Here is a 230,686-nt window from a genome sequence, read left to right on the forward strand (position 1 = left end):
CCTTCTTCCGACAGGTGGTGTCACAGGTGACTGAGCCCCACATCACCGCACCGTCGAAACCCATGCCCCGCGCCATTTCGAGTTGCGCTTCCCAGAACGTCGTGGGCAAAAAGTCCAACCACGTTCCCGCGGTGGTGCGCTTGGAGTATTGGGGCCAGAGGTACACATAGATCGGTAGCGTCGTCGAGATTCCGCGCGCAGTAGTCCATGCGGTCTTGAGCCGGGGCGTCCAGTCAACCAAGGCCGATCCGGTATACGCCGCCGGAAAGAGAGCCGTTCGACGATCCGCGGCGATCAGTTCGTGGTAATAGCGTCGATTCTCGGGCGTCGTGTGGGCCGCAAGGTTGTACCACCCGATTATTTTGGTCGGTTCGATCTCGCGCGCCCATGCTTGCAGGGTCTTGAGTCGGCCGAGGTTCGCCTGAGCATCCGTTCCGTTGAAGAACCAGCCTTCGCAGTCCAGGACGAGAGGCCCCGGACGGGTGCTGTACTTGCGAACGAGGCCCTGCCATACCGCCTTGGACGGCAAGACATCCCGCTCGTAATAGGGGCGACACTCGAAGTTAGGGACAAAACTCGTATAGAGTGCACCCTCGACGCCTCCCTCGACATAGTCACTGTTGTCAAGAACGGTGAACGAGGACGCGGGCGTTGCCGAGGCGTCGACGGATGGAACAAAGAGCGCAGCGGAAACGAGCATTGCCGTGAAAACACTCAGGATTCGCATGATCATGTCGAGCCTTCTTTCAAGTCGGCTCACATACTATTCCGCGAAGCACCTCATGTGGATCATACGCCGCGTCCGATTTTTCGGACCATCAGTTCGAAACCATTGCCCATTATTGTGAGATGCGTTCACGATCCGTCGTGCTGATCGAATCCAGGATCACGGCATTCTCGAAGGCGTGCTGGCGCCACGCGTCGTATCGGCCACTCGCGCCACCATGCCCGCCATCCATCTCCACCTTGAGCAAAACCGGTCGCGTCTGCGGATCACTGGTCACGGTGTCGCGCAACGCCTGGACCCACTTCGCCGGCTCGCCCACGAACACGCGCGTGTCATGCAGGCTGGTGGTCGCCAAAACGGTGGGATAGGGCACCGGTCGGACGTTCTCATACGGCGAGTAGGCGCGCATGCACGCATAGACATCGGGATCGGCGAGCGGGTTTCCCCACTCCTCCCACTCGGCGACGGTCAACGGCAACTCGGGCCGCAGGATCGTGTTGAGCGCATCTACGAAGGGCACGGCTGCGTGCACGACTCGGTACAGTTCTGGCGCCTCGTTAAGCGCCGCACCCATGAGGAGCCCACCGGCTGAACCGCCTTCAGCAGCAAGGCGATCCGGCCCGACCCAACCCTGGTCGATGAGAGCTCGCGAGCAGTCGACGAAATCGTGGAAGGTGTGTGGCTTCGCCAACAACTTGCCATCGTCGTACCAGCCCCTCCCCAGTTCGCCACCACCGCGAATATGTGCGACGGCAAAAACAACACCGCGGTCCAGCAACGACAATCGCGCAGCCGAGAAATAGGGATCCATGGAAATCTCATAGGCGCCATATCCATAGATGAGTCCTGGATGAGTTCCATCTGGTGCGATATCCGCACGCCGCACCAGCGACACCGGCACCTGTACGCCATCGCGCGACTCGACCCACAACCGTTCCTCGCGGTACTGCTCCGGACGGTAGCCCGGCACGTCACGACGGTGCAGCAGTGTCATCTCCCCAGTGCTGACATCGACCTCATAGGTCGACCTCGGGAGCACATAGGACTCGAGGACCACCCGCAACGAAGTGGCTTCGTATTCCAGGTTCGCGCCCAAGCCGAGGGTGTAGACGTCCGGCTCGACCGCCAACTGCGGACCCAGCGTGTAACCGTCAGCATTCCGGGCAAGCAACCGGAGGGTGGCCAGGCCGGCATGCCTCATCGAGACGGCGGCGAAGGTCGAGAATGCGCTGACGCCAAGGAGTCGGTCGCCCTCTTGAGTGGTCAGATCGACCGGCTGCCAGTTGCTTCGTCCCGGGCTCTCTAACGGCGCCCAGGCCAAGTCGAAATCGACGCGATCAGCGTTGTGCACCACGAGAATTCGGTCACCGTCGACCTCCACGCCGTAGTCCAGCCCAATGGTGCGTGGCTCAACAATCCACGGCTGCCCTGTCGGGTCATCCAGGTCGAGCAACCGCACTTCGGTCGTGGTCCGAGATTCGGTGTAGATCTCCAACCAGCGTTCGTCCGCTGACTGATCGATGCCGACATTGAACAGTTCGTCGGGTTCCGCAAGCACTCGTACGTCGGTGTCTGCCGCTGCGCCCACCGTGTGCCGCCAGACCTCGTGGGCCCGCCATGCCTCATCGCGGCGGGTGTAGAAGATGTGCTGGCCGTCCCGGCTCCACACCAGTCCGAAGCCCACTCCATGCACCGAGTCATCGAAAACCTCGCCGGAGGCGATATCCCGCACCACCAGGTGATAGCGCTCATCGCCACGTTCGTCGAAGAGGAAGGCGATCCGAGACCCTGCCGGGTTCGGCTCAAGGCCACCGAGCTCGAAGAACTCCCGGCCGCCAGCCTCGAGGTTTCCATCAAGAAGCACCTGCTCGCCCTCGAGCACCGCGCCAGGCTTGGGCTCCGGTCGGGTCCCGGTGTCACGTACCCGGCAGTGCGCGTCGTACTGCGCACCAGCCGTCGTACGACTGAAATACCACCACTCGCCCTTGCGCGCCGGAAGGCTGACGTCAGTCTCCTGGATGCGTGCCTTGGTCTCCTCGAAGAGCGTCTGTGCTAGCGGCTCAAGATGAGCCGTGCGCGCAGCGGTGTACGCGTTCTCCGCACGCAAGTGGTCAAGCACGTCAGGGTCCTGCACACTGTCGCCACCAGCGGCCGTCAGCCAGTGATAATCGTCCGGAACAGACTCGCCATGGTGGGTTCGCTCGTGGGGTACGCGACGGGCAACGGGCGGGGTGGAATCAGCACGGGAAGTCACGCCCTAAACGCTATTCGTTGATGCCCGTCTGCTCGACACCGGCGCCCCCGGAACCACCGACGAGGCCACCGGTGGACCTCAAGGTCAGGCGGTCACCGATCGCCCAGCGCCTTGGATTCGGCCGGAGAAACGCTGCCGAAAACTCGGGTCCTTCGCACAGATGAACTCGATGTCATACCAGCCATCGCGCACCGTCCACCGCACCACTTCGACACGACCGCGGTGAACTTTGATCGTCCTGGATTTTCGCTGGTAGGCAAGGGAATTCACATCGAATACGACCTTGGAGTCGCGATCGTTGCGGATTCGAAATGCCAGCCTGGAACCGGTGACCCGAGGCTCAATCGTGGCCTTCGCGGCCGCACCAGATTCCGCACCGGTGGCTTCGAACCAGAACCGATCCGGCCCCTGGACGACCACATCCCAACGACCATCCACGGTAGGCAGCGTGACCTGTTCGCGCTGCCCAGCAGCGACGGTGCAGTGCACCGGTTCGGGCGCCTCGCCACCGAAGGGATAGATCGCATAGGGAGCGCTGGTCGATCCGTCGTTGCAAATCGTCACGGTGACCTTCCCGGCTTCCGCCTGCACGGTCGCGGTGCTGGCATACGGCGTGCGCCGGGCCGGCTTGTGGCCCGATTCCTGGTGCGGGATCGATTGCTTTTCCGGAGGATCCGGCTGCCACCGAGTGACCTTGGCCGGCACCTCCTTCGGCGCTTTCAACGACGGTGGACGGCCCGCACAGGTGAAGTCGAACGCCGAGGTCAGGTCCCCGGCAACCTGCCTTCGCCAGGCCGAAATATTCGGCTCCTTCACCCCGGTCCATCGCTCCAAGAACTGCAAGGCGGAGGTGTGATCTGCCAATGACGAGTCGACATGTCCACCGACGGTCCATGGGGACACGACCGTCATGGGCACCCGCGGCCCGAACCCGATCGGTCGTCCGTTGAACCAGTCGTCTCCATTCCCGCTGCTGGGACGTGGGGCCACCGGTGGCGGTACGTGATCGAAGTATCCGTCATTCTCATCGAAGTTGATGAACATCGCAGTCTTCGACCACGTCCGCTTATCTGAAGCCACGATGTCGAGAAGGTCATAAATGAGTCCGGCGCTGCCGACCGGAGTGGAGGCGCCCGGGTGCTCAGATAGAGCAGCGGTCGGCACGACCCACGTCACCTGGGGCAGAGATCCGCCAGCGATGTCAGCGGCGATCCGGGTCAACAACGTGCCGGGTCGGCTCCGATACATCCCTCGACTGAACAGGCTCTGCTCTCGCGAGGTCAGCGAGGCGCGGCCCTGTTCTAACTGCCGCAACAAGCGGTCCTGTTCGGCCGTTGACTTGCCTGATAGCGACTCATAGAACTCTTCCGTTGTCCGGAAAGGTCCATCAACTGCCTTCAGGACCTTGGCCCCAATGGCCTTGAAGGTTGCGAAGTACTCCACCGCGTTGTCGGTGAAGTTGTCCCACTCCTGATAGATCTGCCAGGACACTCCAGCGGTCTCAAGTCGCTCCGGATAGCAGGTCCAGTCATAGCCGGGATGGTCTTTGTTGTACGCGGCATTGGTCACCGCCCGCTTACCGTCTGCTTCCTGGCCGGTGGTCCCGGAGAAGAAGTAGTTGCGATTTGGGTTGGTCGACCCATAGACCGAGCAGTGATAGGCATCCAGGATCGTGAAGGTGTCTGCGAGTTCGTACTGCAACCCGATGTCCTGACGGTCGTAGAACGTCATGGAGCCCTTGCCCTTGTGAGGGACCCAGGCGTCCCACCATCCACGAGACCAGGCATCAGTGGCGTCCGTGAACCCGTGCGGGAGGTCGCTGAGATACTGAATGTCGGTCGCTGGTCGACCAGCCGCCTTCGCAGCCGCGCGCAGCGAAAATGGCAGCACGTCACCGCTTTGACCGGCCTGGCGCAGCACCGAGTCACCAGCCCGTCGACGTAGCGGGTTGCGATCGCCATAGCCGCGCACCCCTCGCAGCGTCCCGTAGTAATGGTCAAACGAACGGTTTTCCTGCATCAGCAGGATCACGTTCTCGATGGCGTCCAGCCCGCCCGCACGCATCGGAGTCGCCATCGCGCGGTGCACCGACGGCGGGAGAAACGACCCGAGTGCGGCAGTTCCGGCGGCCGCACCAGCGGTCTTGAACACCTGGCGGCGGGTAGCGCCTTCAGGAGAATCGTGTGAGGTCATGGCTACATGTCAGCCTGCGCAAGCAAACAAAGCATGTCTGTCAGGCTACTGCTCCGCCGACACCGGACCACGACTATTCGTTCACGACTATTCGTTGATGCCCGTCTGCTCGACACCGGCCACGATCCAACGCTGCAAAAAGAGGAACATCAGCAGCAGGGGAATCATCGACACCAGCGCAGCCATGAACATGCCATGCAGGTTGACCGATTGAGCGGTGACATAGGTCGACAGAGAAATCTGAACCGTCCACGAAGACTGGTCTTGACCGATGACCAGGGGCCACAAGAAGGCGTTCCAGGAACCAATGAAGGTGATCGTCGCGACGGCCGCAGCGAAGCCCCACGAGTTGGGAACCACGATGCGCCAGAACGTCTTCCACGGCCCGGCACCATCGATCTGGGCCGCCTCTTCAAGAGATTTCGGGAAGCCCAGGAAGTACTGCCGAAACAGGAAGGTCGCGAGCGCCTGAAACAGCCCGGGGATGATGAGACCGCGGAGGGTCGACACCCATCCCAACGTGGAGACCATGACAAAGGTCGGCACGAAGGTCACCGCTGCCGGGATCAGCAGGGTGGCCAACACGGTGTAGAAGACGGCGTTGGCATAACGCACGGGCGAGCGCGCCAGGCCATAGCCAGCCATGGCGGACACCAGCACGACACCGACGGTTTGGGTGACCGCGATGGCCATGGAGTTGACCATGCTGCGTGCCAACGGCACGGACTCGCTGGAGAAGACCTCGCTGAGGTTTCCCCACTGCGGTACGGCAGGGAACCAGTTCCACCCGTCGACCGCTGTAATCTCCTGCTCCGTGGAGAGCGCGTTGCGCACCAGAAGGTAGAACGGGATCAGGAAGATCAGGGTGAGCAGCGTCAGGATCACATAGCGCCCAATCGCGCCGCGCCGTTGACCGACGGTCAAGGTCGACATCAGTCATCGCCCCGCTTTCCGATCCCGGTGAGCTTGCCTTGGGCGAGCGCGAACAGTGCGATGATCAGCGTCAGGATCACGGCTCCTGCGCTGCCGTTGCCGAAGTCCTGACCATCTCCGAGCGCGGTGTAGTAGAGGTACACCAACGGCGGGCGCGCGTATGGCGGATATCCCCCGGTCGTCGACATGAGGTTGTAGAACTCATCGAACGCTTGGAATGCGTTCACCAACAGCAGGAGAAGCACGGCCGTCGAGGTCGCCTTCAACTGGGGCACGGTGATGTAGCGGAAGGCTTTCCACCCGACCGCCCCATCGAGGGCTGCTGCTTCGAAGAGCGCGGTCGGAATCCGTTGCAGCGCAGCGAGAAACAGCACCATGAAGAAGCCGATCTGCAGCCAGAGCCTGGCCGTGACAATGACCAACCAGTACCACGGCGGGTCGACCACAGACAGCCATGCCACCGGGTCCACACCGAAGATGCTGAGCCCGCTGTTGGCCGCCCCCGAGCTGACGCCGGAGAACAACGAGCCGCGCCAGATCAACGCAGCGACCACGTACGAGCACGCGGTCGGAAGGAAGAAGACCGATCGAAAGAAACTCTTTCCGCGCCGCACGCTGTGAATCAGGACGGCAAGGCCGAGAGACATCGCGAAGGTCGTCGGCACGATGAACGCGGCGAACACCACGAAGGTGCCCAGGCTCGACCGGAATGCCGGGTCTCCCAGCATCGTCGCGTAGTTGCGTAGCCCGACGAACTCGGTGGGCGTCACCGTGTTCCGCGCCTCAAAGAAGCTCAGATAGACGCTCCACAGAATGGGGACGATGACGAACGCCACCAACCCCACAAAGAATGGCCCTACAAAGATCCAGAACCATAGGTGCGGACTCTGCCGCCATCCGCGCTTGGCAGCCTGTGGTGCCGCCGGGCGGGCGGTCTCAGTCGTGGCAGTCATTGAGCCGGGGTCAGGCGATGCGCTTCAGGTCCCGGGTCACGATCTTGGCGACCGCGTCGAGTTCCTTCTTGGGGTTTGCGCCGTTGCGGATGATCTTGTCCACCGCGTCGCCGTATGCCGAGGACGACGTCGAGGCCCACAGCAGCGGAGTCTGCGGGTGGCCATAGTCCTGGACAAAGCGGGCGGCATCCTTCGCCGGTCCCTTGGAGAGACGGTCGGCCTTTGACACCAAGCTCTCCCGCGCGGGAATGTGCAGGCCGTACTTCGTCGCCCACTCCAACTGCTTGTCGGTCTGATCGACCCACAACCACTTCACGAAATCCTTGGCTGCTTCCTTCGATTTCGCCTTGGCGCTGACCGCTGCGGCATAGGCACCAACGGGCACGGACTGCTCGCCGCCGGAGCCACCGCTGGGGAACGGCACGACACCGAAGTCATCGCCGAGTTCCTTCTCTAGTGTGGGCAGCGTCCAGAGCCCAGTCCACTGCATCGCGGTGAGACCCTGAATGATCGCGGCGGGTTCGGACCAGTCGCTTGGCGATCCGAGCAGCAGGTTGCCACTCTTGAACAGGGTGGCGAACTTGCTCAACGCATCTGCGACATCATCGTTGGCGAAGTCGGGCTTGCCGTCCCTGATGTGCTCATGGCCCGTGGCCCACAGCACCGGACCGCTGACATTGCCCGCTCCACCGTCATTACCTAGGAACAGTCCTTTGACGTTCCCGGTGGTGAGCTTGCCTGCCGCAGTAACCAATTCATCGATGGTCTTTGGCGGTGTCACTCCCGCTTTCTTCAGCATGCTCTTGCGGTAGACGAGCAGTTGCATGTCGGCCACCTGAGGTATGGCGTACAGCTTCCCCTTGTATGTCATCCGCTCCAGGAGCGCTGGCGTGAAGTCTGACTTTGCATCCCCGAGGAGGTCAGACAGGTCAAGCACCTGCTTCCCGGTGATCATGTCGATTGTGGGGCCGTTGCCGTACTCGAAGATGTCGGGCCCTGTCGTGGTGAGGAGGGCGGACGCTGCCTTCTTGTCGTAGTCGCCGGGGATCCACGAGACCTTGACGTTGGCCTTGGAGTAATCCTCTGCGAACTTCTTCACGGCATCTTCGGTGCCGTCCTCGCCGTACTGGTGGTACCACTGCTTCACACGCGGGCCGCCACCGGAGTCGGAATCGGAGTCGCGGCCAGAGTTTCCTCCGCACGCCGCGAGCGCCGCGGTGGTCAACGCCGCACCCGTCAGGCTCAATGCGGTACGGCGGCTGGTGTGCAATGGCGCGACCATGGCGCGTTCTCCTCGAGGTGGCAGTGGATGCGGTCAACTAGGGAGCCTAGTCACGACTCACCCCGCGAAGAAGGACGTTCGCGGACGATGAGACAGCATGTGTTCCATACCGCGATTTTCGGAGGTTCTGACTCATGGCCATGCGCGTCATCACCCTTGGCACGGCGGGTGGCCCTCGGTGGTGGCCGCCGGTCCTCTCTGACTCACGGTGGGGAATTTCCACTGCCGTCGAAGTCGATGGGCGCGTCTATCTCGTCGACGTTGGCCACGGCGCAGGGCGGCAATTCACGCGAGCAGGTCTAGAGATGTCCGACCTCGGCGCGGTCTTTCTGACGCATTTGCACTCCGACCACACCACCGATCTGGCCAATCTTGCGCTGTTTGGCCTGTTCACCATGTCGGCGACGTCGAAACCGGTTCCGATCATTGGCCCTGGAGACCGGGGCGCGCTGCCCCCAGTCTCCCCGCTGGCAACGGTCCCTCCGGATCCCGTTGCGCCGCATCGACCCACGCCGGGGACGGCGGACCTCTTCCGCCTCTTGATGGAAGCGCACGCCACCGACCTCAATGACCGAGTCCTCGACGCACTGCGTCCCAACCCGCAGCACCTCTTCGCGGCCCAGGACATCGTGATCCCACCCGAGGTTGGATTCGACGCCAACGCATGCCCTACGCCCGCCATGCAGCCGTTCACAGTCTTCGAGGATGACCGGATTCGGGTGGACGCGACCCTGGTGGAGCATCCGCCGATCGCTCCCGCCTATGGCTTTCGCCTTACGAGTGAGCACGGCTCGGTCGCGATCTCCGGGGACACCACGCGTACCGACAACATGGTGCGCCTCGCCCAGGACGTCGATCTACTGCTGCACGAAGCCATCAGTTTTGAGTGGGTGGAGGGTTTGTATGCCGACCGCACCGATGCCACCTCCCGCGCCTCGGTGAGCCATCACCGGCGGTCGCATACGAGTGTCACGGACGCTGTTGCCGTGGCCGAACAGGCGGGCGCTGGCTCCCTAGCCTTGCACCACCTGGTTCCGGGTAACCGTGATACCGACCTGTGGCGCGCCGCGACGGCAGGCGCATCACTCCCTGTCCTTATCCCCGATGATCTGGACGTTCTACCGATCGGACGTACGCCGCCGGTGACTTGTTGACACCCACCAAGCAGGTCGGCCCGAGCAGCACTCAGGCTCAAGCGCGAGGTCGACGGCAGAATTTCTGTCTATGCGCTGCACAAAGTACGGCTGCTGACCCAGCGTGGCAGGCTTTCAGCATGCAACTGGACGACTCACGAATTCTGGTCATCGGCGGCGGAGGGGCCGGCATCGGCAGGGCGTGTACCCGCCACCTCAGCACCGCGGGCGCTTCGGTGGCCATCGCCGACCTTGCGCCCGGCCGGGCGCAGGAAGCGGCGGACGAGGTCAACTCGAGCGGGGGCACTGCTGTCGCGCTGAGCGGCGACGTCCGTGACCGCGAACAGCTCACCGGGTTCGTCACCGACACCGTCCGCACGCTCGGCGGACTTGATGCGCTCGTCACCGTGGTGGGTGGACAGGTGGCGTTCGTACCGGCCGTGCCATTGCACGAGATGACCGACGAGGACTGGGACACGGTCTACGAGCTGAACCTGCGGTACGTCGCCCGGGCGGTCCGCGCGGTGCTTCCGGTCCTGCGCGAGCAAGGTACGGGCGGGGCGATCGTAAGCGTCGGCTCGGTGACCGGACTCACCGCCGCACCACGCCAGGCGGCGTACGGCGTCATGAAAGCCGGCCTGATCAGCCTCGCCCGCACCGTCGCGGCGGAGTACTCCGCCGAACAGATCCGGATGAACGTCGTCGCCGCCGGTGCCATCGCGACAGCGGTCAGCGGGAACAGCACATTGGAGACCGACGAGATCCCGCTCGGCCGACTCGGTCGGAGCGAGGAAGTCGCGGAGGCGGTGGCCTATCTCGTGTCAGACTCGGCTGCCTACATCACCGGTCAGGCGATCACGATCGACGGCGGTGCCAGCACTCGTGGGCCGTTCGGCTGAACGGGCGGCCGCCTAACGACCCACCAAGCAGGTCGGTCCGAGCAGCGCCTTGAGGTCGCCGTACAACGACGGGGACACCGTCACGCGGTGGTCATCTCCCAGTTTGAGCGTCACCGAACGTCCGGGCTGAGTCAGTTTGAGATGGACCTCCGTCGCCCCCGGGTGCTCCCCCAGGACGCTCTTGAGTCGTTCGGCCAAGCCGTTCGTCGCGCGCATCGCCTGCATCGACAACACAACCGGCCCCTGCGGCCCATCGTGAATCTCTGGGAGAGTGAGCTCCATGGCGTTGAGCGCGACCGTCTCATCGCGCTTGTTGACGCGGCCCTTCACCACGCACACCGCGTCCTGGGTGAGCATCGTGGAGACGGTCATGTAGGTCGAGGGGAAGAACAAGCACTCGATGGCGCCCTCGAGGTCCTCCACCGTGGCGATAGCCCACAGATCGCCCTTCTTGGTCCGTTTGACCTGCAGCCCGGTGATGAGCCCGGCGATCGTGACCGTCGCGCCATCGGGTGGGCTGTCCTCGCCGTTCAGGCGTGAGATCGAGGTATCGGCATGCTGCGACAGCACATGCTCGATGCCAAACAATGGGTGATCGGAGACGTACAGCCCGAGCATCTCCCGCTCGAAGGCGAGCAAGGTGTGCTTGTCCCACTCGATATCGGGAATCGACGGTAGTGCCGCCAGGTCGATGCCCGGCTGATCATCACCGAACCCACCAAACAGGCTGTCCTGACCGATCGCTTCGGCGCGCTTTTCATCGACGAGAGCGTCGACGTACTGCTCGTGGATCTGCACCAAACCCTGTCGTGGGTGCTTCAGATCATCGAATGCGCCTGCCTTGATGAGCGATTCGATCGTGCGCTTGTTGCAGACGACTGCCGGGCACTTGCGCAGGAAGTCCTCAAAGGAGGTGAACCGCCCCTTCTCTTCACGGGCCTTCTTGATCGCCTCCACGACGTTGTGCCCCACATTGCGGATGGCCGCCATGCCGAAGCGGATGTCCTCGCCCACCGCGGCGAACTCCGAGACAGACTCATTGACATCAGGTGGGAGCACCTGGATGCGCATGTGCCGGCACTCACCGAGATAGATCGCCGACTTGTCCTTGTCGTCCCGCACCGAGGTCAGCAGCGCGGCCATGTATTCAGCCGGGTAGTTGGCCTTCAGGTAGCCGGTCCAGTAGGACACCAGGCCGTACGCCGCCGTGTGCGCCTTGTTGAACGCGTAGTCGGAGAACGGCACGAGCACGCCCCACAGCGCCGCGATCGAGGCCTCGTTGAAGCCCTTAGCCTTCATCCCCTCGGAGAAGGGGATGTATTCGGCGTCGAGGACTTCCTTTTTCTTCTTGCCCATGGCCCGGCGAAGCAGGTCCGCGTTGCCGAGTGTGTAGCCCGCCAACTTCTGCGCGATCTCCATCACTTGCTCCTGGTAGATGCACAAACCGTGCGTATCTCCCAGGATCGGGTCGAGCGCCTCAATCATCTCCGGCTGCAGCTTGCCCTCTAGCTGCGGGTCGAGCGGGGTCGGTGTCTGCTTGCCGTTCTTGCGCAAGGCGAAGTTGGTATGGGCGTTGACGCCCATCGGACCGGGGCGGTAGAGCGCGAGCGCCGCCGAAATGTCCTCGAAGTTGTCTGGCTGCATCAACCGCAGCAGTTGGCGCATGCCTCCACCATCGAGCTGGAAGACGCCGAGGGTGTCACCTCGGCCCAGGAGCTGGTAGGTCGCCCGATCATCGAGCGTCTTGGTCAACTCGTCGAGATCGATCGTCTCTCCGCGGTTTTCTTTCACGTTCCACAGCGCGTCGTCCAGGATGGTGAGATTGCGCAGGCCAAGGAAGTCCATCTTGACCAACCCGAGCGCCTCGCACGTCGGATAGTCGAACTGCGTGATGACCTGGCCGTCCTGCAACCGGCGCATGATCGGGATGACCTCGATCAGCGGCTCGGACGACATGATGACGCCCGCGGCGTGCACACCCCACTGCCGCTTCAGCCCTTCCAAGCCCTTGGCCGTCTCGACAATCTCACCAAGGTGGGTTTCGGTTTCGACCAGCGCTCGGAACTCATTGCCCTCGGCATGGCGCGGGTGCGCAGGATCGTAGATCCCCGAAAGTGGCACCCCCTTGCCCATCACGTCTGCGGGCATCGCCTTGGTGAGTTGCTCACCAACCGCAAACGGGTGACCCATCACGCGAGAGGCGTCCTTGACCGCCTGCTTGGCCTTGATCGTGCCGTACGTGACGATCTGCGCGACTCGCTCGTCGCCGTACTTCTCGGTGACGTACTGGATTACCTCGCCGCGACGGCGCTCGTCGAAGTCGACGTCAAAGTCAGGCATCGACATGCGCTCGGGGTTGAGGAATCGCTCAAAGATCAGTCCGTGGGGCACCGGGTCCAGGTCAGTGATCCCCATGGCGTACGCACACATTGAGCCAGCACCCGAACCACGCCCAGGGCCTACCCGAATGCCGTTGTCCTTGGCCCAGTTGATGAAGTCGGCGACCACGAGGAAGTAGCCGGGATATCCCTTCCCAAGGATGACCTCGGTTTCGTAGTCGGCCTGCTCTTGCGCATAGGTGGGCACACCGTCTGGGAAGCGCGCGCGCAGCCCGGAGTTGACCTCCTTGATGAACCAGGACTTCTCGTCCTCCCCTTCCGGCACGGAGAAGCGCGGCATGTAGCGCCCTTCGCCCTCGAGGAAGTTCACCTCGCAACGCTCGGCGATCAGCAGCGTGTTGTCGCACGCTTCTGGGAAGTCCGACCACAACTCGCGCATCTCGGCCGCGGACTTCAGGTAGTAGCCGTCCCCGTCGAAGGCAAACCGGTCTGGGTCCAGCAGGGTCGAGCCGGACTGAACGCACAGCAATGCGCCGTGCGCCTTGGCGTCCTCCTGCCGGGCGTAGTGCAGGTCGTTGGTCGCCACCAGTGGCAACCCAAGTTCCTTGCCGAGCTTGAGCAGGTCGTCCTTGACCCGCTTCTCCACCGAGACCCCGTGGTCCATCAACTCCAGGTAGTAGTTCTCTGCCCCAAAGATGTCGCGAAACTCGGCGGCCGCTGCCACGGCTAGGTCGTACTGACCCAACCGCAGGCGGGTCTGCACCTCACCCGACGGGCATCCGGTGGTCGCGATCAGGCCCCCGGCGTACTGATGGAGCAACTCCCGGTCCAGTCGCGGCCACTTCGCATAGACCTGGTCCAACGAAGCTTGGGAGTCGAGCTTGAACAGGTTGTGCATGCCGGAGTTGTTGCGTGCCAGCAATGTCATGTGGGTGTAGGCACCGCCACCGGAAACGTCGTCCCGCTTGCTTGCCCGGTCGCCGCCCCACTTCACCCGAGTCTTATCGGTGCGATGTGTGCCCGGCGTGACGTATGCCTCCAGGCCGATGATCGGCTTGACCCCGTATTTCTGGGACTTCTTCCAGAACTCGTAGGCGCCAAAAAGGTAGCCGTGGTCGGTCATCGCGATGGCCGGCATGCCCATCTCGGCGGCTACTTCAAACATGTCGTCAATGCGCGCAGCACCGTCCAACATCGAGTATTCGGTGTGGTTGTGCAGGTGGACGAAGCTCTTCCCGGTCATCGCCGCTGAGTCTACGTCCGAGGTCCGACACTGCCCGCCCCGCCGGTCGAGACCCCGCCACATCGAGACCACCCACCACGGGTCTCGACACGGCCTCGGCTAACGCCTCGACCGGCTCGACCGACGTTAGATGGGACCGCTCGACCGGCTCGACCGGCGCCGAGCCACACAACGCTGGTCGAGTAGGCGGGAACGCAGTGACCCGCCGTATCGAGACCACCTCACCACGGGTCTCGACACGGCCTCGGCTCACGCCTCGACCGGCTCGACCGACGTTAGATGGGACTACTCGACTGGCTCGACCGGCGCCGAGCCACACAACGGCGGTCGAGTAGGCGGGAACGCAGTGACCCGCCATATCGAGACCACCCACCACGGGGTCTCGACACGGCCTCGGCTCACGCCTCGACCGGCTCGACCGACGTTAGATGGGACTACTCGACTGGCTCGACCGGCGCCGAGCCACACAACGCTGGTCGAGTAGGCGGGAACGCAGTGACCCGCCGTATCGAGACCACCTCACCACGGGGTCTCGACACGGCCTCGGCTCACGCCTCGACCGGCTCGACCGACGTTAGATGGGACTACTCGACTGGCTCGACCGACGTTGGGTGGGACTGCCCCACCGGCGTGAGATGGGACTGCTCGACCGGTGGGAGGTGTGCCCCTCAGGTGAGGTCGCGGATGCGGTCCAGCGCGTGCTGCAGGTCGTCCGGAAGTTCGCTGACGTAGGTCACCCGCTCACCCGACCCCGGGTGGTCAAAAGACAGTTCCGTTGCCTGTAGCCACTGGCGGGCTAGTCCGAGCTTCTTAGCCAGAGTCGGGTCTGCGCCGTACAGCGGATCTCCGACGCAGGGATGGTGAAGCGCTGCCATGTGGACGCGAATCTGATGAGTGCGCCCGGTCTCTAGGTGAATCCGCAGCAGGGACGCGCGGCGGAAGGCCTCGACCAACTCGTAGTGAGTCACGCTCGCTCGCCCTGAGGTCATCACGGCGAATTTGTAGTCACCACCGGGGTGGCGTCCGATCGGTGCATCGATCGTGCCGACGATGGGATCAGGTAAACCCTGCACCAACGCGTGGTAGGTCTTCTCAACGGTCCGATCACGGAAGGCCTGCTTCAAAACCGTGTATGCCCGCTCCGACTTCGCGAGCACCATCAGGCCACTGGTCCCCACGTCGAGGCGTTGGACAATCCCCTGGCGCTCCGCAGCCCCGGAAGTAGAGATCCGTTTGCCCGCCGCCACCAGACCGCTGACCACATCGGGCCCATCCCAGCCGACGCTCGGGTGCGCGGCGACGCCAAGCGGCTTGTCGACCACGATGATCTCGCTGTCCTCATGCACGATCCGCAGTCCTGGCACTTCAACCGGTTTGACCTGCGCCTGCCGCGGTCCGAGCCGGTCGGGCATCTGGACCTCAAGCCACTGGCCCGCGGAGACTCGATCGGACTTACCTACCACTCGGTGGTCGACGGTGATGGCACCCTCGGCCGCGATCTCCGCCGAGCGCGTACGCGACAGCCCGAGCAGCCTCGCGACCGCCGCATCGACGCGTTCACCTTCGAGCCCGTCCGGGACGGGCAGCGCCTTCACCTCACCCATCAGGGGCGATCCTTGCGGTCGCTGTCGCTCTCTTCGAGCTCACTGTCCTGACTGGGCTGGTCCAAGTCTTCAGAGTCCTCGGTGTCCTCATCGCTAGTGATCCGCGTGCCGTCAATATTGATACCGACAAAGGCCAGGATGCAGATCAAACTGGCGGCACTCACGATGCACGTGTCAGCCACGTTGAAAATCGGAAAGTCGATCACCGGGAATCGGGTGAACTGCAGGAAGTCGACGACATGGCCCTGGCCGCCGCCCGGCTCGCGGAAGAACCGATCCGTGAGATTGCCGAGGGCGCCTCCGATCAACAAGCCGAGCGCTGCGGCCCACCCACGGCTGCGCAGCCGGCGCGCCGCCCAGATCGTGGCGGCGATCACCACGATCGCCACGATCGTCAGGAGCCAGGTGGCATTGGTGGCCAGCGAGAACGCGGCCCCGGGATTGGACGTACGACGCAACTGGATGAGCGGAATCGGGAAGTCTTGGGCGACCCCGAACTCCAGGTTGGCGACAACCCAGGCCTTGGTGCCCTGGTCGAGGGCGTAGGAGCCGAGCGCGATCAGCGCCAGCACCACCACCAATCGGGTCGAACGAACCGGTGGGCCGGCGTCCGCCCGGGCGGTTGTCGATGCTGGATCGGGGTTCAGTGTCGCTCCTGCTCCTGTTTGCATGTCACGCACAGTGTCGCACGTGGCTGAGCCTGCAATCGCAACTTCCCAATCGGCTTGCCACAGCTCTCACACACGCCATAGGTGCCCTCTTCAATGGCCTGCAGTGCCCGCTCGTTCTGCTCCAGCATCGCCCGCGAATTGAGCGCGACGGTGAGCTCCTGCTGACGCTCAGAAGTCTTCGCGCCAGTGTCGACATCGTCGTCGCCCGACCCTTCGCCGCTGTCGCTCATGAGTTGCTGGATATCGCTCTCGATGCCCGCGAGTTCAGCCTGCAGATGATCTCGCTGTTCGAGCAGTTCAGCGTTGACGGCCTCGAGCTCCGCTGACGTCCACGGCGCCTCGTCTGACCGTACGCGCAGCGCGGCGGCCTTCTTGGGTGTTGATCGCTTCTTGGCGCCAGAACTTCCCTTCGCGGAAGCCGTGCTGGCTGGTGTTTTCTTCGCCGCGCTCTTCTTGGCCGCGGCAGCCTTCTTCGGTGCAACCATGGGCTCCCTTTCAGACGACATCTGATGTGCGCCCGAAACGGCGTGGGCGTAGGCGTACCGGGGCGACAATAGGCGACCAAAGCCCCGGGAACAACGAACGCCCCGCCCAAATTTCGGGCGGGGCGTTGCTGGTGAATCGATTACTGGCCGTTGTTGTCGCCCGACTTCTTGTCGTCGGGGTCGGCCTTCATGTTCTCGAGGAAGCTCATCTGGTCGCCCAGGAAAGACTTCAACTTGCCGCGGTAGTCCTTCTCAAAGCCGCGCAGTCCCTCGATATCGCCGTTGAGGCGGTCTCGCTCGGTCGTGAGTTGCCCGATGATCGTCGACTTCTGACCCTCGGCCTCACGGACCAAAGTCGTGGACTTCTCCGTGCCTTCCTTGATCAGGCGGTCGTGCTCAGTCTGGCCGGTCGAGATCAACTCATCGTGCTTCTTCTGACCAGTGGAGACGAGTTCATCGTGCTTCTTCTGACCGGTAGTGACGAGTTCATCATGCTTCGACTGACCGGTCCGAATGAGCTCGTCGCGCTTGGCTGTGGCCTCACCGACGACCTTCTCGCGGTAGGTCTCGCCCTCGCCGACCAGACGGTCCTTGGTCTTCTGACCTTCGGACACGTGCTCGTCGTGCAGACGCTGCGCCAGGGCAATCACGCCAGCGGCATTGTCGCCACCCTGAGAGTCGCGTGCCGCGTGAGCAGCCACCGCGCCAGTGCCCGCACCCACCACACCGGCTGCAGCAGCCGGGACGGTCGAGCCACCCTGGCTAGACCCGCCGGAATGAGCGCCACCAGCGTTCTGGTCTGGCTGACTCGCCACTGCCGCCGGAGCAGCCGCAGCCGCCGCCGGAGGCCGCTGCTCAGCCGCGGCCTGCGCCTCAGCGGCACGCTGCTTGGCCTGCTTCTCAGCGGCCTGGGCCTTCTCAATATCAGTCCGTACGGACGCGAGCTGACTCTCAGCCTGGGCCTGGGCCTGCTTAGCGGCATTGGCCGCCTCCTCAACGCGGGCAGCCTCGGCCTTCACTGCGCTGAGTCGTTCTTGGGCTGCCTTGACCTCGGCCGGATCAGGAGCTCCGCCAGCAGCAGCGCCAGGAGCTGGCACTGGAGTCAGGCCGGGCACAGTGGCGGCACCAGACGTCGGGGCGCTCGCGCCTTCGCGTCCGGTGAGGCCCTTGCTGCGACGGCAATCCTCTAACTGGCTGGTGAGCTTCTCATTCTCAGCGTTCAGTCGACGCAGCTCTACGACGACGTCGTCTAGGAAGTCGTCAACCTGGCTTTCGTCGTATCCACTACGACCAAAGCTCTTGGGTCGACCGAATTCCTTTGTCACCACGTCTTCTGGCGTCAACGCCATGTGTGCTCACCTCGGTAACGATGGTGCAGTGCAGATCCCGGCAGCCCCAGCCTGCCGATCGATCCACACCACAGAAACAAACTGTCGGCGGTCATGTTAGGAGACCTAGCGTCAAAGTGACAGCCAGCATCAGGATCAGGAATCCCAGATCCAGGCTGATCTGCCCGATTCGCAGCGGCGGAATGACCCGTCGCAGCGCTTTGAGAGGCGGATCCGTGGCGGTATAAACCACCTCGGCGACCACCAGCACGACTCCACGTGGCTGCCAATCTCGAGCCAGCACCTGCACCCACTCCAGGACGAGCCTGGCGATCAACAGAATGAGGAAGAGATATAGCAGCAGCGCGAGCAGCGCGCGAACAGCCTCCATGGGACCAGTGTCGGTCATGCCACTCCGGACGCATCCGGCGGGGCATGATCATCCGAATTCAGCTCTGGTTGAACAGAACTCGGGCGTTCTTGGATGCCTGGCCACTTTGCGATGCTACCTCAACAGTGGTCGGCGAGAGCAGGAACACCTTGCTGGTGACCCGCTCAATCGTGCCGTGGAGACCAAACACCAGACCGGCGGCGAAGTCGACGAGCCGCTTGGCGTCGTTGTCATCCATGTCGGTGAGATTCATGATGACCGGAATGCCCTCACGGAAGCTCTCGCCAATCGTCTTGGCCTCGTTATAGGTGCGCGGGTGGATCGGCATGATGCGGTTCATCCCGGCGACCTCCGAGTGGGACATCTCACGAACAGAATGTGGCGCCGAAGCCCGGCGCGGGAGCGGAGTCACCTCGGCAGGAATTTGCTGCTCGGGTGCGTACTCATCGTCGTGACGAGCATCACCGTGCGGGCCCTCGTCCTCGTAGTAGTCGTCGTACGCGTCATCCCCGCGACGGTATCGGTCATCGGGGTATGCCGGATCTACCTCGGCCAGGCCGAGGTATTCCATTGTCTTGCGCAGCGCGCCGCCCATCGTCCGCTCTCCTTGGATGGTCTTTCTGACGCCGTTCTGCCGTCAGCACTTGCTTTGGAGATATCCACAAAACCCGGTCCGGAGGCCTTGTGTCGATCTGCGTCCCGACGCTACCGCTGCTGAGGGCGAGATCCGAGGATTGCGCTCCCGACACGCAGGTGTGTCGCACCAGCGGCCACTGCTTCTTCCATATCCCCACTCATGCCAGCCGACAGCCAGGTGGCGTCTGGATACTCGCGGCGCAGGTCCGAACCCAACGCCGCCAGGCGATCGAACGCTGGTCGTGGACTCTCCCCCAGCGGCGCCACAGCCATCAGACCCCGCAACCGCAGCCCCTCCAGCGAGGCAATCTGCTCGGCGAGCTCCGGTAGATCGGCTGGCTGGACACCGCCGCGGCCTTCATCGGTGCCTTGCAGATCAACCTGAAGCGTGATGTCCAACGTTTTGCCCCGCTCGCTCGCACCGCGCGCCAGCGCCTTAGCCACTTTGAGCCGGTCAACGCTCTGCACGACATCCGCGTAACCGGCGATGGCCGAGGCCTTATTGCTTTGCACTTGGCCGATGAAGTGAGCGCGGATGGCGGAGCGCACCTGCGGGTCCACCTCTGCCAGTTTGTCGGCGGCCTCTTGATGGCGGTTCTCTCCGACTTCAGTGACGCCGAGTCGCACCAGGCTGGTCAGGTCTGCGGCAGGAAAAAACTTGGTGACCACGACCAGGGTGACCTCGTGAGGAGAACGCCCGGCCACAGTGCAGGCATCGGCAATGCGATCGAGCACGTCCTGGAGTCGGCGGGCGAGTTCAGCCTCTCGATCTGTCATTTCGGCGCACCCGGCACGGACCGGAGCACCACGACCCCAGCGAATCGACCGGTCTGCCGCTGGCCACGGTAGGAATAGAGGTCGTCCCGCTCGCGAGTGCAGCCCGGCACCCACGTGACCGGAACCTTCGCCTGCTTGAGCTGTTCAACCACCCCAGCGGCTACGTCGATGGCCGGAGTGCCCGTCCAACTGACCGTGCGAGAACTCGGCGCTTCGTGCGCCGCCTCGTCGCGCATATCGGCAGGGACCTCGTAGCAACGACCGCAGACAGATGGCCCGACGACCGCGCGTGGCGCGACCGCGCCCAGCTCGCGCATTCGAGACAGAGTTGCCGGGACGACGCCTTTGACCATGCCGGGACGCCCCGCATGTACTGCAGCGACAACACCGGACTCAACGTCGGCTAATAACACCGGGGTGCAATCCGCGACGAGGACAGCGAGCGCCAGATCAGGAGTGGTCGTGAGGACGCCGTCACCCGGCGGCACGTCTTCGCCCGGGCCACGCGCCACCCACGCCTGGTCTCCGTGGACCTGATTCATCCACACGATGCGGTCGGTCTCGACATCAACGGCGTCCGCGAGCGTCCGTCGATTGGTCTCGACCGATGCGGGATCGTCGCCGACGTGGCCGCCGAGGTTGAAACCGTCATACGGCGCTTGACTGACGCCACCTTCGGCGTTGGTGAGGTAGAGGTCGACGGCGTGGTCGCTCGACCCAGTCCAGCGCTCGTGCCAGGCAATCACGAGAGGTCCACCCGGACCTGGGTCACTTCAGGAAATCAGGGACGTCCAGGTCGTCCTTGTCATCAAAAGTGACCTCACGGGGCGGTCGAGCAACCTGACCCTGCTGAACCCGCCCAGGCTCCTGGCGTGGCTGGTCCTGGGTGGGCGTGGCGTCCTCGTCGCTCCCGCGTTGCGGTTCCTGCGCCTCGCGCTGCGCCGGGGCTGCCGTGCCGCTCTGCTGTTGGCCTCGTGCCGGTGCGTTGTCCCGGCCCGAGGAGGCGTTCTGCGCCGGAGTTGCTGCGGGCTCAGGGGTACGCGCCGGTGCCGCCGCACTCGACCCTGCCTGCTGAGTCGCCTGGGCGCCTGCAGACGGCGCCTTCGGGCCGCCCTGGATCTGGCCTAGGGCACGATCGTCCTGACGCTTCTGAGGAGAGCCTCCGTCGAAGCCTGCGGCGATCACGGTCACGCGGACCTCGTCGCCCAGCGCGTCATCGATGACCGCACCGAAGATGATGTTGGCCTCTGGGTGCGCTGCTTCTTGCACCAGGCGAGCGGCCTCATTGATCTCGAACAGGCCGAGGTCGGAGCCGCCCTGGACGGACAGCAATACGCCATGTGCACCGTCGATGCTGGCCTCCAGCAGCGGCGAGGAGATCGCCAACTCGGCGGCCTGGACGGCGCGGTCTTCACCGCGGGCCGAGCCGATACCCATCAGCGCCGACCCGGCGCCTTGCATGACGGACTTCACGTCGGCGAAGTCGAGGTTGATCAGACCTGGGGTGGTGATCAGATCCGTGATGCCCTGCACACCCGAGAGCAGTACCTGGTCGGCGCTGCGGAAGGCGTCCATCATCGACACGTTGCGGTCGCTGATCGAGAGCAGTCGGTCATTGGGGATGACAATGAGCGTGTCGACTTCTTCGCGCAGCGACTCGATGCCGAGGTCGGCCTGGTTCGCGCGGCGGCGACCTTCAAAGGTGAACGGACGCGTCACGACACCGATCGTCAGGGCGCCGAGACCCCTGGCGATCTTGGCGACGACCGGGGCGCCGCCGGTGCCGGTGCCACCGCCCTCACCCGCGGTCACAAAGACCATATCCGCGCCCTTGAGGACTTCTTCAATCTCTTCGGAGTGGTCTTCGGCGGCTTCCTTGCCGACCTCCGGGTCAGCGCCAGCGCCCAGACCGCGAGTCTTCTCACGGCCCACGTCGAGCTTCACGTCTGCGTCGCTCATCAGGAGTGCCTGCGCGTCGGTGTTGATCGCGATGAACTCCACGCCCTTGAGGCCGACCTCGATCATCCGATTGATGGCATTGACGCCACCGCCGCCGATACCGACGACCTTGATGACGGCCAGGTAGTTCTGGGGTGTGGTCACGGGGAGGAGGCCTTTCGGATACGCGAGGGAGGTCGAGTGCTCGACCTCAAGGAGAGCAACAAGGTGCGGGCGCGAACGCCCACCAGATCATGCCGCGCGGACGGACAACACCAAAGGTGCGACACGCACCGCCTCGCCACGATCAGGCTCCCCGCACCCTACGCGACCGGACGCATCGATGCACGAGTCTCGACCTCAGGTTCAGGTGCACGGTGTGGTCTAGGTCAACACAGGACGCTTCGGAGTTCGGAGGTCCAAGAGGCTTCCGTCATCCTTCTTCGCAATCGGCCGCATCGTGGCGAGCGACTTCGCCTTGACCTTGGAATCAGAACTGTCGCCCCAGGCGACCTTCAATCCGCCAATCGTGAAGGTGATGTGCCCGATCGAAGACAGGCGCACATCAGTCACTTGATCGCGATCCTGAGCTGGGATTGCCCCCATGACGGTCGCGACCTGTGCCACATCTTTGACGTTCGCTCCGGGCCCTTTGAGCGTGACCACGGGCAAGCCCTTGGCCGTGTCCTTGGTGGCGGCGGCGAATGCGGTTCCTTGCGCGTCGACCAGTCGTCGCGTCTGCCCGTTATCGACGACGACGACTGCGATGCGGGGCCGGACCGCAATGCTCACGGTTCCCAGCAGCGAACGGGTGACCTGCGCCGAGGACACCTCGGGAATGTTCTCGACGCGTTGCTGGACCACGGCGGTATCCGTCCGCACCACGGGCTGACCCACGACGTCGTCGGCGACATTCCGCACGCTGCTGGAGAGCCCCTTGTCGGCACCGGTGACCTCAACCGAACGCACGGCGAAGACCGGGCTAAAGACCACCAGCCAGACCAGGAGAGCCGCGATCACCAGGGCACCGATCACCAGTCCGCGGCGACGCATCGACGCCGACCGCAAGTCAGCGGCCCGAGCCGTGAAGCGCGCATGCGGCTGGGTCCGACTGGACGTCGCGGGCTTCATGACAGGTCCGCCACTCGGCGCTCCAGCTGGTCAAGAATGCGCGGACCGAGCGCCGTGACATCTCCGGCCCCGACGGTCAGGACCAGGTCGCCTGAGCGGGCAATTTCGGTTACCGCGTCGAGGGCATCCTGGTGGTCGGCCGCAAACGTCGCCCCGGGCACCTGATCGCTGACCAGCCTCCCCGTGACCCCGGGAACTGGCTGCTCCCTGGCGCCGTAGATGTCCAGCACGACCGCATGATCCGCCAGGCATAGCGCCGCGGCGAGGCCATCGGCCGCGTGCTGGGTACGGGAGTAAAGATGCGGCTGGAAGACCACGATGAGTCGGCCCTGGTCGCGGAGCGCAAGCCCGGTGCGTACGACGGCCTCCAGCTTGCCGGGGTTGTGCGCATAGTCATCGACCACCCGGATACCCGCGGCCTCGCCCCGAGGTTCGAACCGACGGGAGGTGCCGCGAAAGTCGGCGAGCGAAGCGGCGACCTGCTTCGCGTCAAGCCCAAGGCCCCTCGTGAGCGCAGCCACCACACCCGCAGCGTTCAGCACGTTATGCGCCCCTGGAACGTTCAAGGTCAAGTCAAGGTCGATGCCATCGAGGTGCAACGTGGCATCCTGCCGGAAGCCGTCCGAGCGCTCCTGGACGATGCGCACATCGCTGGGCTCGCGGCCGTACGTGATCACCCGCCCTCCCCCTGCGTGATGGCGCGTCGCCAAGTCTCGGCTGCCGGCGTCATCGGCGCAGGCCACCAGAAGTCCATCGGTTGAGATCGTCTCGGCGAACTGCGCATACGCCCCGTGCAGACGCTCGCTCGTGCCATAAAAATCGAGATGGTCGTCGCGCACATTGGTCACGATGGCGACATCAGGGCGATAGACGACGAACGAACCATCGCTCTCGTCGGCTTCGACGACAAAGACCGAGCCGTTCCCGGGCATGGCGTTGGCGCCAAGGCCAGCAATGTCAGCGCCAATGGCGTACGACGGGTCCGCTCCACATCCACGCAACGCCACCGTGGCCATCGCGCTCGTGGTGGTTTTGCCGTTGGCCCCCGCCACGGCCAAGCCGGAACGGTCCGCCATCAGCATCGCCAAGCCCTGGGAACGGTGCAGCACCGTTAATCCTCGTCGACGGATCTCCCGCAACTCGGGGTTGTCTTCGGCAATGGCCGACGACACGATCACGAGCGCATCATCGGGAAGTTCGGCGACATGGTCGGCGCTGAAGCCGACATTGATGGTCGCCCCGGCCCCGCGCAGCGTGGCCAACACCGCGACATCCTGCCCGTCCGTTCCAGACACGGTGAGGCCGCGGGCGAGGAACAGTCGAGCCACTCCGGACATCCCGCTACCGCCGATCGCCAACAAGTGAACTGCGGTGATGGCGCCGACCTGCGGCAATCGGGCCGCGAAGTCGAAGCGATCGTTGGTCCCGTCAGCGGCCACGTTGCCCTCCTGGCAACTCCTCATCGACCACCGTGGCGATTAGGTCGACGAGACGCTCATCGGCATCCCGGTAGCCATGCTGCTCCGCCGCGGCCGACATGGTTGTGAGTCGGGCACTGTCCAGCACCAGCGCTGGCAGCTCGCGCTGGACCCAGTCCGCAGTCAGATCGTCGTTGTCGACCAGGATCGCTCCCCCGGCGGTCACGACGGCGTCGGCGTTGCGACGCTGCTCCCCATTGCCGATCGGCAACGGTACGAACACGGCCGGAAGCCCGCAGGCCGACGTCTCGCAGACCATATTGGCGCCCGATCGGGTCACCACCAGATCCGCGGCGGCATAGGCCAGGTCCATGCGATCGCAGTACTCGCGCACGACGTAGCGCGGCTCTTGAGGTGCTCCCGGCGAGACCGCAAAGCCCTTCCCTGTGCCGGTGACGTGCAGCACCTGGATGCCGGCCGCGCGCAACTCGTCCACGCTGCGCTCGAAGGCGGAATTGAGCTGTTGGGCTCCCAAGGACCCCCCGGTCACCAGAACCGTTGGGCGATGATCGGCCAGGCCGAGTTCTTCCAGGGCCACCGGTCGCATGGCTTCTCGGTCGAGTTCTGTGATCGCCCGCCGCAGCGGCATTCCGATCACGGGCGCCTCCGGCAGCGGAGTCACGTCAAATGCGCGGACGACATGGTCGGTGAATCTCATGCCGAGTTTGGTCGCCATACCGACCACCGCGTTGCCCTCGTGAACCACGATCGGGATCCGACGCCGCGCCGCCACATAAACCGGTGGACAGACAAATCCGCCGAAGCCCACCACGACGTCAGCCTCGACGTCATGAAGGATGGCGCGGGCCTGGCGCACTGCCTTGGGGAAGGCCACCGGGAAGCGCACCGCGGCCGTGTTCGGGCGGCGCGGGAAGGCCACCTTAGGTATCAGCCGCAGGTCGAAGCCGGCGTCCGGAACCAGACGCTCCTCAAGGCCTCCGTGACTACCGACACAGGTGATGTGGGCTCCGGGATAACGTCGCTGTAGTGCGGCCGCGGTCGCCAACAGCGGCGAAATATGACCAGCGGTCCCCCCACCGGCCAGGACAATTGAGGTGGGATCGGTCACTGGCGTCCCTTTCTGCGGTCGACCGACGGAAGAATCGCCATGGAGCGCTGAACCAGGTTGGGGCGAGCCGCCAGCGCGGCTCGACACTCCGGGTCATTCCGGGCGAAGGAGAGCAGCACGCCAAGGGAGGCAAGCGTCGTGATCAGGGCTGAGCCACCAGCGGAGACAAGTGGCAATGGCACGCCGATGATGGGCAACAGGCCGGTCACTGAGCCAATGTTGATCATGGCCTGGCCGACGATCCACACCATGATCCCGCCGGAGGCGATGCGGACGAAGTAGTCGTCGGTATTGACGATGATGCGGTACGCCGCAAACGCCAGCGCGAGGTACAGCGCCACGACGACCAGCGAGCCAGGCAGACCCAGTTCTTCGCCGATGATCGCGAAAATGAAGTCGTTGTGGGCTTCGGGAAGCCAACTCCACTTCTCGCGGCTGGCGCCGAGTCCGACGCCCCACCAACCGCCGTCTGCGAGCGCGTACGTTGCGTGGAGTTTCTGGTAGCACGCGTCGGTCGCCTCGGTGCAGGAACCCAACCAGGTATCAATACGGCCCATGCGGTTCTGGCTGCTCTGCACCATGTAGATCACCCCGGCAACGATCACGCCGGCACCGATCAAGAACAGTCGCATGCGAACGCCAGCGACGAACAACACCCCGGCGGTAATCGCGAGCAGCACCAGCACGGTCCCCAGGTCGCGACCCAACATGACCAGCGCGACGATCAACAAGGCCATCGGTAGGAATGGGATCAGCGCGTGTCCCATGCTGCCGATCTGCTTGCGCTTGCGCGCGAGCACCACCGCCCCGACCAAGACCAAGGCGAGTTTTCCGAACTCGGAGGGCTGCATCGTGCCGATTCCCGGCAGAATCAACCAGTTCCGGTTGCCTTTAACCTCATAGCCCAGGCCGCTAAAGACGGCCAACTGCAGTCCCAGGGCGACAACGAAGATCGGCAATGCCAGCCGCTTCAGCCACTGGACCGGCAGACGACTCGCGACCACGAAGGCGATACCACCGAGGACGGCAAACGTGGCTTGCTTCTTGAACTCGGTATAGGACGAACCGCTGGTGCGGAAGGAGGTCACGCTCGAGGCTGAGAGCACCATGACCAGGCCCAGGAGGACCAGCATGGTGGTCGCGCCCAAAATGATGTAGTACGCCGCCATCGGTGACTGCAGGCGAGCTTTCCACGTCTCGACCAAAGAGGGCGCTTCGCCCACGGGCGCTCGGGACGTCTTCGGCGCCGTGACCTGAGACCGGGTGCTGGTCGTCGTCACGAGAGATCCCCTGGCGCAAGGCCACGCACGGCCGTCATGAAGTCATTGCCGCGGTCTTCGTAGCCGGGCCACATGTCTTTGGATGCCGCCGCGGGCGCGAGGAGCACCACATCGCCCGGCTGAGCCAGGGCATACGCCTCCCGCACCACATCGACCATGACGACAGTCTCGTTGCTGTCGAGCACGACAATCGGGACCCCTGGCGCGTGTCGGCCGAACGCATTGGCGATCTCGTGCCGATCAGCACCGAGCAGGACTGCCCCCCTCAAGCGACCCGAGTGCTCGCGGACGAGGTCGGCGACGTCGGCCCCCTTGAGTTGCCCACCTGCCACCCACACCACGCTCTCGAAGGCGGCCAATGATGCGGCCGCCGCGGGCGGGTTGGTCGCCTTGGAGTCATTAACGAAGCGCACCCCTTGGACTTCACCGGCCGGCTGAACGCGGTGGGGCTGTGGTGCGTAGGCCCGTAGTCCGTCGCGCACCGCTGCCGGGGCGACGCCGTAGGCGCGTGCGAGTGCGGCTGCGGCGAGGGCATCTGCGACGTAGTGCGGCGCTGGCGGCAACGACGAATCACCGGAGAGGTCGCGCAGTTCACCCAACTCCACAGCGGAGTTGGCGCGCTCCTCGACGAACGCCCGGTCGGCCATGACGTCTTCGACGACACCCACCATGGAGCGGGCTGGCACCCCAAGGGTGAAGCCGACGGCGCGGCAGCCTTCGACGACCTCGGCATCCATGACCAACTGCTCGGTCTGGGGATCTTGGACGTTGTAGACACACGCCACTTGGGCGCGTTCGTAGATTCGGCCCTTCATCCGACGGTATTCCTCGTAGGACCCGTGCCAGTCGACATGATCGGGTGCGACGTTGAGGCAGACGGCTGCATAGGGCGACAGGCTGCGCGACCAGTGCAGTTGGAACGTCGAAAGTTCCACGGCCAGAACGTCGTACGGCTCCGGGTGCAGCACCGCCTCAAGGATCGGCAACCCGACATTGCCGGCTGCGGTGGCGCGTAGACCCTGCGCCCGCAAGATCGATTCCAGCATCGTCACGCAGGTCGTCTTGCCGTTGGTGCCGGTGACGGTGAGCCACGGCGCGGCACCTTCGCGTGGACGCATCCGCCAGGCCAACTCGACCTCTCCCCACACGGGGATGCCTGCGGCCGCTGAGGCCTGCAGAAATGGATTGGTCGGCGGTACGCCCGGTGAGGTCACCACGAGATGGGTGCCTGGCTCCGGCGCCTGAGGCAAGGGCTGGCCATGGCTGACTCGAGCCCCGAGCACCTTCAGCACCGCGGCTCGCTCCGCGATCGCCGGCGAGGTCCCGTCGCTGACGATGCTCACCCGCGCGCCCCGTTCTAGCAACGCGTCCGCCGCGGCGAACCCGCTCGCGCCGAGCCCGACCACCATGACCTGAAGCACCGACCAGTCGGCGCCGGCATGGGTGAAGTCGGCGTCGCCTCGGAGCGGCTCGTACGACGGGTCGACCGGCCACAGGTCGGACGCGCCCGATTCGGTCACGGTGCGGACACCACCCACTCGGCGTAGAAGATGCCCACGCCGAGGGCTACGCACAGACCACAAATGATCCAGAACCGGACGACAACCGTGATCTGCTCCCAGCCGAGTAACTCAAAGTGGTGGTGAATCGGCGCCATCCGGAAGATGCGTTTCTTACGCAACTTGAACGACCCGACCTGCAGGATGACTGACATCGTCTCCAACACGAACAGTCCGCCGATAACGACCAGCAGCAACTCGGTGCGGGTGAGGATCGCCAGACCGGCCAGCGCGCCGCCCAGGGCCAGCGACCCGGTGTCGCCCATGAAGATCTTGGCGGGTGAGGCGTTCCACCATAGGAAGCCGAAGCAGGCACCCATCACCGCAGCCGCGACCACCGCGAGATCGTACGGATCGCGCACTTCGTAACACTTGTTACTCAACGTCACCGAACACGACTGGTTGAACTGCCAAATGGTGATCAGGACGTAGGCACCGAAAACCATGACTGCGGCACCGGTGGCCAAGCCATCGAGCCCGTCGCTGAGGTTGGTTCCGTTGCTGGTGCCGGCGATGAGCAGATTGGCCCACAGCACGAAGAGCACCAGACCGACGGCCGTGCCCGCGAACGCGAGGTCGATCGATACGGCGCTACCGCCGGGCGTCTCCCACAGGGTGTCGCGCACAAACGAGATCTTGGTGCTCGCGGGGGTCAATCCACTGCTATCGGCGTTGTTCAGCGCAAGCACGGCAAAAACGACGCCGACCACGCCTTGGCCGATCAACTTTTCGTGGGAGCGCAGGCCGAGGGAGCGGGCCTTGCTGATTTTGATGAAGTCGTCGGCAAACCCGACCGCGCCCAGACCGACCATCAGGAAGATGACCAAGAGGCCGGAGTATGTCGGTGGGCGCCAGGTCAGCAGGTGTGCGCCGAAGTAGGCGATCACCGCCGCGGCAATGATGACGGCGCCACCCATGGTGGGCGTACCGCGCTTGGTGTGGTGGCTGGTAGGCCCGTCGTCGCGGACGAACTGGCCATATTCCTTGCGCACCAGGTATTTGATGAACGCAGGGGTGCCAAACAGCGCGATGACGAGCGAGAAACTCGCAGCAATGAGTACAGCTCTCACCGGTCAACCTCCTGGCCTGCGTCCGACACGATCCGGTCCCCCAGGAACCTTAGGCCCGAGTCGCGGGAGGACTTCAGGAGGATGACGTCGCCGGGGGTGCTGTGGTTGTCAAGGAGCGCATACGCATCGTCGACTCCCGTCACCCAACTGGTCTTGGTCGCATCCGCGCCGGCGGCGAGCGCACCCTCGTAGATGCCCTGTGCCCCATCCCCGACCGCGATGATGCGATCAACGCCCTCGGCGACTGCTGCCTGACCGATGCCCGTATGTTCGGCCGCTGAGGTCGGGCCGAGTTCGCGCATCGCGCCAAGGACCGCCCAGGTTCGGCGTCCGGCCTGCCTGATCTGGCTCAAGGTGCGTAGGGCGGCGCGCATCGAGTCGGGATTGGCGTTGTACGCGTCATTGATGACGGTCCGGCCATCGGCGAGGTCAAACAGTTCCATCCGCCACCGACTCGCTGGTCGCGCCTCCCCCAGAGACTTCACCGTCTCATTGAGGGTGAACCCGAGTTCGAGCGCGACCGCTAGCACCGCGAGAGCGTTACCGACGTGATGTTCGCCGAGAAGGCCGCCCAACTGGACCTGCGCGGTTCCGGCCGGTGAGTGCACGACGAAGGACGCCCGACCGAGTTCATCCAGCGTCACGTCGCTCGCTCGGATGTCGGCATCTGGCGCGCGCCCGACCAGGACAACGCGCGAACGGGCCCGCGAGCCCATCGCTCGAACCTTGGGATCATCGGCATTCAGAACGGCGAGACCCTCAGCCGGAAGGGACTCCACCAATTCACCCTTGGTCTGGGCGATCGCATCGACGGAGCCGAAGAACTGTAGATGCGCCTGACCGACGTTGAGGACGACACCAATCCGAGGCGGGGCGATCCGGCACAGGTAAGCAATGTGCCCGACTCCGTCGGCACCCATCTCGGCGACAAGATAACGGGTAGCCGCGTCAATCCGGCACACCGTCAGCGGCACGCCGACCTCAGAGTTGTACGAGCCGACCGGCGCGACGGTCAGGCCGTGCGGGGTCAGCACCGTAGCCAGAAGGTCTTTGGTCGTGGTCTTCCCGGAGGACCCGGTCACTCCCACAATCGTGAGGTGCTCCGCGCGGTCGACGAGACCGCGGGCTAGCGCGGCAAACGCCTCTTGCACGTCATCGACCAGGACGGTGGGGATGTCGTCGACGCGGCGCGTACCCAGAACGGCTACAGCTCCGGCGGCACGGGCGCCGCCGACGTAATCGTGGCCATCGGCGTGCTCACCCACCCGAGCGACGTAGAGCGAACCCGGAGCCGCTTCGCGAGAATCTGTGACCACCGGGCCGTCGATGAGGACGTCCGGACCCTCGAGTCGGCCACCGGTGATCGCCGCCACCTGCGCGAGGTGCAACGGAATCACTCGTCCCTCCCCGGGCTCTTCGCCGACTGGGCGGTTGCCGTGAGCGGGTATGGGCCAGGGCCGCCCTTCTTCGGGGGAACGCCCCGATCTCGCAGCGCGTAGCCCATGATTTGGGAGAACACCGGCCCGGCAACCGGACCGCCATAGGTCCCCTTGCGCGGCCGCTGAATGGTCACGGCAACGACAAATTCGGGGTCGGCCACCGGCGCGTACCCAATGAAGGAGGCGGTCGTGCCGCTGTATTTCTTCATCTCGGAGTCGTAGCGCTCCGCCGTGGAGGTCTTACCGGCCACCGTGTAGCCCGGAACAGCCGCCTGCGTCGCGGTGCCGTACTTCTCGTCGGTCACACTGCGCATCATGCCGGTGAGCGTGTCCGCCGTACGCGGTTTGATGACCTGCTTGGCCACCCGGTCATCCTCGGGCGGAGTCCATCCACCGTTGTCATCGGCATATCCGTCAATGAGTTTGATCGGCTGCTGCACTCCACCATTGGCGATCGCTTGGAACACCGACGCCTGTTGCACCGCCGTACCCGCGACGCCCTGGCCGAACAGCACCGTGTAGCGCTGATCCCCCTTCCAGGAGTCGGGGCTGGCCACGATCCCGCGCGATTCCCCGGGGAAGCCGATCCCGCTCGGCGAGCCCATCCCGAAGTCGGTGAGGTAGGTGTGGATGGTCTTGCGCGACATCTTTTCGCCCACCAGCACGGTGCCGATATTGGAGGATTGCGCCAAGACACCCGCAGTCGTCAACTTCAGGGTGCCGTGGTCGTGGGAGTCCTTGAACGGACGTCCCGCCCGCTCGATTCGGTTCGGCACGGTGACCTTGGTCTTTTCGGTCACCAACCCCTGATCGAGTGCGGCCGCCATGGTGATCGCCTTGCTGGTCGAGCCCGGCTCATAGACCTCCGTGAATGGCCGGCTCTGCAGGAAACCCTCGGCGCTGCCCATGTTGTTCGGATCAAAACTGGGATAGGACGCCGCGCTCAGGAGCTTGCCGGTCTTGGCATCAAGGACGACCGCGGTCCCAGAGAGCCCGTCGGTCTCCTTGACTCGCTTCGCCAGTGCGTTCTGGGCGAACCACTGCATGTCGTTGTTAATGGTGAGTTTGACGTTGCGGCCGGGAACCGCTTTAACGTCCTGACCGTCTCCTGTCGCGATGGGCGAACCGTCCCGCGCCCGCTCGTAGACATGGAGGCCGGGCTTTCCGTTGAGCTGCGAATTGAGCATCTGCTCGACGCCACCACCTGGCTCACTGCTCTGGTTGACCCAGCCGATGAGCGGGGCGGTACTGGTGCCCTGTGGGTATTCACGGCGAACGGTTTGCTCACTGAAGACCCCTGGAATGCCCAGGTTGTCGATGGAGCGCCACTGGGTTGGAGCAATGTCCTTGGCCAAGTATGTGAACTGGGACTTCGCAGCGAAGGCCTTCTTGAGGGTGGCCGCCAACTCCTCCTCAGGTACGCCGAGCAACGGCGCCATGTCCTGGGCCGCGCCCTTCAGGCCAACTTGAGTCCGTTTGCCATTGACGGTCTTGTGGTACTGACTCATCGCTAAGGAGTCGCCGGTGACATTACGGCGGTCGATGCTGTTGGCGAGCACCGTGCCTTTGGCGTCGACGATCTGCCCACGGTGGGCCGGGATCGTGACCTTCTCAGCCCGCTCACCTAGCGCCGCAGCAGATACCCCGCTCGATTCCAAGCCCTGAATCTTGATCAACTGCGCAGCAAACAGGCTGAAGACAAAGGCGATCGCGACAAACATGAATCGCGCGCGGCGGCGCGGATGGCCCGCCGCTACCTTGACTGAACGGGACCGCTGAGGGCGACGTGGCTGGCGTGGTGGCGGCTTCGGACGTCCACTCGTCGGTCGGCGGGCGCCCGATCCAGCGGTAGGTCGCCCAGCGCCCGAACGACCAGAACCGGGTGTCTGACGACGCGTCATGACCACACCTCATCGAGAGTGCTCACGGTGTCGGCTTGGCCGCCGCACGGCTGGCGGACGGCTTCGATGCCGAGGGCTTGGTGGATGACGACGTGTCCTTGCTGCTCGAGGCCTTCGGTGCGCTACTGCCGGACGCCTTCGGACTCGCGGAGGCCGAAGGTTTCGCGGACGGTTTCGGCTTTGGCTTCGGCGGTTGCACCCGCACGGTCTCGGCCGCCTTGACCGCGGAATCGGCCACCCGGCTCGCCGGGGTGTCTGGCAGTGTGCCCACGGTAAAGGTGTTGTCTCCCGGAGCCCGGTCCGCCACGCCGAGCACCTTTCCGTCCGAGCTACGAACGTAGGCCACCTGTGGCGCTGGGACCATGCCCATCTCCTGCGCCTTGAGCGCGACCTGCTGCGGCGCACTCACATTGGAAATGTCACTGCGCAACTGACGCTCGTTGTCGGACAAACTGGTCGAGCTCTTCTGCAATTCTCCCAGCGCGAAAGACTGTTCGGCCCGTGCCGTGTTGAGCAGCAACAGCGCAAGCAGGCCGAGCGCGAGCAGCGTCGAGCACAACACGGTGAACCCGGTACGGCTCCGACGAACCTCGCTGCCGGTGACGACCCGCAATCGTGGCTGGGGCCGACGCGATACCGCTGGCCTAGGGGTGGCGCTCCGGGCTGTCGTGGCGTTACTCATCGGGTGGTGACCTCCGGGATACGGACTTTGATCGCGGCGCGAAGTCGGGCGGGTGTGGCTCGGGGGTTGTGCTCGGTCTCCGCGCTATCGGCCGTTTCGGCTCCTCGGGTCAGGAGTCGGACGTACGGCGCGTGCTCAGGCAACTCGACGGGGAGCCCTGGCGGGGTCGTGGAGGTCGCGGCGCGAGCGAGTGCTCGCTTGGCGATCCGGTCTTCCAGCGAGTGATAGGACAGCACCGCGATACGCCCATCGACCGCCAGCGCGTCGACCGCGGCTGGCAGCGCCCGCTGCCAGGCATCCAACTCACCGTTCACTTCGATCCGCAGCGCCTGGAAGGTGCGCTTGGCCGGGTGACCACCGGTGCGCTGGCTGGCGGCTGGAATAGCGGCACGCAACAGGTCCACCAACTCCGCCGACCGGGCGAAAGGCACTGTGGCGCGCCGCTCCACGATCGAACGAGCAATTCGCCGGGCGAAGCGCTCCTCGCCGAAGTCACGCAGGATCCGTTCCAGGTCAGCCGCGCTGTAGGTATTGAGAACGTCTGCTGCCGTGGGGCCGTCGTCCGGGCTCATCCGCATATCCAGTGGCGCATCATGGCGATAGGCGAAGCCGCGGTCGGCCTCGTCGAGTTGCAGCGAAGAGACCCCCAGGTCGAACAACACCGCCTGCACCCGGGTCATCCCGTGCTCAGCCAACACCTCGGGAAGCTCGTCGTAAACGGCCTGAACGGCGGTGAATCGCTCGCCGAACGGCGCCAACCGCTCCCCCGCCAGATCCAGCGCTTGGGTGTCTCTGTCGATTCCGAGCACACGTGCGTTCGGGCAGGCTTCGAGCAGTGCTTCGGTATGCCCGCCCATGCCCAACGTCGCGTCGACCAGCACCGACCCTGGCTCGGTCAGTGCGGGTGCCAGCAGATCGACAATGCGGTTCCGCAGGACGGGAGTGTGCCGCTCTGCGGTCGGGGGCGGGTGCGCCAAAGTCCTGCTCCTCTCGAACCTGTCGTGATCCTGGTGGTGTGCGGCTCGGCCGTCAGGTCTCCCTCCGCTTCGCTCCTCCGGCGCCGGGGAAGTGGCGTCGGAATGACGGAGCGGGTGGAGACCTCACAGTCGAGCCAGTCGGTCGTGACGTGCTGTGCTGCTCTGGGGTCAGATCAGGCCGGGGATCACCTCTTCGGACTGCTCGGAGAAGGCGTCCTCGGTCTGGGCGAGGTAGTCGGTCCATGCGGTGGTGTCCCAGACCTCGACCCGGGAGCCTGCGCCGATGACGGTGCACTCGCGGGCTAGACCGGCGTAATCCCGCAGGACCGAGGGAATCGTGACGCGGCCCTGCTTATCCGGAATCTCATCGGAGGCGGCGGAGAGGAAGACGCGCTGGAAATCGCGGACCGCGCGACTCGTGACGGGAGTGTCACTCATGGCCGTCGTGATGCGCTCAAACTCGGCCATGGCAAAGACGTAAAGGCAGCGCTCCTGGCCGCGAGTCACGACCAACCCGCCTTCTAGGCCTTTGCGAAATTTCGCCGGCAGGATCAACCGGCCCTTGTCGTCGAGGCGCGGGTAGTGGGTGCCGAGAAACATCGACAACCACCTCCTACGTCCACCGATAGATCCACTGCTCACCCGATTCCCCCACCCTACTCCACTTTCCCCCACCACGCAGGCTCCGGGCAGGCATTTCTTCCCCTTATCGGGATTGCGGAGCGAGCATTTGTGCAGGTCAGAAGCCATATGGGGACGAGTGGTGCATGGTGGGGAGGATTCTGCGCACTCGCACGTTCTCAGGGCGGGATCGCGGGTTTGTGAGCACCGCTCCGGCGCAATCCGGCCGCTCCGGCGGCGATCGGGGAGCAAAGTGGGGAATCTGATACTCCGATGGCCACGAATCAACAACTGACCCTTCTCATGCGCAATCCAGGACCATCAGGCAGGATCAACTCATGCACAACGGCGCCCCAACTCAGACCGCTCCGCCCGGCTCGTCGACGTCTGAGGACGACGCCGCCGAGCTGCGCACGGTGGCGGGTGCCATTCACCGGGCCGTCTCCTCGGTCATCGAGGGAAAAAGTGAGGTCCTGCGGACCGCAGTCACCGTGCTGCTCGCGGGCGGGCATCTCCTCATCGAGGATGTGCCTGGCGTCGGCAAGACGATGCTGGCCAAGGCATTGGCCCGATCCATCGACTGCCCGATGAGGCGAGTCCAGTTCACCCCCGACCTCCTGCCCAGTGACATCACGGGCGTCAGCGTCTTTAACCAAGACACCCGCACGTTCGAGTTCCGGCCTGGCGCGATCTTCGCCAACATCGTGGTCGGTGACGAGATCAACCGCGCATCGCCCAAGACGCAGTCGGCCCTTCTTGAGTGCATGGAAGAAGGCCAGGTCACGGTCGATGGCAAGACCTATACGTTGCACCGCCCGTTCATGGTCATGGCCACGCAGAACCCCATCGAGATGGAGGGGACTTTCCCGCTGCCAGAGGCCCAGCGGGACCGGTTTATGGCCCGCATCTCGATGGGTTATCCCACGGCAAGCGCCGAGTTGGCCATGCTGGGATCTCACGGGGGTAGTTCCCCGCTGGATGACCTGCGGCCGGTGACTGATGGTGAGACCGTGGCCAGGCTGTCCGCCTCCGTCCGCAATCTGTATGCCAGCCCCGAACTACAGCAGTACGTCGTCGACCTCATGGCCGCGACCCGCACCACCAGCATGCTGCGCCTCGGCGCATCCCCCCGAGCCTCCCTCCAACTGCTCCGGGCGGCACGGGCGCACGCCGCTCTCGAGGGCCGCGGCCACGTCATCCCGGAGGACGTCGTGACCCTCGTCCCGACCGTGCTGGCCCACCGGGTATTGCCGAGTCCCGAGACCCAGGTGGCTCAGCGCAGCACCACCGACGTTCTGCACGACATCGTGCGCCGCGTCCCCGTGCCACGTGCCACCCACCATTGATCATGGCCCGCAGCCGCCGACCCCACACCCTGACCACGCGTGGGCGCGCCATGTTCGCCTGCGGGGTGGTCTTGCTGCTGGCGGGAATTCTGCTCGGCTTCCGTGACATCACTCGTATCGGTGTGCTCCTGCTCCTCCTGCCGATCGTGGCGCGCCTCGTCGCGCGCAGCAGGTCGCCGCGCTTAGCCGTTGACCGCGCCATCACGCCCACCAACGTGCAAGCCGGCGAGTCAGCCGAGGTCTCGGTTGAATTCACCAACGTGGGCGAGCGCTCGACGACGCTGTACTCCGCCGAGGAGCAGGTGTCTCCTGCGCTGGGCGAATCGCCGCGCTTTTTGCTGCCGCGCCTGCGCCCGCAGCATCGCCGCCGCATCACCTATTCCGTCACGTGCCAGAGGCGCGGCCGGCATCACCTCGGACCGGTCGCTTTACGTCAAGAAGACCCGTTCGGCCTCACCCGTATCGAACTCACGGTGCGCAGCCTCGGTGAGATCGTCGTACGCCCCCACGTCGAGCCACTCGGCCAAGGCCAGCCGGCCGGCGCCGGGTTCGGCATCGAGGGCGAGACGCCCCAAATGATGGCGCTGCACGGCGAAGACGACGTCAGTATCCGCAACTATCGCGATGGTGATGACCTGCGGAAGGTGCACTGGCCCGCGACTGCCCATCGCGGCGAACTCATGGTGCGACAAGAAGACCGTCCAGCCCGCCGATCTGCGGTCCTGCTGCTCGACTCGCGGGCCTCCGGGCACTCGCCTGGCGACTACTCCGCGTCCTTCGAGTGGGCGGTCAGCGCCCTCGCCTCCGTGGCGGTACGCCTCTCTGGGATGGGTTATGTCCTGCACCTGGCGACTCGGGAATCTCTCGAGGCTGGTCGACTCGACGTCGATCTCGGCAGCGAAGAGGTCTTGGATGAGCTGGCTCGGGTCGAGCCTGGCAGCGACAGCGACCACGAGCGACTGATGCACGCCGTGCAGGAACTGGCCGAACGCACCGGAGGCATCGTCGCAGCGACAACGGGTGCTGGTGGCATGGGGATGACCGACTTGGCGACGCTTCGTCGACCCGGCACCACAGCGCAGGCCCTCATCGTGGATCGAGATTCCTTCATCGCCGGATCCGCCGACGTGGGGCCCTCGACCCTGGCCCACCAGACCGTCCTTCACCAAGCGGGCTGGCGTGCGATCCCCATCACGGCGCATACCGAGATCGCTCACGCCTGGGCCGTGCTCACCGCCACCGGACGCGCAATCGTGAGGTCCTGATGGGTAGCGACGGCGCGCTGAGTCGGGTTCGCCTGCCCGAAGCCATCCTTGGTGCTCTGGCGGTCCTCGTCGCGAGTTGGCCGTTGACCAACCTGCTCGACAGCCCGCAGTGGTTCAAGCCGGTCGGCGCCCTCCTGATCCTGGTGGTGGGTTTGGGCTGCCTGGGTCGCTACCTGCGGTGGTCCACGTGGGTCACCGGACCCGTCCAGGCCCTGGGTGCGCTCACTGGCACCTACGTCATCCACCTGCGCGACTACCTTGCGCCCTCGGAGTGGTACGCCATGCCTGGCGCCGCGAATGACCTGTTCCTTGATGCGGGCGAGACGCTCACGACGTATTCCGCTCCCGCTCCCGTGTCGCCCGGGGTCGCTTTTCTCTTGACCTTGTGTCTGCCGCTGGTGGGTGTTCTGGTTGACATCCTGACCGCGTCGCTGCGGATGAGCGCCGCAGCGGGGCTCCCCCTCCTTGGCGTCTTCCTCTTCTCGACTTCCAACACCGGTGACGCGCTTAACCCGATCTATTTCCTAGCCCTTGCCGCTATCTGGCTGGGGATGCTGTTGCAGCAGTCATTACGCCGGATGCGCCGGTGGGCTTCGACCGAGGCGTATGCCCGCACTCCAGAGCGCGGCGACGACCGGCTCGGTCTGGGCGCCTTCTCAGCGAGAGCGCGCTGGATGGGCGTGCTGGTCTTGGCACTGGCGGTCGCCGCGCCGCTGGCGATTCCGCACCTTCCGACGCAGTACTTCGCCGACGGCCTCGCGCAACGCGAACAAGCCGACAACGCATCCGTGGGCTTCACCGACAATCTTGATCTCTCCAAGGACCTCAACAGCCGGGACCAGTCGCCCATCTTGACCTACGCAACGACCGATATCGCGCCACCGCCGCTCAGGGTCCTGACGGTGTCCAACTATGGCGACGGCAACTGGACGCGTCGCGATCAGGGTGGCCAGCGGGAAGGGGTCAATGGACAACGGATACCGGCGCCGGTGGGCTTGTCCCAGGACGTCGATCGTGATCTCGAGCGAATCAATGTGGTCGGAAACAGCCTCGACCGGCCCTACCTTGCGTCGCCGTGGCCGGTGAACTCCGCTGACCTTCAAGGAAGTTCGTGGTACTACGACCCCGAATCGAGCCAGCCGCGGACTCGTAGCCGGACACCTGAATACAGCGTCACGTACGAGAACCTCGACGCCGATGCCAGGCCGGCGGGCGAAAACCAGTCACCCCCAGTCTCGGCCGAAACCTTGGCCGTTGACGCCAGTTCGCGCTCGCGCATCGAGCAGGCCGTTCGGTCGGCGACAGCCGGCGCGGCGAGCGAGTCCCCGTTCGACCAGGCCATCGCGATGCAGGAGTGGTTACGCGACCCCGAACAGTTCACCTACTCCCTGACCCTCGCCTCTCGCAGGAACGGTGAGAACGGCCAACCGCTCGATCCGCTGAGCAACTTCCTGGAGACCAGGAGGGGCTACTGCACGCAGTTCTCGACCGCGATGGCCATGATGGCGCGCAGTCAGGGCATCCCGGCACGGGTGGCCATCGGCTTCCTTCCCGGCACTCCCACGGGCACGTCCAACCTTCAAGTTCGCGCCGCGGACGCGCACGCGTGGCCAGAGCTTTACTTCGCCGGTCTGGGCTGGACCCGCTTCGAGCCGACGCCCGGCAGTCGCTCAGGAGACGTACCGGCCTACACGCTGCCGCAGGCCGACGCCGCGCCGAGCACCACGGCGACCGACCGGCGCCAGGAGCCAGACCTCGAGTCCGAACAGCCGCAAAGCGCCGCACCCGCGCCCAGCGCGGCCCCCACTCAGGCGCCCGCACCTCTTCAGGAAAGCACCACGCTCTCCTCACCATGGCTCTGGTGGGTGGTGCTGGCTCTGGTGGTCGGTGGACTTGGTGCGCTGATCCTCCCGCTCGCGGCACGGTGGAGGCGAGAGCAGGCCATCCGCGAGGCGCGTCATCCGCAGCAACAGATCGAGGCGCAGTGGACCGGGATGGAGGCCCGACTACGTGATCTCGGCATTGAGGGTCCCGGCGACCGAAGCCCGCGGCAGATGGAGCACCACTACCGCAGGCACGCCTCCCTGGATGAGGGCGGAAAGGAAGCACTGCATCGGGCGACGCAGACGTTGGAGCGATCCCGCTATGCCCCCGTAGAGCGGACGACGTCCGGAATGGATGAAGACGTCGCCCGCATCGTGTCCGACATCCGCGAACGCGCGTCGTTCCCGACCCGACTCTCGGCGACGCTCTTTCCCCGAACTGGACGCGACGCCGTCCGCGGTGCGATCTCCAAGATCCTCACGGCGCCTGCCAGGGTCTGGCGGCGCCACCAGAAGTGACGCGCCTGACCCTTAGTCCAGGTCTTAGTCCAGGTAGTCGCGCAAAACCTGGGAGCGCGACGGGTGGCGCAACTTGCTCATCGTCTTGGACTCGATCTGGCGGATGCGCTCACGAGTGACTCCGTAGACCTTGCCGATTTCGTCTAAAGTCTTCGGCTGTCCGTCGGTCAATCCAAAGCGCATCGACACCACGCCCGCCTCGCGCTCGGACAGCGTGTCCAGCACCGAGTGCAGTTGCTCCTGAAGGAGGGTGAAGCTCACCGCATCGGCGGGCACCACGGCCTCAGAGTCTTCGATGAGATCGCCAAATTCCGAGTCGCCGTCTTCACCCAACGGGGTGTGCAGTGAGATCGGCTCGCGTCCGTATTTCTGGACCTCGACGACCTTCTCCGGCGTCATGTCCAACTCGGCGGCGAGTTCTTCCGGGGTGGGCTCACGGCCAAGGTCCTGCAGCATCTGCCGCTGGACACGGGCCAACTTGTTGATGACCTCAACCATGTGGACCGGGATACGGATGGTGCGCGCCTGGTCGGCCATCGCCCGGGTGATCGCCTGACGGATCCACCACGTGGCATAGGTCGAGAACTTGTAGCCCTTGGTGTAGTCGAACTTCTCGACCGCACGGATGAGACCCAGGTTGCCCTCCTGGATCAGGTCAAGGAAGAGCATGCCGCGGCCGGTGTACCGCTTCGCCAGCGAAACGACCAGCCGCAGGTTGGCCTCAAGCAGGTGGTTCTTGGCCTTCTTGCCGTCCTGGGAGATCCACCACAACTCGCGCTTGAGTTTTTGGTCGACCTTCTCGCCCGAGTTGAGTTTTTCCTCAGCGAACAGACCCGCCTCGATGCGCTTGGCCAGGTCAACTTCCTGCTCTGCGTTGAGCAGGGCGACCTTTCCGATCTGCTTGAGATAGTCCTTGACCGGGTCTGCCGTCGCACCGGCAGTGACGACCTGCTGAGCCGGAGCGTCAGTGTCGTCATCCTGGCGGATGACGAACCCGCCGCCTTCGGTCTCATCGCCTGAAGAGGTAACCGGGCCCTTCGTCTCTTCAACGTCGTCGGGCGCCGTCGGCTCCAGGGCGGCAGCCTTCTTGGCCGCCGCAGTCTTCTTCGCGACTTCCTTGCGGTTTCCGGCGGCGGCTTTCTCGCTGGCGGTGGCCTTGGCCGACGGCGCGGCCTTCTTCGCCGCAGTCTTTGAGGCGGCGGCCTTCTTGGTCGCTGGGGTCTTCTCGGCGGTCTTAGCGCTCGCCTTGGCCGACGGCGCGCTCGACGCCTTGGCTGCAGTCTTCTTGGCGGCGACCTTCTTGGTCGCGGTCTTCTTCGTCGCGGCCGCGGGAACGGCGCGCTCGGAGGAGGTCGACGAGCCGGTGCGTGTGCGGCCTTCAAACTCGTCTGACGGGTTCGACGCTGGTGTCACGAACTACCTTCCAGGGGCGGTCGGGCTGTGGTGCCGGTTGGGCAGGCACCACTGGTGAAGCCGTCGGCAGACGGCACCCGGGTCTTGTGGGGAGCAATGCGGGGCGGTGCTGATGACCGGTGATCGGCGGTCTCGGCGCGTGCTCTATGACCATTATAAAACGACACCCCGACGTGCCTGTTCAACCGCCTCCCCTATGGGCTTGTTCCCGAGGCCGCTCGCCGCCTCGACTTAACTCGCGGAAGCAGCCTTCACCGCAAGGACAGGGCACGCCGCGTCGAGCAGAATTCGCTGCGCGTTGGAGCCCAAAATCAGCTTGCCGACGGGCGTACGGCGACGCAGGCCGATCACGATCAGTTCGACGTCATCGGTCTCGGCTGCGGCCAAAATGTCTTCCGCAGGGTCGCGAGTGTGCTCAAGCTCGCGACGTTCGACGGACAGTCCGGATTTTTCGGCCTCATTCAGCACGCCCGTCAGTTCCGGTCCGCCGTTGCTGGAATCCAGTACGAGCAGCCGCGACCCCGATCGGGTGGCTTCCTCAGTCGCGCGCGCCAGCGCAGCGCGACCTTCAGCAGTCGGGACAAATCCCACGAGCACGGTCATTCTTGGCCTCCTGGTGCAGCACGGTGATGGTCATTGGCAACCGTCGAGGGTGACGCTACCCGACGCGTACGCCGACGCGGGGCTCCAGTCGCGCAAGCTGGGCAGCGAGAAGTTCCGAGACTTGATCGGTCTCAATGAGAAATCCGTCATGCCCACTTGGTGAGCTAATGACCGCTACCGGCTCGCGGTCTCGAGCCGTGGCCATAGTCCGGGACAAGCTCAGCGGAAACAGTCGGTCACTATCAACCCCGGCGATCAGCAACTCGCCAGGAAAACGGCGTAGTACGGCGGCGATGCCACCGCGCCCTCGTCCGATGTCGTGCGTCGCCATAGCCCTCGTCAACACGACATAGGTGCCAGCATCAAATCGGGCGGCCAGCTTGCCTGCGTGGTGATCTAGGTAGCCCTCAACGGCGAACCTTCCTCGTCGAAGTGGGTCCTCCCCCGGCTGTGGGCCCGGCCCAAAACGCTCTTCGAGCTCGTCGGCACAGCGATATGTGGTGTGCGCGATACGCCGAGCCAGACCAAGGCCACCGTCCGGGCTGCGGCCCGTTGCGTAGTAGTCGCCCTGGAGGTAATCGGGGTCCAGTTCAATGGCCAAGGTCTGCGCCCGTCCCCACGCAATCTGATCTGCGGTGGCTGTCGCGCAACTGGCAATGACGGCTGCGCCTCGCGTCCGGTCGGGAAAGGTGGCAGCCCACTCCGCGGCTCGCATACCGCCCATGGATCCGCCGACCACGAGAGCCCAGGCGTCGATGTTGAGCAGGTCAGCAACCCGCGCCTCGGCGTGAACCTGATCGCGGATGGTCACCTGCGGAAATCGTGATCCCCAGGGCTTGCCGTCGGGAGCGATGGTGGATGGTCCGGTGGTGCCGCGACAACCGCCGAGAACATTGGTAGCAACCACACACCAGCGATCTGTATCGATCGCCGCGTCGGGCCCCACGACCCCCGGCCACCATCCTGGCGTCGGCTGCCCTGGGCCAGCCGCACCCGAGACGTGGGCGTCTCCGGTCAAGGCGTGCTCGATCAAGATGGCGTTGCTGCGATCGGGCGCCAGCGTGCCCCAAATCTGCACAGCGACGACGACATCGGGCAGCACGCTGCCGTCCTCGAGGGGCAGGTCGCCGATGGCCAGGCCAAATGCGTGCGGATTCGCTTCGGGACCGAGGGGCACAGTGGCCACCGCGCAGCGCACACCCGCGACGGTGGTCAGTGGGTCTTGCATGTCATCGCCTCGCTCCCAGGTTTTGGGGCGCTAGCGCCCCGCGCTTGTCGATATCGCTATCGACCCTGTCCTCACCCGGGGCACCCCACCGCGGTGGAGGGTTGCCGCTCAGCGAGCCGGGGCTTGGCGCTGAGACTCTTGACGGGTCCAACGATAGCAGTCCGGCGAGACTCCTCAGGAGTGGATTCACGGTGTGAGAACGGGATGCCCAGTCCCATCGCTTGGCCGGATTCCGTGCTGGATGAGCTGCATCAGCAACCGAGCCAAGGCATAGTCCGGATCGGCGTCGAGGGCACGCTCGAGAGCAATCGTCGCTAACGCTCCCCCACCGTGCTGCCAGCACCAATAGGCAAGAACGCACGCGGGCGCCGCCACGAGTTCAGTGGGAGCGCACGTCACCAACGCCCGCAGACGATCCTGTGCGTCGACCACCGCGCCCGGGTCGCTGATGGCGAACCCGGGTTGATGTCCATGCTCTCGCAAGGCTGCGTCCAACTCTGGACACAAGCCGAGATCGCCAAGGTGATCTGGCACCAACCACCCCAGAAGGTGGTCGCGGACCTGGCGATCTTGGATGCCCTCCAGCATCTCGCGGAGCACCCAGACAGGAAGGTCGGTCACGGCCGCGGCGTCCTCCCGGAGGTCCAGGACATGACCCAGCGCTCGCGCATACCGGTCGGGATTGAGCGGCGGGTGCTGCGCGGCACCTACGGCTTCGACGACATCAGTGCGCGGTCGTAGGGACGCCACGAGCTGCTCCCGGTCACGCGCTGGCGCGCGCCCTTCGAAGACACGGTCGGCAAGGGCGGGGATCAGAGTCCGGTCCGGCACCTCTGACCAACCCTGCGGGCAGGTCGAGCCGCATCGGCAACTGGCCACACTCCAACGCGCTGGCGAATCCCCCTCGTCGGGGCTGACCAGGACCAGATGGCGCAGGGGAACGCCTTGCTCACGCAGGCGCGCGGTCACCTCCCGGGCGAGAGAGCGTCCGGCGCCGGCCGTTCCGAACCTGATCAGTTCGCACCAGTCCGGGTCCGCCCGTCCGATCTGCTCAGCGAGCATGGCTGACACATCGGTCCACGAACCCGGATCAAGACCACCATCGCCATAACTGGACAGGAAGAGCCCGGCGGGGCCACAGCCCACCAGGATCAGAGAGTCGCTGGGGTGAAAGCCCAGAAGATCCGGCGTGATGGCGACCAACTCGCCGAGGCCGTGCAAGGTGTGATGCCGCGTCTGAGCGGGGGTGGAAGTCATGACGACGACCTTGGCGCCGCGGAGGGCATGCTGTCCCTCATCACGTCGGGGCTGTGGACAGCCTCGTCCGTCGGCCCGTTGCTGTCCACGCCTGTGGACAGACCGAGCTGGTGGGTAGGTCCGGCTCAGCGCACCCGTTGGCCCTTGATGGTGCCCTTGCCGCGGCGCTCCCATTCCAGGAACGCATCGGTGTCGCTGACAAGTGCTGAGGCGAACCAGGCCAACACGACGGCGTCATCCACGAGCCCCACCACGGAAAGCAACGCCTCAGGCAGCAAGTCCACCGGTGACACGACGTAAGCCGCCGCCGCGGCAAGTGCGGCCACGCGCAACGGCGAGACGCCGTCGTACTCGCCGGACACGGAGGCCTTCACCATGCGGGGGACGGCCGACATTCGCATTCCCAGGCTCGGCGCGCCAGGCTGGCTCGCGCGGCGTACGGCCTCGGAGAGTTGCCGCACAGCCGACCACTGCATCTGACGTGGTGCCATAGCGATTGCTCCTAGGAAGTGATCGAGCGACGGGGCGTTAACTCGTCGCGGGCGTTGGAGGCGATCCGGTTGAGCAGGAAAAGGTCCACACCGGCGCCGATGAATCCGCCCGCTAGGGGAATGGATTTGCCCAGGCGCGCCAGCACCTGCCCGCCGAGACGGCTGGCGAGTCTGAAACCCACGGCCTTGTTAAGAATCATGAGCGCTGCCGGTGGCAGCTTTCGAGTGGCGACACCGGTGATACCACCGGTCGCGGTTAACCCGGCCTTTTTCATGACTTCCCCGGCGTCGGTGCCAATCAACGTCAGCAGAACTGCGGAACGCACCTCACGCTGGTCGATGTCGTAGCCGCGGATCGCCGCGATCGCGGCGGTCATGCGAGTGGACAGCAGGTAGAACCCCATGACATTGGCGGGCACCGCCACCGGCATCGTCACCAGTCCCCCTACCCCGGTGACGAACCCGGCACTTGCCGCGAGTTTGCGATGGGTCGCGATGACGGCGTCCACGGCCCGCTCCGGGTCCCCACCGTTGTCTTGCAGTGCCGAGCGGGCAATCTCGTGAGCCGAGTCGAATCGAGACTTGCCGTCGAAGCCGGTCTGGAGCAGGCGCTCGACGAGCGAATTGGCGAACGTATCCATCGTCCCCCCGTCACCAGGCTGGGGCTGCTTTTCCGAGGAGCGCTTCGCGCCGATACCGAACATGCTGGACATTCTGCCAGCGCGTACCGTAATCACCATGCCCGCACCTCGTGACGAGAACGCCGCCTTCACCGCCTATGCGCACCCTGAACGGCTTGTCAGCACCTCCTGGTTGGCCGACCAACTCGCGGCCGGAACACCCGACTTGGTGGTTCTGGAATCCGACGAAGACGTGCTGTTGTACGACAGTGGCCACATCCCCGGCTCCTTCAAACTGGACTGGCACACTGATCTGAACGATCCGGTCGTGCGCGATTACGTCAGTGGCGAGCGATTTGCCCAGGTCATGGCAGAGCGCGGTATCAGCCGCGACACCACGGTCGTGATCTACGGCGACAAGTCCAACTGGTGGGCCGCGTACGCCCTGTGGGTCATGTCGTTGTTCGGCCACGAGGACATCCGCTTGCTCGACGGCGGCCGCGCCGCCTGGGTCGCCGAGGACCGCCCACTCACCCGCGACAAGTCGGCGGCCAAGCATGCCGATTACCCCGTCATTGAGCGCGATGACTCGCAGATTCGGGCCATGCGTGCGGACGTCCTCAACCACCTTGGCGGGCCGTTGGTTGATGTGCGCTCGCCCGGTGAATTCAGTGGCCAGTTGCTGCATATGCCGGACTACCCCCAAGAAGGCTCTCTCCGCGGCGGTCACATTCCCGGTGCGCGCTCAGTGCCTTGGGCTCGCGCGGCCGCCGAGGACGGCCGATTCAAGCCTCGAGATGAACTCGCCGCGATCTATCTGTCCGAACAGGGCCTGGATCCCACCGAACCAACCGTCGCGTACTGCCGCATTGGCGAGCGCTCCTCGCACACCTGGTTTGTCCTGACCCACCTGCTCGGCTTCGACCAGGTGCGCAATTACGACGGGTCATGGACCGAGTGGGGCAATGCTGTCGGCCTTCCGGTTGAGCAAGGCGCGCCCGGCGAGCCCGCTCGATGAGCGACCTCCCGGCGCCGCTCGCCGAAGTCATCGACGATTTTCAGGCGCTCTCTGAGCCAGACCGGCTGCAACTTCTGCTGGAGATGAGCGACGAGTTGCCGGACTTGCCGCCCCGTTTCGACGACGTCGAGATGGAACAGGTTCACGAATGCCAATCGCCGCTCTTCCTGGCCGCCGAGTTAGAGCGTGATCCTTCAGGGGATGAGGTCGTGCGCCTCTTCTTCAAGGCACCGCGCGAAGCCCCGACAACCCGCGGCTTCGCAGGCATTTTGCATGCCGGTCTCGACGGGCAGAGCGCGACCGCGGTGCTCGCCGTGCCGGACGATGTCCCCTTCCGGATCGGGCTCTCGCAGGCGGTCTCACCATTGCGGATGCGCGGCATGGTCGCCATGCTGGCTCGCATCAAACGTCAGATTCGCGACATGTCTCCCGGGAGCGTTAACGCGCCCCGCCCGACCTAGGTAAGGTTTCGCGTATGTCCAAGTCTTCGAAGGCCCCTCTGGGGATTGGCGCCGCACTGGCGTTGCTGGGTCTCATCCTGCTCATCGTCGGGCTCTTCGCCGGTGGCGGACCCACGCTGAGTAAGTTCCAAAGCGGTGGAACCGTCACCGCTGAGGATGGTGGCTTCTCGCTCTACAGCACTGATCAAGGTGCGCGTAGCGCGGCCGTATGCACCGCCTCCAAGGACGGCGAGGATTCCGCCCTCGGGCGCCCGTCCGAGGACTTCAAGGTCTCCTCGGACGGCTCCGACTACTACGAGGTCGCGCGCGGCGGTGACCTCGCGGCAGGCAGTTACACGGTGAACTGCACGGGCAGCGACGCCGAACTTGCGGTCGGACCGAGCGCCGACGACCTCGGCGGCAGCGTGCTGAAACTGGTCGGCTTCATCCTCGGTCCTATCTTGCTTCTGGTCGGTATCGGCATCGTGCTCTTCAGCCTCTCGAAGGCCAAGAAGGCACAACCTGCCGGGGCCGTCGCTGCCGGTGGCGCTGATCAGGGCTACGGGTACGACCAGGGTGGCTACGGCCAGCAGAGCTACGGCTACGGCCAGGACCAAAGCAGCTACGGCCAGCAGCAGAGTTACGGCCAAGACCAGGGTGGCTACGGCCAGCAGAGTTACGGCCAAGACCAGGGCTACGGCCAACAGCAGGGGTACGGCTACGGCCAAGACCAGCAGGGCTACGGGCAGCAGCAGAGTTACGGCCAAGACCAGGGCTACGGCCAACAGCAGGGGTACGGCTACGGTCAAGACCAACAGGGCTACGGCCAACAGGGCTACGGTCAACAGGGCTACGGCCAGCAGCAGAGTTACGGTCAAGACCAGCAGGGCTACGGTCAACAGCCCCAGGCTCAGGACTCTTCGCAGCAGCCAGCGCCATCGTGGGGTGCACCGCAGCAGGACGCACAGGCTCAGCCCGCCAGCCAACAGCAGCCTCCCGGCCAGCAGCCTCCGGCTGATGAGCACGAGGCGCCGACCCAGGCCATGCACCGCATCGAGGGCGACGACGTCCACGACCAGGCCACCCGAGCGACTCCAGCCGTCCCCGAAGACGGCCAGGACAGCGACGGAAGTTCCTGGCAGCGTCCGCCAGGGCAAAACTGAACGAGCACGTACCGCGAGCCCCGCACCGGCAGGATCCGGTGCGGGGCTCGCTGCTCGTCGCCGTGGTCCGGGTTCCTGGCTCTCCCTCGCTTGCCCTCTATCGGGACCGCGGCCTGGTCGCCGAAGGCCGTCCCGAAGAGATCGCCTCCACCGTCGCGAAGCTCCAGGACACGAGCGCAATCCGGGTGTGCTGGTGGAATCGTTCGGTAGCGACCGAGCTGGTCCGTGCCGGGTTGCGCATCTCCCGATGCTGGGATGTTCAAGAAGCTCATCGGCTCCTGTGCGGGGGCTGGTCCGCGGCGCCTGATGAAGTGTGGGCGAACGCCGTGGCCCTGCCGATGAGCGAGCGTCCAGCGCCGCTGGCTGGTGACCTGTTCGACGAACCCGCGCAGGTCGGTGGCCCGCTCGTGCGGCCGGATGGCTACCTGGATCCACGCGTCCTCGGTGACGAACGACCAAGCGCGGATGACCTCGCCGAATGGGCAGAGCTGCTGTTTCAGGTGGTCGCCCGCCAGGCCGAACAACTTCAGGCGCGCTCCCCTACTGCCGTGAGCACGGCCCTGTCCGAGTCAGGCACCAGCGTCCTGATCACCGAGTTGGAACGCGACGGGGTACCCATCGAGCGCGCGCGGCTCACCGAGTTGATCACCCAGGCTGCAGGCGTACCACCCGAGTCGGAGCGGCATGCGGCCCAGCTGCGCGCCGACCGAGACGATGTCGTACGCCGACTAGTGCCCGGCCGCGAGCGCACCGACCTTCGCAACCCTGCCCAGGTTCTGGAGCTGCTGCACGCAGTCGGGGTCAAGGTCGAGGACACCCGTGCCTGGCGGTTGGAGGCACACCGGCACACTCATCCAGTCGTCGAAGCTCTACTGGGGTGGCGCAAGGCCGAGCGCATCGCCACGACCTACGGCTGGGGTTGGCTGCAAGCCCACGTGGGGCCAGACGACCGACTTCGGGGGCCGTGGACGACCTGCGACGGCGGTGCCGGACGCATGACCGCAGGGGCGGGCCTGCATAGCCTCCCTGCCCCACTTCGGCCGGGCGTCGCGGCACCTGCGGGCACTGTGTTGGTCCGGGCGGACCTGGGCCAGGTCGAGCCTCGTGTGCTCGCAGTCGTGTCCCGCGATGAGGAGTTCGCCCGCGCCACGCACGAGGACGACCTCTATGCGGTGGTGGCAGCGCAGCTCGGTGTCGAACGGTCCATCGCAAAAATCGCGGTCCTTTCAGCGATGTACGGCCAGACCACCGGGCCGGCTGCAGCCGCACTTGAGCGGATGAAGCGCACGTATCCCACGGCGATGGCGTACCTCGATGCAGCCGCGGCGCAGGGTCAGCGCGGCGAGGCGGTCCAGACCTATGGCGGACGGCACATTCCCGTGACCCAGTCGGCGACGGCCGAGCAGGCACGCGCGGTAGGACGATTCACCAGGAATGCTGTCGTTCAGGGTGCGGCTGCCGAGTTATTCAAGGCGTGGGCTCTGACCGTGCGGCATGCGCTGTGGCAGCAGGGCGACGGGACTGGTCGGATTGTGCTCATGCTGCACGACGAACTGCTGATCGAGGTGCCCCAGAATCAGGCGGACGACACCGTCACTCTGGTGCACCACACCTTGACCGACGCGGCACGACGCTGGTCAGGTGGAGCACCTGTCCGATTCGTCGCCGATGTCGCCATCATCCACCGCTGGTCAGAGGCCAAAGGCTGACCTCTGCTATTAGCGCAGGAAATCAGGCCCGTCGTATCGGTTGTCGCTCTCCGGGCTTTCATCGCCGGGAGCCTCTTCACGCAGAAACTCCTCGAGCTGTGCACCGATTTCGTCGGCACTTGGCAACTCGGCCATTTCCGCCGCGAGCAGGCTCTTACGGTCGCGGCCCTGAACGAATCTGTCGTATTGCTCTTCCAGCCCCGAGACCACCTGAGTCGCCTCCGGGTTGTCCTCGATCTGCTTAGCAATGTCCGCGCGGTTGAGGCCCGCCTGCGCTGCTAGTTCCACAATCGGAATCGCGAGGCCGGTCACTCCGTGGACGGCTTCCAAACCGGCAACCGCGGCGTCGCCGAACTCCGTCTGCGCCAGGTAGTGGGGCACGTGCAGTCCGAATCCGACTGTATCCGTTCCGGATTCGGCCAGCCGCAGGTGGAGAAGATTCTCCAGGCTCGCCGGAATCTGGACCTCGCCGAAGACCGGGTCGTTCTCGGGGATCAGGGTGCGGTCACTCGCGTAACGAGTCATTCCGACTGGGCGAGTATGTGGAACCGCCATCGGAATGCCGTGAGCGCTGACCACCAGGCGCACGCCGAGCATACGGACCAGTTGTCGCACGGCTTCGACGAACCGCTCCCACTGATAGTCCGGCTCGGGACCGGTGAGCACGAAGAAACCCGTGCCTTCATCATCGACCACTCGGTGCAACAGGATGGAGGGGTCTTCGTAGTGCGACATGTGATCGCTACTGAACGTCATCACGGGGCGTCGACCGCGATAGTCGAGCACCTGGTCAACGTCGAAGGACGCCACAATCTCCGACTCGCAGGTCTCCAGAATGTGATCGGTCATCAACTTCTGGGTGAAACCGGCATCGAGCAGTCCGCCCAGCGACACGATGAGGGTCGAGGCGGGCAAGTCGGGACGGGAGACATCGGTCTCCAGCCGGTACAGCTCGGCGGGGTCCAGCACGTGAAACTCCTGGTAGTCGGATCGTCTGCCCGGTCCAACGACACACCGGACCGGGTGATTCCCTACGAGGCGGGAACGGCCTCGCCGTGACCGAGGTCACGCAGCGCGCAGCGGAGCCGATCCGCCTGCTCGGCAAGGAGGGTTTGGTCCTGTCCACGGGTCGCTTGCGCGAAGGAAATGTCGGCCTCCCCCGTAATGGGGAACACGTGCAGGTGCAGGTGCGGAACCTCAAAACCCGCGGTAAGCAGGGAGACTCGCGGCGCCTCGAAGGCAGCGCGCTGCGCTAACCCGATGTGCTGAGCGACGCTGGTCAGGTGGTGCAAGAGGTCGGGATCGGCATCCAGCCACTGGTCGACCTCCTGCCGCGGCACCACGATGGTGTGGCCATCAGTGATCGGGTCGATCACCAGGAAGGCCACGCATCGATCGTCCTGCCAGACGAAATGGCCGGGGATCTCGCCCTCGATGATCTTGGTAAAAAGAGTCGCCATGACCACGAGGGTATCCGGGGCGGCGCCGCCGCTGTCCGAGGTCAGCTCGCAGCGGCCTCCACGGCGTCCATCGCGGCATAGATGCGCTTTTCGGATATCGGATACTTGGTGCCCAACCGTTGGGCAAACAGGCTCACACGCAATTCCTCAACCATCCAGCGCAATGCGACGACGTCCTGATCGAGTCGGCGCGGCGGTGATAGTTGGGCTAGCAGATCGGTCCGTTCGCGTTCGACTGTTGCCACGATCGCGGCGCGTTCGTCGTCCCGGGCGAGGTCGGTGGGCGCCTTGTCCAGTCGTTCGACCATGGCGCGCAGGTAGCGGTCCAGGTCACGCAGGCGGCCAGCTCCGGTACCGGCGACGAACCCCGGATAGATGAGCGTTCGATGCTGTTCACGCACCTCATCGCGCAGGTCCGCGACCGAGGCCTGCACCATCCGCTCCAACCGCAGGACGACCTCGCGGCTGTGATTGAGCACCGGCACCAGCGCGTCTACGACGTCGATGACCCGAGGCGCCACCTGCTGCTTCACCAGGCGCAGCGCCTCATCGAAGGCCTCAGGGGTACGCACCTCACCTTGCGGCATCTGGGCAACTACCGCGTCGACCGCCGCTGCGAGGCAATCGTCAAGCAGGTCTTGCATCGACCCATGCGGGTAACTCCCGAGGGCAAGGCGTTGAGCGTTAGTGAGCAGCCCAAGGATTCGCGGCCAGGGCACATCCGTGCCTAGGAGCAACAGGCGGCGTACGCCCAGGCGACTGGCGACGTCGCTCTCCTGCCGGGTCGGAAGTACTTGCACCGCAACGGAATCACCGTCGTCAACCAGCGCGGGATAGCCCTGCACGACGCGCTTTCCACGCTTAACCTCAAAGGTCTGCGGCAGCGGTCCCACCGACCACGAGGTGAGACCGGACTGTTCGACGGCCGACGCAGCCTGGGCGATTGTGCTGCGCACGCGACCAGCCAACTGCTCCTTTAGTCCGGTGAGGTCCTTGCTCTCTGCGAGTCGCTTCCGGCGATGGTCCTCGACACGGAATGTCATCCGCAGGTGGTCGGGAACCCGATCCCAAGCGAAGTCCGTGGGCGAAACTGCTGCGCCGCGAGCGCGCAGTGCACCGGCAAGGGCGTCCTCAATCGGCCCGTCGTCCGGGCTGATCGTGGCCAACGCGGCGCGGGCATGATCCGGGGCAGGCACCACACTGCGACGAATCACCTTGGGGAGCGATTTGATCAGAGCCACGGCGAGGTCTTCTCGCAGTCCGGGAACGAGCCAGTCGAATCCGTCATCGTCGATCTGGTTGAGCTGCTCCAACGGAATGTGACAGGTGACCCCGTCCGCCTCGGTCCCCGGTTCGAACTGATAGGTCAGCCGAAGCCGAATGTCGCCGTAATGCCATGACTCGGGGTACGACGCAGTGTCGACAGGGTCGGCCTCATCCCGCATCAGGAGGTCACGGCTGTAGGTCAGCGCGTCCGGGTCCGACCGGCTTGCCTTCTTCCACCAGGCGTCGAAATGCGCTGCTGATACGACAGATTCGGGAATGCGGGCATCGTAGAAGTCGAAGAGCTCAGCGTCATCGACGAGCAGGTCGCGGCGCCGGGTCCGCTCCTCTAGCTCAGTGACCTCCTGCACCAACGCCTGGTTGTTGCGATGGAACGCGTGCCGGGTTTCCCAGTCCCCCTCCACGAGTGCATTCCGGATGAACAATTCCCGCGATAGGTCTGGGTCGATCGCGCCGTATGCCACCTGCCGCCCAGCCACCAGGGGCACGCCATAGAGCGTGACGCGCTCTGCCGCAACCACCGAGCCGCGCTTCCTGGACCAGTGAGGCTCCGCGTACGACCGCTTCACCAAGTGCGCGGCGGCCTGTTCAACCCATGCAGGGTCGGTCATGGCGTTGGTGCGTGCCCACAACCGAGTGGTCTCTACCAGTTCTGCGGACATCACCCAGTCGGGCTGACGACGAAAGAGCGTCGATCCGGGCTGGATCGAAAACCGCGCGCCACGTGCACCGAGGTAGTCGCGCCGATCGCGGTCGCGGAGGCCGACGTGCGACAGCATCCCGGTGAGGAGCGCCTGGTGTATCTGGTCAGCGGACGCCTCGTTGTCGTTGCGCGACAGACCGGCTTGCTTGCACGCTTGGCGCAGTTGGGTATGCAGGTCTTGCCACTCCCGTACTCGCAGATAGTGCAGGAATTCTCGCTTGCACATCCGGCGAAAAGCGCTGCCGCTCAAGGACTTCTGCTGCTCTTGGAGATACCGCCACATCGTGAGGTAGGTGATGAAGTCACTCGCGTCGTCCTTGAAGCGAGCGTGGCTCTGATCGGCTTGAGCCTGTTTGTCACTCGGTCGCTCGCGTGGGTCCTGTATCGACAGACCCGCCACGATGATCAGGACTTCCCGGAGCGATCCGTTCTCGGCGGCAGCCACCAGCATGCGCCCCATGCGAGGGTCGACGGGCAACTTGGCCAGGGTCCGGCCGTATGCCGTCAGCCCGGCTCCTCGCTGAGCGTGGCCACCCGACTCGATCGCATGCAACTCCTCCAGCAGCCGCAGGCCGTCGGCAACCTGGCGGGAGTCCGGTGGCTCGACGAACGGGAACCTCTCGATGCTGCCGAGGCCAAGCGACTTCATCTGCAGGATGACCGCGGCCAAACTCGTGCGCAGCACCTCCGGGTCGGTGAACTCGGGACGAGCCTCAAAATCGGCCTCGGAGTACAACCTGATCGCGATGCCTTCGGCCACTCGACCGCACCGCCCTGAACGCTGCTTGGCCGAGGCCTGCGAGATGGGTTCGATCGGCAGGCGTTGCACCTTGGTTCGCTGGCTGTAGCGAGAGATGCGCGCGGTGCCCGTGTCCACGACGTATCGAATGCCTGGCACGGTCAGCGACGTCTCGGCCACGTTGGTAGCCAGCACCACTCGCCTCCCGCTGTGCCGACTAAACACGCGGTGCTGCTCCGCCGCGGACAACCGTGCAAAAAGTGGGAGGATCTCGGTCTGCGGAAGGCGCAGTCCTTCGAGCGCCTCGGCGGCGTCCCGAATCTCTCGCTCGCCAGAGCAGAAGACCAGGATGTCCTCGGGCTGACCGTCGGCCCGCGCCTCGGTCCACAACTCCTCGACCGCCTCGATGATGCCTGTCACCTGGTCGATATCGACCTCCGCCTCGCCCTCGTCGCGTACGAGCGGTCGATAGCGCACCTCGACCGGGAAGGTTCGGCCTGAGACTTCGATAACCGGCGCCGGAATACCTTGCTGCGCAAAGTGATTCGCAAACTTCTCGGGGTCGATCGTCGCTGAGGTCACGACGACCTTGAGATCTGGTCGACGTGGGAGAAGTTGTTTGAGGTACCCCAGGATGAAATCGATATTGAGCGAGCGCTCGTGTGCCTCGTCAATGATGATCGTGTCGTAGCGACGTAGGTCGCGATCTCGGCGCATCTCCGACAACAGGATGCCGTCGGTCATGACCTTCAGGAGCGTGTCGCGCTGTGCTTGCTCGGTGAACCGAACTTGATAGCCCACCTGCTGCCCGAGCTCGACGTCGAGTTCTTCGGCGACCCGTTCAGCCACCGACCGCGCAGCGATGCGGCGAGGCTGGGTGTGCCCAATCATTCCATCGATACCGCGCCCCAGTTCGAGGCAAATTTTCGGTAGTTGGGTCGTCTTTCCCGATCCGGTCTCCCCCGCCACCACCACGACCTGGTGATCTCGGATCGCGGCTTTGATCTCCTCGCGAGCCGCCGAGACCGGCAACTCCTGCGGATAGGTCAGCGTCGGCACCAACCCCAGGCGGCGGGTACGCCGCTCCTCCCGCTGCTGCGGCGTCTCCTGTCGCGGCCGCTGCGGACGCCGACGCCGCCCACCACGTGGTGGTGGGCGGCGATCGGACGCAGAAGCAGACACGGTTGCAGATTCTCTCAGGTCAGGCACCGTCGACGACACCGAGATTGGCGCGCCCCACCCCGTCGGGTCGCGGCTCAGGGTCTCGACAAGCTCGACCGGCGTAGGGTCAGCCCTTGGCGGCTGCGAATCCCTGCTCAAGGTCGGCCAGGATGTCATCGATGTGCTCGATACCCACGGCCAGTCGGACCAGTCCGGGAGTCACCCCAGCGGCCAGCCGGTCCTCGTCGCCGCCCTGGCTGTGCGTCGTCGACGCCGGGTGAATCACGAGCGAGCGCACGTCACCGATATTGGCCACGTGGGAGTGCAGCGTGACCCCTTCGACAAATTTGCGTCCGGCCTCAATCCCTCCCGCGATCTCGAACGAGATGACTGCGCCAGCGCCGCGTGGTGCGTACTTTTGTGCCCGCTCGTAGTTGTCGCTCTCCGGCAGCGATGCCCAAATGACCTTCTCGACCTGCGCGTGCCCCTGGAGGAACTCGGCCACCTTCGCGGTGTTCTCCAGATGACGGTCGATCCGAAGGCTCAAGGTCTCGATGCCTTGGGCGATGAGGAAAGCGTCGAACGCCGAGGACGCCGGGCCCAAGTCACGAAGCAACTGCACCCGCGCCTTGAGAATGAAGGCGAGGTTGGCGCCGAGCGGACTGCCCACACCGAGGTCGCGGGCATAGACGAGCCCGTGATAGCTCTCCTCGGGCGTGTTGTAGTTCGGGAACTTCTCGGGGTCCTTGGCGTAGTCGAAGGTGCCGCCGTCGACGATGACCCCAGCGATGGTGGTGCCGTGGCCGCCGAGGTACTTGGTCGCGGAGTGCACCACGATGTCGGCGCCGTGCTCCAACGGGCGGGTGACATACGGCGTCGCAATGGTGTTGTCGATGACGAGGGGTACGCCCACCTCATGGGCAACCGCAGCCACGCCTTCGATATCCAACACCTCGCTCTTGGGGTTGGCAATCGACTCGCCAAAGAACAACTTGGTGTTGTCCCTCGCCGCGGCACGCCACGACTCCGGGTCGTTGGGGTCCTCGACGAACGTCACCTCGATGCCGTACTTCGGCAGGGTGTACTTCAAGAGGTTGAATGTGCCGCCATACAGCGATGGGCTGGCCACGACATGGCTCCCCGCCTCAGCGATGTTGAGGATCGCGATCGTCTCAGCGGCTTGACCGCTGGCGACCAACAGGGCACCGACGCCGCCTTCGAGGCTCGCGACACGCTGCTCGACGGCATCGTGCGTCGGGTTCATCAATCGCGAATAGATGTTGCCGAACTCCTTGAGCCCGAACAGGTTTGCGGCATGCTCAGTGTCATTGAACACATACGACGTCGTCTGATAGATCGGGAGGGCTCGCGCGCCCGTCGTGGGGTCGGGCGCTTGGCCGGCGTGGATCTGGCGCGTCTCGAAAGACCAGTTGGGAGTGGTGTCAGTCATGGCGAACTCCTTCACGAGATCGGGTGCGCCACTAGCACAGCACCAGTGGCGCTGCGGGTTCGAGGAGACTCTTGCCCGCGCTTGCCGGCGGACTCCGTACGCCACCGACCGGGTCTGCTCCCGGGGCACCCCACCGCGGTGGAGGGTTGCCGACCAGCGAGCCGGGACTTGACGCTGGTGCTCTTGACCTACCGGCAGCCTACGTCAGCGGAGAAGTCCGCGAGAGCCCCGATCTTGCGATGCGGAACGCCGCGACTAGAGCAGTTGGGCCACGGCGTGGATGAGTAATCCCACGAGCCCGCCGACCACGGTGCCGTTGATGCGGATGAACTGCAGGTCCCGTCCCACCATGAGTTCGATGCGACGGGAGGCCTCCTGGCCATCCCATCGCGCCACCGTTTGGCTGATCAACGTGGAGATCTCGCGCCCGTGCGCCTGAACGACATATCCCGCAGCATCCAGCATGCGTTGGTCGATTGCGGCCCGTAGTTCTGTGTCTCGGACGACTCGGTCACCCAGGTCGGCCAAGATGACGGCAAGCCGCGCGCGCAGTGGCCCGTCTGGATCACCCAGCGCCTCGACCACGGTGTGCTGGGCCGAGGTCCAGACGGCCAGCAGTCCGTCGTGAACATCCGGGTGCTCCAGCAGCCTCTCCTTCAGTGCCTCGGCCCGTTCCATTGTGCTGGGATCGTGCTGCAGGTCGCGGGCTAGTTGAGCTAGAAGGTCATCAAAGGCCCGGCGCGCGGGGTGGTCTGCCTGGTCTCGAATGTCGGCCAACCAGGCCATCATCTCCACATAAAGCCGGTCGATGACGGCATCGTCCAACCATCTGGGAGACCACGACGGGGCGCGCGTACCAATAATCCCGGCGATCACCGCCTTATTTGTGCCTGCCCAGGTGTGCACCTCGCGAATGCTGAGGTCGACGAGCCCGTGATGGGAACCGTCGTTCAGGATGCCTTCGAGCAGGCTGCCAACCAAGGCGCTCGAAGGTTCGCGCGCGAGACGCGGCAGCATAAATCCGGTAAGAAGTGTCCGCACTTCATCATCGCGAATGGACCCCACCGCATGGGCTAGCGTCGGCGCGGCCTCGTCGACGACATACCGCGCGTGGGCGGGATCGCGTAGCCATTCGGCTCCGCGCAAGGGAATCTGCGCCTGCTGGACTCGCTCTTGCACGATCTCCGGCCGCAGGAAGTTCTCCGTGACGAAGTCTTCCAGGCTGGCGCCAAGCTGATCCTTCTTCCGTGGGATCAGCGCGGTGTGTGGCACCGGGATGCCGAGCGGGTGACGGAAAAGGGCCGTCACGGCGAACCAATCCGCGATGGCGCCCACCATCGCCGCCTCGGATGCGGCATTCACATAACCCCACACGCCGTCCCTGCCGTGGGTCAACGCAAAGATGACGGCAGCGAGGACGAGGAGGCCGGTGGCCACCACCCGCATCCGGCGCAGGGCTCGTCTACGCGATTCGTCTGGCAGCCCTTCCACCAGGCGTTACTTCGCCTTCCAGGCCAGGGCGGCTTCACCTGAGGCGTAGTTGTCATTGAAAAGGAGCGCGTAGTCTTCCAACTTGGCGCCAGCCGGAACGGCGAAGGCCACCTTCTTGGAGATTGAGTCACCCGGCTTCAAGGTCGTAACGGAGAGCTGATCGCTCGGTTTCATCACCTTCGAGAGAGTGTCTGGCTGACAGGCCTCATCAGACTTGTCGACCATTCCGAACGCCAACTTCGTGGTGATGAAAGCCCCCTCCGACGCGACCATCTTCAAGGTCACGGGGTAGATCACGGTCTGCATCCCGTCGCCGGGAAAGAAGTTGTCGCCACCGGCGGTGTCAATCGTGGGCTCCCCGAATGAGATTTCGGCTTCGCCCCTTCCGATATCGGCCTTCGCCCGCTGAGTCGTGTTCAGCGGCTTCGCCTCGACCTCTTCCTTTTCCATTCGGTAGGTCGACTCGTTCTTGCAGGCTTTCCCGCTTTCCTCTCCGCTCCCACTCTCCTCGGGGCTCGCGCTGCCGCTGTCCTCGGATGGGGACTCCGCGGGCGCAGAAGTTGCTTCGCTCGTGGCGTCGGGGTCCACGGTCTGCGCAGCAGACGAGGTGGGCGACGTCGGCGGGGCCGCCGTCGGAGCAGAGTCCTGACAGGCCGACAGAGCGAAGGTAGCCAACAGTGCCGGGACGACAAGAGCCTTCGTCGAACGTGAGCGATTCATCTTGGTCCTCGAGGATTGAGTGCGGCAACCATCCGCTGCCGCACGAACATCTTAAAGCCAGCATGCGATGCCGTGGGAACCTGAGCCGCGACACTGGCGGACGACGACGGAGTCCGCCGTGAAAGTGGTCTCCGCCCGAATCCGGGCGTCGCCTACTTCGCCCTCCAGGCCAGTTCAGCCTTTCCCTCACTGTAGTTCTGGCTGTAGACGAGCGAATACTTGCTCAGGTCAGCGCCGGCCGGAATGGCAAAGCCGACCTTGCCACTGATGGCATCGCCCTGTTTAAGAATCTCGACCGGGATCTCGTCGCTACTGGGCACCACCGCGTTGCCGACATCTCGCTTGCACGGCCGATCCGAGGGATCAGTGAGCCCGAAGTGCAGCTCGGAGATGACATAAGATCCGGTCACGGCCTTGACGGTCACCGGGTAGATCGCCACCTGGAAGCCGTCGCCCGGGAAGAACGAGGTGCCGCCGGAGGTGTCCACGGTCGGCTTGCCGAAAGACACCTGGGCCTCTCCTTCGCCCTGCTCCTTCTTAATAGTCTGCGGCTCGGACAGTGGCTTTGGACTCACATCTCCCCGCTCCAGCTTGAACAGATCCGTGGACTGGCACTCGCCACTCGACCCGCTCGACGACGCCTCAGGGGTGGTCTCCTCCGAGGGTGACGAAGAGGTTGATTCCGAGGGCTCAGCCGTGGGCGCGGCCGTCGTGGGAGCGGCACTCTGGGGAGCAGCGCTGCTCGCCGGCGCCGATGGCGGCGCAGCGGTCGGCGCAGCATCCTGGCACGCCGTCAGTACGAGGGTCGCTAGCACAGCAGGAACAACAGCGACAGTCTTAGATCGCACAATCTTCATGATGGCTTCCCTTCCTTGCTGAGGTCTGGAGACGCGGGGTTGTCCCTTACTTGGCCTTCCAGGCATGTTCTGCCTTGCCTGAGCTGTAGTCGCTGGCGAAGAGCAGTGAGTAGTCCTCCAACTTTGCTCCCGCCGGAATAGCGAACGCGATCTTCTTTGACATCGTGTCGCCCGGCTTCATCACCTCGACCGGGACTTGATCAGCACGCGACACGACTGCTGCCAAGGTGTCCTGATCGCAGGGGTTGTCTTGTGCGTCTACGAGGCCAAGGCTCAACCTGGTTGAGATGAAGGAGCGCCCGCCCGTCATCTTGATCGTGACGGGATAGATCACCGTCTGCATGCCCTCACCGGGGAAGAAGGTGTCACCACCGGAGGTATCGATGGTTGGTTTTCCGAAAGAGACCTCAGCTTGGCCGTCACCACTCCGGTAGTTGACGGTCTGGACGGCATCCTGCGGCTTGGCCTCGGCGCCCTCCTTCTTGAGCGTGAAACTTCCCCGGCCGTTACACGTGGCCCCCGAATTTTCCTGTTCCGACGTCGACGAGGTTGAGCTCGATGATGACTCAGATGGAGTCTCCTCTGAGGACGGCGAGGAACTTGACTCCGATTGCTCGGCCGTCGGATCTGCGGTCTGGGACGCGGTCGGTGAGACAGGCGTCGGCGGCGCCGCGGTCGGCGCAGCATCCTGGCAAGCCGTCAAGGCGAGCGCCGCGAGCACTGCGGGAACAGCGAGGGCCCTCTTCGATTGCGCGATATTCATCGTGGCTTCCTTCGTGAAATTAAGGCGACAGTCTCCCCCGCCGCACGGTCAGTATGGGACTACGACGGACCGAACACGTCCTCGGTTCCACAAATCGGTGACACATTGTTAGTGAACTTCGCGGACGACCCACATCTCGGCCGTTCCATCCGGGCGATCAGCCGCCACAAACTCTCGCTCGCCCTCAGCTGCCGGGATGCCCTGCGCGTGCGCCGCGGTATTGATCGCCGATGCAACCCGATCCCAGACCGACGCGCCCTGGGGAAACCCCATCTCCCACGTGAACTCGTCCACACCAATCACGGTTCGGTCCTCCAGCAGGTGCGCGCGGACGAGCGGATGTGACCCGTCGATCTCCACCACCAGGACGCCAGGCTCGGGACGCACATCCGTCACTCGATCATCGGAGCCCGCGACATGGGCGATGAGTTCGCCCGCGCGTTGGGGATCGGTGTTCAGCGTCAAGGTGCGGCCCATCATGGCCACGTGTTTGGACGCCGGGCGCGCGGTGGCCGCTCGACCAAAATTGCCCTCCAGGGCGCGATCGCGTACCCGCTGCTGGGTGCCCGTGACGCGGCCTTTGATGAAGAACCACACCACCGAAAGCACCACCACGAGCAGCAAAATAAGGCCAATGTTGCGAAACACCACACGCTCCTTGTGTCGAGATAGACCACCAGTATCGTCGGCACCACACCAGCAACACGCACGAGAGGCATGAGATGAGCAGCGACCGCTCGATCCGCGGCGCCTACTTCGAGGCTCACTATCCGCCCGACCCCACCACCTTCGCTGGCACGGTGATGACCCGCGTGGCAGTCGCCCTCGATACTCGTGACGCGCTGGTGGAAGCATTCACGCCAGTAGCGGCCGACATGTCGACATATTTTCCAGGCGAGTCCGATCTGACGCCTGCCCACGTCGCCCACCTGGTCGATTCGGTGATTGCCGACCACAACGACGTCGTACGCCATCCCTCCCCCGACGCGATCCGCCTGCTCGACGCGCTCGACGGATTTCCCACAGCCGGCCTGGCCATCTCCTTCGGCGCCGGACGGGACGCCGCCGAAGCCGTGCAGACCGTGATGACCACCGTCGGACACTCAATCGAGCTTGGCGCCGACATCAAGGGATACGTCTTTGCCACTGCCAACGACGCCGCCGAGTTGATCCTTGAAGGCCAACTGCGACTGACGTACGGAATCTTCGCCGAGAGTGGAATCGACCTCGGCGAGGCCGCACACCGAGTCCGCGAGGTGTTGGACAGACAGGGACTACCCGTCTTGGCACATGACGACGAGGCGCAGCAGGTGCTCATCGGGCCACTGCTCTACGAGGTGCCCTATCACGGCCACCGACTGCACGAATATGCCGAGCCGGAGCCCGACACAGACCACTAACCGTCGATGACCCGCAACCGAATGGTCTCCGGCATGGCTCGCAACTCATCGAGCACGCCGTCGGACAACCCGGTCGACACGTCGGTCACCACATAGCCCGTCTGCGCGCGGGTATTGAGCATCTGGCCGTCGATGTTGACCTCGTGCTGCGCCATCACGCTGTTGACCTTGGCCAGCACCCCAGGAGTATTCACGTGAAAGTGAATCAGGCGCCGCTCGCCGCCCCGGGACGGCAAGTTGAGCGAGGGCATGTTGACGTTGAGTGTCGTCGTGCCGTGCAGAACGTAGTCGCGCAACTTGCCGGCCACGAAGCGACCGATGTCCTCCTGGGCTTCCTCGGTCGACCCACCAATGTGCGGGGTGAGCACGACGTTGGGGATGCCCTGCAGTGGGGAGGCAAAAGCGTCTCCCCGACGCTTTGGCTCATCCGGAAAGACATCGACAGCGGCGCCAGCGATGTGACCCGACAGAAGATTCTCCCGAAGGGCTTGGTAGTCGACCACGAAGCCGCGCGAAAGATTGAGGAACAGGGACCGTCGGCGCATCCGGGCAAACTGCTCGGCGCCAAAGAACCCGGCATTGCCGTCCCGGCCATCAACGTGAAGGGTGATGACCTCGGCCACCTCCAGCAACTCGTTGAGACTGGAGCACCGAGTGGCGTTGCCGAGGGACAACTTGTCATCGGTGTCGTAGAAGTAGACCTGCAAGCCCAACATCTCGGCCACCACGGACAGTTGAGAGCCGATGTTGCCGTAGCCGACGATGCCCAGCTTGCGGCCGCGGATCTCATGACTGCCCTTGGCGTTCTTGTCCCACACGCCTTCGTGCAGCGAACGGTCTTTTTCGGTGAGCCGTCGCGCCATCAGAATGATCTCGGCGATCGCCAACTCCACGACCGATCGGGTATTGGAGAAGGGTGCGTTGAATGCGGGGATGCCCCGACTCGCGGCCGATGCGAGGTCGATCTGATTGGTGCCGATACAGAACGCGCCGATCGCCTTCAGATCAGGTGCGTGGTCGAGGACCCGGTCGGTGATCTCGGTCTTGGATCGAATCCCGACGAGGTCGACGCCTGCGATGGATTCGATCAGTTCGTCCTCGCTCAACGCACCAGACCGCGTCTCGACATCGACACCGGCCTCTGCCAGGAGTCGCTCGGCCAGTGGGTGGACGCTTTCCAGAAGTAATGCCTTCACAGGCGGCATTGTCTCAACAGGGCCGCTCGCACCCTCAGGGGTGTCCGCGAGACGGAAGGTCATCGCGATCCACGGCGTCCCGATCCGCGAGTTCGGAGCGAACGTTCGCACGGGCCTGCGCCTCCCAGTGGTCGCGTCCGTAACGGGTGGCAAACAGAAATTCTCGGTCCAGCAGGTCGGTTAGGAGTGCCGCCCGGCCTGCCCGAAAATCTTGTTCCGGGAGCCACGAGTACTCGTACCGAACTCCCGTCACATAACGCGCATAGCGCTGCGGCGGTGCAGCCAAGATCGCCAGATCCGCGTCGAGCAATACCGCCGCGGCCTCATCTCCGCTTGCCGCACGGTGGTCGTACGTCGACCGCACCAGATCGGCGACGCGGCGCGCCTGCGCCTCGGGTCGGTGTCCGCCAAGGGCGGCGTACGCCCACTGGGCGGACGCCTCTTCGTTACTGACCGCGCCGCCGGGCTCGGTGCGGTAGACCACGTCGTGGAAGAACGCCGCCAGCCGAATCACCTCAAGGTCGGCCAAGCCCAACGGGTGGACGGCGACGATCTCGTCGATTCGTTCGAGGACCTCACGCAGATGCTCGACGTTGTGATATCCCCGTGCCGGCGAGGCATAAGCCGAGACCACTCGCGCCAACTTCTCAGCGTTCCCGAGCGGCCACCAGGTGGCGAGCTGCTCGAGGTCACCGTCGATAGTTGACCTCAGTGCTCAGCGTGCCGTCGGCGACCGTCAGCTCGATCCGGTCGAGCCGACCACCCTCGGGCTGTGCGCGGAATGGAACGGCCTGCTGGGTGAGGTCCTTACTGAAGGCCTTGCCAGTCGGCAGCGGCCTCCCGTCGCTGGTCAGCTGCACCCGAGACACTTCCTGCTTCTCGGTGAACCAGACCGTACCCAGCACCTCATCCGCATCGCCGCCAAGCCGTTTCACCTCGTGCACGCAGGACCGGCCCACAGCCTCTACGAGCGCAAGGAACGCTTTGGGATCCAAGGGCTCTGTCGGGTCGTCGACCGTGTCGAGTTCCGGCTCACGCCGCTTCCAGAAAGACATGGGTCTTAGCGTACGGGTTCAGGCCACGGGGAGCCCGGCTTGACGCCATGCCCCGAACCCACCGATCACATCGGTCGCCTGGCCAATCCCGATACTGCGCAGCGCGTCTGCGGCAAGCGAGGAGGAGTATCCCTCTTGGCACATCACGATGACTCGCGCGTCGAAGGAGGCCTCCGGAAGTGACGCCTGCTGGCGCGGATCGAATCGCCACTCGAGAACATTTCGCTCCACCAGAATGGGTTTCAACTCCTCGGAGACCTCGCCCTCCGCGTCTCGCTGCGCCTGTGGACGCGTGTCAACGAGAACGGCACGGCCATCGCGCACCTCGGCGTAGGCGTCTTCGGCGGTGATGCGCGCGTACCTCGCGCGGGCCGACGCCAACAGTGCGTCGATGCCGTCAAAGTCGGGCTCGGATTCCGTCACCAACTGTCTCCTTCATCAACGCCGAGCAGCACGAGTCTTTCCTGCTCGATGACGTATCGGTTCATCCCTCGCAGAGCAGGAGCGTACGCGTGAATCGAGGCCGCAAAGGAGCCGCTGCGGTTCACCACATCGTGGATGTGCTTGGCCCCAAACGACCGGCCAGAGCCCTCGGAGAGTTCACGCTCGCGGGGTCCGCCTCCGGCCCAGGTGCTTTCGGTGAGGGTGCCGAGAACCGTGCGGAAAGCGCCACGCGAGCCGACGTGATCGTGCCAGCCGGTGCTCGTACCGGCTGGCCAGCCGATGAGCCAGACCTCGAGCGCATCGGTGCTCTCAAGGCGATGCCAAGAGCGCTCAGGGGAACTCGGGTCGAGGTGTCGCAACAGGTCGCGATCACGAGCGAGGAGCTCAGTCGTGCGAAGCAACTGGTCGGCGTCGAGCAGGGTCGATCGAGCCGGGCTGTGGGTGAGGGTCATGGTCGTACTCCTGGTCAGGGTCTGGTGGCTGGCTGCGCGTGAATCAGCAGCAACAGACCTGGCCCTGCGTCAGGTGAAGATCGAGATGCAAGCGGCGGTGAGCCCACCGAGTCACATAACGCCTTCTAATGCTTTGCATAGGTTTATGTGATCACACGTGGTGGCCTAATGTCCAGCCCCGTCGGGGCGGTCCTCGTTCGGCGTGAAAGCGCGGATCGCGTCCACATCGCTGTTGGCAGCACGGACGTATTCATCAGCCCAGGCTTGGCGGTCTGGGAAGGTCGAACCGTCCACTACCGCGGCGACCGCGGCGTCAATGTCGACCACCGTGTGGCGGAGGGACACATTGCCGTGATCCAGCAGCGCCCAACTTCCACCGGCCCGGCCATATGGCATCCCGATGCTTCCGGGGTTAATCACGAGTCGTCGATCAACGAGCCGAATGAACGGCATGTGGGTATGGCCGCAGACGACCGTGCGGTGATCTTCTGGCAGTTCCGAGAACGCGGCGGCCCACCGGCCTAGGGGCGAATCGACGAGCACGAGTTCGTCATCACGCCGCGGACTGCCATGGCAAAAGACCACCGGCCCAAAACCCGCAACTGGCAGGACCAGCGGATGCGGGAGCTCATCGAGTATCCGCACGTGCTCGGCATTCATTTGAGACGCAGCCCACGGCGTGACGTCAGGCGCTTCGATGGCCTCGCCGCGAGCCATCGCGACCAGTTCACGATCGGCGTTGCCCCTGACCATGCGTAACCGACCGCCTTCGGCCGCGAGACGGTCGAGCACCGGGACTGGCTGCGGGCCAGAGGCAAGATCGCCCGTCACGACCACGAGATCGGCTGCGCGAACGTCAGGTTCATCCAGGACGGCTTCCAGGATGGGCAGCACACCGTGCACATCGGACAGGACCGCGACCGTGGAGATCATGCAGCCATCATCGCGGCTGCTCCAACGGCTGTGGGGGCCGCCCAAAGATCGGGCGGCCCCCACAGTGCATCCGGTTGGCTGTCAGCTGCAGCCGCTGGTGGAGCCGCAGCCCTCGCAGACGTAGCACGATCCAGCTGGGCGCATCTTGGTGCCGCAGGTCATGCACATGGGCGCGTCGGCGGCCTTGCCCTGGAATCTCTCCATCAGCTCAGCCGACGAATGGATTTCCGCGGAGACCTCGCGGGCATCTGCTGCACCGGCACCGGACTGGTCTGCGGGCTCCTGCTCCTTCTTCTTGGTCGCCGGAGCAACCGACTGGGAGAAGCCCTCCAACTCATCCGCATAGTCGTCACCGGACTCGCCGTCAGAGCCACTGGTTGGCTCGGCATAGGAGCCTGTTTCGAGCTGTCGAGCCCGCTCATCGGCGGTATGGATGCCCATGAACGAACGCGTCTCGAAGTCAAGGTGATCCAGTGCCAACCGGCGGAAGACGTAGTCCATGAGCGACTGCGCCATGCGCACGTCCGGGTCGTCCGTCAGGCCAGCCGGCTCGAAGCGCAGGTTGGTGAACTTCTCGACATAGGTCTCCAGCGGCACGCCGTACTGGAGACCGACTGATAGCGCGATGGAGAAGGCGTCCATCACACCGGCGAGTGTCGATCCCTGCTTCCCGAACTTCAGGAAGATCTCGCCCAGGTCCCCGTTCTCATAGCTCGAGGCCGTCAGATAACCCTCGGCACCGCCCACTGCGAACGACGTCGTCTGGCTCTGCCGACGCTTCGGCATGCGCTTGCGGATCGGGCGATACTCGATCACCGTGTCGACCTTGGCCGCGGCCGCTTCGGCGGCAGACTTCTTGTCCTTGGCCGTGGACCCGCCATCAGACAGCGGCTGACCGACCTTGCAGTTGTCGCGGTACACGGCCAACGCCTTGAGGCCGCGCTTCCATCCCTCGAGGTGAACTTCGGCAATCTCCTCGACCGTGGCGTCCTCAGGAAGGTTCACCGTCTTGGAGATCGCTCCCGACAGGAAAGGCTGGGTCGCGGCCATCATGCGAACGTGGCCCATCGGTGAGATCGCGCGCTCGCCCATGGCGCAGTCGAAGACCTCGTAATGTTCCTTCTTCAGGCCAGGTGCATCAATGACGTGGCCCTTCTCCGCGATGTGCTCGACAATCGCTTCGATCTGCTCGGTCTGGTAGCCCATCTTCTTCAAGGCGCGCGGGATCGTCTGGTTCACGATCTGCATCGAGCCGCCGCCCACCAATTTCTTGAACTTCACCAAGGAGAAGTCCGGTTCGATACCGGTGGTGTCGCAGTCCATCATGAAGCCGATGGTCCCGGTCGGCGCGAGGACCGAAGCCTGTGCGTTACGGAAACCGTTCTCGTCGCCAATCGCGACGACATCGGACCAGGCCTTGGTCGCCGCTCGGTGGATGGCGGTGTCCATCGAGTCAAGGGGACGCACGTCGTCGTTGGCGGCCTGGTGCTTGCGCATCACGCGGTTGTGGGCCTCGGCGTTACGGGCGTAGCCGGCATAGGGACCAACCACCCCAGCCAACTCGGCGGAACGCTTGTAGGCGGTACCGGTCATCAAGGAGGTAATCGATGCCGCCAAGGCGCGACCGCCCTCGGACTCATAGCCGTGCCCAGTTGCCATCAACAGCGCGCCGAGGTTGGCATAGCCGATACCAAGCTGGCGGTAGTCGACGGTGGTCTTCCCAATGGACTCGGTCGGGAAGTCCGCGAAGCAGATCGAGATATCCATGGCCGTGATGACCAACTCGACCGTCTTGGCGAAGGTCTGCTCGTCAAAGGTGTCATCCTCGCGCAGGAACTTCAGCAAGTTGAGCGAAGCGAGGTTGCAGGACGAGTTATCCAGGCTCATGTATTCAGAGCAGGGATTCGAGGCAGTGATTCGCCCAGACTCAGGATTGGTGTGCCAGTCGTTGATCGTGTCGTCGTACTGGACGCCTGGGTCGGCGCACTCCCAAGCAGCACGGTTGATCTTGTCGAAAAGGGTGCGGGCGTCGACTTCTTCGATGACTTCGCCGGTGCCACGCGCCCGCAAACCGAACGTCGTGCCGTTCTCGACGGCCTTCATGAACTCGTCGCTGACCCGAACGCTGTTGTTGGCGTTCTGGTACTGAACCGAGGTGATGTCCGCGCCACCGAGGTCCATATCGAACCCAGCGTCGCGCAGCGCCCGGATCTTGTCTTCCTCGCGCGCCTTGGTGTCAATGAACTCTTCGATGTCGGGGTGATCGACATCGAGCACGACCATCTTGGCCGCGCGGCGAGTGGCTCCGCCGGACTTGATCGTCCCCGCTGACGCATCGGCACCCCGCATGAAGGACACCGGGCCAGAGGCCGTCCCACCAGAGGACAGCAACTCCTTGGACGACCGGATTCGCGACAGGTTCAGGCCAGCGCCCGAGCCGCCCTTGAAGATGAAGCCTTCTTCTCGATACCAGTTCAAGATCGAGTCCATCGAGTCATCGACCGCCAGGATGAAGCACGCCGAAACCTGTTGTGGGCTCTTCGTGCCTACGTTGAACCACACCGGGCTGTTGAACGCGAACACCTGGTGCAGCAGCATCCAGGTCAGTTCGTGTTCAAAGACCTCGGCGTCGTCCTCAGTCGTGAAATAGCCGTACTCCCGACCAGCCTTGACATAGGTCAACACGACCCGGTCGATGAGCTGCTTCAGGCTGCGCTCACGCACGTCGGTACCCAAGGCACCGCGGAAGTACTTGGTCGTGACGATCGTCGAGGCGTTGACCGACCAGAAATCGGGGAACTCCACCCCACGCTGCTCGAAGATCGTCTCGCCGGTCTTCCAGTTCTGCTGGATGACGTCGCGCGCCTGCCAGGTCACCTCGTCGTAGGGGTGAACTCCTGGGGTGGTGAAGATGCGCTCGATCTTCAGGCCTTTGCCCTTGCGACGCGCCTGTGACGCAGCGCTGGTCGTCTCGGTCATGACGACTATCCCTTCATAAAAATCGAATCTCGGTCAGACGCGAGTACGACGCCCTCGCGCGGGGCCTGTTGTCTCGAACTAGCCCGGCGGTCCGTCTGAACTCGGCTCAATGCCGACCGCAGGACGCTCCGCGCGCAGCACCGTGATGGCTGCCTCGAAGTCCTCGGTGGATTCAAAGGCCTGATAGACGGAGGCGAACCTCAGGTAGGCAACCTCGTCGAGCTCTCGCAACGGGCCAAGAATCTCCAGGCCAACGTCGTGGGCATCGATCTCGGCCATGCCCTTGGCACGGATCGCTTCTTCAACCCGCTGCGCAAGAAGAGCCAACTCATCTTCGGTCACAGGACGGCCCTGGCATGCCTTGCGCACGCCCACCATCACCTTGTCCCGTGCGAAGGGCTCGCTCGCCCCGGACCGCTTGACCACCGTCAGACTGGCCGTCTCCATCGTGGAGAATCTCTTCCCGCACGACGGACATTGGCGACGTCGTTTGATGTGCGTTCCATCTTCAGAGGTGCGGCTGTCGACGACCCGCGAATCGTCATGACGACAGAACGGACAATGCATCGGCAAACACCTCCTCGGGCGACCACATCCGACTCCACTAGACCCAAAGTCGCCCGGCGGTCCCCCGACGGACGGCCCAACCTGTGGACAATCCTGTGGGTAACTCGTGGATAACGTGGGGACGAGATGTGGACTAGATGTGGACAACTCACAGCCATGTAACTACTAGATATAGCGATCCTAGATCGCGGCACCCCACCACGCAACATTGCCCAGGTCAGTGCGCGTGTCTACCGGATCGGCGCGCCTAGGGCGCCGGGATCTGCAACCTTTGCCCGGTGGACACCTGCGCGGAGTTGAGGTCGTTTGCCAGTTGCAGGTGTGCGATTGCGGCGCTCAGCGGCAACTCGGGAAGACGCTCGCGCGCTACATCAGACAGCGTCTGCCCCGGCCGCACGGTGACATCCTCGGACGCGGTCGGACCGCTCGCCCACGCCGAAACAGCCATGCCGCCCAGGATGGCGATGGCCAGGACCGTCACGAGCAGGGCGCGACGCCCTCGCGCCGTCAAGCGCACTGCGACTGCCGGCAGCGTCGTTGAGGTCGGGCGTGCGGGCACGTCTGAGACCAGGGCGAGATGGCGGCGACGCCGGGGTAGAGCCTGTGGCTGATCGAGCACGGGTGCGAGTGCGCTCATGGAGTCCTCCTGATGCTGTTGCGACGGGTTAACCGAACACCTGTCCGATCGGACGTGCGTACGAGGTATAGCACGTACGTTCGACGTCCACAAGCCGCCGCCATCACGAGAATGACGCGACACTCGCGTCGTACAGGTGTTTGATTGCGTTCGCTGAACTCCATACGCTGTGCTCATAGCGACAAGCCAAGCAGCGACCACCGACAAGCCCGCCGGCAAGCCCGCCGACAACGACTTCCTCGGAAACACCGGTGCCGCAGCAGGACGCCATAGATAAGGACGCCGACGATGGCCAAGATTCACCAGATGCCAGAGCCAGATGGCAAGGCACTGACCACCCGCCAACGCAAGGTGCTGCAGGTCATCCGCAGTTCAATCGACCGGCGTGGATACCCGCCCAGCATGCGGGAGATCGGCGAAGCCGTCGGACTCACGTCGCCGAGTTCGGTGGCGCACCAGCTCACGATGTTGGAGCGCAAAGGCTACTTGCGTCGGGATCCCATGCGACCGCGTGCGATCGAAGTCGTCTCGCCAGGACAACCCAAGCGCGAGCGGGGCTATCGCGGCAAGGCTGCGGCGAGTGCCGAGCTGGACTCGCCAGTCGATGAAACCGGAATCAACGACGAACGGCCAGAGGCCGAGTACGTGCCTGTCGTCGGCCGTATCGCCGCGGGTGGGCCGATTCTCGCCGAGCAAGCCGTCGAAGATGTCTTTCCCCTCCCCCGGCAACTCGTCGGCGAGGGCGATCTCTTTCTGCTCAAAGTCGTCGGCGATTCGATGATCGACGCAGCCATTTGTGATGGCGACTGGGTGGTGGTTCGGCAGCAGCCCAGCGCGAGCAACGGCGACATCGTGGCGGCGATGCTCGATCACGAGGCCACCGTCAAGACGTTCAAGCGGACTGACGGTCAGGTGTGGCTGCTACCGCATAACGAGGCATACGAGCCCATCGACGGGAACGACGCCACGATTCTCGGCAAGGTCACCGCGGTGCTGCGCCGGGTGTGACCGCTGCCACCAGTTGGGTCAGGGTGGCGCCAAGGGGACTCTCGAGTTTGACGGTCGTTTCGGCGTCGGCCCGGGTCACTCCTTGAGTGATGACCGCAACGGGGATCCGTTCACGCGCCGCGAACCGAGCGAAGCGGAAGCCAGACATCACCATCAGGGATGAGCCGAGCACCAGCAGACACGATGACTCGGCCACGGTGTCAAAACACTTCTGCACCAACGGTTTTGCCACGGATTCGCCAAACATGACGACGTCAGGCTTAAGCCTGTCTGAGCGACACACCACACACCTCGCCGTGGCAAAACCGGCCACCTGCTCGTCGGTCAGGAGCACGTCTCCGTCCGGGCGGATCTGTCCGGTCATGGCCTCACGATCGAAGCGCGGATTTGCCTGTCTGAGCCACTCATCCACGGTTGTCCGCGCGTAGGACTCGCCACAATCGACGCAGACCACGGCATCGAGGGAGCCGTGTAATTCGATGATCTCGTCGGCGCCACCTCGCTGATGCAGGCCATCGACGTTCTGGGTGATGATCCCTGTGGTCAGTCCCAAGCGTTGCAGGTCCGCGACGGCACGATGCCCGTCATTGGGTTCGGCGGCCGCGAACCGGGGGTATCCGACGAACGACCTGGCCCAGTAGCGCTGGCGCGCGTGCGGCGAGGCCAGGAGTTCGCTCACCGTCATGGGCGTCACTCGTCGCTCGCCATCGGCACCTCGATAGCCCGGAATGCCGGACTCGGTCGAGAGGCCAGCACCCGAGAGGATGCAGACCCGGCCTTCGGCGACGAGGTCCACCAGCGCAGCCCACTTCACTGGGTCGCCATCTCCTGGCGATGGAAAGGTCGCACACGGCACGACCTCAGTATCTCCGGTGTGGTCTCGACAAGCTCGACCGGCGTAGGTGCGCTCGACCACAACCCACGCCGGTCGAGTAGGCGAGCGCCCCCTTCCCCACGCCGGTCGAGTAGGCGAGCGCCCCAGCGCGAGCCGTATCGAGACCCCGGCGGGTCTCGACAAGCTCGACCAGCGTTAGAGAGCTAGACCGGCGTTGACGGGCCCGACAACAACCCACGCCGGTCGAGTAGGCGAGCGCCCCAGCGCGAGCCGTATCGAGACCCCCGGCAGGTCTCGACAAGCTCGACCGGCGTTAGAGAGCTCGACCGGCGTTAGAGAGCTCGACCACAACCCACGCCGGTCGAGTAGGCGAGCGCCCCAGCGCGAGCCGTATCGAGACCAAGGCAAGAGGTCTCGACAAGCTCGACCGGCGATAACGGCTCGACCGGCGTTAGAGAGCTCGACCGGCTTGGGTGCGCTCAACCGGCGTAGGTGCGCTCAACCTTCCTGGATGGTAAGACAACTAGACTCTGGTCATGATTGATGCTGCCGGGCTGCGCGTCATGCGCGCCATCGCCGATGAGGGTAGTTTCACGGCTGCGGCCACCGCGCTGGGCTATTCACAGCCGGCGGTGTCCCAGATGGTGCGTCGGCTCGAAGAACGCACGGGCACGGTGCTCGTGGAACGGATTGGGCGAACGGTTCGCCTGACCGAGGCCGGCAGCGTCCTGGCCAAGCACGCCATTCCCGTGTTGGAGGCCCTCGACCGCGCCGAGTGCGAGATCCAATCGATCGCCGGGCTCGAAGCGGGCCGAGTCAGGCTGACGGCGTTCCCTTCGGCCTCCTCGACGTTGGTCCCCCAGGCGCTCGCCTTGGTCAAGAAGCGTTTTCCCGAGATCAAGGTGGTCTTCACCGAGGCGGAACCACCGGGAGCTCTTGAGGCGCTCCGCGCGGGTGAGTGCGATCTTGCGGTCACCTTTGTCTATGACGGGGACGTGCTCCCCAGGGGCGAAAGCGACCTCGATCCCTTCGATGTCACGACCCTCCTGGAGGACGAGGTGCGCCTCGTTCTCCCCGCGTCCCACCCTCTCGCCACCTCCGATCAGGTTGACCTCGCAGACCTGGCGAGCGAATCCTGGATCGCGGGGTGCCCTCGATGTCGGGGTCACCTGGTGTCGTTGGCGCAACGCGCCGGGTTTGAACCTGACGTGGCCATCGAGACTGAGGATTATGTGGCAGTGCTCGCGCTGGTAGCAGCCGGGCTCGGCGTTGCTGTGGTGCCTGAGTTGCTGCTGAAGTCCACACGTAACGATGGCCTCGTGGCCTTGCCGATGTCACCAGCCAACCGCCGTACGGTGCAGGTCGTGACGACGCCCGACCTGCGCCGAGTGCCAGCGGTTGAGGCAACGCTTCAGGCGCTCACTGAGTCGGCCAAGCTGGCGATGTAGCAGGCCGCTTAGCCCTTCCGCGTCACGGCGGAAATCCGCCCTGCCTGGTCCACCAAGGCGATGTCGCCTTGGCGGTCAGTCCGCAGCACCTGCGAGCCCGACTGATGCAGCGAAGTCAACAACGCAGGAGCGGGGTGCCCGTAGTCGTTGCCGGCGCCCACGCTGATGACGGCGTACGGCGCGCTGAGGTCACGTAGCAGCCGTGGCTCATGGTTGGCGGAACCATGGTGGGCAACCTTGACGACATCGACAGGACGCGGGTCATTGCGCAGCGCGAGCGCACGAGCCACCTGGAACTGAGCTTCGCGTTCTGCATCGCCGAGGAGCACCAATCGGACTTCCCCGACTCGTACGTCGAGCACAACCGACGCGTTGTTTTGAACCGAGCCGGTCCGGATCGTCCGACCCGGCCAGATGACCCTGGCCCGAACGCCTGCCCACCCCAGGTCATCGCCGGCATTGACCTCAGTGGTCGGTACGCCATGCGCGGCCGCGACCCGTGTCACCATCGGCTCCAGCGAACCCTGCTCGCCTTCGCCGCCTTCGTCGCCGTCGACAGAGGTGGTGATGATCTGTCCAACCTCCCGACCGTCGAGCACGCCGGGGAGTCCCGCCACGTGGTCGGCATGGAAGTGCGTCAAGACCACAGCATCGATGGTGTGAACCTCCAGGTCGTCCAGGCAGCGGTCCATCGACGTCGGGTCCGGCCCGACATCCACCACCACGACGCGGCCCGGGCCCGTCCTGATGACGCCTGCGTCGCCTTGCCCGACTTCGCACGCGACGAACACCCACCCGGGCGCTGGCCACCCTGGTTGCGGTAACGGCCAGGCTGCGGCTGCCAGCACGACCGTCAGCGCCACCACGACCGCGGGATAACGGCGCACATGCGCGATCAACCACGTGCCGCACAGCACCACCCCGGCCGTGATCAACGCGAGCGCCACCGCTCCCCACGTGGTGCCCGGCCAGGGCAGCATCCCGCCTGGAATTGCGGCGCCGCTGTGCGCGATCTGTGCGATCGCCTCGGTCGGTAGCGCAGCCAGCCACCCCACGGCAGCAGCCACCGGCAGGACGACTGGCGCCACCAACACCACCAGCACACCTGCCACCGTGGCGGGTGCCACGAGCGGGGCCGCCAGCAAATTGGCCGGGATGCCCACCAGCGGGATCGCGCCTTGCAACACCACGATGATCGGAGTGCACATCACCTGGGCAGCGACCGGGATCGCGACCGGCTCGCCAAGCCACGCCATCCGATCCGGGAGCCGGTCAGCGAACCAGGCTCCCCACGGCCTAGCAAAGAGCACCAGTCCCAACGTGGCCAGAACCGACAAGGCAAATCCGTACGATCGCGCGAGCCACGGGTCGAGGATCAGCAGAACAACCACCGCGCCACCCAAGGCGGGTGCAGCGGCCCGCGGGCGACCGGCAGAGGTCGCCAGCAGGCCCACCAGACCCATCACCGCGGCTCGAGCAACGCTCGGCTCAGGTCGGCACAACAGCACGAACAGGCCCAAAGCGACGAGACAGATGGGGACCCGCGCGCGCCGTGGGACACGCAGCCAACCGCATACCCACAGCACCGACAACAGCACGATCGTGACGTTGGTGCCGCTCACGGCGGTCAGGTGAGTCATGCCGGTTGTCCGCATGTCGTCGCTCAAATTCGGGGGTACCCGCGACACATCACCGATGACCATGGCGGGAGTGAGGCCGCGCGCATCTGCGGGTAGTGATGCCGTCGCGTCTCTCAGGTCAGTTCTAAAGAGCTCAACTCCTCGCAGCAGCGCAGGCGCAGCCGAGATCTTCTGCGGAGAACCGATCGGGTTCAGAACCGCACTGACATCAGCGCCTTTCTCGGCCTCGGACAGGCGTCCGCGCACCTGCACCGTGTCCTTCCAGCGCAACTCGTTCCACCGCCGGTCGGCGAAAATCAGCACGGTGGCCCTCACCGGCGTGACCAGGCCCCGCCCTTCGACGCGGGTCACCGCCAGCCGGACGACGACCAGATCATCGGTCTGCCTCTGACTGGTGCCATCCCGTGGCTGCACGATGCGCGGATCGGCGGCCAGCGCACCGGTCAGGGACACGGTGGCCCGCTGCGCGGCCAACTCCTCGATCGGTCCGACAGCACGCATCACCAGATGCAGCCCGGTCGAGACCGTCAGCAGGCTGGCCAACGCGAGGCCGAGGGCGATCGTCCGTCGTCGCAGGGTTGATCGCCGTAGGAAGAGCGCCGCCGCGAAGCCAAGGCTCGCACCGCCCACCAAGAGCCACCACCACGGCAGGCTCAGACACAGGGCCACTAACGCCCATCCGATCAGAGCCGGCAGCAGAAGTCGGACGTCGAGTCGTGCCGCGCGGTCGAGCACCTCACACGGCGACGTGTGGCCGCAGTTGGGCGAGCATCTTTTCTCCAATTCCACTCACTTCGGTGAGTTCATCGACCGAGGTGAACTGACCATTGTCGGTCCGCCATTGCACGATGCGCCCGGCGATCACTGGGCCGACCCCCGGCAGTTGCTCCAGTGCGCTCGCATCGGCCTGGTTGAGGTTGACCGGCGCCCCCGGAACTCCCCCCGGGGTGCCGCCATCACCACTGTCCGCGCCCGAGGGTGTGCTGCCCGGTGGTGCAGCCGAACCTGCCGCGCCAGGGGCCGGGCTGAGCTCTTCGCCCGGCTTCGGCACGGCAACTTGTTCTCCGTCGGTGACCGGGCGGGCGAGATTGAGTCGGGCAAGATCAGCGCCGGAGCGTGCTCCCCCGGCCGCCTTCAGCGCATCGCTCACGCGGGCACCTGGCGACAAGGTCACTACTCCCGGCCGCGCCACTTGCCCGACAACATGGACGAGCATGGTGGTCGGGGTCGTCGCTGTCGGGCCGGACGGCGTCGAGGGGCTCGCCTGGGCCGGAGCATCGGCGCGGCCGCGCGGCGTGCCCTGCACTGCACTGTTCTCCGCTGCGGCGACCGGGCGTGGTTCACTCGTCGCGCGCATCCACAGCACTCGCCCACCCAGCACGGCACCCACCATGAGGACGAGCACCAACACGGCGACCACCGCGAGCCGTCCCGGAGCCAGGACCGAGTCCTGGAGGCTGCGCGGCGGCCGAATCAGTGGGGTGTGTGGGCGAATAGCGTCATCGGGTCGCTGCCGCAGGTGGCGTGGACCTGAGTCATCCGACGCCGAGGAGACATTCGCCTGGGACCGCCGCTGTATGCGCTCGGACGACGTTGCCCGGCGCCCTCGATCCGTTGGCTCCTCCGGAGTCCATCCCCCCGTTCGACGTGCCCGATCAACCTCATCCAGGACCGCAGCAAGTCGATCGGGGGGCATTGATTGACCGCGCCGCGGCGCACTTCCTCCGGTCGAACTGCTCATGACCACCACGCTATGGAGTAGTCCAAGCAGCCGCAGCGGCCAGGAAGCAACCTGTGGATAACCCGATTGGTGCCACCGGACGTGTGGACAAGGCTGACGCCACCCTCATCCGTCTAAGGCGGTGGCCCCGATCGTGGGCGGCAACGTGCGGACGCGAGGGCTCACGACCGTACCGATCGTGCCCGGTCCAACATGCGCGGCCACGACAGCGTCGAGTCCGACCAGATGCACGTCGACCGAGGCTCCGAGTCTGGCTATCAAACGGTCGCACAGGGCCTCGGCACGGTCGGCAGCGTCGAGATGCTGCACGGCAATATCGATCCCCTCAGGGCTCTCCCCTCGGTTCTCCACCTGTTCCACCGTGAGTTCCTCGAGTCGAGCCAGTGCCTTGCCTGACGTGCGCACCTTCTCCAACGGTCCGACGGTGCCGTCTTGGAGCACGAGCAACGGCTTGATCGCCAGGGCCGACCCGACGAATGCGGAGGCACGACCAATCCGGCCACCGCGGCGCAAGTAGTCCAGGGTGTCGACGTAGAACGTCGTCGAACTTCCGTCGGCCCTTCGGCGGGCACCGGCAGCGGCAGCTGTCACTGTGCCGCCGGATGCCAGGATCTCGGCAGCCGACAAGACGGCGAAACCCAGGCCCATCCCCAAAGAGCGGGAATCGACCACCTCGACCGGGACGTCCACTTCTGCGGCCGCGAGCTGTGCCGACCCCACGGTTCCGGACATTTCGGCCGAGAGATGGATCGACAGAATGTGATCTGCGCCTTGACGGGCCAGGTCGTCATAGGCATCGATAAAGTCGCCGACCGACGGCTTCGACGTCGAAACCCACTTGTGCTCGCGCAGGGCATTCGTCACCTCAGTGACGTCCATGTCAACGCCTTCGACGTAGGACTCACCATCCACAAGGAGGTGCATACGCACCAGTCGGATCGCGTTCTGCGCCACGAGTTCCGACGACAAGCAGGCTGTCGAGTCGGTGACCAACGCCAGCATGGTGCGAACCTACCCCGCCACGATGCTGACCAGTTTGGGAGCACGCACGATCACCTTGCGTATCGCCTTGTCTCCCAGGGAGATCTGCACCCGCTCATGGGCTAGCGCCGCCGCCTCCAGGTCCGCGTCGGAGATATCTGGAGCGACCTCGATCCGAGCGCGCACCTTGCCCTGGATCTGGACGACGCAGGTCACCGTCTCGGCCACCAGCCACTGCTCCTGCGGTTCAGGGAAGGACGCGAAAGCCACCGAGCCTTCGTGGCCGAGCCGCTGCCACAGCTCCTCGGCCATGTGCGGAGCCAACGGTGAGACCATCGTGACAATCGCCTCAGCGACCTCCCGTGGAACGGAATCCGCCTGGGTCAGCGCGTTATTCAACTCGGTGATCTTTGCGACCGCCGTGTTAAATCGCAGCTCGTCATAGTCGTCGCGCACACCGGCGATCGTGGTGTGCAGCAACCGATTGAGGGCGTCGCCCGGGGCGGCGTCAACGACCCGCAACTCGCCAGTGGACTCATCGACCAGGTTGCGCCAGATGCGCTGCAAGAACCGTTGTGACCCCACCACAGCACGGGTCTCCCAGGCGCGTGACTGGTCCAGCGGCCCCATCGACATCTCGTAAACCCGGAAGGTATCGGCTCCGTACTGGTCGCACATTTCGTCCGGGGTCACGACGTTTTTCAGCGACTTGCCCATCTTGCCGTATTCACGGGTGACGGCCTGGCCGTTCCAGGTCCAGCTCTCCCCGTCCTCGCCGACCTCAACTTCGGTTGCAGGCACCGGCTGCCCTCGGTGGTCGCGAAAGGCGAAGGCCTGTACGTAGCCATGGATGAATAGCCGTCGGAAGGGCTCCTCTGAGGACACAAAGCCCAGGTCGTGCAACACCTTGTGCCAGAAACGCGAATACAGCAGGTGCAGCACCGCGTGCTCGGCGCCGCCGATGTAAAAATCAACGCCACCGGGGTCGTTGGCCACGCCCTCGCCTTCACCTCGGCCGGGACCCATCCAGTAGTTCTCGACGTCCGGATCGACCACTCGCTCGTGATTGCCAGCATCGGTGTATCGCAGCTCATACCAACACGATCCGGCCCAGTTGGGCATGGTGTCGGTCTCACGGCGGTACGTCTTGCGGCCCTCCCCCAGGTCCAACTCGACCTCGACCCACTCGGTGGCTCGGGACAGCGGGGACTCCGGCTCGGACTGCGCATCGTCCGGTTCGTAGGTCTTTGGCGAGTAGTCCGCGACCTCAGGCAACTCGACCGGCAACTGATCATCCGGGACGGCATGGGCGTGTCCGTGCTCGTCATAAACGATCGGGAACGGTTCACCCCAGTAGCGCTGGCGACTGAACAACCAGTCACGCAACTTGTAGGTGACCGTGCCGTGCCCGGCATTGTCCTTCTCAAGCAACTCAATGACTGCGGACTTGGCTTCGTCAATCTCCATGCCATTCAACGAGATTCGCTCATTGGCGGAGTTGATGATCGCTCCTGGCCCGGTGTAGGCAGTGTTCTCGTCGTGATCCTCCGGCGGCTGGACCGTCCGTACGTGCGGCAGGTCGTACTTCGCCGCGAAGTCCCAGTCGCGCTCGTCTTCCCCCGGCACCGCCATGATCGCGCCAGTGCCATAGCCCATCAGGACATAGTCCGCGGTAAACACCGGAACCGGTTGTCCCGTGACGGGATTCGTCGCGAAGATGCCGGTGAAGACACCCGACTTCTGCTTGTCATCAATCTGGCGGTCCCGCTCAGACTTGCGTGAAGCTGCCCGCTGATAGTCACCCACCGCCTCGGCCGGTGTCGCGGCGCCCCCAGTCCACGCCGCCTTGGTCCCAGTCGGCCACGCGGCAGGGACCGCACTCTCCAAGATCGGGTGCTCCGGAGCGACCACCATGAAGGTCGCGCCAAAGATCGTGTCGGGACGCGTGGTGAAGACCTCCAGGCCCGCGCCACCATCAGTGGAATCCACCGCGAATGTCAGTGCCGCTCCATGAGACCGACCGATCCAGTTGCGCTGCATCGTCTTGATCGACTCCGGCCACGCGACCCGGTCCAGGTCGTCCGTCAGCCGATCGGCATATGCGGTGATCCGCATCATCCATTGCGACAGGTCGCGCCGGAAGACGGGCATATCGCCGCGCTCGGTCAGACCCTCGTTGGTGACCTCTTCGTTCGCCACGACAGTGCCCAGGCCCGGGGCCCAGTTAACGGGAACCTTGCGCTTGTAGGCCAACCGACGAGAGTCGATGGCATCGACTCGCTCGGCCTCGCCCAACTCAGTCCAGGGGCGCCCGTCGGGCGTGGCGACCTCACCGCTGGCGTACGCCTGCTCCAACTCACCGATCGGACGAGCCTTGCCCACTCGCTCGTCGAACCAGGCGTTGAAGATCTGGAGAAAAATCCACTGCGTCCAACGGTAGTAGTCCGGGTCAGTGGTCGCGATCCGACGACGCTGATCGTAGGACAGGCCCAGTTGACGCAGCTGACGCTTGAATGCGGTGATGTTCTGCTCGGTGGTCTTGCGTGGATGCTGTCCCGTCGCAACAGCGTGCTGCTCGGCGGGGAGGCCGAAGGCATCGAATCCCTGGGTGAAGAGAACGTGGAATCCACGGGTGCGCAGGTAACGCGCATAGACATCAGAGGCGATGTACGGCAGCGGGTGGCCGACGTGCAGGCCCGCTCCACTGGGGTAGGAAAACATGTCTTGCACCATGCGCTTGGGGCGCTCGGCCACCCCTGCCTCACCCCATGGGCCGCTTGGGTTGGCGACCTCAAAGGTTCGATCCTCTTCCCACCGGTCCTGCCAGCGCTTCTCGATGGCGTTGGCGAACTCAGGCGTATAGCGGTGCGCGGGAATGTCAGGCATGGATTCCGTCCTCGGAGAGCTTTCGTGCGTCAAATGTGCCGTGGTCGGGCGCGGGCTCACCCATGAGAAAACCCCCCGGCATTCGAGGGGTTTGCCGCGTTGAGGCCCGGATTGGTCAACGCGGCTACGGAAGCTGCTGTTCGTGGTGCATGACGCCTAGATTAGCGCAGGCCCCCGGGTGAGGAACGGGCACGCCGCGGGAGGTGTCCAGACATGACTCGGCCGCCGCCTCGCATCGCGAGGTGGCGGCCGTTGTCAGATCTGGGACTCGAGCTCAGATCTTGTTGAGCTGCTTGGCCATTGCCGACTTCTTGTTGGCGGCCTGGTTCTTGTGAATGACACCCTTGCTCACGGCCTTGTCCAACTTCTTGGACGCGGTGGTGAGGGCCTCAGTCGCCTGTGTCTTGTCTCCGGTGGCGGCAGCCTCCCGGAACTTACGGATCCACGTACGCAGTTCGGCCTTGTAGGCACGGTTGCGCTCAGTACGGATCGCGTTGGTCTTGATCCGCTTCATCTGCGACTTGATGTTTGCCACGAAAACTCTTTCTCGGTGTACGTCAGTGTCAGTGAGGGCGTTCCTTCGCTCGCTCGGATGAGGGGTGGGGATCCCAGGCGATGAACGAAGCGAAAATACTGGTGCGAGCACCCCAGCCGCGGGCGCACGCAGGCCATCACGGTAACAGTGCAGCGACCTGTGCCCCAAAACGACGAGAAAGCCGCTACCCGGCTTGGCGCTGCCGGGTGATCTCCAGGACGACTCGCTCGACGGCGTACACCGGGTCACGGCCACCGCCTTTGACGTCGAAGTCGGCTGCGGCGACCGCTTGAATGGCCCGTCCGAGGCGCTCACCGTCCCACCCACGCGAGGCCGCGCGCGCCCGATCAACTTGCCAGGGCGCCATGCCCAGATCTTTTGCGAGATCGACCGAACGGCTCCGACCAGCGCTGGCGACGCGGGCAATCTGTCGCAGTTGGCTGGCAAGCACCGCCACCACGGGAACCGGGTCCAGTCCACTGGCAAGCGCGTGACGCAGCAACCTCAGCGCCTCGGCGGTGTCGCCCGCAATGGCCGCATCAGCGACGCGGAACCCCGTCGCTTCGACCTTGCCACCGTGATAGCGGCCCACGAGTGCTTCGTCGATGAGCCCCTCGGTGTCATCGACCAATTGCTCGCACGCTCGGGCCAACTCGCGCAAGTCTTTGCCGACGGCTTCCAGGAGGGCCCGCACGGCATCCGGGGTCGCCTTGCGCCCTCGGGAGCGGAACTCATGGGTCACGAACGCGCTCTTGTCCCGTTCGGATTTAATCGCTGGCGCCTGCACGACGCGCGCCTGCGCCTTCTTGAGGACGTCCAGCGCTCGTTTGCCGCGCTGCCCCCCTTTATGCAGAACAATCAGCATCCCGTCGATGCCCTGCTGGACCAACTTCACGATGTCCTCGATGAGCTCGTCGGTGCCCTCATCAAGGCCTCGCACCACGACGACCTTCGTGCCACCAAACAAACTGGGGCTGGTGTGAATGATCAAACTGCCGGCCTCATAGGTCCGGCCGTCCAGCCTGATGACCTCCGCCTGAGCGTCTTCCTGCTTGGCGGCCGCGACCGCCTCGGCAAGGGCACGCTCGGCCAACACCTGCTCAGGCCCCGTGATGAGCACAAGGTGCGGAAGACTCATAGGTGAAGCCTGCCACGCAGGACTGACAGCGTGCTCAGGACTCCAGTGAGATCTGCAGTTGGTCGGCCCGCGCCGCAACGTCCTCGGGCGACATCTCCAGGTGATCAGCGACCTCGGCCAACGTCAGGCCCATGTCGGCTCCGTCGCGCAGTTCCTCGTCGGCCTCGTCGTTCCAGGCGGCGCCAGGCGTCGGGACCTCTGTCGGTGGGTGGTCGGCACGGGTGCCTGCCAAGCCGCGCAGGGCAGGCGCCTCGACGCCCACGATGGGCGCCGCGGTCTGGTCGAGGCGTCCTAGCGCCTTCAACACCAGAGTGCGATCCGTCGTCGGCCAAAACGGCGGAAGCGAGCGCTGCAAAAACCCCGCATATCGCGCGGTCATCATGCGCGAGTCAAGGAAGGCGACCACGCCGCGATCGCTCGACCGGCGTACGAGTCGACCCGCGCCCTGCGCAAGTCGAAGGGCCGCGTGGGTCGCCGACACCGCCATGAAACCGTTCCCGCCCATCTTGGCGATGGCCTGGGAGCGCGCCGAGGCCAGGGGATCATCCGGCCGGGGGAACGGGATGCGGTCGACGATGACCAGCTGACATGCGGATCCGGGTACGTCGACCCCCTGCCACAACGACATCGTGCCGAATAGACAGGTCGCTGCGTCACTGGCGAACTCGCGTACCAGTGTTGGCAATTGGTCATCGCCCTGACACAGAACGGGAATGTCGTCGCCGAAACGATGTCGCATTTCTTCGGCCGCGGCCTCGGCAGCGCGGCGCGAGGAGAACAGGCCGAGGGTTCGGCCACCTGCCGCGCGGATGAGGGCTTCGATCTCATCCATGGTTTGCGGCGCCATCCCATCGCGGCCAGGCGCCGGGAGGTGCTGCGCGACATAGGCCATGGCCTGCTGTGGGTAGTCAAAGGGTGAACCCACATCGAGTCCCTGGTAGGCGGGCCCACCCTCGCCCCGTAGCCCGAGCTGGCCGGCGACGGCGTCGAATGACCCTCCGAGTTCCAAGGTCGCAGACGTCAGCACGATGGTCCGGTCACCAAAAAGCTTGTCGCGCAACAACATGGCCACGCTCATGGGTGCGACCCGCAACGACTGGCCGCGGCGCTGGTCCTGGGACAGCCAGGTCACGTCGAGCTCGCGTTGCTCCAGGATGCGTTCGGCGTGATCGAAAATCTCATCGACCGCTGCGCGAGCGACCTGGCGTCCGGCGTCGTTTTCCGCGGCGCTGCTCGGCTTGAGCTCACTCTGCAGGTCCCGCGCACAATCACGAACATGTGCAAGCGCGTCAGCCAGTGCATCCGGAAGCCCCATGAGCCGACCCTCGGTGAGGCCCTGCATGGTCTGCTCGAGCCCTTCGCCAGCGTCGGTCAGGGCGTCGGTCTGCGCCATCCGGCCCACCCGTTTGGCAGCACCGTTGATCATTCCGGACGACATCTCGTCCGTGACCGTTGAGGTGACCCGGTCCACCAGTTCGTGCGCCTCATCGACCACCAACAAGTCATGCTCCGGGAGCATCTGGCGACCTTCGAACGCATCAATGGCCATGAATGCATGGTTGGTCACCACGATGTCGACGTCCTTGGCAGCCGCTCGCGCTTCCTCGACGAAGCACTCCCCCACCATCGGGCACTTGTTGCCGAGGCACTCTTGCGCTGACACCGAAACCTGGCGCCAGGCGCGTTCGGAAACCCCGGGAACGAGCTCATCGCGGTCACCGGACTCCGTCTCCTGTGCCCACTCGCGCAGCCGAACCACTTCCTGGCCCAGCTTGCCTGCGGCGGCGTCCACGTCTCCGACGGAGAACAGGCCCTCTTCCTCTGGGTAGCCACCGGCAAGTTTGTGTTTGCACACGTAATTGCGTCGGCCTTTGACCAGTGCGTAGGTCGGGCGCCGGTCGAGCAACGGCTGGAGTGCCGAGGCGATCCGGGGTAGGTCCCGGTCCACGATCTGCGCTTGGAGGGCGAGGGTCGCCGTCGCCACCACCGAGGGTCGACCTTGAGCTTGTGCGTGGGCGATCGCAGGAACCAAATAGGCCAGTGACTTTCCGGTCCCCGTGCCTGCCTGGACGAGGAGGTGCTCCCCACTTTTCGTGGAGGCCTCCACGGCGTGAGCCATCTGCACCTGACCCGGCCGTTCGCTACCACCAACGCCTGCAACCGAGGCATGAATCAACTCATCAAGGGCGGGCGACGGCATGCTCATCAGCCTATTCGCTGAACCCACCTCACACCGAGGACGCCCCACGGCGTGTGGACAACTCCCGTCTATCCTCCTGATGGTTGCCAGTCGCGACCCATCCGCCGACTGCGCGTCTCCGAACTACCCGCTGAGTCCAGTGACATGCCCAAGGAGCCGTTCATGCCAAACCCAACCCGCGTCGCCGTCATCGGCAGTGGGGTGTCTGGCCTTGTCGCCGCCTATGTGCTGTCCCGCACCCACGCGGTGACCCTTTATGAGGCGGACGTCCGCGCGGGCGGCCATAGCCATACCCACGACGTCACACTGGGATCGCAGACCCTCCAGATCGATAGCGGATTCATCGTCCACAACGACCGCACCTACCCCACGCTGCTACGCCTGTTTGCTGAACTCGACGTGCCCACCCAAGCCACTGACATGTCGATGTCGGTATGGCACGAGCGCGACCGAATCTCCTACGCCGGCGGCCGCGGAGCCAGCGGGATTTTTGCCGATCCGCGCACTGTGACCAGGCCCGCCTACCTGCGCATGTTGCGGGACGTACGCCGGTTCCACCAGGCCGCCCGTACCTTCTTGGACGGCGACAGCGGAGCCAACCCTGACACTTCCCTGCGAGACTGGCTGGCACCCCAGAAGTTCTCGTCAGCCTTCACTGAGTGGTTCATCCAGCCCTTGGTCGCCGCCGTGTGGTCGTGCGATCCCGAGCACTCACTGGACTATCCCGCACGGTCCCTCCTGACCTTCCTGGATCACCACGGGATGCTGACCGTGACCGGTTCACCCACGTGGCGCACCGTCGTCGGTGGTTCTCGCGTTTATGTCGACCGTGTCCTGGCTCATATCGACGAAGTGAAGTTGTCGACCCCTGTCGCCAGCGTGCGCCGTACCGCCTCTGGCGTCGAGGTCACCGCTCGCGATGGCCACACCGCCGAATACGCCGCCGCGGTCGTCGCCACTCACCCACACCAAGCACTGTCGATGTTGGCGGAACCAACAGCGAGCGAGCAGGCCGTGCTGGGCGCCATCACCTACTCGGTCAACCAGGCACAGTTACACACCGACGACTCGGTCCTTCCACGGCGCCGCGGCGCCCGCGGGTCGTGGAACTACCTCATCCCCAAGACCCCGACCGACGGCGTCCTCGTCAGCTATGACCTCACCCGACTAATGCGGTTGCCGAGCCCGGACGGGAAGCGAGTTCTGGTGACTCTCAATGGTTCTCGTCGGATAGACCCAGATCGGGTGATCGCTGAGATGACCTATGAGCACCCGCTCTACACCACCGAATCAGTCGCGGCGCAACAAAAACTCCCCGGACTTTCCGACGACCGCATTGCGTTTGCCGGCGCCTACCACGGGTGGGGCTTCCACGAGGATGGTGCGCTGTCCGGGCTGCGTGCCGCGGAGCGACTTGGCGGCGCCTGGTGACACCGACACCCGTACTCACGACCGTCCGGCACACGCGGACCGCGCCCATTCGACACGACTTCAGTTATCCCGGGTGTAGTTGGTTGATCGATCCGGCTCGGGTCGACTCCTTGCCCTTATGGACCCGACCGTTCGTCAGTTTTCGGGCGAAGGATCACCTCGGAGACCCTGAGCAGGACTGGCATACAAACGTGGTGTCGTTCGCCCGCGAACGCGGCGTCGACCTCACCCACGGACGGATGGTGGCCCTCACCGGAGCGCGCACCCTCGGCCATGTCTTCAATCCGCTGACGGTCTATTGGTGTTGGGACGCCGAGGAGTCGCTTGCCTGCGTGATCGCCGAAGTGCACAACACCTACGGCGAGCGCCACGCCTACCTCGTGCGACCGGATGATCGAGCCCGAGCAGAGGTCGACAAGGCCTTCTATGTTTCCCCGTTCAATGACACCTCGGGCTATTACTCGATGTCCCTTCCACCCCCTGACGACACCGTCGATGTACGCATCACCCTGCACCGCGACGGCGCACCGCCATTCGTCACCAGGTGGCAGGGCCGCCGCGCAACCCGCCGCGATGTCGGTCGGATTTTGCTCCGCCTGCCGCTAGCCCCTCATCTGGTATCCCTGCGCATCCGGCGCCACGGGATCGTGCTGTGGCTACGCGGCCTCACCATCCAACCTCGTCCGCCCCACCTCCCCCAGGAGCCAGCATGACCACCCTGTCCGCAGGCCCACCGCGCATCATTGTTGACCCAGAGCGGTGGCCCGACGTCGCGCGGGTTCCGTTGAGCATCAAGGCTCGTACCGCCGCGTGGGCAACCTGGGGCATCTTTCGTAAGACTGTGGGAGAACTCGCGGTCCGTGTCGTCCTGCCCGACGGTTCGGTCATGGGCGGAGCGCGTGATGAAGTTGGCGCTCCCACCATGCACCTGCACCGACCGGAGGCCTTCATGCGACGGGTCGGCTCCGCTGGCCTGATCGGATTCGGAGAGTCCTATCTGGCTGGCGAATGGGATTCGGAGGATCTTGCCGGGTTGATCGCCGCCTTTGCGACGGGCATCGATGCGCTAGTACCTGCCCCGCTGAAGCGGATGCGCTCGTTCTATCTGGCCACCCAGCCTCGGGCAGACCGGCCGACTCCAGAGAACTCACGCAGCAATGTTGCGCGTCACTACGACCTGTCGAACGAGATGTTCGCCCTGTTCCTCGACTCGACGATGACCTACTCGTCGGCGCTCTTCGACAACCCATCCGATGACCTGGTCACCGCCCAGCACAAGAAGATCGATCGGATGCTCGACGAGGCCAAGGTCGGGCCGGGAAGCGCCGTCCTCGAAATTGGCACGGGCTGGGGCGAACTCGCGCTGCGCGCAGCGGCTCGCGGAGCCAAGGTGCACAGCGTGACGCTCTCTGAAGAGCAGCAATCGTTGGCGCGCAACAAGATCGCCGATGCTGGGTATGCGGACAACGTCGATATCGAGTTGGCTGACTATCGCACCCTCACGGGAACCTACGACGCCGTCGTCAGCGTGGAGATGATCGAAGCAGTCGGCCTGGACTTCCTGGACGAGTACTTCTCCATCATTAACAACGTGTTGGCTCCGGGCGGCGTCGCCGTCATTCAGGGCATCACGATGCCCCACCATCGCGCGTTGGAGACCAAGGACGGCTACACCTGGATCCATAAATACGTCTTCCCGGGTGGCGCCCTTCCCTCCTCCGAGATGCTCGCCGCGTCGGCTACCCAGGCTGGTCTTACACCGATCAACAACCTGTCAATGGGGCTGAGCTATGCCGAAACGCTCAGCCGGTGGGCAGACCAATTCAGCTGCGTACCAAACGAATTGGAAGCCCTCGGGTTCGATGAAGTCTTCCGCCGCATGTGGTCCTTCTACCTTCGCTACTCAGAGGGCGGCTTCCGCGCGGGCTATCTCGATGTCCAACAGCTCACCTACCGCAAGGGGGCGTGATGGCGACGGCAGTCGCGACGCAACTTGAGGAGCTTCTTCGTCCGCTGGTCAAAGGCGATCTCCCGGTGCGCCTTGAGGCGTGGGACGGAAGCACCGCCGGGCCAGCCGATGCACCTGTGGTTCGGCTCAACTCGCCTCGCGCGCTCCAGCGAATCCTTTGGAGCCCAGGCGAACTCGGCGCCGCCCAGGCGTATGTCACGGGCGATCTGGACATTGATGGTGACCTCACGCAAGGCCTCCACCATCTGTGGGCAGTCGTGCGCGAGCGCAACCTGTCGGCGGTCCGCCCCACGCCGGGCATGCTGGTCAACGCTGCCCGCACGGCCCGCCAATTAGGCGCATTTGGCCCACGCCCATCGCTTCCAAAGACCCAGATCGCGGTCCGCGGGCGGCTGCACTCCAAGCGCCGCGACCGGGAGGTCATTCACCACCACTACGACCTGTCCAACGCGTTCTACTCACTCATCCTCGATGCCCACATGGCCTACTCGTGTGCCTATGTCACCGGCGCCGACCTCGCGGGCTCGGAGACTGCGGACTACACCCTTGAAGACGCTCAGGCCGACAAACTCGACCTGGTCTGCCGCAAGGTCGGACTGGACACTCGAACGGGGATGCGCTTTCTCGACATCGGGTGCGGCTGGGGTTCGCTCAGCCTCTATGCCGCGGAGCATTTCGGGGCGCAGGTGACCGGTGTGACGATCTCACGCGAGCAGAAGGCCTATATCGACGGCGAGATTGACCGTCGCGGCTTGGGCTCGCTGGTCGAGATTCGGTTGCAGGACTATCGCGATATTTCCGACCCGCCCTTTGATGCCGTGGCCTCGCTTGAGATGGGCGAGCATGTGGGCGAACGCAATTACGCGACCTATGCCGAGACGCTTGCCCGGTGCGTACGCCCAGAGGGCCGGGTGCTCATCCAGCAGATGTCGCGCTCTGGCAATCGCAATCGCGGTGGTGGCCCCTTCATTGAGAGCTTCATCGCCCCGGACATGACCATGCGGCCGATCGGCGAGACGCTCAACTTGCTGGAAGCCGGAGGGCTCGAGGTACGCGACGTGCATGCACTGCGCGAGCACTACGTCTGGACCGTACGCGCCTGGCAACAACGGTTCGAGCAGCACCGAGCCGAACTGACGAAACTGGTCGGGCCAGAGGTCATTCGCGTGTGGGACCTTTACCTCGCCGGTGGACTCTTGAGCTTTGAACAGGCCAGGATGGGGGTCGACCAGATTCTCATGGTGCGGCGCGATCACGGACCGTCATCCCTTCCCGCCGTCCGACCCACCTCCTGGAGTACCGCTCGTGCGTGATTTCGCTCTGCTCAGCCTCACCTGCCTCCTTGTCTTGGCGCTTCTTCAGGCTGTGACCTACGCGATCGGGCGCCGAATCGGACGGTTCAACGTCGTTGACGTCGTGTGGGGCTACGGCCTTGCGGTCGTCGCGGTGCTGGCTGCGCTGATTGGAACTGGCGAAGGAGCCCGGCCGTGGGTCGCTGCGGCGATCGTGGGGGTGTGGGGAGTTCGTCTCAGCACCAACATTTGGATTCGGTCACGTGGGAAGGGCGAAGATCCTCGATACACCGAGTTCCTTGAGGGCGCGAGCCCTGCGCAGATTGTGGGCAAGGTGTTTGTCACCCAAGGCCTCGCGCAGTGGTTCATCTCCCTGCCCGTGCAGGTCATCGCGGCGACCGGACCTGCCACCGGCATCGGAGTGCCGTTGGCTATTGCTGGTGGAGTCGTGGCCGTGGCAGGTGTCGTGATCGAATCCCTTGCCGACCGGCAGATGGACCAGTTCAAGGCTGATTCATCCCGCCGCGGCCAGATCATGGACGACGGCCTGTGGGGCTGGTCCCGGCATCCGAACTACTTCGGTGACGCGTGTGTGTGGGTCGGGGTCTATCTCATGTCTGCTGCGGTATGGCCTGGCGTTCTGACTGTGCTCTCCCCCGTCGCCATGGTCTACTTCCTCGTCGTCGCGACCGGAGCGCGGCGCCTGGAGCGCCTGATGGCCGAGCGCCCCGGGTACACCGAATACCAAGAGCGGACAAGCTTTTTCGTTCCGCTCCCGCCGCGTCGCGGCTAGGTCTCAGCGCACGAAGCTCGCCAGTTCGCCCTGCAGGGCTGGCGTGACTTTCGCGTGCACATGAGTGCCGTCGGCTTCATGCCGGGTGGAGAGCACCTCCGCCTCATCATGCAGTCGGCTGAGCAGGTCGCCTCGGTCGTACGGCAGCAGCACCTCAACCTCGATGTCGGGCCTCGGGAGTTCAGAGGCGACCAGGGCTAGCAACTCGTCGAGACCTTCGCCCGTACGCGCCGACACCGCGATGGCGTGCTTCTCGTGGCGCAGAATCCGGTCGACCACCTCGGGGTCAGCGAGGTCGGTCTTGTTCACCACGATGACTTCCTTGACGTCGGTGGCGCCGACGTCAGCCAGCACGGCTCGGACGGCCGAGATCTGCGACTCGGGTTCAGCGTGGGAGCCGTCGACGATGTGCAGCAACAGATCGGAGTCAGCGACTTCTTCCAGCGTCGAACGGAACGCTTCCACCAACTGGTGTGGAAGGGCCCGCACAAAACCGACCGTGTCGACCAGGGTGTAGAGGCGACCATCCGCGGTCTCGGCACGTCGAACCGTTGGATCAAGCGTGGCGAACAGCTGGTTCTGGACGAGTACGCCCGCGCCCGTCATGCGATTGAGTAGCGAGGACTTTCCCGCGTTGGTGTACCCAGCGATCGCCACGCTCGGCACATGGTGGGTCTGGCGACTGGACCGTTTGGTGTCGCGCGCGGTCTTCATCGCGGCAATCTCTTTGCGCAACTTGGCCATTCGCGTGTTGATCCGTCGCCGGTCCAACTCGATCTTGGTTTCACCTGGTCCACGCGAACCCATGCCCTGGCCACCAGCGGCCTGGCCACCAGCCTGCCGAGACATCGACTCACCCCATCCGCGCAGGCGGGGAAGGAGGTAGGACAACTGGGCGAGCTCGACCTGAGCCTTGCCCTCCTTGGACTTCGCATGCTGCGCAAAGATGTCGAGGATCAGCGCGGTCCGGTCGATGACCTTGACCTTGACGACGTCTTCGAGGGCGCGCCGCTGGCTGGGGCTCAACTCACTGTCGGCGATGACCGTGTCGGCGCCTTCCGCGATCACCACATCACGAAGTTCTTTGGCCTTACCCGAACCCATCCAGGTGCCCGGGTCGGGTCGGCTGCGGCGCTGAATCACGCCCGCCAGGACCGTGGAACCCGCAGTCTCCGCGAGCGCTGATAGTTCGCGAAGCGAGTTCTCCGCGTCTTCTGCGGTCCCCTCAGTCCAGACGCCCGCAAGGACGACCCGTTCAAGCCGCAACTGGCGGTACTCGACTTCGGTGACGTCCTCGAGTTCGGTCGACAAGCCGCCCACCCGACGTAGGGCCGCGCGCTCTTGCCGGTCAAGCTGTTCGCCGTCGTAGCCGTCGATCAGGAAGCCGTCGGCGTCGTAGCGCGGGTCCCCATCGTTTTCTTCCGCGAGCGCTGCTGCGCGGGCTTTCAGAAGTTCATCATGTGCCGTCATATTGCCTCCAGGGTCTCACCATGGGCGAGCGCGCGCGACTCGGTTTCTGGCGAGAAGGCGAAGATTTCGACAATTCATGCGTATACGTACGAGATTTGTGCCACACTCCTGCCATGACGACAGCGGCCCGTAACGACAGCGAGACCTCCTCCCGGTGGGAGATCGAGACCACGGGGATTGAGGTCATCCCCGATTCCGATCGAACCGCCAAGCCCAGCGACCTCTTCTGGCCTTGGTTCGCCGCCAACGTGTCGGTCTTCGGCATCAGTTATGCGGGCTTCACCCTCGCCTTTGGCATCAGTTTCTGGCAGGCGACCGTGGTAGCGGCCATCGGCATCACGCTGTCGTTCTTGCTGTGCGGGCTCGTCGCGGTCGGCGGCAAACGTGGTTCGGCGCCGACGATGGTGCTCTCCCGCGCAGCCTTCGGCGTCACCGGGCAGAAGGTCCCGGGTGTGGTCTCCTGGCTGGCCTCAATCGGATGGGAGACCTTCCTCGCCATCATGGCGACCCTCGCCACCGCAACCGTGTTCCGAGAGCTCGGCCTGGGTGGGGGCACGATCACCAAAGTCATCGCCTGTGTGGTTGTCGCCACGATGATCGTGCTGGCCTCGATCGCCGGCTATCACCTCATTATCAAGATGCAATCCGTCCTGACCTGGGTGACCGGGCTGGGCACCCTCTCTTATATCGCGCTGACCCTGCACCACGTCGACTGGGCGAAGGTGTCGACCATGCCATCCGGATCGCTGCAAGCGGTGGTGGGTGCCCTGGTCATGATGATGACGGGGTTTGGTCTGGGCTGGATCAACATCTCGGCAGACTGGTCGCGCTATCAATCTCGCGAGACGCCTGCTCGCGTCATCGTCATGTGGAACACGCTCGGAGGCGCCCTGGCGCCGACAGTGCTGGTGACGTACGGCCTGTTGTTGGCCGGATCCGATGACACCCTGTCCCAGCGCATCCAGGGTGACCCGGTCGGCACGTTAGCCACGCTGCTCCCGACCTGGTTCCTCGTGCCGTTCGCCATCGCTGCTGTGCTGGCCTTGGTGAGCGGTGCAGTGCTCGGCATCTATTCATCCGGTCTGACCCTGTTGTCGCTCGGTGTGCGCATCCCCCGACCGGCCGCAGCGGGTATCGACGGACTCATCCTGACGACGGGCACCATCTGGGTCGTCTTCTTTGCCGGGTCGTTCCTGGGCCCGTTCCAGTCTTTCCTCATCACCCTGGGCGTGCCGCTCGCGGGCTGGGCGGGAATCGTGATCGCCGACATCTTTGCCCGCCGGGCCCCCTATGACGAGGCCGCGCTCTTTGATCCGGCCGGGCGCTATGGCGCCTGGGACTGGCGAGCGATCGGCACCCTGGCACTGAGTTCGATCATCGGGTGGGGCCTGGTCATCAACTCCTTCGACGACGCGTCCTTCAACAACTGGCAGGGCTATCTACTCGGACCGCTGGGCCTGGGCGGGCGAGATGGTGACTGGGCGTACGCCAACCTTGGGGTCCTGTTCGCGCTCATCCTCGGGTTCGTCATCAGTTGGGTGGCCAGGCGTGGCACGATCCGGAGCCAGGAGCGTGACCTACTCTGAGGCGGAGGCGATCGGATGGCAGGCAAGAATCAATTCGGTGAGCCGGTGCACCTCACGGTTGGCGAGCGCTCCGTGCGCCTGTCCAGTCCCGACCGGGTCTACTTCCCCGAACTCGGCGCGACCAAGCGCGATCTGGCCGATTACTACCTTGCGGTTGGCGACGGCATCGTGCGCGCGCTGCGGGAGCGACCCTGCATGCTGCATCGGTTCCCCGATGGCATCGCCAGCGACAAGGTGCACCAGAAGCGCGTGCCGCGGGGGGCGCCCGCATGGCTCGAGACGGTCGAGGTGAGTTTTCCGCGCTACCAACGAACCGCTGACGAGCTGTGCGTGACCGAACTTGCCGCCGTGATCTGGGCTGTGCAGATGTCGACCGTGGAATTTCACCCGTGGAACAGCCGGCGCGCCGACACCGAGCGCCCAGACGAGTGGCGGATCGACCTGGACCCCATGCCCGAGGCAGGTTTTGAGCGAGTGCGCCAGGTGGCGTACGCCGCGCAGGAGGTCCTCGACGAGCTCGGCATAGTGGGATTCCCCAAGACCTCAGGCGGCAGCGGCCTGCACGTCTATGTGCGCATCCGGCCGGATTGGGGGTTCGGAGAAGTCCGTCGCGCCGCACTCGCCTTCGCGCATGAAGTTGAGCAACGGCTCCCCCACGCGGTCACCACGACCTGGTGGCGCAAGGATCGCGACCCGACCGCAGTGTTTATCGACTACAACCAGAACGCTCGCGATCACACCATCGCCTCGGCCTATAGCGTGCGTGGAAATGCACGAGCCACCGTCTCGACGCCGCTCACCTGGGATGAGATCGAAGACGTCGAGCCGCAGGACCTGACCATTTCCACGGTGCCGGAGCGGTTTGCCCGGCTGGGCGATCTTCACGAGCAGATCGACGAGGTCCAGCATGACCTCACAACTCTCTTGGAGTGGGCCGACCGAGACGGGCTGGAGGCTACGGACTCACCGGAGTGATCTCGTACCCTCCTCGTATGCCGCACCGCTCTTCCGTCGCACTCTCGACTGTGGCCCTGCTCGCGCTGACCGCCTGCGGGCCCGACACCCCCGAGGTGAGCGCCCCGACCACCGAGTCGACCACCGCCGCGGCGGCACAGGGCAGCTCAACCCCTACCACTGGCACGTCCGCGGCGGCCACGACCTCTGCGACGAAGACCGCGAAGAGTCCGACGAGACCCTCAGTGCCAAAGAAGAAGCGCGATGTCGGCACGGTGCGCGATGGCGCACCGCTGACGGTGCAGGGTGCGGGTGACGAGGCCGTGTCCTATGACACCGGCGGTGATCGCGCGGTCGTCGTCGAGCTGAACTGCTCGAAGTGCTCAGGTCCGGTGCTACTCACCGAGGCGAGCCGCTACGAGCCGTGGTTCGAGGGCACTGGGCCAGCGAAGACAACCCAGCTCGAAAGCATCTCCGAGCGCGATGACGAAAAGCAGCTAATCGTCCGTGCGAAGGGATCATGGACGCTGCGGCTGACGTCCTGGAACGACCTGCCGATAAAGCCGGGTCCGCAGTCCGGAAAGAACGACGCCGTCATGATCATGAGCGGGCCGGGAAAGTCGATCCGGCTCAGGGCCACCCCGTCGAAGGGCGAAGCACTGCACTTCCGGATATACCACGCTCCCGACACGAAGAAGTCCCGACTCATCGGGGGCGACGAGCCGCTGAACGAGTCCGTCGATATCTCGCTCCCCGCTGTGGTGGCGGTACGCGGACTGGGCTCCTGGACGTTGGAGCCACGCCCGTGACTGAGGACCATTACTTCTCCGCCGAGCCCGCGAGCGCCGCCGAGCGACGCTCTCTCACAGTAGAACTCGCGGGAGCGGTGCGTGAGGTGGACGTCGCTTCGGGCATCTTCTCCCCCGGACGTCTCGACCCGGGCACGGCGGTGTTGCTGCGCGAGGTGGCTCTCCCCGACAAGCCCGGAACCTACCTGGACCTTGGCTGCGGCTGGGGACCAATCGCCCTCTCCCTCGGCCTGGCACAGCCGACCGCGGACGTGTGGGCCCTGGACGTCAACGAGCGTGCGCTGGACCTCATGCGAGGCAACGCCGCCCGCCTCGGGACCGATCGGGTCCGGTCCGTCCGCGCGGAGGAGGTGCCGGTCGAGGTGAGGTTCGATGAGATCTGGTCGAACCCGCCCATCCGGGTGGGAAAGCAGGTACTCCACGACCTTCTACGCGCCTGGCTGCCGCGACTGTCCCCCACGGGCGTAGCCCATCTCGTCGTGCAGAAAAATCTAGGTTCGGACTCGCTACAGACCTGGATCGGCACCGAACTGTCCGCGGAGGTCGAGGGTGGTCTGCGAGTGGAGCGAGAGGCCAACCGGAAGGGCTTTCGGGTCCTTCGCGTTATGCGTACGGAAGCGTGACCTGGCCGCGCGCCACGATCTCGGCGGGCCCGGTCAAGGTCACGCGATCCCCGTCAATGTGTACGCCCAGCGTGCCGCCCGGCACATCGACTCGCCAATCAAGTTGATCGGCGGGCTGGCCGCCCCACCACCAGGTCGCGAGGGCTGCCGCAGCCGCACCCGTACCGCACGACAGTGTCTCGCCGACGCCACGTTCGTAGACGCGCAACGAGATGTGCTCGGCGTCCTCGGCACGCACGAACTCCACGTTGGTGCCGTGGTCGGGGTGCGGGTCGACATGCGGAGCACGAGCCAGGTCAAGCGAGTCGAGGTCGGTTTCGCGCGGGAGAGCCACCACCGTGTGCGGGTTTCCGAGGTCAAGGCTCAACGCAGGAAGCGCGTCGGGCGCACCCACTACCTGTACGACAGAATCCATGCCACGCTCGTTGGCCACGTCAGGACGCGCCAACTTCCAGGCACCGAGGTCGACGCCAAAACCGTTGCTAACAGCCTGAATTCGCTTGCTTCCGGCGCGGGTCCCGAGTTCGAAGGTGCCATCGACCAGGCCTTCTTCGGTGAGCCATTGACCGACCACTCGGGTGCCGTTGCCGCACATTTCGGCGATACCACCGTCAGCGTTGCGGTAGTCCATGAACCAGGACTGTGGGTCGATATCCGCGGGGACGTCCTCGACATACTGAGCGCGAGTGATCCTGATCAGCCCGTCGCCGCCGATCCCGGACCGGCGATTGCATAGAGCCGCCACAGTCTGCGGGTCGAGGTCAATGGTGCCGTCCAGATCGGGCACGAGCACGAAATCGTTGCTGGTGCCGTGGCCTTTGGCGAACGCGATGGTGGTCACGTCTCCATCGTCGCAGAGTTCTCCTCGATGACCCGCAGCGCCTGGCCGAGCAGGTCCGCATGTCCGGCGGGCAGCCAGTGGATTCTCGGGTCTGGCCGGAACCAACTTTCCTGGCGGCGTACGAGTCGACGAGTGCCTGCGGTGGTCTGCTCTTGGGCTTGCTCGGTCGTAAGAACCCCGTCGAGTTCGGCGAGCGCCTGCGCATAGCCGATCGCGCGACTCGCGGTGACGCCGTGGCGCAGTCCTTGCTGTTCGAGGGCGCGCACCTCATCCAGGAGTCCCGCCTGCCACATGGCGCCCACCCTGTTTTCAATGCGCGTATCCAGTTCATCGCGCGGTCCGCGGAGCCCAAACATCACGGTGGGCTGGATGAACTCCCGCGTGGGCATGGTTGCGCTGAACGGTCGGCCGGTGAGTTCGATCACCTCAAGTGCTCGAACGACCCGGCGGGCGTTGGCGGGAATGATCCGATCGGCCGCTTCGGGGTCACAATCGGCCAGTTCGCGGTGCAACGCTTCGGCACCGAGCTGTTCGAGCCGAGCTTCCCATCGCGCCCGGACGTGGGGGTCCCGCGGCGGGATCTCGAGTCGGTCCAACGCGGCCCGGACATAGAGCCCCGAACCGCCGACCACAATCGGAACCCGCCCGCGGTCCCGGATCGCCGCCATATCCGCCCTGGCGCGCTCCTGATAGTCGGCGACGCTCGCCTCATCGGTGACCTCTAGAACATCAAGCTGGTGGTGCGCGATGCCCCGACGCTGGTCGCGGGTGAGTTTGGCGGTGCCGATATCCATACCGCGATAGAGCTGCGAGGCATCGGCATTGATGACCTCGCCGCCGAGATGGAGCGCGAGATCCACCCCCAGATCGGACTTACCGGTCGCGGTCGGGCCAACGACCGCGACCACAGGGCGGGGGTGGCCGGACATGCTGGCCATCGTGCCCCACCCCTGCCCTAACTGCGTTAGGTGCCCTTGACTGGGAAGTTTTCGAGTCAAGGGCACCTAACGCAGTTAGGGCCGATCCAGGCGCGGTGGTCTGGCGTTATGACGCCAGGAGTGTGACCCTGAAGGTATGTCGAACGATGCACACATCCCGGACCCTGACCCGACCGAATCCGACGACGTCGCAGAGCACGACGCCACTGACGAAGGTATGCCGCAGTCGCCAACTGAGGCCGAGACCGGCGACGCCGAATAGCGCGTTACTGGACTCTCAACCTGGTTGAGAGTCCTCAGCACGCCGGTCGAGCAGGCGAGCGCCCCGGCGCGAGCCGTGTCGAGGCCTCGGTAAGCGCAGGCCAAAAAACGCCGGTCAAGCAGGCGGCCCATCAAAGCTCTGGAGCGGCTCTCACCAACCCAACGCGACCGTCTATCCGACTGGCTCCCCGGTGCGACCGTCCTCCGCGACCACAGTTGGGATCTCGTACAGACCTATGTCCTGGAACTTAGCCACCAGGGCGAGCACTACTTGCTTAAGGCTGGCGGCCCGAACGACAGTCATATCGCACGCGAGTTGCGCGCCCATCGAGACTGGCTCGCACCGTGGACCACGATCGGGCGCGCTCCCGAGATCGTCCATGGCGATTCCGACCTGAAGATGATCGTGACCAGATATCTTCCCGCTGACCTGGTGCAGGGCTCCTCAGCCGCAGGACATGCGGACACCTACCGACAAGCTGGCGAGCTCCTGGCCATCCTGCACCGACAAAGCGCGGCGTACGGGCTTCGGCTGCTCGACGACCTTCTCCGGGCCGAGACCTGATCCTCCGAAAACCATTGGCGCTCAACACCTCCAGGCTGTCAATCTCAGACGTCAACACTCAGGCCAACACGCTCGGAAAGGAGCGCAGCTATGGAGAAGATCAACGACAAGCTCGTCAACTGGGCGAGTCTGCTGGAGCCTGCGACCTTGGAGCAGGCCGAGCGCACTGCGACCATGCCATTCATTCATCCGCACGTTGCCCTCATGCCCGACGCGCACCTCGGTCTGGGGGCAACGGTCGGGTCGGTCATCCCGACTCTCGGAGCCGTCATGCCCGCCGCCGTCGGTGTCGACATCGGCTGCGGCATGATCGCCGTGCGGACCGAGCTCACTGCGGCGGACCTGCCCGAAGACCGTTCCTCGCTCCGGGAGAACATCGAGCGGTCGGTTCCGGTGTCTGCCGGTGGATACAACCGGCGGATCACGCGCGAGCACACGCACGCCCGGATTGCGGAACTCACCAACATGGCGGAGCAGTCCGGCTTCGATCCTGCGTCGTTCGCCGGAAAGTGGGCGCTGCAGCTGGGCACGCTCGGCTCGGGCAACCACTTCATCGAGGTCAGCCTGGACGAACACGACCGTGTGTGGTTGTTCCTGCACTCTGGCTCACGGGGCGTCGGCAACAAGATCGCGCAACACCACATCAAGGTCGCGCAGAAGTTGTGCGATCAGTGGTGGATCTCGTTGCCCGACAAGGATCTTGCCTACCTTGTGGAGGGCACGGAGGAGTTCTCGACTTACATTCGGCAGTTGCGCTGGGCCCAACACTTCGCGCTGCTGAACCGTGAGGAGATGATGGACCGGGTAGCTGATCAAGTACGTCGGTGGGTCGGTCTCGACGTACTCGTCGAAGCCGAACGGATCAACTGTCACCACAACTACACCGAGCGAGAGCGCCACTTCGGCAAGCACGTGTGGGTGTCCCGCAAGGGAGCGATCAACGCCGAGGCCGGTCGCCCCGGGCTCATTCCGGGGTCGATGGGGACGGCGTCGTACGTCGTCACCGGACTGGGAAACCCGGTGTCGCTCAACTCTTCTCCGCACGGCGCAGGCCGGAGATTCTCCCGAAGCAAGGCGCGGAAGACGTTCACTCATGAGCAGTTGCGGGAGGCGATGGCGGGCATCGAATACCGCGACACGGATGCGTTTCTCGATGAGATTCCGCAGGCATACAAGGACATCGACGTGGTGATGACGGATGCGGCCGCTCTGGTTGAGGTGCGTCACACGCTGCGTCAGATCGTCAACGTCAAGGGCGACTGAGCAGTCTCCGGCGGGTTCGGGTGGGCCTGCTTTCACCCGAACCCGCCACCCTCGCCTTAATCGCCCCGCATTAGGAAGTGCAGCGCCTTGCGGTAAGGCCGCGGGTCGGGCACTTCGTCGGCCAGCAATCGATAGATCCCGGCGCGGATCATCGCTTGACGATGAAGTCCGGTCTGCCAATCATCGAGCGCCGACGGGTCGGCATCCATCCACATCACGGCGTCGAGTACGCATACCGCATCGGCCCAGAGAACTGGTCGCCAGTACGGCGCGAAGTCAATAACGACCGGAGCGTCAGCCTCATCCAGTAAGACATTGCCCGCGAGATCGCCGTGTACGAGCTGCTGCACTCCCACCGGCTGTGGTGTGCGTATGGCCAAGAGGGCGCGTGCGAATTCTCCTGTCTCGTCATCAAATTCAGAAAGTTCCGGAATGTCCTCACCGAACGCCACGCGCTCTGCCCGATCCCATCGGGAGCTTGGCGGCGCGGCGGCTAGTGGCCACTCGGTCACCGCCTGCGACAGTTCCGCATGCAGAACCGCACCGGTGGCGCGGATGACCGGAAGATCCGTACAGGCCCGGGTTCCGGGTTCGTAGCGACTCGCGCCCCACCCATTGACCGTCCACGAACCGTTGCGCGCCGGCACCGGCACGGCGATACGAAGGTCTCGGCGCCGACGCCCCGACCAGGTGTCCAGCTCCACCGCAAGCCGGGCAATAGGCGGGCTCACCAAGTCCGCGACGACTGCGTCGCGGCCGGGGCTCAGCACGAGATCGCCTGCCAGCACACTGTTTCCCTGCCCGCCCGGGAGCGGGCGCACCTCCCCTGGGACCGCGAACAGGTCAAGGACGTCATCTGGGGGAAGCACACTTCCACTGTAGTGACGGGTCAGTAGGTCATGCCCATCACCGAACGCACCGTCTCCAAGGTGCGCACCGCGACCACTCGGGCTCGCTCGTTGCCGGCCCGGAGCACCTGGTCGACGTAGGCGGGGTCTGCCTCCAACTCGAGTCGACGGCGGCGGTGCTCAGCCAAAGCATCGTTCACTGCACTAGCGACTCGGCGTTTGAGTTCGGCGCCGCCCGCATCTCCAATCTCCGAAGCGAGGCTCTCCGGCGACGTACCCAAGAACGCAGCACCGACAGTCAACAGGTTCGCAACCTCTGGGCGGCGCTCTCTGTCAAAGGTGATTCGCCGGTCGGTGTCTGTACGCGCCTTGCGGACGAGTGCCACCGTCTCGTCGGCGCTCGCGCGCAACGGGATGGTGTTTCCACGGCTCTTGCTCATCTTGGCGCCATCCAGACCAAGGACGGTCGGGAGTGAGGTGATCAGTGCGTCGGGCTCGGGAAAGACCTGGTGGCCGTCGGCATAGCGGCGGTTGAAGCGGCGGGCGATGACCCGTGTCTGCTCCAGGTGCGGGAGTTGGTCTAGCCCAACCGGCACGACGTTCGCGTGGCAGAACAGGATGTCGGCGGCCTGATGAACTGGGTAGGTCAGGAGCAGTCCGGACAAGGGCCTCCCATCAGTCGCGGCCAGTTCGTCCTTGACGGTGGGGTTACGTCTCAGCTCGGCGTCAGTGACCAACGAGAGGAACGGCAGCATCAGTTGGTTCAGTTCTGAGATCGCCGAATGCGTAAAGATGGTGCTGCGCGTCGGGTCCATTCCTGCGGCCAGGTAGTCGGTGACCACGCTGCGTACGTTGTCCTGGATCGCGCCGACGCCGTCACGATCCGTGATGACCTGATAGTCAGCTACGAGCACAAAGGACTCAATGCCCTTGTCCTGTAACGTGACTCGATTTTTCAAACTGGAAAGGTAGTGACCGATGTGCAGGTCGCCGGTTGGTCGGTCTCCGGTCAAGACCCGCAGCCTGTCGCGTGCTGGCGACGGTGGGCCGTCGATGACTTCCCCGATGATGGCGCTACGTTCGGCGGCGATCTGTTGGGTGCCTGGAAGTGCTTTCACATGGAGCTCCGGTGTTCGGGCCCCGCACGGCTGCAGATACAGAAAGACGCCGCACAGGGCGGCGTCTTGGGATGAATGCGTCGATTGGGTGGCCGCCCGTCAGGACAGCCACCCCCAGTTCAGAGGACCGAGTCGCATGGCGTGACCGTATCAGCAGCCCGCGCCACCCTCGATCTTTGCGATGCCACCACGAGTGCGGCCGCCGCGAGAACAAGCCCCCCGACATAGAGGACCACGCCGGTCCAGGCCGCAGCGGCAAACGCAAGTCCCGCGAGGGCCCCCATGACCGAACTCCCGGCGTAATAGGCCAGGAGGTAGAGCGAACTAGCCTCAGCCCGGTGTTCCGTGGCGAGACGGCCAACCCACCCGCTGGCCACTGCATGGGCGCCGAAGAATCCGGCCGTGAGCAGGAACGCCCCGATCAGGACAGGCACCAGATGGTCCGGCCAGGTCAGCAGGAGGCCACCAAGCATGACCATTTCGCTGGTCACCAGAACGCGCCGCGGACCCAGTCGATCGGCAAGACGCCCCGCGGCCGATGCTGACACTGTTCCAGCCAAGAACATCAAGAAGATGAGCCCCACGACCACATCCGGGAGATCGAAAGGTGCTGCTAATAATCGGAATCCGAGGAAGTTGTAGACCGACACGAATCCGCCCATGAGCAAGAATCCGGTGCCAAACATCGCCACCAACGCTGGCGTCTTCAGGTGCGTCTTCAGGTGCGACGCGGTCGTACGCCACCCCACGGGTCGGGCCACAAAGTGGCGTGACTTCGGCGCCAAAAAGGCAGTCGCGGTCGCGAAGCAGAAGGACGCCGCGGCAGCAGCCATCATCCCCCACCGCCAGGTGCCCACTTCGAGCGTGAGCGACGGGATCAGCCGTCCGGCGAGACCACCCAAGGTGGTTCCGGCGATGTATTTGCCCATCGCCGCGCCGACGTCGTCCGGATGCACCTCCTCGGCGAGGTAGGCCATCGCCGTCGCTGGCACTCCGGCCAGCGCAATCCCTTGAAGCCCGCGCATCGCCACCAACAACTCTAGCGACGGCGCCCACGGTTGCAGCAGACCAATGACCACCGACAGCAATGCCGATACCGACATGATTCGCAGTCGGCCAAAACGTTCGGAGAGGACGCTAATGGGCACCACCATCAGCGCCAGCATGCCGGTCGTCGCCGAGATCGTCAGTGCCGTCGCGGCGGGCGAGGAGTCGAACTCGGTAGCGATCTGCGGCAGTACGGCCTGCGCGGCATACATGGCGACAAAGGTGGTCATTCCGGCCGCGGAGACCGCAAGGGTGATCCGCCGAAAGCCGCGTTCACCCACGCGATATCCCGTCACCGTCATACCGGTCAGCATGTCTTACCTCCCCATCGAAAGGAAATGCATGACTATTCGTCTGTTAATACACCTGATGCATAAGATGGGGCACATGAGAGACCATCTGCGTTGGCTCCTCGTCCTGGCCGAGGAAGAGAACGTCACCGCAGCGGCGGCACGACTGCATCTGAGCCAGCCCACTGTCTCGCGCGCCCTCGCGCGCCTGGAACGCGAACTCGGGTCCACCCTGTTCGACCGGCATGGGCGACGCATCGCGCTCAACGACGCCGGGCGGATCTACCTCGAGCAGGTACGCCGGGCCGACCTCGCCCTCGCCACCGGTGCCCAACGACTACGGGACAGCCGCGACCGCGTTCGGTTGGTTCGCCTGGGATTCCTCCACTCCTTTGGGACTTGGCTCGTCCCTGAGATCATCCAGACCACCCGTCGCAAGGATCCGGGCCTGCGCTGCGAGCTCATCCAGGATGCCTCGGACGCCATCAGCCGACGTGTCGCCGAGGGTCGCCTTGATCTGGGAATCGTCTCGCCGCGCCCGGCGCAGTCAGGGCTGGTCTGGCGACGCCTCCTGCATCAGCGGGTATGCGCGGCGCTCCCCCAGGACCATCCCTACGCCACCCGTTCGAGCATCCGGATAGCCGACCTGCGTGACGAGCGCATGATCGCAATGGCACCGGGCTTTGGCGTCCGGCAGGTCCTCGACGACGTCTGTGCTGCAGCAGGATTCGCCCCCGACATCGCGTACGAATGCCAAGAACTCTCCACCGTCGCTGGGCTCGTGGCGGCCGGTGCCGGCGCTGGCCTCCTCCCCGACGAAGCCGAACCCCGTCACCCCTCCGGTTTGACTTTGGTACCGCTGGACGACGCGGACGCTGGTCGAGACATCGGTCTGGTGTGGTCCCGCAAACATCCACTGAGCCACGCCGCAACCCTGGTGCGAGATTGCACCGATGAGGTCAGTAGCCTGCGGCGGTGACACGCTTCGCCCCGAACCTCACCGACACCGCCCTGATCTTCGAGGGCGGAGCGATGCGCGCCAGCCACGGCTCCGGCGCGCTCGTCGCCCTGCTGGAGGCCGGGGTCTTTCCCAACTGGGTGGGTGGAATCTCCGCTGGAGCCAGTCAGTCGCTGAACTTTCTGACCCGCGACCGGTGGCGCGCACGAGCCGCATTCACTGTTTTTGCAGCCGACCCACGCTTCGGCGGACTGCGCAGCTTTGCGCGGGGTGATGGCTATTTCAACGCGCAGTTCATCTATGAGGAAGCCGGCCAAGAGGACAACGTCCTGCCGTTCAACTGGGAGGCTTTTCGCACCAACGCGACCAAAGCACGCATTGGCGCGCTCAACGCCGAAACAGGCGAGACGATCTACTGGGGGCGGTCCACGATGAGCACCCCCGAAGACTTGTTCGTGCGAGTACGCGCCTCCTCAACCCTGCCGGTGATGATGCCACCCATTCGGGTCGATGGTGAACTCTATGTCGACGGCGCGCTCGGGCGTTCGGGCGGCATCGCACTGGAAGCGGCTCAGGCCGATGGCTACCGAAAATTTCTGGTCGTGCTGAGCCAGCCGCGTGACTTCATTAAGCATCCGGGACGTCAGGAACGCTTGGCCGCCAAGGCCTTTCACCAATACCCCGCGGTCGCCGAGGCCTTAGTCAAGCGACCTGAGCGCTACAACACCGTCCGGCAAGAACTGTTCGACCTCGAAAGCCAAGGCGACGCCTATCTCTTCGTGCCTGACGAAGCCGACCTCGTGTCAGGAACCGAGCGCAAAGTCACCAGACTGACAGCGAGTCATGAAGCAGGCAAAGCCCAGGCCGAGGCTGAGATGCCCCAGATCAAGGAGTTTCTCGGGCTGAGCTGAGCAGTTCAGCCGGCACACGCTGGTGTCGTCACCGCGGGAGCCTCTGGTTTGCCGATCGAGGGCATTCCGAGCGACACCTTGGGTTTGGCGCTCGCCCCCGGTGCCGCGCCTTGCTGGAGCGCCTCCCAGGCATCGCCGCCAGCGGTCCGGCGCACGGCGTACGTCCCGCCCGCAAGCGCGGAGTCAGCAACCAGGTGATGCGGGGCACCGTAGGTCACATCCACACTGACCATGTCGCCCGGCCGCGGCTTATCTGCACCCTCCGGGATCGCGAAGTGTACGAGTCGGTTGTCTTGCGCTCGACCTGAAAGCCGTTTGGTCTCAGCGTCTTTGCGTCCCTCGCTCGGCGCGACGAGCACCTCGACGGTTCGGCCCTCGACCCCGCGATTCTCCAACCAGGACATCTCTTCCTGGACCTTGAGCAAGCGCTCGAAGCGCTCCTGCACCACGGCCTTAGGCAGCTGGTCGGGCAGGTCCGCGGCGGGAGTGCCAGGACGGATGGAGTACTGGAAGGTGAAGGCGGAGGAAAAACGAGCCTGGCGCACCACATCGAGGGTGCCCTGGAAATCTTCCTCGGTTTCGCCCGGGAAGCCGACGATGATGTCGGTGGTGATCGCGGCCTCGGGCATCCGCTCGCGTACCCGATCCAGAATCCCGAGGAACTTGGTCGAGCGGTATGAGCGCCGCATCGCCTTGAGCACCTGGTCCGAGCCGGACTGCAGCGGCATGTGCAGCGATGGCATCACATTGGGGGTGTCAGCCATAGCGTCGATGACATCGTCGGTGAACGCCGCAGGGTGCGGACTGGTGAAGCGCACCCGCTCCAGCCCCTCGATATCGCCACACGCGCGCAGCAACTTGCCGAAGGCGAGCCGATCACCGAACTCGACGCCGTAGGAGTTGACGTTCTGTCCCAGCAAGGTGACCTCGACGACGCCCTGGTCGACCAATGCCTTGATCTCGGCGAGGATCTCGCCCGGTCGGCGGTCTTTTTCCTTCCCGCGCAGGCTGGGCACGATGCAGAAGGTGCAGGTGTTGTTGCAGCCGACCGAAATCGACACCCAGCCGCTGTAGGCCGAGTCGCGACGGGTCGGCAAAGTGGAAGGAAAGGTATCCAGCGACTCCAGGATTTCGACCTGAGCCTCAGCGTTGTGCCTGGCGCGCTCCAGCAGCACGGGAAGGGCGCCGACGTTGTGGGTGCCAAACACCACATCAACCCACGGCGCGCGCTCGACGATGGTCGAGCGATCCTTCTGCGCGAGACAACCGCCGACCGCGATCTGCATGCCCGGGTTGGCGTCCTTGATCGGTCGCAGGTGCCCCAGGTTGCCGTAGAGCTTATTGTCGGCGTTCTCGCGCACGGCACAGGTGTTAAAGACGATGACATCGGCCGTCTCGGGACGCTCCGGCGTCGCGAGTGCCGTGACATCGCGGAATCCAGCCGACTCCAGCAGGCCACTGATCCGCTCGGAGTCGTGCACATTCATCTGGCACCCGTAGGTGCGCACTTCATAGGTCTTCATCGCGTCATCCAGGGTACGGCGGTATGACCGGATCGAAGAACCCGCAGATTCACCGGATCAGACAGAAGGGGTGCCCCGCGGGGTCGAGATAGACCTTGAAGCCACCGTTCTGCGACGGCTGGTGCTCGTGGACTGTGGCACCCGCAGCAAGGAGCGCTGGCTCGGCCGCCTCGATATCAGGGCAGGAGAGGTCCAGGTGGAACTGCTGCGGATGAGTGCCGCCAGGCCATGTAGGCGTCACGTAGTCATCGATGCGCTGAAACGCCAAGGCCGTACGTCCCGCAGGGTTGTCCGGCGACACCCCACCATCGGGATGGGCCAGGTTGGCCCAATCCCGGTTGGCGCCCTCCTCGACCTCCCAGCCGAGGATCGCGCCATAGAACTGTGCGAGTTCCGCCGCGTCAGGGCAGTCGATGACCACGAGGTCGAGGACGGGTTTGGGGTGAGCTTCAGTCATACCGACGAACGTACTCCCTGCCACCCGGCTGAGTCGGCGTGTCGTGCTAGTGCCACGCCGCGCGTACTGTGCCGACACGCCGACTCAGCGTGGGCGTCGCCCGACGATCACTCGGTCGTCACCGATCTGCCATACCTGCCCGACCTGGTCGCAGCCGCCCTCACGTAAGGCTTCCAGATAGTCCGCCACGGTCGGGCGATCGTTGACCGTGTGCTCAAGGTCGGTTCGATCGCGCGCGGCCCAGAGACTGGCGAGTTCGGGCGCGGCCTCGACGGCGCGCCACCACGTTGCCCAGTCCTCGGCCTCGACCCGACCGACCCGCTCTGCGGCACGCCGAGCAACAGCCTTCGACAGGGCGTCAACACCCGTCCGGTCTGCGACGGCGTAGAGATGATCGCCGTCGATGAACACGCCACCCGGCGCCAGCACCTCGCATGCCTGCACGACCAAGCGCTGCAACGGAATCCGCTCCAGCCAGTGCAGGGCAGTGGTGCTTACGAATGCGTCCGGAGCGCGATCAAGCCCAAGTGTTTCCACCCACCGGTCCGAGCGGAGATCGACCTGGACAACCCGGAAGCGGTCATTGCCGTACGCACTCTCCGCCAGACCGAGTAGCAGCGGATCCATGTCCGCGCCCACGATGGTTGCGTTCGGAATGCGGCCAAGAATTCGCTGAGACAGCGAGCCCGGTCCCACGCCTAGATCGACAATAAGGGGGTCCGGCCGGCTGAGGGTCTCCTCAAGCACATCGCAGATGACCTGGAAGCGCTCTTCCCGATCGGTGAAGAAGGTCGCCTGCTGGTCATCCCACCGTCGTAGCCAGTGCTGAGCCCGCGCAGGAGTGAGAGGTTCCGGTGATTTCGTTGTCATGGCCCCATCGTTGCGGCCATCAACCCATCCAGGTAGTCGCCAATTGCTGACCGTCGCTCATAGGATTTGACTATGAGCGACACCCCTAATGTTGATGACCTACGACTCGTCCTTGCCATCAGCGAGGAAGGGTCCGTTGGCGCCGCAGCCCGTCTGCTGCATATCGCACAACCGTCCGCGAGCGCGCGCCTTAGATCGCTCGAGAACCGCTGCCGGACAGTGCTATTCGACCGTGATACCACCGGAGCTCGACCAACATCCGCTGGATCCGAAATGGCGCGACAATCGCGACACATCCTCGGCCACCTCGACGGCGTCTTTGCTGCGACGGCGGCGGCAGCGCACGCCCAACCGCTCCGGGTAGGCACCTTCGTCTCCCTCGCCCCCTCCCTCTTCCCCTCGCTCGAATTGCTCTTGGGCGAGCGCGTCATACCCACGGTGTCGCACGGCCCTGATCTCCTCACCCTCGTCGGCGAGGGTCAACTCGATGCCGCCGTGGTCGGAGTGGCGGACCAGGTCCCCCTGCCACGCAGAGTTCGTGTCACCACACTCGGACGCGACTCCCTCCACCTCTTCCGACAGCACGACACACCCGGTCTCGGCACGGGGCGACGCCCGCTCGCCGAGCGGCGAGTACTGGTCGCGACGTACGACCGCAGCGGCCCTGAAGTGCTCGAGCGGCTCGCTCGGCTTGGGGCTCACGCGGAGCCTGCACCCACCCTGCCCACGGCACTGAGCATGGCCAGGTATCGCAGCGTCCTTGCCGTGGTGCCGCGATCGGCGCTCGCGCATGAGCTTGGCGAGGGCGAAGTGAGTGAAAGGTTGCCGTTCCAGCAGCGCATCACACTCTCACTCGTGACGGGCCGTGAGCCCGATCCGCGCATCGCCAACGCCGCGTCGTCGCTCGGCCAGTGGCTGCATCTGCAACCCACCAGGTGATCGTTTTACATCTCACAAGATGCGCACTATTCTGCACATCATGAGTGAATCGCTTCCCCCCTTCCACCTGGCCATCCCCGTTCATGACATTGAGGCAGCACGCGCCTTCTATGGCGACACGCTGGGCTTCGGACGCGGGCGCTCCGATGTCCGCTGGACTGACTGGAATGTCGAAGGCCACCAGGTCGTCACCCATCAGGTCGACAATCACACCGCCCATGTCGCCGGCACCAATCCTGTTGATGGACACGACGTTCCCGTTCCCCACTTCGGCCTCGTACTCAACCCGGACCGATTCCAGGAGCTCGCGAAACGCCTCACGGATGCCGGCACCGACTTCGTCATCGAGCCCTATGTCCGCTTCGAAGGCGAGCCCGGCGAACAGTGGACCATGTTCTTCCTTGACCCGTCAGGAAATGCGTTGGAGTTCAAGGCGTTTCGCGACCTGTCACAGCTCTTCTCAGTCTGATCAAGCCCATGGATGACGGCGCCCTGGCCGACGATTTCCTCGTCCGTGTCGGCACGCGCATTCGATCCTTACGGATTGAGCAGAGTTTGACCGTGCAAGAGCTCGCGGACCGAGCTGGGATCAGTCGGCGGTTGTTGACCCAGATCGAACACGGTCAGGCAAACCCAAGCCTGGTCTCGATCACCCGACTCGCCCGACAGTTAGGAACCGAGTCGACGGAGTTACTCGCCGACAGGGCGTCGCCGTCGCCCATCGCGACGTTGACCGCAGGCCAACAGGTGCTTGTCTGGTCCAGCGCGGCAGGCAGTTCGGCACACCTGCTCGCCTCGACGGCCGGCCGCACGGCGGACCTATGGCGCTGGAAACTCCTGCCGGGCGACAGCTATCACGGGCACGCCGATCCACCGCGGTCCCAAGAACTATTCGTGGTGACCACCGGCACCCTCACGCTGGAGGCAGACGAACTTCAGGTGGTGGTGCCCTCCGGAGGCTCGGCACGCTTGGACTCCGACCGCCCGTACGTCTACCGCAACGCGGGTCCGCGACCCTGCACCTTCATCCGCACGGTCGCACTGGGGTCATGAGGCCGAGCTCACCACAGCGGCAACCCACGATCAAGCGCCTTACGGGCACGGGTGAACTGCTTCGGCTTGTCGATGGCCAAAACACCAACGACATCGCCAGCCCGCTCGTACGCGACCAGCACCGGCCCCTCCGCAAGGTCACCATCAAGGACACGTATCTCATCCGTGGGCGCGACATGACCGGCCATCTGAATCCACGTGTCGTACTGGTGCGACCAGAAGTAGGGCACCTGACCGGCTTGCGGCTCTAGCCCGACAACAGACCGGGCCACTGCGCGACCCTGCACGATGGCGTGAGTCCAGTGTTCAGAACGCACATACTCCCCAAGACCGTCGTCCCAGGTTTGCGTACAGTCCCCGGCAGCCCACACTCCAGGCACCGAGGTCTTGCCCTGCTCGTCGACCAGAACGCCCTGATCGATCGGGATTCCCGAATCGCGCAGCCAACGCACCTCAGGCTTTGCGCCGACACCAATAATCACGACGTCAGCAGGGAGCACTTCACCGGTGTCCAAGCGGACGCCCGACACGCGCTGGTGGCCCACGAACCCGGCGACACCTACACCACGCAGCAACCGCGTCCCGTGCTTCTCATGCTCGCCCACACATCGCTCGGCGACGCTCGCACCCAACACATTCGCCAAGGGAGAGCTCGTCGCTTCGACGACCGTTACCTCCAGGCCACGTTCTCGGGCAGCGGAAGCGACCTCGGCGCCAATGAATCCGGCACCGACGACGACCACGCGGCGAGCCGACTCAAAACCCGCGCGCAAGGCATGAGCGTCATCGAGCGTTCGCAAGACATAGACACCAAGTAGCCCGCTGCCCGGCAGCCGGCGTGCGGTGGCGCCCGTGGCAATCACCACCGACGGCGCGTGCAACTCCTCACCGTCAGAGAGCGTGACGCACGGTCCGTCCTCAGTCGAGAGGGACTCCGCCCGCACACCGAGACGCCAATAGACACCGAGGGGCTCCTGATCGGCCACCAGTGGGTCGGGAAGCGGAGGTATGTCGCCGAGCTGGAGAAAGGACTTCGACAAGGGCGGACGGTCGTACGGCAGGTGCGGCTCATCACCGACCACCACGATGTCCAACGAACTATCGAGTTCGCTCAGGGCACGAGCGGTCGTGACTCCGGCCAGCGAAGCGCCGACCACCACCACATCTACTTGGGTCATGCCGACGGCGTGAGAAAGATGTGACCGTCGACAACCTGTGCGTCGTGGGTGCGTACCGGCGTCTTCGCCGGCGGGCCATTCGGGACGCCGGTGCGCAGGTCGAAGCACGCCTCATGCAAGGGGCACTCGACGGCACAATCTTCGACCCACCCGTCGGCGAGCGAGGCGTCCTGATGGGTGCAGGTGTCATCGATGGCATAGACGCCGTCGGCGGTGTTGAAAATGGCAATACGCGGTTGACCCGGAAGATCGACGGTCATGGACTCTCCGACCGGCAGATCGTCGAGGTTTGCCACGGCTACCGCGGCTGATACTGACTGGCTCGTCACGGTCACGACTGCTCCAACATTCTTCGAGGTATGGATTGCGCCATATGCACGATGGTCGCATCCCTCGCAACAGGATGAAGAATGCGTGGGGCGTCGTCAAGCGTCCGCGCCGAACGAATTTTCCCGGTCTGAAACCTGGTCAAAGTCTTGACAGGCGCGCGCGCCCACCCTCACCCTTTCATTGCGTCCTCTGCACGCTGGCGCGCTATACGCAATCTTCAAGGAGGGTCCTGGATGGCCCCGAAGCCCCAGTCCCGCACCGTCATCGTCGGCGCAGGAGTCGTGGGATCTGCCCTCGCCGACGAACTCACCGAGCGCGGTTGGACCGATGTCACGGTCCTTGACCAAGGCCCGTTGTTCGCCACCGGCGGGTCAAGTTCCCACGCGCCCGGGTTGGTCTTTCGCACCAATGGTTCTCGCACCATGGCCAAGCTCGCGTCGTACACCGTGCACAAGTTCAACTCCCTGCGCCACCCGGACGGCTGGTGTTTCAATCCGGTTGGCGGACTTGAGGTGGCCACCACACCTGAGCGGCTCGTCGAACTCCACCGACGTGCCGGCTGGGCGCAGTCCTGTGGCTTTACCGCCCGAGTCATTGACCCGCAGGAGTGCGTGCGGCGTCATCCGCTGCTCGATGTCGAGACCATCCTCGGCGGCCTCTACACACCAGACGACGGTCTAGCGAAGGCTCTCCGTGCCGTGGAGGCTCAGGCCCATCGCGCCACCGAGCGGGGTGCCACTTTTGTGGGGAATCAGAAAGTCCTCGGCGTCGAGGACGACGGCGTTCGGGTGACCGGCGTGCGCACCACCGACGGTGTCGTGCCAGCCGATGTCGTCGTCCTCTGCGCGGGATTCTGGGGAGCAGAACTGGGCAAGGCGGTCGGGCTCACCGTTCCGCTGGTTCCCATGGCGCACCAGTACGCGCGCACGACACCCCTTGAGGTCCTACGAAACGGCGCCAGCCCAACAGAAGAGGCGCGGCTGCCGATCTTGCGGCATCAAGACCGCGACCTGTACTTCCGAGAGCACGTCGACCATCTGGGAATTGGCTCGTACGCCCACCGCCCCATGCCGATCGACATGTCCCGGCTTGACCAGGACGCCACAGACATGCCGTCGTCCCAAGCCTTCACGGAAGAAGACTTCGCTCCGTCTTGGGAGGATTCCCAGCGGCTCCTACCCGCTTTGCGTTCAGCCTCAGTGCGCTCCGGGTTCAATGGCATCTTCTCCTTCACGCCCGACGGCGGCCCGATGATGGGCGAACACCGCGACCTCCCCGGCCTGTGGGTCGCCGAGGCTGTCTGGGTCACCCACTCGGCCGGCGTCGCGCGCACGATGGCCGAGTGGATCACGACGGGGACCCCAGATGTCGACGTGGCTGGCTGCGATCTTTATCGGTTCGAAAAGAGCGCCCTGAGCTCGACGTTCGTCGGCGATACCAGCGCGCAGGCTTTCCGCGAGGTTTACGACATCCTGCACCCGCACCAATTCCGCGAGCGCCTACGCGGACTGCGCACTAGTCCTTTTGTTGCTCGTCAACGCGAATTGGGCGCCTTCTTCTTCGAGGGCGGCGGCTGGGAGCGACCTGCCTGGTACGAAGCCAACGCCGATCTCCTTTCCCGGCTCACTGCCGAGGGGCTCCACATCCCGGAGCGGGATGAGTGGAGCGCGCAATTCTGGTCCCCTATTGCCATCGCTGAGGCCGCATGGACCCGCCAAGGCGTTGCGATGTACGACATGACGCCACTGACCCGGCTGGAGGTCGAGGGTCCAGGCGCCGCCGCATTCCTCACGGACTTGACGACGGCCAACGTGGACAAATCCGTGGGCTCGGTCACCTACACGCTCATGTTGAACGAACGCGGTGGAGTGCTGAGCGACCTCACCGTGACCCGCCTCGCGCAGGACCGATATCAAGTCGGCGCCAACGGCCCGCTCGACCTTGACCGTCTTACTCGACGGCTGCCCTCCGACCACTCGGTGTCCGTACGCGACATCACCGGCGGAACCTGTTGTGTTGGGATTTGGGGCCCGAAGGCGCGCGATGTCGTGCAACCGCTCCTGGACGCCGACATCTCGCACGAAGGACTGAAGGTCTTCCGCGCCGTGGAGACCTTCCTCGGGCCAATCCCCGTCCTCATCCAGCGGGTGTCCTACGTCGGCGACCTCGGCTGGGAGATCTACACCTCAGCCGAATTCGGTGAGAAGCTCTGGGATCTGTTGTGGGAGGCCGGCCAGGCCAGCCAAGTCATCGCGGCCGGACGCATCGCGTTGCAGTCGCTCCGCCTCGAAAAGGGTTACCGCGCAACGGGTCCCGACCTCAACTCGGATCACGGGCCGGTGGCTTCTGGGGTGGGATTTGCGTTGCGCAAATCAGGTGGCTTCCTCGGCGAGGACGCCGTCGCTCGGGCCAATGCGGATCCCTGGCGTCTGCAAACCATTGTCCTGGACGACCCCGATGCCGCAGTACTCGGACATGAACCCACCTACGTCGATGGCGCCCCCGTGGGCTACGTCACCAGCGCGGGCCACTCCCCCGCTTTTGGCCGCACCCTGGCGTTGGCCTGGTTGCCTGCGGGCCTCGAGCCCGGTTCGAAGGTGGAGATCAATTATCACGGGGACCGACTGTCTGCGACCACCCACTCGGAGCCAGCGGTCGACCCCGAAGCCTCGTACATTCGCCGCTAAGGAACCGCCCCATGACCACGACTTCATCCCCGATCGAGCACGGCCTCGTCGATGACGCTCCTGCGGCCCCAGAGGGCGTCGAGCCATTGCAGCCCACCATGCCCGGGGTGGCATACACCGCGGCGGATTACTTTGCCGCAGAACAGGCCAGCCTGTTCGAGGCCGAGTGGATGTGCGCCGTCCGCAGTAGCGACCTCGCCGCGCCCGGCGCCTTCGAACGCGTGCAGATCGGACGCGAGAGTGTCCTGATTGTCCGCGGCCGCGACGGTGGCTTGCGGGCCTTTCTCAACATCTGCCGCCATCGGGGCGCGATGCTCTGCACAGAAGACTCTGGTCAGGTCCGTCGTAACCTGCAGTGTCCCTACCACGCCTGGACCTACGGCCTCGACGGCCGACTCATCGCCGCCCCCAACATGGCCGCCATCGATATCGACGGCTCCTTGGATCGACAGCAGTATGGCTTGGTCCCGGTCCACCTTCGGGAGTGGCTCGGGTACGCCTGGGTGTGCCTGGCTGACGAGCCGCCCTCCTTCGAAGACACGGTCATCGGTTCGGTCACCGAGCGATTGGGGAGTTCTGACACCGTCGAGCGCTACGGGGCAACAGACCTGGTCGTGGCGCACCGCCAGGTCTACGACGTCGCCGCGAACTGGAAACTCATCATTGAAAACTTCATGGAGTGCTACCACTGCGCGACCATCCACCCCGAGCTCACCGAGGTTCTTCCCGAATTCGCGCAGGGCCTTGCCGCGCAATATCACGTGGGTCATGGCGCCGAATTCGGCTCTGAAATCGACGGTTTCACCGTTGACGGCCATGAAGGATTCGGTCGCCTCCCCGGCCTGACCGAGGCCGAGGACCGCCGCTACTTCGCCATCACGGTGCGTCCGGGAGTGTTCCTCAACCTGGTGCCCGACCACGTGATCGTGCATCGGATGTTCCCTCTGGCACCCGACCGCACCACGGTGATCTGCGACTGGTTGTTCGCCCCCGGCATCGAGGGGGTCGAGTCCTCCGTCGAGCTCTTTCACCGAGTCAACGTTCAGGATTTCGAGGCCTGCGAACGCACCCAACCCGCGATGTCATCACGCGCCTACCGAAATGGCGGCGTCCTTGTCCCGGCCGAGCATCACATCCTGGACTTTCATGAGTGGGTCACCGAGCGCGTGGGTCCGCCCCATTAGGGGATAGCCAGCGGGCCAGCCCCGGGTACTCGGGCCCAACGGCCTAACATGGTGGGCCTATGCCTTCTAGCGAACCACCCTTTCAGGTCCTGCCAGGAACTCACGCCGGGCCGGTTCAGTCTGTTGATCGGGCCTTGCAGGTGCTTGAGGCGCTCGGCACGCTGGGGGTCGCCGGAGCGGGAGATATCGCCCCGCACCTTGGGGTTCACAAGTCGACCGTTTCTCGCCTGCTCGCCTCGTTGGAGGCTCGTGGTTTTGTCGAACCGACCGATACCTGGGGAAAGTACCGCCTCGGTTTTGCCCTGACCCGACTTGCCGGGCAGGCCTTCGCGCAAATCGATCTCGCCCGTATGGGGCAGGCACCCTGCGATGAGGTCGCCGAGCAGGTCGGGGAAACCACGAACATCGCCGTCCTCGACGGCCCCCGCGTGGTGAACATCACAGAGGGGCGGTCCGTGGCGGAGGTCGCACTTCGGTCCTGGACCGGGCAAAGTAGCCCGGCGCACGCGACAGCCAGCGGCAAGGCGCTCCTCCTCGCCCACGACCGCCGCGCACTGGCGGGCCAGGTCGGCCGCAAACTCGAGGGCTTCACCGACCGGTCCATCACCGACCTGCGCACCCTCGAAGACACTCTCGACGAAGCGCGGGCCCGCGGGTGGACATCCGTTGAAGAGGAACTCGAGATCGGCCTCAACGCGGTCGCCGCACCCATCTATGACCACGCCGGCGCACTCGTGGCGGCTATGTCAGCGTCCGGGCCGGCCTATCGCCTTGGCCCGGAACGATTCAGCGACGTCGCGTCTGTCGTCGTCGATGCCGCCGACGCCATTAGTCTGCGACTCGGCGGCAAGCGCCCTCAGGACGACTAAACCTCGTTGATCTCAGTCCCGTGAGTGCGTCAGTCCCGTTGATGCTCGGGGGCATCTGCCACGGCCTCGCGGACCACCCGCCAGGACAACTCTGAGGAGTAGCCCTTGCGCGCCAGCATCCCGGCAAGTCGGCGCGTCTGCACCGCGGAATCCTTGCCGTGCAGGGACCTCATCTTCTTGGCGACCAGCTCTCGAGCTTGCTCCTCTTCGTGCTCATCGCTGACGTCGTCGAGCACCGCGTCGGAGATTTCGTCATCGACTCCCTTGCGGCGTAGTTCGTGACGCAGGGCCCGCCGGGCAAGACCCCGCGACGCCTGTTGTGAACGGACCAGGGATTGCGCGTAGGCCTCATCGTCAATCAGACCGACATCTTCCATGCGATCCAAGACCTCGGCCGCGACTCGTGGATCACAGTCTCGTGCCGCAAGCTTGTCTTCAAGTTGTGCCCGGCTCCGGGGCGCCATCGTGAGTTGGCGCAAGACGATCGCGCGCGCGACTTCACGGGCGTCGGGTTCCGGGTCGACCGCCGCCGCACCGGCGACAGGTGGTTCGGCACCGCGGCGCCGCCCCCGGCTGGGGAACGACGCCGCGGCCCGGCCACGTCGTGGCTGACTCATCAACCGCTCAGAAATCGACCGGGACCTGCTCGTCCGCTAGTTCGACAGGTTCCTCCCCAGCAGGCGGCTGCCCGATGCCGAGTTTGGCCTTGACCTTCGCCTCGACCTCGTCCGCCAACTCTGGGTTGTCCCGGAGGAACTGCCGGGCGTTTTCCTTGCCTTGCCCGAGCTGATCACCTTCATAGGTGTACCAAGCACCCGACTTGCGCACGAAGCCGTGCTCGACGCCCATATCGATCAAGCCACCTTCACGTGAGATGCCTTGGCCGTAAAGGATGTCGAACTCGGCCTGCTTGAACGGCGGCGCAATCTTGTTCTTAACCACCTTGACGCGGGTACGGTTACCGACGGGGTCGGTCCCGTCTTTCAGCGTTTCGATGCGTCGAACGTCGAGTCGGACCGAGGCGTAGAACTTCAGCGCCTTTCCACCCGTGGTGGTTTCCGGCGAACCAAACATCACGCCGATCTTCTCGCGCAACTGGTTGATGAAGATCGCGGTCGTTCCGGACTGGTTCAGCGCGCCAGTGATCTTGCGTAGCGCCTGACTCATCAGGCGAGCCTGCAGGCCCACGTGACTGTCGCCCATCTCGCCCTCGATCTCCGCGCGAGGCGTCAGCGCTGCAACGGAGTCGATCACGATGATGTCGAGCGATCCTGATCGAATCAGCATGTCGGTGATCTCTAGCGCCTGCTCACCCGTATCGGGTTGGCTCACCAACAGTGCATCGGTGTCCACGCCCAACCTTTTGGCGTACTCCGGGTCAAGCGCGTGCTCGGCGTCAATAAACGCTGCGATCCCGCCAGCTCGCTGAGCGCTGGCTACGGCGTGCAGAGCCACCGTGGTCTTACCGCTGGACTCCGGTCCGTAGACCTCCACCACGCGGCCCCGAGGGAGTCCACCGACACCGAGAGCGATGTCGAGCGCGATAGATCCGGTGGGGATCACCTTGATCGGCGGTCGGGTGTCATCGCCGAGGCGCATGACCGCGCCTTTTCCGTGCGACTTCTCGATCTGGGCGAGAACGACGTCAAGCGACTTCTGCCGGTCTCCGCCAGTGTTGACGGACTTGAGATTGGCTGCCATGCGTGGGCTCCTTCAGTGTCGTATGAGCGCGCCTACCGGCGACGGTTCGTCATTCCGGCGTGCTCAGGGATGACGAGGTGCGTCAGACGCTAGGAGTTGGCACCGACAGCCGCCTAGATGTGCCACACACGCTGTGGACAAAGCGGCCATCGAACCAAGACCTGTGGACAACAGTATGCGAACACGCGTACGAAGCAAGCGACACGCCGACTAGTCCGTCGATGCAGAATCCGGGTGACTCAACTCGCGCAACGACGACCCCTTCCACGCGGCCACCATCGCGAAGGACACGACCACCAGCAGCGCCCACGACCCGAACTTCCCGACGTGAACCATCGTCCAGCCATCGCCCTGATCGGGGTAGCGATAGGCGGCGAACAAGGTCGCGAGATTCTCCGCGACCCAAATGAAGAAGCCGATGAGGACGAACGCCAAGGTCAGCGGCATTCGATATCGCTCCGTCCCCACTGTGAAATGCACCCACGTCCCCCAGCAGGCCGCAAGCAACATCACCGCGAGCACCCAGCGCAGATCAATGATCCAGTGGTGGGTGAAGAAGTTGAGGTAGATGCCAGCCCCGATCAGGCTGACTGCGACGGCACGATAGGACGTCAGTCGTAAGTCGAACAACCGCCACGCCGCCACAATGTAGGACCCCACAGCGGCATACATGAAGCCGCTAAAAAGCGGCACTCCCATGATGGTCAGCACACCCGGATCCGGGTAGGTCCACGAGCCAAGATTTACCTTGACGATCTCGAAAACCAGTCCCGTGACGTGGAATCCGGCGATCGCGATCAACTCCCGGCCGGTCTCCAGACCCAGAAGCCAGAACGCCAGTGAGGTCAGAACTCCCACGAGCAGGAGGGCGTCGTACCGCGCGATGGGCAGGGGTACCACCACCGTGATCGCCATGGCTGCCACCAACACGATGGCAAAGGAACAGGCACGGACCTCAAGCCAGGCAAACCGCAGGAGCTGAGTGAAGGCATAGGGCAACCCGCGGTCCATGACCTAAGCCCGTTCGGGGTGATCTCGCAATGGCAGGTCGCGTCCAAGCCAACGCTCAGGCGGGACATCCATGTCGTCGCAAAGTGCCTGCCACACTCGGCGCGGCTGGGCCCCCGTCGCAAGAGCTTGCTCAACCGTGCGGTCGCCCAGTGCGTGCAACACGTGCGTCGCGGCGAGGTGGCGTCCGTAGGCGCGACCGAATTCCTCATCGACAAGACGCCACAACTCGCTATTTCGCACGGCGCCACAATCTCACACGCCCAGCCCTTTGCTGTCGCGCGCGGTACTCGCTCGGCATACTGAGCGCATGGAGCTCATCACCGCACTCGGCACCCCGACTTCATGGGCCCGGGTCAACGAACCCAGCGCCGGGCCCGTCCGCGTCGGGCTGGTCCAACATCACTGGCGGGAAAATGCCGACGACCTGCGGCAGGTGCTCTCCGAGGGCATCCATTTGGCCGCCGACGCCGGCGCCCAGGTGGTGTTCCTGCCTGAGCTGACACTCTCCCGCTATCCCGCCGACACCCTTCCCGAGGGCACGCCGTCCGATATCGCAGAAGATCTTGAGGACGGTCCGACGGTGACCTTCGCGAGGGAGGCTGCGGCCTCCAGCGGCGCATACGTCCACGCGTCGCTCTATGAGCGGGCTGACCAGGGCGACGGGCTGGGCTTCAACACGGCCGTCTTGGTCGCTCCTGACGGCACGCTGGTGGCTCGCACTCGCAAGACCCATATCCCGGTCACCGCGGGTTACTACGAGGACAAGTACTTCCGCGCTGGACCCCCCGAAAACGCCTATCCCGTAGTCGAACTCGCCGATCCGGCGATGAAACTCGGGTTGCCGACCTGTTGGGATGAGTGGTTCCCTGAGGTCGCTCGCATGTATGCCCTCAACGGCGCGAACCTCCTGGTCTACCCCACGGCCATCGGCTCCGAACCAGACCACCCGGACTTCGACACACAGCCACTGTGGCAGCACACCATCGTCGGACATGCCATCGCCAACGGACTCTTCGTCGTCGTACCCAACCGCACCGGCGTCGAGGGCCTCATCACCTTTTACGGTTCGTCGTTCGTGGCTGACCCTTACGGCCGTGTCCTGGCGCAAGCGCCGCGTGACACCGAGGCCGTCCTGGTCGCTGACCTTGACCTCGCCCAAGGCCGCGACTGGCTCACTCTCTTTCCGTTCCTGGCAACTCGCCGACCCGATAGTTATGGAGACCTCTCCGCCCCGATCAAGCCCGAGCATCAGCGACCGGTCGACTCATGAGCGAACACGACTTCAGCACCTGGCGGATGCCCGCCGAGACAGCCCCGCACGAGCGGACCTGGATGGCCTGGCCCTCCAGCGGATACACGCTTGGCGACACGGATTCCGAGGCCGACGCCGCCCGACGCACCTGGGCAGCGGTCGCGAGCACCGTGGCCGAGTTCGAGCCCGTCACCCTGGTGGTCACCCCGGGCGAGGAGGACCTAGCCCGCGAGTTTCTCGACCCTCGCGTGGAAGTCACCAGCGCGACGCTCGATGACGCGTGGATGCGCGACATCGGCCCCACCTTCGTGGTCGACGCCGACGGACGGCTCGGAGCAGTCGACTGGGTCTTCAATGGTTGGGGCGCCCAGCAATGGGCGTCCTGGGACTACGACGCCCGGATCGCTACCTACGTCGCCGGTCGCGCAGGCGCGACCCTGATCGACTCACCCATGGTCAATGAGGGCGGCGGCATTCACGTCGACGGCGAAGGCACGGTCCTGCTCACCGAGACGGTCCAACTCGATCCGGGTCGCAACCCTCGGCTCACCAAAGAAGACGTCGAAGGCGAACTGACGCGCACCATCGGCGCCACTCATTTCATCTGGCTTCCGCGTGGGCTCACCCGCGATTACGACGAATTCGGCACTCGCGGGCACGTCGACATCGTGGCTACCTTCCCCTCCCCTGGCGTGGTGCTCGTCCACGACCAAGAAGACCCGCAGCACCCGGACTATGAGGTCAGCAGGGAGACCATCGACCTGCTCAGCCGCTCGACGGATGCGCAGGGCAGCCCACTTGCTGTTGTCCGCGTTCCGGCTCCCGCCCAAGGCTATGACGAGGCCGGACCAGTCGACTTCAGTTACGTCAATCACCTCGTGGTCAACGACGGCGTCGTCGCCTGCACCTTCGATGACCCCCACGACGAACGGGCTGCGGCAATCCTCCAAGAGGTCTACCCGGGACGCACCGTGGTGGGTGTCGATGCCCGCGAACTCTTTGCCCGTGGCGGGGGCATCCATTGCATTACCCAGCAGCAACCTGTAGCCCGCTAAATCCGTCACCATGACCGATCCACCACGCAGCACCGCGCGGCGCATCGTCGACGTCCGGCACCGGCTCGAGGTCGATCTCGACCTGTGGTTCGCGAGTGCCGGCGACCGCGGTCCGTGGCTGGTACCGCTGTCCTTCCTGCTCGACGCGGATGGCATCACCCTGCTGATCGTGACCGATGCGAGCACTCGGACTGGGCTGAACCTCGCGGCTGACGGGCGCGTACGTCTGGGGTTGGGTGAACTGCGTGATCTCGCCATGATCGACGCGATGGCAGAAGTGGTGCCGATCGACCAGATGACCGAAACCCAGAGAGACGCCTTCAGCGCCAAGCACGGAAGCGACCCCCGGACGTGGGCCGACTCGCTCATTCTGGTCCGGATGCGCCGTATCCAGGCCTGGCGCCACTCAAACGAACACGACGGGCGCACGATCATGCGAGCCGGCCGCTGGGTGACCTGAGCCGAGGTAAAGCACACTCCAAGACTTGGTCTGGATGTGCCCAGATTCCTTGTCGAGACCGCGCGCCAAAGCGAACACTGCTGAGTGTCCATGCTTTTCACGGTCAGGAGCCATCATGCGTTCACGTCATCGTCTCTCAGCAGCCATTGCCGCCGTCGCCTTCCTCGGGGTGCCGCTCAGTTCGGCAGATGCGCGTTCCGCTTCGTCCGATATCGACCTCGGTGCCATGCAGGGACACCTCAAGGCGCTCCAGCAAATCTCGGATGAGCACGGTGGGCGGGGTACGGGGACCACGGGCTACCAGAAGTCGGTCGACTACGTGAAAGGCAAACTCCAGGGAGCTGGCTACCAGGTCACGGTGCAGCCCTTTGACACCCAGCTCGGTACGTCCTACAACGTCATCGCCGAGATGCCCGGTACCTCCCCGGGACCCGTCGTCATGGTCGGCGGACACCTTGACAGCGCCGACAACGCTGGCATCAATGACAACGGGTCGGGCACTGCCGGCGTTTTGGAGACGGCACTCGCGTTCGCCAAGAGCGGTGAAAAGCCCCGCAACACCCTGCGATTCGCGTTCTGGGGCGCCGAGGAGCTTAACCTGGTCGGTTCCACGCATTATGCCGAGGGCCTCGGCACCCAAGGCCGCGATCGGATCCAGGCCTATCTCAACGTCGACATGATCGCGTCCAAGAACGCTGCCTACTTCGTCTATGACGACAATCCCGCCGGCAACTTCATCCGCGATGACCTCACGAAGTACTTCACCAGCGCCGGAGTCCAGTCTGAGTACACCGATCCGAATGGACGCTCGGATCACGCGGCCTTGCGCAGGTACGGCATACCGACCGGCGGGATCTTTACCGGGGCCGAGCAGATCAAGACCAGTGCACAGGCGCAGAAGTGGGGCGGCACCGCTGGGAAACCTTACGACTCGTGCTATCACCAGGCATGCGATGACATGACCAACATCAACACCACGGCCTTGGACCGTCACGCCGACGCGATCGGGCACCTCCTGTGGAGCTACGCGGACAAGGACTTTGGGAGCGCCAACACCAGGTGAGCGCGCAGCTGGGTCGATGACGGTGCGGTGACTGTCACTGGGCAGTGGCAGGCTGGCGCTTATGGCCGCCGTCCTTGACCGCTTCTCCCCCGCGACCCGTGCGTGGTTCGAGGGTTCGTTCACCGAGCCCACACCCGCGCAGGCTGGCGCGTGGGATGCGATCAGCAGCGGCGACCACACCTTGGTCGTCGCCCCAACCGGATCCGGTAAGACGCTCTCGGCATTCCTGTGGGCGCTCGACCGTGCGGCGTCCGAGCCTGCTCCGGAGGATCCGCTCGCGCGCTGCCGCGTGCTCTACATCTCACCGATGAAGGCGCTGGCCGTCGACGTCGAGCGCAACCTACGCGCGCCCCTGGTGGGGATCAAGCACGCGGCGGTGCGCCTCGGGCTGCCCGAGCCGAGCGTCACCACCAGCGTCCGATCGGGCGACACCACGGCGCGCGAGCGTCGCGCCTTCCAACGCACGCCTAGCGACGTCCTCATCACCACACCGGAGTCGCTGTTCCTCTTACTGACCTCAGCGGCACGAGAGTCCCTCCGAGGCGTCGAGACGGTGATCATTGACGAGGTTCACGCCGTCGCTGGCACCAAACGCGGCGCGCACCTGGCGCTGAGCCTGGAACGTCTCGACGCTTGGCTTGGTAGGCCGACCCAGCGCATCGGGCTCTCTGCGACCGTGCGTCCGGTAGAGGAAGTGGCGCGCTACCTCACGGGAGGTCGCCCGGTCACGACGGTCCAGCCACCCTCGACGAAGTCCTGGGACCTTCAGGTTGTCGTGCCGGTCGAGGACATGTCCGAGCTCGGGGGCGCCCCTGCGCAAGAAGGCGACGCGGCGGAGCGTCCCTCCATCTGGCCCCACGTCGAAGAACGCATCGTTGACCTCATCTGCGAGCACCGCTCGACTCTGGTGTTTGCCAACTCGCGTCGGCTCGCGGAGCGACTCACCGCACGGCTCAATGAAATTTGGGAAGAGCGTACGGCCCCGAGCGAACACGGTGATCCTCCCCATTCCGAACCAACACAGGACTTTCCGGCTCAAGCGATCGGGCAGTCCGGGCAGAGTGCTGGCTCAGCAGGCATACTTGCGCGCGCCCATCACGGCTCAGTCAGCAAGGAACAGCGCGCACAGATCGAAGACGACCTCAAGGCCGGGCGGCTCCCCGCTGTCGTCGCCACGTCATCCCTGGAACTCGGGATCGATATGGGTGCCGTCGACCTCGTCATTCAGGTGGAGTCGCCGCCAAGTGTGGCAAGCGGCTTGCAGCGCGTCGGACGCGCGGGTCACCAGGTAGGTGCGACCTCCCGTGGCGTCCTCTTTCCCAAGTTCCGTGGCGATCTGGTGCAAACCGCGGTCGTGGTGGAGCGCATGCGCGAGGGTGCGATCGAGGCCCTCCGGGTCCCCGCCAATCCGCTCGACGTACTGGCTCAGCAGATTGTGGCGATGTGCGCCATGGACGACTGGACCGTCAGCGACGTCGAGTCCCTCATGCGGCGGAGCGCTTCGTACGGCACCCTCACCCGGCCCGTGCTCGAGTCCGTGCTGGACATGCTCGCCGGGAGATACCCCTCCGATGAGTTCGCCGAGTTGCGCCCCCGGCTGGTGTGGGATCGGCTCAACGACACCTTGACCGGTCGGCGCGGCGCCCAGCGCCTCGCGGTCACCTCCGGCGGGACAATCCCCGACCGCGGGCTGTACGGCGTCTTCCTGGCCGGTGGCGACGGACCCGGCCGCAGAGTCGGTGAGCTCGACGAAGAGATGGTTTATGAATCACGGGTCGGTGACATCTTTACCTTGGGGACCTCGTCCTGGCGGATTGAGGACATCACCCATGATCAGGTCCTGGTCACACCCGCTCCGGGGCAACCTGGCCGCCTGCCGTTCTGGAAGGGCGACACCCTGGGTCGTCCTCTGGAGCTGGGTCGGGCCGTTGGTGCCTTCGTGCGTGAACTCGACGCACTGGACGACGACGCGGCCACCGCGCGAACGCGCACCTCAGGGCTAGACACCTGGGCCAGCGCCAATCTGTTGACCTATCTGCGCGAGCAGAGGTCGGCCACTGGCCATGTGCCTCATGACCGGACCATCGTGGTGGAGCGTTTTCGCGATGAACTCGGCGACTGGCGCGTCGTGGTGCACAGCCCGTTTGGCTCCCAGGTGCATGCTCCGTGGGCGCTGGCCCTGGCAGCACGCCTGCGCGAGAGATTCGGTGTCGACGTGCAGGCCATGCATGGCGATGACGGAATCGTGCTGCGGCTGCTCGACCTGGAAGTCGGCGCCGAGGGCGACGCCGGTGCTGACTTCGGTGAACAGATCACCTCTCTCATCCTGCTCCAACCAGATGAAATCGATACGCAGGTCACCGAAGAAATTGGTGGATCTGCTTTGTTTGCAGCGCGATTCCGTGAGTGTGCGGCCAGAGCACTGCTGCTTCCTCGACGCACACCGGGACGCCGTCAGGCCTTGTGGCAGCAGCGACAACGCTCAGCTCAACTCCTTGAGGTGGCGTCCAATTATCCATCGTTCCCGATCTCGCTAGAAGCGGTGCGAGAGTGCGTCCAGGACGTTTTTGACGTCCCTGGCCTCGTCGAACTCATGCGCGATGTCGAATCTCGACGCGTACGCGTTGTTGAGGTCGAGACCCAAACACCATCGCCGTTCGCCAAGAGCCTGCTCTTTGGCTATGTCGCCCAGTTCCTCTATGAGGGTGACTCACCGCTTGCCGAGCGGCGAGCGGCAGCCCTTGCGCTTGACCCGGCGCTGCTGGGCGAGCTGCTCGGCCGCGACGCGGGCAGCACCTTGCGCGATCTGCTCGACCCGGAGGTGGTGCATCAGACTGAGGCCGAGTTGCAGCGCACGGCACCTGATCGGCGCTGCCGCGACCGTGACGACCTTGCCGACCTGTTGCGCCGGCTGGGGCCACTGACCCGTGAGGCCATGCTGGCGCGTACCACCGAAGAGCGAGCTGACCAGATTGAGCGGTGGATCGAGGAGCTCTTGACCACCCGCCAGACCATCGAGGTTCGCATCGCTGGCAAGGACCGAGTCGCGCTCGTGGAGGATGCCGCTCGGCTGCGCGATGCCCTGGGTACCGCCTTGCCGGTGGGCCTCCCCGCGGTCTTTCTCGAACCCGTCGAAGACCCCCTCGGCGACCTGCTCCATCGATACGCTCGCAACCATGGCCCCTTCGACGAGCCAACTGTCGCAGCGGAACTCGGCCTCGGGCAGGCCATCGTCAGCGCTGGCCTGCAGCGCCTGGTCTCCGCCGGGCGGCTGACTCGGGGTGAGTTGCGCCCCACGGCACTCGGTGGCGGTCAGCATGGTGTGGAGTACTGCCACCCCGAAGTTCTTCGATTGCTTAAACGTCGCTCGTTGGCGGCCGTCCGCGCAGAGGTCGAACCAGTTCCTGCACGCAGTCTGGCCCAGTTTCTTCCCGCGTGGCAGGGCGTCGGCAAGAATCAACACGGACTCGATGGCTTGCTGCGTACGGCCGAGCAACTGTCCGGGGCAGCCCTTCCCGCCAGTGCTCTGGAGGCACTCATCCTTCCAGCACGCATACAGCGCTATCAGCCGTCTCTGCTGGATGAACTCACCGCGTCGGGCGAGATCATCTGGCAGGGGCGTGGTTCACTTCCCGGCGATGATGGCTGGATCTCGCTCCATCTGGCCGACACCGCTCACCTCACGCTCGCCGATCCTGATCCGGCGCTCGAACTCGGATCCGTCCACCGCGCGGTTTTGTCCTGTCTCGACGGTGGTGGCGCGTACTTTTTTCGTGGGCTCGCCGATCAGGTCGCCCGTGCGCTTCGGGAGGCAGCAAGCGAAGACGGCGGCTCGGTGGACCGCATCTCGGAGACTCCCGATGACACCGCGCTTGCCCAGGCACTCTGGGATCTGGTGTGGGCCGGATATGTCACCGGCGACACCCTCGCGCCGCTGCGTGCTCTCCTGCGAAGTGGACGCCCCGCCCATCGGGCTCGGCGAACCGGCCCAACTCGCAGCCGTTACGGACGACCCGGCGCCGCGCTGCGCACTGGACGCGCAAGTATGCCCAGCCGCACCGGGCCGCCGTCAGCAGCCGGACGTTGGTCTCAAGTTCCGTCTTCGCTGGCGACACCAACAGAGCGCGCACTCGCACGCTCGGAGGTGCTGCTCGACCGATATGGCGTGGTCACCCGTGGGTCGGTCATGGCCGAAGGAGTGCCCGACGGGTTTGCCGGGGTCTATCGAGTCCTGGCCACGGCAGAGGAGGCCGGCCGGGTGCGCCGCGGCTACTTCGTCGAGGGGCTAGGCGCTGCGCAGTTTGGCACGGTCGGTGCGGTCGACCGGCTGCGCGCAGCTGGCCGAGAAGCACCGATGCCACCTGATTCCTTCTGGGAGACTCCACCCGAAACTCCCCGAACTGCAGTGATTCTCGCCGCTACCGACCCCGCTAATCCCTACGGTGCAGCGCTCCCCTGGCCCGACCGCACCGGTCCCGCTGACGGCAGTACGTCCAGTGCACCAAGCGGGCATCGCCCAGGTCGAAAGTCCGGAGCGATGGTCGCCCTTCTCGATGGCGAACTCATCCTCTATGTCGAGCGTGGTGGCCGCACCCTCCTCACCTGGAGTGAGGACAAGGCAGCGCTGAGCGCGGCAGCCACTGCTTTAGCGCGCACGGTCCGTGAGGGTGGCTTGAGCAGCCTCACCATTGCGACCGTCGATGGCGAGAAGATCCTGGGGTCTGGCCATGCCATCACCGACGCGCTCACTGAATCCGGGTTTCACACCAGCCCGCAGGGGCTGAAGTTGCGGCGCTGAGTTGTCTGACCGAGCGACAAGACGGGATACGGTCCTCAGGTGCCTGAAGGAGATGCCGTGCTGCGCACCGCCCGCCGGCTGGACGCCTCGCTGGCAGGGGCGCCTCTCGCCGTGGCCGATCTCCGGTGGGGGCACGTCGACGGTGAGCGACTGCACTGCGCCTGCACACTTGCCGTCGTTGCGGTGGGCAAACATCTCCTCCATCGCCTCGACAACGGTCTGACACTCCACACCCACCTGCGCATGGATGGCCGCTGGCAGACCCTTCCAGTGAGCGCAGTTACCCCAGCACAACGCCGAGCGCCCGGCCTCCGGGCGCTGCTCGCCACTCAGACGACCGCCGCTTTGGGATGGCATCTGGGCTTAGTCGAGATTGTCCGTACCCGCGACGAAGCCGACGTGGTCGGCCACCTTGGTCCGGACCTGCTGGGCGGGGACTGGAACGAGGCGTTGGCCCTGAGCAACCTGATGAGCGCGCCTGAGCGGCCCATCGCCGAGGCACTCCTTGACCAACGCAATCTGGCTGGCCTTGGCACGATCTTCACGAGCGAACCGCTGTTCATGCAGCAGATCCATCCCTGGACACGGGTGGGCGCGCTTCCCGCGGACCGGATACGGGCGCTGGTCCGGCGAGGACAAGAGCTGCTGCAGGTGAGCATGACGTACGGGCATCCGTGCTCCACGGGTCATCGACGCGAACCGATGTATGTCTTCGGTCGGAAAGGCCGTCCATGTCGTCGCTGCGGGACGACGCTGCGGCACATCACCGTGGGTGAACCGCCGCGGGAGCGGGTTTTGACGTATTGCTCGCGCTGCCAGCCCGAGGCTTAGGCGGCGGGTACGACCTGCGCGGCGGTGGCCGAAGCAACCGGCAGACGCACCGGGGCGGCGATGGCCTCGGCGTGCGCGACCTTGCGAGTCACCAGATCGAGGGTTTCGGAGAGGTCAAGACCAAGAGCGGTGGAGATCGCGGCCAGCATCTCGGACGAGGCTTCTTTCTCGCCACGCTCGATTTCGCTGAGGTAGCCCAGGGAGACCTTGGCTGATGCCGACACATCGCGCAGAGTGCGACCTTGGACCTGCCGCTGCTCGCGCAGCACGTCACCAAGTTCGTGGCGAAGCAGAATCATCAGGCCTCCTCATTGCCTCATCGTCGTGTTCCTACCGTACATCTCCCCGGTGACACCTCACCGAGCACTCTCATCTATCGAATGCTCTCGGTCCCCAGTTTGTCGGCCAGCAGATTGAGCACCGCTTCGACTGCGGCCTCGCGGATCTCAGCACGATCTCCGGTGAGGTCGAGCGCGCGAACTGTCATCTCCTGCGGTCCTGCGACGGCGATAAACACTCGCCCCACAGGTTGTCCGTCTTGGGGAGTTGGTCCGGCCACCCCCGTGGTCGCCAACCCCCAGTCACACGCCAGCACCCGGCGTACGCCCTGCGCCAACTGCTCGGCAACCTGCGCCTGTACGGCACCACCATCCCGCAGGACCTGCGCGTCGACGCCGAGCACATCGGCCTTGACGTCGGTCGCATACGCCACGATACCGCCCCGAACTGTCGCGCTCGCGCCGCTGATGTCCGTGAGTGCCGCGCACACCAGGCCGCCGGTCAACGATTCGGCCATGCCGACCGTTTCCCCGCGGACAATCAGCGCGCGCACCACCCTGTCGGGAAGTGGGTTATTCACGCCTCGCGCCGCATTCGCATGGCTCGCATCACGTAGTCAACGGCGGTTGCGACGGTCACCACCACGGCAGCAAGCATGACGATCAAACCGATCAGGTGAATCCAGTCTGGCCACGGCATCACCAAGATTGAGAGACCGACCACTTGAAGAGTCGTCTTCAGTTTGCCGCCACGACTCGCAGGCATCACGCCGTGCCGGATCACCGAAAAACGCAGGACGGTGATGAACACTTCGCGGGCGATGATCACGATCGTGATCCACCACCAGAGTTCGTCGATCATGGATAACCCGATGAGCGCAGAGCCCACGAGCGCCTTGTCCGCGATCGGGTCCATCACCTTGCCGAGATCGGTGACCAATCCCCGAGACCGGGCCAAGTCGCCATCGAGACGGTCAGTGATGCTGGCGAGCACGAATACGGCCGCGGCGAGCCACCGGAAGCCGTCGTTGCGCCCCTCGTCGACCAGAAGGAGAAACGCGAAGAGCGGTACGAGCAGAATCCGGACACCGGTCAGCACGTTCGCGATGTTCCAGTTACTGACTGGCGGCGCGGGCTCCGTCACCATCAGGGGTCCTCGATCGGACTGGCCACGAGGTCCACCCCTTCGGTGTCAGTCACGGTTGCAAGAACCAGGTCTCCGACGGCGTACCCGTCAGCCTCAAGATAGGTCACCCCATCGACGTCGGGGCCCTGTTGGCCGGCCCGTCCCACCGGTCGGGCGTCGTCCTCATCCCCCGTGGACTCCACCAGTACCTGGACCGTCTGGCCGATCCGCTCCTGCGCCCGCTGCTCGTTCAGGTCGTCAGCGAGGGTACGGATGCGCGCCACTCGTTCCTGAACCTCATCCGGGTCGATCTTTCCGTCGTGCCCCTCCGCCTCGGTTCCGTCTTCATCCGAGTAGCCGAACACGCCCACCACATCGAGGCGTGCCTCAATCAGAAAGGACTCCAACTCCACCAGGTCGTGTTCAGTCTCGCCAGGGAACCCGACAATCACATTGGATCGGATACCCGCCTCGGGGCTACGGCGGCGAATGTCTTCGACCAGGGACACGAAAGACCCGCGGTCTCCGAATCGCCGCATTCTGCGCAGTAGCGGCCCGGAGGCGTGCTGGAAGGAGATGTCGAAGTAGGGCACGACACCTTCAATGGACGTCATCGCGTCCAAAAGGTCGGGTCGGATCTCTGCGGGCTGAAGGTAACTCACCCGAACTCGCTCGATGCCCTCGACTGCCACGAGCTCAGGAAGCATCGTGTCGAGGAGTCGCAGGTCGCCAAGGTCTTTGCCATAGGACGTGGAGTTCTCGCTGACCAAGAACACCTCGCGCACGCCGCGTTCCCCAAGCCACCTCGCCTCAGCGAGGACATCGGTCGGCCGGCGCGACACGAACGCACCGCGGAACATCGGGATGGCGCAGAAGGCACAGCGTCGGTCACACCCGCTGGCGATCTTGAGCGGCGCCCAAGGCCGGCCGTCCAGGCGGGCCCGAATGACGCGCGGCCCGGCCAACGGACTCTCCACGGAGACATCCGCGGGCGCGCTGGTCTGTGCGTGCCCCGGGACCGAGACATCTGAACCCTGCCGCTCAACAGGCGACAGCGGCAGCAGTGTTCGTCGATCGCTGGGCGTGTGCGAGGCGGGCCGACCGCCCTGCAATATCGAGGTCAGGTGGCCGGACATGTCGGAATAGGAATCGAAGCCCAGCACTGCGTCGGCCTCGGGCAATTGCTCGGCGAGCTGCTCGCCATAGCGCTCGGCGAGACAACCGACTGCGACCACGGCCTGCGTACGCCCGGTCTCCTTCAGGTCATTGGCCTCAAGGAGCGCGTCAATGGAGTCTTTCTTGGCCTGCTCGACGAACCCGCAGGTGTTCACCACGGCGACATCGGCATCGGCTGCGTCCTCGACCAACTGCCAACCCTCAGCGGACAAGCGGCCCGCCAGTTCTTCACTGTCGACCTCGTTGCGAGCGCATCCAAGGGTGACAACGGCAACGCTTCTTGGCTGGGTAGCATTCGGCACCCGCTCACTGTAGTGATGGGATAGAGCCCATGACCGACTCCCTCGCCGCAGTCCGTGCTCTGCTTCACGACCACCCCCTCATCGACGGGCACAACGACCTGCCGTGGGCGGCGCGCGAACTCGTGGGCTACGACTTCGATCGGCTCGACATCTCGGGCGACACAAGCGACCGAACGCATACCGACATAGGACGCTTGCAGGCCGGTTGTGTCGGTGGACAGTTCTGGTCGGTCTATGTTCCCGCGACCCTCGCGCAGGAGACGGCCGTCACCGCGACCCTGGAGCAGATTGACGCCGTTCACCAGATGGTCGGGCGCTATCCCGAGGCGTTCGGCATTGCGCGGAGTGCCGATGAGGTGATGGACGTCTTCGACTCCGGTCGGGTCGCTTCGCTCATGGGCATGGAGGGCGGCCACTCCATCGGGTGCTCGCTCGCCACGCTGCGAATGATGTACGTGCTCGGGGTCCGATACATGACCCTCACTCACAACGACAACGTGCCGTGGGCTGACTCGGCCACTGACGCGCCGGTCCACGACGGCCTTTCCCGATTCGGCGTCGAGGTCGTCCGCGAGATGAACCGCATGGGCATGCTCGTGGACCTGTCCCATGTCTCCGCTGACACCATGCGTACGGCCATCGACGCCTCCGCCTCGCCCGTGATCTTCTCGCACAGTTCGGCGCGCGCGGTGGCCGACAGCCCACGCAACGCGCCGGATGACGTCTTGGAGCGTCTGCGCGACAACAACGGGGTGATCATGTCCACCTTTGTCCCCGCGTTTGTGTCTGCTGGCGCGGCACAGTGGCGCAAAGACGCGACCGACGCCGCCCGCGAAGCCGGCGTCTCGCCCACAGATCTCGCACAGTTCAACCCCTTCTGCACGGAGTGGGCGAAAACCCACCCCGTGCCCACGGCGACCATCGATGACGTGGTCAACCATTTCGTCCACATTCGTGAGGTCGCGGGCATCGACCACCTCGGCGTCGGCGGCGACTACGACGGAGTGCCCGGCCTACCGACCGGCCTGGAAGATGTCAGCACCTACCCCAAGGTCTTCACGGCGCTCCATGACAAGGGGTGGTCCGAAGAGGACCTCGCCAAGGTGGCCGGCGGCAACATCCTGCGCGTACTTCGTGACGCCGAAGCGGTCGCCCGCGACCTGCAGGAGACCCGTGGCCCCAGCCTGGCGACGTACGAGGAACTCGACGGAGCCTGAAGGGCCTCGGCCGGACTGTCCCGAAAAAGTTCGAGCCCGATGTCGAAGACACATCGCGCCGTTCGACGTTTGTGCGAGTCGACCACCAACGAGCGGTGGTCCACCAACGAGAAGGAGCGAGCAATGCCACGATTCATGGGTCTAGTCCGGATGGAAGAAAACCTCGACACAGCACCGCCGAAGGCGCTGTTCGAGGCGATGGACAAGCATATCGCCGCCGCAACCGCAGAGGGCCACTTCCTGGATGGTGGCGGTCTGTTCGGCACCGAAGATGCGGTGAACTTCGTCGTGCGCAAGGGCGCGGTCACGCGGGTCGATGGGCCCTACGCCGAGGCCAAGGAGATCGTCGGGGGTTGGGCGATCATGCAATACGACACCGTCGAAGAGGCGATCGCCGCCCAGGAAATGTTCGCCCAGTTGCACGCCGAGCACTGGCCCGAGGTCACGATGGTCGCCACGCTGCGCCAAGTGTCCGAGGGGCCCGACGAACCCGACGCCTGATGGATACGGCCGCCGTCTGGCGGGCCGAGTCGGCCCGCTTGATCGGCGCGTTGACCAGGATGACGCGCGACCTCGACCTCGCCGAAGACCTTGCTCAGGACGCGCTGGTCAGCGCATTGGAGCAATGGCCTGCTAATGGCGTACCCGACAACCCCGGCGCCTGGCTGATGACGACGGCCAAACGCCGGGCCGTCGACACCTTTCGGCGTGCCGACACTCTGCGTCAAAAACTCGAAGTGCTGAGCCGTGATCTTCGGGAGGAGGATGGGATGCCCGACCTCACCACCCAGGTCGACGCTATCGAGGATGACGTGTTGCGGCTCATCTTCCTGACATGCCACCCCGAGCTGAGCCCAGAGTCTCGTGCCGCGCTGACGCTACGCCTCGTCGGCGGGTTGTCGACAGCTGAGATTGCCAGGGCTTTCCTAACATCCGAATCGACTATGGGGCAACGGATTTCGCGGGCGAAGAAGAGTCTCCAAGCGGTGGGCGTCGAGTTCGACCTTCCGACTGGGGACGAGCGCGCAGCACGGCTCGACGACGTGTTGGCCGTGATCTACCTGATCTTCAACGAGGGCTACACCGCGACCAACGGCGCGCGGTGGATGCGACCCGAACTCACCGGGGAGGCCATTCGCCTGGCGCGCATGATCGCCAAACTCGTGCCAGACCTGCCCGAGGTGCACGGACTGCAGTCGCTCCTGGAACTGCAGGCGTCGCGATCGGTCGCTCGAATCGATACCGACGGACGCCCGGTGCTCCTGGAGGACCAGGATCGCACCCGTTGGGACACCCTTCTGATCCGCCGGGGCCTGGCTTCCCTGGACCGCGCGGAGCGTCTTGCCGTGCGAGGCGCACCGGTCGGCAGGTATGTCCTGCAAGCGGCGATCGCCGCTCAGCACGCCCGCGCTGCCGCCGCTCAAGACACCGACTGGCAAACCATCGCGCGGCTCTACGACCTCCTTGCCAGCGCGGCGCCAGGCCCGGTCGTTGAGGTCAACCGTGCCGTTGCCCACGGACGCGCATACGGACCAGCGGCCGGACTGGCAGTGCTCGATGCACTTCCCGACGGCGCCCTCGGCGGCTCGCACCTGCTCCCTAGTGTCCGGGCCGACCTGCTCGCCAGAGCCGGGCGGACCGCCGAGGCGCAGGCGATGTTTCGAACGGCCGCCCAACTCACTCGAAATGCCAGCGAACGTGACCTACTCCTGCGCCGCGCCGCGGCCGCCCGCGGACAGGCCTGACGCCGACCGCTACCTCACCACACCGTCGAAGGTCACGATGGGGCCATCGAATGTGGAAAGTTCTACCGTCAGCGGAGCACCGGGCTCATAGCCGAACGCAAGGTCGAACGACAGTTTCCTTCCCGGGAGGACAGTTCTGTCAGGCGTGCCGACGCTGTCGTCGAACACGGGCTCGGTGGCCCGATCGCCGGATGTCCCCGCGGCGGTCAACTCACTCGAATCGAACGGCTCGTTGGCGTCATTGACCAGGGTGAGGGTGACTTTCACATACTTTTTCCAGCCACCTTCAGTTATGGCGTATTCGTTCGGTGTCCAGGGCTGCGGTACTCCAGACACAATCTTCCGCTTAGTCGGTGAGGTGTAGGTCTTTCCCCAGGCCACCGTCCCCGCTTCCTCCGCAGGCTCATCCTCTGGTGCGACGTCTGGATCTGACTCTGGTTCTTCTGCGGCGGGTTCTTCTGCGGCGGGCTTTTCTGCGGCGGGTTCTGACGACTCTGATGACGAGCGCGGCACGTCCTGCTCGTCTACTGCAGTCTCCTGGACCGCTGAGCCTCCATCATTCGTCGTCGTCCCCTCAGAACATGCCGACAGCAGAAGTCCCGTGCCAAGCACCAATGCCAATGTCTTGTTGTTCATGTGTTCCCCTGCCAATCTCCCCCGGGCTATGTGCCAGCCCAACTCTGGGCCGGTGCAGATAAGGTACCCGCCCGTAGCCGCTGTCCAGCCAGAACGGAGCAGGTTAATCACGGCCCCGCGGCGTCTCCCAGTACGCCGCGTTGGACGGCGCCTGATGACGACTGTGATGCCAATTGGTGTCACCTGGTGACATCAACGGGCACCGCTGTCGGCCCGGTACTCCGATTACACGTCCGGAACTCGTTCGGCGCCACCTGAAGTTGGCTTCGAACGACTGGCGCAATGTCTCGGCTGGCCCACGCTCTCATCGCGTCTGGCGGCGGCTGTACTGGCACTACCTGGAGAGGTCTGGCTACCGCGGTCCTACTCCGCTGCGGCTTCCTTGTCAGAGTCGCGGCTTTGAAACTTCACCAAGGTGAGCGAGAGCATCCGTGCCACGACCAGACCGATGTAGAACATGCCCGCCATCTGCTCGAGCATGACCACCGATCGCGCGTGCGCACCCACCGGCGAGATGTCAGAGAGGCCAGTTCCCGTCATCGTCGTGAAAGACAGGAAGAGCATCTCCATCCACTCCAGATCGCCCTCCCCGGTCGCGGCGAACTGGTCTGCACCCCAGATCCCTTGGACGACGCCATACAGGTGAGCGAACGCCCACGCCAACACGGTGAACGTCGATGCGGTCGCATACATCTCGTCGGCCGTGACGTTCCGGTCGGCGAACATGTACCGAATCAGGGCGTACCCGAGATAGAGGAAGAAGACCGCATGGGTGAGGTCTGACGCCAAGAGCAACCCGTGGCTGTCTGGAAAGATCAGCGTCAGCACGGTCAGCACGGCTGCCGGCGCACCGCACGCCATCGATATCCATGACAGCGCAGGCGTCGGGCGTACCGCTGCCACCGCCAGGAACAGCACGACCAGTTGCACCAGGGAGAACGCCATTCGCCCGACGCCAGAATCGGTGAATGGGTAGATCAGGATCCCGAAAATCTGCGCACTCAACAGCAGCAGATTGGGATAGACCCCAAATGGATACCAGACCCGCTGCCGCACCGACTCCGACACAGACTCGGTGGTCATCGGCCGTTCTCGGTCAAGCTCCAAGCATCTTCGTCGGATCCTTCGGCAGTGTCGTGACCATCGTGGTAGTCGACCGGGGACGGCTCTGGCTCCGACGGCACGTCCTCACCGCGCAGCAGCGCCAGCGTGGCCGGCAGGTCATCCGGCTTAACCAGCACGTCGCGGGCCTTCGAGCCCTCCGACGGGCCGACGACTCCACGCGACTCCAACAGATCCATCAGGCGCCCGGCCTTGGCGAAGCCGACGCGCAACTTGCGTTGCAACATCGACGTCGACCCAAACTGCGTGGTGACGATCAACTCGGTGGCCTGCAGCAGTACGTCGAGGTCATCGCCGATGTCTTCGTCAATCTCCTTCTTCGGCGCCGCCACCGCGACGTCCTCCCGATATGAAGGCTTGAGCTGGCCGCGTACGTGCGCCACGACCTGCTCGATTTCAGACTCAGTGACCCAGGCACCCTGCACCCGCATGGTCTTGGAGGCGCCCATCGGCAAGAAGAGCGCGTCACCCTGACCGATCAACTTCTCGGCACCCGGCTGGTCGAGCACCACCCGGCTATCGGCTAGCGAAGACGTGGCGAACGCCATCCGGCTGGGCACATTGGCCTTGATCAGACCAGTGACGACATCGACCGACGGCCGCTGGGTGGCCAGCACGAGGTGGATACCCGCGGCGCGAGCCAACTGCGTGATGCGGACGATGGATTCCTCGACATCGCGCGGAGCAACCATCATCAGGTCAGCGAGCTCGTCGACGATGACCAGCAGGTACGGGTACGGCTCCATGACCCGCTCTGAGCCCGGCGGCGGGGTCACCTTGCCAGCGCGTACGCCCTTGTTGAACTCGTCGATGTGCTTGTAGCCGAAGGCCGCGAGGTCGTCATAGCGGGTGTCCATCTCGCGGACGACCCACTGCAGCGCCTCAGCCGCCTTCTTGGGGCTGGTGATGATCGGGGTGATCAGGTGCGGAATGCCTTCGTAGGCCGTCAACTCGACCCGCTTGGGGTCAACCAGCACCATGCGCACCTCATCGGGCGTGGACCGCATGAGGATCGAAGTGATCATCGAGTTGACGAAGCTGGACTTACCCGCGCCGGTCGCTCCTGCCACCAGAAGGTGCGGCATCTTGGCGAGGTTGGCGATGACATACCCGCCTTCGACGTCCTTGCCAACGCCCATCACCATCGGGTGCTGGGTGCCGCGGGCCGCCTGGCTGCGCAGCACATCGCCCAGGCTGACGTTCTCGCGGTCGCTGTTGGGAATCTCGATACCGATCGCCTTCTTGCCCGGGATGGGCGAGAGGATGCGTACGTCGGCAGAGGCCACGGCATAGGCGATGTTCTTGGAGAGCGCGGTGACCTTCTCCACCTTGGTGCCGCCACCGAGTTCGACCTCGTAGCGCGTGACGGTCGGGCCGCGCGTGAAGCCCGTGACATGGGCGTCGACGTTGAAGGAGTCGAGGGTGTCGGTCAGCGCCTCGACCACCCGGTCGTTTGCCGTTGAGCGCGACTTGTGCGGCGTCCCGGGCTCAAGGACCGAGTTGTCCGGGAGGGTGTATGTCACGTCCCCGGCGAGCGCGAGTTGCTCCACCCGCTGCGGAAGCGGCTGGGTCGGTGGTGCTTCTGGCGCAGTCGTGTCGGGCACGGGCTTGGCTGTGGGCAACTTGGCCGCGGGAGCCCGCTTGGCGCGCTCCAGAGCCTCAGCCGCGGCGGCGCCGTCGGTGATCGCACCGTGGTCAGCACTCGGTTCAGCGGCCTCCGGCCCTTGCTCCGGCGCCTTCTCCCCCGGACGCAACACCCTTCCACCCTTGGTGCGGCGCGGCGCGACGATCGCGGCCTGCTCGAACGGCTCGTCGCCGACCCGGCCCTCGGTCTCGTCGTCGGCCTTTGCCTTGGCCCGCGAGCCGCGGCGCTTCTTCTTGCCGTCGATGTCGGTGCCGTGTCGATCTGCGGCGACGGCGTCCTGGTCTTCTTCGTCGTCTTCCACCTCCGCGGTACCGCCGTAAAAGATGCGGTCACTCAGGTCGCGCAGCCGCTCGCCAATGAGGTGGACAGGAGTCGCCGTCACGACCAACAGTCCGAAGAATCCGACGATCAGCAGGATGGCCACGCTTCCGATGGTGCGTACGGCTGCCTCCAGCGGACTGGATGCCAAGAACCCGATGATTCCGCCCGCGGCGCGCATCGCTTCAGAGCCATCGGTGGGAGACGGAAGGCCGTCAGAAAGGTGGGCGAGGCCCGTCGCTGACACGCCGAGCAGCGCAAGCCCGATGACGATCCGGTTGGTTGGTTGGTGGCCGCGCGGCGAGCGCAGCATGTGCACGCCGAGCAACAACAACACGAGCGGCAACACGAGCGCGACTCGGCCGAAAGTCCCTGCCGACACTGCGTGGATGACGTCGCCGGCAAGGCCGGTCAGGCCCCACCATTCGCGCGCTGCGACGACGATCGACAACGAGACCAGAAGAAATCCGACGCCATCGCGGCGGTGTTCCGGGTCAAGGTCTCGTGCAGAGGTTCCGACTCGGCGCGCGGCTCCCCCGGCCACATGAGCCACACCCATCCAGGTACTGCGCGCGGCGCGCAACGGGAAGGGCGTACCTCCACCCGCGGCCGTGCTGCGGCCACGCGTCGATGCCGCCGCCTTCTTCTTGGCCGGCGGGCGGGACGAGGACCGCGACGAGGGTCGGCTTGATGACCCTCGCGCAGTGGAGGCGCGCTGAGATGACGCGGACTGACGGGTTGCCACGTCTAGCAGACTAACCGCTCGTCACACCCGCACCACGTGTCACACGCCGCAGGTCATCCGATCCGTATCCGAGCCCAGACGGCCGCGTGATCACTCTGGGGAACGTCAAACTGGCCAGCGTCGACGACCTGCCCGTGGCGTACGAGCACATGGTCCAGCGCCACGAACGGCACCATGGTGTGCTCTTTGGGCCAGGTTCGGACCCACCCCTGCCCTGCGGCCCGCTGGGCGTCGGTGAAATCGCTGGTCAGACTTCGAAGGCCTGGATGAGCCTGCGAGGCGTTGAAATCCCCGGCCATCACGATCGGCTCATCCTCGGGTTGGTTCTTGGCCCAGGCCTCAAGATCGGCCAGATGCTTACGCCACGCCTGGCTCAGACCACGGCCGGGCGGATAGGTGTGGACGCCCCGCAGGAGATAACTGCCATCAGCCCGATGTACGCGGACGACCGGCTGGTGGAAGCTCCCCCGCGCCACCCCAGACTCGACCTGGGTGAGTCGGTGCGCACTCCAGATCATCGTGCCCTCAGCGGTCTCACCCGGTGAGCCGATGCGATGAGGAAGCTCGGCATCCAGGCCCGCGGCTCGCAGACCGGCGACGGCGCGTGGCGTCACCTCGGTGAGGACCACCGTGGTGGCGCCGAGCCTGCGCACCTGCTCGATCACGGCACGCGGATCACCCTCGCCAAACTCCAGATTCGACGCGAGGACGACCTCGTCTCCCTGCCGTGCCGCAACGGTGTCGGAACCAAGGGCGGCGACCGTCGTACCCATGGGCATCAGGACGATGAGCACCGCGATCCCCGCGATTCGCCACTGGCGCGTGAGGAGCATGATCAGCAACCAGAGGAGCGCGGCGGTTCCCAAGATCGGAAACGCCGCCTGGACCACCGGCACCGGCCAGCGTGGAAGGTCCCACCACCGCATGGACAGCAGAACGCCCAGCGCCAGCGTGAGCAGGCCGAGCCCGATCTCCACCGGCGCACGTGCCCGCCGAAGCTCATCTTTCTCGTCCATGATCGGACCCTAAGTCGAACCGCGCCAGATTCCCGAAGCTGTATGCGACCGGCGTCGGCTCCCCATTTCGCGCCAGCTCCCGGTTCGGTCAGACCATCCGTGAGGTTGAGCGCACGGATGGTCTGACCGAACTCCAAAAAACGGTGGGGCGACAACCTCAGGCGTCAATGACGATCGGGATGATCATCGGCCGACGACGCAACTTGCCGCCAACAAAGCCACCCACGGTGCGACGCACGATCTGCTGCAACTGGTGAGCATCGGTGCCGCCCTTGCGGCTGGCTTCATCGAGCGCTTCCTCCAGTTTGGGCAGCACCCGCTCGAACACCTGCTCGTCCTCCGCGAAGCCGCGGGTACGGATGTCGGGCTTTGCCGTGACTTTCCCCGTGGCTGCATCGCGTACGACGATGATGGTGACGAAACCCTCGTCGCGCAGGATGCGCCGGTCCTTCAGCAGGGTCTCATCGGTGGCGCCGACCAGCGAACCGTCAACGTAGACGTAGCCACAGGGCACCGCACCCACGATCGAGGCCTTGCCGTCGACCAAATCGACGACCACTCCGTCTTCGGCAATCACGACATTGTCGGCAGGTACGCCGGTCTTGATCGCCAGGTCGGCATTCGCCTTCATGTGCCGCCACTCGCCGTGGATCGGCATGACGTTGCGCGGCCGAACAACGTTGTAGCAGTAGAGCAATTCACCCGCGCTGGCGTGACCAGAGACGTGAACCAAGGCATTGCCCTTGTGTACGACGTCGGCACCCAAGCGCATCAACCCGTTGATCACGCGATAGACCGCGTTCTCATTTCCAGGAATGAGCGAACTCGCCATGAGCACCGTATCGCCGGCGCCTACGTCGATCTTGTGGTCACGGTTCGCCATCCGGGACAGTGCCGCCATCGGCTCGCCCTGCGAACCGGTACAAATCAGCACGACCTGATCGTCGGGGAAGTTGTCGAGCTTCTTGGCGTCGACCAGCACCCCATCCGGGATCTTCAAGTAGCCCAGGTCCTGCGCGATCGTCATGTTGCGGACCATTGAGCGCCCGACCATCGCGACCTTGCGGTCGAACTCCCATGCCGTGTCCAGCACCTGCTGCACCCGGTGGATGTGGGAGGAGAAGCACGCAACGATGATCCGACGCCGCGCCTTTTCGAAGACTTGCTCGATCGAGGGCAGGATGTCCCGCTCAGGCGTGGTGAAGCCTGGCACCTCAGCGTTGGTGGAGTCGGTGAGGAACAGGTCGACGCCTTCCTCACCCACTCGAGCGAACGCGCGCAGGTCGGTGATGCGGCCGTCCAGCGGCAACTGATCCATCTTGAAGTCGCCGGTGCACAGCAGGGTGCCGCCGGGCGTCCGGATGAAGACTGCGAGCGCGTCCGGGATGGAGTGGTTGACCGCAATGAACTCGCAGTCGAACGGTCCCAGTGCCTCGCGGGAACCCTCGGCCACGTTCATCGTGAGCGGCTTGATCCGGTGCTCTTTGAGCTTGGCCTCGATGAGGGCGAGCGTGAGCGTGGAGCCGATCAGCGGGATATCGGGCTTGCGGCGCAACAGATAGGGAACCGCGCCGATGTGGTCCTCGTGGCCGTGCGTCAACACGATGGCGTCGATGTCATCCAGGCGGTCTTCGATGTACTCAAAGTCCGGGAGGATCAGGTCCACGCCGGGGTGATCGTCGGGAAAGAGCACACCACAGTCGACAATGAGCAGCCGACCTTCGTGCTCGATCACGGTCATATTGCGTCCGACCTCGCCGAGCCCACCGAGGGCGACGATGCGGACACCGCCCTTGGCCAGGGCGGGCGGGTCGCTCAACTCGGGGTGCGGATGACTCATGCAATACCTGCTTTCGCCAGGGCCGTACGGACCCGGTCACGATGGTCGTCGGGTGCCGGCAGCAATGGCAGCCGGCAGAAGTCTGAATCGATCACGCCAAGAAGCTTCATCGCAGCCTTCGCCTGGATGGCGCCCTGGCTGGTGTGCATGATCGCGTCCACGACCGGGATCAACCGGGTATGGATTTCGCGGGCTGTTGCCAAGTCACCGGCGTCGACCGCGCGGATCATCGCGGCGTACTGCTCCCCCGCGACGTGCCCCACCACAGAGACCACCCCGGCTGCCCCGAACGCAAGGTGTGCCAGGTTGACGACGTCGTCGCCAGAGAACCACAGCAGGTCGGTCTCGGCCATCAACCTACTGGCTTCGAAGAAGTCACCCTTGGCGTCCTTGACAGCCAGGATCTCTGGAATCTCCGCGAGCCGGCGAATCGTGTCGGTGGAGAGCGCCAGCCCGGTGCGTCCCGGAATGTCATAGGCCATGGCCGGTAGGCCCGTGGCCGAGGCCACCGCGCGGTAGTGCGCGACGACGCCGTCCGGCGTCGGCTTGTTGTAGTACGGAGTCACGATGAGAGCCGCGTGGGCCCCCCTCTTCGCCATCTCCTGGGCGGCCCGAACCGAGTGCGCGGTGTCATTGGTCCCGACGCCGGCGATCACGCTGACCCGATCGCCGACAGCGTCGACGACCGCTTTGACCGTGGCGTAGTTCTCTTCATCCGTCGTCGTCGCCGACTCGCCGGTGGTGCCGTTGATCACCAGGCCGTCGTGGCCGTGATCAGCAAGATGGGAGGCCAGTCGCTGGACGCCGTCGTAGTCGACTTCGCCGTCGTCGCGCATCGGCGTCACCATGGCCGTGATGACGCGGCCAAACGGGTTTGTGGTCATGGTCGCCAAGGCTAGCCTCCGCCGCACACCGCCATGTGATGGGTTCGGTCAACGCACACGGCTTAGATGTGATGCAGGTCACAAACAAGGGTTGTAACAAAGTTCAACCATCCCGCGATGTCTCCAGTGATCGCGGCGTCACCCGGACCCCCGAGCGGGTGACGCCGCGATTTTCTATGTCCGCACGCGCCCAGTCGGCAGGCGTGTCAGTGCGGCCCTCTAGTCTCGTCGCATGCAGCAGTACCACGACCTTCTGCGCCATGTCCTGGCCGACGGCATCCGCAAAGACGACCGCACCGGAACCGGAACCCTGTCGGTGTTCGGTCATCAGATGCGTTTCGACCTGTCGGCAGGATTCCCCGTCATGACGACCAAAAAGTTGCACCTGCGGTCCATCTTCGGTGAACTGCTGTGGTTTCTCCGCGGCGACACCAACGTCGAGTGGTTGCACGACCGACGGATCTCCATTTGGGATGAGTGGGCCGATGAGAACGGCGACCTCGGGCCGGTTTACGGCCATCAGTGGCGATCCTGGCCCACCCCGGAGGGTGGCACTGTCGACCAGATCGCCCGACTCGTGGACGGCATCCGCGCCAATCCCGACTCACGCCGACACATTGTCTCCGCGTGGAATGTCGCCGACGTCGACGATATGGCTTTGCCGCCCTGTCACACGATGTTTCAGTTCTACGTGAGCCCCGAAACCGACTCCTCCCCAGCCCGGCTGTCTTGCCAGCTCTACCAGCGGTCCGCCGACATCTTTCTTGGCGTGCCGTTCAACATCGCTTCCTATGCCCTGCTCACCGCGATGGTGGCTCAGGTGACCGATCTTGCGCCGGGAGATTTCGTTCACACCCTCGGCGATGCCCACCTCTATCTCAATCACCTCGACCAAGCCAACGAGCAACTAACCCGGACGCCCAAGACGCTGCCGACACTGCGCCTCAACCCTGACGTCCGAGAGATCGACGCCTTCGAGTTGGAAGACATCAGCCTCGAGGGCTACGTCGCCGACCCAAGCATCAAGGCGCCGATCGCCGTATGACCGGGCCTGCACGCGATCGGGAGCCTCGCGTCCCGTTAGTCCCGGCCTCCTATCTCATCCTCACCCGGGAGAACGACGGCCAGCGCGAGGTGCTGCTGCAGTTGCGTCAGGGCACCGGGTTCATGGACGGCTGGTGGGCCTGCGGCGCCGCGGGGCACGTGGAGGCAGGCGAATCCGCAACGGCGGCAGTCATCGGTGAGGCGCTGGAGGAACTCGGAATTCAGATCACGGCCGACGCCCTCACCCCGATCACCACTCTGCAGCGCCACAGCCTGACCGGTTCGCCCGTCGAGCAGCGCGCCGACATTTTCTTCGCCTGCGAGCACTGGCTCGGAGAGCCAGGCATCATGGAGCCGGCCAAAAGCGCTGCCCTCCAATGGTTTCCGTTCAATCAACTACCCGAGCGATTAGTGCCCCACGAGCGACAGGTGCTCGAGGCCTACACGCGTGGCAAGGTCCCGGCCTACCTCCAGCGCGGCTTTGACCAAAGCCTCACCCTCGTCGCGGCACTCGGCCGCAACCGAGTCATTGGTGCCGACGGCACGATGCCCTGGCACCTCCCCGAAGACCTCCAGCACTTCAAGCAGACCACCCTCGGCGGCACCATGATCATGGGCCGATCGACCTGGGACGCGATCGGCCGCGCGCTGCCGGGGCGGTCCACCATCGTGCTCACCCGCGAACGCAACTGGCAGGCCGACGGTGCGCTGGTCGCCCATTCACTGGCCGAGGCGCTGACCTGCGCTCCCGACACCGAGATCTTCGTCGTTGGAGGTGGCCAGATCTATCGCGAGGCCCTCCCCCTGGCGACCCGATTGGTGCTGACCGAGATCGACGCCGAGCCGCCAGGAGACACCACCTTCCCGGAGGTAGACCCCGCGAATTGGCATGAGGCCGAACGCATCCCACGCGATGGGTTCGCCTTCGTCACCTACCTGCAGTCCTGAGGGGTCCCGAACGCCACCAGGTGGTGCCACAGATATTTCAGCTCCTGCAGCGCACGGGTCGCATCGCCGTAAGCCTCCCACCCGGAGCCACTTGAACGGACGATCTCGGCGGCGGCCCGGCCAATCAACTCAGCGTCAAGGCGTTGCCCGGTGCGAGCGAGTCGACGGTGGATGTCCATGGCCAGCAGTGGCGAGGTCCAGGTACGAAACGTTGGGTCCAGGAAGTCTGCGTCCACTTCTCGAGCCGGAGCCCACACGAGTTCTACGTCGTGACGGCGAGCCACGGCCTCGCCGAGGCCACCAATCTCGGTGTCCCGAAATGAGCCATCAAGCACCAGAGCCTGCACGTCCCGATCGAGACGCACGGTGGAGTGGATTTGTGCCTCAACATAAACGTCGAGCAGCTGCTCAGGCGGACGCGGCTCGGCGCGCAACTCGGTCCAGGCCTCGTCGCGAGCGGCCATGAGGACCGCGCCGAGGTTTCCCCAGGTGCCATACGCGGTGGGCTCGGTGGCGCTGTCGCCCCAGGTGAATGTCGCTCGGTCCCGCAGATGGGGGCGCAGGATGAGATGGCTGGAACCAAAGCGTGGACAGCCGCCCCACGGATCAAGCGTCAGGCTCAGTGCTCCATAGCGAGGTCGCTCACCGGCAGCGGCGTGATCGTAGGCACCGCCGAACATCATGTGTTCCCAACGGGATCGGGCGCCGCCCATGACTTCGTCGAGCCCACCAGCGGAGATTCCTGTTTCGAACTGAGTACGCACCTCTCCATCGTCGAGCAATGCCGCCAAGGTCGCGCGCCCGTCGCTCGCAATGCGGTCTGGGTGCAGATTGATCGTGAGCCGGGCAGTCTCCGGCGCATCACCACGCGAGGACTGTGCACGCACATAAGCCAGCGCCGCGTCCTGTGCGCGAGTCATGGCCGACCGGATCCTGATTCAGGCGTCGTAGTCGAGGGTGACCGTGTCCGTCACCGGGTGCGACTGGCAGGCCAGCACAATGCCCGCTGCGACCTCTTCGGGCTCGAGCGCGTAGTTGCGGTCCATAGTCACCTCGCCGTCAACGACGCGCGCCCGACAGGTTCCGCAGACACCGCCGGTACACGAGAAAGGTGCATCCGGGCGTTCGCGAAGAGTCGCGGCGAGAACCGTTTCGGTCTTGGTTGGCATCGGCACCTGCGTGGTGCGGCCGTCCAGGTTGATCGTCACGACGGCCTCGGGCGGCGCGCTCAGGTCCGCGGCGATGACCGGCGGAGGCGTGGGCTTGCCATCGTCGTCGACGTGGAAAATCTCGTGATGAACGTGCTCATGGGCTACTCCGCGCTGCTCCAGAAAGCCCTGTGCGTCCTCGACCATCCCGAACGGCCCACAGAGATACCACTCGGCCACGGAGTCGACCGGGACCAACGCACCGGTGATGCGCTCTAGTCGGGCGGCGTCGATGCGGCCGGTGAACAGTTCGACGTCCCGCGGCTCTCGCGACAGCACGTGGATCAGGTGGAATCGTCCTGGATAGGCGTTCTTGAGATCTTCCAGTTCCTCCAAGAACATCACGGAGTCAGTTCGACGATTACCGAAGATTAGCGTCGCCCTCGATTGAGGCTCCTCCTCCAGCACCGTGCGGAGCAGCGAAAGCACCGGAGTGATCCCGGTGCCGGCGGCAACCGCGACGTGATGGCGGCGAGCGTCGACGTCTGTGGGACAGGTAAAGGTCCCGAGGGGTGACATCACCTCGACCGTGTCGCCCACTTCAAGGGTGTCGTGCACCCAGGTCGACATGGCGCCGCCAAGCACTTTGCCGACTCCGACCCGAACCACACCTCGCTCCCGGGCTTCCTTACGGGACAGGCAAATTGAGTACGACCGTCGCTCTTCTTGGCCATTGATCGTCGCCTTAAGGGTGAGATGCTGCCCGGGTTCAAAGGCGAACGTTTCGGCAAGCCCTGGTGGCACAGCGAAGGTGACCGCAACGGCGTCGTCGGTCAAAGTCTGCTTGTCCGCCACGACAAGTTCGTGGAATCGGGGACGGGTTCGTTTCGGCACGGAGGTCAGGAGCGACATTTAGATGGCCTTGAATTCTTCGAAGGGCTCGCGACAGGCAAGACAGCGACGAAGCGCCTTGCAAGACGTGCCACTAAATCGGGACAACTCCTCCGTTGCCGCGCTGCCACACTGTGGGCATTCCACCTGACGGATCGTCAACGACAAGCCCACCGACTGCTGAGGACGCTGACCGGGAGGCGCAATCCCGAAGTGCCGCAGCGCTTCTCGGCCTTCCTCGGTCATCCAGTCAGTCGTCCATTCCGGGGTGAGCTGATGGGTCACTACCGCCGTGAGGTGGTGCGTACGGGCCACATGAGCGATTCGATCGCGGATAGCTTCCATCGCCGGACAGCCGGAATAGGTCGGCGTGATGACGACCTGCAGTTCGTCGCCGACCACTTCGGCCGAGCGCAGGATTCCCAGGTCGGCGATCGTGATGACGGGAACCTCGGGATCGGGGATCTGTGCGACCTCCGCCACGATCTCCGATGCCATCTCACATCTGGTCACTGTGGTCACCACGTGGCTCCCGGGTGGGAACGGGCAATGTGCTGCATCTCCGCGAGCAAGTAGCCCATCACTGACGAATGCACGCCGTCCCGGCCGCCCCGGGACCGCCAGCGGGGCGTCTCAGGCACCGTCAGGGTTGCCTTCCCGATCAGATCATTGACTTCGCTCACGACCGCTTCGCGCAGCGACGAGGGCAGGACGCCAGCACCCGACTCGCTCGCCGCGACCGACACTGCGTCGTCATCGAAAATCTCTGCTACATAAGGCGATACGGCTTGTATGGATGCCTGCATCCGCCGGTGGGATTCGTCAGTTCCGTCGCCCAAGCGCAGTACCCATTGCCGGGCGTGATCCCGGTGGTAGGTGACCTCCTTCAGGGCCTTACGCGCCACACCGGCAATGACCTGGTCGGTCGATGAGGTCAGCGCGGCATATAGGTGACATTGGTAGGTCGAGAAGGTCAGCAGTCGAGCCATCTCGAAGCCGAAACCTTGCGCATCACCGGCAATCTCAAACTGGTCCTGCTCGACCAGATGTAGATTCCGGAACTGTCGTTCGTCGCGGAAGTAGGCGAGGTCGTCCTCAGAGCGCTGGGTGCCATCAAGTTCACCGGACCGGGTCAGCAGGGCGCGCGCCTGACCGAGCAAGTCGAGGCCGATGTTCCCCAATGCCATGTCTTCCTCGATCTGAGGTGCTCGCGAGATCCATCCGCCGAGTCGTTGAGCGTAGATGAGCGCGTCATCACCCAAGTTCAGGCAGTAATGGGCGTGGGTCTCGACAGGCTCGACAGGCTCGACCGGCGTTGGCGGCTCGACCGGCGTTGGCGGCTCAACCGGCGTGGTCACAGGTACTCCACGTCATCAGGGACGTCATAGAACGTCGGGTGCCGATAGACCTTGTCGGCGGCCGGGTCGAAGAACGAGTCGCGTTCGTCAGGGCTGCTGGCGGTGATCGATTCGGCCGGGATGACCCAGATCGAGACGCCCTCTTGGCGACGGGTGTAGACATCGCGAGCGTTGCGGAGCGCCATCTGCGCATCAGGTGCGTGCAGCGATCCGGCGTGGACATGTGACAGACCGCGCTTGGCGCGAACAAACACCTCCCAGAGGGGCCAGCTCTGCTCACTCACGCCGCACTCTCCTGCAGTTTGTGTTGCTTGGTGGCGTAGGCCGTCGCGGCCTCACGAACCCAACTGCCGTCCTCGTGCGCACGCACTCGATGCTCCAGTCGCTGACTGTTACAGGGACCGTCGCCCTTGAGGATCCGCCAGAACTCGTCCCAGTCGATATCGCCGAAATCCCAGTGACCGCGCTCTTCGTTCCACCGCAGATCAGGGTCGGGCAGCGCGAGGCCGAGTTTCTGTGCCTGCGGAACCATCATGTCGATGAACCGTTGACGCAGGTCGTCATTGCTAAATCTCTTGATCCCCCAGGCCATCGACTGTGCCGTATGCCCACCGCTGGCGGCCTCGCCGGTGTCGGGTGGGCCAAACATCATCAACGCGGGCCACCACCACCGATTCGCGGCGTCCTGGGCCATTTCTCGCTGGGCATCCGTACCCCGGGCGAGGGTCCACAAGATCTCAAAGCCCTGCCGCTGGTGGAAGGATTCTTCCTTGCAGACACGCACCATCGCGCGAGCGTAAGGGCCATAAGAACAACGGCACAGCGGTACCTGATTCATGATCGCGGCGCCGTCGACGAGCCACCCGATGGCACCGGCGTCGGCCCAGGTCGCGGTGGGATAGTTAAAGATCGATGAGTATTTCTGGCGGCCGCTATGCAACTTGTCGAGCAGCTCGCTGCGGTCAACGCCGAGAGTTTCTGCCGCGCTGTAGAGGTAGAGCCCGTGGCCCGCTTCGTCCTGCACCTTGGCCATGAGAATCGCCTTGCGACGCAGCGAGGGCGCCCTACTGATCCAGTTGCCTTCCGGCTGCATGCCGATGATCTCCGAATGGGCATGCTGGGCAATTTGACGGATCAGGGTTTGCCGATATTCCTCGGGCATCTCATCACGTGGCTCAATGCGCTGCTCGGCGGCGATCAGCGCATCAAACGAGCCCGCATCGGCGGGCGTACTACGACGTCCGAGGTCTTGCTCCTCCGGCGCCATGGTCTCCGCCGCGTTGAGTGGCTCGTCAGGGTCCACGAAGTCGTTACCGTACATATCCCCATCATGGTGCTTGTTACAGATTTTTGCAAGGTGACACACAAAGTGTCATAGCCGATAGCGATTGCCAGAATGCGGGAGTGACGACTTCCCCCACGCCTGATGTCGCCGTACGCACCGCTCGGGCCGCCGACGCCGACGGAATGGGCGCCGTGCAAGCCCACGCCTGGCGGGATGGACTAGCCGACACACTGCCAGCCCCGGTCCTCGAACAATTCGACGCGACGACCTTCGCCGAGACCTGGCGATCCTCCCTGACCGAGCCGCCAACACCTACACATCGCGCGCTGGTGGCGACCGACGCGGGCACGATCGTCGGGCTCACCGCCGTTGGCCCCACGGACGAGCCGACGGTTGGCGAACTGCTCCTGCTCTGCGTCTCCCCCGAGTCTCGGCGCATCGGCCATGGTTCTCGCCTGCTCAACGCGGCCGTGGATACCTTGCGCGCCAACGACTTTCGTGAATTGGTGTGCTGGGTTCCCCTCCCGGACGAGGCCACCCAAGCCTTCATCCGCGAGGCCGGGCTTGCACCCGATGGGGCCTACCGCGACCGGGTGATCGACGACTCATTGACCCTGCGGGAGATCCGTTTGGGTGCGACGATCGACTCGTGAGCGATACACACCAGTCGCCCCACGCCACCCCAGACCGGCGACGTGCGGTCTGGCGCCAGGGTCTATCGGTCGCCATCGCCACGGGTGCGTACGGCATCAGTTTTGGCGCACTCGGCATCGCCTCCGGGCTCGACATCCCGCAAACCCTGGTGCTGTCCTTGCTGCTGTTCAGTGGTGGGTCGCAGTTCGCACTCGCCGGAGTCCTGGGTGCCGGCGGGACAGGGGTTGCAGCTGTCGCCACCTCGAGTCTGCTCGGAATCCGCAACGGGCTGTACGGACTTCAAGTCAGCCGTCTGCTCGCCGCCCGCGGTTGGCGACGGCTGCTCGCCGCACACCTGACCATCGACGAATCCACGGCAGTCGCCATCGGTCAGCCCGAACGCGAGATGTCTCGGCTGGGGTTCTGGGTGACCGGCGGCGGGGTGTTCATCGGCTGGAATCTCACCACGCTTGCGGGGGCCCTGCTGGGGTCGACATTGGGTGAGCCAGAGGCGTACGGGCTCGATGCAGCCGCGGTCGCGGCATTCTGCGCGTTGCTGTGGCCCCGACTCAGCGACACCACGACGCGTTTGGTCGCGGTGGCCGCCGCCGGAATCGCCTTAGGGCTCTCTCCCGCAACCCCCGCCGGCGTACCCGTGCTGGCCGGGGCGATGGCCGCTCTGGTCGTCGGAGCAATCCCGCGGCGCTCTCGGCCATCGAATGCCGCAGGTGCGGCATGAGCACCTGGACCACGGTCCTACTCGCCTGCGGATTGGCCTACGCACTCAAGCTGGCGGGATTCCTGGTGCCCGCGAACCTGCTCGATGGCCCGGTCATTTCCCGGATGGTGCGACTGCTTCCCGTGGCCCTTCTTGCGGCCCTCATCGCCGTCCAGGCGTTCGCTGGCGACGGGGGCGCGCTCGTCGTCGATGCGCGGGCCGCGGGCCTCGGCGTCGCGATCATCGCACTCGCCCTGCGGGCGCCCTTCCTGATCGTTGTCATTGCGGCAGCGGCCACGGCAGCCGCATTGCGCGCCTTCGGGATCGGTTGAGCCAGAACGCTACTCGGCGGCGTTGGGCCTTGAAGGATTTGCCGAACGATCCTGGAGCGTTGGCATCCTGCCGTACGCCGACCGGATATGGGATTCCACCAACTCCGCAGCCCCGGCTGCGTCTCCGGCTTCCATGGCAGCCAGGATCGCGTGATGTTCTTGCCGTAGCAGCGCCCGCACCACAGTCCAGTCCTCTAGACCTTGCAGGCCGCGCTGAATGGGCAGTTTCATCGACTCACGGATCGCGATGGTCAGGTCGGTGACGAGTCGATTCTGACCAAGCTCGGCAAGCGCCACATGGAATTCGGTGTCGCGCGCATTGAACTCGGCAATTGAAAGGTTGTCGTCGTCCATCGCCTCGACGATCTCCCGCAGACCAGGGAGTTCACCCACCTCGACCTCAGCACAGCCAAGTTGGGCAGATAGCCGCTCGAGGCTGACCCGCACCTCCGTGACATCGGCCGCTGGAAAGTTGCCGAGCGCCACATGCAGCCGAAGCAGCCTGGTCAGCGCAAAGTCCGGGACCCCGGTAATGGTCGTCCCGCCCGCGGCACCTGCCCCCACGCTGCTGCGCACGACGCCAGACGCCTGCAACGTGCGGACCGCCTCGCGCACTGCCGAGCGCCCAACACCCAACTGCGCGGCCAGGTCTCGCTCGGCTGGGAGGAGGTCGCCGACCGCCAGTTCACCATCAAGGATGCGCTGCTCGACCCACTCCACGACCAACTCCCAGGCGCGCGGGGCCCGCCGTGCGGAGTTCTCATCGAGCGGGGCTGGCGTCGGGCTCACGCACTGAGGGTAAAGGCACATGAAGCACTACGCCTCCCTTGACGACTCCACTCACGACTCATATGGTGTGCGTCACACCTAATGGTCTGACCTTTCTGCCCCGGAGTCACCATGACGACGTCATACCGTCCCGACCTTGCGCCCATCGGCGATTCGCTCATGCTGTCGGCCCTGATCGCCACGCTGCCCTTGCTCACCATCTTCATCACCCTCGGCGCCTTGCGCTGGAAGGCGCACTGGTCGGGGGTCGCGGCGCTCGTCGTGGCGCTGGTCGTCGCCGTCCTGCCCTTCGGTATGCCGCTCGACCTCGCGCTGCTCAGCGGCACCCAAGGGGCGGTGTTCGGACTCTTCCCCATCATGTGGATCGTTTTCTGCGCGATCGTGCTTTACCAGGTCACGGTTGTCAGCGGCCGATTTGAGGATCTGCGCGCAACGTTCCACCTCATTTCGGACGACCCGCGCATCCAAGCGATCATCATTGCGTTCTGCTTCGGAGGACTGCTCGAGGCCCTCGCGGGATTCGGTGCACCGGTTGCTATCACCGGCGTCATGCTTATGGCGCTCGGCTTTGCCCCGCTGCGCGCCGCTGCCGTCGTCCTGCTCGCCAACACCGCGCCCGTGGCCTTTGGCGCGGTCGGCACACCCATCATCACCGCGGGCAAACTGACCGGAATCCCCTATGACGAGATCGGCGCGTACGTCGGCCACCAGACGCCGCTCATCGCGGCCATCGTGCCGCTCATGCTGGTCTTCCTCGTCGATGGCTGGCGCGGTGTCAAACAGACGTGGCCCGTCGCACTTGCGGTCGGTCTCACCTTCGCCGTCGCGCAGTGGTTCGCGGCGACATACCTCACCGTGGAACTCACCGACATCGTGGCCTCGCTTGCAGGCCTCGCAGCGGCCGTCCTGCTCCTGCGGTTCTGGCAGCCCACAGGCAAGGAAGAAGCGCACGCCAAGTTGAGTAAGGAACGGGAGAAGGAATTCGCCAACACCGACGGCTCCTCCGCAGGTACCGCAGGATCTTCCCACTCCACGGTCCTGGAGATGGACGAGCGAGCTGCCGACCTGACACAGCGGCGTATCTGGATGGCACTGCTGCCTTATCTTCTGGTCATCGCGGTGTTTGCCAGCGCCAAGCTGATCACGCCCGTCACGGACCTGCTCGCCAGCACCGACATCAAGATTGCCTGGCCAGGACTTGACGGCGAAGTCCTCACGCAGAGCGGCGAGGTCAGCACCGCCACCATTTACACCTTCCAGTGGCTGTCCTCGCCGGGCAGCCTGCTGCTGATCTGCTCGCTTGTCGTCGCCATGATCTACCGCGTCTCGCTCGGTTCGTGGGCGAAGGAATTCGCCGACAGCGCAGTCAAATTGCGCTTCGCGTTCCTGACGGTGGCCTCAGTCTTGGCCCTGGCCTATGTCATGAACCTCTCCGGTCAGACCATCACCATCGGCACCTGGATCGCCGGCACGGGCGCGGCGTTCGCCTTCCTGTCACCCATCCTGGGCTGGCTGGGGACGGCCGTCACCGGATCCGACACCAGCGCCAACGCTCTCTTCGCCACTCTGCAACAAACAGCAGCTGAAAAGGCAGGGCTAGACCCGACCCTGCTCGTCGCAAGCAACACCAGCGGTGGTGTTGTCGGCAAAATGATCAGCCCGCAGAACCTCACTATTGCCGCGACCTCGGTCGGCCTCCTGGGACGAGAATCCGACATCTTCCGGCGGGTGGTGCTGTGGAGTGTCGCCCTCGTCATCGTCATGTGCCTGCTGGTCGGACTGCAAAGCACGGTCCTGTCCTGGATGCTGCCGTGACCGCTTCGAGCGCCGTCGCGGTGCAACGGGTGGCCCTGTTCGCGACCTGCTTCAACGACACGATGTTTCCGGAGGCACCTAAGGCCACCGTGCGGCTGTTGGAGCGCCTTGGCATCTCGGTGGAGTTCCCACTGGAGCAGACCTGCTGTGGGCAGATGTTCACCAACACCGGCTACGCCGATGAGGCCATCCCGTTGGTGCGCTCCTTCGTGAAGACCTTCGGTCCCTACGACGCCATCGTGGCGCCGTCCGGGTCGTGCGTCGGGTCCGTGCGAGAGCAGTACGCCTCCCTCGCCACGCGTGCCGGCGACGCCGGGCTCAGCCGCGACGTCGACCAGCTCGCGCCACGGGTGTACGAGCTTTCTGAGTTCCTCGTCAATGTCCTCGGGCGCACCGATGTCGGCGCCTACTTCCCGCACCGGACGACCTACCACCCGACGTGTCACAGCCTGCGCATGCTGCGCGTGGGTGATCGGCCGCAACAACTTCTCTCGGCCGTTCGCGGTATCACGCTGGTCGATCTCCCCCAAGCCGCTGAGTGCTGCGGATTCGGAGGTACCTTCGCGATGAAAAATGCCGACGTCTCCGTGGCGATGGGCTCGGACAAGGTTCGTCATGTCCGCGAAACCCAGGCCGAGGTGCTCGTGGCTGGCGACAACTCCTGCCTCGCGCACATCGGTGGTCTGCTCGGCAGGCAGCGCGCGGGGGTACGCACCCTGCACCTGGCCGAAGTGCTCGCCTCGACCGAGGAGGACCCGGCGTGAGTGCCAACACACACCGGTCCAGCAGCCCGACCGCTGCCACGACCGCGACCTTCATCGGGATGCCGAAGTTCCCGTCGATGGCACGTGATGGCCTAGCCAACACTCAACAGCGTCGGAACTTGCAGCACGCCACACACACCATCCGGTCCAAACGCGCCACGGTCGTCGATGAAGTGCCCGACTGGGAAGAGCTGCGAGTGCGCGGTGCAGCCGTCAAGGACCAGGTCCTTGCCCACCTGGACGACTACCTGGTCCAGCTGGAGGCGAGCCTCACGGCAAGCGGGGCGACCGTGCACTGGGCCCGCGACGCTGACGAGGCGAATCGCATCGTGCGCGACCTCGTTCAGGCGAAGGAGGTCGATGAACTGGTCAAAGTGAAGTCGATGGCTACCCAGGAGATCGAGCTCAACGAGGCGCTCGAAGAAGTCGGTATCAGTGCGTGGGAGACCGACCTTGCCGAACTCATTGTGCAACTTGGCCACGATCGCCCCTCGCACATCTTGGTGCCAGCGATTCACCGCAATCGCAGCGAGATTCGCGACATCTTCCGCGAAGAGATGGGGGCAGTCGGCACGCCTGCCCCCGACGGGCTCACCGACGAACCGACCGATCTGGCCGAGGCCGCGCGCCGCCACCTGCGCGAGAAGTTTCTCCGGGCCAAAGTCGCGGTTTCCGGGGCGAATTTTGCCGTCGCCGATACCGGCACGCTCGTGGTCTTGGAGTCAGAGGGCAACGGCCGAATGTGCCTCACGCTCCCAGAGACACTGATCTCTGTCGTCGGCATCGAAAAGGTCGTACCAACCTGGGAGGACCTCGACGTTTTTATGCAGCTCCTCCCGCGGTCCAGCACTGGTGAACGGATGAACCCCTACACCTCGATGTGGACCGGAACCACCGAAGGAGACGGCCCGCAGGAGGTGCACGTCGTCCTGCTCGACAACGGCCGGACCTCGGTGCTGGCCGACGAGGTCGGTCGCCAGGCGCTGCGCTGCATCCGGTGTTCGGCCTGCCTCAACGTATGCCCGGTCTATGAGCGCGCGGGCGGGCACGCCTACGGATCGGTCTATCCAGGACCGATCGGCGCCATTCTCACCCCACAACTGCGCGGAACGTCCTCACCACTGGACCAATCACTGCCTTATGCCTCCAGCCTGTGCGGCGCCTGCTTCGATGTCTGCCCGGTGCGCATCCAGATCCCTGAGTTGCTGGTCCACCTGCGCACCCAGGTTGTCGACGAACATCGTGGCGGTCGACCGAGCGCCGAGGGCGTGGCGATGCGTACCGCGTCCTGGATGTTTGCTGATCATCGGCGCTACGAGAAGGCCCAGCGCGCCTCCACGATGTCGAGCAAATTGCTCGGCGAGCGGACCACCCTCGGCCGATTGCCATGGCCAGCTTCATCCTGGTCCGGGGCACGAGATGCGCCGGCTCCCCCGCGAGAAACATTCCGGCAGTGGTGGGTTCGAACACATGGATCGGAGTCCCGCTGATGACGAGCGCACGCGAGGAGATCCTCGCTCGGGTAACCAGTGCGCTTGGCACGGACCGCCAACCACCGGCCGATTTGCCTCAACGGGCTCGAGTCACCTGGGACGCAGGTCGCACCGTCGACCAATTTGTCGAGACCACGGCTGACTACCGCGCGATCGTGGAGCGCACGGTAGTGAACTCCCTCCCTCAGCACATCGCTGCGGCACTCGCGGGGGCATCAGCCGCCTCAGTCATTCGACCGGCCGGCTTGGACCCCTCCTGGCTGACTGGCTTCCCTGGCACGGTTCTGACCGACGACCACCACACGGCGTACGACCTCGACAGCATCGACGCCGTCATTACAGCGGCGGCAGTAGGCATCGCCGCGACCGGAACCGTGGTGCTCGACCACGGCCCCGATCAGGGTCGGCGAGCCATTTCGTTGGTCCCCGATGTGCATGTCTGCGTAATCCGCGCCGACCAAGTGGTGCCCGATGTCCCCGAGGCGACCGCCGCGCTACGCGAAGCGATCAACGAGCGGCGGCCACTGACCTGGATCAGCGGACCGAGCGCCACCAGCGACATCGAACTCGACCGGGTTGAAGGAGTCCACGGGCCCCGTACGTTGCACGTGATCATCGTGGATCAGGACGGGTAGCCTCCGGCCTAGGACCGCCCGTGCGGCCTACGCTGAGTGGCGTGCCAACTCTGCTGCTGCTCAACGGCCCTCCGGGTGTTGGCAAATCGACCCTCGCCGCGCAGTGGGCGGCCGCCGACCCGGCGCGTACCCACGTCGACCCAGATCAGTGGCGTGCTCGGCAGCCACTTCCGCATACCGACGAAGCACGGCTGGCGGCCCGAGAAGAGGCAGCAGCTGCGATCGACACCCACCTCGCAGCGGGCAGGACCGTTGCCATCGCGCAGTTATGCGGCCGCCCGGACTTTCCTGATCGGCTGCGCGACCTCGCCGACCAGCGCGGAGCGAACTACCTCGAAGTGATGTTGCTCGACAGCCTGACGCATCTGCAACAGCGACTGCGGCACCGACTGTCGAGCACGAGTGCCGCTCACGCGATGGCAGCACGAGAGTTAGACGATGATCTCCTGCGTGCCTACCGGGAGGCGCTCGTCAGCCGTGCCAGCGCTGACCCGACCATCATGGTGTTGGAGTGCCAGCAGGACCAGCAAGAGATCACACTGCGGGCCATCGAACACCTGACAACGGCTCATTGACGAGCCTCAGTTCACGTTCGGTCAGACCATCCGTGCGCTTTACCTCACGGGTGGTCTGACTGCACTTCGCGAGTTGGCAGGCTCTGGGTGTCCTGGTCGGCTTCCGGCTGGCTGTGGCGCCGCTCCCACCACCATCGTCCCAACTCAATGAACACCGAGACCGCGACCGCCATGGCCAGGCCGAGAATCATGCCTTTGAGCGGTTCGTCCTTAAAGGCGATGCCCCCGAGATATCCGAGCAAGCAGCCGTGTAGAGCCCACACGCTGGTGCCGAGGGCGTCGTACGCCGAGTAGGACCGCAAGGGATAGCGCGTCGCACCCATCACGAAGGTTGTCGCGATGCGACCCCATGGGATGAATCGGGCGACCACCAGGGCCATGCCGCCGCGCTTGGCAAGCAATGCCTTGGCCGTACGCACCGCTCGCCCCCGTCGCGTGGTATCCGGCCAGTGGTCGATACGGGCGGCCTGGGTTCGACCAATGAAATAGGTGACGTGATCCCCGAGCCACGCTCCGATCGCCGCCGCGAAGAATATGCCCACGATGTTCGGTGTACCTGCGGATGCTGAGTAAGCAGCCGTCAGAATGATCGGCGCTTCGCTCGGGAATAGTGGAAGAACCGAGTCGACGAAAGACATCAGTGCGAGCGCGCCGTAAATCATGGGCGACCCAATCAGGCTTTCGAGCGCACTGAGCACCTGGTCGATCACGCTTGACCTGCTTCCCCACTGCCCACACTCATGAGAATACGCTGCGCCCCCGGCCGCTTCGTGCGGGGCCGGGGGCGCGTCGGTAGGTCAGCCGTCAGCCGATTCGGATCAACTTGTGGTTCGCGAACTCATTGGCGGCGATCAGGCCCAACTCGCGAGCGGTGCCACTGCGCTTCACTCCACCAAAAGGCAATTCCGGTGAATCCGCACCGATGATGTTGACATAGACCATGCCCGCCTCGATCTGGTTGGCCACCCGGTCTGCCTGCTCTGGGTCGGTCGTATAGAGGTATGAGCCCAGGCCGTACCTCGTGTTGTTGGCCAGGGCCACCGCTTCGGCTTCGTCGGCAACTCGGAACATCATCGCCACTGGGCCGAAGAACTCCTCCTGGAAGGCTGGGTTCTCCGGGGTCACGTCAGTCAGGACCGTGGGAGCGAAGAAGGCACCATCGCGCGTGCCACCAAGCGCTACCTTCGCCCCGTTCTCGACAGCGCGGTCGAGTTGCTCCTGCAACCGATCCGCTGCCGTCAGCGAAGACAGTGGGCCAAGCTCGCAGTCGTCCTGGGTGGGGTCGCCCGCCTTCACCTCGCCCATCGCTGCGGTGAACTTCTCGACGAAGTCGTCGTAAAGATCATCGACGATGATGAACCGCTTTGCCCCGTTGCAGACCTGCCCTGCGTTATCGAGCCGACCGAAGACTGCGCCTTCGACGCACTCATCCAGGTTGTCGGTGGACAGCACGATGAACGGGTCGGATCCGCCTAGTTCGAGCGCGACCTTCTTGAGGTTGCGACCTGCCACCTCGGCCACGGCCGCACCGGCGCGCTCGGATCCAGTGACCGACACACCCTGGATGCGCGGGTCGGCAACTGCTTCGGCGATCTGGTCGTTGGTCGCTCGAATGTCGACATACGCGCCTTCTGGTACACCCGCGTCGCGGAAGATCTCGGCGATCTTGGCGGCGCTTTCTGGGCATTGCGGTGCGTGCTTGAGCAGAATCGTGTTGCCCAGCAACAGGTTTGGCGCGGCGAACCGGGTGACCTGGTAGTAGGGGAAGTTCCAAGGCATGATGCCGATGAGCACTCCGAGCGGGGCCTTACGCATCACCGCGCTACCGTCGCCCCCGAGCAACTGAATCGGGCTGTCCGCGACGATCGCGTCAATGTTGTCGGCGTAATAGCGGTAGATGTCCGCAGCGAAGTCGACTTCTTCCAACGCGCCTGCGCGTGGCTTACCCATTTCGCGGACGATGGTGTCGGCAAGGTCCTCCCGACGCTCACTGTGCAAGTCGCCGACCTTGCGGATCAACTCTGCCCGCTGCGTTGGGGTGGTTTCCCGCGCCCACGGCCCGTACGTCCCGTGGGCCAGGTCGATGGCGGCTTTCATCTCTACGTCGGTGAGCGTTGGATATGTCGCAACAGTTTCGCCAGTCGCGGGGTTGGTCACGGCATAGGTCGTCACGTTCGGCTCCCAAAGATCGAGGTCATCTGCGCTTGACGCAGGTGTCGAGATCTCGATGATAGGCACGTCCTGGGGCGAAAGAACATGGGTCCGCCACACCCGCGTGATCACTACAGATCGAGGTAATGCTCCAGGCCCACCGTGAGGCCGGGATGAGCGGCCACCCGGCGCACTCCCGTGAGCACTCCGGGCATAAAACTTGCTCGGTCAAAGCTGTCGTGTCGGATCGTCAGACCCTCACCCGGGTTGCCGAACGCGACCTCTTGATGTGCCACTCGCCCGCGAATTCGCAAGGAGTGCACCGGGATTCCGTCAATCAGGCCACCGCGGGCGCCCTCGGGGTCTGACGTTGTGGCATCCGGCACGCCCTCGAGGTCAGCCTCATCTCTGACCTGCGCGATGAGTCGGGCCGTACGCGCGGCTGTTCCCGACGGGGCATCGACCTTGTCCGGGTGATGGGTCTCGATGACCTCGACCGACTCATAGAAGGGAGCCGCCTGCCGCGCGAACGACATCATCAGCAGCGCACCGATCGCGAAGTTCGGGGCGATCAGGACGCCGACCTTCGGCTGATCGTTAAGTTGGGTATGCAGCGCCTGGAGGCGCGAGTCGTCCCATCCGGTGGTGCCAACGACCGCGTGGACTCCGCGCGAGACACAGTGCGCCACATTGCCCGGGGAACTGCCCGGCACCGTGAGGTCAACCGCTACCGCGGCTCCGGACAGATCGCCGAGTTCGTCACCGACGTCATAGCGCCCGACCAGTGCGAGATCCTCAGCCGCTTCAACGGCCTGGCACGCCTGACTTCCCATCCGCCCGGCCGCACCGATGACAGCAACCTTGATCTGCTCACTCACGACGACCACCCTACGGCGCGAGGATTCTGATGTCCTAGAAGTCCGGACTCAATCGATCTGTACGTTGGCGACTTCACGCAGGATCGGGTCATTTGCGGCCCGGCCTTTGACCTCTCCCGTATGCCAGGTCAGGTGCAGTTTGTCACCCTCAACTCGCAGCAGGCCGACGTTGTTGTCGAACCACGGCCCGTTGGTGATCGTCCAGGTAAAGGGCGGGGACGGCACCCGACGTGCCCGAGAGACGAGCGCATCCATCGGGCGCGCCAGTACGTGGGCAAGTGCGGCCATCATGACGCGGACTGCGCGCGGCAGGGGGTTGCGGATCGGTGAGCACACCGCCTGCACGATGTGGCTCGTGAGTCCGAGTTCTTCAGGCTCGTCGACCCGATTAACGAACGAGTTGTGAACGTCTCCCGACAGGAATGTCACGGTCGCTGGGGCTCGGCCGCGCTCCCCTCTCGCGGTCGCCAGCACCATGTCGCTGACCTGGTCGAAGCCGTGCTCGAACGCCGCCCAGTGCTCCAGGTCGACCTTCTGGCGGAGAGTCTCACCGATCCGCTTCCAGCGGGCGCCGTAATTGCCTTCGGCGACCTGCTCGTTCCACGCCTCGACGTGGTGCAGACCAGGCGGCAGCAGGAACGGCAACGAGGTCCCGATCAGCAGGTGGTCCACGTCGCCGGTCAACTGACCGTCCAGCCACTCCAGTTCGGTCGCGTCCAGCATGTTGCGCTTGTCCGGTTCCAACTCGCGCGCGGCCCGCGAGTCAATCATGACCAGACGGGCGTCACCGAGGTCAACAGCGTAGGAGAAGCGGTACCGCTCGGGGTGTTGGTCGACCGCCGCCGACAAGGCGCGTAGTGCCTCGGTGAGATCGAGTTCGTCGGTGGCACCGGACTCCTCGTGGGTGACCACACGCTGCCAGATTTCATCGGCAGCGAGCTCGTCCGGCGAGAGGTTACCGAGGTGCTGGTAAACCCAGTAGGAGGTCAAGCCGCCCAGAAGTCGCTCATGCCACCACGACGTCGCATTCATCTCCTGGTGCCAGGTGTAACTGGTGTTCCAGTCATCGCGGATGTCGTGGTCGTCGAAAATCATCACACTCGGGACCGTGGACATCAGCCAACGGTTCGCTGGCTCCGACCACGCGAGGCCGTAGAGGTGCGCGTACTCCTCGAAGTCTTTAAGTTCTTCCCCTGGGGGCTCCTCCAGACTGCGCCGGCTCTCGATGAACTCCTGCATCGCCGGCGAGGTCTCATCGGCATAGACCTGGTCGCCGAGAAAGACCAGCAGATCCGGTCGCTCGCTCGCGTCGCGGTCTTTGGTCAGGTGGATGGCCAGCGAGCGCAACGCATCGACACCGTGCGAGCGGTGGTGCTCGTCGTCGTGCGGCACGCTGGTGCGGCAGGAGCCGTACATCAGCCGAGTGGGTCGCTCGCGGTCCAAGGTCATGATCCGACTAGCGGGGTAAGAACTGTCCGGGTCAGGCCACACGGCATCCCCATCGAGATCGACGGTGTAGTCCAGCATGGAGCCTGGCTCCAACCCCGTGACTCTCACAAGCGCGAAATGATGGTCGTGGACGACGAAGGTCGACGCGCTCCATGACTGGTCTGCGGTGCGTACGGTCACCGTGGCCCGAGCGGATGTCTCAACCCAAATACTGGCCGTCCGCTCGCTGACATGACGGACCATCGGGCCGAGAACGAGCTCAGGCATGGGTACTCCAGGGGGTCGTGTGGGCGGGAATCCACCGATCACCCTGCCATGCCTGCACGGGCGCTTGCTGAGCGGTTCCCAAGAATCAGCCGGATGCCCCAGAGAACTCGCGCATCCCATCGAGCAACCAGGTGCCGACATGAACCGCGAACGAGGCACGCACCAGTACCTGCCACTCCTGCTCATCGGTACGCCACAGAATCGCGGGGGTGGCACCCAACTCCGTAACCAGGGCTGTACCGATCGGCGCCGCGACCGGGTCAAGGTCGATGCGCACGCTTTTGTCGAGGACGACCTGTGCCATCGGACCGGAGAGTTTGAAGGTTGTTCTGTTCGCCGAGACATCGACCACCTGGCCACGATGCGCACCAAGGGCGTCGACCAGTCGCTGGGCATAGGCCGTGGTCGACTCCCCCGCTTGCGCTTCGTCCGGCGCGACAAGGAGGAACTCATCCGGGGCCAGCCACAGAACGTGCGCGGTACCAGTCGAGGTCACCTCCCCGACCTGCTGCGGCAGTGTGCACCCCAGCGAACCTTCGAGCGCGCCACTGGCAGGCCCGCCCGGTGCTGCGCGGAGGGCGATCTGGGTGAGAAAGGGAACTTCGCGCAGACCAACCTTCTCGCTCGAACCCGCCTCGAACTCATCGCGGAGATCGTGCGCCGGAGAACGACGCAGGTCGAGCACGGCGGTCGGGAGATGGTCAGCCATCACGTTTGGCTCCGTCCTTGTCGAAGAGCACCGGTTCATCGATGACCACCTCGGCGAACTGTCCACCGAATGAAGCAATCGCCTTGTCTCCCAGTCGCTTCCGGCCATCCTTGACGAGCGCGAGTGCGAAACTGCGCCCTAGCGCCTGAGAGCGGTAACTCGAGGTCACGTGTCCCAGCATCGGGATCGGCGCACTCGGCAGCCCTTCGCCGGTGTAGTCGCCTAGTGCGCCCGCCTCGACGACTTGGGCGCCCTCAGGGAGGCGGAGGTTGCGATCGGTAGGTAGCAGGCTCACCAGTTCCTTGCGGACGGCGTCGGTGTGGGAGGTCCGCGCGTAGGACCTCTTGCCGATGAACTCCTTGCCCTCGCCGGGCCGACCGCCGCCAGCAACAACCCAGCTCATCCCAAGATCCTGGGGGGTCACGGTGCCGTCGGTGTCCTGACCGACGATCGGGAAGGCCTTCTCGGCGCGCAGGACGTGCATCGTCTCGGTGCCGTACGGCGTGATGTCGAGGTCGGCGCCAGCTTCAGCGACGTCCTCCCACACTGTGAGGCCGTACCAGGTCGCGACGTTGATCTCGAAAGCCAACTCGCCCGAGAACGAAATCCGGCAGATGCGCGCGGGAATGCCTGAGGCCAGGACAGTTTCACGAAACTCCATGAAGCCGAACGCATCCTGACTCACGTCCAGGTCTGGGGCCAACCGGGCGATGACGTCACGAGACCGGGGCCCGACCACCGCTGTCGTGGACCATTGCTCGGTGACCGACGTGCAGGTGACGTCAAGTTCCGGCCACTCGGTCTGCAGCCACTCCTCCATCCAGTCGAGCACGTGCGCGGCGCCGCCAGTGGTGGTGGTCATGAGATAGCGATCGTCAGCTAGCCGCAGCGAGACTCCGTCATCGAAGATCATGCCGTCGACCCCGCACATCACGCCGTAGCGCGCCTTGCCGACCGCGAGCTTGGCGAAGGCATTCGTATAAATCCGATTGAGGAACTCCGGGGCGTCGGCGCCACGAATCTCGATCTTGCCGAGCGTGGTGGCATCCATGAACGCCACACCCTCACGAGCCGCACGGCACTCGCGTGCCACGGCAGCATCCATGTCCTCGCCATCTCGGGGGTAATGGCGGGCGCGCTTCCATTGGCCGACGTCTTCGAAAACGGCTCCGTGCGCCACATGCCACGGGTGGGCAGGGGTGGTGCGCGCGACGTCAAACAGGTCACCACGACATCGCCCGGCGAGCGCACCAAACGCCACCGGGGTGAAAGGCGCTCGGAAGGTCGTGGTTCCGATATCGCCCGGCGTGACCTGAACGGACCCAGACGCCGAAAGCCCTGTCAACGCGTCGGTGAGCAGGCCAATAGTGCTGACACCGCTGAGCTTTCCTTGATCGGCGCCGGTGCCGATTGAGGTGTAGCGCTTGATGTGCTCGACCGATCGCATACCCGCTTGCGTGGCCCGCAGAACATCCGCTGCCGTCTGGTCCCGCTGCTGGTCGACCAGGTGATCGTCCAGCGAGTCACCCTCGCGCGCGACCACCCAAACCTGTCGAGTGACGCCATCACCCTTTTCGCCGGTCGAGCCGGCGAGCCCCCCAGGGCGAGCCGCATCTCCCTCGCCGGTCGAGCCGGCGAGCCCACCAGGGCGAGTCGCATCTCCTACGCCGGTCGAGCCGGCGAGCCCACCAGGGCGAGCCGCATCTCCTACGCCGGTCGAGCCGGCGAGCCCCCCAGGGCGAGCCGCGTCGAGACCAGCGCCGACCCGCGCCCCCTGTGCCAAGCACGCCTCCAGGGTGTACGCGCCTGCGATCGCACCGGCGAGTGCCTGCCCGGGCGCGGGCGCATGGGCAACGAAGCCGGCGAGGTCATCATCCCAGACCACGGACCCATGGCGCTGGCTGTGTAGGTGCACCGTGGGGTTCCAGCCACCCGCGACAGCAAGAAGGTCAGCGTCGATCTGCTCGGCCCCGCCCTCCGGTCGGCCCTCGGTATCGAGGGCAGCGATCGTGACCGACGAGACCGCTGGATCACCGTGGGCCGAGAGGACCGCTGATCCAGACCTGACCTCAATTCCGTTGGCACGCAAAGCATCCCGCGCCGCCGAGTCAACGGATTCCTCCCGCGCGTCGATGACAACGACTGAGGCGCCTGCATCGTGCATCAACGCTGCCGTCGCATACGCCGAGTCGTTGGTGGTGAAAAACACGACCCGTTTGCCGGGTCGGACGGCGTACCGCCCAAGGTAGGTCTGCACCGCCGAAGCGAGCATCACCCCAGGCCGGTCGTTGCCAGCAAAGATGATGGGGCGCTCCAACGCTCCGGTGGCCAGGACCAAATGTGCCGCGCGGACATGCCAAACCCGCTGACGGGACATACCCAGGCGAGCAGTCCCGCTGAACTGCGCACCCCGCTTCTCCAATGCCGTGAGGTAGTTGCCGTCGTAACTGCCAAAGACGCTGGTACGAATGAGGATCCGTACATTTGGTGCGGCCTCCAGCTCGGCACGGACCTGTTCTATCCACTCGCGCGCCGGGATACCCTCCACGGTCTGATCTGGTCGCGAGAGCAGATCGCCACCGAGCTGAAAGTCCTGCTCGAACACAGTGACCCGCAGACCGGTCGCCGCAGCCTCTCGCGCCGCGGCGAGTCCCGCCGGCCCGGCTCCCACGATGGCGATGTCGGTGTGAACGTTCATCGTGTCGTACTCGGCGGGGTCCAGGCGCTGGTCCAACACACCGATGCCGCGCAGCATGGTGACCTCCATGCCCTCCTCCACCTCGACACAGGTAGCGGGCAGCATCGACTCGCCATAGTCACCAGCGATACGTACCAACGCATTTGGCTCCTCGACACCAGCGGCAACAATTCCGCGTGGACGAGCACGGTAGACCGAATCCCCGACCCGGTGCCGGCCGTGGGCCAGAAGTGCGGACGCGATGGTGTCGCCGACAAACCCCGAGCAGGCAACACCATCGACGGTGAAGGCGACAGGCCTCGCCCGGTCGATCTGCCCGCCGTGACCGAGCCGGTTGATCTGACCTTCTGTCATGGCGATTCTCCCTTGCTCGCAGCCTTGGGGCGCGGCGCGTCGAGCGTGTAGGTCGTGTCGATTCGATAGCTCCGGGTGTCGCGGATCGCGTTGAACCACTTGCGGCATCCAGCCGAGTGCACCCACCGTTCGGCGAAATCGCCGCGCGGGTTGTCCCGGTAGAAGAGGTACTCGGCCCACTCCTCATCGCTGAGCGCGTGGGGCTCTTCGGGGTAGGCCACGTGCGCCTGCCCGCCGTATCCGAACTCGGTCTCTGGTCGCGCTCCGCAGAACGGGCATTCAATATTCAGCACCAGTTCTCCTTGGTCAGTGTGCGACGCCCGCGGCGCCGTGCTCGTCGATGAGGTCTCCGCTGACAAATCGGTCGAGACCAAAGGCTCGATTCAACTCATGCGGCCGGTCGTTCGCGATCGTGTGGGCATAAGCCACCCCAGCACCCGGCACGGCCTTGAATCCGCCTGTGCCCCAACCGGTATTGACGTACATCTGGTCGACCGGGGTCAGCCCCATCACCGGTGAAGCATCCAAGGTCACGTCGACAATGCCACCCCAAGTGCGCAGCAGATGCGCGCGGGAGAAGGCAGGGAAGAGCTCGACCGCAGCGGCCATCTGGTGCTCGATGACATGGAAAGAGCCGCGTTGGCCGTAGCCGTTGTAGGAGTCGACACCGGCGCCCATGACCAGCTCGCCCTTATGTGCCTGGGAGACATAGACGTGCACATGGTTGGACATCACAACGGTCGGATGAATGATCTCGTGCAGCTCAGAGACCAGTGCCTGCAGCGGATGAGACTGAATCGGCACTCGGAATCCAGCCAACTCAGTCAGAGTCGAGGTGTGCCCGGCCGCGGCGAGCGCCACCTTGCCCGCTCCGATGCGCCCGCGAGTGGTCTGCACTCCGACGACGCGGCCGTTCTCGATGTCGAACCCGGTGACCTCGCAGTTCTGGATGAGGTCGACGCCGAGGTCGCTGGCGCGGCGGGCGTAGGCCCACGCCACCCAGTCATGCTTGGCGATGCCGGCCCGGGGCTGATAGGTCGCACCCATGACGGGGTAGCGAATGTCGTCGGAGATGTTGATGATCGGGCAGACTTCTTTGACCTGCTGCGGGTCCAGGAACTCCGCGTCAATGCCGTTGAGCCTGTTGGCCTCCACCCGACGCACTGAGTCGCGCACATCCTGCAAGGTGTGCGCGAGGTTCAGCACGCCGCGCTGGGAGAAGAAGATCTCATAGTCGAGTTCTTCTTCGAGGCCCTCCCACAATTTGAGGGAGTGCTCATAGATGGCCGACGACTCATCCCACAAGTAGTTAGATCGAATGATCGTGGTGTTGCGCGCCATATTCCCACCGGCCAACCAACCGCGTTCCAGCACAGCGACATTCGTGATGCCGTACTCACTTGCGAGGTAATACGCCGTCGCGAGCCCATGTCCACCGGCACCCACGATGATGACGTCGTAGGAGTTCTTCGGCTCGGGGTTATCCCAGAGGAACTCGGGGTGCTCCGGCAAGTGTCGCTGGTCCATGCAATGCCCTCCTGGTGGCCTTTCGTGACCGAGGTGGAAAGGGCGCCGTCAACGTTCATCGACGACTGATATATCAAGTGTCGGCGACACTAGGCTAAGGTGAGAACGCCCGTCAAGAGGGTGCCCACGCCAATGGACAAGGTGGACTAGATGAGCCTCGAGGTGCCAGAACCCACGTACGGCTCGCTCGCCGACCGCGCCTATCACCAGTTACGAGATCAGCTGGTACTCCTGGACATTGCGCCGGGCGCGGCGATCCACGAGAGCCAGCTGTCTGGTGAGCTCGGCGTCGGACGCACTCCCTTGCGCGAGGCGCTCAAGAAGCTTGAACTCGACCACCTTGTCGCATCCTTCCCCCGCCGTGGCACCTTCGCGACACAGGTCGACATCACCGACCTGGCCCACCTCAGCGAGATGCGTCAGGCGCTGGAACCCGTCGCGGCGGCACGGTCCGCTCGCAGTGCCACGGACTCACTCCGGGGCGAGCTTGCCTCCAAAGCAACGCAGGTCACGGCGTTACAACCAGAGCTTGAGGACCATCGGTCACTAATGGAGTACGACCTCGCGGTCCACCGGCTGATCTACCGCGCCACCGGAAACCCGCACCTCGAGGAGACTCTGGTCCGTCTGGATAACCTCGCCACCCGTATCTGGTGCCTCGTACTCGACCGGCTGCCCACCATCGGCGAGCACATCATCGAGCACGCCGACCTCCTGACCGCCATCGTGCAGGCAGACGCCGACCGCGCCAGCAAGCTCGCCAGCGCTCACGTCGCCCACTTCGAAGAATCGGTGCGGGCCGTGCTGTGAAGACCGGTCAGTCCGGCGGCACGATGTCCTCGGACACCGACTTCAGCACTGACACACCATTTTTGGGCGTCACGAACAAGCCCGACAACACTCGCGTGAAGGTGACCTGCGTGCCTTTCGTGGGCACCTTGTATACCGTGGCCGTACCCTTGGGCATCTCGAACTGCCACCCCTCGTCTGCAGCGAAATCGACGCGGCAGCGGAGACTCACCACGTTCACGACCGCCCCTTTCGCCTGACCGAGCATCAGCGCATTCTGCTGATCTGCGGAGCCCGCCGGGGCGTACGGCTCACACTGGATGGTCCGATCCTGATGTGAGTCCGCCTTCCCACCAACCCACATGCGCGACATGACCTCGGTCAGCACCTTGCTCTTCGCATACGGTGCGCCGGGCTCTGCACGGACGCTGTCGATGAGTTGCTGTGGCAACTCCTGACTCGCGTCGACCTGTGCCGGGGTCGGCGTCGGGTCCTTGGACGTGGTCAGCGAGGCGGGCAGAGCACCAGGCTCGGTCGTAAATCCCTGCCACATCCGCCACGCCGCCTTCGGCGAAGCCTGGTACATCACCTGCCAGGCCTCGTGGCTCGGCTCGACGCTTGAGGAGGTCGCAGGCGGCTTCCCTGCACGGTCGACCTCTACACGAATCAGCGCGACCTTGCCTTTGAGGTGGCGGATTGGCCCGATCACAGCCATAACTCGCTGCTTCATGGTCTGCGCAGGTTTGGCATCCTTCGGTGGGTCAGCACGGTTCTTTCGCGTCGTGAAGGTATCGGCTTCAAGCGTCGGGCCCATGTCTGCCTTCGTCCAAGGCGTGTCGCTGAAGGTCGGCGCCGCGGCCGCCTTGATAGCCACGTTATTGCGCTTGTCGTAGTCGGTCATGATCATCTGTGCCTGAGCAACTGACATGCCAGGTCGCGGCGCGGTCGAGGTGGCGGCAGACGAGGTTGAGTCTGGCTCATCTCCCCCACCGCAACCGGCCAGAGCAAGGGCGGCGACCGTGGCGAAGGCGAAGAGTGAACGTAGGCGAAGTGCGCGTTGCATGGCCCTACTCTGACGAAGCGAACCGCCCGATGGACGGTTTCCACAGCCAGATCTTCTCGCGGGGCTACTCGTCGGACGTGAAGCGCCGCGACCTCCATCGCTCCCGACGCGCTTCCCATTCGGCCGTGTCGCCGGGCTCGTCCGGGATCCCGTCGTTGTCCTTGTCGAACGTGACCTGCACCTGCTGATAGCCCTTCAGTTGGTGCATCGAGACAAGGTAGCCGTACGCCTCGTGATCTGCCCTCGTCAGTTCGACGTCGTCGATAAACGGTGTCATGAGGGCCCGCGGATAAAGCTGCCTGGAGAGCACCACGTTGAGTTCTGCGGCAAGAACCAGGGTGATGCCCACCGCAAAGATCCACAGGATCAACCCAAGCACCAACCCAAACGCACCGTACGTTGCGCTTGACCGGGTGATCACGTTGTCGACCAGGGTCACACCCAACGTCTCCAGCAACTGCCAGGCGACGCCAAGGACCACGGCACCCGGCAGCAAAGACCGCCAGCCGTGCGAGCGATGCGTCGAGAAGCGGAGTAAGACCCAGAAGACCAGCGTGGCGATCACCATGTGCGCAGGAAGCCAGAGTTTGCCGTCCAGCCAGCCGACCATGCGCGGCAGCGACCCAGCCGCCAACAGCGCGACACCCAGGATCAGGAGCAAACCAGCGCTCTTAGCGCGGGCAAGGAACGGGTTGGGGCGGCGGTGCCGCGGCACGGCCCAGACGGTATTCATAGCGTGCTGGACGGCCTGAGCCACCCCGAGACCACCGTAGATCGCGGTCAGCGCACCGATCACGACCGCAAAGACGTTCCCTTCGAGACCACTTGGCGTTCCGAGGTCATCGCCAATCACCGGGATCTGCGCCAAGACACCATCCAGCAGCGTCGCGCGCAACTGTTCGTCGCCCTGGACGATGAAGCCCAGGATCGAGGTCAACAGCAGCAAGAGCGGAAAGACCGAAAGCAGCGCGTAGTAGGTGATAAGCGCCGCGAGATACACACCTTGGTCATCGACGAACTTGTAGATCACACCCAGAGGCAAACCGACACTGCGGTGCTTGCGCTGGTAGGCATCCAGGCGGTCGACGAAGTTCACAGGCGACAGTCTGCCCTGCGACTCAGTGCGCGTCCGCATACGCTGCCGAGGTGGGTGATTCGACGCAGGAGTTGCGGGAGGCGCACGACGTCCTTGCCGAGGTCTACGCCACCGGGCTGTCCACGCTGCTCGACGAGATGCCGGTCGATCGGGCTGTGCTTGGGCTATTCGCCGAGTACGTCCGCGGCGCAGGGCTCCGTGACCACGTCGGCGACATTGGGTGCGGCACAGGAAGGTTGGCCCCTTTCCTTGCGGCACAAGGGTTCTCGCCGTGTGGCGTTGACCTTTCGCCCGAGATGATTCGAGTGGCGCGGCGCGACTTTCCGGCCTTCGCGTTCGACGTAGCTGACCTACGTTCCCTTCCGTTCGAGGACAGTGCACTGGCTGGAGCGGTGGCTTGGTACTCCCTGATGTACCTCGCGCCGGAGGTTCGGTCGGAGGCATACGCCCAACTTGCGCGGGTGATTCGACCGGGCGGTTACGTCGTCACGGCCTTCAAGGTCGGCGACGGCGCTCGGCGACGCGGCGGCACCACCCTCGGCCTCGGTATTGGGTTCGACATCTACTGGTTCGCTCCAGAGCAGATTGAACAATTCCTGATCGACGCTGGCTTTCGCGTGGTTTTCACCGCCCAGCGACCGGCTGAGCCCGACGAACCGCAGCCGCAGGGCTATGTCATCGCCCAGAAGGTTTGACGGGCGCGGAATGTCTTGGTGCCGCCCGCCGTTGAGCAAACGCCCACTGCGGATGATCCGAGGAGTTCCATGACCGTACGCGCCCAGATCGACATGCTCATCGACGCCGGACTTGCCGAGGCGAGCGGACGAACTGCCGCCGACCTCATCACGCTCGCCGCCGACCTACCGGACCTTCCCGGGACGGTGCTGGCGGTTCACCCTGACCTAGCTCCTGCCAGCGCCCTGGCCCCGCTGCTAACCCGGCGCGGAAAGCCTGGATTCGTGGTCGTCGACATGCCCGATCTGGACGAGTTCGGGCCGACGCCCGATATCTGGCTCCCCGACCGTCCGCTCTATCTACTCGACGAGGTCGACCGAGGGGACGACCTGCGGAACTGGAGCCCGGAGGAGGCACTGCCAGCGCTGGCCGAGCGGGGGCGTACTCCCCTGACGACCAGCGAGGGGATCAGTTGGCTGCTGCAATCACCCGAGTTCCTGGAGCCGAATCACTGCTTCATGTGCATCGCGTCGCGCAAGCCGAAGGCTAAGCCGGGGACGTACGACGCGCGTACCCCCGCAATCTGGATCAGTGGCGGCACCGGCCGAGATGGCGCGGCTCGCCGTGATGCGCCCAAGGTCGGATGGTGCTGGTGGCGCAATCGACACACGTGGCTGGGGTTCGCCTCAGCCAAGGGCCGGTACGCGACCGCCTGACGTCCCCACTACGCCCGGAAACTACTACCGCGATCGACCAACTCGTCCTCAAGCAGCCGAATGGCCTTCGGTCCGACGCCGTGCAGGTCGGCAACCTGACGACGCGTACGCCGGGTCAGGTCGTCCAATGAGGTGATTCCTGCGCCGAGCAGGGCGCGGGTCGCCGGTCTACCGATCGCCGTCGGGAGGTCGCCCGATCCGGAATCAGCGCGATCGGCATGGGCGAGTCCGTCGGCCACGCGGCGCGGCGCCCGGTAGAACCAGGCCCGCCGTACCCAATGGTTGAGTGCCATCCCGTTGATATCGGCCAACGGAACCCGAACTCCGACGACCGAGGCGCCGCGCGTCACCGTCGCAGCTGCGGTGTACGTCGTCACGATTTCTTCGGCCTCTGCCGTCGTCACGCTGAGCTGCACCTGGCCATCCGTGGTCACCGCCGCGAATCTCTTGCCGCGCACCGCGAACGTCGACATCCCCTTCTGGGTGCCTTCCTCCACCTCCGGAAGCGCGAGCGCCGCCTTACGCACCTGAGCACGAGTCGTCATGGCATCAGGAAAGCAGACTCCCCACTCCCGGACTTAACTGCGTTACGTACCTCTTGACTGGGAAATTTCCCGGTCAAGGGCACCTAACGCAGTTAGTTCCCTGGGTACGCCGACAGCCCGGCCCCCGCGAACGGGAACCGGGCTGTCGATGGTCTCGATGAACTCGACCGGCGAAACGTCAGCTTTCGTCGGAGGAGCCGGCGTCAGCCGACTCACCCTCGGAGCCACCGTCGTTGTCACGACGACGGCCACGGCCGCCGCGGCGACGGCGACGTGGGCGCTCGCTGCTCTCGTCAGACTCCACCGGCGAGCTGGTCTCGGCCGGGGTCTCGACAGGCTCGACCGGCGAGGTGGCCTCGACCGGCGAGGTGGCCTCGACCGGCGAAGTGGGCTCGACCGGCGAGGTGGTCTCGACCGGAGCGGTCTCGGCCGGAGCCGCGGCCTTGTCCTCGACGACGGCCAGCGACAGCTTGCCGCGCGGGTCGACCTCCTTGAGCTCGACCTGGACCTTCTGGCCAACGGCCAGGACGTCCTCGACGGCATCGATACGCTTGCCGCCGACCAACTTGCGCACCTCAGAGATGTGCAACAAGCCGTCCTTGCCGGGGAGCAACGACACGAAGGCACCGAAGGTGGTGGTCTTCACGACCGTGCCGAGGAAGCGTTCGCCAACCTCAGGCATCGTCGGGTTGGCGATCGCGTTGACCGCAGCCCGAGCCGCCTCGGCCGAGGGGCCGTCGGTCGCACCGATGTAGACCGTGCCGTCATCCTCGATCGAGATGTCCGCGCCGGTGTCTTCCTGGATCTGGTTGATCATCTTGCCCTTTGGCCCGATGACCTCACCGATCTTGTCGACCGGAACCTTGACGGCGATAACCCGCGGGGCGTGCGGGTTCATCTCGTCCGGTCCGTCGATGGCCTCGTTCATGACGTCCAAGATGTGCAGACGCGCGTCGTAGGCCTGGGTCAGCGCCTTGCCGAGCTCTTCGGCGGGGATGCCGTCGAGCTTGGTGTCGAGCTGGATCGCGGTCACGAAGTCCTTGGTGCCGGCGACCTTGAAGTCCATGTCACCAAAGGCGTCTTCGGCACCGAGGATGTCGGTCAGCGCGAGGTACTCGGTTTTGCCATCGACCTGAGCCGACACCAGGCCCATCGCGATACCCGCAACCGGCGCGCGCAGCGGCACACCAGCGTTCAGCAGTGCCAGCGTTGAGGCACACACCGAACCCATCGAGGTCGAACCGTTGGAGCTAAGCGCCTCGGAGACCTGACGGATGGCGTACGGGAATTCCTCACGTGTCGGCAGCACCGGCATGAGCGCACGCTCGGCGAGCGCACCGTGGCCGATTTCGCGACGCTTCGGGCTTCCGACCCGGCCGGTTTCACCGGTGGAGTAGGGCGGGAAGTTGTAGTTGTGCATGTAGCGCTTGCGCGTCACCGGCGACAACGTGTCCAGCTGCTGCTCCATGCGGAGCATGTTGAGCGTCGTGACACCCATGATCTGGGTCTCGCCTCGCTCGAACAACGAGGAACCGTGCACCCGCGGGAGCACCTCAACCTCGGCCGACAGGGCACGAATGTCCTTGGGTCCACGGCCATCGATACGCACCTGCTCGCGCAGGATGCGCTCGCGCACCAGGTTCTTCTGGACGCTGCGGTAGGCGGCGGAAACTTCCTTCTCCCGGCCCGCAAAGTCCTTGCCTTCGCCAGCGAGCTCAGCCTTGAGCTCTTCCTTGTACGCGTCGAGCTGGCCTTCACGGTCCTGCTTGTCAGCAATGGACAGCAACTCACGCAGCTTGGCTTCGGCAGCCTTCTCGACTGCGGCCAAAGCGTCGTCTTCGTAATCGAGGAAGAGCGGGAACTCCTGGACTTCCTTGGCAGCCTGCGAAGCCAGCTCCTGCTGGGCCTCGCACAGGGTGCGGATGAAGCCCTTAGCGGCCTCAAGACCCTGGGCGACGACCTCTTCGGTCGGGGCCTGCTTGCCCTGGTTTTTGACCAGGTCCCAGGTGGCGTCCGTGGACTCCGCCTCCACCATCATGATGGCGACATCGTCCTCGACGATGCGACCGGCGACGACCATGTCGAAGGTCGAGCGCGCGGAGTCGGAGAAGTTCGGGAACGCGACCCACTGGCCATCGATCAGGGAGACACGCGTCGCACCAATCGGTCCGCTAAACGGCAGACCCGAGATCTGGGTCGCCGCGGACGCGCCGTTGATCGCCAGGACGTCGTACTGGTGATCTGGATCCAACGTGAGCACGGTGATGACGACCTGGACCTCGTTGCGCAGACCCTTGACGAACGCGGGGCGCAGCGGCCGGTCAATCAGACGGCAGGTCAGGATCGCGTCGGTCGAGGGGCGTCCCTCGCGGCGGAAGAAGCTGCCGGGGATCTTGCCCGCGGCGTACATCCGCTCTTCGACGTCAACCGTCAGCGGGAAGAAGTCAAAACCCTCGCGCGGGTGTTTGCCCGCCGCGGTGGTCGACAGCAAAGTGGTCTCTCCATCGAGCGACGCCACGACAGCGCCACCCGCCTGTTGTGCAAGACGGCCGGTCTCAAACCGGACCGTGCGCTTGCCGAAGCTTCCGTTGTCGAGGATGGCTTCGGTAGCAGTGATTTCTGGACCCTCCATGGGTCCTCCTGTTCTCTCTTCGTGCATCACTCGCGGATCGTCGTTGCCCGTGAGTGTTTTCTTCGTGTTCATGGACCCTCACCGAGGGCCCACCTACGCCACGAGGCGGCTACCTCAATGAGGTAACCGCCTCGATGTGCGTGAGTCTCAGCGTCGCAGACCCAGACGCTTGATCAGCGAGCGGTAGCGCTCAACGTCAACCGACTCCACGTAGCGCAGGAGGCGCTTACGCTGGCCGACCAGGAGCAGCAGGCCACGCCGGCTGTGGTGGTCGTGCGGGTGCTGACGCGAGTGCTCGGTGAGGTCAGTGATCCGCTGGGTTAGCATCGCGACCTGCACCTCGGGCGAGCCGGTGTCGCCCTCGTTGGTGCCGTACTCGGCGATGATCTTCTGCTTGGTCGCAGTGTCAAGAGGCATAGTGTTGGGGCTACTCCGTTTCTACTGATCGTTGCGCGGTGCACCTGGGCTTGTTCACCAGGGCGCTCTGGATCCGCGGCCGTCGTACGGCGGGCCCCACGGTATCAGCGGCAGGCCGTCGCACCCTAATCGTCGGGCGTGGTCACCCAGCGCTGGATCACTCAGCGCTGGCGCAGCACGTCCCAGATCGTGCGGGCCGCGGGCGCCGCATAGGTCGAGCCGGTCCCCGACTCGGTGATCATCGTGAGGACGACGTACTGCGCTCCCGATGAGGTTTTGGGTCCATACGAGGCGAACCACGACGTGGCCTCCTGCCCAAAGACCTCGGCGGTGCCCGTCTTGCCGGACACTGGGTAGTCCTTGAGCGGAAAACCGGAAAAGGCGTCCTTCGCGGTGCCGGTACGCGTCACGTCGGCTAGTCCGCTCCGCAAGGTGGCCAGGGAGTTTGCCGGGAAGGCAACGGTGCCAGCCCGCTCCTGAGCAACTGGACGACGTCCCGCTCCCCCAGGCTGCTGGGACGCCGCGGCGACTCTCGGCGCCCAGAGGGTGCCGCCATTGGCGACGGCGGCATAGGCGCTCGCCATCTGTAGCGGTGTGGCGGCCACGTCGCCTTGCCCGATCGCGAAGTTCACCGCATCGCCAGCCCGGTAGACGTTCCCGCTGACGCAGTTTTCCCGAGCCACCTTGGTGAGATAGGCCGCACGCTTGCGGTCCTTGAGTTCGGGATAGCCGCGCTTGGCCCGGTCACAGGTCGAGGTCTTGGTCGCTTCCCAGTTCCGTTGCTTCCAGGACCGATCCGGGATGCGCCCGTCGGATTCGCCTGGGAGATCTACCCCACTCGGCGTACCCAATCCGAACGAGCGAGCCGTCGAGGCGAACGGATCCGGCGCATTCGTGGGCGCGTTGAGTCCGCCCGCCTTCTTCCAGGACTCGAATGCCCACCGGTAGAACACGGTGTCGCATGACACTTCCAGCGCGCGCCGCATCGAGACCGGCCCGAAGGCCACGGATTCGTAGTTGCGGAAGACTCGGTCACCCACTTTGACGTTCGCTGAACAGTCGTAGGGTCCCTTGGCATCGTGGCCCTGAGACATGGCCGCCGGCACCGAGATGGCCTTGAATGTTGACGCGGGCGCGGTGGCGAATTCAGTGACCCGATTGCGCAGCGGGGCGCCGGACGCGGCGCTGGTGAGTCGGACGTACTCCTTGTTCGTGACGCCACCTGCCCACACGCCGGGGTCGTAGGTCGGAGCCGACGCCATCGCCTTCACTGCGCCGCTGGACGCATCGAGGACGACGACGGCACCCGCGCGGCCGGGATTGCCGTCAGCGCGAGCCCGGCGAAGGGTGGATCCCAGCACCTTCTCAGACGCCTCTTGCACGGTCGGGTCAAGGTGGGTGACGACATCACGTCCGGGTACGGGGTCTTTTTGGGAAACCTGCCGATCAGGAAATCCGCGCGCGTCAACGGACACCGTGGTGCGACCGGGCGTGCCCCGCAGCAGGTCGTCGTAGTGCTGCTCCAGGCCACCCCTGCCCACGACATCCCGCGTGGTCAACGTCGAATTGCGTTGGAGGTCTTCACGATTCGCGCCGGTGAGGTGGCCGAGAAGGTGCGCCGCGTTGATGACTCCCTTCTCGGGGTACGCCCGCCGCGGCTCCGCACGAACCCCCAGCCCAGGGAACTCCTCAGGTCGTTCGAGGAGCGGAAGCGCCCGGTCGAGCGGCACATCGGCGGCGATCGGGATGGGCTCAAAGGGCTGCCCGCTGAAACATTGCGGTGCCCGCGGTGCCCCTTCTGCGCCGCACACCTTAGTGCGCGCGATGAGTTCTTCTGGGGTGCGATCGACCAGCGGCGCCACCCGACGAAGAAGGCCCGCGCCACCGTCCTCGCGGTCGGCCACCTCCCTGGGGTCCAGCGTGAGGACAGTCGTCGAAGAGTTCGCGGCGAGCGGGGTGCCATCCGCGGCAAGGATGCGTCCGCGCAGCGCCGGGTCGATGATTGTTCGGGTGGCCTGTTGTTGGGCCTGCTGCGCAAGGTCGTCACCGCGCACCACTTGGAGTTGCACGAGTCGGCCGAGCATGGCCAGCACCAGCGCCACCGCTAACGCGCCAAGGATAGCCAGGCGCACCCCACTACGTCCCGCTTTCATGCCCTGCCCCGGTGCACTAGCCGCTGCTCGTGATGCAGAAGCGCAGGCACCACTGCCGTCCCAATGGCCGTGGTGGCCAGGACGCCGAGAAGTGCAGCAATCAGGTCGATCGGTCTGCCCTCGACCGCGCTGGCGATCACGCTCACGCCTTGGACGGTGAGTGCTGCCGCGCATACAGCGAGCGCGGGAAGCGCGGGCGAATGCCGCCAATGCCGGTGCAGGGCGCCCGCTAGGAGTCCCGCGGCGGCATAGGTCAACGCGCTCAGCCCAAAGGTGCCCGTACCAGGCGGAATCAGATCGGTCAGCCACCCCGCAGCCAACCCCAGTAGCGCGCCGGTGGTTCGCCCGCCGCACAAGCCACCCGCCACGATCACCGGCACCAGGAGGTCAGGTTCGACAGGTGCGAACCGGGGAACCACCACGGCGGCCAAGAGCGCGCCGAGCACCAGCAGCACTGCCCGCACCACGGTGAGCCTTGAGGGCACCAGGCGGCTCATCGGGTACCTGTTCCCGTCGCGGCTGGGCGCGGCAGGGTGCGCTCGACAGGCTGGACGACGGCCACGACATCGAGTGCTGAGGTGTCCACGACGGGGCGAACCCGTGCGGTACGCCCGAGCTGACCACGGTCCGGGTCGACCCCAGTCACTCGGCCGAGGACCACGTCTCGCACGTAGGGCCGCTCGCCGATGCTGCCCAGGGTGCGCACCGTATCCCCGGTGCGCACATCGCCATCCGCGACGAACGACAAGGTGAGTTCACCAGCGGTCCGGCGCGGTACGGCCGGCGGAGGCGTGGCGACCAAGGACCCCATCGATCCGCTGCGCTCCACCCGCGCGCCGACCACGGCGCCGGGAGAGGTCAGGACTTCGACATCAGTGCTGTTCGCGCGCACCGTGACCGTGCGACCGACCAGGCCCTGTGCGGCCACGACAGTCTGCTGATCGGTGATGCCGTCGCGCGCGCCGACATCGATCGTGACGCGTTGAGACCCGCCAGCGGCTCCGGGCGGGGTGAAGGCCACCACGCGCGCAGGGATGACCTGCCGATCGGCGACCGCCGCTGAGCCCAGGAGCCGACGAAGATCGTCCCGTACGGACCGTCGGTCGCCATGCTCGGTCAACGCTCGTCGCGCTTGATCCCGCTGCGCCCGTAGCTTTTTGGTGTCGCCACGCGCGCTCAAAGTCAGCCGTTCTTGGATCGGTTCGACGACAGTGGCCGCCCCCTCGCGGACCGCATCCCCCGCACGGGGAACGACCGTGTCCACACCCCATGCAAACACCGACACCACGACCCCACCGATCACCAATCGGCGGCGGCTGCGCTGGCTCAGGGGCACGAATAATCCTCAGTCAGTAGCGCTTGGTGTCGACCAGAACGTGCTGCAGTGCGCCGAAATCCTCGACGCACTGCCCCGCCCCGCGGGCCACGGAGCGCAGTGGGTCCTCGGCGGTCCGCACCGGTACGCCCAGCTCGTGCCGCATCCGCTCAGCAAGGCCACGCAGTTGTGCACCGCCGCCGGTCAACACGATTCCTTGGTCGAGGACGTCGCCCGCGAGTTCCGGCGGACACACATCGAGCGTGGCCCGGACCAGCTCGCAAACGGCCAGCAAGGGGCCATCAATGGCTCGGCGAACCTCGGTTGAGGTCACGGTCACCGTCTTGGGCAAGCCGCTGATGAGGTCGCGTCCCCGCACCCGCATCGACGCTTCCTCACGCATGGGGAACGCGGACCCGACCTGGACTTTGATGTCTTCGGCGCTGCGCTCCCCCAGGAGGAGCGCGTACTCGCTCTTGACGTGCGCCACGATGGCTTCGTCGATCTCATCGCCACCGACTCGTACGGACCGGGCACTGACAATCCCGCCCAGACTGAGTACGGCGACATCGCTCGTGCCGCCGCCGATATCGACCACCATGCAGCCCGTCGTGCCCTCGATCGGCAAGTCCGCGCCCAGCGCGGCGGCGACAGCCTCCTCCACGACGAACACCTTGCGCGCTCCGGCTCTGGTCGCGGCATCCTCCAACGCGCGCCGTTCGACGCCGGTGACCTCGCTTGGTACGCACACCACCATCCGTGGACGCACCAGCCGGGATGGCCGCACCTGGCCGACGAAGTAGCGCAGCATGCGCTCGGCGATTTCACCGTCGTCGATCACGCCGTGCTGCAACGGCCGCACGACCTGCACGTGTCCTGGCGTCCGGCCAAGCATCTCTTTGGCTCGGGTCCCAGCGGCCAGCAGCCGGCCGGTACCCACCTCGAGCGCAACGATGGATGGCTCATCGAGGACGACACCTGCGCCGCGCTCGTAGATGAGGGTGTTGGCGGTACCCAAGTCGATCGCCAGATCGCGTCCGATGCCCTTTCCCGCCACTCGGCGATCGTAGTTGCTTGCCTGGGGTGCCACGTGGGGCGGTACGGGATTGCTGGCACCCTTGGGACATGACCGCCGACGAGCCAACCGGACCGAGCCTTCGTCAGGATTACGATGCCGCGGTCGCCGCATACGTCGAGGCAGGCGGCAGCGAATCAGTTCAACGCGTCATCACCGCAGTCCACGCGGTTCACCGGCGGCTGTCGCGCTGGTACGACGACCAGTTGGCTGATCTCGGGCTAAGCGCCGGCGAATGGGCGGTCATCTCCCACATGGCCATGCACCGGGCCGGCGAGATCGTCACCCCGAGCCATCTGTCTCAGGTGCTCTCGATCGCCCCGTCCTCGATGACCCACCGCCTGGACCGGATGGCCGAGCGCGGGCTCATCGAGCGCGTACCCGATGAAGTCAACCGCACTCGGATCCTGATCACCCTCACCGACGACGGGCGCCAACTCTTCCGCGACGTCATTCAGCAGTCGGATGTGATGGAAGGCAATGTCCTCGGACAGTTCAGCGAGAAACAACGCACCGACCTGGCCGACCTACTGGAGCGCGCGGTGAGCGGCTTGGACGACGCGCTCTCGCGCTAATCGGCTTCAGCTCTCGGGAAACCAGATCCCGATCTCACGCGCTGCCGACTCCGCTGAGTCAGAGCCGTGCACGATGTTCTGCTGCACCTTCAGGCCCCAGTCGCGGCCAAGGTCCCCACGGATCGATCCGGGTGCTGCCTCGGTCGGGTTGGTCGCGCCAGCCAGCGCGCGGAAGCCCGCGATGCAGCCGTGGCCCTCGATCACCGCGAAGGTGGCCGGACCGGAGGACATGAACTCCACCAGGGGCTCGTAGAACGGCTTGCCTTCGTGCTCGGCGTAATGCTGGGCCAGGCGCTCACGGTCAGGGGTGCGTACGGCCAACTCGACCACGGTGTAACCCTTGGCTTCGATGCGGCGCAGCACCTCTCCGGTGAGCCCGCGGCGATAGCCGTCCGGCTTCACGATCACCAGGGAACGCTCAATCTGCTCAGTCACATTCGTCAGCCTATCCTCAGGCCACGGTCGCTACACAGGCGGCGCGGCAGCGTCGACGACACCGAAGGCCAGTAGTCCGAACAACACCAGCGCCAAGATCACCCGGTAGATCACGAACACCTTGAAGTCGTGATTGGAGATGTACTGCATGAGCCAAGAGATCACGGCATAGCCGATGACAAACGCGATGACCGTGGCGATGAGGATCGGGCCCCATTCGGGGTTCGGATCGTCCTCGGCGACCTTGATCACCTTGAAGAATCCAGATGCCAGCACGGCCGGGATCGCCAGGAGGAACGAGTAGCGAGCGGCGGCCTCGCGGGTGAAGCCCATGAACAGACCACCGGCGATGGTGCCGCCTGAACGAGAGACACCTGGGATCAGCGCGCAAGCCTGCCAGAAACCGAACGCGATGCCGGACTTCGTATCAAGCTGAGTGAGTTCTTTGGTCTGCTTGGCTCGCATATCGGCCGCCGCGATCACGATCGCGAAGATGAGCAGCATGGACGCGGTGATCCACAGGTTGCGCAGCGTCGAGTCGATCCAGTCTTGGAATAGCAAGCCAAGGATGGCGATGGGCAGGGTTCCCGCGATGACCAACCAGCCCATGCGGGCGTCGGGGTCGCTGCGGTCGACCTTCCCCACCAGCGACAACGACCATTGCTTGATGATCCTGGTGATGTCGCGCCAGAAGTAGACCAACACAGCCGCCTCAGTACCGAGCTGGTTGATGGCCGTAAACGCTGAGCCGCCGCCGTCCGAGTCAAAGAACAGTCGCGCGACGACCAACTGGTGCGCCGACGATGAGATCGGCAAAAATTCAGTGAGGCCCTGGACGATGCCAAGGACAATGGCCTCCAGCCAACTCATGCGGTACTTCCGTTCGTGTCGTGAAATTGAGCGGTGAGGGCGTCCATCTTGTCTCCCTGCACCAGGGCGGTGATCCACAGGGCGAGGAAGATGGCACCGATCACCAGCATGGTCAGCTCGACGAAGGACGCGGCGAGCACGAAGAACTGCAGCACCCAACCGACCGTCACTCCCCACGGTCTGCGCAGCAGCCCGGAGGTCAGGAAGGCGACGACAGCCAGGACGCACCCGATCACGAGGTATGCCACCGCCGGCTCACCCGGGGTGTCTCGCCGCACTGCCCACGCGACGAGAGCCACGAAGAAAAAGACGAAGGCCTCCCCGACGAGGACAACTGCCACCAGACGGCGAAACATCTTCTCCCCGACGCCGTACCACCGCAGTCCGCCGATCACGAGCTTTCGGCCCCGTCGCCGCCCGCCCCCACCAGCAAGCGGACCTCAGCCGCGGTGACCACCGAGCCGGTCGCGAGGACGCCACCACCGACGCCACCGTCATCGGCGAGTGCCGCTGCCTGATCGAGGGCGTCCGGCAGGTCGCGGATCACCGTGACCCGGTCCTCCCCGAAAATCTCCTCGGCGAGTTTTCCGAGTTCGGTGGGCGACATCGCCCGGGCGGAGGTCGTGCGGCTAATCACCACATGGTCGAGCATGGGTTCCAGGGCTTCCAGGATCGCGTCAGCGTCTTTGTCCTGCAGGATCGCCACCAGGCCCACCAGTTTGGTGAAGGTGAACGAGTCGTTCAGCGCCTCGCGCAGCGCCTGCGCCCCTGCAAGATTGTGCGCCGCGTCGACCAAGACCGTCGGTGAGCGCCGCACAATCTCCAGCCGTCCTGGAGACGTCACCTCGGCGAGACCTGTCGTCACAATCTCGGTCTCGAGCGGTTGCTCGCCACCGCCCAGAAAGGCTTCCACCGCCGCGACGGCGATGGACGCGTTCAGCGCCTGATGCTCCCCATAGAGCGGAAGGAAGAGGTCGGGATAGATCGCCGCCAAGCCCTGGATGGAAACCTGTTGGCCGCCGACCGCAGGTTCACGCTCGTTGAGGCTGAAGTCTTGGTCGATGCGGCGTACGCTCGCGCCGACTTCCTCGACGCGCTCAGCGATAAGTTCGTCGACTTCGGGCTCCTGCCGGGCCACGACGGCAATCGTGCCGGGCTTGATGATGCCGCGCTTTTCGGACGCGATGAGCTCCAGGGTGTCCCCAAGAAGTCGGGTGTGGTCGATGGCAATCGGGGCGAGGACCGCAACCGTCGCGTCGGCGACGTTGGTGGCATCCCAGCGCCCACCAAGGCCGACCTCGATGATGGCGACATCAATCGGTGCGTCGGCGAAGGCTGCATAGGCCACGACGGTCAACACCTCGAAGTACGTCATCGGAGGACCGTCGGCAGCCACCGATTCGGCGTCGACAATCTCGATGAATGGGGCGATGTCATCCCAGGTGGCAATGAATCGCTCTCGCGAAATCAGGTTGCCATTCAACGAGATTCGCTCGCGCAAGTCGTGCAGATGAGGGCTGGTGAACCGTCCGGTCGAGAGACCTGCCTCGCGCAGCAGCCGCTCGATGATGCGGGCTGTCGAGGTTTTCCCGTTGGTGCCTGTGATGTGGATGACGGGGAATGCCTTCTGCGGGTCGCCCAACAACTCCATCGCGCGCGCGACGCGATGCAGGCTTGGCTCCGGCATGTGTTCCGGGGTGCGGGCAAGGATGGCGTCCTCAATCTCGCGCATCCTGCGGTGTTGCTCGACCTGACGGGCGGCCTCACGCTGAGCGTCGTCCGGGCGCGGACTCACACCTCACCCCGCTCATCGACCGGTGCATCTGTCGGTGTGATCTCGCGACTTACGACGATGTTGTCGGGCATACCCGACCCGCCTTCCTGGACTTCAAGGTGCTCGAACCCATGATGGGTGTAGAAAGCAGCCGCGTGCTCGTTGCCATCCAGATAGGACAGTCGTAGTTGCGTGTGCTGTTGAGCTGCCACGCGGTGGATCGCGGCCCGCATCAGCGCACCGCCGACGCCGCAGCCCTGGTATTCGGGCAAGACGTAGAGCTTCCACATCCAGGCGTGGTCGTCGTGGACGCCAAGCTCAGACATCCCCACCACCTCGCCGTTAACTTCGGCGACCGTGACCCGCCCCTTCCGTATGGCCGGAATGATGGCTTCCTGAGTCCACCACTTGGCCAAGCCCATCGCGACGTACTCATCGCCTGCGATAGGGCCGAATGTCACCGGCCAGGTTCGATGTCCAACATCAACAACGGCGACGAGGTCGTCGCCGTCGGCCTCTCGAGTGAGGACAGAGGTGTTAGTGCTCACGGCTTGCCTTCTGAAGTGCGATCGTCACGGTCCGTCCGTCGCCCACCGTTGCTGTCACGCCCTCAAGCTCATGACCCGTCCCAGCGGCTCCGAACTGCACAGCCAGGGTCTCATTCATGATCAGGTGCTGGTGCGCCGCAGCCGCCTGCCAGACCTCGTCATCACCGACGAGGCTTAAGGAGATCCGGTCGCTGACCGCCAATCCGGCGCTGCGACGGGCGTCTTGGACCGCACGCACGATGTCACGTGCGAGGCCTTCGCGCGCGAGTTCGTCCGTCACGTGGGTGTCGAGGACAACAAAGCCCCCACCGGGCAACATCTGCACGGCTCGATGCGCGTCGTCACTGCCCTGAGCGACCACCGTCTCCAGGGTGAACTCGCCAGAATTGAGGACGAGGCCTCCGGCAGTAACGGTGCCGTCGGCTGCAACAGACCAATCTCCAGACTTCGAGCCCTTGATCGCCAGTTGCACATCCTTGCCAAGGCGTGGTCCGGCCGCTCGGGCGTTGACCACCAGACGCTGCTCGACCCCGAATTGATCGGCGGTCGGGTCGGCAAGGTCCACCACGCGTACTTCACGCACGTTGACTTCGTCGGCGATCAACGCCGAATAGCCTTCGAGCGCTTGCGGATCCGTGGTCACCACGGTCAACGATGCCAAGGGCAGTCGAACCCGCAACTGCTGGCCCTTGCGAAGCGCCAGGGTGGTCGAGCAGACCGCACGCACCTCGTCCATTGCGGCAACCAGGGCATCATCGGCCGGAAGATCGGCGGCCTCCGGCCAGTCGGCAAGGTGGACCGATCGTGCCCCGGTCAGCCCCCGCCAAATCTCCTCGGAGGTGAACGGCAACAACGGCGCCGCCACTCGCGTCAGCACTTCCAACACCGTGTAGAGGGTGTTGAAGGCTCCCTCGCTTGTCCCGCTGGTTGAGCTTGTCCCGCTGGACCAGAACCGCTCCCGAGACCTGCGGATGTACCAGTTCGTCAACACCTCGACGAAGGTCTGCACGCTGTCGCAGGCTCCAGAGATGTCGTAGGCATCCAGTCGTGCCTGCAGATCGGTGACCAGGTCGTGCGTCTTCGCGAGGATGTAGCGATCCAACGGATCCGTCGCTGCCGTCGACCAGTTCGCCTCGTACCCATCGGCATTCGCGTACAGACTGAAGAAATACCAACTGCTCCACAGCGGGATCACGACCTGGCGCACGCCCTGGCGGATACCGTCCTCGGTGACCGACAGGTTCCCGCCGCGAAGGATTGGGCTCTGCATGAGGAACCACCGCATGGCGTCGGCGCCATCCCGGTCAAACACCTCTGACACGTCCGGGTAGTTCCGCAGCGACTTGCTCATCTTTTCGCCATCAGAACCCAGCACGATGCCGTGGCAGATGACGCTCTTGAAAGCCGGCCGGTCGAAGAGTGCAGCGGCGAGGATGTGCAGCGTGTAGAACCAGCCGCGGGTTTGGCCGATGTACTCGACGATGAAGTCGGCCGGGTAGTGGTGCTCGAACCAGTCCGAGTTCTCGAACGGGTAGTGCACCTGGCCATACGGCATAGATCCCGAGTCGAACCACACGTCAAGCACGTCCTCGACGCGGCGCATCGTGGACTTCCCCGTGGGGTCATCGGGGTTGGGCCGAGTCAGGTCATCGACGTACGGGCGGTGCAGATTGGGCTCGCCGTCCGGACCCACGGGGAGTCTGCCGAAGTCTCGCTCGATGTCAGCAAAAGAACCGTAGACATCCATCCGTGGATAGGCGGGGTCATCCGAGGTCCACACTGGAACAGGGCTGCCCCAGAACCGGTTTCGCGTGATCGACCAGTCCCTGGCGTTTGCGAGCCACTTACCGAACTGTCCGTCCTTCACGTTGCCCGGCACCCACGTGATCTCGGAGTTGGTGCGCAGCATCGTCTCCTTGATCTTGGTGACCGCCACGAACCAGGAGCTCACTCCCTTGTAGATCAACGGGTTTCGGCAGCGCCAGCAGTGCGGGTAGGAGTGGTCATAGGACTCCCGCTTCAGCAGGACCGTGCCGGGGGTTACCGAACCAACGCCGACCGAATCAACGCCGGTCGAGGCACTAACCCCATCAACGCCGGTCGAGGCACTAACCCCATCAACGCCGGTCGAGTAGGCCGAGGCGCTAGCCGAGGCCGTATCGAGACCAACACGGGTAGCGGCCTTGAGGTGGTCGATGATGTGGGGGTTGGCGTCGAAAACCAACATGCCCTCGTACTCCCCGACTGGGGCGGTGAATCGCCCGTCGGGGCCGACGGGCATGACGGCCTCGATGTTCTCCCGCGTGGTCACGACATGGTCGTCCTCACCGAAGGCGCCCGCGGTATGCACCAAACCGGTTCCGTCGGTCGTCGTGACGAAGTCTCCCTCGACGACGCGGAAGGCGTTCTCGTGGCCCGTGTAGTAGGAGAACGGCGGGTCGTACGTCGTCTCTAAGAGGTCAGAACCCTTGAGCCGCTGGACGATTCGCTCAGACCAGTCTGCCTTCGGGTCGCCAAAGAGTTCCCGGGCATATTTCCCGACGAGGGCCTCAGCGAGGACATACCGCTCGGTCGTGCCCGTCAGGAGGTCCGACTCGACGACGACATAGTCGATGTCGGTGCCGACCACAATCGCGAGGTTCGAGGGCAGCGTCCACGGGGTGGTGGTCCACACCAGCAGGAGCGCACCATCGACAACCCCGCTCGTCGCGCGCAATCCGACAGTGACGGCCGGGTCTTGGCGCATCTGATAGACGTCTTCGTCCATCCGGAGCTCATGGTTCGACAGTGGAGTCTCGTCGTTCCAGCAATAGGGCAGCACCCGGAAGCCTTCGTAGACCAGGCCCTTGTCATAGAGGCTCTTGAAGACCCAGAGCACGGACTCCATGAACGTGGAATCCAGTGTCTTGTAGTCGTTCTCGAAGTCGACCCACCGGCCCATACGCCGGACGTATGACTGCCACTCGTCGGTATATCGCAACACAGACTCACGCGCGGCAGCATTGAACGTGTCGACGCCCATCTCGACAATCTCGTCTTTGGTCTTCAGACCGAGCTGGCGCATCGCTTCGAGCTCAGCCGGGAGGCCATGGGTGTCCCACCCGAAGCGTCGCTCGACCCGCTTGCCGCGCATCGTCATGTAGCGCGGCACAACGTCCTTGGCGTATCCGGTCAGGAGGTGGCCGTAGTGCGGCAGACCATTGGCAAAGGGCGGGCCGTCGTAAAAAACGAACTCGTTGTCGCCATCGGTGCCGGCGTCGCGCCGCTCCACCGATGCGCGGAAGGTGTCGTCCTGATCCCAGTACGCCAACACCGACTCTTCGATACGCGGCAGGTCAGGGGTCTGTGGCACGCCAAAGGCGGCGCCCGAGCCATTATCGCCGGTCGAGCCGTTATCGACGGTCGAGCCGTTATCGCCGGTCGAGCCGTTATCGCCGGTCGAGCTTGTCGAGACCTTGGGATAGGCCATCGGTGGTACTTCCTCGCGTCGATCCTCTACGAGGACGGCACACCCGGGAATCCGGGCGGCACCGCGGTACCACCTCGCTTGCCGCGCTGATGCGGCCACTCGCTCCTGAGCTGTGACGGGCTCGTCCCGTCCGGTTCTACTAGGGCCAAAGGACCCGTTCTTCCGGAGGCTCGCCGCTGATGACGGCTCACACGCCTATGTCCCCATAGTACGGCGCCGCACTCTCACTCCGAAACCGAGAATGTCTGTCCCCTTGGAGAGGGAAAGAACCTCCTGTGGAAACCGGCACTGGCGCGACCGACCTCTGATGCTGACTGCATGGATGCCCGACTCGTACTGCTCGAACTCGGCGGGGTTGCACGCTTCGCCGACCTCGTGCGCCGAGTCGGACGCCACGCCGTAGAACAGGCCGTCGCGAGCGGGCTCATCGAACGCCTCCGTCACGGCATCTACGTCCTCCCCGAACTGGGCGAGCAGCAGCGCGTGGCGTACGCGATCAGCGGCCACCTGTCGCACCTGTCCGCGGCCACCCACTGGGGATGGTCCCTCAAGCAAGCCCCCAGGCAGGTCAACGTGACGGTTCCACGCCATCGCAAGGTGCGTCAGCGTCCCGCCCGCACCCATATTTGGTATCGCGACTGCTCCGCCCACGATCTCGTGGACGGAGTGACCGAACCCTTGAGGACGGTGATCGACTGTGCCCGCGACCTTGAACTCGACGAGGCGCTGTGCGTCGCCGACTCGGCGCTTCGCTCCGGCGATGTCACCGCCCGCGAACTCGCTCAGGCGAGCGACCTCCTGCGCGGACCAGGGAGTCGTAAAGCTCGTCGTGTCGCCCTTCTCGCAAGTGATAGCTCCGCCAATCCATTGGAGTCGACCCTGCGAGCCATCTGTGCCGGCATCCCTGGTCTGAACGTTCTGCCGCAGGTCTTGATCCGAGAGTTCGAAGGCAATGCGCGGGTTGACCTCGCCGACGAATCGCTCCGCCTCGTGCTGGAGGCCGAGGGCTACGAAACTCACGGGACTCGCCGAGGGTTCGACGCCGACTGCCGACGCTATACCGTGCTGGCCGCATCAGGCTGGCTAGTTCTGCGGTTCACCTGGACTCAGGTGATGTTCGAACCTGACTGGGTTGCCTCCCGCATCCGTGAGGCCATCGCCCTCCAACGGCTGCGAGTCGACAGGCACAACCCAGCACGACGGAGAGCATCGCTCTGATCTGCCCCGGTGTGCCAGTCGATATGCAGGGAAATCTGCCTACCTCACCTATCGGTAACGAGGGTGTCCGCAGTCAGGTTCGGCACGGCATGATGAACCTCATGACTTCGGTGCCTGCCCCCACACTTCCCGACGGCCGCCTCGTCACCGACGCCGACGTCGCGCTGGCCTATGCCACTGACGCCAGCCTGGGCTCGGCCGCGCCAGACAACTTCCTGGTCGTACGTGCCCGCGACCGCGACGATGTCGTCGCCGTGCTGGAGCATGCGCAGGCCCACCGCATTCCGGTCGTGCCACAGGGCGCCCGTACCTCACTGTGCGGGGCGGCGGGCGCGCTGCAAGACGGCATCGTGCTCAATGTCGAGTCACTCAAGTCCGTTGAGGTCATCGCTGACGAGAAGTACGCCGTCGTCGGCCCCGGAGTCATTAACGCCGACCTCAAGAAGGCCGTCGCTGAGTACGGCCTGGCCTACCCGCCTGATCCCGCGTCTGGGCCGATGAGCACGATCGGCGGCAATATCGCCACCAACGCAGGCGGCTTGTGTTGTGTGAAGTACGGCGTCACGGGCGACTATGTGAAAGGCCTCGAGGTCGTCCTGCCCGGCGGCGAGATCATCCACACCGGTCACCGCACGGCAAAAGGGGTTACCGGCCTGGACTTGACGGGCGTATTCGTCGGATCCGAGGGCCAACTCGGCGTGGTGACCGAGGCCCTCGTACGCCTCGTCCCTGCCAGCGACCCACCCCTGACTGTGCTGGCGACTTTTGGGTCGTTGGAAGCGGTGGCCGCCGCCCTGGTGCGGCTGCGCGCCGAGCGCCACGGCCCCAACCTGATCGAGGTCCTGGACCGGACCAGTCTGCAGGCGGTGCAGGCCATGGATGACTTCGGCTTTCCCGAGGACGCGGAGGCCGTGCTGTTGGTGCAGTCCGACCGGTCTGGGCACACCCAGGAGGACGTCGCGCGGTATGCCGAACTCTTGACGCAGGCAGGCGCCGACGAGGTGGCGGTGGCCGACGATGCCCAGGAGGCCGATGCACTGATGGCTGGCCGTCGCGCCCTGGCGCTCGCCGTGGAGAAAATGGGGCCGCATTTCATTGAAGATGTGTGCGTTCCGGTCTCCAAGCTGGGTGACCTTATCGCCCGCTCGCGCGCCCTCTGCGAGGAGCGTGGGGTGCAGATTCTGCTCTCTGGTCACGGCGGCGATGGCAACCTGCATCCCTGCCTGTTCTTCAGCGACGAACCAGGGCGCGAGCGCGCCGAGGAGGCATTTGGCCTCATCGTCGAGACGGCGCTGTCGATGGGCGGCACCGTCACCGGCGAGCACGGCGTCGGCTCTCTTAAACGCCAGTGGCTGCCCCAGGAGCTCGGCGACGCCGAGATGGCGCGCCAGCGAGCCGTCCGAGCCGTCTTCGACCCCCACGGGATCATGAACCCGGGACGACCGTACTGATGACGGACGTGATCGGGTCGCGGGACCTATACGACGATGAACATGAAGAATTCCGGAGGAGTGTCCGGGCCTTCGTCGACAAGCACGTGGCACCGAACGCCGACCGGTGGGACGAAGCCGGAATCGTGGATCGTGAGCTCTTTACCGAGGCTGGCGCGGTAGGACTCCTGGGCTTCGCCGTTCCCGAGGAATATGGCGGCGGCGGCACGGACGATTTTCGCTTCAACGCGGTGATGGGGGAGGAACTGGCGCGCAACCCGGTGAGTTCTGGTGTCGCTGCGCTTTCCTTGTCCAACGACATTGTGATCCCCTATTTCACAGGTCTGACCACGCCCGAGCAACGCCAACGCTGGCTCCCGGGCATCGCCAGCGGGGAAAGTGTGGTCGCGGTCGCCATGAGTGAGCCCGGCACCGGCAGCGACCTCGCGGGAATCCGGACAAAAGCCGTGCGCGACGGTGACGACTACATCGTCACCGGAAACAAGACCTTCATCTCCAACGGCCAGAACGCCGATCTTGTGGTCACCGCAGTTCGCACCAGCGAAGACCGACACAAGGGCCTCAGTTTGTTGGTTGTCGAAACGGCCAGCGAAGGGTTCTCCCGTGGCCGCAACCTGGACAAGATCGGTCTGCACGCCCAGGACACCTCAGAGTTGAACTTTGACGAGGTTCGAGTTTCTGCGGCCAACCTGCTGGGCGAAGAAGGATCGGGATTCGTCGGCCTGATGCGCAACCTTCCGCAGGAGCGCATCTCGATAGCGGCCGCGGCGGTCGCCTCCAGCGAAGGCGTCCTCCAGCGCACGCTCGACTACGTCAAAGACCGTCAGGCGTTCGGCAAGCCCATCGGATCGTTCCAGAACACCCGGTTCGAGATGGCAGACATGGTCACGGCCGTCCAGGCGGCGCGTGCGTACCTCGACCACCTGCTGCGGTTGCACACCCGAGGTGAGCTCACCGCAGAGGCCGCCGCTGCCGCGAAGTTCTACGCCACCGAACAGCACGTCAACGTCGTAAACCGTTGCCTGCAACTCCACGGCGGGTACGGCTACATGCGCGAATATCGCATTGCGCGCGACTACGAGGATGCCCGCATCAGCACCATCTATGGGGGCACGACCGAGATCATGAAGGAGATCGTCGGTCGAGGGCTTGGCCTGTAGGTCGCCTGTCCGCAACCGAGCCGCTTCTGACCGAACCCGGTCAGCCGTTGGCGTACGCCCGCTCGTGAATCATCTCTAGGTGCTCGCGACCGTCGCCCTTGGCGAGCGTGTTGGGGCTGACCTGCCCGCCGAGCGCCAGGATCGGGTCGAAGAAATAGGTCTCGCCCGGCGCTAATGGACCGAGCTTGTTGCGAGCGCCACCGCGCGGACCTTCCAGGTCCGAAAGGTGGGAGTGCTGGCTGGGGAGGTGCTCGTTGAAGAACGCCGCCAGGTCATCGCCGACGACCACATTGGTGCCGAAATGCGGATCGAGGCACTGAATTCGGTCGCGACCGTCCACCGAGTCGTAGTGGTACACGTGCCCAAACGAGGTCACGGCAACCGGAACCGATGTCACGTCCGCGCCCAACCACGCTTGGAGGGTGCCCATCCACTCCCCCGGGTCCACGATGGCGATGCGCTGCTCGCCGTAGAACCCCAACCCGTGGTTGGCCCACAACTCAACCAGCGCGCCCGGGACCTTGTCCTGGGCATACGCCAGGAACTCCTGGCTAGGAGTCGTGACGTCAGGGTCCGGCGCGAAGCGCTGCAGGAACGGTCCCAGGGCAGGGTTTTGGGCTGGCTCGTCCCATTGGGTCGCCTGCCCGAAACTGGGCTGGCCTGTGGGCTGATAGCCAGGCTGTGCCTGCCCGAACTGGTCGCTCATGACTGCCTCCTGAGGCGTCGTACGTTCGTGATGCCGGGCACGACGGTACTCGACATGCTGGCGGTGGTCGCCTAGGCGCCGAAACCCCATTCTGCCTGCGGACCACTGTCTGGGAACATATGGCTCATGACCGACACCCCCCCTGCGCCCCACGCGCGCGTTCCTGAGAAGCCGACCGTCGACGGACTCGAGGACAAGTGGGGCCAGGTATGGGCCGACAACGAGACGTACGCGTTTGATCGAGAGCGGGCGCTCTCCCTGCCACGTGAGCAGGTTTTCTCCATCGACACCCCGCCGCCCACGGCGAGTGGATCACTCCACGTCGGGCATGTGTTCTCCTACACCCACACCGACTGCATGGCGCGCTATCAGCGGATGCGTGGCAAGGAGGTGTTCTATCCGATCGGTTGGGATGACAACGGCCTTCCAACCGAGCGTCGGGTTCAGAACTACTACAGCGTGCGAGGCGACACCACGCAGCCCTACGTCGAGGGGTTCGAGCCACCAACCCGCGGCACCACCAAAGCCGTCAAGGCCGCCGACCAACGGCCAGTTTCCCGAGCCAACTTTGTGGAGTTGTGCGACGAACTCACCGTCGAGGATGAGAAGGCGTTTGAGTCCCTCTTCCGGACGCTGGGCGCGTCGTGCGACTTTGCGCAGACCTACCGCACGATTGACGATCGATCGCGCGCTGTTGCTCAGCAGGCTTTTCTTCGCAATGTGCAACGGGGCGAGGCCTACCAGGCCGAGGCGCCGGGGCTGTGGGATGTCACGTTCCAGACTGCGGTGGCCCAGGCCGAACTGGAAGCACGGGACTACCCCGGCGCGTTCCACACCATCAGCTTCCACCGGCCCGACTCCAGCACCATTGAGATCGAAACCACCCGCCCGGAGTTGATCCCAGCGGTGGTCGCGCTCATCGCCCACCCCGACGACGAGCGGTACGCCGATCTATTTGGCACGACCGTCACGTCACCCCTGTTCGGGGTCGAGATTCCGGTCGTCGCGCACCCCGCGGCCGAGCCTGACAAGGGCAAGGGCATCGCCATGTGCTGCACGTTCGGCGATCTCACCGACGTGATCTGGTGGCGTGAATTGCAGTTGCCGATCCGCTCAGTGGTGACGCGCAACGGGCGGCTCGACGGCGACGTCCCAGACTGGATTGCTGGCGGTCCCGGCGAGACGCTGTATTCGGAGCAACTTGCCACGAAGACCGTTCACACTGCGCGGGAGAATATCGTTGCGGCACTGCGGGATTCGGGCGACTTGATCGGCGACCCGGTGAAGACCCAGCGCAAAGCGAACTTCTTTGAGAAGGGCGACAAGCCGCTGGAGATCGTGACGAGCCGCCAGTGGTACATCCGCAACGGCGGGCGCGACAAAGACCTGCAGGCTGCGCTGATCGAGCGGGGCCAGGAAATCGACTTCCACCCCGCCTTCATGCGTAGCCGGTACTCCAACTGGATCGCGGGCCTCAATGGCGACTGGCTCATCTCGCGCCAGCGCTTCTTCGGCGTTCCGTTCCCAGTCTGGTATCCCCTCAACGGCGACGGCGAGATTGATCACAACAGCCCGATCTTCGCACCGGAGAACGCGCTTCCGGTCGACCCTTCCAGCGACGTTCCGGAAGGCTACACAGCGCAACAACGTGGTGTGGCAGGCGGATTCACCGGCGATCCAGACGTCATGGACACCTGGGCAACCTCCTCCTTGAGCCCGCAAATCGTGAGCGGCTATCCGGTGACGAGCAATGCCGGCGCACGAAATGACGAAGACCTGTTCGCCAAGGTCTTCCCCATGGATCTGCGACCGCAGGGACACGACATCATCCGTACGTGGCTCTTCGCGACCGTTGTCCGAAGTCACTTTGAGCACGGAAGCGTGCCCTGGACTGGCGCAGGCATCAGCGGTTGGATCCTCGATCCCGACCGCAAGAAGATGTCCAAGTCGAAGGGCAACGCCGAAACACCGGAGGACGTTCTGCGCCAGTTCGGCGCGGACGCCGTGCGCTACTGGGCGGCCTCGAGCCGCCTCGGGATGGACGCGGCCTACGACACCAGCGAAATGAAGGTCGGCCGACGCCTGGCGATGAAGGTGCTGAACGCCAGCAAATTCGCGCTGACCATGGGCGAGGTGGAAGGTGACCTCGCCAGCAAGGTGACCGAGCCGCTCGATCACGCCGTGCTCGCTGCGCTACGCGACGTAGTCGCGGAATCGACTGCGGCATATGAGAAGTGGGACTACACCCGCTCGCTCGAACTCACCGAGACCTTCTTCTGGACCTTCTGCGATGACTACATCGAGTTGGTGAAAGATCGCGCCTACGGCGGACGTGGTGACGAGGCTGCGGCCAGCGCACGGGCAACACTGCGCTTGGCGCTGGACGTCATCCTGCGGTTGTTCGCACCGTTCCTCCCCTACGCGACCGAAGAGGTGTGGTCGTGGTGGCACGAAGATTCGGTGCACCGAGCGGAGTGGCCGGAAGCCACTGAGCTTCCCAGCGGCGGCGACCCTGCGGTGCTGATCTCGGTGGGACGGGCGCTGGCTGGCGTTCGGCGGGCCAAGTCGGATGCCAAGTTGGGCATGCGCGCTGAGGTCACCGCGATGACCGTCCTCGGCACCGAAGACCAGAAGTCCCAGATTGCAGCGGCCGAGGACGACCTCCGGGCGGCAGGAAAGATCACGGGGCTGGACTTCGGTGACGGCGACGATATTGCGGTCTGCGACGTCGAACTCACACCACCGCCGCCGCGGAACTAGACCTTCCTCCGAAACGCCCGCGTTCGGTTGCTCTCGTCGCTAGTCTCGACTGATGGGGACGGGCGGACGTGGCAAAACCGCTGCGACCGCACGCGCCGGTCAGGTGGTCGCTGGCGCGGCCGGAATCGTGCTGATCACCCTGGTGGCCAGCACTTTCGGCTCCCCGATCGCTGGCACTCCGACGCGGGATTTTGAAGCGCCCACAAAGACACTCAGTTCGTCTACCAGTTCGGGGCCAACCCTGGGCGACGGCGGCGGCAGGTCGCTTCCGCCAAGCGAATCGGTCGCGAGCGCTCCGAGTTGGCTCAGTGCCATCGTGGCGCTCATCTTCGTGGCGCTGTGTGCGATGGCCGGGTATTTCGCACTGCGTTGGGTGCGGGAGACCGCTCGCGCGCGGCGTACGGACCCCGAGCGACCTCCTGCACCGATCCCGCCCGAGGCGGCGGTCGCCGCCCTGCTGGAGGACACCGCTCGCCATCGCGACGCCCTTGACGACGGCATCGCGAGCGAGGCCATCATCGCCATGTGGGTCACCTTGGAGCAGTCGGTCGCCCGAGCAGGGATCACTCGGCATCCTTCGGAGACCTCAGCCGAGCTCACCGTACGGGTTCTAGAGCGCCTGGACTTCGACGGCGAAGGCGTCATGGTTCTAGCGGCGTTATATCGCGAAGCACGGTTCTCCCGGCATCACGTCACCGACGCCCACCGCGAGCGAGCGCGTGCCGCCCTCCGCCAAGTGCACCTATCGCTGAGCCAGCACCGCGCGTCAGGCTCGAACGGCGGCGATCACCCATGACCGCAACGACTTCCAGGCCCTCCTGGTCGCGACGAATCGCGACCACCGCGGTCCTCGCTCTCTTCGCGGTAGTGGTTCTCAGGTGGCTCGGTTCAGACCCGTCTTGGATCGGCGTGGTCGCAGCCACTACCGCAGTCGCGGCAGCCGCGTGGTTCTCGTCTGACATCGCCGCGCACGACGTCGCCTCAGGGAGTTGGCCTCTGGCCCAGCCCGCTCCGACAGAGCGTCCGAGCCTGGACGGTCGCCTGGCAGTGCTGCGGCGCATGGCTGACTCGGCGGCAGAGCCACCACCAGATGACGCTCCGACCCGGCCCGCAGCCACCGAACTACAAGCCATCTTGCGGCGCGCTGCCGAGCACCGCCTCAATCGGCGATCGGACGGCGCACCGTTGCCACCGGATCTTGCCAGCTATCTGACCGCAACCCCCGCCCCGCGGGTCCCCATCGACCAGTTGGACCGTCTGCTCACCAGGATTGAGGAACTATGACTGCCCCCGCTGATGCCAGCCGCATCGCCGCCGAGGTATTGGACCACGTGGAGCGGGCCGTGGTCGGTAAGCGCCAGCCCCTGGAGATCGTTCTCGCAACAGTCCTCGCGGGTGGGCACTCGCTCCTGGAGGACTTCCCCGGTCTCGGCAAGACCCTCGCGGCGCGATCTCTGGCCCAGACACTCGGATTGCCCTTCACCCGAGCGCAATTCACCCCAGACATGCTTCCAGCGGACCTCACTGGCTCGTACGTCTTCAATCAGGCTGCCGGCGACTTCGAGTTCCGAAAGGGTCCGCTCTTCACCGGACTGCTGCTGGCCGATGAGATCAACCGCACCCCGCCCAAGACGCAGGCTGCTCTCTTGGAGGCCATGCAGGAACGCCAGGTCAGCGTCGAAGGGCGGACCTTTCCCCTACCGCGTCCCTTCCACGTCCTCGCCACGGCGAACCCCGTCGAGTACGAAGGCACCTATCCGCTCCCGGAGGCCCAACTCGACCGATTTCTCACCCGGGTCTCGTTCGGTTATCCCACCCTCGAAGAGGAGACCGACGTGATCCGACGCCGGCTCGACCGGCAGCAAGAAGACCAAGAACTACCGGCTCTGCTCGACGCGGCCGGGCTCCAGTCCCTTCAGGACACGGTTGAGCGAGTCGCGATCGACCCGAGCATCATCGACTATTGCGTCCGACTGGTGCAGGCGACCCGTGAGCACGCACACCTCCAGATCGGATCGTCGCCCCGCGGTTCGCTCGGGTTAGCGCTGGTCGGCCGTGCCCTGGCTGTCGTCCGCGGCCGTGACTACGTCGTCCCCGAAGACATCAAGACCATCGCCGTTTCGGTTCTGGCGCACCGGGTGAGCCTGCGCCCCGAACTATGGATGACCGATCACACGGCGCACGGCACGATCCAAGACCTCCTGCGTACTGTTCCCGCCCCGCCGACGGCGGCAGGAGATGGCGGCGAGTCGTGAGCCACGGCAACTGGTGGCACCACACCGCCGAAAACGACCAGAGCACTCCAGAACGGCGCTGGAGCCCCACACCCATGCTGGTCCAAGCAACGGTGATGGCAGCGCTGGCGACGGGCATCGCGGTGCTCGCACGCCGCCCGGATGTGCTGGTCCTCGCTACTCCGTTCATCGTGATTGTGGCGTGGTCGTTGGTTTGTCGCCCAGACACCACCCCGACCATCCACGTCGGAGTAGCACCCACCGCTCTGCACGAAGGGCAGTCCTGTCGGTGGCATGCCCACGTCACCGACGCCTCGCATGTCGATCACGCCGTCACCCTCCTATCTATCCCTCCGACGATGCGCACCGCCCCGGCCCACGGGGAACTCATGACCCCGGTGATCCACGGTGAGGCCGATGTCCATTTCGACCTCCAGTCGACTCGCTGGGGCAAGCGGCAGATCGGTGACGCGATGCTCACCTTCATCAGTCCGTGGAACGCTTTCAGGCTCGGCCCCCAGGAGGTCCCCGGCGCTCCAGTCCTCACCACACCGACTGGCGATCTGTTTACCCTCGCCGCGCCCGCGCCCCACCCCGACGGTCTAGTCGGCCTCAACCGCAGTCGCCGGCAGGGCGACGGCAGCGAGTTCGCCGATATCCGGCCGTTCCGCGCCGGCGATCGCCTGCGGCACATCCACTGGCCGGTGTCGGCTCGGACGGGCAACCTGCACGTACGCACCATGTATGCCGAGCAGGACGCCGAGGTCCACCTCGTCGTCGACGCCACGCACGAGGTCGGCGTGAGCGGTGGCATCCACGGAACCCCCAGTTCGACCGACCAGTCGGTGCGCGCCGCAGCGGCACTGGCCCGACACCTCCTGCAGCGGGGTGAACGGGTGGGGCTGAGCGCCTACAGTTCCGAGCCGCTTCAGTTGCCCGTCGGGTTGGGTCCACGCCAGCTACGACGCATCATCGACAGTCTGGCGATGATTCAACCGCGGCGCGTCCAAGGACGTCGGGAACCAGCGCGCCCGCCGGTACGCGCCGGATCCGGGTCCTTAATCATCCTGCTGACACCCCTGGTCGGCCGCGACAGCGTGAACCAGGCTCTGCGCTTGAGTTCCCACGGGCACACCATTGTCGTGGTCGACTGCCTACCCACGAACGTCGCGGTCGACGGCGCCGACGAGGACCCTTCAGTCCGCCGCGCGTGGCGGTTGCGGCTTCTGGAGCGCGACGCAGATCTTGCGGGACTTCAGCGCCTCGGCATCCCCGTCGTCGCCTGGCAAGGCCCAGGAACCCTGGACCAGGTGTTGCGCCAACTGTCGGCCCGCCCGCGCCCCAGGGCGGCCCGCCGATGAACCCCGTGACCTATGCCCACGACCGGCTCGTGGTGCTGCGCCGCGACGCGCTGCTGGTCGAAGGCGTGATCTTCCTCCTTGGACTCGGTTACGTGCTCACCCTCACGGTGGCCGGTGAACCCGGCTGGTACGCCTACGGGTTGCTCCTCGTCCTGTTCCTCACGCTGGTGTCCCCCAACCTGAGTCACCTCCTGCTGCCGGCGGCACTTCTGGCCTGGTGGTTCAGTGGGATTCCGGTCGGAAGTGCCTACAGCCTCCCCGCGGCGTGGTGCCTACTAGGCCTGTTCTCGGGTACGGCGTTGCTCACGGCATTCCCCGATGGGGTGCCGCTCTCCCGCGAGATCGTGGTGCGCTACGTCCAGCGCACTGCCGTCGTGGCGGGCCTCACCACCGGCGTGTGGGCACTCGGGATGTTGCTGGCGCGCGCTCACGGCACCTCAGTGTTGCTCACGACCGCAGCATTTCTCGCCTTGGCAGGCGCGCTGATCATCTTGCCGCGGTTGATCTCGCCCTCCGCACGTGAGGGCGAGCACGGCTAGGCCGATTCCTTGCGGGTCGTGCGCTTACGCGGGGTGGCGTCGCGCCGCACAATCGTCGGGTTGACGTTGTCGAGCACGACCTCCCGCGTGATCACCACGCGGGTGATGTCGGTCTCGCTGGGCACATCGAACATGACCGGCGCGAGCACCTCTTCAAGGATGGCGCGCAGCCCGCGGGCACCAGTCCCGCGCAACATCGCCTGCTCCGCGACGGCTCCGACGGCGTCCTCGGTGAACTCCAACTCCACGCCATCAATCTCGAACATCTTCTGGAACTGCTTGACCAGCGCGTTGCGGGGCTCGGTCAAAATCGAAACCAGGCCATCGCGGTCCAGCGGCGACACGGTCGTGATGACCGGGAGCCGTCCCACGAACTCGGGGATGAGCCCAAACTTCAGGAGGTCTTCGGGCAGGACGTCATCGAAGTGTTCGGCCGCATCCTTGGCCGTGCGCAGCTCCGACCCGAACCCAAGGCCCTGCTTGCCGGCACGCTGCTCGATGAGCTTTTCCAAGCCAGCGAACGCGCCACCGACGATGAACAGCACATTGGTGGTGTCAATCTGAATGAACTCTTGGTGCGGGTGCTTGCGCCCGCCCTGCGGTGGCACGGACGCGGTGGTCCCCTCCAGGATCTTCAGCAGGGCCTGCTGAACGCCCTCACCGGAGACATCGCGCGTGATCGAAGGGTTCTCGCTCTTGCGCGCCACCTTATCGATCTCATCGATGTAGATGATCCCCGTTTCGGCCTTCTTCACATCAAAGTCGGCGGCCTGGATCAGTTTGAGCAGGATGTTCTCGACGTCTTCGCCGACATAGCCCGCCTCGGTCAAGGCGGTAGCGTCGGCAATCGCGAACGGCACGTTGAGCATCCGCGCCAAGGTCTGTGCGAGGTACGTCTTGCCGCACCCGGTCGGGCCGATGAGCAGGATGTTGGACTTGGCGATCTCGACGGTTTCGCCGTCTTTATCTTTCTTGCCAATCGACTCGGCGGCCTGGATCCGCTTGTAATGGTTATAGACCGCGACCGACAGTGCCCGCTTCGCGAGGCTCTGACCGACGACGTAGTTCTCCAGGAACTCATAGATCTCGCGGGGCTTGGGCAGGTGATCGAACCCGAGGTCCGAGTTCTCCGCAAGCTCCTCTTCGATGATCTCGTTACACAGGTCGATGCACTCGTCGCAGATGTAGACCCCCGGCCCGGCGATCAACTTCTTGACCTGCTTCTGCGACTTGCCACAGAAGGAGCACTTCAGCAGGTCTCCACCGTCTCCGATGCGCGACATGTGCTCCCTTTCGTCGTCGTACTCATCACAAACCCGATCACTCGACCACTCACACGTCGTGATCGATTGCCCCATTGAAACCCATGGTGTGCAACCAACTCCATGCCCAAACAGGTGTGTCCGCTGATAGCGCAATCGGTCCTTCGCTGACAGCCCAACCCACACGAACGCCCTACTTCCGCGTCATTCCGGGAAGTAGGGCGTGTCGTGAACAACGGCAGCGGCGGAGACCGTCAGTCCTCTGCGGAGGCCTTGCGGCTGGACAGAACCAGGTCCACCAGACCGTACTCTTTGGCGTCAGCCGCGGTCAGGATCTTGTCCCGCTCAATGTCCTTGGTGACCTGTTCCTTGGGACGACCGGTGTGATGCGCCAGCGTGTCCTCCAGCCAGTCACGCATCCGGAAGATCTCGTTGGCCTGGATCTCCACGTCGGAAGCCTGCCCGCCCGAGCCCTCCATGGCGGGCTGGTGAATCAGGATGCGCGAGTTGGGCAGGGCAAAACGCTTGCCCGGTGCGCCCGCGCCCAAGAGCACCGCCGCCGCGGATGCAGCCTGGCCGACGACGAAGGTCTGCACGTCGGGACGGATGTACTGCATGGTGTCGTAAATCGCCGTCAGCGCGGTGAACGAGCCACCGGGTGAGTTGATGTACATCAGGATGTCGCGATCGGGGTCCTGGCTCTCCAGGACGATCAGCTGGGCGATGATGTCGTCCGCCGACGCATCGTCAACCTGCACGCCGAGGAAGATAATCCGGTCCTCGAACAGCTTGGTGTAGGGGTCCTGACGCTTCATGCCATAGGAGGTGCGCTCCTCGAACTGCGGCAGGATGTATCGGCTTGTCGGTGCCGGAGCGGTGTAGAGACCACCCGGCAGAGAACCCTGTGCGGCCGTGCGCTTTTCGTTAGTCATGTCGTTCCTCACTCAGGCGTCGGCGCGGTCGGTGGAGCGCTCAAAGACGTGGTCGACGAAGCCGTAGTCCTTCGCGGCCTCGGCGGTGAACCAGCGGTCGCGATCGGAGTCTGACTCGATCTGCTCACGGGTCTGGCCGGTGTGATCGGCAATCAGTTCGGCCATCTGCTTCTTGATGGCGAGCAACTGCTCGGCCTGGGTACGGACATCTGAAGCGGTGCCTTGGATGCCCCCGAGTGGCTGGTGCATCATGATGCGCGCGTGCGGGGTCGCGTAGCGCTTGCCCTTGGCACCTGCCGAGAGCAGGAACTGACCCATGCTGGCGGCCAGGCCCATCGCCACCGTGGCGACATCGTTGGGGACCCACTGCATGGTGTCGAAGATGGCCATGCCCGCCGTCACCGATCCGCCGGGGCTGTTGATGTAGAGCCAGATGTCCTTCTCAGGGTCCTCGGCTGCCAGGAGGAGCAACTGGGCACAGATAGCGTTCGCGTTCTCATCGCGCACCTCTGACCCCAGGAAAATGATCCGCTCCTTGAGGAGGCGGTTATAGATCTGGTCGTCCAGGCCGGCAACCGCCGCCTGAGTCTCCATCGTTGTCATGAGTTCTCCATCTTCGTCGTCGCCGCGGTATCCGCAGACTGCTGACTCTTCACGGACCTTAACGTCACGATGCGGGACGAAAGTCCCCTCATCCGGTCGTGTTCGCCATGGGCGCAATAGCGACTGCTGTTGGGCGGATCGCACGACGGCCGCTGACACCGAAGTGGTGTCAGCGGCCGTCGTGGTGACTGCACTGATCAGGCCTTGGCCGTCTCGCCTTCGTCGGTCGTCTCGTCTTCGTCGGTGGGCTCGGCCACGGCGTCCTCACCGTCGGAGGCCTCAGCCTCTTCGGCGTCCTCGCCGGTGTTCAGCGCATTGAGGTCAACCTCGTCACCGTTGGTGTCGGTGACCTTGATGTCCTCAAGCACGGTGGAGAGCGCCTTGCGACGGGCGACCTCACCCATGACCGCGGGCACCTGGCCCTGCTGGTCAAGGGCCTGAGCGAACTGGTTCGGGTCCATGCCGTACTGCTGGGCGCTCATGATGAGGTACTCGATGAGCTCTTCCTGCGAGACCTGGACCTCATCGCGCTCGACGATCGCGTCGAGGATGAACTGCGTCTGCAGACCACGGCGGGTGCTCAAGTCAACCTCGGCACGGTGCTCATCGTCGTCCTCACGCCCCTCGCCTTCAAGGTGGGAGTCGACCTCGGACTTCACGAGGCTCTCGGGAACCGGGAGCTCCATGGTGTCCAACAGGTGCTCCAGCGCCTTGTCCCGCGCCTGAACGCCCTGCTCAAACCGCTTCTCCTGCTCGACCTGCTCGCGCACCTCTACGGTGAGCTCCTCCAGCGTGTCGTGCTCGGATGCGAGCTGGGCGAACTCGTCGTCGAGCTCAGGAAGCTGGCGCTCCTTGACCGACTCAACCGTGACGACGCACAGGGCGTCCTCCCCCTCGTGGTCACCACCGGCAAGGGCCGCGGTGAACTCAGCGGTCTCGCCAGCCGACAGACCCTCGACGGCCTCGTCCAGGCCTTCGATCATGGTGCCGCTGCCGACGACGTACGAGACGCCGTTGACGTCGTCAATCGTCTCGTCACCAATCGTGGCCTTCAGCCCGATCGAGAGGTGGTCATCCTTTGCCGCGGCGCGCTCGACCCCAGCCAACGTGCCGAAACGCTCACGCAACTCGTCGAGCTTCTTCTCAACATCGGCGTCGGTGACCTCGAGCGGGTCAACCTCGACGCTGATCTCGGAGAAGTCGGGCAGCGTGACCTCTGGCCGTACGTCCACCTCGATGGTGAAGGTCAGATCCTGCGACTCATCGGCGGGCACCTGGGTGATGTCGACCTCAGGCTGACCGATGGGCTGCAACTCGTGCTCATCGGCGGCCTTGCCGAAGAACTCCGGAAGGGCCTCGTTGATCGCCTCCTGCAGGACCGCACCGCGGCCGAACCGCTGGTCAATGATCCGCGCTGGGACCTTGCCCTTGCGGAATCCTGGGATCTGGACCTGCGAGCCGATGGAGGCATAGGCCTTATCCATGCTCGGCTTGAGCTCCTCGTAGGGGACTTCGACGTCAAGCTTCACGCGAGTCGGGTTGAGGTTCTCGACGGCACTCTTCACTGCCTGCACTCCAGGTCTGTTTTTCGGGTGATCGGGGTCTTCGTGGTGCTGAACGGTGCGAACTGATCGCACACCGGGCACGAAGACCCATGCTAACGGTCGGGGTAGCCGGATTCGAACCGGCGGCCTTCCGCTCCCAAAGCGGACGCGCTACCAAGCTGCGCCATACCCCGCAGACGGCCTGCAGCTTGCTGCGAGCACAGCCCAAAAATCGGGCCATTCAGAACGTCTGGAGCGGGTGACGAGAATCGAACTCGCGTAGCCAGTTTGGAAGACTGGGGCTCTACCATTGAGCTACACCCGCAAGCACGAAAACCGGGGGGCTTTCGTACGCGGCGTAAGCGTACTCGGCGCCTCCTCAGGATGCACATCGACTCCATTCGACCCGGATTTCGCGACCATCCTCTACGGGTGAATTTCCACCCAACACAGGTGGGCAAGGGGTTGTGTCCACGTCTACGCCCGCCTACGTTGGAGTAGCAAGCCGGTCCTGAAGGATCGGAAGCTGACACGAATGGAGTGATCCCCCATGGGGCTTTTTGACAAGGCTAAGGACCTCGCTGGCGAGAACAGCGACAAGGTCGACCAGGGCGTCGAGTCCGCAGGTGACTTCGTCGACGACAAGACCGGCGGCCAGCACGCTGACAAGGTGGATCAGGCCCAGAACTTCGCGAACGATCAGTTCGGCGGCGGGGACCAGGGCGGCGAAGGCAACTAGCAGTAGGACCGCTCGACAGACTTACGCACGAGGGGCCAAAGCGACGCATCGCTTTGGCCCCTCGTCGTATGTCGTGACTCAGAGGTCGCGGCGGATCACGATGACGGAGCGGTCATCCGACTCGCCCGCGAGCGCCACCTGGCAGATCTGTGCCGCCTCCCCGGCATGTGGCGCGGCCGTCAAGACTCGGTCGGCAACGCCCAGGATCCGGTCCATGCCCTGGCTCAAGTCGCAGGTAGGGCTCTCAATGATCCCGTCGGTGTAGAGCAGCAGCGCGTCGCCCCGCTCCAGTGTTCCGGTCGCCCGCTCGTAGGTCACCAGGTCGGAGTCCACGACGCCCAGCATGACGCCAGTGGCGTCGTGACGGGCGTCCCAGCGACCGGCTCCGGCATGGAAGTGCATGGCCGCGGGGTGGCCGGCGCTACCCAACGAGTAGGCGCCCGTCTGCATATCCAGGGCCAGGTGCAGTGCTGTGGCTCGCCCACCAGGCCAGCCCTGACGCATGAGGTAGGAGTTGGCTGCGGGGAGGAAGTCTTCCTGAGCCGTCGACCCGAGCAGGCCAGAGAAGGCACCCGACATCATGAGCGAGCGCGTCCCGCAGCGTTGACCGCACCCTTCGACGTCCACCAGGACAAGTTCGAGGAGGCCTTCGCGCTCGGCCGAGGTCACCAGGAAGTCGCCCGCGAAGGCCTCACCGTGAGCCGCCTTAATGATGCTGTCGACGTGCCATCCCTGCGGCAGGTTGTGTGGGATGCGGCCATGTTCGGCGACCTGGTCGCGCAACTCGACCATCATGCTGGCCGAGGCCTCACCGGAGATTCCCATCCGGTGCCGACGACGCTCGACGGCAATCATCAGCATCATCACCACGGCGACGGCGGCAAGCGTCATCGGCGGGGTGTCGGTGTGTATCGAGATCACCAGAAGGGCTAGGCCCGCGGCAGCAAAGACGGTGTACATCGCCATGCCCGCAAGAAACAGGCCTGCGGCAACCACGATCGGGACGAGCGAGGCGCCGGCGACCAGGTCGGACCAGACGATGCCACCCGCCGCGCACAGAGCGACCAGCGCGAGCAGTCCTATGGGCAACCATCGGCGCAGGGAGTGTTCTGTCGCCTGGTCAGCACTGCCCCGCGGCGCAGCCGGAGCTATCCAGCGCAGTTGGGGAGCGAGATCGAGAGCCACCACCGCAACGTATCCGCGGTATGCCGCCGGACCGGACGCCTTTTACTAAGGCTTTAACCTCTCTAGGTCAAACTTTTGCACTCCTGCTCACATCGGGCCTAGGCCGACGTGTTAGGGAGGGTCCCGTCCTGCTCGTAGGCGTTGACCATGTCGAGCCGACGCTGGTGGCGTGCCTCGCCGGTGAACGGCGTCGCCAGGAACGTTCGGACCATGTCCTCGGCGCCCTCGGGCGTCGTGAACCGTCCTCCGATGGAGAGCAGCTGAGCGTCGTTGTGCTGGCGCGCGAGCTCGGCAAGTTCAGGCGTGTAGGCCAGCGCAGCCCGCACACCCTTCACCTTGTTGGCGGCCATCTGTTCCCCGTTGCCCGAACCGCCAAGCACGATGCCCAGCGAGTCCGGATCGGCGGCGACTGCCTCCGCAGCCCGCAGAACAAAGACGGGATAGTCATCTTGGGCGTCGTATTCAGTAGGCCCGTGATCGATGACCTCGTGCCCCTCCGCCTGCAGCCACGACACCAAGTGACGCTGCAACTCGAACGCGGCGTGGTCGCCGCCGATGTGAACGCGCATCGTTGATCTCCTTAACTGAAGTCGGGTCCGGTTTGGCGGCTGCGCTTGATCTCGTAGAAACCAGGCGTGCCCGCGACCAGGACGCAACCGTCCCAGAGTTTTCCTGCCGCCTCGCCCTTAGGCGCCGGCGTCACGACGGGGCCGAAGAAGGCGATGTCGTTGACCTTGACGACCGGGGTGCCGACGTCATCGCCAACCAGGTCGATGGCGAGCTGGTGGCGCGCCCGCAGGTCAACGTCGATCTCATCGCCGGGCACGTTCTCCCAGGCATCCATGAGTTCGGTAGGCAGGCCGACTTCGGTCAACGATTCCTCAACCACTTCGCGCATCTCATCCTCGGTGCCGCCTCGCCCGCCAGGGTGCTTGCGCGTGCCGATCGCGGTGTAGAGGTCTCCGAGAACCTCATCGCCGTGCGCTCGAGCTGCCGCCGTGAGCACTCGAACCGGTCCCCACGCACGATCCATGGCTTCGCGGTACCCGGGATCCAGGTCGCGACCCTCATTGAGCACCGCGAGACTCATGACCCGAAAGGTGATGTCGATATCGCGCACGGTGGCCGCTTCGAGTACCCAGCGGGAAGTCATCCATGCCCAGGGGCAGAGGGGGTCAACGAACATCTCGGCGGAGGTACGCCCTTGTGGTGAAGTCACTCCTGCATCCTGCCAGGTAATCCGATAACCGGTGCCGCGGGTGGGCATGGACGTGCAAGCATGAGACCCGCCCTGAGGGCATCCACATTGACTCAATCCCAGGAGTTCCCCTGTGCCCGCACAGAACCTGACTCGCACCGAAGCACAGACGCGATCCGCGCTGATCTCGGTGGAGGCGTACGACGTTGATCTCGACCTCACGACCAGTGACGAAACCTTCGTCACGCGCTCTGAGGTGACCTTCACGTGCGCCTCCCCTGGCGAGGAGACGTTCATCGACTTCATCGGCGACTCGGTCGAAGAGATCGTCTTGAACGGCGAAAGCCTCGACCCCGCAACGCACTTCGCCGACAGCCGAGTCAGGTTGCCCGAACTCGCCTCAGACAACACCCTGGCGATCACCGGTACCGGGCGATACATGAATACGGGGGAGGGCGTCCACCGGTTTGTCGACCCGGTCGACGATGAGGTGTACATCTATACCCAGTTCGAGGTTGCCGACTGTCGTCGTGCCTTTCCGGTGTTCGAGCAGCCGGACCTCAAAGCCACCTTCGCGTTCACGATCACCGCACCGGCGGCCTGGACGCTGATCAGCAATACGGTCGCCCCGGAGCCCGCTCCGGCGGAGGGCAGTTGGACCAACGCCCGAGGCGAGCAGGAGTCGATCGCGAAGTGGACCTTCCCACCCACGGACCGCATCAGCTGCTACATCACCGCGTTGGTGGCCGGGCCATACGACGTGATCCGCGATGAGGTGCAGACCCGTCAGGGCACTGTTCCGCTGGGTATCTACTGCCGCCGGTCATTGCGTGAGTTCCTGGATGCCGACAACGTATTCGATTGCACCAAGCGGGGATTCGCCTACTACGAAGAACATTTCGACCTGGCATACCCGTTCGGGAAGTACGACCAGATCTTCGTGCCGGAGTTCAACGCCGGAGCGATGGAAAACGCGGGATGCGTCACCCACGCCGAGACATACATCTTCCGCGCCAAGGTGTCCGACGCCATCGTGGAGCGTCGAGCGCTGACGATCCTGCACGAGCTAGCGCACATGTGGTTTGGCAATCTGGTGACGATGGCCTGGTGGGATGACCTGTGGCTCAACGAGTCGTTTGCCTCGTGGGCTTCCACCCTCTGCCAGGCCGAAGCGACCGAGTGGGAGTCGGCCTGGACGACGTTCAGCTCAGCCGAGAAATCCTGGGCGTACCACCAAGACCAGCTGTCCTCGACGCACCCAGTCTCAGCCGACATGGTCGACCTGGAGGCCGTCGAGGAGAACTTCGACGGCATCACCTACGCCAAAGGCGCCTCGATCATCAAGCAGTTGGTCAGTTATGTCGGCCGAGATGAATTTGAGGCAGGGCTGCGCGCGTACTTCGTGAAGCACGCCTGGGGCAACACCCACCTGCGCGACCTGCTCGTGGAGTTGGAGGCAACCAGTGGTCGTGACCTGTCTTCCTGGTCATCGCTGTGGCTTGAGACCGCGGGCGTCAACACGTTGCGCCCCGACATCGAGACTGACGACTCCGGGGTCATCACCGCGTTTGCCATTGACCAGACCGCGACCGAAGAGTTGCCGACCCTTCGGCCACACCGCTTGGCGGTCGGCCTGTATGACCTTGAGGGCGCCGTCTTGGTGCCGCGAGAGTCCATCGAAGTCGATATCGACGGCGCTCGCACTGAGGTGCCGCAGTTGATCGGCAAGCAGCGCGGCGATCTTCTGCTCGTCAACGACCAGGATCTCGCGTACGCCAAGGTCCGACTCGACGAGCAATCGTTGGCCACGGCGCGCGCAAACCCGCGCGGCTTTGTCGATTCTCTCCCCCGCACTCTCGTGCTGGCCTCGGCCTGGGATATGACGCGCGACGCTGAGTTGTCGGCGCGCGCATTTGTCGACTTGGTGGTGGAAAGCCTTCCAGGAGAGCAAGATTCGACACTGATTCGCACTCTCTTGGCCCAGGTCCAGGTCGCCGCCACCCGGTACGTCGCCCCGGGCTACCAGGACGCAACCGTCGCCAAACTCACGGCCGCCTTGCGCGATCTGACTCGGCAGGCTGAACCCGGAGGTGACGCCCAGCTGCAGCTGGCGCAGGCCTACGCGGGTCTAGCCTCCAGCGAGGCGGACACCACCATCGTGCGTGGCTGGCTGGAGGAATCCGATCCGCTGCCCGGACTGGCTGTCGACACCGAGATGCGCTGGACCCTCCTCACCTCGCTCGCGGCCGCGGGCGTCGTGGGCGCCGAGCAGATCACTGCCGAGCGCGACCGAGATTCCACCTCCACAGGCACCGAACGCGCAGCCCGGGCACTAGCAGCGATCCCGACCGCCGCGGCCAAGGAAGATGCCTGGCACCGTCTCGTCGAGGACACCACCACCCCGAATGCGACCCGTCGTGCGGTGGGAATCGGGTGGTCGCGAGTCCACGATCGGAGCCTGTTGCAGCCTTACATCGAGCGCTACCACGCTGCCCTCGGCCAGGTATGGCACGACCTGACGTCGAGCATCGCCTCGGACGTCACGCTCCTTGCCTACCCGACCGCTGCGGTGAGCGACGCTCTCGTGGCAGCCTCACAGCAGTGGCTCGACTCACATCCCGATGCCCCAGCCGGCGCGCGGCGCGGCTTGGCCGAGAACCGCGACGGGATCAAGCGGGCACTGCGGGCGCAGGCCTTCGACGCCACTATCGAGCGGTAGTCACTCCGGCTGTCGGGTGGTCACAGCGCGAATGAGCCGTTTCGCGCGGCGACTGACCATGAGGTCCTCCAACATCAACGGCTGACCTTGGGGACCCGCCAGCGGGAGCCGCCAGTTCGGGTACTCCTCATCGGTCCCCGGCTGGTTGATCGTGCGAACGTCCCCGACCAGGTCGGGCACCGCCACGCCGATCATCCGCGCTGGGCTGAAGCCGAGGTAGCGATGCAATGCGCAGACCTGTTCCTCGACAGAGGAGTTGTTGCCGAGCAGTCCTCGCTCACGCAGGTCGGCGAGGACGGCCCCACGCTGCTTTTCGTCGGTCGCCATTTCATCTTCGAGCGAGCCGGGAAGCAGCCCGAGTTGGTGACGCAGCACGATGTGCTGCCCCTCGAGGTAGCCGGCGGTCGGGGGCAGGTCATGGGTCGTCACCGAGGCGAGGCATAGCTCGCGATACGTCTCCGGCGGCCGTGGCGCACCGCCGTCCTGACGCTCGAACCAGAGGATCGAGGTACCAAGCAGACCCCGCTCGGTGAGGTAATCCCGCATCCAGTCCTCGACCGTGCCGAGGTCCTCGCCGATGACGACAGCGCCTGCGCGCTGCGCCTCCAAGAGCAGAATGCCGATCATGGCCTCGTGGTCGTAGCGCACATAGGTGCCCTCTGTTGCCGGGCGCCCGCGCGGCACCCACCACAACCGGAACAGTCCAATGATGTGATCGACCCGCAGGCCGCCACTCAGCGCCAACGTTGTGCGCAACATGTCCCGGTATGGGAGGTACGCGGCCTCGGCCAGGCGGTCCGGACGCCACGGCGGCTGCGACCACGTCTGCCCGGTCGCGTTGTAGTCGTCTGGTGGAGCCCCACCTTCGATGTCGCCCGCCAAGATGTCCGCGAGCGCCCACGCATCAGCGCCACCCGGGTGCACCCCTACCGCGAGATCGTGCACCACGCCAAGCGACATTCCCGCCGCCTTGACCTCGCGCTGTGCATCGGCGAACTGGCCCTGCACGATCCACTGCATCCAGCGGTGGAACTCGACTTCCTCGGCCAGGCGGTCCTGCTCCGCGGCCGTCGCTTCGCTTCTGGGGTCGCGCAGGCCGCTCGGCCAGTTCTTCGAGGGAAGCCCGTGTTCCACGACGAAGGCACACCAGGTGGCGTAGTCGAGCAGACCTTGACCTTCGCGCTCGCAGAACTCTTCGAAGTCGCGACGTCGCCGGTGCGTACTGCGCTGCCGGTAGATGATCCGCAGCGCCGCCTCCTTGGCTTCCCAGGCGCTGTCGCGGTCCAGGTGATCCAAGGCGGTCAGCCGTCGGGCGTCATCGCCGTGCCACTCGATCATTTGGTGCTCAGCGGAGGACAGGTAACCCAGCTCTGGCACTTCTTCGACCCGGATATACATCGGGTTGAGGAAGCGGCGGGTTGCCGGCAGGTACGGCGAGGGCTCCATCGTGGGGCGTGGCTCCGCAGCATGCATCGGATTGACCAACACAAAATCCGCGCCCTGCCGGGCCGCCCACGTGCCCAGTTCGGCGAGATCCGCGGCGTCACCCAAGCCCCAGGACTGTTCGGACCGCAGCGCGTACAGCTGCCCGGTCAGACCCCACACCCGATCGGCTGCTAGCCCAGCGGGCAGGTCCAACCGTTCCGGCGTCACGATCACTGTGCACGTCGCGGGCTCGTGATCGCCGTGCGTGACCGCGAGGTGGTGATATCCGAGTGGCAGGTCGTGGGGAAGGTCGAGGTAGCGCTCCACCATCGGAACGCCGTCGATCTCCCGCTCTTCGCCCGAGCCATCGCTGATCCCGACCTCGCGTTGGTCACCACTCTCAAGGGTGAGGACGGCCTGGAGCGACGCCTCATGGGGAACTCGCAGCGTTACTGCAGGCGCCTGGCCCGCTCGGGTAATAGCCACCGGCGGGAGGATCTGTCGCCAGGCCTTCTCGCCATGCGCCTCTACGGCGTTCTTCACATCGTCAGCGTTGGCCGCTTGGACATCAAGCGCCGCGAGCACGGCACGAATCGAGTCATCACTGACTCGGACGTGATTACCCTTCCAATCCCAGAACTCCGTGGCGACGCCAAACGCGTGCGCGAGATCTTGCAGCGACGAGCGAGCAGCAGCGGACACCGGCATCCTGCTTTCGGTGGTTGGTGCGGATGTAGCCCATAGCCTCTCACCTGCGCGACTTCCCACTGCCTAGACACCCCGGCAACCGGGTCGCGGCTACCGCGCCTTGGGCGCGAGAGACTAGGTCCCATGTCCCCGACGCATCTCCCCCTGCTGACGGCCGCCGACGACTCCGGCCTGACGTGGGAAAAGACCACCGACTGGTTCCTCGGCGCACCCGCGCGGATTCTCGTCATTATCGTCATCGCGATCGCCGCCAGATGGCTGATCCATCGGGCCATCCGCCGCGTCGTCCACCAGATGGAGCGACCCGCCGATGGCGGCAGTCGCGCGACCCGGGTGCTACGGGAAGCGGCTGGCCTGGACGCACTCCGTCGCCGTCAGCGCGCGGCGACGACCGGCACCGTGCTGAAGTCGACCACGACCATCGTCATCTCAGCGATCGCCATCATCACGATCCTTGGCGCTGTAGGCATACCGATCGGGCCGCTGATGGCCTCAGCCGGGGTGGGTGGCGTCGCGTTGGGATTCGGCGCGCAGAGCCTGGTCAAAGACTTCCTCTCAGGCATTTTCATGATTGTGGAAGACCAATACGGAGTCGGCGACATCATCGATACCGGTGAAGCGATCGGTGAAGTCGAAGAGGTCACCTTGCGGATCACCCGCCTGCGCGACGCGAACGGGGTCATCTGGTATGTCCGCAACGGCGAGATCATCCGCATCGGAAACCGCTCTCAAGGCTGGTCGATGGCGGTCATCGACGTTCCGGTCGCCTACACCGAGAGTGTCGAAAAAGTCACGTCCGTGCTGCGCGGCGTGGTGGAGCACATTCGTGACGAAGAACCTTGGGACAGCAGGGTTTTGGAGACTCCTGAAGTCGCCGGGGTGGAGAACGTTTCGGCCGGAGTGATGACCATGCGCATCTTTGCCAAGTGCGCCGCGAACGAGAACTTCTCGGTGACGCGAGAAATCCGCGAGCAGAGCAAGGAAGCTCTCGACGCGGCGGGCATCGCGGGGCCGCCGGTGACGGCGTACGGCCAGGGTGGCGCAACCCGCCCCTGACCGTGACTGAGAGGATCGCCCCGTGAGCAACAAGACGTTCTACGACGAGGTCGGCGGGCATGAGACCTTCGAGGCGCTCGTCCGCGAGTTCTACCGAGGGGTCTCTGAAGACGAGGCGCTGCGCGCGCTCTACCCCGAGGAAGACCTGGGCCCAGCCGAGCGCCGGCTGCGCATGTTCCTCGAGCAGTACTGGGGAGGCCCGACGACCTATTCGCAGGAGCGGGGTCACCCGAGGTTGCGCATGAGGCACATGCCGTTCACCGTCACGCCCGACATGCGAGATCGGTGGTTGCTGCACATGATGAATGCCGTGGACACCCTCGACCTGTCAGAAGCGCATGATGGCGCGCTGCGTGACTACCTGACCCGCGCGGCATACATGCTCGTGAACACGATGGATGACTCCAACCCCGCCTGAGCATTTCGCATCAACGACCGCGAGCCGTCACACTTTCCTGGTGACGAATCAGACCCAGGCCACTCACCCGGCTACCACCGCCAGCACCGAGATGACGACCATCCACGACGGGACGTCCCACCCCGACGCGTGGTGGCGCAAAGCCGTGATCTACCAGATCTATCCGCGTTCGTGGGCCGATGCCAATGGTGACGGCATCGGCGATCTGCCCGGCATCACCTCGCGCTTGCCCTACCTTCGGGATCTCGGCGTCGACGCCGTCTGGCTCTCCCCCTTCTACACCTCTCCCCAGGCCGATGCCGGGTACGACGTCGCCGATTATCGCGACATCGACCCCCTTTTCGGCACGCTCGACGACGCCAAGGACATGGTGGCGCGCGCGCACGAACTCGACCTGCGGGTCATCGTGGATCTCGTCCCCAACCACTCCTCGGATGAGCACGCATGGTTCCAGGCGGCGCTCGCCGCCGGGCCTGGCTCCCCCGAACGCGCCCGGTACATCTTCCGAGATGGCAAGGGTCCCGAAGGCAACGAGCCACCGAACAACTGGAAGGCCGTCTTCGGCGGGTCCGCCTGGACCCGCATCACCGAGGCTGACGGCAGCCCCGGCCAGTGGTATCTGCACCTGTTCGACCCCAAACAGCCAGACTTCGACTGGAATCACTCCGAGGTACGCGCAGAGTTCGAGTCTGTCCTGCACTTCTGGCTCGACCTGGGGGTCGACGGCTTCCGCGTCGATGTGGCTCACGGCCTGGTCAAAGAAGCCGGCCTGCCCGACTGGGAAGCCGAGCAGGAGTTGCTCGGCGGGACCGGACCCGACGACGGCCAGGGGCCCATGTGGGACCAGGATGGCGTGCACGAGATCTACGAAGCATGGCGCCGAATCCTGAACTCCTACAACACATCTGGCGACTCTTCTCAGGACCGCGTGATGTGCGCTGAGGCCTGGGTAAAGCCCGCGTCACGCGCGGCGCGCTATGTCCGTCAGACCGAGTTCCACCAGGCCTTCAACTTTGACTTCCTCGACACGACCTGGCGCGCGGCGGACCTGCGCGACGTCATCGAGACGTCTTACGCCGCCAATGACTCGGTCGGCGCCCCCACCACCTGGGTGCTGTCCAACCACGACGTGGTCCGCCATGCCACGCGGCTGGGTCTGCCCATCGACGCGCCGCGACCTAACGGCATCGGCGCCGAGGACGCGCAGCCGGATGCTGAGTTGGGATTGCGGCGCGCACGTGCCGCGACCGCCCTCATGCTGGCGCTGCCGGGTGGCTCCTACCTCTGGCAGGGCGAGGAACTCGGCCTGCCAGAGCACACGACCATGCCGGATGACGTCCGGCAGGACCCCACGTGGGAGCGCAGCGGCCACACTGTCAAGGGCCGCGATGGCTGCCGCGTCCCGATGCCCTGGGAGGCCGACAAGCCGTCACTGGGCTTCGGCCCGAGTGAGCAGACCTGGCTGCCGCAGCCTGAGTCATACGCCGCTCTCGCCGTTGACCAACAGACCGGCGACGAGACCTCAACACTGGAGCTTTATCGCACGATGCTTCGCCTGCGGCGGGAGCGTGCACTGGCCGGCGGCTCGTTGGCGATGGCGACCAACACGGGCGAGGTCGTGCAGGTGGACATCACCTCCGCGGCTGGCACGACCACCGTCATCACCAACCTTGGCGAGGGCCCGGTTGAGGTGCCCGAGGGTGCCACGGTGTTGTTGGCCTCAGGTCCACTCGACGCCAAGGGAGACGTACCAACCGACACCACGGTGTGGCTGGGCTGACTCAGAGGTCGACGTCCTGGTCTGGTCTACCGGACCAGGACGTGCCCGGCGTCGGTCGTCACGCGGAACCAGCGTCCGGCGCCGAATACCTGGGCCACGTCGCCGGTGAGAAACCCCAGGGCGTAGGCACCGAAGGCCACCCCCGCCGGCAACCCGTCGGCCCCACCGGAGGCGTGAAGCGATCGATTCCATACCCGGTGACGCAGCGATTCGACGGCCGCGGCACCGGATCCCTCTGGTGCGCCTGAGGCGACCTCGGCGATTCCGGCATGGGCTGCATCCCGGATCTGCTCAACAGGAACTCCCCCAAGGGGGGACCAGCCCGACTGTGGTGGAGAGATGGCCGCCCAGGTCGTCTGACGAGTCATGGGAGGGACCGGAAGCACAGATGAGGTCGTCCCCATCCGCGCTAGCCGGTCAGTCACGGCGGACAAGGGAACCACCTCGTCGACCTCAGCGGGCTCGGCGAGTGCGAGCACGCGCAGGCCCAGCACCGTCCCCTCCCCCGTCAGGCCCCGGCCTTTGAGCACACCGACCCATACCGCGAGCGTGGAGCCCCGCGCTTGGAGGCGTACGGCCCCGTCGTCCTCGATCGTGCGCGCCCTGCCGAGGTAGGTCGCCAGATCGGCAGTGGTTGAGTTGTCTGCCAACCGCAGCTCCGAAGCGGTCACTGACGCTCCAGGGCGCGACGCTTCATCGGAACCGGCTCGCCCTTCACCGCTTCCAGGAGCGCTCGGTCTTCGGGGGTGATGCGGCGCGGGCGCTGGCTTTCCATGTCGAACGTGACCAGGGTCGATTCTGCCCGGGCATAGACCTCGGCGCCTTCATCGCGAGAGGACAGCACCTCGTAGGAGATGTCGAAGGATGCCCCGCTGATCTTTGTCACCCACGTCGCGATCACGATCGGCTCGCTGCGATAGCGCAACTGGGCGAGGTAGTCGATTTCTTGCCGAGCCACGAGCAGCGATGGCGTCGCGGACTGTCCATCACGTGCCGGAAACCAATCGCGCAAAGCGACGATCCGGGCTTCTTCCAGGAGCCTGGCGAATTGGACATTGTTGATATGGCGCAGGGCATCCATATCGGACCACCGCAGCGGCACGTCGGCGTAGTACGGGCGGGATGGCATAACGCCATCCTCGCAGTCTCGGATTCAACCCGTCGCTAGAGTCCTCACTGTGACATCTGATGACTCCACCGAGGCACCCGATCCCGTCGTCGACTTGCTCGACACCCTCGACCTGCAGCCTGCCGGGCGCGCCAGTGTCCACGTCGAGTCGCCTGACGACTCCCCCGAGTTGGACCTGGGCTCTGGGCGCGTCGATGTGTTCGAAGGCCGCAGCCAACCCATGCCACACGGGCGGGTTTTTGGCGGTCAGGTGCTCGCCCAATGCCTCGTCGCCGCCGGCCGTACGGTCGCCGACGGACCGGCAGAGAATGCCCGCAGCGTTCATTCGATGCACGGCTACTTCCTGCGCCCCGGCGATTCGACGCAGCCCATCCGGTTCGCCGTGGAGCGGATGCGTGATGGTCGGTCTTTCTCCGCCCGCCGTGTTCACGCCCTTCAGGATGGCAAAGTCATCATGTCGGTCATCTTGTCCTTCCAGGACGAGGCCAGCGGCCTGGACCACCAAGCGGTCATGCCGGCCGCGCCCAATCCCGAGCGCCTACCGACGACCGCGCAAGACATCGGCGACATCGACCACCCGATCGCCCAGCACTGGGCCTACCGTCGCGCCGTCGACATCCGACACGTCGAGAACCCGATCTACATCGAGCCGGGTGCGCAGGCAGCAGCCAATCAGAACGTCTGGATGAAGGTCCGTGACCGGATGCCCGACGACCCGCTGTTGCATGCTGCCGCGCTGGCCTATGGCTCGGACTACACGTTGCTGGAATCCGCACTGCGCCGGCACCGGTTGGCCTGGTCTGATCCGCGTCTTCGTGCCGCGAGCCTGGACCACGCAATGTGGTTCCACCGGCCGGTCCGCGCCGACGAATGGGTTCTCTACCAACAGGATTCGCCGTCCGCATCAGGCGGCCGCGGGCTGGGCATGGGCAAGATGTTCGCCGCCGATGGCACGCTGGTCGCCACCGTCGCCCAGGAGGGCATGCTGCGAGTCAAGGAATGATGATGAACTCGGCTTCGACCGCGACCCTATTGTCCCAATGGCGCGCCGAAGAAGGCGAGCAACCGGGCGGCTGGGACTTCTCTCAACTTGCCGACAGGATGTCGACCGATCCGCCGCCGTGGGATCTCGACGCCGAATACCGCTGGGCATTGCGTGGGGCGACCCGTGTCTTGGACATGGGAACCGGCGGCGGCGAGCACCTCCTGGAGTTCACGGACGGGCTACCAACAGACGTCACCGCGACCGAGGGCTGGGAGCCCAATGTCCTGATCGCGCAGAAGGCATTGGAGCCACACGGGATTCGCGTGGTTGCCTTCGGCGCCTCAGATGACGACCCGGACGCTGATGCGATGCCGTTTCCAGATGAGCGGTTCGACCTGGTGCTCAACCGTCACGAGTCGTACGGCCCCCACGAGGTCGCGCGCGTGCTTGCTTCGGGCGGGGTCTTCCTCACCCAGCAGGTCGGTAGTGGTGAGCTTGCCGAGCTGCATGACCTCACCGAAGAGGCACCTGCCGACCTAGACGTATCCCACGAGCGGTTCGTGCGCGAGATCGAGTCCGCGGGGCTGACTGTTGAGGCCGGCGCCTCCTCCGAGGGCTTCTATCGGTTCACCGACATCGCGGCGCTTGTCGCGTACTTGCGCTGCGTACCGTGGGAGGTACCTGATGACTTCAGTGTCGACCGCTACGCGGACGCACTTTTGACCTTGCACGAACGGGCCGCTGGCGGCCCGATTCTGCTTCGTCGACGACGGTTCTGGCTGCGCGCCCGCAAGCCGTGAGCCTGACTGAAAACCACACACTCACCTAGAAAGTGCCGCGATGCCGCTCGATCTGCCCCTGACGCCGGTAACCCTGACTGGGCGGCTGGTCCGCCTGGAGCCGATGTCGCTCGACCACCTGCCCGGGCTGCAAGAAGCCAGCGCCGACGGCGAGATGTGGAACCGGTGGTACACCAGTGTTGCTCGGCCGCAGGACATGGAAGCTCAGGTCCGCGACCGCCTGTCTATGCAGGACCAGGGCACCATGGTGCCATTCACCGCGCTCCGCCAATCCGACGATCAGGTTCTCGGTGTCACCACCTTCTACGACATCGACCCAAAGGTCCCGCGCCTGTCGATCGGCTACACCTGGAACCGCGCCTCGACCCACGGCACCGGAACCAATCCAGAGTCCAAACTGCTCCTCCTCACCCACGCCTTCGAGACACTCGGCGCTCAATGCGTGCGATTCGAGACCAGTTGGTCAAACCAGCAGTCGCGCCAGGCGATTGAGCGCTTGGGCGCCCGCTGCGACGGCGTCCTACGCGCCGATCGACTCGAGCGAACCGGCGACCTGCGCGACACCGTCGTCTATTCGATTCTGGCTCACGAATGGCCTTCTGCCCGAACCGGTTTGGAGCATCGTCTTGAGCGCCGTTGACCTATTTGATGGCTCCCTGGGTCACGCCGGACATCACCCAACGCTGCGCAAAGAGGTAGACGATCAGCGTCGGCGCCATCGCCATGAGGTAGGAGGCGAAGGCCACGTTGTAGTTGATGCTTAGCTCGTTCTGGAAGAGTTGCTGCACCACGGGCAGGGACTGCATCGACGGGTCGGCGGTGATGATCGCGGGCATCATGTAGTCGTTCCAGGAGGCGAGGAAGGCAAAGATGCCGACCGTTGCGTTCATTGGAGCCAACAACGGGAAAATCAACCGCCAGAACGTCTGCCACGTCGAGCAGCCGTCAATCCGCGCACTCTCCTCCAGCTCGTACGGCACCGATCGCAGGAACGCCGTATAAAGCAGGATGTTGAAACTCATGCCGAAGAGCACGTGGAGCAACCCCACGCCGACTGGGCCATCGAGCCCGAGGACGGCGGTCAACTTCACCTGTGGCAGCGCCACCACTGGGAACGGGATGAACATCGCGGCCAGGAGATAGAAGTAGGAATAGCGGAAGACCTTGCGGTCCCAGTTGCGCACGATCGCGTACGCAGCCATCGAGCAAACGACCAGGGCGCCGACCACCGAAACCACGGCGATAAGGATCGAAATCGTCGCAGCCCGAGGGATATCCGTGAGTTCCCAGGCGCGGGCGAAGTTGTCGAAGTTGAGCGATCCCGGGAGGCTGAAACCGCTACCCGTTCTCGCCTCGGCATCGGTCTTGAGTGACATCGACACCGCAAGGTAGAGCGGTAGAAGGACCGTCAGTGAGCAGGCCACCAGCAGCAGGGTGACCTTCCAATTGCTGCGCTCTCGAGTGGCCGGTACACGTCGCTTCGTCGGCGTGACGGTCGGTGGTGCGGACTGGTCAACATGGCTCACAGGGACACTCCTCGGCCTCGGATCAAACGCAGTTGCACCAGCGAGATCGCCACCGTGACCACAAAGAAGATGACGGCATTGGCCATCTGGTAGGCGTAGTCACCCGTTTGGAACCCCGTGAAAATCGTCATGGCCACCGACGTGGTCGCCGTTCCCGGCCCGCCACCGGTCAGACCGACGATGACGTCATAGGCGTTCAGGAAGTTCTTGAAGGACAGGATCGTGTTGATGACCACATATCCCAGGACCAGCGGGAAGGTGATGCTGCGAAACACCCGCCACGAACTCGCCCCGTCGAGGGAGGCTGCTTCATAGAGTTCTTTTGGGATGGACAGCAGACCAGCCAGGTAGATGATGATCGCGCTGGGCGCGGCCTGCCACGCCGTCACGATGACCACGCTCAACCAGGCCCAGTTCGGGCTGGCGATGAGACTCGATTCGCCGCCGGTCCACCCCAGACTCTCCGCAATCTGCGGCAAGGAGGTCGCGAAAAAGTACTTGAAGACGTACGCGACGATGATGGCTGACAGCACCATCGGGATGATGAAGATCGTGCGCAACTGCTTCTTTAGCCGGATCTTGGCGTTCAACCCGATGGCCAGCGCGAGCGCCAGCATGTTGACCAGGATCGTGGTCACCAACGAGAACCCAATAGTGAAGCGGTAAGACTCCAGAATCGCAGGGTCATCCAACATGGAGGAGAAGTTCGCCAGACCCACGAAGGACCAGTCGCCGAAGCCGGCGTAGTTGGTAAGGCTGAAGAACATTCCGGCGATCGCCGGCAGGGTGATGAAGAGCGTGAAGAGAGCGACCGCCGGGAACAACATCAGCGCGTACGTTCGGTCGACGCGGCCGCGCGGACTGGGCGACGTGGCCGCGGGCTCCGTCGATGCGGAGTCCGCGGGCTGGCTGGTTCCGGCAGGAGCCGGTGGGATGACACTCATGACTCTCCTTGATTCCGGCTCACGCCGCGGCTCGCTGGGCGCGGCGTGCCCAGGCTCCATCGAGGCGCCGCAGGAACCCGTCGACGTCCTTGGTCAGGAACAGGTCCTGGAGATAACTAGGCAACGGGATCGACTCCGAGATGTAGGTTCCGGCGCCCTGATAGAAGCGACCGCTGCGGATATAGGGGTCAAGCCCGGTGAGGCGCGGATCTCGTTGCTGCGGTGGGTTCTTGATCGGTGACGTTGCCAGGTTCTTCGCGTTATAGGCATTCATTACCGACGGCTGCATGAGGTAGGACACCATCTGGCGGGCGCCCTTCGCGTCGCCCGATTGCTCCGGTATCCACAACGCAAGGTCGAGATTCACGCGCACCTTCGTTGTCCCCGGGTCATCGCTTCCCGGCAGCGCAAAGGTCCCGAGGCGCAGATCCGGTGCGGCCTGGCTGATCTCGCCAATGGCCCACGGCCCCTGAAGCAACATTGCGACGTCACCCCTGGCGAAGGCCGCATTGCCGTCGTTGTAGTTGCGACTGCCAGCATCACGATTGGAGTAGGCAAACAGTTCGACCATGCGCCGGGCCGCGTCCGCGAAGTCCTTGGTGAAGGAGACCTCCGCGTCGGGCCCCGCGTCCCCGCCCAACTCCTTGAGCCGCTCGAAGAAGGTCGTCACATCGAGGTTGCTGCCGCTGACGCAGTCGAAGATGCCCTGCCTGAGCGTCCAACCGTCGAGAAAGGTGGTGTAGAGCGGCAGCACATCGTTTTTCTGAAAGGTCTTGCACGCCTCGATGAGTTCGGGCCAGGTCTTGGGTACCGCCACGTCGTGCTTCTCGAATAGGCCGATGTTGTAGATGCATCCGGCAGCCGTCACCGAGTACGGCAAGACCGATGTACGTCCCTCGAACTGGGCGAACTGGTCGACCAGGTCCTGCACGTCATCTCGGATGGTCGAAGCAGCCGGGACGTCCGACAAATCCGTGAGCGCACCGCGCGACAGGAAGTTCGCCGTCTCGAGGTTGTAGTTGTAGCAGGCGACATCTGGTGGGGTGCCGCGCACGAACTGCGGGGTGAGTGCGGTGGTCGTGGCGTCATGGTTGACCCGGACTTCGGACTGGGAGGCGTTGAAATCCTTGACCAGGCCGCCGAAGTACTCGATGACCTCGGGCTTGTTCTGAAGAAATCGGATCGACGATGAGGATCCCCCACAGCCAGCGAGGCTGCCGCCGAGCGCGGACGCCCCCAGGCCGAGCAGGCCCCACCGCAGGGTGTCCCGCCGCGACGGTGGTCGGGCCAAGAACGAAACCATGGGACGCTCCGAATAAATCAAGGACAATTACTAAATTGACTTGCTTATAGTGTGGGTGACATAGGCCACTGTCAAGAGGACACCCAATGGGCGAACAGCCAACCGCCACGCCTGCTCCTCGCGGGAGCCAGGCGGCAGCCCTGCGCGCCTTACGCGCAGGGTCAGGTCTCACCGTCACCGAGCTCATGGCGGCAACCGACCTCTCTCGCCCGACGATCCACGCGGCCTGCGAAGAGCTGGTCCGCGCCGGCCTTGCCCTGGAGACCGAAGCCCCCAGTCGCCCAGCGACGCGCGGAAGGCCGCCACGCTCGTTCTCCTTCAACGCCCGCGCCACGTACGTCCTCGGTGTCGACGTGGGAGCCACCTCCGTGCGCAGCATGCTGACCGATCTGGGCACGCACATCCTTGGTGAAGCTGAGACCACCGGGCTCAGCGCCGACCTGTCGGCCGCCGAACGCATCTCGGTCATCCGCACCTGCATGCGAAGGTCCATGTCGACGGCGGGCGTACGCGCCAGCGACATCACGTCGGTGGGCGTGGGCATGCCTGCGCCAGTGCGACTTGACCGGCGCGTCATCGCGCTACCGGACTACCTTCGCGACCTCCCTGACGCGGATATCGCCGCCGCGCTAGCGGAATCGACAACCTGGAACGTCCTCATCGAAAACGACGCCAACCTCGCCGGCCTGGCCGAGACCCGAATAGGTGCCGCACAGGGACAGACGGACGTCATCACTGTCCTGGCCGGGGAGAGGTTGGGTGCTGGCGTGATTCTCGATGGACGCCTACTGCGCGGAGCCGGCGGCGCGACCGGCGAACTGTCGTTCGCCCGGCTGATCGAAGGAGTAGACGGTGCCTACGGCATCGGGATGCTCGCCCGTACTTTCGGACAGCGCGCGGCCACGGACGAAAGCACCTCAACCGCCCTGCAGGATCGATGCGACGGCGATCCTGCCGACCTCACCTCCGAGGACGTCTTTCGGTGTGCCGCCGAGGGCGACCGGATCGCACAGGACTGCATTCACCGCGCGACCGGACAGGTCGCCCGAATCCTGGAAGTGCTCCAACTCGCGCTCGATCCGGCCACCATTGTGATGAGCGGCGGAATAGCCCAGGCCCCAGGCGTTCTCGATGCTCTTCGCGCCCACGCCCCCCTCCTGCCCGAAAGCGAACTACACCCACCCACCATTGTGGGCTCAACCCTTGCCCATCGTGCCGTGGCGACCGGAGCGGCCACGCTGGCCATCGAGGACGTCTGGTCACGGCTCACCGCCGATCCCATGCTCCTCGTTTCGCAATAAAGATTATGAGAATCGTTGTCGTTCTTGTACGGTTCCACTCATGCTCACTTCGGTCTCCCGCACCCGTCGTCTCGTGGCCGCCGTCGCCACGCTCCCGCTCCTGGCTGCCTGTGGCTCACACGGCGCCTCGTCTGATTCCTCCTCCCCTGGTGACGGCAACGCGGCGTCCTCAAGCGCTGCCGCGTCGTCGTCGAACGCTCCCACCAAGACCGGCCCGACGCCCGGCTCCGGTGAGCGCGAAGTCGCCAAGGTTGCGCCCCGAGTTCTGATCTCAGGCGAGGGTGGCGGACTTACCTTGATTGATGGCACCACCGGAAAGGTCGTCGAGAAGGAAGACCTGCCCGGCTTCAACCGACTCAGCGACGCCGGTGACGGCCGCCGGGTCATGGTGTCCACCAGCAAGGGCTTCCAGGTCTATGACACAGGGATCGAAGAGCAGCCCCATGGAGACCACAACCACGCCTACGAATACGAGCCCGGACTGACCTCCGTGCGCTACCCGGCGAGCCACCCTGGCCACGTTGTGGCCCATGGCGGCAAGACCGTCCTCTTCGGCGACGGGGCCGGGACCATCCAGATCGTGCCGACCGAACAGGTGGGCTCGACGGTTGCTCCGATCCAAAAGACCAAGACCGCATCAGCCCACCATGGCGTTGCACTGGTCTTGAAGGACGGCACCATGCTCACCACGCAGGGAACCGAAGAGAAGCGAAGCACCGTCGAGGCACGCAAGAACGGCAAGGTTGTGACCAAGACCACCGACTGCCTCGGTGTCCACGGTGAGACGACCGCCGCCGACGAGGCAGTGCTGTTCGGGTGCGAGGACGGACCGGTGATCTACCGCGATGGCACATTCCACAAGGTCGCCGTCAAAGACTCTTTCGCCCGCTCGGGCAATGTCGCCGGAACCCACGAGTCGCCGATCGTCCTCGCCGACTACAAAACCGACAAGGACGCCGAACTGGAGCGCCCCACCCAGGTCGCCCTGATCGACACTCGTACCGACAAACTCTCTCTCGTCGAGCTCGGCAGTTCCTACTGGTTCCGCTCGCTGGCACGCGGTCCCGAGGGCGAGGCGCTGGTTGTGACGTACGACGGCAAACTCGTGGTCATCGACTCCGAGACCGGCAAGATCTCGAAGCGAATCCCAGCCATCGACGCCTGGAAAGAGAAGAAGGACTGGCAGGACCCGGGCCCCAGCATCAAGGTTGCCGACGATCAGGCATTCATCACCGACGCGGCGAAGAAGCAACTCGTCGTGGTCGACCTGGAGTCAGGCAAGGTCGTGAAGCGCCACAGCCTCCCGGTGACCCCGGTGGAGATCGCGGTCACCACCGGTGAACCTGCCCACGACCACGAGGATGAGTCCGGTGAAGGTCCCGAGGGCCACGATCACGAAGGCCACGACGATGAAGGTCACGACCACGAGCACTGAGTGCGGTCGCCGCCTCAGTCACGCGTGAGGCGGCGGTACGTCACCCGGTGCGGGCGCGCCGCGTCCGCACCGAGACGCTCGACCTTGTTCTGCTCATAGGCATCGAAGTTGCCCTCAAACCAGTACCAAGCGGCCGGGTTCTCCTCGGTGCCTTCGTAGGCCAGGATGTGGGTCGCGACCCGGTCCAAGAACCACCGGTCGTGACTGATGACCACGGCACATCCCGGGAACTCTAGAAGCGCATTCTCCAGGGATCCGAGGGTCTCCACGTCCAAGTCGTTGGTCGGCTCGTCCAGCAGCAACAGGTTGCCGCCCTGTTTCAGGGTGAGCGCGAGGTTCAACCGGTTGCGCTCACCACCGGACAGCACGCCAGCCTTCTTCTGCTGGTCGGGGCCTTTGAAGCCAAACTGCGAGACGTAGGCCCTGGAGGGGATCTCAACCTTGCCGACCTGGATGTAGTCCAAGCCGTCGGAGACGACCTCCCAGAGCGACTTGTCGGCATCCAGCCCAGCGCGACTCTGGTCGACGTAGGAGATGTCGACCGTGTCGCCCACTTTGACCTCACCGGAGTCGGCGTCTTCGAACCCGACGATCGTCTTGAACAGCGTCGTCTTGCCTACGCCGTTCGGGCCGATCACACCGACAATCCCGTTGCGGGGCAACGTGAATGACAGTCCGTCGATGAGCGTACGGTCGCCAAAGCCCTTGGTCAGATTCTTGACCTCGATGACCTGAGCACCCAACCGGGGGCCTGCCGGAATTTGGATCTCTTCGAAGTCCAACTTGCGCGTCCGGTCCGCCTCGGCGGCCATTTCTTCATAACGCGCCAGACGCGACTTGCTCTTGGTCTGTCGGGCCTTGGCATTGGAGCGCACCCACTCCAACTCCGACCGCAGGCGCTTCGCGAGCTTGGCGTCCTTCTTGCCCTGAACCTGGAGGCGCTCCTGCTTCTTCTCCAGGTAGGTGGAGTAGTTGCCTTCGTAGGGGTAAAGGCGACCACGGTCGACCTCGCAGATCCAGCCCGCGACGTTGTCGAGGAAGTAGCGATCGTGGGTGACTGCCAGCACGGCACCGGCGTAGGACGCCAGATGCTGCTCAAGCCACTGCACCGATTCGGCGTCCAGGTGGTTGGTGGGTTCGTCCAGCAGCAGCAGATCGGGCTTGGACAGCAACAACTTGCACAAGGCGACCCGACGGCGCTCACCACCGGACAGCACGGTCACGTCGGCATCGCCAGGCGGGCAGCGCAACGCGTCCATGGCCTGCTCGAGTTGAGAGTCAAGGTCCCACGCGTCAGCGGCGTCGATCTTCTCCTGCAGCGTGCCCATCTCGGCCATGAGCGTGTCGAAGTCTGCGTCCGGCTGAGCCATCTCCTCAGAGATCGCGTTGAATCGGTCGAGGTCGGCTTTGATCTGGCCGAGGCCTTCCTCGACGTTGCCGCGAACGTTTTTCTCCTCGTTCAGCGGGGGCTCCTGGAGCAGGATGCCGACGCTGAAGCCGGGCGATAGTCGCGCCTCACCGTTGGAGGGTTGGTCAAGTCCCGCCATGATCTTGAGGATCGTGGACTTTCCAGCCCCATTGGGTCCGACGACCCCGATCTTCGCGCCCGGGTAGAACGACATGCTCACGTCGTCGAGGATGACTTTCTCACCGACGGCTTTGCGCGCTTTGGTCATGGTGTAGATGAACTCGGCCATAGGCGCCAGGCTATCGACGCGAGTCAGTTCCTCCGAATCGAGTTCATCCGGATGGACTCACCGTCGTGCTGCCTCCACGGCGTACTGAGCCTGCGAGTGCCGACGAAGCACCTCGTGGACTGGCTCCATCACGTGCTGGGTGGCCACCGTCACGATGGCCCGACGCAGTTCCTTGCCCACCGCTTGGCGCCGTCTTCGGGCTGCTCGTCCCGCAATCACTCGGCATAGCGCGGCGAGCAACAGACCAAAGACCACACCACCAACTGCCATCAACAGCGGGACGGGGAGACCGACCACGCTCGGCGCAGCCACCTCAACCCCAGCGAGGCCAAGGACAACCATGGCCACCAGCCAACCCAGCCCTGCGATGGCAACAGCGGCGAGGAACCACTGAAGCACAGACACCACACTCCACCAGGCCGGACGTCGTGTCTCGAACGACGTCCTGACCACCGCCTGATCCAAGGCGTCGACCATCGAGGCATCATCGGGAGTCGCGGCCTGGGCCACCTGTTCTGCCCAGGCGGGTGGTAGTCCCCGAGCCGCACGGGCGCCCACTCGGCGGGTGGTCACTTCGACCTCCGCCTTCGCAGCGGTGGTCGCCACCGGCAGTGAGGATCGGCCAGTGGCGGCACGAGCCTGCGAGCGGCTCATCCCCTTGAGGTCGTCATCGCGCATGATGTCCTGCAGCCCCAGGCGCCGCATTGGAGCGGGGCGTAACTTGCTGCGCCACCGCACCAACGGCCAGCCGGTCGCTGTCGTGGCGTGACGGATGTAGTCCCGCTCGACGGCATCCAGCACCGCCGGCACTCCGGCCGAAGCCTCGAGTGCCTCGACCAATTCCTTGCCCGGCGCCTCCGGCAGATTCGGCTCGCTCTCACCGACATACGGCTGCAGCGCCCCACCCTGATCGCGAAGGTCACCCAGCAGTCGATGCGAGGCGGCATTGCGGGTTTGTACGACCTGGGCCAGGGCCTCGCCCAGTTCGTCGAGACCCCGGTGGGTCACCGTCGACGTCGCGAGCACCTCGATCTCGCTCAACCCATCGCGCGCAAACAACGACTGCAGGTCGGCGACACAACTCGCGACATCGGACTCGGCAAGACGATCGGTCTGGTTGAGGACGGCAACCGTCACGCCGGCATGCGAGGCCATCGTGCGCACGTAGTCATCGTGGAGGATCGCGTCGGCATACTTCTGCGGATCGGTCACCCAGACAAAGACATCGACCAGGCGCAATAGCCGGTCGGCCTCGACCCGGTGTGCCGCGACGCGGGAGTCGAAATCTGGCAGATCGAGCAACACCAGACCATCCAGCGCATCTCCTTGTGGCAATCCTGGCGCCGCCTGGTGCCGGCTGGCGACGCCGAGCCAGTCGAGCAACTCGGCGCTTGGCTCCTGGCCCCAGATCGCGGCAACCGACGCGGACGTCGTCGGACGTCGAGCGCCGATACGCGAAACAGGCTCCCCCACAAGGAAATTGAACAGGCTGGACTTTCCACTGCCGGTAGCGCCAGCGAGCGCTGCGACGGTCCGCGCGCCGGTGATCGCCGTACGCTCAGACACCTTGGTGCTGAGAGCTTTCGCCCGGCGGGCTTCCTCCTCGGGGATCGTGGAGCCTGATAGTTCCAGCACGCGAGCAATGGCCTCGGCCCGGTGCGCAAGGTCCTCTCCCGACACGGCGGGAAGACGTGCCGCGGAAGGTCGAGCATCGGAAGTCCTCATCGGGCGGCCTTCACCTCACGGATTGCGGCGGACAGTCGTTCGGTGGAGTCACCATCGACGCCCAGCCCTTGCAGGGCGGCGTCATGGCGCTCCCGCTCCGCTGCATAGATCGCATCGACCTGGTCCAGCAGGAGAACCCGAGCCTTGGTCGTGAGGGAACGCACGGCTTGATCGCCGAACACCGACTCGAGCACCCGCTGTGCGACCAGTGCCGATCCGCCAGCGACGCCGACCTCGGCTCCGGCCAGCGCGCCACCGGTGGCCGAGAACACCACGAGCATGAGCATGACCCCAATGCCATTGATCCCGAACGAGAGGAACCGCGCCGTGGCCCGTCGGCCGCCCGCTTCGCGCCGCACTAGTTCGAGCACCTCACCCTGCCAGTCGCGTACGACCCGCTGGACGCGCGCATCAAATCCGTCGGAGACCTTGGCCAGACCGGGATGCTCTTCTAGCAACGGCGCGCCGCCTGGCAGCGTGCGCCATTGCCGTGCCACCGCGAGGCTGGCTGATTCCCCCTGGGAGGCGATCAGTGCCGCAACGCCGGTATGCAGCGCCTCACCGAGGTCTTCCGCCGGCTGCCTGGCGCCCTGGCCGCGCAAGATCGCGCCGAGCTTGTCGCGCAGTCGGCCCACACCCTCGTCAAACTGTCGGAACCACTCACCGGTCCCAACGAACTCTTGCCAGCGCGCGAGCACTTCACCGCGCAGGACCGAGCCGTCGCTCACCGCCCCGTCGACCTCTCCGCGTGCTCGCCCGAATGCCTCGGCGACCGCTTCGGACAGCGCATCTCGTGCTTCGACCTGTTCGGTCGCTGCACGGTGCAAGATCTGCGCACGTCCGTCGAGTGAATGCAGTGCACCGTCCAAGGTTCGGCGGATCACGATTGCCCGCGCACGCGAGTCGGTCGCCAGCGATGAGAGCCACGACCTCAGCCGGGCCGTCTCGACGGCGGGGAGCAGACCGTCGTCAAGGGCACTCTCCAGCACGGTGAAGATCGGCGACTGTCCCAACCCCTGTTCAAGCAGCATCCGCGCGAGATCGGCGCGTACTTCTTCCATCGCCTCGTGCGGGACCCGACTGAGGACGACCGCGACCGAGGTCCCCCGATCGGTGGCTTGCTGGAGTAGTCGCCACGGCACGGCATCGGCGTAGCGACTCGCGGTGGTCACAAAGAGCCATAGGTCCGCGGCGGACAACAACTGTCGGGCCAGATCGCGGTTCGCCTCGACAACAGAGTCGATATCGGGTGCATCAAGGAGAGCCAGGCCATCGGGCAGGGCACGCGAGGACACCAGCCGCAATTGACCAGGGTCCTCTTCGGATCGCGGCGACCCGGTCAACCGGGCTAGCCCCGGTAGGACCCGCTGGGAGGTAAACCAGCGAGCGTCGTCGGGGTGGTGGATCAGGACTGATGCGCGGGTAGTCGGGCGCAGCGCACCAGCGCGCGAGACCCCTTCGCCTACGACGGAGTTGACCAGCGTGGATTTTCCGGCGCCAGTGGAACCGCCGACGACGGCTAGCAGTGGCGCATCCAAGGACGACAACCGCGGAAGAACGTAATCGTCAAGCTGATGCAAGAGTTCGGCGCGGTCAGTGCGCTGACTGGCCACGTCGGGTACGGGAAGGGGCAGCGTGGTGGCAGCCACCGCGGACCGTAGCCCTCTCACGGCCTCAACAAGGGGCGCAGGATCGGGGCCATCAGTCACTGGGCCATAGTCGCAAGCGCGCACCCTCTTGAACAACTCGACCCGCTGCATAGTGCGCACTGACCCCGATTCCTCTGCCCCCACACATGACGAAGGGCTGGGGCGCCGTTCTGCGGTCGGCGCCCCAGCCTCAACGTGCTGTCGCCCCGGCCCAATACCGCCCCCGTAGCGGTATACCCCAGGCCGGACGACGGTCGACACCCTAGGGGCGTCACCACAGGGCGGCTCAGGACCTCTGCCGGAGTCTGCTCGTTCGGAGCGCGAGCCGACCTGTGGAGTCATCATTAGGAGTACCTAACTGAGGACAGCCTAACCCAACATCTGCCGCCTGCCAACACTCGTGACGAAACAGATCTCTAGACTGCATTCTCGGCGGTACGCCGCCTCAGCCCCCGTGGCGCAATCGGATAGCGCAGCGGCCTTCTAATCCGCAGGTTGCAGGTTCGAATCCTGCCGGGGGCGCTCGCGAATTTCGCGGGATCTAGAGATGTCCGAGTACTTCGAACTTGCGATAGATGGCGCTCCCCAAAAACTCCTGGCGGCGGATCGCGATCACCGTGACGAGGTCTTGCTCCTCCCGCAGGATCCGCTCGCCGCGGATGCCCCGGCTGATCTTGGCTCGCACCATCGCTAGTTCGCTGCCGGCTTCCTGGAACTCCGCCATTCGGGCGCGGGCTGGCTTCCCACCAGAGTTATCCGCCCATTGGCGCGCGTACTTGCGCTCCGACATCGAACTGAGCATGGCCACCTCCGCGGGCGTGAGGATGCCATTGGGGACGTACGCCTGCAGCTCGCGGCCGATGATCTTCGCCTCGCGTCGACGCACCCAGATCAGGAGCGCCACGAACATGAGGAAGAGCGGTGCCTGGATCACGATGTAGGTCCACAACCAACCGTTGGCGCTGATCACCGCACCGGCATTCCATAGGGCGTGGAAGAAGACCGCAATCAGCCAGCCGAGCACGGGCGCTCCGAGCCGCACTACCCACCGCCGGCTGACCGCAGCAAGCCCCACGCCAATGCCGATCCAGATCGTGAACATCGGGTGCGCAAAAGGACTCATGACCACCCGGAGCACGAAGGTGCTCATCAGCCCGGATTCGCCGGAGGTCGCGTAATCGCTCGCCAGATAGATGATGTCTTCGACGAAGGCAAAGCCACACGCGGTCAGCCCGGCATAGACGATGCCGTCCAGAACTCCGTCAATCTCACGTCGACGGAACCACAGCAGAAGCAGCAGCCCCAAGCCCTTCAGCGACTCTTCGACCAGTGGCGCGACGAGCACGGCGACCTGGCCGTTGTCTTCCTCTCCCGCTCCCAGGAGGTAGCCGCCAAAGTCGTTGAGAAAGACCGCCCCGATGGTGGCGATGCACGCACCCCACAAGAAGGCGAAGGCGAGCATCCCTGGAGGCTCGGCCTCGAACCGGTCGACCCACAGGAAGACTGGCACCACGATGCCGATGACGACCAACGACAAGGTGATGCCGAACACTGTGGCGGTCAGGCCGGTCGTGGCCCCGATCAGCGCCAGCGTGCTCACGCCGCCCAGCCCAAAGAGCACCGTGAGCACAGTGATCAGGACAACCCGGCGCAACCGCGGAAGCCGACGCAACCGGCCCGGCGTGGGCACCGCCTGATCTGAATAGGCGTGCGCCATCGACGGCGAAGGAACATCGTGGGACATGGTGAGAACACGCTAGTCGAGCGAAGCCGCAGGACACAGATTCGGTCGGTATGCCAGAGTGAACAGTGTGAACGACACCACTACGACCGCGCCGACCGCTCGCAGCCACGCCGACCGCATCGTCTGGATCGACTGCGAAATGACTGGCCTTGATGCCCAGAATGACGCGCTCGTCGAAGTCGCTGCGCTCGTCACGGACTTCGAGCTCAATGTCCTTGGTGAGGGCATCGACATCGTCATCAAACCTCCGGACGAAGCCCTCGACCAGATGAACGACTTCGTCCGCAACATGCACATCACCAGTGGCCTGTTGGACGAGTTGGCGGGCGGGACCACCATCGAAGACGCCAAAGAGCGGGTCCTGGCCTACATCAAGGAACACGTACCGGAGGCCGGTAAAGCGCCACTCGGGGGGAGCACCGTCGGCACCGACCGGATCTTCCTTGCCCGGGACATGCCTGAACTCGAGAGCTACCTGCATTACCGCATCGTGGACGTCTCCTCGATCAAGGAGCTCTCCCGCCGGTGGTACCCCCGGGTCTACTTCAGCTCGCCCGAGAAGCACGGCGGCCACCGCGCGCTGGCAGACATTCGGGAGTCCATCGCGGAGTTGCGCTACTACCGCGAGACGGTTTTCGTGGAGCGCCCGGGTCCAACCTCCGAGGCGGCTAAAGCGGTCGCCGCCAAGCACACGATTGCCCCCGAGCCACGCGACTAACAGTGGTTCGGACCATCGCCGCGAAGGATGTACGATAGGCGGCGTTGCCTCCCGTGGGAGGCACTCGCATGGTGGGTGTAGCTCAGCTGGTAGAGCACCGCGTTGTGGTCGCGGTTGTCGCGGGTTCAAACCCCGTCACTCACCCCAAGGGCGCGAGCCCGAGTCGGCGTGTCCGGCTAGTTCGGAACATACCCAACTAGCAGGACACGCCGACTCAATCGTTGCGGCGCTTTCGGTCCTCGCGACTTTGCACAT

The 230,686-nt window shown here is 64.8% G+C and carries 209 protein-coding genes, 4 tRNA genes and 2 riboswitches (2 of these 215 cut by a window edge); of the genes, 78 read left to right on the plus strand and 135 right to left on the minus strand.

The window, feature by feature from the left end; translation table 11 throughout:
• The 6 genes from F562_RS0107135 to F562_RS0107160 all read right to left on the minus strand — a co-directional run.
• Nucleotides 1-733 carry the 5' portion of a discoidin domain-containing protein gene (locus tag F562_RS0107135; RefSeq protein WP_018156257.1) on the minus strand. The gene continues 452 nt to the left of window position 1, outside the view, so 733 of the gene's 1,185 nt are visible here — the first part of the coding sequence; it begins with the start codon at nucleotides 731-733; its stop codon lies beyond the left edge, outside the window.
• A gap of 106 nt (nucleotides 734-839) precedes the next feature.
• Complete coding sequence (locus F562_RS0107140; RefSeq protein ID WP_018156258.1) at nucleotides 840-2,981, minus strand: S9 family peptidase; 2,142 nt, start codon at nucleotides 2,979-2,981, stop codon at nucleotides 840-842.
• Nucleotides 2,982-3,065: 84 nt separating this feature from the next.
• Nucleotides 3,066-5,174: a phosphocholine-specific phospholipase C gene (locus tag F562_RS0107145; protein ID WP_018156259.1), complete on the minus strand. Its 2,109-nt coding sequence runs from the start codon at nucleotides 5,172-5,174 to the stop codon at nucleotides 3,066-3,068.
• Nucleotides 5,175-5,261: 87 nt separating this feature from the next.
• Nucleotides 5,262-6,107, minus strand: a complete 846-nt coding sequence (locus F562_RS0107150) for a carbohydrate ABC transporter permease (RefSeq protein WP_018156260.1) — start codon at nucleotides 6,105-6,107, stop codon at nucleotides 5,262-5,264.
• On the minus strand, nucleotides 6,107-7,060 hold the full coding sequence (locus F562_RS0107155) for a carbohydrate ABC transporter permease (RefSeq protein WP_018156261.1): 954 nt from the start codon (nucleotides 7,058-7,060) through the stop codon (nucleotides 6,107-6,109). Before F562_RS0107155 ends, F562_RS0107150 begins: the two co-directional genes overlap by 1 nt.
• Before the next feature lie 10 nt (nucleotides 7,061-7,070).
• Nucleotides 7,071-8,342, minus strand: a complete 1,272-nt coding sequence (locus F562_RS0107160; protein ID WP_018156262.1) for an ABC transporter substrate-binding protein — start codon at nucleotides 8,340-8,342, stop codon at nucleotides 7,071-7,073.
• A 134-nt stretch (nucleotides 8,343-8,476) separates the two neighbouring features.
• On the opposite strand from F562_RS0107160, the gene F562_RS0107165 reads away from it, so the two are divergent.
• Together F562_RS0107165 and F562_RS0107170 are read left to right on the plus strand one after the other, a co-directional pair.
• Nucleotides 8,477-9,496: an MBL fold metallo-hydrolase gene (locus tag F562_RS0107165; RefSeq protein ID WP_018156263.1), complete on the plus strand. Its 1,020-nt coding sequence runs from the start codon at nucleotides 8,477-8,479 to the stop codon at nucleotides 9,494-9,496.
• A gap of 119 nt (nucleotides 9,497-9,615) precedes the next feature.
• Nucleotides 9,616-10,374, plus strand: coding sequence for an SDR family NAD(P)-dependent oxidoreductase (locus F562_RS0107170; protein ID WP_018156264.1), 759 nt, complete (start codon nucleotides 9,616-9,618; stop codon nucleotides 10,372-10,374).
• A gap of 12 nt (nucleotides 10,375-10,386) precedes the next feature.
• Here F562_RS0107170 and dnaE read toward each other — a convergent pair whose 3' ends face one another.
• The 21 genes from dnaE to mraZ all read right to left on the minus strand — a co-directional run bounded on the left by dnaE (nucleotide 10,387) and on the right by mraZ (nucleotide 34,972).
• A complete protein-coding gene (gene dnaE / locus F562_RS0107175) occupies nucleotides 10,387-13,956 on the minus strand; it encodes a DNA polymerase III subunit alpha (RefSeq protein WP_026181080.1) in 3,570 nt (1,189 codons plus the stop codon).
• Nucleotides 13,957-14,624: 668 nt separating this feature from the next.
• Nucleotides 14,625-15,560 (minus strand): RluA family pseudouridine synthase, encoded by a 936-nt coding sequence (locus tag F562_RS0107180; RefSeq protein ID WP_018156266.1) that lies wholly within the window; start codon nucleotides 15,558-15,560, stop codon nucleotides 14,625-14,627.
• On the minus strand, nucleotides 15,560-16,231 hold the full coding sequence (lspA, locus tag F562_RS0107185) for a signal peptidase II (RefSeq protein ID WP_083915488.1): 672 nt from the start codon (nucleotides 16,229-16,231) through the stop codon (nucleotides 15,560-15,562). Before lspA ends, F562_RS0107180 begins: the two co-directional genes overlap by 1 nt.
• Entirely contained in the window at nucleotides 16,204-16,716 is a 513-nt protein-coding gene (locus F562_RS0107190) for a TraR/DksA family transcriptional regulator (protein ID WP_018156268.1), read from the minus strand. The genes lspA and F562_RS0107190 overlap by 28 nt, the downstream gene beginning before the upstream one ends.
• Before the next feature lie 140 nt (nucleotides 16,717-16,856).
• On the minus strand, nucleotides 16,857-18,065 hold the full coding sequence (locus F562_RS0107195) for a DivIVA domain-containing protein (RefSeq protein WP_018156269.1): 1,209 nt from the start codon (nucleotides 18,063-18,065) through the stop codon (nucleotides 16,857-16,859).
• 91 nt (nucleotides 18,066-18,156) lie between these two features.
• Nucleotides 18,157-18,435: a YggT family protein gene (locus F562_RS0107200; protein ID WP_026181082.1), complete on the minus strand. Its 279-nt coding sequence runs from the start codon at nucleotides 18,433-18,435 to the stop codon at nucleotides 18,157-18,159.
• 58 nt (nucleotides 18,436-18,493) lie between these two features.
• Nucleotides 18,494-19,030, minus strand: a complete 537-nt coding sequence (locus tag F562_RS0107205) for a cell division protein SepF (RefSeq protein ID WP_018156271.1) — start codon at nucleotides 19,028-19,030, stop codon at nucleotides 18,494-18,496.
• A 110-nt stretch (nucleotides 19,031-19,140) separates the two neighbouring features.
• Nucleotides 19,141-19,848, minus strand: a complete 708-nt coding sequence (locus F562_RS0107210) for a YggS family pyridoxal phosphate-dependent enzyme (protein WP_018156272.1) — start codon at nucleotides 19,846-19,848, stop codon at nucleotides 19,141-19,143.
• A complete protein-coding gene (gene pgeF, locus F562_RS0107215; RefSeq protein WP_018156273.1) occupies nucleotides 19,845-20,594 on the minus strand; it encodes a peptidoglycan editing factor PgeF in 750 nt (249 codons plus the stop codon). Before pgeF ends, F562_RS0107210 begins: the two co-directional genes overlap by 4 nt.
• A gap of 22 nt (nucleotides 20,595-20,616) precedes the next feature.
• The gene (ftsZ, locus tag F562_RS0107220) at nucleotides 20,617-21,951 is read right to left on the minus strand and encodes a cell division protein FtsZ (RefSeq protein ID WP_018156274.1); all 1,335 of its coding nucleotides are present in this window, start codon (nucleotides 21,949-21,951) and stop codon (nucleotides 20,617-20,619) included.
• A gap of 219 nt (nucleotides 21,952-22,170) precedes the next feature.
• Entirely contained in the window at nucleotides 22,171-22,917 is a 747-nt protein-coding gene (locus tag F562_RS0107225) for a cell division protein FtsQ/DivIB (RefSeq protein WP_018156275.1), read from the minus strand.
• A complete protein-coding gene (gene murC / locus F562_RS0107230) occupies nucleotides 22,914-24,356 on the minus strand; it encodes a UDP-N-acetylmuramate--L-alanine ligase (RefSeq protein ID WP_018156276.1) in 1,443 nt (480 codons plus the stop codon). Before murC ends, F562_RS0107225 begins: the two co-directional genes overlap by 4 nt.
• A complete protein-coding gene (gene murG, locus F562_RS0107235; protein WP_018156277.1) occupies nucleotides 24,346-25,464 on the minus strand; it encodes an undecaprenyldiphospho-muramoylpentapeptide beta-N-acetylglucosaminyltransferase in 1,119 nt (372 codons plus the stop codon). The genes murC and murG overlap by 11 nt, the downstream gene beginning before the upstream one ends.
• Nucleotides 25,461-26,744 carry a putative lipid II flippase FtsW gene (gene ftsW, locus F562_RS0107240; RefSeq protein WP_018156278.1) on the minus strand — a complete coding sequence of 428 codons (1,284 nt, stop codon included), beginning with the start codon at nucleotides 26,742-26,744 and terminating at the stop codon, nucleotides 25,461-25,463. The genes murG and ftsW overlap by 4 nt, the downstream gene beginning before the upstream one ends.
• Nucleotides 26,741-28,264: a UDP-N-acetylmuramoyl-L-alanine--D-glutamate ligase gene (murD, locus tag F562_RS0107245; RefSeq protein WP_245553623.1), complete on the minus strand. Its 1,524-nt coding sequence runs from the start codon at nucleotides 28,262-28,264 to the stop codon at nucleotides 26,741-26,743. Before murD ends, ftsW begins: the two co-directional genes overlap by 4 nt.
• Nucleotides 28,261-29,373 carry a phospho-N-acetylmuramoyl-pentapeptide-transferase gene (gene mraY / locus F562_RS0107250; RefSeq protein ID WP_018156280.1) on the minus strand — a complete coding sequence of 371 codons (1,113 nt, stop codon included), beginning with the start codon at nucleotides 29,371-29,373 and terminating at the stop codon, nucleotides 28,261-28,263. The genes murD and mraY overlap by 4 nt, the downstream gene beginning before the upstream one ends.
• Nucleotides 29,370-30,770, minus strand: a complete 1,401-nt coding sequence (locus F562_RS0107255; protein WP_018156281.1) for a UDP-N-acetylmuramoyl-tripeptide--D-alanyl-D-alanine ligase — start codon at nucleotides 30,768-30,770, stop codon at nucleotides 29,370-29,372. Before F562_RS0107255 ends, mraY begins: the two co-directional genes overlap by 4 nt.
• Nucleotides 30,767-32,533 (minus strand): peptidoglycan D,D-transpeptidase FtsI family protein, encoded by a 1,767-nt coding sequence (locus F562_RS0107260; protein WP_018156282.1) that lies wholly within the window; start codon nucleotides 32,531-32,533, stop codon nucleotides 30,767-30,769. Before F562_RS0107260 ends, F562_RS0107255 begins: the two co-directional genes overlap by 4 nt.
• A 202-nt stretch (nucleotides 32,534-32,735) precedes the next feature.
• On the minus strand, nucleotides 32,736-33,395 hold the full coding sequence (ftsL, locus tag F562_RS20095; RefSeq protein ID WP_156822572.1) for a cell division protein FtsL: 660 nt from the start codon (nucleotides 33,393-33,395) through the stop codon (nucleotides 32,736-32,738).
• Nucleotides 33,392-34,372: a 16S rRNA (cytosine(1402)-N(4))-methyltransferase RsmH gene (gene rsmH, locus F562_RS0107270; RefSeq protein WP_018156284.1), complete on the minus strand. Its 981-nt coding sequence runs from the start codon at nucleotides 34,370-34,372 to the stop codon at nucleotides 33,392-33,394. Before rsmH ends, ftsL begins: the two co-directional genes overlap by 4 nt.
• Nucleotides 34,373-34,540: 168 nt before the next feature.
• Nucleotides 34,541-34,972 (minus strand): division/cell wall cluster transcriptional repressor MraZ, encoded by a 432-nt coding sequence (mraZ, locus tag F562_RS0107275; protein WP_018156285.1) that lies wholly within the window; start codon nucleotides 34,970-34,972, stop codon nucleotides 34,541-34,543.
• Between the two features lie 359 nt (nucleotides 34,973-35,331).
• On the opposite strand from mraZ, the gene F562_RS0107280 reads away from it, so the two are divergent.
• From F562_RS0107280 to F562_RS0107290, 3 genes are read left to right on the plus strand one after another with little or no spacing between them, the layout of a single operon-like run.
• Nucleotides 35,332-36,339 carry an AAA family ATPase gene (locus tag F562_RS0107280; RefSeq protein ID WP_018156286.1) on the plus strand — a complete coding sequence of 336 codons (1,008 nt, stop codon included), beginning with the start codon at nucleotides 35,332-35,334 and terminating at the stop codon, nucleotides 36,337-36,339.
• A 2-nt stretch (nucleotides 36,340-36,341) separates the two neighbouring features.
• Nucleotides 36,342-37,604, plus strand: coding sequence for a DUF58 domain-containing protein (locus tag F562_RS18390; RefSeq protein ID WP_040385255.1), 1,263 nt, complete (start codon nucleotides 36,342-36,344; stop codon nucleotides 37,602-37,604).
• Nucleotides 37,604-39,946, plus strand: coding sequence for a transglutaminase TgpA family protein (locus F562_RS0107290; RefSeq protein WP_018156288.1), 2,343 nt, complete (start codon nucleotides 37,604-37,606; stop codon nucleotides 39,944-39,946). The genes F562_RS18390 and F562_RS0107290 overlap by 1 nt, the downstream gene beginning before the upstream one ends.
• A 24-nt stretch (nucleotides 39,947-39,970) precedes the next feature.
• Here the strand turns inward: F562_RS0107290 and F562_RS0107295 are convergent, their stop codons facing one another.
• The 6 genes from F562_RS0107295 to F562_RS0107320 form a co-directional block, all read right to left on the minus strand.
• Nucleotides 39,971-41,359, minus strand: coding sequence for an RNA polymerase sigma factor (locus F562_RS0107295; protein ID WP_018156289.1), 1,389 nt, complete (start codon nucleotides 41,357-41,359; stop codon nucleotides 39,971-39,973).
• A gap of 231 nt (nucleotides 41,360-41,590) precedes the next feature.
• Nucleotides 41,591-41,962 carry a universal stress protein gene (locus tag F562_RS0107300; RefSeq protein ID WP_018156290.1) on the minus strand — a complete coding sequence of 124 codons (372 nt, stop codon included), beginning with the start codon at nucleotides 41,960-41,962 and terminating at the stop codon, nucleotides 41,591-41,593.
• Between the two features lie 55 nt (nucleotides 41,963-42,017).
• A complete protein-coding gene (metX, locus tag F562_RS0107305) occupies nucleotides 42,018-43,190 on the minus strand; it encodes a homoserine O-acetyltransferase MetX (RefSeq protein ID WP_018156291.1) in 1,173 nt (390 codons plus the stop codon).
• 35 nt (nucleotides 43,191-43,225) lie between these two features.
• Nucleotides 43,226-43,334: riboswitch (SAM riboswitch) on the minus strand.
• 42 nt (nucleotides 43,335-43,376) lie between these two features.
• Complete coding sequence (locus F562_RS0107310) at nucleotides 43,377-44,447, minus strand: DUF4192 domain-containing protein (protein ID WP_018156292.1); 1,071 nt, start codon at nucleotides 44,445-44,447, stop codon at nucleotides 43,377-43,379.
• 125 nt (nucleotides 44,448-44,572) lie between these two features.
• Nucleotides 44,573-44,938, minus strand: a complete 366-nt coding sequence (locus F562_RS0107315; RefSeq protein ID WP_018156293.1) for a YkvA family protein — start codon at nucleotides 44,936-44,938, stop codon at nucleotides 44,573-44,575.
• An 11-nt stretch (nucleotides 44,939-44,949) separates the two neighbouring features.
• Nucleotides 44,950-45,678: an EcsC family protein gene (locus F562_RS0107320; protein ID WP_245553624.1), complete on the minus strand. Its 729-nt coding sequence runs from the start codon at nucleotides 45,676-45,678 to the stop codon at nucleotides 44,950-44,952.
• On the opposite strand from F562_RS0107320, the gene F562_RS0107325 reads away from it, so the two are divergent.
• From F562_RS0107325 to F562_RS0107340, 4 genes are read left to right on the plus strand one after another with little or no spacing between them, the layout of a single operon-like run.
• Complete coding sequence (locus tag F562_RS0107325; RefSeq protein ID WP_040385586.1) at nucleotides 45,677-46,576, plus strand: sulfurtransferase; 900 nt, start codon at nucleotides 45,677-45,679, stop codon at nucleotides 46,574-46,576. The genes F562_RS0107320 and F562_RS0107325 overlap by 2 nt on opposite strands.
• Entirely contained in the window at nucleotides 46,573-47,037 is a 465-nt protein-coding gene (locus tag F562_RS18395; protein ID WP_018156296.1) for a SufE family protein, read from the plus strand. The genes F562_RS0107325 and F562_RS18395 overlap by 4 nt, the downstream gene beginning before the upstream one ends.
• 14 nt (nucleotides 47,038-47,051) lie before the next feature.
• Nucleotides 47,052-48,179, plus strand: a complete 1,128-nt coding sequence (locus F562_RS20910; protein WP_018156297.1) for a hypothetical protein — start codon at nucleotides 47,052-47,054, stop codon at nucleotides 48,177-48,179.
• A 38-nt stretch (nucleotides 48,180-48,217) separates the two neighbouring features.
• The gene (locus tag F562_RS0107340) at nucleotides 48,218-49,888 is read left to right on the plus strand and encodes a DNA polymerase (RefSeq protein ID WP_018156298.1); all 1,671 of its coding nucleotides are present in this window, start codon (nucleotides 48,218-48,220) and stop codon (nucleotides 49,886-49,888) included.
• A gap of 9 nt (nucleotides 49,889-49,897) precedes the next feature.
• On the opposite strand, the gene F562_RS0107345 is transcribed toward F562_RS0107340, so the two are convergent.
• The 7 genes from F562_RS0107345 to F562_RS21145 all read right to left on the minus strand — a co-directional run bounded on the left by F562_RS0107345 (nucleotide 49,898) and on the right by F562_RS21145 (nucleotide 59,471).
• Complete coding sequence (locus tag F562_RS0107345; protein ID WP_018156299.1) at nucleotides 49,898-50,857, minus strand: proteasome assembly chaperone family protein; 960 nt, start codon at nucleotides 50,855-50,857, stop codon at nucleotides 49,898-49,900.
• A 62-nt stretch (nucleotides 50,858-50,919) separates the two neighbouring features.
• Nucleotides 50,920-51,348: an HIT family protein gene (locus tag F562_RS0107350; protein ID WP_026181085.1), complete on the minus strand. Its 429-nt coding sequence runs from the start codon at nucleotides 51,346-51,348 to the stop codon at nucleotides 50,920-50,922.
• 41 nt (nucleotides 51,349-51,389) lie between these two features.
• Nucleotides 51,390-55,412 carry an ATP-dependent RNA helicase HrpA gene (gene hrpA / locus F562_RS18405; RefSeq protein ID WP_083915489.1) on the minus strand — a complete coding sequence of 1,341 codons (4,023 nt, stop codon included), beginning with the start codon at nucleotides 55,410-55,412 and terminating at the stop codon, nucleotides 51,390-51,392.
• Entirely contained in the window at nucleotides 55,363-56,685 is a 1,323-nt protein-coding gene (locus tag F562_RS0107360) for a bifunctional o-acetylhomoserine/o-acetylserine sulfhydrylase (RefSeq protein WP_018156302.1), read from the minus strand. Before F562_RS0107360 ends, hrpA begins: the two co-directional genes overlap by 50 nt.
• Nucleotides 56,686-56,757: 72 nt before the next feature.
• Nucleotides 56,758-56,874, minus strand: a riboswitch (SAM riboswitch).
• Nucleotides 56,875-56,940: 66 nt separating this feature from the next.
• Nucleotides 56,941-58,176, minus strand: a complete 1,236-nt coding sequence (locus tag F562_RS0107365) for a DUF445 domain-containing protein (RefSeq protein WP_245553626.1) — start codon at nucleotides 58,174-58,176, stop codon at nucleotides 56,941-56,943.
• Between the two features lie 6 nt (nucleotides 58,177-58,182).
• A complete protein-coding gene (locus tag F562_RS0107370) occupies nucleotides 58,183-58,896 on the minus strand; it encodes a hypothetical protein (RefSeq protein WP_018156304.1) in 714 nt (237 codons plus the stop codon).
• 152 nt (nucleotides 58,897-59,048) lie between these two features.
• Nucleotides 59,049-59,471 carry a hypothetical protein gene (locus tag F562_RS21145; protein WP_245553627.1) on the minus strand — a complete coding sequence of 141 codons (423 nt, stop codon included), beginning with the start codon at nucleotides 59,469-59,471 and terminating at the stop codon, nucleotides 59,049-59,051.
• 28 nt (nucleotides 59,472-59,499) lie between these two features.
• Between F562_RS21145 and F562_RS21150 the strand changes: the two genes are divergently transcribed.
• A complete protein-coding gene (locus tag F562_RS21150; RefSeq protein WP_245553628.1) occupies nucleotides 59,500-59,775 on the plus strand; it encodes a hypothetical protein in 276 nt (91 codons plus the stop codon).
• Nucleotides 59,776-59,799: 24 nt separating this feature from the next.
• On the opposite strand, the gene F562_RS20105 is transcribed toward F562_RS21150, so the two are convergent.
• On the minus strand, nucleotides 59,800-60,516 hold the full coding sequence (locus F562_RS20105; protein WP_018156306.1) for a hypothetical protein: 717 nt from the start codon (nucleotides 60,514-60,516) through the stop codon (nucleotides 59,800-59,802).
• A gap of 108 nt (nucleotides 60,517-60,624) precedes the next feature.
• Entirely contained in the window at nucleotides 60,625-61,164 is a 540-nt protein-coding gene (locus F562_RS0107385) for a hypothetical protein (RefSeq protein ID WP_040385259.1), read from the minus strand.
• A gap of 74 nt (nucleotides 61,165-61,238) precedes the next feature.
• On the opposite strand from F562_RS0107385, the gene F562_RS0107390 reads away from it, so the two are divergent.
• Nucleotides 61,239-61,916, plus strand: a complete 678-nt coding sequence (locus tag F562_RS0107390) for a DUF6891 domain-containing protein (protein WP_018156308.1) — start codon at nucleotides 61,239-61,241, stop codon at nucleotides 61,914-61,916.
• On the opposite strand, the gene serA is transcribed toward F562_RS0107390, so the two are convergent.
• The 9 genes from serA to F562_RS18430 all read right to left on the minus strand — a co-directional run bounded on the left by serA (nucleotide 61,913) and on the right by F562_RS18430 (nucleotide 70,179).
• Nucleotides 61,913-63,121: a phosphoglycerate dehydrogenase gene (serA, locus tag F562_RS0107395; RefSeq protein ID WP_018156309.1), complete on the minus strand. Its 1,209-nt coding sequence runs from the start codon at nucleotides 63,119-63,121 to the stop codon at nucleotides 61,913-61,915. The genes F562_RS0107390 and serA overlap by 4 nt on opposite strands.
• 25 nt (nucleotides 63,122-63,146) lie before the next feature.
• Nucleotides 63,147-63,755 (minus strand): HD domain-containing protein, encoded by a 609-nt coding sequence (locus F562_RS18420; protein WP_211206439.1) that lies wholly within the window; start codon nucleotides 63,753-63,755, stop codon nucleotides 63,147-63,149.
• Nucleotides 63,756-63,801: 46 nt separating this feature from the next.
• The gene (locus F562_RS0107405; RefSeq protein WP_018156311.1) at nucleotides 63,802-64,167 is read right to left on the minus strand and encodes a hypothetical protein; all 366 of its coding nucleotides are present in this window, start codon (nucleotides 64,165-64,167) and stop codon (nucleotides 63,802-63,804) included.
• Between the two features lie 18 nt (nucleotides 64,168-64,185).
• On the minus strand, nucleotides 64,186-64,590 hold the full coding sequence (locus F562_RS0107410) for a rhodanese-like domain-containing protein (protein ID WP_018156312.1): 405 nt from the start codon (nucleotides 64,588-64,590) through the stop codon (nucleotides 64,186-64,188).
• Nucleotides 64,587-65,063: a cupin domain-containing protein gene (locus tag F562_RS18425; RefSeq protein WP_018156313.1), complete on the minus strand. Its 477-nt coding sequence runs from the start codon at nucleotides 65,061-65,063 to the stop codon at nucleotides 64,587-64,589. The genes F562_RS0107410 and F562_RS18425 overlap by 4 nt, the downstream gene beginning before the upstream one ends.
• A 165-nt stretch (nucleotides 65,064-65,228) precedes the next feature.
• Nucleotides 65,229-65,996: a metallophosphoesterase family protein gene (locus tag F562_RS0107420; protein WP_018156314.1), complete on the minus strand. Its 768-nt coding sequence runs from the start codon at nucleotides 65,994-65,996 to the stop codon at nucleotides 65,229-65,231.
• An 81-nt stretch (nucleotides 65,997-66,077) separates the two neighbouring features.
• Nucleotides 66,078-68,975 carry a vitamin B12-dependent ribonucleotide reductase gene (locus tag F562_RS0107425; RefSeq protein WP_018156315.1) on the minus strand — a complete coding sequence of 966 codons (2,898 nt, stop codon included), beginning with the start codon at nucleotides 68,973-68,975 and terminating at the stop codon, nucleotides 66,078-66,080.
• A 78-nt stretch (nucleotides 68,976-69,053) separates the two neighbouring features.
• Nucleotides 69,054-69,542 (minus strand): transcriptional regulator NrdR, encoded by a 489-nt coding sequence (gene nrdR, locus F562_RS0107430; RefSeq protein ID WP_026181088.1) that lies wholly within the window; start codon nucleotides 69,540-69,542, stop codon nucleotides 69,054-69,056.
• A gap of 247 nt (nucleotides 69,543-69,789) precedes the next feature.
• Complete coding sequence (locus tag F562_RS18430) at nucleotides 69,790-70,179, minus strand: LysM peptidoglycan-binding domain-containing protein (RefSeq protein ID WP_018156317.1); 390 nt, start codon at nucleotides 70,177-70,179, stop codon at nucleotides 69,790-69,792.
• A gap of 288 nt (nucleotides 70,180-70,467) precedes the next feature.
• On the opposite strand from F562_RS18430, the gene lexA reads away from it, so the two are divergent.
• On the plus strand, nucleotides 70,468-71,187 hold the full coding sequence (gene lexA / locus F562_RS0107440; protein ID WP_018156318.1) for a transcriptional repressor LexA: 720 nt from the start codon (nucleotides 70,468-70,470) through the stop codon (nucleotides 71,185-71,187).
• Here lexA and F562_RS0107445 read toward each other — a convergent pair.
• Nucleotides 71,162-72,001: a Sir2 family NAD-dependent protein deacetylase gene (locus F562_RS0107445; RefSeq protein WP_018156319.1), complete on the minus strand. Its 840-nt coding sequence runs from the start codon at nucleotides 71,999-72,001 to the stop codon at nucleotides 71,162-71,164. The two genes, lexA and F562_RS0107445, sit on opposite strands and share 26 nt — an antisense overlap.
• 557 nt (nucleotides 72,002-72,558) lie before the next feature.
• Here F562_RS0107445 and F562_RS0107450 point away from each other — a divergent pair.
• Nucleotides 72,559-73,470 (plus strand): LysR family transcriptional regulator, encoded by a 912-nt coding sequence (locus tag F562_RS0107450; RefSeq protein ID WP_018156320.1) that lies wholly within the window; start codon nucleotides 72,559-72,561, stop codon nucleotides 73,468-73,470.
• Between the two features lie 8 nt (nucleotides 73,471-73,478).
• On the opposite strand, the gene F562_RS18435 is transcribed toward F562_RS0107450, so the two are convergent.
• From F562_RS18435 to F562_RS0107485, 7 genes are all read right to left on the minus strand, one after another.
• Complete coding sequence (locus F562_RS18435; RefSeq protein WP_018156321.1) at nucleotides 73,479-75,845, minus strand: ComEC/Rec2 family competence protein; 2,367 nt, start codon at nucleotides 75,843-75,845, stop codon at nucleotides 73,479-73,481.
• Nucleotide 75,846: 1 nt separating this feature from the next.
• The gene (locus tag F562_RS21155; RefSeq protein ID WP_245553629.1) at nucleotides 75,847-76,851 is read right to left on the minus strand and encodes a ComEA family DNA-binding protein; all 1,005 of its coding nucleotides are present in this window, start codon (nucleotides 76,849-76,851) and stop codon (nucleotides 75,847-75,849) included.
• 105 nt (nucleotides 76,852-76,956) lie between these two features.
• Entirely contained in the window at nucleotides 76,957-77,853 is an 897-nt protein-coding gene (locus F562_RS0107465; protein ID WP_018156323.1) for a DegV family protein, read from the minus strand.
• 9 nt (nucleotides 77,854-77,862) lie between these two features.
• The gene (gene leuS, locus F562_RS0107470; protein ID WP_018156324.1) at nucleotides 77,863-80,718 is read right to left on the minus strand and encodes a leucine--tRNA ligase; all 2,856 of its coding nucleotides are present in this window, start codon (nucleotides 80,716-80,718) and stop codon (nucleotides 77,863-77,865) included.
• 274 nt (nucleotides 80,719-80,992) lie between these two features.
• On the minus strand, nucleotides 80,993-81,253 hold the full coding sequence (rpsT, locus tag F562_RS0107475) for a 30S ribosomal protein S20 (RefSeq protein ID WP_018156325.1): 261 nt from the start codon (nucleotides 81,251-81,253) through the stop codon (nucleotides 80,993-80,995).
• A gap of 184 nt (nucleotides 81,254-81,437) precedes the next feature.
• Nucleotides 81,438-82,391 carry a DNA polymerase III subunit delta gene (gene holA / locus F562_RS0107480; protein WP_040385261.1) on the minus strand — a complete coding sequence of 318 codons (954 nt, stop codon included), beginning with the start codon at nucleotides 82,389-82,391 and terminating at the stop codon, nucleotides 81,438-81,440.
• A 34-nt stretch (nucleotides 82,392-82,425) separates the two neighbouring features.
• Nucleotides 82,426-84,597 (minus strand): ATP-dependent DNA helicase, encoded by a 2,172-nt coding sequence (locus tag F562_RS0107485; RefSeq protein WP_018156327.1) that lies wholly within the window; start codon nucleotides 84,595-84,597, stop codon nucleotides 82,426-82,428.
• Nucleotides 84,598-84,753: 156 nt separating this feature from the next.
• On the opposite strand from F562_RS0107485, the gene F562_RS0107490 reads away from it, so the two are divergent.
• From F562_RS0107490 to F562_RS0107510, 5 genes are read left to right on the plus strand one after another with little or no spacing between them, the layout of a single operon-like run.
• Nucleotides 84,754-86,022 (plus strand): NAD(P)/FAD-dependent oxidoreductase, encoded by a 1,269-nt coding sequence (locus F562_RS0107490; RefSeq protein WP_026181090.1) that lies wholly within the window; start codon nucleotides 84,754-84,756, stop codon nucleotides 86,020-86,022.
• On the plus strand, nucleotides 86,019-86,735 hold the full coding sequence (locus F562_RS0107495; RefSeq protein ID WP_018156329.1) for a DUF1365 domain-containing protein: 717 nt from the start codon (nucleotides 86,019-86,021) through the stop codon (nucleotides 86,733-86,735). The genes F562_RS0107490 and F562_RS0107495 overlap by 4 nt, the downstream gene beginning before the upstream one ends.
• Nucleotides 86,732-87,991 carry an SAM-dependent methyltransferase gene (locus F562_RS0107500; RefSeq protein ID WP_018156330.1) on the plus strand — a complete coding sequence of 420 codons (1,260 nt, stop codon included), beginning with the start codon at nucleotides 86,732-86,734 and terminating at the stop codon, nucleotides 87,989-87,991. Before F562_RS0107495 ends, F562_RS0107500 begins: the two co-directional genes overlap by 4 nt.
• Entirely contained in the window at nucleotides 87,991-89,304 is a 1,314-nt protein-coding gene (locus F562_RS0107505) for an SAM-dependent methyltransferase (RefSeq protein ID WP_018156331.1), read from the plus strand. The genes F562_RS0107500 and F562_RS0107505 overlap by 1 nt, the downstream gene beginning before the upstream one ends.
• The gene (locus F562_RS0107510; RefSeq protein WP_018156332.1) at nucleotides 89,297-90,076 is read left to right on the plus strand and encodes a DUF1295 domain-containing protein; all 780 of its coding nucleotides are present in this window, start codon (nucleotides 89,297-89,299) and stop codon (nucleotides 90,074-90,076) included. Before F562_RS0107505 ends, F562_RS0107510 begins: the two co-directional genes overlap by 8 nt.
• A gap of 3 nt (nucleotides 90,077-90,079) precedes the next feature.
• On the opposite strand, the gene hflX is transcribed toward F562_RS0107510, so the two are convergent.
• Complete coding sequence (hflX, locus tag F562_RS0107515; RefSeq protein WP_018156333.1) at nucleotides 90,080-91,546, minus strand: GTPase HflX; 1,467 nt, start codon at nucleotides 91,544-91,546, stop codon at nucleotides 90,080-90,082.
• Nucleotides 91,547-91,659: 113 nt separating this feature from the next.
• Here hflX and F562_RS0107520 point away from each other — a divergent pair, with 113 nt between their 5' ends.
• Genes F562_RS0107520 through F562_RS0107535 form a run of 4 tightly spaced genes read left to right on the plus strand, consistent with a single transcriptional unit; the run spans nucleotide 91,660 to nucleotide 95,518 of the window.
• Nucleotides 91,660-93,132 carry a purine-cytosine permease family protein gene (locus F562_RS0107520; RefSeq protein ID WP_018156334.1) on the plus strand — a complete coding sequence of 491 codons (1,473 nt, stop codon included), beginning with the start codon at nucleotides 91,660-91,662 and terminating at the stop codon, nucleotides 93,130-93,132.
• Between the two features lie 15 nt (nucleotides 93,133-93,147).
• Nucleotides 93,148-94,107 (plus strand): non-homologous end-joining DNA ligase, encoded by a 960-nt coding sequence (ligD, locus tag F562_RS0107525; protein WP_018156335.1) that lies wholly within the window; start codon nucleotides 93,148-93,150, stop codon nucleotides 94,105-94,107.
• Between the two features lie 17 nt (nucleotides 94,108-94,124).
• Nucleotides 94,125-94,895 (plus strand): hypothetical protein, encoded by a 771-nt coding sequence (locus F562_RS21160; RefSeq protein WP_018156336.1) that lies wholly within the window; start codon nucleotides 94,125-94,127, stop codon nucleotides 94,893-94,895.
• Complete coding sequence (locus F562_RS0107535) at nucleotides 94,892-95,518, plus strand: class I SAM-dependent methyltransferase (RefSeq protein WP_018156337.1); 627 nt, start codon at nucleotides 94,892-94,894, stop codon at nucleotides 95,516-95,518. Before F562_RS21160 ends, F562_RS0107535 begins: the two co-directional genes overlap by 4 nt.
• Here F562_RS0107535 and dapF read toward each other — a convergent pair.
• Both dapF and miaA read right to left on the minus strand, forming a co-directional pair.
• Complete coding sequence (gene dapF / locus F562_RS0107540) at nucleotides 95,499-96,359, minus strand: diaminopimelate epimerase (RefSeq protein ID WP_018156338.1); 861 nt, start codon at nucleotides 96,357-96,359, stop codon at nucleotides 95,499-95,501. The two genes, F562_RS0107535 and dapF, sit on opposite strands and share 20 nt — an antisense overlap.
• Entirely contained in the window at nucleotides 96,356-97,288 is a 933-nt protein-coding gene (gene miaA / locus F562_RS0107545) for a tRNA (adenosine(37)-N6)-dimethylallyltransferase MiaA (RefSeq protein ID WP_040385606.1), read from the minus strand. Before miaA ends, dapF begins: the two co-directional genes overlap by 4 nt.
• A gap of 145 nt (nucleotides 97,289-97,433) precedes the next feature.
• Here miaA and F562_RS21270 point away from each other — a divergent pair, with 145 nt between their 5' ends.
• The 3 genes from F562_RS21270 (at nucleotide 97,434) to F562_RS0107565 (ending at nucleotide 99,386) form a co-directional block, all read left to right on the plus strand.
• Complete coding sequence (locus F562_RS21270; protein ID WP_018156340.1) at nucleotides 97,434-97,559, plus strand: hypothetical protein; 126 nt, start codon at nucleotides 97,434-97,436, stop codon at nucleotides 97,557-97,559.
• Between the two features lie 270 nt (nucleotides 97,560-97,829).
• A complete protein-coding gene (locus F562_RS20110; protein WP_018156342.1) occupies nucleotides 97,830-98,123 on the plus strand; it encodes a hypothetical protein in 294 nt (97 codons plus the stop codon).
• Nucleotides 98,124-98,213: 90 nt separating this feature from the next.
• Nucleotides 98,214-99,386, plus strand: a complete 1,173-nt coding sequence (locus F562_RS0107565) for an RtcB family protein (RefSeq protein ID WP_018156343.1) — start codon at nucleotides 98,214-98,216, stop codon at nucleotides 99,384-99,386.
• 56 nt (nucleotides 99,387-99,442) lie between these two features.
• On the opposite strand, the gene F562_RS0107570 is transcribed toward F562_RS0107565, so the two are convergent.
• From F562_RS0107570 to F562_RS0107580, 3 genes are all read right to left on the minus strand, one after another.
• Entirely contained in the window at nucleotides 99,443-100,255 is an 813-nt protein-coding gene (locus F562_RS0107570; protein WP_018156344.1) for a hypothetical protein, read from the minus strand.
• Between the two features lie 20 nt (nucleotides 100,256-100,275).
• Nucleotides 100,276-101,352, minus strand: coding sequence for a tryptophan--tRNA ligase (gene trpS / locus F562_RS0107575; protein ID WP_018156345.1), 1,077 nt, complete (start codon nucleotides 101,350-101,352; stop codon nucleotides 100,276-100,278).
• A gap of 119 nt (nucleotides 101,353-101,471) precedes the next feature.
• Nucleotides 101,472-102,713: an MFS transporter gene (locus F562_RS0107580; RefSeq protein WP_018156346.1), complete on the minus strand. Its 1,242-nt coding sequence runs from the start codon at nucleotides 102,711-102,713 to the stop codon at nucleotides 101,472-101,474.
• A gap of 73 nt (nucleotides 102,714-102,786) precedes the next feature.
• Between F562_RS0107580 and F562_RS20765 the strand changes: the two genes are divergently transcribed.
• Together F562_RS20765 and F562_RS0107590 are read left to right on the plus strand one after the other, a co-directional pair.
• On the plus strand, nucleotides 102,787-103,668 hold the full coding sequence (locus tag F562_RS20765; protein WP_026181093.1) for a LysR family transcriptional regulator: 882 nt from the start codon (nucleotides 102,787-102,789) through the stop codon (nucleotides 103,666-103,668).
• Entirely contained in the window at nucleotides 103,665-104,558 is an 894-nt protein-coding gene (locus F562_RS0107590) for a patatin-like phospholipase family protein (protein WP_018156348.1), read from the plus strand. The genes F562_RS20765 and F562_RS0107590 overlap by 4 nt, the downstream gene beginning before the upstream one ends.
• Nucleotides 104,559-104,563: 5 nt before the next feature.
• Here F562_RS0107590 and miaB read toward each other — a convergent pair whose 3' ends face one another.
• From miaB to F562_RS0107605, 3 genes are all read right to left on the minus strand, one after another.
• Nucleotides 104,564-106,081 carry a tRNA (N6-isopentenyl adenosine(37)-C2)-methylthiotransferase MiaB gene (miaB, locus tag F562_RS0107595; RefSeq protein ID WP_018156349.1) on the minus strand — a complete coding sequence of 506 codons (1,518 nt, stop codon included), beginning with the start codon at nucleotides 106,079-106,081 and terminating at the stop codon, nucleotides 104,564-104,566.
• A gap of 49 nt (nucleotides 106,082-106,130) precedes the next feature.
• Nucleotides 106,131-106,538, minus strand: coding sequence for a VOC family protein (locus tag F562_RS0107600; RefSeq protein ID WP_018156350.1), 408 nt, complete (start codon nucleotides 106,536-106,538; stop codon nucleotides 106,131-106,133).
• 84 nt (nucleotides 106,539-106,622) lie between these two features.
• Nucleotides 106,623-107,408: a class I SAM-dependent methyltransferase gene (locus F562_RS0107605; RefSeq protein WP_018156351.1), complete on the minus strand. Its 786-nt coding sequence runs from the start codon at nucleotides 107,406-107,408 to the stop codon at nucleotides 106,623-106,625.
• Between the two features lie 72 nt (nucleotides 107,409-107,480).
• Between F562_RS0107605 and F562_RS18450 the strand changes: the two genes are divergently transcribed.
• The 3 genes from F562_RS18450 to F562_RS0107620 are packed head-to-tail and all read left to right on the plus strand — an operon-like array spanning nucleotide 107,481 to nucleotide 109,400.
• Nucleotides 107,481-108,347 carry a LysR family transcriptional regulator gene (locus F562_RS18450; protein ID WP_018156352.1) on the plus strand — a complete coding sequence of 289 codons (867 nt, stop codon included), beginning with the start codon at nucleotides 107,481-107,483 and terminating at the stop codon, nucleotides 108,345-108,347.
• 40 nt (nucleotides 108,348-108,387) lie between these two features.
• Nucleotides 108,388-108,816 (plus strand): VOC family protein, encoded by a 429-nt coding sequence (locus tag F562_RS0107615; RefSeq protein WP_156822576.1) that lies wholly within the window; start codon nucleotides 108,388-108,390, stop codon nucleotides 108,814-108,816.
• 8 nt (nucleotides 108,817-108,824) lie between these two features.
• Nucleotides 108,825-109,400 carry a helix-turn-helix domain-containing protein gene (locus tag F562_RS0107620; protein WP_018156354.1) on the plus strand — a complete coding sequence of 192 codons (576 nt, stop codon included), beginning with the start codon at nucleotides 108,825-108,827 and terminating at the stop codon, nucleotides 109,398-109,400.
• A gap of 8 nt (nucleotides 109,401-109,408) precedes the next feature.
• Here F562_RS0107620 and F562_RS0107625 read toward each other — a convergent pair whose 3' ends face one another.
• Both F562_RS0107625 and F562_RS0107630 read right to left on the minus strand, forming a co-directional pair.
• Nucleotides 109,409-110,578, minus strand: coding sequence for an NAD(P)/FAD-dependent oxidoreductase (locus F562_RS0107625; RefSeq protein WP_040385262.1), 1,170 nt, complete (start codon nucleotides 110,576-110,578; stop codon nucleotides 109,409-109,411).
• Nucleotides 110,575-110,913, minus strand: a complete 339-nt coding sequence (locus F562_RS0107630) for a bifunctional 3-phenylpropionate/cinnamic acid dioxygenase ferredoxin subunit (protein WP_018156356.1) — start codon at nucleotides 110,911-110,913, stop codon at nucleotides 110,575-110,577. The genes F562_RS0107625 and F562_RS0107630 overlap by 4 nt, the downstream gene beginning before the upstream one ends.
• Before the next feature lie 228 nt (nucleotides 110,914-111,141).
• On the opposite strand from F562_RS0107630, the gene F562_RS0107635 reads away from it, so the two are divergent.
• The 3 genes from F562_RS0107635 to F562_RS0107645 are packed head-to-tail and all read left to right on the plus strand — an operon-like array spanning nucleotide 111,142 to nucleotide 115,648.
• Nucleotides 111,142-113,595, plus strand: a complete 2,454-nt coding sequence (locus tag F562_RS0107635) for a GcvT family protein (RefSeq protein ID WP_018156357.1) — start codon at nucleotides 111,142-111,144, stop codon at nucleotides 113,593-113,595.
• Between the two features lie 11 nt (nucleotides 113,596-113,606).
• On the plus strand, nucleotides 113,607-114,779 hold the full coding sequence (locus F562_RS0107640; RefSeq protein WP_018156358.1) for an SRPBCC family protein: 1,173 nt from the start codon (nucleotides 113,607-113,609) through the stop codon (nucleotides 114,777-114,779).
• 59 nt (nucleotides 114,780-114,838) lie between these two features.
• Nucleotides 114,839-115,648, plus strand: coding sequence for an IclR family transcriptional regulator (locus F562_RS0107645; protein ID WP_018156359.1), 810 nt, complete (start codon nucleotides 114,839-114,841; stop codon nucleotides 115,646-115,648).
• Between the two features lie 29 nt (nucleotides 115,649-115,677).
• Here F562_RS0107645 and F562_RS0107650 read toward each other — a convergent pair whose 3' ends face one another.
• The 4 genes from F562_RS0107650 to F562_RS18455 all read right to left on the minus strand — a co-directional run bounded on the left by F562_RS0107650 (nucleotide 115,678) and on the right by F562_RS18455 (nucleotide 118,600).
• On the minus strand, nucleotides 115,678-116,265 hold the full coding sequence (locus tag F562_RS0107650) for a regulatory protein RecX (RefSeq protein ID WP_018156360.1): 588 nt from the start codon (nucleotides 116,263-116,265) through the stop codon (nucleotides 115,678-115,680).
• A gap of 7 nt (nucleotides 116,266-116,272) precedes the next feature.
• Nucleotides 116,273-117,349: a recombinase RecA gene (recA, locus tag F562_RS0107655; RefSeq protein ID WP_018156361.1), complete on the minus strand. Its 1,077-nt coding sequence runs from the start codon at nucleotides 117,347-117,349 to the stop codon at nucleotides 116,273-116,275.
• Between the two features lie 210 nt (nucleotides 117,350-117,559).
• On the minus strand, nucleotides 117,560-118,360 hold the full coding sequence (locus F562_RS0107660; RefSeq protein ID WP_018156362.1) for a DUF817 domain-containing protein: 801 nt from the start codon (nucleotides 118,358-118,360) through the stop codon (nucleotides 117,560-117,562).
• 3 nt (nucleotides 118,361-118,363) lie between these two features.
• On the minus strand, nucleotides 118,364-118,600 hold the full coding sequence (locus F562_RS18455) for a DUF3046 domain-containing protein (protein WP_018156363.1): 237 nt from the start codon (nucleotides 118,598-118,600) through the stop codon (nucleotides 118,364-118,366).
• A gap of 67 nt (nucleotides 118,601-118,667) precedes the next feature.
• Here F562_RS18455 and F562_RS0107670 point away from each other — a divergent pair, with 67 nt between their 5' ends.
• The 6 genes from F562_RS0107670 to F562_RS0107695 all read left to right on the plus strand — a co-directional run bounded on the left by F562_RS0107670 (nucleotide 118,668) and on the right by F562_RS0107695 (nucleotide 127,819).
• Nucleotides 118,668-119,630: a nitrilase-related carbon-nitrogen hydrolase gene (locus tag F562_RS0107670; protein WP_018156364.1), complete on the plus strand. Its 963-nt coding sequence runs from the start codon at nucleotides 118,668-118,670 to the stop codon at nucleotides 119,628-119,630.
• Nucleotides 119,627-120,667, plus strand: coding sequence for an agmatine deiminase family protein (locus F562_RS0107675; protein ID WP_018156365.1), 1,041 nt, complete (start codon nucleotides 119,627-119,629; stop codon nucleotides 120,665-120,667). Before F562_RS0107670 ends, F562_RS0107675 begins: the two co-directional genes overlap by 4 nt.
• A 10-nt stretch (nucleotides 120,668-120,677) precedes the next feature.
• Nucleotides 120,678-121,127, plus strand: a complete 450-nt coding sequence (locus F562_RS0107680) for a pyridoxamine 5'-phosphate oxidase family protein (protein ID WP_018156366.1) — start codon at nucleotides 120,678-120,680, stop codon at nucleotides 121,125-121,127.
• A 115-nt stretch (nucleotides 121,128-121,242) separates the two neighbouring features.
• Complete coding sequence (locus F562_RS18460; protein ID WP_018156367.1) at nucleotides 121,243-122,190, plus strand: M20/M25/M40 family metallo-hydrolase; 948 nt, start codon at nucleotides 121,243-121,245, stop codon at nucleotides 122,188-122,190.
• Between the two features lie 61 nt (nucleotides 122,191-122,251).
• Nucleotides 122,252-126,988, plus strand: a complete 4,737-nt coding sequence (locus tag F562_RS0107690; RefSeq protein ID WP_018156368.1) for an ATP-dependent helicase — start codon at nucleotides 122,252-122,254, stop codon at nucleotides 126,986-126,988.
• Between the two features lie 39 nt (nucleotides 126,989-127,027).
• On the plus strand, nucleotides 127,028-127,819 hold the full coding sequence (locus F562_RS0107695) for a DNA-formamidopyrimidine glycosylase family protein (RefSeq protein ID WP_026181100.1): 792 nt from the start codon (nucleotides 127,028-127,030) through the stop codon (nucleotides 127,817-127,819).
• Here the strand turns inward: F562_RS0107695 and F562_RS0107700 are convergent.
• The 4 genes from F562_RS0107700 to rimO form a co-directional block, all read right to left on the minus strand.
• The gene (locus F562_RS0107700; protein ID WP_018156370.1) at nucleotides 127,816-128,118 is read right to left on the minus strand and encodes a helix-turn-helix domain-containing protein; all 303 of its coding nucleotides are present in this window, start codon (nucleotides 128,116-128,118) and stop codon (nucleotides 127,816-127,818) included. The two genes, F562_RS0107695 and F562_RS0107700, sit on opposite strands and share 4 nt — an antisense overlap.
• Before the next feature lie 74 nt (nucleotides 128,119-128,192).
• Nucleotides 128,193-128,678 (minus strand): CinA family protein, encoded by a 486-nt coding sequence (locus F562_RS0107705; RefSeq protein ID WP_018156371.1) that lies wholly within the window; start codon nucleotides 128,676-128,678, stop codon nucleotides 128,193-128,195.
• The gene (gene pgsA / locus F562_RS0107710; protein ID WP_018156372.1) at nucleotides 128,675-129,244 is read right to left on the minus strand and encodes a CDP-diacylglycerol--glycerol-3-phosphate 3-phosphatidyltransferase; all 570 of its coding nucleotides are present in this window, start codon (nucleotides 129,242-129,244) and stop codon (nucleotides 128,675-128,677) included. Before pgsA ends, F562_RS0107705 begins: the two co-directional genes overlap by 4 nt.
• Nucleotides 129,244-130,701 (minus strand): 30S ribosomal protein S12 methylthiotransferase RimO, encoded by a 1,458-nt coding sequence (rimO, locus tag F562_RS0107715; protein ID WP_018156373.1) that lies wholly within the window; start codon nucleotides 130,699-130,701, stop codon nucleotides 129,244-129,246. Before rimO ends, pgsA begins: the two co-directional genes overlap by 1 nt.
• 29 nt (nucleotides 130,702-130,730) lie before the next feature.
• Here rimO and F562_RS0107720 point away from each other — a divergent pair, with 29 nt between their 5' ends.
• From F562_RS0107720 to F562_RS0107730, 3 genes are all read left to right on the plus strand, one after another.
• Nucleotides 130,731-131,918 (plus strand): dipeptidase, encoded by a 1,188-nt coding sequence (locus F562_RS0107720; RefSeq protein WP_018156374.1) that lies wholly within the window; start codon nucleotides 130,731-130,733, stop codon nucleotides 131,916-131,918.
• A 123-nt stretch (nucleotides 131,919-132,041) separates the two neighbouring features.
• On the plus strand, nucleotides 132,042-132,419 hold the full coding sequence (locus F562_RS0107725) for a YciI family protein (RefSeq protein WP_026181102.1): 378 nt from the start codon (nucleotides 132,042-132,044) through the stop codon (nucleotides 132,417-132,419).
• A complete protein-coding gene (locus F562_RS0107730) occupies nucleotides 132,419-133,663 on the plus strand; it encodes an RNA polymerase sigma factor (protein WP_018156376.1) in 1,245 nt (414 codons plus the stop codon). Before F562_RS0107725 ends, F562_RS0107730 begins: the two co-directional genes overlap by 1 nt.
• Before the next feature lie 9 nt (nucleotides 133,664-133,672).
• On the opposite strand, the gene F562_RS0107735 is transcribed toward F562_RS0107730, so the two are convergent.
• The 6 genes from F562_RS0107735 to dapA all read right to left on the minus strand — a co-directional run bounded on the left by F562_RS0107735 (nucleotide 133,673) and on the right by dapA (nucleotide 141,869).
• Complete coding sequence (locus F562_RS0107735; RefSeq protein ID WP_018156377.1) at nucleotides 133,673-134,299, minus strand: hypothetical protein; 627 nt, start codon at nucleotides 134,297-134,299, stop codon at nucleotides 133,673-133,675.
• Nucleotides 134,300-134,662: 363 nt separating this feature from the next.
• Nucleotides 134,663-135,382: an ion channel gene (locus F562_RS0107740; protein WP_018156378.1), complete on the minus strand. Its 720-nt coding sequence runs from the start codon at nucleotides 135,380-135,382 to the stop codon at nucleotides 134,663-134,665.
• Nucleotides 135,379-137,943, minus strand: a complete 2,565-nt coding sequence (locus F562_RS0107745; protein ID WP_018156379.1) for an FtsK/SpoIIIE family DNA translocase — start codon at nucleotides 137,941-137,943, stop codon at nucleotides 135,379-135,381. The genes F562_RS0107740 and F562_RS0107745 overlap by 4 nt, the downstream gene beginning before the upstream one ends.
• Before the next feature lie 239 nt (nucleotides 137,944-138,182).
• Nucleotides 138,183-139,145 carry an endonuclease/exonuclease/phosphatase family protein gene (locus tag F562_RS0107755; RefSeq protein ID WP_018156381.1) on the minus strand — a complete coding sequence of 321 codons (963 nt, stop codon included), beginning with the start codon at nucleotides 139,143-139,145 and terminating at the stop codon, nucleotides 138,183-138,185.
• 157 nt (nucleotides 139,146-139,302) lie between these two features.
• Nucleotides 139,303-140,985, minus strand: a complete 1,683-nt coding sequence (locus F562_RS0107760) for a ribonuclease J (RefSeq protein ID WP_018156382.1) — start codon at nucleotides 140,983-140,985, stop codon at nucleotides 139,303-139,305.
• Complete coding sequence (dapA, locus tag F562_RS0107765; protein WP_018156383.1) at nucleotides 140,982-141,869, minus strand: 4-hydroxy-tetrahydrodipicolinate synthase; 888 nt, start codon at nucleotides 141,867-141,869, stop codon at nucleotides 140,982-140,984. The genes F562_RS0107760 and dapA overlap by 4 nt, the downstream gene beginning before the upstream one ends.
• A 232-nt stretch (nucleotides 141,870-142,101) precedes the next feature.
• Here dapA and F562_RS0107770 point away from each other — a divergent pair, with 232 nt between their 5' ends.
• Both F562_RS0107770 and F562_RS0107775 read left to right on the plus strand, forming a co-directional pair.
• On the plus strand, nucleotides 142,102-142,914 hold the full coding sequence (locus F562_RS0107770) for a thymidylate synthase (protein WP_018156384.1): 813 nt from the start codon (nucleotides 142,102-142,104) through the stop codon (nucleotides 142,912-142,914).
• Nucleotides 142,911-143,861, plus strand: a complete 951-nt coding sequence (locus F562_RS0107775; protein WP_018156385.1) for a dihydrofolate reductase — start codon at nucleotides 142,911-142,913, stop codon at nucleotides 143,859-143,861. Before F562_RS0107770 ends, F562_RS0107775 begins: the two co-directional genes overlap by 4 nt.
• On the opposite strand, the gene F562_RS18465 is transcribed toward F562_RS0107775, so the two are convergent.
• Genes F562_RS18465 through paaA form a run of 6 tightly spaced genes read right to left on the minus strand, consistent with a single transcriptional unit; the run spans nucleotide 143,846 to nucleotide 148,579 of the window.
• Nucleotides 143,846-144,781, minus strand: coding sequence for a DUF3626 domain-containing protein (locus tag F562_RS18465; protein WP_018156386.1), 936 nt, complete (start codon nucleotides 144,779-144,781; stop codon nucleotides 143,846-143,848). The genes F562_RS0107775 and F562_RS18465 overlap by 16 nt on opposite strands.
• A gap of 18 nt (nucleotides 144,782-144,799) precedes the next feature.
• On the minus strand, nucleotides 144,800-145,921 hold the full coding sequence (paaE, locus tag F562_RS0107785; protein WP_018156387.1) for a 1,2-phenylacetyl-CoA epoxidase subunit PaaE: 1,122 nt from the start codon (nucleotides 145,919-145,921) through the stop codon (nucleotides 144,800-144,802).
• Nucleotides 145,922-146,398 carry a 1,2-phenylacetyl-CoA epoxidase subunit PaaD gene (gene paaD, locus F562_RS0107790; RefSeq protein ID WP_018156388.1) on the minus strand — a complete coding sequence of 159 codons (477 nt, stop codon included), beginning with the start codon at nucleotides 146,396-146,398 and terminating at the stop codon, nucleotides 145,922-145,924.
• Nucleotides 146,399-146,418: 20 nt separating this feature from the next.
• Nucleotides 146,419-147,258, minus strand: a complete 840-nt coding sequence (paaC, locus tag F562_RS0107795; RefSeq protein WP_018156389.1) for a 1,2-phenylacetyl-CoA epoxidase subunit PaaC — start codon at nucleotides 147,256-147,258, stop codon at nucleotides 146,419-146,421.
• Nucleotides 147,255-147,542, minus strand: a complete 288-nt coding sequence (paaB, locus tag F562_RS0107800; protein WP_018156390.1) for a 1,2-phenylacetyl-CoA epoxidase subunit PaaB — start codon at nucleotides 147,540-147,542, stop codon at nucleotides 147,255-147,257. The genes paaC and paaB overlap by 4 nt, the downstream gene beginning before the upstream one ends.
• Nucleotides 147,539-148,579 carry a 1,2-phenylacetyl-CoA epoxidase subunit PaaA gene (gene paaA, locus F562_RS0107805; protein WP_018156391.1) on the minus strand — a complete coding sequence of 347 codons (1,041 nt, stop codon included), beginning with the start codon at nucleotides 148,577-148,579 and terminating at the stop codon, nucleotides 147,539-147,541. The genes paaB and paaA overlap by 4 nt, the downstream gene beginning before the upstream one ends.
• Nucleotides 148,580-148,662: 83 nt before the next feature.
• Between paaA and F562_RS0107810 the strand changes: the two genes are divergently transcribed.
• From F562_RS0107810 to F562_RS0107820, 3 genes are read left to right on the plus strand one after another with little or no spacing between them, the layout of a single operon-like run.
• Complete coding sequence (locus F562_RS0107810; protein WP_026181105.1) at nucleotides 148,663-149,196, plus strand: GNAT family N-acetyltransferase; 534 nt, start codon at nucleotides 148,663-148,665, stop codon at nucleotides 149,194-149,196.
• Nucleotides 149,193-149,915 (plus strand): AzlC family ABC transporter permease, encoded by a 723-nt coding sequence (locus F562_RS18470; RefSeq protein WP_018156393.1) that lies wholly within the window; start codon nucleotides 149,193-149,195, stop codon nucleotides 149,913-149,915. The genes F562_RS0107810 and F562_RS18470 overlap by 4 nt, the downstream gene beginning before the upstream one ends.
• Nucleotides 149,912-150,226 carry an AzlD domain-containing protein gene (locus F562_RS0107820; RefSeq protein WP_018156394.1) on the plus strand — a complete coding sequence of 105 codons (315 nt, stop codon included), beginning with the start codon at nucleotides 149,912-149,914 and terminating at the stop codon, nucleotides 150,224-150,226. The genes F562_RS18470 and F562_RS0107820 overlap by 4 nt, the downstream gene beginning before the upstream one ends.
• 9 nt (nucleotides 150,227-150,235) lie before the next feature.
• Here the strand turns inward: F562_RS0107820 and F562_RS0107825 are convergent, their stop codons facing one another.
• On the minus strand, nucleotides 150,236-151,015 hold the full coding sequence (locus tag F562_RS0107825) for a FadR/GntR family transcriptional regulator (protein WP_018156395.1): 780 nt from the start codon (nucleotides 151,013-151,015) through the stop codon (nucleotides 150,236-150,238).
• A gap of 111 nt (nucleotides 151,016-151,126) precedes the next feature.
• Between F562_RS0107825 and F562_RS0107830 the strand changes: the two genes are divergently transcribed.
• Genes F562_RS0107830 through F562_RS20115 form a run of 5 tightly spaced genes read left to right on the plus strand, consistent with a single transcriptional unit; the run spans nucleotide 151,127 to nucleotide 156,297 of the window.
• Nucleotides 151,127-152,830, plus strand: coding sequence for an L-lactate permease (locus F562_RS0107830; protein ID WP_018156396.1), 1,704 nt, complete (start codon nucleotides 151,127-151,129; stop codon nucleotides 152,828-152,830).
• Nucleotides 152,827-153,594, plus strand: coding sequence for a (Fe-S)-binding protein (locus tag F562_RS0107835; RefSeq protein ID WP_018156397.1), 768 nt, complete (start codon nucleotides 152,827-152,829; stop codon nucleotides 153,592-153,594). Before F562_RS0107830 ends, F562_RS0107835 begins: the two co-directional genes overlap by 4 nt.
• Before the next feature lie 59 nt (nucleotides 153,595-153,653).
• Nucleotides 153,654-155,084 (plus strand): LutB/LldF family L-lactate oxidation iron-sulfur protein, encoded by a 1,431-nt coding sequence (locus tag F562_RS0107840; RefSeq protein WP_083915610.1) that lies wholly within the window; start codon nucleotides 153,654-153,656, stop codon nucleotides 155,082-155,084.
• Nucleotides 155,084-155,722, plus strand: a complete 639-nt coding sequence (locus F562_RS0107845) for a LutC/YkgG family protein (protein ID WP_018156399.1) — start codon at nucleotides 155,084-155,086, stop codon at nucleotides 155,720-155,722. Before F562_RS0107840 ends, F562_RS0107845 begins: the two co-directional genes overlap by 1 nt.
• 20 nt (nucleotides 155,723-155,742) lie before the next feature.
• On the plus strand, nucleotides 155,743-156,297 hold the full coding sequence (locus F562_RS20115) for an AAA family ATPase (RefSeq protein ID WP_083915495.1): 555 nt from the start codon (nucleotides 155,743-155,745) through the stop codon (nucleotides 156,295-156,297).
• A 44-nt stretch (nucleotides 156,298-156,341) separates the two neighbouring features.
• On the opposite strand, the gene F562_RS18480 is transcribed toward F562_RS20115, so the two are convergent.
• The 8 genes from F562_RS18480 to F562_RS0107890 all read right to left on the minus strand — a co-directional run bounded on the left by F562_RS18480 (nucleotide 156,342) and on the right by F562_RS0107890 (nucleotide 166,330).
• Nucleotides 156,342-157,007 carry a DedA family protein gene (locus tag F562_RS18480; RefSeq protein WP_018156401.1) on the minus strand — a complete coding sequence of 222 codons (666 nt, stop codon included), beginning with the start codon at nucleotides 157,005-157,007 and terminating at the stop codon, nucleotides 156,342-156,344.
• A 94-nt stretch (nucleotides 157,008-157,101) separates the two neighbouring features.
• The gene (locus tag F562_RS0107860) at nucleotides 157,102-158,469 is read right to left on the minus strand and encodes an NAD-dependent succinate-semialdehyde dehydrogenase (RefSeq protein ID WP_026181106.1); all 1,368 of its coding nucleotides are present in this window, start codon (nucleotides 158,467-158,469) and stop codon (nucleotides 157,102-157,104) included.
• 110 nt (nucleotides 158,470-158,579) lie between these two features.
• A complete protein-coding gene (gene dapB / locus F562_RS0107865; RefSeq protein ID WP_026181107.1) occupies nucleotides 158,580-159,326 on the minus strand; it encodes a 4-hydroxy-tetrahydrodipicolinate reductase in 747 nt (248 codons plus the stop codon).
• A gap of 48 nt (nucleotides 159,327-159,374) precedes the next feature.
• A complete protein-coding gene (locus F562_RS0107870; RefSeq protein WP_018156404.1) occupies nucleotides 159,375-161,042 on the minus strand; it encodes an alkaline phosphatase D family protein in 1,668 nt (555 codons plus the stop codon).
• A gap of 85 nt (nucleotides 161,043-161,127) precedes the next feature.
• The gene (locus F562_RS0107875; RefSeq protein ID WP_018156405.1) at nucleotides 161,128-161,751 is read right to left on the minus strand and encodes a sarcosine oxidase subunit gamma; all 624 of its coding nucleotides are present in this window, start codon (nucleotides 161,749-161,751) and stop codon (nucleotides 161,128-161,130) included.
• Nucleotides 161,744-164,803 (minus strand): FAD-dependent oxidoreductase, encoded by a 3,060-nt coding sequence (locus F562_RS0107880; protein ID WP_018156406.1) that lies wholly within the window; start codon nucleotides 164,801-164,803, stop codon nucleotides 161,744-161,746. The genes F562_RS0107875 and F562_RS0107880 overlap by 8 nt, the downstream gene beginning before the upstream one ends.
• Entirely contained in the window at nucleotides 164,800-165,096 is a 297-nt protein-coding gene (locus tag F562_RS0107885; RefSeq protein WP_018156407.1) for a sarcosine oxidase subunit delta, read from the minus strand. Before F562_RS0107885 ends, F562_RS0107880 begins: the two co-directional genes overlap by 4 nt.
• 13 nt (nucleotides 165,097-165,109) lie before the next feature.
• On the minus strand, nucleotides 165,110-166,330 hold the full coding sequence (locus tag F562_RS0107890; protein WP_018156408.1) for a sarcosine oxidase subunit beta family protein: 1,221 nt from the start codon (nucleotides 166,328-166,330) through the stop codon (nucleotides 165,110-165,112).
• Between the two features lie 150 nt (nucleotides 166,331-166,480).
• On the opposite strand from F562_RS0107890, the gene F562_RS0107895 reads away from it, so the two are divergent.
• On the plus strand, nucleotides 166,481-167,140 hold the full coding sequence (locus F562_RS0107895; RefSeq protein WP_018156409.1) for a GntR family transcriptional regulator: 660 nt from the start codon (nucleotides 166,481-166,483) through the stop codon (nucleotides 167,138-167,140).
• 7 nt (nucleotides 167,141-167,147) lie between these two features.
• On the opposite strand, the gene F562_RS0107900 is transcribed toward F562_RS0107895, so the two are convergent.
• Nucleotides 167,148-168,182, minus strand: a complete 1,035-nt coding sequence (locus tag F562_RS0107900) for a hypothetical protein (RefSeq protein WP_018156410.1) — start codon at nucleotides 168,180-168,182, stop codon at nucleotides 167,148-167,150.
• Between the two features lie 64 nt (nucleotides 168,183-168,246).
• On the minus strand, nucleotides 168,247-169,278 hold the full coding sequence (locus F562_RS0107905) for a YihY/virulence factor BrkB family protein (protein WP_018156411.1): 1,032 nt from the start codon (nucleotides 169,276-169,278) through the stop codon (nucleotides 168,247-168,249).
• Nucleotides 169,279-169,328: 50 nt separating this feature from the next.
• Here F562_RS0107905 and F562_RS0107910 point away from each other — a divergent pair, with 50 nt between their 5' ends.
• Together F562_RS0107910 and F562_RS0107915 are read left to right on the plus strand one after the other, a co-directional pair.
• Nucleotides 169,329-169,973 (plus strand): class I SAM-dependent methyltransferase, encoded by a 645-nt coding sequence (locus tag F562_RS0107910; protein WP_018156412.1) that lies wholly within the window; start codon nucleotides 169,329-169,331, stop codon nucleotides 169,971-169,973.
• A 69-nt stretch (nucleotides 169,974-170,042) separates the two neighbouring features.
• The gene (locus F562_RS0107915) at nucleotides 170,043-170,669 is read left to right on the plus strand and encodes a DUF5701 family protein (RefSeq protein WP_018156413.1); all 627 of its coding nucleotides are present in this window, start codon (nucleotides 170,043-170,045) and stop codon (nucleotides 170,667-170,669) included.
• Nucleotides 170,670-170,677: 8 nt separating this feature from the next.
• Here the strand turns inward: F562_RS0107915 and F562_RS21165 are convergent, their stop codons facing one another.
• From F562_RS21165 to mreB, 7 genes are all read right to left on the minus strand, one after another.
• Complete coding sequence (locus F562_RS21165; RefSeq protein ID WP_018156414.1) at nucleotides 170,678-171,214, minus strand: MmcQ/YjbR family DNA-binding protein; 537 nt, start codon at nucleotides 171,212-171,214, stop codon at nucleotides 170,678-170,680.
• A gap of 178 nt (nucleotides 171,215-171,392) precedes the next feature.
• On the minus strand, nucleotides 171,393-173,846 hold the full coding sequence (locus tag F562_RS0107925; protein WP_018156415.1) for a polyribonucleotide nucleotidyltransferase: 2,454 nt from the start codon (nucleotides 173,844-173,846) through the stop codon (nucleotides 171,393-171,395).
• Nucleotides 173,847-173,993: 147 nt separating this feature from the next.
• Entirely contained in the window at nucleotides 173,994-174,263 is a 270-nt protein-coding gene (gene rpsO / locus F562_RS0107930) for a 30S ribosomal protein S15 (RefSeq protein ID WP_018156416.1), read from the minus strand.
• Between the two features lie 161 nt (nucleotides 174,264-174,424).
• Nucleotides 174,425-176,416 (minus strand): penicillin-binding transpeptidase domain-containing protein, encoded by a 1,992-nt coding sequence (locus F562_RS0107935; protein WP_040385264.1) that lies wholly within the window; start codon nucleotides 176,414-176,416, stop codon nucleotides 174,425-174,427.
• Nucleotides 176,413-176,913 carry a hypothetical protein gene (locus F562_RS20120; protein ID WP_026181108.1) on the minus strand — a complete coding sequence of 167 codons (501 nt, stop codon included), beginning with the start codon at nucleotides 176,911-176,913 and terminating at the stop codon, nucleotides 176,413-176,415. Before F562_RS20120 ends, F562_RS0107935 begins: the two co-directional genes overlap by 4 nt.
• Nucleotides 176,910-177,752, minus strand: a complete 843-nt coding sequence (gene mreC, locus F562_RS20125; RefSeq protein ID WP_018156419.1) for a rod shape-determining protein MreC — start codon at nucleotides 177,750-177,752, stop codon at nucleotides 176,910-176,912. The genes F562_RS20120 and mreC overlap by 4 nt, the downstream gene beginning before the upstream one ends.
• Nucleotides 177,753-177,765: 13 nt before the next feature.
• Entirely contained in the window at nucleotides 177,766-178,788 is a 1,023-nt protein-coding gene (mreB, locus tag F562_RS0107950; protein WP_018156420.1) for a rod shape-determining protein, read from the minus strand.
• Nucleotides 178,789-178,856: 68 nt separating this feature from the next.
• Between mreB and F562_RS0107955 the strand changes: the two genes are divergently transcribed.
• Entirely contained in the window at nucleotides 178,857-179,381 is a 525-nt protein-coding gene (locus F562_RS0107955) for a MarR family winged helix-turn-helix transcriptional regulator (protein WP_018156421.1), read from the plus strand.
• A gap of 6 nt (nucleotides 179,382-179,387) precedes the next feature.
• On the opposite strand, the gene ndk is transcribed toward F562_RS0107955, so the two are convergent.
• From ndk to ileS, 6 genes are read right to left on the minus strand one after another with little or no spacing between them, the layout of a single operon-like run.
• Nucleotides 179,388-179,816 carry a nucleoside-diphosphate kinase gene (gene ndk, locus F562_RS0107960; protein ID WP_018156422.1) on the minus strand — a complete coding sequence of 143 codons (429 nt, stop codon included), beginning with the start codon at nucleotides 179,814-179,816 and terminating at the stop codon, nucleotides 179,388-179,390.
• Nucleotides 179,817-179,846: 30 nt separating this feature from the next.
• The gene (locus tag F562_RS0107965) at nucleotides 179,847-180,686 is read right to left on the minus strand and encodes an undecaprenyl-diphosphate phosphatase (protein WP_018156423.1); all 840 of its coding nucleotides are present in this window, start codon (nucleotides 180,684-180,686) and stop codon (nucleotides 179,847-179,849) included.
• Nucleotides 180,683-181,081 carry a DUF4233 domain-containing protein gene (locus F562_RS0107970; protein WP_018156424.1) on the minus strand — a complete coding sequence of 133 codons (399 nt, stop codon included), beginning with the start codon at nucleotides 181,079-181,081 and terminating at the stop codon, nucleotides 180,683-180,685. The genes F562_RS0107965 and F562_RS0107970 overlap by 4 nt, the downstream gene beginning before the upstream one ends.
• Nucleotides 181,078-182,481 carry a bifunctional folylpolyglutamate synthase/dihydrofolate synthase gene (locus F562_RS0107975; protein WP_018156425.1) on the minus strand — a complete coding sequence of 468 codons (1,404 nt, stop codon included), beginning with the start codon at nucleotides 182,479-182,481 and terminating at the stop codon, nucleotides 181,078-181,080. The genes F562_RS0107970 and F562_RS0107975 overlap by 4 nt, the downstream gene beginning before the upstream one ends.
• Nucleotides 182,478-183,008: a GNAT family N-acetyltransferase gene (locus F562_RS0107980; protein ID WP_018156426.1), complete on the minus strand. Its 531-nt coding sequence runs from the start codon at nucleotides 183,006-183,008 to the stop codon at nucleotides 182,478-182,480. The genes F562_RS0107975 and F562_RS0107980 overlap by 4 nt, the downstream gene beginning before the upstream one ends.
• Nucleotides 182,998-186,477 carry an isoleucine--tRNA ligase gene (gene ileS / locus F562_RS0107985; protein ID WP_018156427.1) on the minus strand — a complete coding sequence of 1,160 codons (3,480 nt, stop codon included), beginning with the start codon at nucleotides 186,475-186,477 and terminating at the stop codon, nucleotides 182,998-183,000. Before ileS ends, F562_RS0107980 begins: the two co-directional genes overlap by 11 nt.
• A 318-nt stretch (nucleotides 186,478-186,795) precedes the next feature.
• On the opposite strand from ileS, the gene F562_RS18495 reads away from it, so the two are divergent.
• The 3 genes from F562_RS18495 to F562_RS0108000 all read left to right on the plus strand — a co-directional run bounded on the left by F562_RS18495 (nucleotide 186,796) and on the right by F562_RS0108000 (nucleotide 190,306).
• Complete coding sequence (locus F562_RS18495) at nucleotides 186,796-187,695, plus strand: DUF559 domain-containing protein (protein ID WP_018156428.1); 900 nt, start codon at nucleotides 186,796-186,798, stop codon at nucleotides 187,693-187,695.
• Between the two features lie 101 nt (nucleotides 187,696-187,796).
• Nucleotides 187,797-189,146 carry an FAD-binding oxidoreductase gene (locus F562_RS0107995; protein WP_051080206.1) on the plus strand — a complete coding sequence of 450 codons (1,350 nt, stop codon included), beginning with the start codon at nucleotides 187,797-187,799 and terminating at the stop codon, nucleotides 189,144-189,146.
• Entirely contained in the window at nucleotides 189,146-190,306 is a 1,161-nt protein-coding gene (locus F562_RS0108000; RefSeq protein WP_018156430.1) for an acyl-CoA dehydrogenase family protein, read from the plus strand. The genes F562_RS0107995 and F562_RS0108000 overlap by 1 nt, the downstream gene beginning before the upstream one ends.
• A 40-nt stretch (nucleotides 190,307-190,346) precedes the next feature.
• On the opposite strand, the gene F562_RS0108005 is transcribed toward F562_RS0108000, so the two are convergent.
• Complete coding sequence (locus F562_RS0108005; RefSeq protein WP_018156431.1) at nucleotides 190,347-191,012, minus strand: GAD-like domain-containing protein; 666 nt, start codon at nucleotides 191,010-191,012, stop codon at nucleotides 190,347-190,349.
• 126 nt (nucleotides 191,013-191,138) lie between these two features.
• Between F562_RS0108005 and valS the strand changes: the two genes are divergently transcribed.
• The 6 genes from valS (at nucleotide 191,139) to F562_RS0108035 (ending at nucleotide 197,906) form a co-directional block, all read left to right on the plus strand.
• Nucleotides 191,139-193,772: a valine--tRNA ligase gene (valS, locus tag F562_RS0108010; RefSeq protein ID WP_018156432.1), complete on the plus strand. Its 2,634-nt coding sequence runs from the start codon at nucleotides 191,139-191,141 to the stop codon at nucleotides 193,770-193,772.
• A 52-nt stretch (nucleotides 193,773-193,824) separates the two neighbouring features.
• Nucleotides 193,825-194,568, plus strand: a complete 744-nt coding sequence (locus F562_RS20130) for a DUF4129 domain-containing protein (RefSeq protein WP_018156433.1) — start codon at nucleotides 193,825-193,827, stop codon at nucleotides 194,566-194,568.
• Nucleotides 194,569-194,681: 113 nt separating this feature from the next.
• Nucleotides 194,682-195,056, plus strand: a complete 375-nt coding sequence (locus F562_RS0108020) for a hypothetical protein (RefSeq protein ID WP_156822581.1) — start codon at nucleotides 194,682-194,684, stop codon at nucleotides 195,054-195,056.
• Nucleotides 195,053-196,027, plus strand: a complete 975-nt coding sequence (locus F562_RS18505) for an AAA family ATPase (RefSeq protein WP_018156435.1) — start codon at nucleotides 195,053-195,055, stop codon at nucleotides 196,025-196,027. Before F562_RS0108020 ends, F562_RS18505 begins: the two co-directional genes overlap by 4 nt.
• Complete coding sequence (locus F562_RS18510) at nucleotides 196,024-197,367, plus strand: DUF58 domain-containing protein (RefSeq protein ID WP_018156436.1); 1,344 nt, start codon at nucleotides 196,024-196,026, stop codon at nucleotides 197,365-197,367. The genes F562_RS18505 and F562_RS18510 overlap by 4 nt, the downstream gene beginning before the upstream one ends.
• Nucleotides 197,364-197,906, plus strand: a complete 543-nt coding sequence (locus F562_RS0108035) for a hypothetical protein (protein WP_156822582.1) — start codon at nucleotides 197,364-197,366, stop codon at nucleotides 197,904-197,906. Before F562_RS18510 ends, F562_RS0108035 begins: the two co-directional genes overlap by 4 nt.
• Here the strand turns inward: F562_RS0108035 and clpX are convergent.
• The 6 genes from clpX to F562_RS0108065 form a co-directional block, all read right to left on the minus strand.
• The gene (clpX, locus tag F562_RS0108040) at nucleotides 197,903-199,189 is read right to left on the minus strand and encodes an ATP-dependent Clp protease ATP-binding subunit ClpX (protein ID WP_026181109.1); all 1,287 of its coding nucleotides are present in this window, start codon (nucleotides 199,187-199,189) and stop codon (nucleotides 197,903-197,905) included. The two genes, F562_RS0108035 and clpX, sit on opposite strands and share 4 nt — an antisense overlap.
• A gap of 233 nt (nucleotides 199,190-199,422) precedes the next feature.
• On the minus strand, nucleotides 199,423-200,100 hold the full coding sequence (locus F562_RS0108045) for an ATP-dependent Clp protease proteolytic subunit (protein ID WP_018156439.1): 678 nt from the start codon (nucleotides 200,098-200,100) through the stop codon (nucleotides 199,423-199,425).
• 12 nt (nucleotides 200,101-200,112) lie between these two features.
• On the minus strand, nucleotides 200,113-200,694 hold the full coding sequence (locus F562_RS0108050) for an ATP-dependent Clp protease proteolytic subunit (RefSeq protein WP_018156440.1): 582 nt from the start codon (nucleotides 200,692-200,694) through the stop codon (nucleotides 200,113-200,115).
• Between the two features lie 206 nt (nucleotides 200,695-200,900).
• Nucleotides 200,901-202,268 carry a trigger factor gene (tig, locus tag F562_RS0108055; protein ID WP_018156441.1) on the minus strand — a complete coding sequence of 456 codons (1,368 nt, stop codon included), beginning with the start codon at nucleotides 202,266-202,268 and terminating at the stop codon, nucleotides 200,901-200,903.
• A gap of 99 nt (nucleotides 202,269-202,367) precedes the next feature.
• A tRNA-Pro gene (locus F562_RS0108060) sits at nucleotides 202,368-202,441 on the minus strand.
• Between the two features lie 57 nt (nucleotides 202,442-202,498).
• Nucleotides 202,499-202,572: transfer RNA gene (locus F562_RS0108065), tRNA-Gly, on the minus strand.
• A 225-nt stretch (nucleotides 202,573-202,797) separates the two neighbouring features.
• Here F562_RS0108065 and F562_RS0108070 point away from each other — a divergent pair.
• On the plus strand, nucleotides 202,798-202,986 hold the full coding sequence (locus tag F562_RS0108070; RefSeq protein ID WP_018156442.1) for an antitoxin: 189 nt from the start codon (nucleotides 202,798-202,800) through the stop codon (nucleotides 202,984-202,986).
• Between the two features lie 78 nt (nucleotides 202,987-203,064).
• Here F562_RS0108070 and F562_RS18515 read toward each other — a convergent pair whose 3' ends face one another.
• The 3 genes from F562_RS18515 to F562_RS0108085 form a co-directional block, all read right to left on the minus strand.
• The gene (locus tag F562_RS18515; protein WP_156822583.1) at nucleotides 203,065-204,171 is read right to left on the minus strand and encodes a PP2C family protein-serine/threonine phosphatase; all 1,107 of its coding nucleotides are present in this window, start codon (nucleotides 204,169-204,171) and stop codon (nucleotides 203,065-203,067) included.
• Between the two features lie 98 nt (nucleotides 204,172-204,269).
• Nucleotides 204,270-204,740: a ribose-5-phosphate isomerase gene (locus F562_RS0108080; RefSeq protein ID WP_018156444.1), complete on the minus strand. Its 471-nt coding sequence runs from the start codon at nucleotides 204,738-204,740 to the stop codon at nucleotides 204,270-204,272.
• A gap of 11 nt (nucleotides 204,741-204,751) precedes the next feature.
• On the minus strand, nucleotides 204,752-205,390 hold the full coding sequence (locus F562_RS0108085; RefSeq protein WP_026181111.1) for a mycothiol-dependent nitroreductase Rv2466c family protein: 639 nt from the start codon (nucleotides 205,388-205,390) through the stop codon (nucleotides 204,752-204,754).
• A gap of 112 nt (nucleotides 205,391-205,502) precedes the next feature.
• Here F562_RS0108085 and pepN point away from each other — a divergent pair, with 112 nt between their 5' ends.
• On the plus strand, nucleotides 205,503-208,088 hold the full coding sequence (gene pepN / locus F562_RS0108090; RefSeq protein ID WP_018156446.1) for an aminopeptidase N: 2,586 nt from the start codon (nucleotides 205,503-205,505) through the stop codon (nucleotides 208,086-208,088).
• Here pepN and malQ read toward each other — a convergent pair whose 3' ends face one another.
• The gene (gene malQ, locus F562_RS0108095) at nucleotides 208,089-210,221 is read right to left on the minus strand and encodes a 4-alpha-glucanotransferase (protein WP_018156447.1); all 2,133 of its coding nucleotides are present in this window, start codon (nucleotides 210,219-210,221) and stop codon (nucleotides 208,089-208,091) included.
• Nucleotides 210,222-210,344: 123 nt separating this feature from the next.
• Here malQ and F562_RS0108100 point away from each other — a divergent pair, with 123 nt between their 5' ends.
• The 3 genes from F562_RS0108100 (at nucleotide 210,345) to F562_RS0108110 (ending at nucleotide 213,475) form a co-directional block, all read left to right on the plus strand.
• Complete coding sequence (locus F562_RS0108100; RefSeq protein WP_018156448.1) at nucleotides 210,345-211,277, plus strand: mechanosensitive ion channel family protein; 933 nt, start codon at nucleotides 210,345-210,347, stop codon at nucleotides 211,275-211,277.
• A 22-nt stretch (nucleotides 211,278-211,299) separates the two neighbouring features.
• The gene (locus tag F562_RS0108105; protein ID WP_018156449.1) at nucleotides 211,300-211,695 is read left to right on the plus strand and encodes a globin; all 396 of its coding nucleotides are present in this window, start codon (nucleotides 211,300-211,302) and stop codon (nucleotides 211,693-211,695) included.
• A gap of 91 nt (nucleotides 211,696-211,786) precedes the next feature.
• Entirely contained in the window at nucleotides 211,787-213,475 is a 1,689-nt protein-coding gene (locus tag F562_RS0108110; RefSeq protein WP_051080207.1) for a glycoside hydrolase family 13 protein, read from the plus strand.
• A gap of 26 nt (nucleotides 213,476-213,501) precedes the next feature.
• Here the strand turns inward: F562_RS0108110 and F562_RS0108115 are convergent, their stop codons facing one another.
• Nucleotides 213,502-214,146, minus strand: coding sequence for a DUF8185 domain-containing protein (locus F562_RS0108115; protein ID WP_018156451.1), 645 nt, complete (start codon nucleotides 214,144-214,146; stop codon nucleotides 213,502-213,504).
• Nucleotides 214,143-214,604, minus strand: a complete 462-nt coding sequence (locus F562_RS0108120; protein WP_018156452.1) for an acyl-CoA thioesterase — start codon at nucleotides 214,602-214,604, stop codon at nucleotides 214,143-214,145. Before F562_RS0108120 ends, F562_RS0108115 begins: the two co-directional genes overlap by 4 nt.
• A 49-nt stretch (nucleotides 214,605-214,653) precedes the next feature.
• Here F562_RS0108120 and F562_RS0108125 point away from each other — a divergent pair, with 49 nt between their 5' ends.
• Genes F562_RS0108125 through F562_RS0108135 form a run of 3 tightly spaced genes read left to right on the plus strand, consistent with a single transcriptional unit; the run spans nucleotide 214,654 to nucleotide 217,029 of the window.
• The gene (locus F562_RS0108125; RefSeq protein ID WP_018156453.1) at nucleotides 214,654-215,607 is read left to right on the plus strand and encodes an acyl-CoA thioesterase; all 954 of its coding nucleotides are present in this window, start codon (nucleotides 214,654-214,656) and stop codon (nucleotides 215,605-215,607) included.
• A gap of 2 nt (nucleotides 215,608-215,609) precedes the next feature.
• Complete coding sequence (locus F562_RS0108130) at nucleotides 215,610-216,389, plus strand: class I SAM-dependent methyltransferase (RefSeq protein WP_156822584.1); 780 nt, start codon at nucleotides 215,610-215,612, stop codon at nucleotides 216,387-216,389.
• Nucleotides 216,390-216,429: 40 nt separating this feature from the next.
• Nucleotides 216,430-217,029, plus strand: a complete 600-nt coding sequence (locus tag F562_RS0108135) for a GNAT family N-acetyltransferase (protein ID WP_018156455.1) — start codon at nucleotides 216,430-216,432, stop codon at nucleotides 217,027-217,029.
• Nucleotide 217,030: 1 nt separating this feature from the next.
• Here F562_RS0108135 and F562_RS0108140 read toward each other — a convergent pair whose 3' ends face one another.
• From F562_RS0108140 to F562_RS0108150, 3 genes are read right to left on the minus strand one after another with little or no spacing between them, the layout of a single operon-like run.
• The gene (locus tag F562_RS0108140; protein ID WP_018156456.1) at nucleotides 217,031-217,915 is read right to left on the minus strand and encodes a carbohydrate ABC transporter permease; all 885 of its coding nucleotides are present in this window, start codon (nucleotides 217,913-217,915) and stop codon (nucleotides 217,031-217,033) included.
• Nucleotides 217,912-218,859: a carbohydrate ABC transporter permease gene (locus tag F562_RS0108145; protein ID WP_018156457.1), complete on the minus strand. Its 948-nt coding sequence runs from the start codon at nucleotides 218,857-218,859 to the stop codon at nucleotides 217,912-217,914. The genes F562_RS0108140 and F562_RS0108145 overlap by 4 nt, the downstream gene beginning before the upstream one ends.
• A 19-nt stretch (nucleotides 218,860-218,878) precedes the next feature.
• Nucleotides 218,879-220,162: an ABC transporter substrate-binding protein gene (locus F562_RS0108150; RefSeq protein ID WP_018156458.1), complete on the minus strand. Its 1,284-nt coding sequence runs from the start codon at nucleotides 220,160-220,162 to the stop codon at nucleotides 218,879-218,881.
• Between the two features lie 86 nt (nucleotides 220,163-220,248).
• On the opposite strand from F562_RS0108150, the gene F562_RS0108155 reads away from it, so the two are divergent.
• Both F562_RS0108155 and F562_RS0108160 read left to right on the plus strand, forming a co-directional pair.
• The gene (locus F562_RS0108155; protein ID WP_018156459.1) at nucleotides 220,249-221,463 is read left to right on the plus strand and encodes an ROK family protein; all 1,215 of its coding nucleotides are present in this window, start codon (nucleotides 220,249-220,251) and stop codon (nucleotides 221,461-221,463) included.
• A 40-nt stretch (nucleotides 221,464-221,503) separates the two neighbouring features.
• Nucleotides 221,504-222,898, plus strand: a complete 1,395-nt coding sequence (locus F562_RS0108160; RefSeq protein WP_018156460.1) for a PQQ-binding-like beta-propeller repeat protein — start codon at nucleotides 221,504-221,506, stop codon at nucleotides 222,896-222,898.
• 14 nt (nucleotides 222,899-222,912) lie between these two features.
• Here the strand turns inward: F562_RS0108160 and ettA are convergent, their stop codons facing one another.
• The 3 genes from ettA to F562_RS0108175 are packed head-to-tail and all read right to left on the minus strand — an operon-like array spanning nucleotide 222,913 to nucleotide 228,080.
• Nucleotides 222,913-224,595, minus strand: a complete 1,683-nt coding sequence (ettA, locus tag F562_RS0108165) for an energy-dependent translational throttle protein EttA (protein WP_018156461.1) — start codon at nucleotides 224,593-224,595, stop codon at nucleotides 222,913-222,915.
• Between the two features lie 57 nt (nucleotides 224,596-224,652).
• Nucleotides 224,653-226,320, minus strand: coding sequence for a GTPase (locus tag F562_RS0108170; RefSeq protein WP_018156462.1), 1,668 nt, complete (start codon nucleotides 226,318-226,320; stop codon nucleotides 224,653-224,655).
• Nucleotides 226,317-228,080, minus strand: coding sequence for a dynamin family protein (locus F562_RS0108175; RefSeq protein ID WP_018156463.1), 1,764 nt, complete (start codon nucleotides 228,078-228,080; stop codon nucleotides 226,317-226,319). Before F562_RS0108175 ends, F562_RS0108170 begins: the two co-directional genes overlap by 4 nt.
• Nucleotides 228,081-228,417: 337 nt before the next feature.
• Between F562_RS0108175 and F562_RS0108180 the strand changes: the two genes are divergently transcribed.
• Nucleotides 228,418-228,491: transfer RNA gene (locus F562_RS0108180), tRNA-Arg, on the plus strand.
• 19 nt (nucleotides 228,492-228,510) lie between these two features.
• Here F562_RS0108180 and F562_RS18520 read toward each other — a convergent pair.
• Entirely contained in the window at nucleotides 228,511-229,713 is a 1,203-nt protein-coding gene (locus tag F562_RS18520) for a PrsW family intramembrane metalloprotease (protein WP_083915499.1), read from the minus strand.
• Between the two features lie 67 nt (nucleotides 229,714-229,780).
• Here F562_RS18520 and orn point away from each other — a divergent pair, with 67 nt between their 5' ends.
• Nucleotides 229,781-230,431: an oligoribonuclease gene (orn, locus tag F562_RS0108190; protein WP_018156465.1), complete on the plus strand. Its 651-nt coding sequence runs from the start codon at nucleotides 229,781-229,783 to the stop codon at nucleotides 230,429-230,431.
• A 71-nt stretch (nucleotides 230,432-230,502) separates the two neighbouring features.
• Nucleotides 230,503-230,578: transfer RNA gene (locus F562_RS0108195), tRNA-His, on the plus strand.
• Nucleotides 230,579-230,645: 67 nt separating this feature from the next.
• On the opposite strand, the gene F562_RS0108200 is transcribed toward F562_RS0108195, so the two are convergent.
• Nucleotides 230,646-230,686, minus strand: the end of a protein-coding gene (locus F562_RS0108200) for a 2Fe-2S iron-sulfur cluster-binding protein (protein ID WP_018156466.1). Its footprint extends 925 nt past the window's final position; 41 of the gene's 966 nt are visible here — the last part of the coding sequence; its start codon lies beyond the right edge, outside the window; its stop codon occupies nucleotides 230,646-230,648.

The sequence above is a fragment of the Demetria terragena DSM 11295 genome (genome assembly GCF_000376825.1).
In the GTDB taxonomy this organism is placed as follows: Bacteria; Actinomycetota; Actinomycetes; order Actinomycetales; family Dermatophilaceae; genus Demetria; species Demetria terragena.

Excerpts from the sequence above, each read along its gene's own strand:
- F562_RS0107145 (WP_018156259.1), bottom strand. The coding sequence starts at position 5,174 with ATGACCTCACACGATTCTCCTGAAGGCGCTACCCGCCGCCAGGTGTTC.
- F562_RS0107150 (WP_018156260.1), bottom strand. The coding sequence starts at position 6,107 with ATGTCGACCTTGACCGTCGGTCAACGGCGCGGCGCGATTGGGCGCTAT.
- F562_RS0107155 (WP_018156261.1), bottom strand. The coding sequence starts at position 7,060 with ATGACTGCCACGACTGAGACCGCCCGCCCGGCGGCACCACAGGCTGCC.
- F562_RS0107160 (WP_018156262.1), bottom strand. The coding sequence starts at position 8,342 with ATGGTCGCGCCATTGCACACCAGCCGCCGTACCGCATTGAGCCTGACG.
- F562_RS0107165 (WP_018156263.1), top strand. The coding sequence starts at position 8,477 with ATGGCCATGCGCGTCATCACCCTTGGCACGGCGGGTGGCCCTCGGTGG.
- F562_RS0107170 (WP_018156264.1), top strand. The coding sequence starts at position 9,616 with ATGCAACTGGACGACTCACGAATTCTGGTCATCGGCGGCGGAGGGGCC.
- dnaE (WP_026181080.1), bottom strand. The coding sequence starts at position 13,956 with ATGACCGGGAAGAGCTTCGTCCACCTGCACAACCACACCGAATACTCG.
- F562_RS0107180 (WP_018156266.1), bottom strand. The coding sequence starts at position 15,560 with ATGGGTGAGGTGAAGGCGCTGCCCGTCCCGGACGGGCTCGAAGGTGAA.
- lspA (WP_083915488.1), bottom strand. The coding sequence starts at position 16,231 with ATGCAAACAGGAGCAGGAGCGACACTGAACCCCGATCCAGCATCGACA.
- F562_RS0107190 (WP_018156268.1), bottom strand. The coding sequence starts at position 16,716 with ATGGTTGCACCGAAGAAGGCTGCCGCGGCCAAGAAGAGCGCGGCGAAG.
- F562_RS0107195 (WP_018156269.1), bottom strand. The coding sequence starts at position 18,065 with ATGGCGTTGACGCCAGAAGACGTGGTGACAAAGGAATTCGGTCGACCC.
- F562_RS0107200 (WP_026181082.1), bottom strand. The coding sequence starts at position 18,435 with ATGGAGGCTGTTCGCGCGCTGCTCGCGCTGCTGCTATATCTCTTCCTC.
- F562_RS0107205 (WP_018156271.1), bottom strand. The coding sequence starts at position 19,030 with ATGGGCGGCGCGCTGCGCAAGACAATGGAATACCTCGGCCTGGCCGAG.
- F562_RS0107210 (WP_018156272.1), bottom strand. The coding sequence starts at position 19,848 with ATGACAGATCGAGAGGCTGAACTCGCCCGCCGACTCCAGGACGTGCTC.
- F562_RS0107225 (WP_018156275.1), bottom strand. The coding sequence starts at position 22,917 with ATGAAGCCCGCGACGTCCAGTCGGACCCAGCCGCATGCGCGCTTCACG.
- F562_RS0107260 (WP_018156282.1), bottom strand. The coding sequence starts at position 32,533 with ATGTTTGTCGCGATCGCCTTTGTCTTCAGCCTGTTTGCTGCGCAGTTG.
- ftsL (WP_156822572.1), bottom strand. The coding sequence starts at position 33,395 with ATGAGTAACGCCACGACAGCCCGGAGCGCCACCCCTAGGCCAGCGGTA.
- mraZ (WP_018156285.1), bottom strand. The coding sequence starts at position 34,972 with ATGTTTCTCGGCACCCACTACCCGCGCCTCGACGACAAGGGCCGGTTG.
- F562_RS0107280 (WP_018156286.1), top strand. The coding sequence starts at position 35,332 with ATGCACAACGGCGCCCCAACTCAGACCGCTCCGCCCGGCTCGTCGACG.
- F562_RS18390 (WP_040385255.1), top strand. The coding sequence starts at position 36,342 with ATGGCCCGCAGCCGCCGACCCCACACCCTGACCACGCGTGGGCGCGCC.
- F562_RS0107290 (WP_018156288.1), top strand. The coding sequence starts at position 37,604 with ATGGGTAGCGACGGCGCGCTGAGTCGGGTTCGCCTGCCCGAAGCCATC.
- F562_RS0107300 (WP_018156290.1), bottom strand. The coding sequence starts at position 41,962 with ATGACCGTGCTCGTGGGATTTGTCCCGACTGCTGAAGGTCGCGCTGCG.
- metX (WP_018156291.1), bottom strand. The coding sequence starts at position 43,190 with ATGCAAGACCCACTGACCACCGTCGCGGGTGTGCGCTGCGCGGTGGCC.
- F562_RS0107310 (WP_018156292.1), bottom strand. The coding sequence starts at position 44,447 with ATGACTTCCACCCCCGCTCAGACGCGGCATCACACCTTGCACGGCCTC.
- F562_RS0107315 (WP_018156293.1), bottom strand. The coding sequence starts at position 44,938 with ATGGCACCACGTCAGATGCAGTGGTCGGCTGTGCGGCAACTCTCCGAG.
- F562_RS0107325 (WP_040385586.1), top strand. The coding sequence starts at position 45,677 with ATGCCCGCACCTCGTGACGAGAACGCCGCCTTCACCGCCTATGCGCAC.
- F562_RS0107320 (WP_245553624.1), bottom strand. The coding sequence starts at position 45,678 with ATGGTGATTACGGTACGCGCTGGCAGAATGTCCAGCATGTTCGGTATC.
- F562_RS18395 (WP_018156296.1), top strand. The coding sequence starts at position 46,573 with ATGAGCGACCTCCCGGCGCCGCTCGCCGAAGTCATCGACGATTTTCAG.
- F562_RS20910 (WP_018156297.1), top strand. The coding sequence starts at position 47,052 with ATGTCCAAGTCTTCGAAGGCCCCTCTGGGGATTGGCGCCGCACTGGCG.
- F562_RS0107350 (WP_026181085.1), bottom strand. The coding sequence starts at position 51,348 with ATGGCGACTCTTTTTACCAAGATCATCGAGGGCGAGATCCCCGGCCAT.
- hrpA (WP_083915489.1), bottom strand. The coding sequence starts at position 55,412 with ATGACATCCTGGCCGACCTTGAGCAGGGATTCGCAGCCGCCAAGGGCT.
- F562_RS0107360 (WP_018156302.1), bottom strand. The coding sequence starts at position 56,685 with ATGACTGACACCACTCCCAACTGGTCTTTCGAGACGCGCCAGATCCAC.
- F562_RS0107370 (WP_018156304.1), bottom strand. The coding sequence starts at position 58,896 with ATGAATCGCTCACGTTCGACGAAGGCTCTTGTCGTCCCGGCACTGTTG.
- F562_RS20105 (WP_018156306.1), bottom strand. The coding sequence starts at position 60,516 with ATGAATATCGCGCAATCGAAGAGGGCCCTCGCTGTTCCCGCAGTGCTC.
- F562_RS0107390 (WP_018156308.1), top strand. The coding sequence starts at position 61,239 with ATGAGCAGCGACCGCTCGATCCGCGGCGCCTACTTCGAGGCTCACTAT.
- serA (WP_018156309.1), bottom strand. The coding sequence starts at position 63,121 with ATGCCGCCTGTGAAGGCATTACTTCTGGAAAGCGTCCACCCACTGGCC.
- F562_RS0107405 (WP_018156311.1), bottom strand. The coding sequence starts at position 64,167 with ATGTCTTTCTGGAAGCGGCGTGAGCCGGAACTCGACACGGTCGACGAC.
- F562_RS18425 (WP_018156313.1), bottom strand. The coding sequence starts at position 65,063 with ATGACCCTCACCCACAGCCCGGCTCGATCGACCCTGCTCGACGCCGAC.
- F562_RS0107420 (WP_018156314.1), bottom strand. The coding sequence starts at position 65,996 with ATGATCTCCACGGTCGCGGTCCTGTCCGATGTGCACGGTGTGCTGCCC.
- F562_RS0107425 (WP_018156315.1), bottom strand. The coding sequence starts at position 68,975 with ATGACCGAGACGACCAGCGCTGCGTCACAGGCGCGTCGCAAGGGCAAA.
- nrdR (WP_026181088.1), bottom strand. The coding sequence starts at position 69,542 with ATGCATTGTCCGTTCTGTCGTCATGACGATTCGCGGGTCGTCGACAGC.
- F562_RS18430 (WP_018156317.1), bottom strand. The coding sequence starts at position 70,179 with ATGAGCGCACTCGCACCCGTGCTCGATCAGCCACAGGCTCTACCCCGG.
- lexA (WP_018156318.1), top strand. The coding sequence starts at position 70,468 with ATGGCCAAGATTCACCAGATGCCAGAGCCAGATGGCAAGGCACTGACC.
- F562_RS0107450 (WP_018156320.1), top strand. The coding sequence starts at position 72,559 with ATGATTGATGCTGCCGGGCTGCGCGTCATGCGCGCCATCGCCGATGAG.
- F562_RS21155 (WP_245553629.1), bottom strand. The coding sequence starts at position 76,851 with ATGAGCAGTTCGACCGGAGGAAGTGCGCCGCGGCGCGGTCAATCAATG.
- F562_RS0107465 (WP_018156323.1), bottom strand. The coding sequence starts at position 77,853 with ATGCTGGCGTTGGTCACCGACTCGACAGCCTGCTTGTCGTCGGAACTC.
- leuS (WP_018156324.1), bottom strand. The coding sequence starts at position 80,718 with ATGCCTGACATTCCCGCGCACCGCTATACGCCTGAGTTCGCCAACGCC.
- holA (WP_040385261.1), bottom strand. The coding sequence starts at position 82,391 with ATGAGTCTTCCGCACCTTGTGCTCATCACGGGGCCTGAGCAGGTGTTG.
- F562_RS0107485 (WP_018156327.1), bottom strand. The coding sequence starts at position 84,597 with ATGAGCATGCCGTCGCCCGCCCTTGATGAGTTGATTCATGCCTCGGTT.
- F562_RS0107490 (WP_026181090.1), top strand. The coding sequence starts at position 84,754 with ATGCCAAACCCAACCCGCGTCGCCGTCATCGGCAGTGGGGTGTCTGGC.
- F562_RS0107500 (WP_018156330.1), top strand. The coding sequence starts at position 86,732 with ATGACCACCCTGTCCGCAGGCCCACCGCGCATCATTGTTGACCCAGAG.
- F562_RS0107505 (WP_018156331.1), top strand. The coding sequence starts at position 87,991 with ATGGCGACGGCAGTCGCGACGCAACTTGAGGAGCTTCTTCGTCCGCTG.
- hflX (WP_018156333.1), bottom strand. The coding sequence starts at position 91,546 with ATGACGGCACATGATGAACTTCTGAAAGCCCGCGCAGCAGCGCTCGCG.
- F562_RS0107520 (WP_018156334.1), top strand. The coding sequence starts at position 91,660 with ATGACGACAGCGGCCCGTAACGACAGCGAGACCTCCTCCCGGTGGGAG.
- ligD (WP_018156335.1), top strand. The coding sequence starts at position 93,148 with ATGGCAGGCAAGAATCAATTCGGTGAGCCGGTGCACCTCACGGTTGGC.
- F562_RS21160 (WP_018156336.1), top strand. The coding sequence starts at position 94,125 with ATGCCGCACCGCTCTTCCGTCGCACTCTCGACTGTGGCCCTGCTCGCG.
- miaA (WP_040385606.1), bottom strand. The coding sequence starts at position 97,288 with ATGTCCGGCCACCCCCGCCCTGTGGTCGCGGTCGTTGGCCCGACCGCG.
- F562_RS21270 (WP_018156340.1), top strand. The coding sequence starts at position 97,434 with ATGTCGAACGATGCACACATCCCGGACCCTGACCCGACCGAATCCGAC.
- F562_RS0107565 (WP_018156343.1), top strand. The coding sequence starts at position 98,214 with ATGGAGAAGATCAACGACAAGCTCGTCAACTGGGCGAGTCTGCTGGAG.
- F562_RS0107580 (WP_018156346.1), bottom strand. The coding sequence starts at position 102,713 with ATGCTGACCGGTATGACGGTGACGGGATATCGCGTGGGTGAACGCGGC.
- F562_RS20765 (WP_026181093.1), top strand. The coding sequence starts at position 102,787 with ATGAGAGACCATCTGCGTTGGCTCCTCGTCCTGGCCGAGGAAGAGAAC.
- miaB (WP_018156349.1), bottom strand. The coding sequence starts at position 106,081 with ATGAAGACCTATGAAGTGCGCACCTACGGGTGCCAGATGAATGTGCAC.
- F562_RS0107600 (WP_018156350.1), bottom strand. The coding sequence starts at position 106,538 with ATGACTGAAGCTCACCCCAAACCCGTCCTCGACCTCGTGGTCATCGAC.
- F562_RS0107605 (WP_018156351.1), bottom strand. The coding sequence starts at position 107,408 with ATGACAACGAAATCACCGGAACCTCTCACTCCTGCGCGGGCTCAGCAC.
- F562_RS18450 (WP_018156352.1), top strand. The coding sequence starts at position 107,481 with ATGAGCGACACCCCTAATGTTGATGACCTACGACTCGTCCTTGCCATC.
- F562_RS0107615 (WP_156822576.1), top strand. The coding sequence starts at position 108,388 with ATGAGTGAATCGCTTCCCCCCTTCCACCTGGCCATCCCCGTTCATGAC.
- F562_RS0107620 (WP_018156354.1), top strand. The coding sequence starts at position 108,825 with ATGGATGACGGCGCCCTGGCCGACGATTTCCTCGTCCGTGTCGGCACG.
- F562_RS0107625 (WP_040385262.1), bottom strand. The coding sequence starts at position 110,578 with ATGACCCAAGTAGATGTGGTGGTGGTCGGCGCTTCGCTGGCCGGAGTC.
- F562_RS0107635 (WP_018156357.1), top strand. The coding sequence starts at position 111,142 with ATGGCCCCGAAGCCCCAGTCCCGCACCGTCATCGTCGGCGCAGGAGTC.
- F562_RS0107640 (WP_018156358.1), top strand. The coding sequence starts at position 113,607 with ATGACCACGACTTCATCCCCGATCGAGCACGGCCTCGTCGATGACGCT.
- F562_RS0107645 (WP_018156359.1), top strand. The coding sequence starts at position 114,839 with ATGCCTTCTAGCGAACCACCCTTTCAGGTCCTGCCAGGAACTCACGCC.
- F562_RS0107650 (WP_018156360.1), bottom strand. The coding sequence starts at position 116,265 with ATGAGTCAGCCACGACGTGGCCGGGCCGCGGCGTCGTTCCCCAGCCGG.
- recA (WP_018156361.1), bottom strand. The coding sequence starts at position 117,349 with ATGGCAGCCAATCTCAAGTCCGTCAACACTGGCGGAGACCGGCAGAAG.
- F562_RS0107660 (WP_018156362.1), bottom strand. The coding sequence starts at position 118,360 with ATGGACCGCGGGTTGCCCTATGCCTTCACTCAGCTCCTGCGGTTTGCC.
- F562_RS0107670 (WP_018156364.1), top strand. The coding sequence starts at position 118,668 with ATGGAGCTCATCACCGCACTCGGCACCCCGACTTCATGGGCCCGGGTC.
- F562_RS0107675 (WP_018156365.1), top strand. The coding sequence starts at position 119,627 with ATGAGCGAACACGACTTCAGCACCTGGCGGATGCCCGCCGAGACAGCC.
- F562_RS0107680 (WP_018156366.1), top strand. The coding sequence starts at position 120,678 with ATGACCGATCCACCACGCAGCACCGCGCGGCGCATCGTCGACGTCCGG.
- F562_RS18460 (WP_018156367.1), top strand. The coding sequence starts at position 121,243 with ATGCGTTCACGTCATCGTCTCTCAGCAGCCATTGCCGCCGTCGCCTTC.
- F562_RS0107690 (WP_018156368.1), top strand. The coding sequence starts at position 122,252 with ATGGCCGCCGTCCTTGACCGCTTCTCCCCCGCGACCCGTGCGTGGTTC.
- F562_RS0107700 (WP_018156370.1), bottom strand. The coding sequence starts at position 128,118 with ATGATTCTGCTTCGCCACGAACTTGGTGACGTGCTGCGCGAGCAGCGG.
- pgsA (WP_018156372.1), bottom strand. The coding sequence starts at position 129,244 with ATGGTGACGGAGCCCGCGCCGCCAGTCAGTAACTGGAACATCGCGAAC.
- F562_RS0107720 (WP_018156374.1), top strand. The coding sequence starts at position 130,731 with ATGACCGACTCCCTCGCCGCAGTCCGTGCTCTGCTTCACGACCACCCC.
- F562_RS0107725 (WP_026181102.1), top strand. The coding sequence starts at position 132,042 with ATGCCACGATTCATGGGTCTAGTCCGGATGGAAGAAAACCTCGACACA.
- F562_RS0107730 (WP_018156376.1), top strand. The coding sequence starts at position 132,419 with ATGGATACGGCCGCCGTCTGGCGGGCCGAGTCGGCCCGCTTGATCGGC.
- F562_RS0107735 (WP_018156377.1), bottom strand. The coding sequence starts at position 134,299 with ATGAACAACAAGACATTGGCATTGGTGCTTGGCACGGGACTTCTGCTG.
- F562_RS0107740 (WP_018156378.1), bottom strand. The coding sequence starts at position 135,382 with ATGACCACCGAGTCTGTGTCGGAGTCGGTGCGGCAGCGGGTCTGGTAT.
- F562_RS0107745 (WP_018156379.1), bottom strand. The coding sequence starts at position 137,943 with ATGGGTGTGGCTCATGTGGCCGGGGGAGCCGCGCGCCGAGTCGGAACC.
- F562_RS0107755 (WP_018156381.1), bottom strand. The coding sequence starts at position 139,145 with ATGGACGAGAAAGATGAGCTTCGGCGGGCACGTGCGCCGGTGGAGATC.
- F562_RS0107760 (WP_018156382.1), bottom strand. The coding sequence starts at position 140,985 with ATGAGTCATCCGCACCCCGAGTTGAGCGACCCGCCCGCCCTGGCCAAG.
- dapA (WP_018156383.1), bottom strand. The coding sequence starts at position 141,869 with ATGACCACAAACCCGTTTGGCCGCGTCATCACGGCCATGGTGACGCCG.
- F562_RS0107770 (WP_018156384.1), top strand. The coding sequence starts at position 142,102 with ATGCAGCAGTACCACGACCTTCTGCGCCATGTCCTGGCCGACGGCATC.
- F562_RS0107775 (WP_018156385.1), top strand. The coding sequence starts at position 142,911 with ATGACCGGGCCTGCACGCGATCGGGAGCCTCGCGTCCCGTTAGTCCCG.
- F562_RS18465 (WP_018156386.1), bottom strand. The coding sequence starts at position 144,781 with ATGACTCGCGCACAGGACGCGGCGCTGGCTTATGTGCGTGCACAGTCC.
- paaE (WP_018156387.1), bottom strand. The coding sequence starts at position 145,921 with ATGTCGCTCCTGACCTCCGTGCCGAAACGAACCCGTCCCCGATTCCAC.
- paaD (WP_018156388.1), bottom strand. The coding sequence starts at position 146,398 with ATGGCATCGGAGATCGTGGCGGAGGTCGCACAGATCCCCGATCCCGAG.
- paaA (WP_018156391.1), bottom strand. The coding sequence starts at position 148,579 with ATGTACGGTAACGACTTCGTGGACCCTGACGAGCCACTCAACGCGGCG.
- F562_RS0107820 (WP_018156394.1), top strand. The coding sequence starts at position 149,912 with ATGAGCACCTGGACCACGGTCCTACTCGCCTGCGGATTGGCCTACGCA.
- F562_RS0107830 (WP_018156396.1), top strand. The coding sequence starts at position 151,127 with ATGACGACGTCATACCGTCCCGACCTTGCGCCCATCGGCGATTCGCTC.
- F562_RS0107840 (WP_083915610.1), top strand. The coding sequence starts at position 153,654 with ATGCCGAAGTTCCCGTCGATGGCACGTGATGGCCTAGCCAACACTCAA.
- F562_RS0107845 (WP_018156399.1), top strand. The coding sequence starts at position 155,084 with ATGACGAGCGCACGCGAGGAGATCCTCGCTCGGGTAACCAGTGCGCTT.
- F562_RS0107870 (WP_018156404.1), bottom strand. The coding sequence starts at position 161,042 with ATGCCTGAGCTCGTTCTCGGCCCGATGGTCCGTCATGTCAGCGAGCGG.
- F562_RS0107875 (WP_018156405.1), bottom strand. The coding sequence starts at position 161,751 with ATGGCTGACCATCTCCCGACCGCCGTGCTCGACCTGCGTCGTTCTCCG.
- F562_RS0107880 (WP_018156406.1), bottom strand. The coding sequence starts at position 164,803 with ATGACAGAAGGTCAGATCAACCGGCTCGGTCACGGCGGGCAGATCGAC.
- F562_RS0107890 (WP_018156408.1), bottom strand. The coding sequence starts at position 166,330 with ATGGACCAGCGACACTTGCCGGAGCACCCCGAGTTCCTCTGGGATAAC.
- F562_RS0107895 (WP_018156409.1), top strand. The coding sequence starts at position 166,481 with ATGAGCCTCGAGGTGCCAGAACCCACGTACGGCTCGCTCGCCGACCGC.
- F562_RS0107900 (WP_018156410.1), bottom strand. The coding sequence starts at position 168,182 with ATGCAACGCGCACTTCGCCTACGTTCACTCTTCGCCTTCGCCACGGTC.
- F562_RS0107915 (WP_018156413.1), top strand. The coding sequence starts at position 170,043 with ATGACCGTACGCGCCCAGATCGACATGCTCATCGACGCCGGACTTGCC.
- F562_RS21165 (WP_018156414.1), bottom strand. The coding sequence starts at position 171,214 with ATGACGACTCGTGCTCAGGTGCGTAAGGCGGCGCTCGCGCTTCCGGAG.
- F562_RS0107925 (WP_018156415.1), bottom strand. The coding sequence starts at position 173,846 with ATGGAGGGTCCAGAAATCACTGCTACCGAAGCCATCCTCGACAACGGA.
- rpsO (WP_018156416.1), bottom strand. The coding sequence starts at position 174,263 with ATGCCTCTTGACACTGCGACCAAGCAGAAGATCATCGCCGAGTACGGC.
- F562_RS0107935 (WP_040385264.1), bottom strand. The coding sequence starts at position 176,416 with ATGAAAGCGGGACGTAGTGGGGTGCGCCTGGCTATCCTTGGCGCGTTA.
- F562_RS20120 (WP_026181108.1), bottom strand. The coding sequence starts at position 176,913 with ATGAGCCGCCTGGTGCCCTCAAGGCTCACCGTGGTGCGGGCAGTGCTG.
- F562_RS0107955 (WP_018156421.1), top strand. The coding sequence starts at position 178,857 with ATGACCGCCGACGAGCCAACCGGACCGAGCCTTCGTCAGGATTACGAT.
- F562_RS0107965 (WP_018156423.1), bottom strand. The coding sequence starts at position 180,686 with ATGAGTTGGCTGGAGGCCATTGTCCTTGGCATCGTCCAGGGCCTCACT.
- ileS (WP_018156427.1), bottom strand. The coding sequence starts at position 186,477 with ATGGCCTATCCCAAGGTCTCGACAAGCTCGACCGGCGATAACGGCTCG.
- F562_RS18495 (WP_018156428.1), top strand. The coding sequence starts at position 186,796 with ATGGATGCCCGACTCGTACTGCTCGAACTCGGCGGGGTTGCACGCTTC.
- F562_RS0107995 (WP_051080206.1), top strand. The coding sequence starts at position 187,797 with ATGACTTCGGTGCCTGCCCCCACACTTCCCGACGGCCGCCTCGTCACC.
- F562_RS0108000 (WP_018156430.1), top strand. The coding sequence starts at position 189,146 with ATGACGGACGTGATCGGGTCGCGGGACCTATACGACGATGAACATGAA.
- F562_RS0108005 (WP_018156431.1), bottom strand. The coding sequence starts at position 191,012 with ATGAGCGACCAGTTCGGGCAGGCACAGCCTGGCTATCAGCCCACAGGC.
- valS (WP_018156432.1), top strand. The coding sequence starts at position 191,139 with ATGACCGACACCCCCCCTGCGCCCCACGCGCGCGTTCCTGAGAAGCCG.
- F562_RS20130 (WP_018156433.1), top strand. The coding sequence starts at position 193,825 with ATGGGGACGGGCGGACGTGGCAAAACCGCTGCGACCGCACGCGCCGGT.
- F562_RS18505 (WP_018156435.1), top strand. The coding sequence starts at position 195,053 with ATGACTGCCCCCGCTGATGCCAGCCGCATCGCCGCCGAGGTATTGGAC.
- F562_RS0108035 (WP_156822582.1), top strand. The coding sequence starts at position 197,364 with ATGAACCCCGTGACCTATGCCCACGACCGGCTCGTGGTGCTGCGCCGC.
- clpX (WP_026181109.1), bottom strand. The coding sequence starts at position 199,189 with ATGTCGCGCATCGGAGACGGTGGAGACCTGCTGAAGTGCTCCTTCTGT.
- F562_RS0108045 (WP_018156439.1), bottom strand. The coding sequence starts at position 200,100 with ATGACTAACGAAAAGCGCACGGCCGCACAGGGTTCTCTGCCGGGTGGT.
- F562_RS0108050 (WP_018156440.1), bottom strand. The coding sequence starts at position 200,694 with ATGGAGACTCAGGCGGCGGTTGCCGGCCTGGACGACCAGATCTATAAC.
- F562_RS0108070 (WP_018156442.1), top strand. The coding sequence starts at position 202,798 with ATGGGGCTTTTTGACAAGGCTAAGGACCTCGCTGGCGAGAACAGCGAC.
- F562_RS0108080 (WP_018156444.1), bottom strand. The coding sequence starts at position 204,740 with ATGCGCGTTCACATCGGCGGCGACCACGCCGCGTTCGAGTTGCAGCGT.
- malQ (WP_018156447.1), bottom strand. The coding sequence starts at position 210,221 with ATGCCGGTGTCCGCTGCTGCTCGCTCGTCGCTGCAAGATCTCGCGCAC.
- F562_RS0108100 (WP_018156448.1), top strand. The coding sequence starts at position 210,345 with ATGTCCCCGACGCATCTCCCCCTGCTGACGGCCGCCGACGACTCCGGC.
- F562_RS0108110 (WP_051080207.1), top strand. The coding sequence starts at position 211,787 with ATGACGACCATCCACGACGGGACGTCCCACCCCGACGCGTGGTGGCGC.
- F562_RS0108120 (WP_018156452.1), bottom strand. The coding sequence starts at position 214,604 with ATGCCATCCCGCCCGTACTACGCCGACGTGCCGCTGCGGTGGTCCGAT.
- F562_RS0108130 (WP_156822584.1), top strand. The coding sequence starts at position 215,610 with ATGAACTCGGCTTCGACCGCGACCCTATTGTCCCAATGGCGCGCCGAA.
- F562_RS0108135 (WP_018156455.1), top strand. The coding sequence starts at position 216,430 with ATGCCGCTCGATCTGCCCCTGACGCCGGTAACCCTGACTGGGCGGCTG.
- F562_RS0108145 (WP_018156457.1), bottom strand. The coding sequence starts at position 218,859 with ATGAGTGTCATCCCACCGGCTCCTGCCGGAACCAGCCAGCCCGCGGAC.
- F562_RS0108150 (WP_018156458.1), bottom strand. The coding sequence starts at position 220,162 with ATGGTTTCGTTCTTGGCCCGACCACCGTCGCGGCGGGACACCCTGCGG.
- F562_RS0108155 (WP_018156459.1), top strand. The coding sequence starts at position 220,249 with ATGGGCGAACAGCCAACCGCCACGCCTGCTCCTCGCGGGAGCCAGGCG.
- F562_RS0108160 (WP_018156460.1), top strand. The coding sequence starts at position 221,504 with ATGCTCACTTCGGTCTCCCGCACCCGTCGTCTCGTGGCCGCCGTCGCC.
- ettA (WP_018156461.1), bottom strand. The coding sequence starts at position 224,595 with ATGGCCGAGTTCATCTACACCATGACCAAAGCGCGCAAAGCCGTCGGT.
- F562_RS0108170 (WP_018156462.1), bottom strand. The coding sequence starts at position 226,320 with ATGAGGACTTCCGATGCTCGACCTTCCGCGGCACGTCTTCCCGCCGTG.
- F562_RS0108175 (WP_018156463.1), bottom strand. The coding sequence starts at position 228,080 with ATGCAGCGGGTCGAGTTGTTCAAGAGGGTGCGCGCTTGCGACTATGGC.
- F562_RS18520 (WP_083915499.1), bottom strand. The coding sequence starts at position 229,713 with ATGTCCCACGATGTTCCTTCGCCGTCGATGGCGCACGCCTATTCAGAT.